Source organism: Reichenbachiella sp., from assembly GCF_039944555.1.
In the GTDB taxonomy this organism is placed as follows: Bacteria; Bacteroidota; Bacteroidia; order Cytophagales; family Cyclobacteriaceae; genus Reichenbachiella.
Genome location: NZ_JBDUYN010000006.1, coordinates 403,700 through 634,385, shown reverse-complemented (window position 1 = coordinate 634,385; position 230,686 = coordinate 403,700). Strand labels below are relative to the sequence as shown.

The 230,686-nt window shown below is 41.3% G+C and carries 153 protein-coding genes and 1 tRNA gene (2 of these 154 cut by a window edge); 107 read left to right on the top strand and 47 right to left on the bottom strand.

Annotation, left to right across the window (positions count from 1 at the left end; translation table 11 throughout):
* On the top strand, window positions 1-111 hold the 3' portion of the coding sequence (locus tag ABJD64_RS07185; RefSeq protein ID WP_348180006.1) for an acyl-CoA desaturase. The gene continues 981 nt to the left of window position 1, outside the view; 111 of the gene's 1,092 nt are visible here — the last part of the coding sequence; its start codon lies beyond the left edge, outside the window; its stop codon occupies window positions 109-111.
* Window positions 112-118: 7 nt separating this feature from the next.
* Here ABJD64_RS07185 and ABJD64_RS07180 read toward each other — a convergent pair whose 3' ends face one another.
* The 3 genes from ABJD64_RS07180 to ABJD64_RS07170 are packed head-to-tail and all read right to left on the bottom strand — an operon-like array spanning window position 119 to window position 3,619.
* The gene (locus ABJD64_RS07180; protein WP_348180005.1) at window positions 119-1,369 is read right to left on the bottom strand and encodes an MFS transporter; all 1,251 of its coding nucleotides are present in this window, start codon (window positions 1,367-1,369) and stop codon (window positions 119-121) included.
* A 4-nt stretch (window positions 1,370-1,373) separates the two neighbouring features.
* Window positions 1,374-2,867 (bottom strand): XRE family transcriptional regulator, encoded by a 1,494-nt coding sequence (locus ABJD64_RS07175; RefSeq protein ID WP_348180004.1) that lies wholly within the window; start codon window positions 2,865-2,867, stop codon window positions 1,374-1,376.
* Between the two features lie 38 nt (window positions 2,868-2,905).
* On the bottom strand, window positions 2,906-3,619 hold the full coding sequence (locus ABJD64_RS07170; RefSeq protein ID WP_348180002.1) for a hypothetical protein: 714 nt from the start codon (window positions 3,617-3,619) through the stop codon (window positions 2,906-2,908).
* Window positions 3,620-3,711: 92 nt separating this feature from the next.
* Between ABJD64_RS07170 and ABJD64_RS07165 the strand changes: the two genes are divergently transcribed.
* From ABJD64_RS07165 to ABJD64_RS07135, 7 genes are all read left to right on the top strand, one after another.
* Entirely contained in the window at window positions 3,712-4,368 is a 657-nt protein-coding gene (locus ABJD64_RS07165) for a CoA pyrophosphatase (protein ID WP_348180000.1), read from the top strand.
* A complete protein-coding gene (locus tag ABJD64_RS07160) occupies window positions 4,365-5,615 on the top strand; it encodes a DUF819 family protein (RefSeq protein ID WP_348179998.1) in 1,251 nt (416 codons plus the stop codon). The genes ABJD64_RS07165 and ABJD64_RS07160 overlap by 4 nt, the downstream gene beginning before the upstream one ends.
* Window positions 5,616-5,684: 69 nt before the next feature.
* Window positions 5,685-6,458: a hypothetical protein gene (locus ABJD64_RS07155; protein WP_348179997.1), complete on the top strand. Its 774-nt coding sequence runs from the start codon at window positions 5,685-5,687 to the stop codon at window positions 6,456-6,458.
* 16 nt (window positions 6,459-6,474) lie between these two features.
* On the top strand, window positions 6,475-7,014 hold the full coding sequence (locus tag ABJD64_RS07150) for a YceI family protein (protein ID WP_348179996.1): 540 nt from the start codon (window positions 6,475-6,477) through the stop codon (window positions 7,012-7,014).
* A gap of 10 nt (window positions 7,015-7,024) precedes the next feature.
* Complete coding sequence (locus ABJD64_RS07145) at window positions 7,025-7,897, top strand: DUF5777 family beta-barrel protein (RefSeq protein ID WP_348179994.1); 873 nt, start codon at window positions 7,025-7,027, stop codon at window positions 7,895-7,897.
* Window positions 7,898-7,978: 81 nt separating this feature from the next.
* Window positions 7,979-9,148 carry a zinc-binding dehydrogenase gene (locus tag ABJD64_RS07140; protein WP_348179993.1) on the top strand — a complete coding sequence of 390 codons (1,170 nt, stop codon included), beginning with the start codon at window positions 7,979-7,981 and terminating at the stop codon, window positions 9,146-9,148.
* A complete protein-coding gene (locus ABJD64_RS07135) occupies window positions 9,145-9,906 on the top strand; it encodes a type III pantothenate kinase (RefSeq protein ID WP_348179992.1) in 762 nt (253 codons plus the stop codon). The genes ABJD64_RS07140 and ABJD64_RS07135 overlap by 4 nt, the downstream gene beginning before the upstream one ends.
* On the opposite strand, the gene ABJD64_RS07130 is transcribed toward ABJD64_RS07135, so the two are convergent.
* Window positions 9,898-10,962, bottom strand: a complete 1,065-nt coding sequence (locus tag ABJD64_RS07130) for an AMP-binding protein (protein ID WP_348179991.1) — start codon at window positions 10,960-10,962, stop codon at window positions 9,898-9,900. The two genes, ABJD64_RS07135 and ABJD64_RS07130, sit on opposite strands and share 9 nt — an antisense overlap.
* A gap of 98 nt (window positions 10,963-11,060) precedes the next feature.
* Between ABJD64_RS07130 and ABJD64_RS07125 the strand changes: the two genes are divergently transcribed.
* From ABJD64_RS07125 to ABJD64_RS07110, 4 genes are all read left to right on the top strand, one after another.
* The gene (locus tag ABJD64_RS07125; protein ID WP_348194976.1) at window positions 11,061-11,660 is read left to right on the top strand and encodes an RNA polymerase sigma-70 factor; all 600 of its coding nucleotides are present in this window, start codon (window positions 11,061-11,063) and stop codon (window positions 11,658-11,660) included.
* A 17-nt stretch (window positions 11,661-11,677) separates the two neighbouring features.
* Window positions 11,678-13,108 carry a carboxypeptidase-like regulatory domain-containing protein gene (locus tag ABJD64_RS07120; RefSeq protein ID WP_348179987.1) on the top strand — a complete coding sequence of 477 codons (1,431 nt, stop codon included), beginning with the start codon at window positions 11,678-11,680 and terminating at the stop codon, window positions 13,106-13,108.
* A gap of 75 nt (window positions 13,109-13,183) precedes the next feature.
* Window positions 13,184-14,170 (top strand): FecR domain-containing protein, encoded by a 987-nt coding sequence (locus ABJD64_RS07115; protein ID WP_348179985.1) that lies wholly within the window; start codon window positions 13,184-13,186, stop codon window positions 14,168-14,170.
* Between the two features lie 77 nt (window positions 14,171-14,247).
* A complete protein-coding gene (locus ABJD64_RS07110; protein WP_348179983.1) occupies window positions 14,248-15,747 on the top strand; it encodes a nucleoside transporter C-terminal domain-containing protein in 1,500 nt (499 codons plus the stop codon).
* A 57-nt stretch (window positions 15,748-15,804) separates the two neighbouring features.
* Here ABJD64_RS07110 and pckA read toward each other — a convergent pair whose 3' ends face one another.
* Entirely contained in the window at window positions 15,805-17,424 is a 1,620-nt protein-coding gene (gene pckA / locus ABJD64_RS07105) for a phosphoenolpyruvate carboxykinase (ATP) (protein ID WP_348179981.1), read from the bottom strand.
* 420 nt (window positions 17,425-17,844) lie between these two features.
* Between pckA and ABJD64_RS07100 the strand changes: the two genes are divergently transcribed.
* The 8 genes from ABJD64_RS07100 (at window position 17,845) to ABJD64_RS07065 (ending at window position 89,791) form a co-directional block, all read left to right on the top strand.
* On the top strand, window positions 17,845-21,096 hold the full coding sequence (locus ABJD64_RS07100) for a HEAT repeat domain-containing protein (protein ID WP_348179979.1): 3,252 nt from the start codon (window positions 17,845-17,847) through the stop codon (window positions 21,094-21,096).
* A 24-nt stretch (window positions 21,097-21,120) separates the two neighbouring features.
* Window positions 21,121-22,617, top strand: a complete 1,497-nt coding sequence (locus ABJD64_RS07095; RefSeq protein WP_348179977.1) for a hypothetical protein — start codon at window positions 21,121-21,123, stop codon at window positions 22,615-22,617.
* Window positions 22,617-25,799, top strand: a complete 3,183-nt coding sequence (locus ABJD64_RS07090) for a High-affnity carbon uptake protein Hat/HatR (protein WP_348179975.1) — start codon at window positions 22,617-22,619, stop codon at window positions 25,797-25,799. The genes ABJD64_RS07095 and ABJD64_RS07090 overlap by 1 nt, the downstream gene beginning before the upstream one ends.
* On the top strand, window positions 25,796-26,941 hold the full coding sequence (locus tag ABJD64_RS07085) for a porin family protein (protein ID WP_348179973.1): 1,146 nt from the start codon (window positions 25,796-25,798) through the stop codon (window positions 26,939-26,941). The genes ABJD64_RS07090 and ABJD64_RS07085 overlap by 4 nt, the downstream gene beginning before the upstream one ends.
* On the top strand, window positions 26,934-28,262 hold the full coding sequence (locus ABJD64_RS07080; protein WP_348179972.1) for a hypothetical protein: 1,329 nt from the start codon (window positions 26,934-26,936) through the stop codon (window positions 28,260-28,262). Before ABJD64_RS07085 ends, ABJD64_RS07080 begins: the two co-directional genes overlap by 8 nt.
* A 234-nt stretch (window positions 28,263-28,496) precedes the next feature.
* Window positions 28,497-66,983, top strand: coding sequence for a LamG-like jellyroll fold domain-containing protein (locus ABJD64_RS07075; RefSeq protein ID WP_348179971.1), 38,487 nt, complete (start codon window positions 28,497-28,499; stop codon window positions 66,981-66,983).
* A gap of 265 nt (window positions 66,984-67,248) precedes the next feature.
* Complete coding sequence (locus tag ABJD64_RS07070) at window positions 67,249-67,440, top strand: hypothetical protein (protein ID WP_348179970.1); 192 nt, start codon at window positions 67,249-67,251, stop codon at window positions 67,438-67,440.
* A gap of 637 nt (window positions 67,441-68,077) precedes the next feature.
* Window positions 68,078-89,791 carry a LamG-like jellyroll fold domain-containing protein gene (locus tag ABJD64_RS07065; RefSeq protein WP_348179969.1) on the top strand — a complete coding sequence of 7,238 codons (21,714 nt, stop codon included), beginning with the start codon at window positions 68,078-68,080 and terminating at the stop codon, window positions 89,789-89,791.
* 119 nt (window positions 89,792-89,910) lie between these two features.
* Here ABJD64_RS07065 and ABJD64_RS07060 read toward each other — a convergent pair whose 3' ends face one another.
* On the bottom strand, window positions 89,911-90,612 hold the full coding sequence (locus ABJD64_RS07060) for a LytTR family DNA-binding domain-containing protein (protein ID WP_348179967.1): 702 nt from the start codon (window positions 90,610-90,612) through the stop codon (window positions 89,911-89,913).
* 37 nt (window positions 90,613-90,649) lie between these two features.
* The gene (locus ABJD64_RS07055) at window positions 90,650-91,237 is read right to left on the bottom strand and encodes a riboflavin synthase (protein WP_348179966.1); all 588 of its coding nucleotides are present in this window, start codon (window positions 91,235-91,237) and stop codon (window positions 90,650-90,652) included.
* A gap of 132 nt (window positions 91,238-91,369) precedes the next feature.
* On the opposite strand from ABJD64_RS07055, the gene ABJD64_RS07050 reads away from it, so the two are divergent.
* The 3 genes from ABJD64_RS07050 to ABJD64_RS07040 are packed head-to-tail and all read left to right on the top strand — an operon-like array spanning window position 91,370 to window position 93,012.
* Window positions 91,370-91,993, top strand: a complete 624-nt coding sequence (locus tag ABJD64_RS07050) for a protein-L-isoaspartate(D-aspartate) O-methyltransferase (RefSeq protein ID WP_348179964.1) — start codon at window positions 91,370-91,372, stop codon at window positions 91,991-91,993.
* Window positions 91,994-91,997: 4 nt separating this feature from the next.
* Complete coding sequence (locus tag ABJD64_RS07045; RefSeq protein WP_348179963.1) at window positions 91,998-92,522, top strand: acyl-CoA thioesterase; 525 nt, start codon at window positions 91,998-92,000, stop codon at window positions 92,520-92,522.
* Complete coding sequence (locus ABJD64_RS07040) at window positions 92,515-93,012, top strand: hypothetical protein (protein WP_348179961.1); 498 nt, start codon at window positions 92,515-92,517, stop codon at window positions 93,010-93,012. The genes ABJD64_RS07045 and ABJD64_RS07040 overlap by 8 nt, the downstream gene beginning before the upstream one ends.
* Here the strand turns inward: ABJD64_RS07040 and ABJD64_RS07035 are convergent.
* The 4 genes from ABJD64_RS07035 to alaS all read right to left on the bottom strand — a co-directional run bounded on the left by ABJD64_RS07035 (window position 93,009) and on the right by alaS (window position 100,204).
* On the bottom strand, window positions 93,009-94,760 hold the full coding sequence (locus ABJD64_RS07035; protein WP_348179959.1) for a tetratricopeptide repeat-containing sensor histidine kinase: 1,752 nt from the start codon (window positions 94,758-94,760) through the stop codon (window positions 93,009-93,011). The genes ABJD64_RS07040 and ABJD64_RS07035 overlap by 4 nt on opposite strands.
* Before the next feature lie 192 nt (window positions 94,761-94,952).
* Entirely contained in the window at window positions 94,953-96,053 is a 1,101-nt protein-coding gene (locus ABJD64_RS07030) for a TlpA disulfide reductase family protein (RefSeq protein ID WP_348179957.1), read from the bottom strand.
* Window positions 96,054-96,109: 56 nt separating this feature from the next.
* Window positions 96,110-97,561: an Asp-tRNA(Asn)/Glu-tRNA(Gln) amidotransferase subunit GatB gene (gene gatB, locus ABJD64_RS07025; protein WP_348179956.1), complete on the bottom strand. Its 1,452-nt coding sequence runs from the start codon at window positions 97,559-97,561 to the stop codon at window positions 96,110-96,112.
* Window positions 97,562-97,567: 6 nt separating this feature from the next.
* Window positions 97,568-100,204 (bottom strand): alanine--tRNA ligase, encoded by a 2,637-nt coding sequence (gene alaS / locus ABJD64_RS07020; protein WP_348179955.1) that lies wholly within the window; start codon window positions 100,202-100,204, stop codon window positions 97,568-97,570.
* Window positions 100,205-100,362: 158 nt separating this feature from the next.
* Here alaS and ABJD64_RS07015 point away from each other — a divergent pair, with 158 nt between their 5' ends.
* The 4 genes from ABJD64_RS07015 to dprA all read left to right on the top strand — a co-directional run bounded on the left by ABJD64_RS07015 (window position 100,363) and on the right by dprA (window position 104,141).
* Window positions 100,363-101,346, top strand: a complete 984-nt coding sequence (locus ABJD64_RS07015) for a M23 family metallopeptidase (RefSeq protein WP_348179954.1) — start codon at window positions 100,363-100,365, stop codon at window positions 101,344-101,346.
* A 124-nt stretch (window positions 101,347-101,470) separates the two neighbouring features.
* Complete coding sequence (locus tag ABJD64_RS07010) at window positions 101,471-102,658, top strand: CapA family protein (RefSeq protein ID WP_348179952.1); 1,188 nt, start codon at window positions 101,471-101,473, stop codon at window positions 102,656-102,658.
* Between the two features lie 4 nt (window positions 102,659-102,662).
* Entirely contained in the window at window positions 102,663-103,010 is a 348-nt protein-coding gene (locus ABJD64_RS07005) for a MerR family transcriptional regulator (protein ID WP_348179950.1), read from the top strand.
* Between the two features lie 30 nt (window positions 103,011-103,040).
* Complete coding sequence (dprA, locus tag ABJD64_RS07000) at window positions 103,041-104,141, top strand: DNA-processing protein DprA (RefSeq protein ID WP_348179948.1); 1,101 nt, start codon at window positions 103,041-103,043, stop codon at window positions 104,139-104,141.
* A gap of 11 nt (window positions 104,142-104,152) precedes the next feature.
* On the opposite strand, the gene ABJD64_RS06995 is transcribed toward dprA, so the two are convergent.
* On the bottom strand, window positions 104,153-105,004 hold the full coding sequence (locus ABJD64_RS06995; RefSeq protein WP_348179946.1) for a hydroxymethylglutaryl-CoA lyase: 852 nt from the start codon (window positions 105,002-105,004) through the stop codon (window positions 104,153-104,155).
* Window positions 105,005-105,259: 255 nt separating this feature from the next.
* Here ABJD64_RS06995 and rpsA point away from each other — a divergent pair, with 255 nt between their 5' ends.
* The 21 genes from rpsA (at window position 105,260) to ABJD64_RS06890 (ending at window position 138,455) form a co-directional block, all read left to right on the top strand.
* Window positions 105,260-107,386, top strand: a complete 2,127-nt coding sequence (gene rpsA, locus ABJD64_RS06990; RefSeq protein WP_348179944.1) for a 30S ribosomal protein S1 — start codon at window positions 105,260-105,262, stop codon at window positions 107,384-107,386.
* A 148-nt stretch (window positions 107,387-107,534) separates the two neighbouring features.
* A tRNA-Cys gene (locus ABJD64_RS06985) sits at window positions 107,535-107,605 on the top strand.
* A gap of 587 nt (window positions 107,606-108,192) precedes the next feature.
* Entirely contained in the window at window positions 108,193-110,397 is a 2,205-nt protein-coding gene (locus tag ABJD64_RS06980; protein ID WP_348179942.1) for a DUF6851 domain-containing protein, read from the top strand.
* A 107-nt stretch (window positions 110,398-110,504) separates the two neighbouring features.
* A complete protein-coding gene (locus tag ABJD64_RS06975; RefSeq protein WP_348179940.1) occupies window positions 110,505-112,514 on the top strand; it encodes an FG-GAP-like repeat-containing protein in 2,010 nt (669 codons plus the stop codon).
* A 135-nt stretch (window positions 112,515-112,649) separates the two neighbouring features.
* The gene (locus tag ABJD64_RS06970; protein WP_348179939.1) at window positions 112,650-113,699 is read left to right on the top strand and encodes a FecR domain-containing protein; all 1,050 of its coding nucleotides are present in this window, start codon (window positions 112,650-112,652) and stop codon (window positions 113,697-113,699) included.
* A gap of 39 nt (window positions 113,700-113,738) precedes the next feature.
* A complete protein-coding gene (locus tag ABJD64_RS06965) occupies window positions 113,739-115,178 on the top strand; it encodes a DUF6242 domain-containing protein (RefSeq protein ID WP_348179938.1) in 1,440 nt (479 codons plus the stop codon).
* 96 nt (window positions 115,179-115,274) lie between these two features.
* The gene (locus ABJD64_RS06960; RefSeq protein ID WP_348179937.1) at window positions 115,275-118,409 is read left to right on the top strand and encodes a TonB-dependent receptor; all 3,135 of its coding nucleotides are present in this window, start codon (window positions 115,275-115,277) and stop codon (window positions 118,407-118,409) included.
* 4 nt (window positions 118,410-118,413) lie between these two features.
* Window positions 118,414-119,901: a RagB/SusD family nutrient uptake outer membrane protein gene (locus ABJD64_RS06955; RefSeq protein ID WP_348179936.1), complete on the top strand. Its 1,488-nt coding sequence runs from the start codon at window positions 118,414-118,416 to the stop codon at window positions 119,899-119,901.
* Between the two features lie 31 nt (window positions 119,902-119,932).
* Window positions 119,933-121,276, top strand: a complete 1,344-nt coding sequence (locus ABJD64_RS06950) for a DUF255 domain-containing protein (RefSeq protein ID WP_348179934.1) — start codon at window positions 119,933-119,935, stop codon at window positions 121,274-121,276.
* Between the two features lie 6 nt (window positions 121,277-121,282).
* Entirely contained in the window at window positions 121,283-122,419 is a 1,137-nt protein-coding gene (locus ABJD64_RS06945; RefSeq protein WP_348179933.1) for a TlpA disulfide reductase family protein, read from the top strand.
* A gap of 122 nt (window positions 122,420-122,541) precedes the next feature.
* Window positions 122,542-123,030, top strand: coding sequence for a protein-disulfide reductase DsbD domain-containing protein (locus tag ABJD64_RS06940; RefSeq protein ID WP_348179931.1), 489 nt, complete (start codon window positions 122,542-122,544; stop codon window positions 123,028-123,030).
* A gap of 65 nt (window positions 123,031-123,095) precedes the next feature.
* Window positions 123,096-123,728 (top strand): RNA polymerase sigma-70 factor, encoded by a 633-nt coding sequence (locus ABJD64_RS06935; RefSeq protein WP_348179930.1) that lies wholly within the window; start codon window positions 123,096-123,098, stop codon window positions 123,726-123,728.
* A gap of 79 nt (window positions 123,729-123,807) precedes the next feature.
* Entirely contained in the window at window positions 123,808-125,697 is a 1,890-nt protein-coding gene (locus tag ABJD64_RS06930; protein WP_348179928.1) for a thioredoxin family protein, read from the top strand.
* A gap of 58 nt (window positions 125,698-125,755) precedes the next feature.
* Window positions 125,756-126,943: a thioredoxin fold domain-containing protein gene (locus ABJD64_RS06925; RefSeq protein WP_348179927.1), complete on the top strand. Its 1,188-nt coding sequence runs from the start codon at window positions 125,756-125,758 to the stop codon at window positions 126,941-126,943.
* Window positions 126,944-126,977: 34 nt separating this feature from the next.
* Window positions 126,978-128,156: a thioredoxin family protein gene (locus ABJD64_RS06920; RefSeq protein ID WP_348179925.1), complete on the top strand. Its 1,179-nt coding sequence runs from the start codon at window positions 126,978-126,980 to the stop codon at window positions 128,154-128,156.
* 53 nt (window positions 128,157-128,209) lie between these two features.
* The gene (locus ABJD64_RS06915) at window positions 128,210-129,829 is read left to right on the top strand and encodes a cytochrome c biogenesis protein CcdA (RefSeq protein WP_348179924.1); all 1,620 of its coding nucleotides are present in this window, start codon (window positions 128,210-128,212) and stop codon (window positions 129,827-129,829) included.
* Window positions 129,830-129,831: 2 nt separating this feature from the next.
* Window positions 129,832-131,316 carry an aminotransferase class V-fold PLP-dependent enzyme gene (locus tag ABJD64_RS06910; protein ID WP_348179922.1) on the top strand — a complete coding sequence of 495 codons (1,485 nt, stop codon included), beginning with the start codon at window positions 129,832-129,834 and terminating at the stop codon, window positions 131,314-131,316.
* Window positions 131,317-131,354: 38 nt separating this feature from the next.
* Window positions 131,355-134,156 (top strand): insulinase family protein, encoded by a 2,802-nt coding sequence (locus ABJD64_RS06905; protein WP_348179920.1) that lies wholly within the window; start codon window positions 131,355-131,357, stop codon window positions 134,154-134,156.
* Between the two features lie 52 nt (window positions 134,157-134,208).
* Window positions 134,209-135,873, top strand: a complete 1,665-nt coding sequence (locus ABJD64_RS06900; protein WP_348179919.1) for a trypsin-like peptidase domain-containing protein — start codon at window positions 134,209-134,211, stop codon at window positions 135,871-135,873.
* 149 nt (window positions 135,874-136,022) lie between these two features.
* Window positions 136,023-136,967: a thioredoxin-disulfide reductase gene (gene trxB, locus ABJD64_RS06895; RefSeq protein ID WP_348179917.1), complete on the top strand. Its 945-nt coding sequence runs from the start codon at window positions 136,023-136,025 to the stop codon at window positions 136,965-136,967.
* A 672-nt stretch (window positions 136,968-137,639) separates the two neighbouring features.
* Window positions 137,640-138,455 carry an energy transducer TonB gene (locus ABJD64_RS06890; RefSeq protein WP_348179915.1) on the top strand — a complete coding sequence of 272 codons (816 nt, stop codon included), beginning with the start codon at window positions 137,640-137,642 and terminating at the stop codon, window positions 138,453-138,455.
* 41 nt (window positions 138,456-138,496) lie between these two features.
* Here ABJD64_RS06890 and ABJD64_RS06885 read toward each other — a convergent pair whose 3' ends face one another.
* The 8 genes from ABJD64_RS06885 to ABJD64_RS06850 are packed head-to-tail and all read right to left on the bottom strand — an operon-like array spanning window position 138,497 to window position 145,638.
* A complete protein-coding gene (locus ABJD64_RS06885; protein ID WP_348179913.1) occupies window positions 138,497-139,618 on the bottom strand; it encodes an ABC transporter permease in 1,122 nt (373 codons plus the stop codon).
* Entirely contained in the window at window positions 139,618-140,724 is a 1,107-nt protein-coding gene (locus ABJD64_RS06880; RefSeq protein WP_348179911.1) for an ABC transporter permease, read from the bottom strand. The genes ABJD64_RS06885 and ABJD64_RS06880 overlap by 1 nt, the downstream gene beginning before the upstream one ends.
* On the bottom strand, window positions 140,721-141,449 hold the full coding sequence (locus ABJD64_RS06875; RefSeq protein ID WP_348179909.1) for an ABC transporter ATP-binding protein: 729 nt from the start codon (window positions 141,447-141,449) through the stop codon (window positions 140,721-140,723). The genes ABJD64_RS06880 and ABJD64_RS06875 overlap by 4 nt, the downstream gene beginning before the upstream one ends.
* The gene (locus tag ABJD64_RS06870; RefSeq protein ID WP_348179907.1) at window positions 141,450-142,352 is read right to left on the bottom strand and encodes an ABC transporter ATP-binding protein; all 903 of its coding nucleotides are present in this window, start codon (window positions 142,350-142,352) and stop codon (window positions 141,450-141,452) included.
* 36 nt (window positions 142,353-142,388) lie between these two features.
* Complete coding sequence (locus ABJD64_RS06865; protein WP_348179905.1) at window positions 142,389-142,865, bottom strand: c-type cytochrome; 477 nt, start codon at window positions 142,863-142,865, stop codon at window positions 142,389-142,391.
* A 13-nt stretch (window positions 142,866-142,878) separates the two neighbouring features.
* Window positions 142,879-143,778, bottom strand: coding sequence for an HlyD family efflux transporter periplasmic adaptor subunit (locus tag ABJD64_RS06860; RefSeq protein WP_348179903.1), 900 nt, complete (start codon window positions 143,776-143,778; stop codon window positions 142,879-142,881).
* A gap of 4 nt (window positions 143,779-143,782) precedes the next feature.
* On the bottom strand, window positions 143,783-145,024 hold the full coding sequence (locus tag ABJD64_RS06855) for a TolC family protein (protein ID WP_348179901.1): 1,242 nt from the start codon (window positions 145,022-145,024) through the stop codon (window positions 143,783-143,785).
* Window positions 145,021-145,638, bottom strand: a complete 618-nt coding sequence (locus ABJD64_RS06850; RefSeq protein ID WP_348179899.1) for a TetR/AcrR family transcriptional regulator — start codon at window positions 145,636-145,638, stop codon at window positions 145,021-145,023. Before ABJD64_RS06850 ends, ABJD64_RS06855 begins: the two co-directional genes overlap by 4 nt.
* Before the next feature lie 321 nt (window positions 145,639-145,959).
* Between ABJD64_RS06850 and ABJD64_RS06845 the strand changes: the two genes are divergently transcribed.
* The 4 genes from ABJD64_RS06845 (at window position 145,960) to ABJD64_RS06830 (ending at window position 150,603) form a co-directional block, all read left to right on the top strand.
* Complete coding sequence (locus ABJD64_RS06845; protein WP_348179897.1) at window positions 145,960-147,804, top strand: CBS domain-containing protein; 1,845 nt, start codon at window positions 145,960-145,962, stop codon at window positions 147,802-147,804.
* The gene (locus tag ABJD64_RS06840; RefSeq protein ID WP_348179896.1) at window positions 147,797-148,990 is read left to right on the top strand and encodes a succinylglutamate desuccinylase/aspartoacylase family protein; all 1,194 of its coding nucleotides are present in this window, start codon (window positions 147,797-147,799) and stop codon (window positions 148,988-148,990) included. Before ABJD64_RS06845 ends, ABJD64_RS06840 begins: the two co-directional genes overlap by 8 nt.
* A gap of 140 nt (window positions 148,991-149,130) precedes the next feature.
* Window positions 149,131-149,679, top strand: a complete 549-nt coding sequence (locus ABJD64_RS06835) for a DUF4136 domain-containing protein (RefSeq protein WP_348179895.1) — start codon at window positions 149,131-149,133, stop codon at window positions 149,677-149,679.
* 156 nt (window positions 149,680-149,835) lie between these two features.
* Window positions 149,836-150,603 carry a glucose 1-dehydrogenase gene (locus ABJD64_RS06830; RefSeq protein ID WP_348179894.1) on the top strand — a complete coding sequence of 256 codons (768 nt, stop codon included), beginning with the start codon at window positions 149,836-149,838 and terminating at the stop codon, window positions 150,601-150,603.
* 24 nt (window positions 150,604-150,627) lie between these two features.
* Here ABJD64_RS06830 and ABJD64_RS06825 read toward each other — a convergent pair whose 3' ends face one another.
* The 3 genes from ABJD64_RS06825 to ABJD64_RS06815 are packed head-to-tail and all read right to left on the bottom strand — an operon-like array spanning window position 150,628 to window position 154,479.
* Window positions 150,628-151,074 (bottom strand): DUF2267 domain-containing protein, encoded by a 447-nt coding sequence (locus ABJD64_RS06825; RefSeq protein ID WP_348179892.1) that lies wholly within the window; start codon window positions 151,072-151,074, stop codon window positions 150,628-150,630.
* A complete protein-coding gene (locus tag ABJD64_RS06820) occupies window positions 151,065-153,434 on the bottom strand; it encodes a glycosyltransferase (RefSeq protein ID WP_348179890.1) in 2,370 nt (789 codons plus the stop codon). The genes ABJD64_RS06825 and ABJD64_RS06820 overlap by 10 nt, the downstream gene beginning before the upstream one ends.
* Window positions 153,421-154,479, bottom strand: coding sequence for a hypothetical protein (locus ABJD64_RS06815; protein WP_348179888.1), 1,059 nt, complete (start codon window positions 154,477-154,479; stop codon window positions 153,421-153,423). Before ABJD64_RS06815 ends, ABJD64_RS06820 begins: the two co-directional genes overlap by 14 nt.
* Before the next feature lie 242 nt (window positions 154,480-154,721).
* On the opposite strand from ABJD64_RS06815, the gene cfa reads away from it, so the two are divergent.
* Window positions 154,722-155,843, top strand: a complete 1,122-nt coding sequence (gene cfa, locus ABJD64_RS06810) for a cyclopropane fatty acyl phospholipid synthase (RefSeq protein WP_348179886.1) — start codon at window positions 154,722-154,724, stop codon at window positions 155,841-155,843.
* Window positions 155,844-155,853: 10 nt separating this feature from the next.
* Here the strand turns inward: cfa and ABJD64_RS06805 are convergent, their stop codons facing one another.
* The 6 genes from ABJD64_RS06805 to ABJD64_RS06780 all read right to left on the bottom strand — a co-directional run bounded on the left by ABJD64_RS06805 (window position 155,854) and on the right by ABJD64_RS06780 (window position 159,899).
* A complete protein-coding gene (locus ABJD64_RS06805) occupies window positions 155,854-156,669 on the bottom strand; it encodes a universal stress protein (protein WP_348179884.1) in 816 nt (271 codons plus the stop codon).
* Window positions 156,666-156,977, bottom strand: a complete 312-nt coding sequence (trxA, locus tag ABJD64_RS06800; protein WP_348179882.1) for a thioredoxin — start codon at window positions 156,975-156,977, stop codon at window positions 156,666-156,668. Before trxA ends, ABJD64_RS06805 begins: the two co-directional genes overlap by 4 nt.
* A gap of 109 nt (window positions 156,978-157,086) precedes the next feature.
* A complete protein-coding gene (locus ABJD64_RS06795; protein ID WP_348179880.1) occupies window positions 157,087-158,178 on the bottom strand; it encodes a DUF6544 family protein in 1,092 nt (363 codons plus the stop codon).
* Between the two features lie 62 nt (window positions 158,179-158,240).
* Entirely contained in the window at window positions 158,241-159,071 is an 831-nt protein-coding gene (locus ABJD64_RS06790) for a universal stress protein (RefSeq protein WP_348179879.1), read from the bottom strand.
* A gap of 28 nt (window positions 159,072-159,099) precedes the next feature.
* Complete coding sequence (locus ABJD64_RS06785; protein ID WP_348179877.1) at window positions 159,100-159,516, bottom strand: hypothetical protein; 417 nt, start codon at window positions 159,514-159,516, stop codon at window positions 159,100-159,102.
* Window positions 159,513-159,899 carry a hypothetical protein gene (locus ABJD64_RS06780; protein WP_348179875.1) on the bottom strand — a complete coding sequence of 129 codons (387 nt, stop codon included), beginning with the start codon at window positions 159,897-159,899 and terminating at the stop codon, window positions 159,513-159,515. The genes ABJD64_RS06785 and ABJD64_RS06780 overlap by 4 nt, the downstream gene beginning before the upstream one ends.
* A gap of 228 nt (window positions 159,900-160,127) precedes the next feature.
* On the opposite strand from ABJD64_RS06780, the gene ABJD64_RS06775 reads away from it, so the two are divergent.
* The 35 genes from ABJD64_RS06775 to ABJD64_RS06605 all read left to right on the top strand — a co-directional run bounded on the left by ABJD64_RS06775 (window position 160,128) and on the right by ABJD64_RS06605 (window position 196,780).
* Window positions 160,128-161,330 carry a hypothetical protein gene (locus ABJD64_RS06775; RefSeq protein WP_348179874.1) on the top strand — a complete coding sequence of 401 codons (1,203 nt, stop codon included), beginning with the start codon at window positions 160,128-160,130 and terminating at the stop codon, window positions 161,328-161,330.
* 62 nt (window positions 161,331-161,392) lie between these two features.
* Entirely contained in the window at window positions 161,393-161,899 is a 507-nt protein-coding gene (locus ABJD64_RS06770) for a DUF892 family protein (RefSeq protein WP_348179872.1), read from the top strand.
* Between the two features lie 110 nt (window positions 161,900-162,009).
* Entirely contained in the window at window positions 162,010-162,234 is a 225-nt protein-coding gene (locus tag ABJD64_RS06765) for a hypothetical protein (RefSeq protein ID WP_348179870.1), read from the top strand.
* A 163-nt stretch (window positions 162,235-162,397) separates the two neighbouring features.
* Complete coding sequence (locus tag ABJD64_RS06760; RefSeq protein WP_348179868.1) at window positions 162,398-162,934, top strand: rhodanese-like domain-containing protein; 537 nt, start codon at window positions 162,398-162,400, stop codon at window positions 162,932-162,934.
* 22 nt (window positions 162,935-162,956) lie between these two features.
* Window positions 162,957-163,931: a rhodanese-like domain-containing protein gene (locus tag ABJD64_RS06755; RefSeq protein ID WP_348179866.1), complete on the top strand. Its 975-nt coding sequence runs from the start codon at window positions 162,957-162,959 to the stop codon at window positions 163,929-163,931.
* Between the two features lie 54 nt (window positions 163,932-163,985).
* The gene (locus tag ABJD64_RS06750; protein WP_348179864.1) at window positions 163,986-165,017 is read left to right on the top strand and encodes a porin; all 1,032 of its coding nucleotides are present in this window, start codon (window positions 163,986-163,988) and stop codon (window positions 165,015-165,017) included.
* An 11-nt stretch (window positions 165,018-165,028) separates the two neighbouring features.
* Window positions 165,029-165,889 (top strand): sulfurtransferase, encoded by an 861-nt coding sequence (locus ABJD64_RS06745; protein ID WP_348179862.1) that lies wholly within the window; start codon window positions 165,029-165,031, stop codon window positions 165,887-165,889.
* Between the two features lie 24 nt (window positions 165,890-165,913).
* Window positions 165,914-168,133, top strand: coding sequence for a molybdopterin-dependent oxidoreductase (locus tag ABJD64_RS06740; RefSeq protein ID WP_348179860.1), 2,220 nt, complete (start codon window positions 165,914-165,916; stop codon window positions 168,131-168,133).
* Window positions 168,130-168,663 (top strand): 4Fe-4S dicluster domain-containing protein, encoded by a 534-nt coding sequence (locus ABJD64_RS06735; RefSeq protein ID WP_348179859.1) that lies wholly within the window; start codon window positions 168,130-168,132, stop codon window positions 168,661-168,663. The genes ABJD64_RS06740 and ABJD64_RS06735 overlap by 4 nt, the downstream gene beginning before the upstream one ends.
* A gap of 10 nt (window positions 168,664-168,673) precedes the next feature.
* Window positions 168,674-169,606 (top strand): NrfD/PsrC family molybdoenzyme membrane anchor subunit, encoded by a 933-nt coding sequence (gene nrfD, locus ABJD64_RS06730; protein ID WP_348179858.1) that lies wholly within the window; start codon window positions 168,674-168,676, stop codon window positions 169,604-169,606.
* A gap of 359 nt (window positions 169,607-169,965) precedes the next feature.
* Window positions 169,966-170,694 (top strand): outer membrane lipoprotein-sorting protein, encoded by a 729-nt coding sequence (locus tag ABJD64_RS06725; protein WP_348179857.1) that lies wholly within the window; start codon window positions 169,966-169,968, stop codon window positions 170,692-170,694.
* Window positions 170,691-171,908, top strand: coding sequence for an FtsX-like permease family protein (locus tag ABJD64_RS06720; RefSeq protein ID WP_348179856.1), 1,218 nt, complete (start codon window positions 170,691-170,693; stop codon window positions 171,906-171,908). The genes ABJD64_RS06725 and ABJD64_RS06720 overlap by 4 nt, the downstream gene beginning before the upstream one ends.
* 27 nt (window positions 171,909-171,935) lie before the next feature.
* On the top strand, window positions 171,936-173,153 hold the full coding sequence (locus ABJD64_RS06715; RefSeq protein ID WP_348179855.1) for an FtsX-like permease family protein: 1,218 nt from the start codon (window positions 171,936-171,938) through the stop codon (window positions 173,151-173,153).
* Window positions 173,154-173,177: 24 nt separating this feature from the next.
* Entirely contained in the window at window positions 173,178-173,903 is a 726-nt protein-coding gene (locus ABJD64_RS06710; RefSeq protein ID WP_348179854.1) for an ABC transporter ATP-binding protein, read from the top strand.
* A 13-nt stretch (window positions 173,904-173,916) separates the two neighbouring features.
* Complete coding sequence (locus ABJD64_RS06705) at window positions 173,917-175,080, top strand: hypothetical protein (protein ID WP_348179853.1); 1,164 nt, start codon at window positions 173,917-173,919, stop codon at window positions 175,078-175,080.
* A 114-nt stretch (window positions 175,081-175,194) separates the two neighbouring features.
* On the top strand, window positions 175,195-175,491 hold the full coding sequence (locus tag ABJD64_RS06700) for a metalloregulator ArsR/SmtB family transcription factor (protein WP_348179852.1): 297 nt from the start codon (window positions 175,195-175,197) through the stop codon (window positions 175,489-175,491).
* 48 nt (window positions 175,492-175,539) lie between these two features.
* The gene (locus ABJD64_RS06695; protein WP_348179851.1) at window positions 175,540-176,877 is read left to right on the top strand and encodes a TolC family protein; all 1,338 of its coding nucleotides are present in this window, start codon (window positions 175,540-175,542) and stop codon (window positions 176,875-176,877) included.
* Between the two features lie 21 nt (window positions 176,878-176,898).
* Window positions 176,899-177,975: an efflux RND transporter periplasmic adaptor subunit gene (locus ABJD64_RS06690; RefSeq protein WP_348179850.1), complete on the top strand. Its 1,077-nt coding sequence runs from the start codon at window positions 176,899-176,901 to the stop codon at window positions 177,973-177,975.
* Between the two features lie 2 nt (window positions 177,976-177,977).
* A complete protein-coding gene (locus ABJD64_RS06685) occupies window positions 177,978-181,244 on the top strand; it encodes an efflux RND transporter permease subunit (RefSeq protein ID WP_348179849.1) in 3,267 nt (1,088 codons plus the stop codon).
* A 142-nt stretch (window positions 181,245-181,386) separates the two neighbouring features.
* Window positions 181,387-181,692 carry a hypothetical protein gene (locus ABJD64_RS06680; RefSeq protein ID WP_348179848.1) on the top strand — a complete coding sequence of 102 codons (306 nt, stop codon included), beginning with the start codon at window positions 181,387-181,389 and terminating at the stop codon, window positions 181,690-181,692.
* Between the two features lie 29 nt (window positions 181,693-181,721).
* A complete protein-coding gene (locus tag ABJD64_RS06675; protein ID WP_348179847.1) occupies window positions 181,722-181,907 on the top strand; it encodes a DUF2892 domain-containing protein in 186 nt (61 codons plus the stop codon).
* A gap of 121 nt (window positions 181,908-182,028) precedes the next feature.
* Window positions 182,029-182,346, top strand: coding sequence for a rhodanese-like domain-containing protein (locus ABJD64_RS06670; protein ID WP_348179846.1), 318 nt, complete (start codon window positions 182,029-182,031; stop codon window positions 182,344-182,346).
* A 126-nt stretch (window positions 182,347-182,472) separates the two neighbouring features.
* A complete protein-coding gene (locus ABJD64_RS06665) occupies window positions 182,473-182,979 on the top strand; it encodes a hypothetical protein (protein ID WP_348179845.1) in 507 nt (168 codons plus the stop codon).
* Between the two features lie 27 nt (window positions 182,980-183,006).
* Complete coding sequence (locus ABJD64_RS06660) at window positions 183,007-183,372, top strand: spore germination protein GerW family protein (RefSeq protein ID WP_348179844.1); 366 nt, start codon at window positions 183,007-183,009, stop codon at window positions 183,370-183,372.
* A gap of 56 nt (window positions 183,373-183,428) precedes the next feature.
* Window positions 183,429-184,133, top strand: a complete 705-nt coding sequence (locus ABJD64_RS06655) for a DUF4332 domain-containing protein (RefSeq protein WP_348179843.1) — start codon at window positions 183,429-183,431, stop codon at window positions 184,131-184,133.
* Window positions 184,130-184,327, top strand: a complete 198-nt coding sequence (locus tag ABJD64_RS06650) for a hypothetical protein (RefSeq protein ID WP_348179842.1) — start codon at window positions 184,130-184,132, stop codon at window positions 184,325-184,327. Before ABJD64_RS06655 ends, ABJD64_RS06650 begins: the two co-directional genes overlap by 4 nt.
* Before the next feature lie 132 nt (window positions 184,328-184,459).
* Window positions 184,460-185,077: a hypothetical protein gene (locus ABJD64_RS06645; protein WP_348179841.1), complete on the top strand. Its 618-nt coding sequence runs from the start codon at window positions 184,460-184,462 to the stop codon at window positions 185,075-185,077.
* 170 nt (window positions 185,078-185,247) lie between these two features.
* Window positions 185,248-185,418 carry a hypothetical protein gene (locus ABJD64_RS06640; protein WP_348194970.1) on the top strand — a complete coding sequence of 57 codons (171 nt, stop codon included), beginning with the start codon at window positions 185,248-185,250 and terminating at the stop codon, window positions 185,416-185,418.
* A gap of 17 nt (window positions 185,419-185,435) precedes the next feature.
* Window positions 185,436-185,990, top strand: coding sequence for an AAA family ATPase (locus ABJD64_RS06635; protein WP_348179840.1), 555 nt, complete (start codon window positions 185,436-185,438; stop codon window positions 185,988-185,990).
* Window positions 185,991-186,035: 45 nt separating this feature from the next.
* On the top strand, window positions 186,036-186,497 hold the full coding sequence (locus tag ABJD64_RS06630; protein ID WP_348179839.1) for a DUF2231 domain-containing protein: 462 nt from the start codon (window positions 186,036-186,038) through the stop codon (window positions 186,495-186,497).
* 26 nt (window positions 186,498-186,523) lie between these two features.
* Complete coding sequence (locus tag ABJD64_RS06625) at window positions 186,524-187,552, top strand: hypothetical protein (protein WP_348179838.1); 1,029 nt, start codon at window positions 186,524-186,526, stop codon at window positions 187,550-187,552.
* Window positions 187,553-187,695: 143 nt separating this feature from the next.
* Complete coding sequence (gene ppsA / locus ABJD64_RS06620) at window positions 187,696-190,125, top strand: phosphoenolpyruvate synthase (RefSeq protein WP_348179837.1); 2,430 nt, start codon at window positions 187,696-187,698, stop codon at window positions 190,123-190,125.
* Window positions 190,118-191,206 carry an AI-2E family transporter gene (locus ABJD64_RS06615; protein WP_348179836.1) on the top strand — a complete coding sequence of 363 codons (1,089 nt, stop codon included), beginning with the start codon at window positions 190,118-190,120 and terminating at the stop codon, window positions 191,204-191,206. Before ppsA ends, ABJD64_RS06615 begins: the two co-directional genes overlap by 8 nt.
* Before the next feature lie 55 nt (window positions 191,207-191,261).
* The gene (locus ABJD64_RS06610) at window positions 191,262-195,593 is read left to right on the top strand and encodes a CusA/CzcA family heavy metal efflux RND transporter (protein ID WP_348179835.1); all 4,332 of its coding nucleotides are present in this window, start codon (window positions 191,262-191,264) and stop codon (window positions 195,591-195,593) included.
* 2 nt (window positions 195,594-195,595) lie between these two features.
* Window positions 195,596-196,780 carry an efflux RND transporter periplasmic adaptor subunit gene (locus tag ABJD64_RS06605; protein WP_348179834.1) on the top strand — a complete coding sequence of 395 codons (1,185 nt, stop codon included), beginning with the start codon at window positions 195,596-195,598 and terminating at the stop codon, window positions 196,778-196,780.
* Between the two features lie 139 nt (window positions 196,781-196,919).
* On the opposite strand, the gene ABJD64_RS06600 is transcribed toward ABJD64_RS06605, so the two are convergent.
* Window positions 196,920-197,591, bottom strand: coding sequence for a hypothetical protein (locus ABJD64_RS06600; protein ID WP_348179833.1), 672 nt, complete (start codon window positions 197,589-197,591; stop codon window positions 196,920-196,922).
* 244 nt (window positions 197,592-197,835) lie between these two features.
* A complete protein-coding gene (locus ABJD64_RS06595; protein ID WP_348179832.1) occupies window positions 197,836-198,555 on the bottom strand; it encodes a VIT1/CCC1 transporter family protein in 720 nt (239 codons plus the stop codon).
* Window positions 198,556-198,700: 145 nt separating this feature from the next.
* Between ABJD64_RS06595 and ABJD64_RS06590 the strand changes: the two genes are divergently transcribed.
* On the top strand, window positions 198,701-199,144 hold the full coding sequence (locus ABJD64_RS06590) for an Hsp20/alpha crystallin family protein (protein ID WP_348179831.1): 444 nt from the start codon (window positions 198,701-198,703) through the stop codon (window positions 199,142-199,144).
* Between the two features lie 4 nt (window positions 199,145-199,148).
* On the opposite strand, the gene ABJD64_RS06585 is transcribed toward ABJD64_RS06590, so the two are convergent.
* Together ABJD64_RS06585 and ABJD64_RS06580 are read right to left on the bottom strand one after the other, a co-directional pair.
* The gene (locus ABJD64_RS06585) at window positions 199,149-199,574 is read right to left on the bottom strand and encodes a hypothetical protein (RefSeq protein WP_348179830.1); all 426 of its coding nucleotides are present in this window, start codon (window positions 199,572-199,574) and stop codon (window positions 199,149-199,151) included.
* A 132-nt stretch (window positions 199,575-199,706) separates the two neighbouring features.
* Window positions 199,707-200,144, bottom strand: coding sequence for an Hsp20/alpha crystallin family protein (locus ABJD64_RS06580; protein WP_348179829.1), 438 nt, complete (start codon window positions 200,142-200,144; stop codon window positions 199,707-199,709).
* A gap of 242 nt (window positions 200,145-200,386) precedes the next feature.
* Here ABJD64_RS06580 and ABJD64_RS06575 point away from each other — a divergent pair, with 242 nt between their 5' ends.
* The 3 genes from ABJD64_RS06575 (at window position 200,387) to ABJD64_RS06565 (ending at window position 204,032) form a co-directional block, all read left to right on the top strand.
* Complete coding sequence (locus ABJD64_RS06575; RefSeq protein WP_348179828.1) at window positions 200,387-200,836, top strand: pyridoxamine 5'-phosphate oxidase family protein; 450 nt, start codon at window positions 200,387-200,389, stop codon at window positions 200,834-200,836.
* Between the two features lie 107 nt (window positions 200,837-200,943).
* Window positions 200,944-203,550 (top strand): cation-transporting P-type ATPase, encoded by a 2,607-nt coding sequence (locus tag ABJD64_RS06570; RefSeq protein ID WP_348179827.1) that lies wholly within the window; start codon window positions 200,944-200,946, stop codon window positions 203,548-203,550.
* Window positions 203,551-203,645: 95 nt separating this feature from the next.
* Entirely contained in the window at window positions 203,646-204,032 is a 387-nt protein-coding gene (locus ABJD64_RS06565) for a DUF302 domain-containing protein (RefSeq protein WP_348179826.1), read from the top strand.
* 244 nt (window positions 204,033-204,276) lie between these two features.
* Here the strand turns inward: ABJD64_RS06565 and ABJD64_RS06560 are convergent, their stop codons facing one another.
* Window positions 204,277-204,678, bottom strand: a complete 402-nt coding sequence (locus tag ABJD64_RS06560; RefSeq protein WP_348179825.1) for a DUF6799 domain-containing protein — start codon at window positions 204,676-204,678, stop codon at window positions 204,277-204,279.
* Between the two features lie 111 nt (window positions 204,679-204,789).
* Window positions 204,790-205,323: a universal stress protein gene (locus tag ABJD64_RS06555; RefSeq protein WP_348179824.1), complete on the bottom strand. Its 534-nt coding sequence runs from the start codon at window positions 205,321-205,323 to the stop codon at window positions 204,790-204,792.
* A 221-nt stretch (window positions 205,324-205,544) separates the two neighbouring features.
* On the opposite strand from ABJD64_RS06555, the gene ABJD64_RS06550 reads away from it, so the two are divergent.
* The 6 genes from ABJD64_RS06550 (at window position 205,545) to ABJD64_RS06525 (ending at window position 210,982) form a co-directional block, all read left to right on the top strand.
* Window positions 205,545-206,717, top strand: a complete 1,173-nt coding sequence (locus ABJD64_RS06550; RefSeq protein WP_348179823.1) for a PAS domain-containing sensor histidine kinase — start codon at window positions 205,545-205,547, stop codon at window positions 206,715-206,717.
* A 162-nt stretch (window positions 206,718-206,879) separates the two neighbouring features.
* Window positions 206,880-208,058 (top strand): PAS domain-containing sensor histidine kinase, encoded by a 1,179-nt coding sequence (locus ABJD64_RS06545; RefSeq protein WP_348179822.1) that lies wholly within the window; start codon window positions 206,880-206,882, stop codon window positions 208,056-208,058.
* An 86-nt stretch (window positions 208,059-208,144) separates the two neighbouring features.
* The gene (locus tag ABJD64_RS06540) at window positions 208,145-208,543 is read left to right on the top strand and encodes a hypothetical protein (protein ID WP_348179821.1); all 399 of its coding nucleotides are present in this window, start codon (window positions 208,145-208,147) and stop codon (window positions 208,541-208,543) included.
* Between the two features lie 65 nt (window positions 208,544-208,608).
* Window positions 208,609-209,049, top strand: a complete 441-nt coding sequence (locus ABJD64_RS06535; protein ID WP_348179820.1) for an OsmC family protein — start codon at window positions 208,609-208,611, stop codon at window positions 209,047-209,049.
* A complete protein-coding gene (locus tag ABJD64_RS06530; protein ID WP_348179819.1) occupies window positions 209,018-209,794 on the top strand; it encodes a hypothetical protein in 777 nt (258 codons plus the stop codon). The genes ABJD64_RS06535 and ABJD64_RS06530 overlap by 32 nt, the downstream gene beginning before the upstream one ends.
* 135 nt (window positions 209,795-209,929) lie before the next feature.
* Window positions 209,930-210,982, top strand: a complete 1,053-nt coding sequence (locus tag ABJD64_RS06525) for a response regulator (RefSeq protein WP_348179818.1) — start codon at window positions 209,930-209,932, stop codon at window positions 210,980-210,982.
* Between the two features lie 217 nt (window positions 210,983-211,199).
* Here ABJD64_RS06525 and ABJD64_RS06520 read toward each other — a convergent pair whose 3' ends face one another.
* Window positions 211,200-211,400, bottom strand: coding sequence for a PLD nuclease N-terminal domain-containing protein (locus ABJD64_RS06520; protein ID WP_348179817.1), 201 nt, complete (start codon window positions 211,398-211,400; stop codon window positions 211,200-211,202).
* 221 nt (window positions 211,401-211,621) lie between these two features.
* Between ABJD64_RS06520 and ABJD64_RS06515 the strand changes: the two genes are divergently transcribed.
* From ABJD64_RS06515 to ABJD64_RS06480, 8 genes are all read left to right on the top strand, one after another.
* The gene (locus ABJD64_RS06515) at window positions 211,622-212,929 is read left to right on the top strand and encodes an outer membrane protein transport protein (RefSeq protein WP_348179816.1); all 1,308 of its coding nucleotides are present in this window, start codon (window positions 211,622-211,624) and stop codon (window positions 212,927-212,929) included.
* 446 nt (window positions 212,930-213,375) lie between these two features.
* Window positions 213,376-215,616 carry a molybdopterin-dependent oxidoreductase gene (locus tag ABJD64_RS06510; protein WP_348179815.1) on the top strand — a complete coding sequence of 747 codons (2,241 nt, stop codon included), beginning with the start codon at window positions 213,376-213,378 and terminating at the stop codon, window positions 215,614-215,616.
* Window positions 215,613-216,146: a 4Fe-4S dicluster domain-containing protein gene (locus ABJD64_RS06505; RefSeq protein WP_348179814.1), complete on the top strand. Its 534-nt coding sequence runs from the start codon at window positions 215,613-215,615 to the stop codon at window positions 216,144-216,146. Before ABJD64_RS06510 ends, ABJD64_RS06505 begins: the two co-directional genes overlap by 4 nt.
* 4 nt (window positions 216,147-216,150) lie before the next feature.
* Window positions 216,151-217,089, top strand: a complete 939-nt coding sequence (gene nrfD, locus ABJD64_RS06500; RefSeq protein ID WP_348179813.1) for an NrfD/PsrC family molybdoenzyme membrane anchor subunit — start codon at window positions 216,151-216,153, stop codon at window positions 217,087-217,089.
* 24 nt (window positions 217,090-217,113) lie between these two features.
* Complete coding sequence (locus tag ABJD64_RS06495) at window positions 217,114-217,779, top strand: hypothetical protein (protein WP_348179812.1); 666 nt, start codon at window positions 217,114-217,116, stop codon at window positions 217,777-217,779.
* Between the two features lie 89 nt (window positions 217,780-217,868).
* A complete protein-coding gene (locus ABJD64_RS06490) occupies window positions 217,869-218,363 on the top strand; it encodes a YeeE/YedE thiosulfate transporter family protein (protein ID WP_348179811.1) in 495 nt (164 codons plus the stop codon).
* A 1-nt stretch (window position 218,364) separates the two neighbouring features.
* Complete coding sequence (locus ABJD64_RS06485) at window positions 218,365-218,967, top strand: YeeE/YedE thiosulfate transporter family protein (RefSeq protein ID WP_348179810.1); 603 nt, start codon at window positions 218,365-218,367, stop codon at window positions 218,965-218,967.
* Between the two features lie 11 nt (window positions 218,968-218,978).
* Window positions 218,979-219,587, top strand: coding sequence for a rhodanese-like domain-containing protein (locus ABJD64_RS06480; protein WP_348179809.1), 609 nt, complete (start codon window positions 218,979-218,981; stop codon window positions 219,585-219,587).
* 213 nt (window positions 219,588-219,800) lie between these two features.
* On the opposite strand, the gene ABJD64_RS06475 is transcribed toward ABJD64_RS06480, so the two are convergent.
* Entirely contained in the window at window positions 219,801-220,655 is an 855-nt protein-coding gene (locus ABJD64_RS06475) for a universal stress protein (protein WP_348179808.1), read from the bottom strand.
* A gap of 289 nt (window positions 220,656-220,944) precedes the next feature.
* On the opposite strand from ABJD64_RS06475, the gene ABJD64_RS06470 reads away from it, so the two are divergent.
* The gene (locus ABJD64_RS06470; RefSeq protein WP_348179807.1) at window positions 220,945-222,012 is read left to right on the top strand and encodes a response regulator; all 1,068 of its coding nucleotides are present in this window, start codon (window positions 220,945-220,947) and stop codon (window positions 222,010-222,012) included.
* Window positions 222,013-222,069: 57 nt separating this feature from the next.
* Here ABJD64_RS06470 and ABJD64_RS06465 read toward each other — a convergent pair whose 3' ends face one another.
* From ABJD64_RS06465 to ABJD64_RS06420, 10 genes are all read right to left on the bottom strand, one after another.
* Window positions 222,070-222,636, bottom strand: coding sequence for a hypothetical protein (locus ABJD64_RS06465; RefSeq protein ID WP_348179806.1), 567 nt, complete (start codon window positions 222,634-222,636; stop codon window positions 222,070-222,072).
* A gap of 6 nt (window positions 222,637-222,642) precedes the next feature.
* The gene (locus ABJD64_RS06460) at window positions 222,643-223,080 is read right to left on the bottom strand and encodes a hypothetical protein (protein WP_348179805.1); all 438 of its coding nucleotides are present in this window, start codon (window positions 223,078-223,080) and stop codon (window positions 222,643-222,645) included.
* Window positions 223,081-223,249: 169 nt separating this feature from the next.
* A complete protein-coding gene (locus ABJD64_RS06455) occupies window positions 223,250-224,443 on the bottom strand; it encodes a hypothetical protein (protein ID WP_348179804.1) in 1,194 nt (397 codons plus the stop codon).
* A gap of 114 nt (window positions 224,444-224,557) precedes the next feature.
* Window positions 224,558-225,760 carry a YaiO family outer membrane beta-barrel protein gene (locus tag ABJD64_RS06450; RefSeq protein ID WP_348179803.1) on the bottom strand — a complete coding sequence of 401 codons (1,203 nt, stop codon included), beginning with the start codon at window positions 225,758-225,760 and terminating at the stop codon, window positions 224,558-224,560.
* The gene (locus ABJD64_RS06445; protein WP_348179802.1) at window positions 225,757-227,178 is read right to left on the bottom strand and encodes a glycosyltransferase; all 1,422 of its coding nucleotides are present in this window, start codon (window positions 227,176-227,178) and stop codon (window positions 225,757-225,759) included. Before ABJD64_RS06445 ends, ABJD64_RS06450 begins: the two co-directional genes overlap by 4 nt.
* A 4-nt stretch (window positions 227,179-227,182) precedes the next feature.
* Window positions 227,183-228,289: a hypothetical protein gene (locus tag ABJD64_RS06440; protein WP_348179801.1), complete on the bottom strand. Its 1,107-nt coding sequence runs from the start codon at window positions 228,287-228,289 to the stop codon at window positions 227,183-227,185.
* Window positions 228,289-228,654 carry a response regulator transcription factor gene (locus ABJD64_RS06435; protein WP_348179800.1) on the bottom strand — a complete coding sequence of 122 codons (366 nt, stop codon included), beginning with the start codon at window positions 228,652-228,654 and terminating at the stop codon, window positions 228,289-228,291. Before ABJD64_RS06435 ends, ABJD64_RS06440 begins: the two co-directional genes overlap by 1 nt.
* On the bottom strand, window positions 228,651-229,376 hold the full coding sequence (locus tag ABJD64_RS06430) for a response regulator (protein WP_348179799.1): 726 nt from the start codon (window positions 229,374-229,376) through the stop codon (window positions 228,651-228,653). The genes ABJD64_RS06435 and ABJD64_RS06430 overlap by 4 nt, the downstream gene beginning before the upstream one ends.
* 488 nt (window positions 229,377-229,864) lie before the next feature.
* On the bottom strand, window positions 229,865-230,524 hold the full coding sequence (locus ABJD64_RS06425) for a response regulator transcription factor (protein WP_348179798.1): 660 nt from the start codon (window positions 230,522-230,524) through the stop codon (window positions 229,865-229,867).
* A protein-coding gene (locus tag ABJD64_RS06420; protein WP_348179797.1) for a PAS domain S-box protein crosses the window boundary here: on the bottom strand, window positions 230,521-230,686 show its end. 2,390 nt of this gene lie beyond the right edge of the window; 166 of the gene's 2,556 nt are visible here — the last part of the coding sequence; its start codon lies off the right edge, out of view; it ends in the stop codon at window positions 230,521-230,523. Before ABJD64_RS06420 ends, ABJD64_RS06425 begins: the two co-directional genes overlap by 4 nt.

Sequence of the window (230,686 nt, the reverse complement as noted above, 5' to 3'; positions counted from 1 at the left end):
GTTAAAAGGACCGCTAATGATTTTAACATTCAATATAACGAATACGCGACTTTTTTCGATGCCATAAAAAGTCATTTTAGGATGCTTCATCGATTGGGGAAAGCGACCTGACAACTACCTATATCGATCGCCGAAACAGAATAGTTGAAACCCACCCTATCATAGCAAACCCAGCTAGTACTAAAAATACAAGCTGATGGCCTAATGCCCCGGGGTTCTCATCGAGCAAGTACCCCATCAAAGGCCCCATAAATATTTCTGGTGTAAATCCTATGACCGAAATAATACCAATGGTTGTCCCGGTAATTGATGGAGAAATGTTGGCTTCCTGAATGAGTGCAAAATACAATCCACGAACGGCATAGACCCCTAAACAGGTAATGAGAATGATAAGCAGGTAATGGTAAGCCGGGTGATTTGGAAGTATACCTGACCCAATAACGAAACCACTCATTGCTGTGAGCAAAAAGCCCCAGCTGATAACTTTTGAACTTTGTCCAATTTTATCTGCCAAGACACCAGCAGTAATAGCCGTTATCACACGCATCCATAGTGCCAAAGTGCCTACTTGAGCAGACTCTACATCGGTATAGCCTAGAACATCTTTTGCCAATAGTGAGAAATCATCTGTTATCTTATAGCCAACATAAGCGCAAACAATGATAATGGCTTGAAACCAGATATTTGGTTTGCGGGCAATTAGGCCCATCTGCTGAAGTGAGATTTTATGAGGTATTGCAGAATCGTCAGATTGAACATTTTTTAAGAAAATCAATATCAATATTCCAATCAATATGACCCAGGCAGAAAAAAAGAAAATAACGAACTGAAAAGCACCTTGTTGCTCGGCTAAAGTGGCCGATACGGTATGCTGTGGGAGATAAAAGGCAAATACTACTACCGCTAGCGAACTGATAAATGCCGCAATAAAGCCACGACCACCGTCAAGAAAGCCAAAAGCTCTGGCTTGAAATTCGTTGCCGCCTAAAGCTCGAGTGGCCTTGATTAAGGCGGCCCAAAAAAGTAGTATGGTGGTTAGTCCCCAAAATGCGTAAAGCCAGGGAAGCGTACCTACAGATTGAGTAAATGCCATAAATAATCCACCCAGGCCGGTTGATAGTAGCGCCCAGGCTATTAAAACGCGAGGAGAGAATCGATCTGCAAGTGGCCCACCAAAAAAATAAGCGGCCATAGCCACGATTCCATAGATTGAAAAGAGTGTGCCTAATTCCAAGTTTGTAATTTCAAAAACACTAAGAAAAGTCGGACGAAAGACCCTGACCAGTACAAATGGCAAAAAGAATACAGATTCCCCGGCGAGCATGAGTAGCAAGAGTTGGAATAACCTTGAAGGTCCAGTTTTAGCCATAGATCTATTTGGGATTGAAACCTTTCAAAACTTCCTTTCGCTCTTCCTCTTTTTTTAATCGTTCGTACACATATGGAGGTGAGGCTCTAACCTTACAATTTTGTGCCATGCAACGTTCGCAGGTGTCGTTGACGAGTTGAGTCTTGATAGCAGTATCATCCAAAAACTTAATCATACTGCGGACCCTGTCATCCAACTTGATCCCTAGAGCCAGGCTATTGTTCATACCTTTAGTGGGAGTAAATGGCTTGGCTAATGAGAGTAACAAAAATTCTTCACCCGTATCTATGTATCGCGCTATTTGAGCTCCACCAATAATTTCACCCGGCTTAGTTTTATGAATTTCTTCGAGTTCGTCCAGCATCGTGATAAACTTCCACCTGCGGCAAAAGTGCTCCTGCAGCGTGGTTCCGCGTGGTTGATTCATTCGAGAGAGATGCATCTCCTTACTGAGATGATAATGGTCTGTGCCAGGCTGGTGGTTGAACTTAAAAAAGAACAATTCATGAAATCCAAAATATTCTGGCAACAGATTGGTCATGCGCTGCAATACCATCTCTGGTGTAGTATTGTAGTGCCGCATGGTGTCGATGAGTATATTCTGATTCCATTGCTCATTTGAGAAAAATTCATGTAGGTCCTCAAGGAAATTTTTTCTGTTGATCAAGACTGCCGACGCGAAGTATGAAGCTTTGAAATCGTTCAATACTTGGTCGAAATTATCAATTTTCACCCAAGGCGTGGCTGTGTTTCTCTGTTTGAATTTTAGATAGTTGAATCCAACTTCCTTAGCTAAATAGAAGGCACGCTGACGCTGGCTAAGTTCGCTATTCAATACCAGTTTCTTTCGACGTTTCTCTTGAATCATCAAGCTTCGAAGATCACTCAATGAAGAATGTTCTGTGAAATCGTTGCTGACCAATTTGTAATTGTATTTTTCGATCAAATAATTCTCAAATTCAGATTCCGGAATATACTTACCGGCAAGGAGTTTAATCTCTTTACTAAAAGTCTCTGCCGCCTCTTCGATTTCAGCAAAATGATTCTCATGAATTTCCTGATAAGAACGTAGTACAGAGAAATAAAAGGTTTCAACACGTACATCATAATTGCGACTCACCTCTAACAGAGTGCCAATAAATGCATTGAGTTTGGATGGAGCATTAGATAACAAATCGAGTAAACGGGACAATTCCAAACCGAATAGATCAAGGGGCAACTCGGACAAAATACCTGAATGCAACAGTTGGGAAACGGGAGCTAGTTTCTTATTTAATATTTCGGATTTGAGTTCGGTGGGTTTTACTTTGAGAGCGTCTGCAAGCGCTATGAGTTTATCGGTCTTGGGATATTTTTTACCTTTTTCTATCTCATTCAAATACGAAACTGATATACCCGATAGATCGGACAGTTGCTGCAAAGACAATTCGTGGTTCTGCCGCAATTGGCGAAGTTTGATTCCAAATATGAGTTTAATGTATTCCTTGTTCAATGCCATAATAAGGCATCAAATTAAGCAGATATATTGAAATTGGGTTAAATCAGTTGCTGGTCTTTATTAAAAAGTTTGATCAAACCGACCAAATGAGAAAAAAGAACGGCTGGCACTATAAAACCTGGGAGCAAAATAAATGGAAAGTAAAACACCGCAACGTTAGGTTGATCGAAAGCAAAACGCTGAATTGGTGTAGGTGCAGCCAGAATGGCGTGCCCAACTATATTGATTAATAAACCAAGTGTGATAAAATTCCAAAGAATGGCAGCAATACGCCTCTTACTACGCAAACCAACTAAGAAAATAGCTACAAAAGGAGCGGTTATACCGGATAAAATATCATAATTGATACCCTCAAAAGTCAGTAAAAAAGGAACTAATTGATTGACTGCCAACCACCACAAGACAATTTCTACTGGCACTCGAACGATGTGCAGATAGGTTAGTGTCGTAATTGGAATGCGAACTACATAGTCACGTGATTTTTTTACAGATAGCACAACGATGATGCCAATTACAGGTGGTAATAGTACAAAAATTAATCTCGGAGGCATGGCATCAAAAACCAAAAAGAAACTATTTAAAGCCAGAGTGATTAATGCAAATAACCAACCTACTATGATGATGGATGCAATGATTGCATGATTATCATTTTTTCTCGCTTGGGCGAGTTTTATGCCATAATAAAGAAACCCAAAGGTGGCAACAGCGGTTGTCAGGAAAACCCCACTGATGTAGGAGGGAAGTTCACTCATAAGGTTTTTAATGATGTAGAACTAAGTTAATAATTATCTTGATATGTTTGTTAGTCCGCATATTTTTTTTGAATAGGATAAATACCTGAAAATTGATTGATAGTAACCACTGGAAGACATTTACGCAAGAATTACGGGAAGCGCTCAAGGCAGAATCTCTAGGTAAAAGCGCCCAGATGGAAATGGCTCCTTTGCCAGATGTCTCGCAACGGTTCGATCGGGAAAGTGCCAAAAAAGCTCGACAAAGTGCCGTAATGATTCTTCTTTACCAGGATACCGGAATTGTTAAATTTCCACTAATCGTCAGGCCGCAATACCCTGGTGTTCATAGTGGACAAGTAGCCCTGCCGGGTGGGAAATATGAAGATGCAGATCAGCATCTGGTTCAAACTGCACTTCGTGAAACCTGGGAAGAAATAGGTGTAGCTATGAATGAAATAGAGGTTTTGGGTGAACTTTCAGAGCTATATGTACCTCCAAGCAATTTTAACATATTACCTGTGGTAGGAATACTTTCGTGTACTCCAGAATTTATACTCCAAGAGAAGGAGGTAGAAGAATTGGTCATTGCCGATCTGAGTGTCTTAAATGATAAAACCAAAAGAAAGCAAAAACAAATGACTTTCTACAGTGGAATCCATGTGGATGTACCTTATTTCGACATCCAGGAAAAGGTAGTTTGGGGTGCTACAGCTATGATTTTAAGCGAATTTGCAAAAATAATTAACAATATAAACAGTCAGAAATGAATGAGTCTTCAGCGATGATCACTAATGATGCAGTGGTATTTGGTCTTTTAATGGTTTTATTAGGATTTGTGTTCAAAACAAATGCTTCAGGACACCCATTTTGGAAGAAATTTTACGGCATATTCCCAACAGTATTAGTCTGTTATTTTCTGCCATCAGTCTTTAATTCCTTGGGTATTATTGATGGCAACAACTCCAGTCTCTATTTTGTAGCTTCAAGATATATGTTACCGGCCGCGTTAGTGTTGTTGACATTAAGCACTGATTTTAAGGAAATTAAAAAGTTGGGATCCAAGGCGATTATTATGTTTCTCACTGGAACATTGGGAATTGTTATCGGCGGCCCGATTGCGCTGTTGGTTATTGGCTGGATAGCTCCTGATGTAATTGGAGCAAGTGCAAGTGAGGTATGGAGAGGTATGACCACCGTGGCGGGCAGTTGGATTGGAGGGAGCGCCAACCAGGCAGCGATGAAAGAAGTCTTTGAGGTGAATGACCTGATTTTCTCTAAAATGGTCACGGTTGATATTTTGGTTGCCAATGTTTGGATGGCCGTCTTACTGATCGGTGCCGGAAAGTCCAAAGTCGTTGATAAAATGTTTAATGCGGACTCATCCGCTATAGATGATGTAAAGAAAAGAATTGAGCAATATAGCGCGAGCATAGCCAAAATGCCTTCATTAACAGATCTCATGGTCATATTGGCTATTGGATCAGGAGCTACTGGCCTGGCACATTTACTCAGTGATATCATTGCCCCGTTTCTTGCTACGAACTATCCGGGATTGGCAACATATAGTTTGACTAGCGGTTTCTTTTGGATAGTTGTAATAGCAACAGCAATCGGTTTGAGCCTGTCCTTCACAAAATACAGAGATCTCGAAGGTGTAGGGTCTACCAGAGTGGGTAGCGCCTTTATTTACGTTATTATAGCAACGATAGGCATGCACATGGACGTAATGGCAATTTTTGAATCACCAGGGCTGTTTTTGGTAGGTATCATTTGGATGTTGGTGCATGTGATTATGCTGCTTGGAGTAGCCAAACTCATTAAGGCTCCTTTCTTTTTTGTGGCTGTAGGTAGTCAGGCCAATGTGGGAGGTGCCGCGTCAGCACCTGTAGTGGCTGCAGCATTTCACCCTTCTCTTGCCCCGGTTGGGGTATTACTTGCAGTACTAGGGTATACTTTAGGTACTTATGCTGCATATATCTGTGGACTTTTGATGCAAATCGCGTCAGGGGGTTGATATCTAAAATCCGGTAAGAACTTTTTTTCGTAGATACGTGTATCTACATATATTAATTGTTATTAGGTAATGAAATTTGGAATTTTGATAATGGTGGTGCTTTTCGCCATGGGCTGTAGCGATAATCAGGAGGTGGATTGTGAGTTGTCTGATCTGGAACTTACAGTTTCCGGAAATATTAACGCTGATTGTAATACTGGAGCTAATATTATTCTGGATGCAATTGGCGGCGCAGGTCCCTATTTGTATCGATTCGATGGATCGCCTTTTCAGGATTTATCAACATTCGATGGAGTACCTCTTGGGGGGCCATTCCTGGCGGTGGTTCAAGATGCCAATGGTTGTGAAATTAGTTTGGAAGTTTCAGTGACCGGTGATGAGAATACGGTATCATTTGAAGTAGAAAAAACCTCAGCGGGATGTGGCACCGCCCAGGGAAGTGTTTCCATTACCGCGCAGGGAGGGGATGGAAGCTATACTTATAAAGTTGATGATGGAGCTTTTGGCGATATCAGCACCTTTACCGGACTGGAGGCTGGAACCTATCGTCTAAGTGTAAGTGATGCTACTGGTTGTGTAAATGTAAAAGGTATTAGGGTTTTGTCTGGAATCAGCTATGAATCCAGTGTAAGACCCATCATCATTGCGAGTTGTGCTACCACCGGTTGCCACGTGAGCGGTACTGGCAGGGTAGATTTGACTATATTTAACAATGTGCAATCAAATGCATCTTCCATCAAAACAAGGGTTTTGAACAAAAGCATGCCTAAGGATGGTTCAATAACAGATGCTGAAATCGAAGCGATTGTGTGCTGGGTAGATGATGGAGGACTAAACAATTAAATGAACGACACCAACAATGAAAAGACTATTCATACTTCCTATTCTTATTAGCATATGTTTTTCGTCATTTGCTCAAAAATTTATAAGTGACCAAAGTCGCATTAGGTTTTACTCAAGTGCACCGGTAGAAGATATCGAAGCGATTAATGAACAATCCAAGAGTGTGATTGATCTTGAAAGCGGCGCCTTCGCTTTTACCGTGCCCAGCAATCAGTTTCAGTTCAAAAAAAAATTAATGCAAGAGCATTTCAATGAAAACTATATGGAGTCTGAAAAATTCCCAAAATCAACATTTACCGGTAAGGTGAAAAATTGGGATGAGCTCAAAGGTGAGGAGAAGATAATCGCATCGGGAGAACTTACCATTCATGGTGTAACTAAGACTGTAGATATTCCCGCAACGCTTATAACCCAAACAGATCGGTTGATAGTGGATGGTGTTTTTCCTATCGCTTTGGCTGAGTATAAAATTAAAATACCAAAAGCTCTCTTCTATAATATTGCTGATACTGTCGAGGTAACGGTGTATTTTGAATACAAACCTTTTGTTAAATAGATTATCAATTATGAAATTCATTTTATCCGCCCTATTACTTTTCGCATTCCCTTCCTTCGCCCAAGAGGATCTCATGTCTTTGATCGATGATGATGAGAAGACACAGACAGTGGAATCAACATTCAAAAGCACCAGATTGATCAGTGGACAAACCACCGAAACTCGGTCTGCAGGTATTCTGGACTTTGTGATTTCTCACCGATTTGGTAGAGTAAACGAGGGCATAGAACAGTTTTATGGCTTGGATGACTCTCAGATTCGGCTCGGATTGGACTATGGTATAACAGATAAACTAAATATTGGGATAGGACGCTCTTCTTTTCAGAAAATCGTGGATGGTATGATAAAATATAAGGTATTGACCCAGCAGACCGGAACTAAATCTGTACCTATTTCTTTGGTAGCCTTTGCAAGTCTTGCTATTAAAACTGGGTCTGGGGCATTTAGCAACCCTAATGCTGATAACCCATTTGGGGATCGCTTGTATTATACGTTTCAGGCGTTGGTTTCTCGTAAATTCAACACCAATTTCTCACTTCAACTGATGCCTACTTTTGTGCACCGCAACTTAGTACCCTCCAGTGCCTATCCAAATGATATAATTGCATTTGGCGTGGGCGGTCGATATAAAATCACGAAGAGGATTGCTATCAATGCAGAGTATTTCCCGCAGTTGACCGAAAAAGCAACTGGGACTTACGACGCACTATCATTCGGTGTCGATATAGAAACAGGTGGTCATGTCTTCCAGGTTCACATAACTAATTCCCGATCTATGATAGAGCAGGGATTTGTTTCTGAAACGACAGGCAACTGGGGGGATGGCGATATTCATATTGGGTTTAATATATCGAGGGTTTTTGATTTGTCACCCAATAAATAAAACCAATCGCTAATGATTTTAATCGCAGGGCGATAGCCCATTGGGTTTTTTTCCCGATCCTTGGATCGAAGATATGAGCCAATGCAAAAGTTAATACCCTGTCAGCTTGCTGTGGGGATTGTTTATTGCCCTGTTTATTTTATCCCGGAAATAAATAAAAGGTTGTTTTCTACTTTGACACTCGAACAATTTCCCAATCTTTGGAAACCAAAATCGAGAAACAAACAAATGGAAAGACAGGCATATAGAATTGACAAAGTTGGTTCTACTTCAAATCTCAAATTAGTTACTGAATCATTGCAAGAACCTGAGGCCAATGAAGTCCAGGTGGAAGTGCATGCCATCGGGCTCAATTTTGCAGATATCTTTGCCGTTCATGGATTATACAGTGCCACGCCTAAAGGCAGTTTTGTGCCTGGATTAGAATTCTCTGGCATTATAACCAAAGTAGGCGAGGAGGTTACCAAATACAAAGCAGGAGACCGCGTGATGGGAGTGACCCGTTTTGGTGGATATGCTAACCATTTGAATATCGACGATAGGCATATTGTACCGTTGGGCGATGATTGGTCTTATGAAGAAGGCGCGGCCTATTTAGTGCAGGGAATGACCGCATACTATGCCCTGGTTTCACTTGGAGGATTACAAAAAAACCATACTGTTCTAATTCATAGTGGGGCAGGAGGAGTAGGTATCATGGCTAATCGCATTGCCAAGTGCTATGATGCCTATACCATCGGCACCATTGGCAATAGTAAGAAAATGAGTGTGCTGGAAACAGAGGGATTTGATGGCAAAATCATTCGTAGCAAGCAATTTGGAGCAGATCTCGAAAAACAACTCGATGGAAGAGATTTGAATCTGATCGTGGAAACAATTGGTGGTGAAATATTTAAGGCAGGGTATAATCTACTCGCGCCTCAAGGGCGAATGGTTGTTGTTGGTGCATCCCAATTTGCTTCTCCAGGTTCTCGGCCTAACTTTATCAAATTGTTGTGGAAATTTCTGACAAGACCAAAAATAGATCCACAGCAGATGATTCAGGAGAATCGATCAGTTATGGGATTCAATTTGATCTGGCTCTACGAAAAAGTAGACGTGATGGACGATATTCTGAAAGAAATGAGCGAGCTAGACCTGGGCAAACCAATGGTAGGTCAGGTATTTGAATTTGAAGAAATGCACCAGGCAATAAAATTGTTTCAAAGTGGTAAATCGACCGGGAAAGTAGTAGTAAAGACAAAAGTATGATCATAGCCATAGATATCGGGAACACTGACGTGGTGGTTGGTTTTTATGATAGCAAGTGGAGGCATTTGTTTCGTGTAGCGAGCAATCTTGAAATGGCACCTGCAGAATATGAAAAACGACTTCGCGCTTTTTTTTTGGAGGAGGAGGTTGACTTAGAGGGTGTTTCTGGTGTTATTTTAAGCAGTGTGGTACCAGACCTTACCACAGTGATTCAGTCGGTATTCGAACAATTATACGATGGAAACATCGTGATGGTAGATGGTGAGCTTTTATCCAAACTGTCACTGGGAAGCATCAATCCTTATGAATTAGGTTCAGACCTGGCTGCCAATGCTGTTGGAGCTTTCGATTTATATAAACAATCGGCCATTGTGGTAGATTTTGGAACCGCATTGACGTTTACAAGCGTGGATGATCAGGGGAAGGTCTTAGGAGTGGCCATTTCGCCTGGTGTAAAGACTGCAATGAAATCATTATCATCTAATACAGCTCGTTTACCCGAAATTCCCTTGGAAATCCCTAAAAAAGCAATTGGAAACAATACGGTCGAGTCTATGCAATCAGGGATTATGCAGGGCTATGTTGGGCTCGTTAGACATATGGTGGCTCAGATAGAATTGGAGATGGGTACTAGCCCTAAAGTGATTGCTACAGGGGGGTTATCCTTTATTTTTGAGCCACTGCACGACTTGTTCGATGATGTGGAAGTGAATTTAACCTTGAATGGATTAAGGGTAATCTTATCGCGGTTAAATTGAGTTTAGTGCCTGTAGTCTGGTTTCCTCTCTTCGAATTTTGCCTGAATCAGTTTTGATAAATTCTTTAACTGTAAGCATGAATTTTGGAATGTGATACTTCGAAAATGATTGCTCAACTACCTTTTGTACTCTCTCAAATCCATCAATTGAAAGAGGTTCTCCTTCTGTGATTAAACAGCACGTTGACCCAAGAACTTCGTCTTTTATCCAACTTATCAAATAATTCGTTTTAAGTTGAAGTTTACTCGTAATCGTCATTTCCAGTTGTTCAGGATGGATTTTCACCCCTCCTGAATTGATCACATGATCTGCTCTTCCTAACCATCTAAACTGATTCTCGCTAAAAATCTCAACAATATCGTTTGTTTGAACCCATTGGTTGTTGGTTACTTTTCCCTTTACATTCAGACATTTATCTGCGTTGGAATCGATGCTGACCCCGGGTAGCACCTCAAAGCGAGCCTCTGTGAAATTACCTTTTATTCGCATTAGAGCAATATGGCTGAGCGTTTCTGTCATGCCGTAGGTCACATAGATGTTAGTATCAAGACTTGTCAGTCTTTCGAATGCCGATTGAGAAAGTGGTGCTCCACCGATGAGTACATTGTTAATTTCACTTAACCTGTCGATATTCCCTTCATCAATCATTTTATAAATCTGGATCGGAACGAAAGAAGCAAAATCTATTTGAGAACTAATACCCTTTAAAGGGTTAGCTGTGGGCCTCTCCAATATTAGGTTCATGTCTAGGATCAGACATCTGGCCACCATCATCACGGCGGCAATAAAATTAGGATCGAGCGATGATAAAACCTGGAGATTGCTTTTTAGAGATAAATATTGAGAAGTTGCCTCTACACTTGCAACTATTTGTTTGCGATCGACATCAATAATTTTGGGGGATCCGGTAGAGCCGGAAGTTAGTAATTGAAAGGAGTTACTTTTGTTCTGCCAATCCAAGATGAAGCGAATGAGCCTCGAACTTTCCGGATAGACTTTTTGAAGCTCACTTAGGTTACTTAACTGATATTCGGAACCTTCGAAAACTATTTTCATCTTTAGGAAGTATTAGTACTTGAATTATATTCTTCAAATATCAAAAAAAAACCATTACCAAACTTGATAATTTTATATCAGATCAGAATGTATTATGTTTGAAATTGCAATGTAAGCTAAAGGCTTATCGAGTTTGGGAAAAATATAGAATGTTAGATAATCAGGTCAATTTACTCGTCCAGAGGATAATAAATAAAGAAAAGGCGGCCTTCGAAATTGTTTTTAATGAATACTATAAAGCACTTTGTAATTATGCTTTTAGGTTCTTAGACGAGTACGAGGAGGCTGAGGAGATCGTACAGGATGTATTTGTGAAGTTTTGGGAAAAGTGCGATACAATTGCTGAGGACTCATCTCTTAAATCCTACCTGTACAGATCTGTGCACAATACTTGTCTGAATCACCTTAAACATCTAAAGGTCCGTGATTCTTATCGACAGCATATTATCGAGCAAATGGATCATGCAGAAGAAATTAAATACCAAGCCGATGAAGATAGAAACGTACAGGCTGAAATTTACAAAGCCATAGATGAATTGCCTCCACAGTGCCAAAAAATATTTAAACTCAGTAGATTTGAAGGATTAAAGTATCAGGAAATAGCCGATCACATGGGGCTTTCCATTAAGACCATAGAGGTACAGATGGGAAAGGCATTGCGTGTACTGCGAGAAAGCCTGAAAGAATTTAGACGATAGTTACACCCAAAAATAGTATGATCAAGCGCCTGGCATATATGTTGAGCTGTGTGCTGCCTTTGGCGGTTGGTCTTATGATCTCATCTACTGAGTGCAATGCTCAAAAAAGGGTGCTGAGTAAAAAACTTCAAATTGACTTGCGTGAGGTGACCATCGACAGTGCACTAAATTATATTAGTTACAAAACGAATGTTTTTTTCTCATACAGTTCCGACATTATTGACGAGCGCCAAAGATTTACGATAGCCTACGAGGAAGCCAATTTGGAAGCGGTTCTACACCAGTTATTATTAGGAACCGGAGTGGAGTATACTATTATCAATGGACAAATTATACTTTTCAAAAGTAAGGCTTCTTCAAAGGCCCAATACTTTTTCGAGACAGTAAATGTTAGGGGAAACGTAAGAGATGTAGAAACCAATGAGCCAATTCCGGGAATTAATGTCTATGTAGCAGGTACACTAAAAGGAAGTTCGACAGACATTAATGGAAATTTTGAGCTAAAAGGACTTAGCCCTGGAAAGTATGAGATTGTGTTTTCTCACATTGTCTATAACCTGGCACATACTTTAGTTACTGTAGAAGGCGATCAGCAATTCGTTCACATTCCTATCAAGCTAGAACCAAAAATCACCCAACTGCAAGACGTTGAAGTAGTTGCCAATAGTGAGACTCAGAAAAATTGGCATAAGGGATTTAAAGTTTTTGAGGAAGAGTTTTTTGGAAATACACAAAATGCAGGGAAGTGTAGTATTCTGAATCCAGAAGTACTCAATATTGAATACGATAGAAACAGTGGAGAACTTAAAGCCACAGCTGATGAACCATTGATAATAGAAAACCTCGCGTTGGGATATAGGATTAATTATATTCTCGAATTATTCGAGCACACACCAACAGTAACACGGTTATTGGGGATTTCCAACTTTGAAGAACTTCCAGTCAATAATAATGCTGAAAGAAAGCGAATCATTCGAAACCGTCAGAAGAGTTATCAAGGCTCAATGACTCATTTTTTGAGATCACTAACCAATGGCAAATTGAAGAAAGAAGGATTTGTCATAGACGAGGTAAACGAGTTGCCAAGTTCGATTAATAATTCATATTTTGAATTGCCAGCTAAACTGCACGCTGACAGAGAACAATTTGCCTTCGACAATACACTAAAGTTTACTAAATATCTGTTAGTAATTTATACCAAGGAATATGAGAGCTCGGCCTATGTTTTCGATCAGTTGCAAATGGCGAATCAAGATGCAGCAGCGTTTAATAATTCTCTGGTAGGAATCAATAGAAATGTCGGCCAAATGTCATTTATCAAATTAAATTTACCAGTGGTCACAATTAACTCAAAGGGCTTTTTTAACGAACCATTGGCTGTTACAACATACGGTTACTGGTCCTGGGAGAGAGTTGCAGAGTATATGCCTTTTGAATATTCGCCATGATGTATAAATTTGTCATTGCTTGTTATAGGGGTTGTATTTGGATGACTTGTTAATAAAGCGATATAAACCGTAAATATGGAAGAGCAGTTAGTAAAATATTTTTCCGGAAACCTTCCTCCTGAAGAAGTCCGAAAAATTGATGTGTGGAGAAGTGAGTGCGATGAGAATGCTTCTGAGTTTCTAGAATACCATCAGGCATGGAAGTTTAGTAATTTGCCTGAAGTCGATTCTAAGGCTGCATTAAGTTCTATTATGAATAGAATTGAGGCCAACGATGGAAGGAAGGAAACTATTAGTAGATCTGGTTTTGGAACATACTTTAAATATGCCGCGATAGCTGTATTAGGTATAGGACTCGCATTTTTTGGAAGCAAACAATACGATAGTACTCCAGAGCAGTTGGCCATCGAAGCAGTTGATAACCTGGAGATAATAGCCCTTCCCGATGGTTCCGTAGTAACGTTGAGCGAGAACTCTGTACTTACCTATGATAATGATTTTAGCGGAGATTCAAGAAACGTAACCTTGAAAGGTAAAGCATTTTTTGATATCAGCAGAGATGAAAACCGTCCCTTTATTGTTAATACTGATCAGTCTAAAATAGAAGTCTTAGGGACGTCATTTTTAGTTAATACCGCTGGGGTTAATTCAAGTACTGAGGTGGTTGTGAAGACTGGACGGGTAGCCGTAAGTAAAAAGGTGACCAAAAAGGCTAAAACTGTGGAATTGGTAGCAGGAGAAGTAGGCCGATTAGATGCGGATGCTATGGTATTCGAAAAGTCAACAATAGCAAACTATAATTATTTAGCCTGGAAGACTAAGCTTATCGAATTTAACAATGAAGATTTGAGAACAGTTTTAGATGTTCTTGGAGATGTATATGGTGTGAATATTATTGTTTCTGATGAGAAGATATACAATTGTCAAATGTCTGCGAAATTTGACAATCAACCTATGGACTCTGTTCTGGAAATTGTAAGTCGTACCTTCAACTTGGAACTAACAAAATCCGGAAGCAAAGAATTTTATCTATCTGGAGAAGGGTGCATTGTGGTTCCCTAAATAAAGTATTCAGCAAGCCATAGAAATTATTATATTGCAATTCCAGTCATTTCGACTGGAATTTTTTTATGCCTATAATGAAAAAAATATTTGGATTAATATTTCTGTTCACCATTTTGGGTTTCGGGCTAGTTGCCCAAAATTCTTCCTCAATTGATTCTTCTGTTCAAGTCATAGATTCAGTTGCATATGACAATACTGGATCGGTCGACTCTCTTCAGGAAAATCAACTCAAATCCAATGTAAGGGCCAATTTGCTCACCTTGGAAGGCGATGAGAATCAAGGGTCAAGTATTTGGACGGTGGCTAGGGGTGTATTGGGTATGTTTGTACTCATTTTCATTGCATGGGTATTCAGCTCTGATAGAAAAGCAATTTCGTGGAAGGTAGTTGGTATCGGGTTAGCAATACAGCTTGGTTTGGCCCTCTCTATACTTCATATTCCGCTTGTACGTGGTCTTTTTGAAGTAGTTGGAAAAATATTTACTAAGATTCTGGATTTTACAAAAATCGGCAGCGAATTTTTATTCAGAGGGTTTATGGATATCGATTCGTATGGGTTTGTATTTGCTTTGCAGATACTTCCGACAGTAATTTTCTTTTCTGCGATTACAAGTGTTCTGTTCTATTTGGGTATCATTCAGAAAGTGGTTTATGCATTGGCTTGGTTGATGACTAAGGCAATGAAATTGAGTGGAGCTGAGAGTTTAAGCGTAGCCGGCAATATATTTCTGGGACAGACTGAAGCTCCTCTAATGATCAAGGCATATTTGGATCAAATGAATAAATCGGAAATGTTGCTCGTAATGACGGGTGGCATGGCCACGGTAGCCGGAGGAGTCCTTGCTGCATATATTGGCTTTCTCGGTGGTGATGATCCTGTACAGCGACTAATTTTTGCAAAACACTTACTTGCTGCGTCAATTATGGCCGCTCCTGGTGCCGTAGTGATTTCAAAAGTTCTAATTCCTCAAACACAAGATATCAATCAGCATGTTGCGGTGAGTAATTTAAATGTTGGAAGTAATTTGTTGGATGCCATGTCTAATGGTACTACAGAAGGGTTGAAACTAGCACTGAATATAGGCGCTATGTTATTGGTATTTTTTGCTTTTCTGGCTATGATTAACTTTGGTTTAGGTGAGTTAGGGTCTTTGTTAGGGTTAAATGAATTGATTACTTCTGCTACAAATGGAAATTATTCAGGGCTGAGTTTCGAGTTTATTCTTGGTTACACATTTGCACCGATTATGTGGCTTATAGGTGTTGCTTCAGAAGATGTTACCCTAGTAGGCAGGCTATTAGGAGAAAAATTGATCGCCAGTGAATTCGTTGGCTATGAGAGTCTCGCCAGCTTAAAAAGTGAAGGTGCTTTTGTCAGTTCGAGATCAATTATAATGTCTACCTATATGCTTTGTGGCTTTGCGAATTTCGCGTCCATAGGCATTCAGATCGGAGGGATTGGGGGCCTTGCCCCCTCTCAAAGAGTTTTACTATCACAGCTCGGTTTAAGAGCGCTATTAGGAGGTACATTGGCTTCTTTGCTTTCGGCTACAGTCGTAGGAATGCTAGTATAGTTTAGGTAAAAAAGCCCTCTATCTGAGAGGGCTAAAAAGTAGCTTTTCAACTATTTATTATTCGTACTTTGAATTTGGTACCGGCTCACCGGACATGATTTCTTCATTGGCAAAGTCTCTATACTTTTTGAAATTTTCAACAAATTGTCTGGCCAAGTCATTGGCTTTTTTATAATACCCTTGGTCGTTTTTCCAAGTTTCTCGTGGGCTAAGCACTTCGGAGGGAACCTCGGGACAAGTCAATGGGATTTGTACTCCAAAAATAGAGTGTGTTCTAAAACCAACGTTATCTAACGTGCCATTAAGTGCAGCAGTAATCATGGCTCTTGTGTATTTCAATTTCATTCTAGATCCTACACCGTAAGGTCCACCCGTCCACCCGGTATTAATTAGCCATACGTTGACATCATACTTCTCCATTTTTTCGCCGAGCATTTCTGCATATTTGGTTGGGTGAAGTGGTAAAAATGGAGCTCCAAAACAAGCACTAAAAGCTGTTTGAGGTTCAGTAATTCCAGCCTCTGTTCCAGCTACCTTTGCCGTATATCCAGAGATGAAGTGGTACATAGCCTGCCCTTTTGTCATTTTGGAAACAGGCGGGATAACACCAAAGGCATCGCATGTCAGGAAGAAAATATTCTTAGGTATCCCGCCAATAGAGGGCACTACTGCATTCGATATGTGGTTAATCGGGTATGCGGTTCTGGTATTTTCAGTTACTGATACGTTGGAGTAATCAACAGTTGTACTTTGTTCCTGAAACCTGGTATTTTCTACAATTGCACCAAATTTTATTGCATCAAATATTTCTGGCTCTTTTTCTCTCGTAAGATCAATAACTTTTGCATAACAACCTCCTTCAAAATTGAATACGTTATCTTCTGTCCAACCATGTTCGTCATCGCCGATCAAACCTCTGTTTGGGTCTGCAGATAAGGTTGTCTTGCCAGTACCGGATAGGCCAAAAAATATGGAAGTATCGTGGTGCTTTTTGCCAATATTGGCAGAACAGTGCATAGAGAGAACACCTCTTTCTTGAGGAAGGATATAATTAAGAACTGAGAATATCCCTTTCTTCATTTCTCCTGCGTAAGCCGTTCCTCCGATCAAAATCATTCTCTTAGTGAGATTAATGATCGCAAAGTTACTTTGTCTAGTACCATCTACTTCAGGGTCAGCTTCGAATTCGGGGGCGCAAATAATTGTGAAGTTAGGGTCAAATTCTTTCAGTTTGTATTGCTCCGGTCTTAGGAACATGTTGTTACAGAACAGATTTTGCCAAGCCAGGGTATTAATTACTCTCAGGTTTAGTCTATAGGTCTTATCGGCTCCGGCGTATGCATCTCGTACATAAAGATCTTTATCTTCAAGAAAGGCAACCATTTTTTGATGAAGCCGATCAAATTGATCCTCAGAGATTGGAATATTGACATTCCCCCACCATACGGTGTCTCTGGTTTTGTCATCTTCCACAATGAAACGATCTTTAGGAGAGCGACCGGTGAATTTACCAGTATCACACATTAAGGCACCTGTATCTGTAATTCTACCTTCATTATTTTTAATGGCCTCCTCTACTAGTTCAGCAGGTGTTAGATTCCAGTGTATGCTTTTGGCTTTTTTGATGCCTGAAGTTTCGATACCATTTGCAGTCGGTATCAATCCATATTGATGCATATTTAAACGGTTTTGGGTTATACTATCTTGGCGCGAAATTAACTGATTTATGGGTGCTAAAAAATGATTTGCAAAAGATATTTAAACGAGGGATAGTGCAAATTTAAAATAGGACAATTGGAGGGAAAAATTGAATGTATCTTAGGGTAGGTAGAAATACCTATGATATAGGAGATTTCTTTTAGTTGTTCTCTTCATTTAGTCTTGGATAGTACGGTTTATTTTATTTATGTTTGGTTTTTAATTTAGTAGCTCAGGATCAAGGTTGAGTTTTTAGAGGATGAATGGAGTGTCCTATTAAAACTTTAAAAAGTTATATTTTACGCTATGCAATTCTTGGAAAAGTCTAATTTTTCTTGGAATAGGATAGAATAAAATTTATATTAAAAGATTATATAACACTTAAACAAACTCGGAACTTTGCTACAGTCATTTCTAGCGTTTCTTGGAGGCGAACCCGGCGAGGAAAAACCAATGCTTCTTTTATTAGGCCAGGGTTTTTTCATGGGTGTATTGATAGCTACCTATACAGTAGGTGCCGAGACTCTATTTCTATCAACGGTTGGAGAACACTACTTGGCTAGAGCCATTTTCCTGTCTGGGGTGATGGGAATATTGAGTGCCGGTCTTTATGTTCAGTTCCAAAAGAAGATCAACTTCTCAACTCTGTTGCTAACAATTGCCTTCTTGGTCTTTTTGTTTATTGCGGGTATTCGAGGAGCTTTTTGGTATACTGATTATAGGACAGACCATTTGGGATTTCACTATTTACCCTTTGCACTTTTTGTGATGATGGGTCCTGTGATCTCTATTACTGTCCTTGCTTTCTGGGGTGTTTTTGGTCGAATTTGGGATTTGAAGCAAGCCAAAAGAATCATCGGAGGGATTGATACCGGTCAACTTGTTGCTACCATGATTGCCTTCTTTTCAATTCCGGTATTGTCCGCAATCGGAATGATTGACGAGACACATGATTTATTGCTGTTGTCAACGATGGCAGCTTTCGGCATTTTGATTTTTTCAATTCTAATTGTTAAGGATTTTAATCTTGATTCAGCAACCAAAATAAGACCATCTGACGCTAAGGTCAGGAAAATTACATATTTGGACTTGTTTAAGGACAAGTATCTGAGAATGCTATGTATTTTTATGGTCTTTTCAATGGCGTCTGCCGTGTTTGCAAACTTTGTATATTATTCGGCAACCGAGATCATGTACCCTGATGAGAAGGAGTTGAGAACGTTCTTATCGTTTACCAATGGTACTGTAATGGTACTTAGCTTTATCATTCAGAGTTTCATAAATGATATCATAATAGGTAAATATGGACTAAGGGTATCACTCATGGTAATGCCTCTCATTCTGGCACTTTTTACCTTAGGGGCGATTTTTTCTGGACACCTCTTTGTATATGATATAAAAACAGATGACTTCCTATTCTTTTTTATTTTCCTTGTAGTAGGTAAGGTGTTTACGTCCTCACTTAAGGACGCTCTTGAAAACCCAGCATTCAAACTGTTCTTCCTACCATTTGATGTTAAGATTAGATTTGATATCCAGTCAAGAATTGAAGGTGTTGTGAATGAAATAGCAGTGTTAGCTGCTGGTGCACTTCAAATAGCTTTGGGTACATTGACTTTCTTTAAGCTGATACACTATGCCTATTTTATTATGGTATTGGCTGCACTGATAATATTTTATGCCGGCAAACTCTTTACTGAATATAAGATTGAACTAAAAAAGACTTTGGAGGATCAAAAGTCCAAATTGAAAGGCTCTGGCACTCGAAATGATCATAATACTGTCAATGTATTGAAAACAGAACTGCGCAAACGAGACCCAGAAAGAATCATGAATGCGCTGAAACTTCTGGAGCGCATGGAACCCATCATGCTTGATTATTCATTATTGGATTTTATTAGGTCTGAATACAAGCACATTAGAATTTATGCCTACAGGCGACTCGGGGAAATGAGGAGCTTTAATACATTAGAAATTCTTGCCAGGGAAATAAGGAAAGAAGATGATGATGAGGTCAAGAGAATTGGAATTGAAACCATCAAGCTTTTAAAAGAAATGGTTGATTATGAGCTAACAGAAACGGGAATTAAGAAGTTAGTTCGCTCCACAGACATACGTGATAGAATATATGCAGCACGTGTATTGGCCAAGCTCGATGATGACAAATTTGTACCATTTCTTGTAGAACTTCTCCGAGATATCAATCCTACTGTGAGACGAGCTGCCATGGTAAGTTCTGGAAAGCTGAAAAGACCTGAATTCTGGTCTATTCTGATAGAAAATCTTCATATTCCTAGCTACAGTAACGTCGCAGATTCAGCCTTAATTTCATCGGGTGAAACGATGTTTCACGCTATTGATTCAGCATTCTATAAAACAGGCCAGGAATTGGACGCCATGATTCGTATCATGCAGATATTTGGAAAAGTAGGAGGTCGACAGGCCACCGAAATGCTATGGAAGAAAATAGATTTTCCTGATAAGAATATAATTTCCGAATTACTTCTGTCTCTCAGTTATATCGGATTTGAAGCAAAAGATTTTCAAGCCGCCAGAATAAAATTGGCTATTGAAAGTACCATCAGTGACTTAACCTGGAATATAAAGGCGCTCCTGGAAATACCTAGGGACGATTTTTTTGATAGACTCATTATAAAGGCCTTCGAAGAAGAGAATAAGAAGAACTACGAGCATCTGTTTATGCTACTAGCTATGATTTACGATTCACAGAGTATCAAGCTAGTACGAGATAACATTGAAGTTGGTACTACAGACAGTGTTTCGTTCGGTATAGAGATGTTAGGCATATTTGTGGACGAGATACTTCGTCCAAAACTTACAGCTGTTCTCGATGATGACGATCCGAAAGAAAAGCTTGACAAATTGCATGATTTTTATCCGCCTGAAAGCTTCGAAGATTATGCCGATTTGTTGTTGCAGATAGTAAATCGCGACTATAACAATATTAATAAATGGACTAAGTGTCTGGCCATGTACAAATTGACCCAAATAAGAGGTCACAAGGTTAGTGATGATTTGGTTGCAAATTTATTTAATCCAGACAGTACCTTGGTACAGACCGCGGCAGCTGTTATTTATAAGTTAGATTCAGAACAATATCAATACCACACTAAAAGACTTAAGAGTTCCGTAAAGAAAAAGTTAGACAAAGCCATAGTTCCACCAGTTTTCAAATCCAGCGAAGAAAAATTTCATACAAAGCTTCTGGTCGTTGAGAGGGCTGTTTTATTGAAGCAAATCCCGTCTTTTATGGATATACCTGGTATTATCCTGTTAGATCTGGCTAAGCGATTTGAAGAAATAATGGTGGAACCTAATGTTGCTATAATGGAACAAGGTGATTCAGGAGATGCACCAGTCTATATAGTGATTAAGGGAAAATTGACTGTATCTTACGAAAATGGAGATACAAAAGAACTTTCTGAAAAAGATATAATAGGTCATAAATTAATACTTGCTTCTGATGTATGTCCATATTCTTTGACTACTGTCACTGAATGTTTGCTTTTGACTATTGACAAAGCAGAGTTATATGACGCAGTGTCAAGAAATATTGAGATGGTGGATGGGATATTGACAATTGTCAACGAAGCAGAAATTGAAGAAGAAATAGAATCGATATTTCACTAAACCAGCTACTTAAAAATTGAGCGAATGAATATTGAACAGGAAATATTGCTTGCCTATCATACAGCAGATGATCAACCAATTGGAGGTGGTTCAAGCAAAGGTTGGGTAACTAACTTTTATAAGTTTCTGTCCACCTTACTTGAACAAGTGTCAGGGGAGAAGCCAAAAATTAAAATGGTTTCAGAAAATGACAGTCATGTGGATTTGTATGCTTCAAGTGGAGTTTTGGTTGCTATTCTTTCAAAGGATTTTTTAAATAACCCTACCTTAACTAATGGTGTAAACCTATTTGCGAGTACATCAAAGGAAAGTGGAACGCTCTCAATGGTAGGACTATCAAGGTTATTCAAGGTTATTAAATTTCCACTGGACGTGGATGAGTTCTTACCTGAGTATTCCGATATTCTATCTTACGATTTCTTTCATATTGATCCGTTGACAGGAGAACCACAAGAATTTAAGAGGTTTTTTGGTAATGAGGCTGAAAGAAGCTATTGGATGAAAATGGTAGATATGTCATACGATATTTACCAAATTCAAACAAAACTGGTAGAACTCGGAACCAAGAAAAAAGAAGAAAAAGAGGTAGGTAAGGATAAGACCATTTATCTGGCAAATTCTGGTGTTGACATGATTATACAAAGAGACACCGTAAAACGTGAACTTATTCGTCACGGATATAGAGTATTACCGGATCAATCATTGCCAAAAGACGTTCATGCGCTAGAACCAATTATAAAGCAGGATTTAGATCGTTGTTGCTTATCAATTCATCTCATCGGCGAAGATTATGGTTACAAGCCTTCCGGATCCGAGCTCTCGGTTGTGGACATTCAAAATCAAATTGCTTCTAAGCATACACATGATATACATGACTACAATGTGAAGAAAGGAGGAACTGAAAAATTTAGTCGATTAATATGGCTTTCTCCCGATTTGAAAAATGTAAGCGAAAGACAAAAAATATTTATCGAAGATTTGAAAAGTGACGCAGCTTCGTTGGATGAGGCGGAAGTATTGCAAATACCACTCCAGGAACTAAAATCTATTATTCGAGAGGAACTGGTAACAGGAGGACGATTCAAGGCTAAAGAAATTGAAATAGATGAGCAGCTACCGGAAGATGGAAATTTGATCTATTTGATTTGTGATCAGCAAGATCGAGATGCAGTCAAACCTGTGATGGATTGCTTAAAAGACAAGGGATTCAGTGTGGTCACCTCCATGTTTGAAGGTGATCTCATGGATTTACGATATTTGCATCAAGAGAATTTGAGAAGATGTGATGCTTCATTAATCTATTTTGGAAAATCATCTCCGGAATGGATCAGAACTAAAATGCAAGACTTATTAAAAGCTCCGGGCTTTGGTAGAACCAAACCGATGAAAGCCACGGCAATTTTTACTGAGGATAATGATAAGGTGAACAATTTGGTGAATAATTCTGGTACAATGGTATTAGGAGATGGAGCATTTGCACCGCAGAAAATTGAACCCTTTTTAGCTAAACTACAAGACTAATGAGCGAAAAAGAATTACAAACCGGACAAGAGCAGCAGGCTGATATTACTCAGTTTGTTGATCCATTTCCTGGGCTAAGGCCATTTGGAATAGAAGAAAGCCACTTATTCTTTGGCCGTGAAGGCCAAAGTGATGAGGTATTAATGAAGCTCTCTGAGAACAAATTTGTTGGTATTCTTGGCGCCTCTGGTAGTGGGAAATCTTCCTTGATGTACTGTGGCCTAATTCCCACACTTTATGGAGGGTTCATGACTCAGGCAGGTTCCAACTGGCGTATTGTAGTAACACGTCCAGGTGGAGGTCCCGTCGACAATTTGGCGGAAGCCTTGTTGAGCAAAGATCAGGTTTACAACGAGTTGGATGATGAAGAACGATTAATTCGAAAAACTATTACCTCGACAGTACTTCGAAGTAGTTCGCTTGGACTAATCGAAGCAGTGAAGCAACTTAAGAGCTCTGATCAGGAAAACGTATTGGTCTTAGTCGATCAGTTTGAAGAGCTATTTAGATATAAGAAATTGGAGACCTTGTCTTCTGACTTGGATGAATCATCTGCATTTGTCAATTTGCTGCTTGAAGCCGTCCATCAGTATGATGCGCCCATTTATGTGGCTTTGACAATGAGGTCCGACTTTATTGGAGATTGTGCGGCATTTCCGGACTTGACACAAATGATCAACGATAGCCATTACCTGATCCCACAAATGACCAGGGACCAGAAGCGGTTAGCAATTGAAGGGCCAGTAGCTGTTGGTGGAGGTAAAATTGCACCACGTTTGACTCAGCAATTACTAAACGATGTTGGAGACAATCCGGATCAATTGCCAATTCTGCAACACGCATTGATGCGTACATGGCAGTTTTGGAAAGAATATAAAAAAGAAGGCGAGCCAATGGACCTTAAGCATTATAATGCTATTGGTACACTTAGGGAGGCCCTTTCTCAACATGCGAATGAAGCTTTTGATTCCCTTTCAAAAAGAGAGCAGCAGATTTGTGAATCCATGTTTAAGGCCCTTACGGAAAGAGGGACTGAGACTTCCGGAATTAGACGACCAACGAAGCTTGCTACTATAGCTGCCATCTCAGGTGTGAACGAAGAGGAAGTGACTCGGGTGGTTGATAAATTTCGAGAACCTGGTAGAACCTTGCTTATGCCGCCACATGGTATTAAACTGGATTCAGATACGGTAATTGATATTTCTCACGAAAGTTTGATGAGGATATGGACAAGGCTCAAGTCCTGGTTGGATGAGGAATCACGTTCCGCGGAAATGTACTTAAAGTTGGCTGAATCTGCAGAAAGATTTCAGCTAGGTAGAGCTGGGTTGTGGAAAATGCCTGATTTGCAGCTCGCTCTAAACTGGCAGGAAGAAAATAAACCCACGCTGGTTTGGGGGCAACGATACGACCCTGCCTTTGAAAGGACAATGGTGTTTCTTGAAACCAGTAAAAAGGCCTATGAAACTGAACAAAGAAACAAGGAACTTTTACAAAAAAGAGCGCTTCAAAGATCAAGAATAGTAGCGATGGTTCTTGGTTTTGCTATGCTGATCTGTATTTTCTTTGTGGTTTATGCAAATATTAAAGCAGGAGAGGCAGTAAAGCAAACACTGCTTGCAGAACAAAACCTAAAGCGAGCTGAAGAAAATGAGGCTAGGGCGAAAGAGGAAGAAGCCAAAGCAGCAGAAGCAGCGGCTCTTGCCCGAATAGAAGCAAGGAAGGCTCGTGAAGCAGAAAAACTGGCTCAGGTAGAAGCCGACAATGCAAGAAAAGCAGAAGCAGACGCAAGAGCACAACAAAAACTTGCATTAGAGGCACAGGCTTTGGCTCAAGAAAACCAGAAAAAAGCAGAGGCTAACGCTGAGCAGGCAAGAATAGCACAAGCAGAGGCTCAGGAAAATGCTGAACGAGCCGAGCGGCAGAGATTAGCAGCATTGGCGCTTCGTTATCAAGCTATTGCGAATTCAATGGCCATCAAGTCCAAAGGAATCGATGATGATGTAGAGCAGAAAGCCTTGATTGCGAGGCAGGCATGGAAGTTTGACAAGGAATATGGTGTGAAACAGTTCAATGCAGATGTCTATTCTGGGGTGTACTATGCCTACAGACAATTGCTGTTCACTGACACTACGGCGATATTCAACCATTATAAGGGACATGTAGCCGGTAATGCGGTTCGTTCTGTACGATTCACGAAAGATGGTAAGAGTATGTTCTCTGCAGGAAGTGATGGAAAATTACTTTTGTGGGACATGACCAATTCTCGTAAAAACAGCAAGGTTCTTCTTGATAATGACTTCGTAAATAGAGTAGTCGATTTAAGCCCTGAAGAGAAGTGGGTTGCAGTAGGTACTGATGACGATCGAATTTTGCTTTATAATGTTCAAAGTAAAGGTAATGACCCGAAGGAGTTAACAGGTCATTCGGGAACTGTATTTGATTTGGTTTTCCTCAAGGATGAGCAAGGCTTTATTTCTTCATCTGGAGATAAGGTGATTCGCAAGAATGACTTTAACAACAACTCCGAAATTGCTAGGGTAGCTTCACGTGTTAAGGCGTTAGCACTGAGCCCAGATGGAAGATTCTTAGCAGGTGGTAGTGAATCTGGAAGTGTTTATCTTTGGGATTTGGAAAATGAAAACGAAGAAAAGTCCTTGTACATCAAAGACGGAGCACCGGTCCATGCCATCTCTTTTAGTCACGATGGTAAAATTATAGCGATTGGTGATGAGGAAGGTGATGTAATTCTTTGGGATTTAGAAGAAGGCAAGCAGATTAGAAGACTCACTGGACACGATGCTAAAGTAACTGATCTTGAGTTTAGTATGGATAATACGCTATTGGCATCCACCAGTTTTGACGGCACGGCCAGAATATGGGTAATGGAATTCCTTAATGATTTACCAATCGTTCTCGATGATCACGGCACCGGAGCAGGTAGTAAAAAATGGGTGTGGTCAGCAGCATTTTCACCTGATGGACAAACACTTATGACTGGTGCTGGTGACGGAATTATCCGGTACTGGCCTACCTACCCTGATGAAATGGCGCAGGAAATTTGTGATGATCCAAAACTAGCCCATAATATGAGCCAAAATTCATGGAATGCCTATGTAGGGGAGGATATTGAATATGAAGAAACTTGTGAAGGCAAACCACAACGTGAGGATAACCAATGATGATGAAGAGAGTAACATCGACAGTATTATTTTTTGGGATTTTGATTTTCTGGGTGAATGACGATCTTTGTGCCCAACAACGTCAGCTCAATTGTACTCAAAAGCTTAATCAAGCAGAGGATATGTTTGATGCAGGAAATTTGAGTGGCATACCTAAGCTATTAAATAGTGATAAAGGAAGATGTTTCAACAAAGGAGGGTTTTCAAAGGAAGAAAAGATTAGGGCATATAGATTAATGGCATTAGTACATTTATTTAATGACAATGGCCCGGAGGCGGAAGAAGCTGTCATCGATCTTCTCAATGCTGATCCCGAACACCCTTTGAGTCCAGATGATCCAATAGAGCTTAAATATTTATTTGACAAATACCGATCTGAACCAATTTTTAGAATTGGGGGTAAGGTTGGTGTCAATCAGACTTTTGTCAAGTCAATAGGGGAATTTGGCTCTTATTCGAATGAGGGAGAGGTATCCAAGGAGTTCAAAGCTGGTTTGGGTTTTCAAGCAGAGTTAACTTTCGAATACACGATTGTTGATAATTTAGAAGTATTAGCCGGTTTTGGTTTTGCGGTTAGTAAATATGACTTGAGCTACAACAATGTTACCTCTCTTGGCGATGTCTATCCGGATGCAATTAGTTTTGCTGTCTCACTAACAGAAACACAAAATCAAGCCAAAGTGCCTCTTATTGCGAGGTATGGTTATCCCATGGGTAATACAATCCCCTATGCGACACTCGGCTTATCTCTCGACTATCTATTGAATAGTACAATTAGCGGAAGTAGGCTTGGTACCTCCACCAGGCAATTGCCAAGCTTATCACTGCTAGACGATAACATGCGTAAAAAAGTCAATTGGTCATATTTTGCAGGATTAGGTGTTAAGTTCAAAAATAAAACTGACTTTATCTTAGTGGAAGCAAGATACAATATGGGAGGATCAAATACTGTAAGGAGTAGATATAGATATAATAATGAAAAACTGCTCTTTGATATGGCTCATGTAGACGATGATAAGATTTTGAATAATTTAAGCTTGTCTTTTGGGTATATCAAGTCAATCTACAAGCCTAAAAAATATTCCGGTAAAAAGCTGGAGAAACTGTCTGGTAAAAAGAAGAAAAATAAATTAGATGAATAGAAAATTTTACGTACCTATTCTCGGTTTTTTGGCTACAATATGGCTTTTTGGCTGTGCCAATGAAGACTCAAACAGCCTGGATACCTCCGAGGTATTCATAAAATATTATGGCTCAGAGTCTCAAGAGGAAACTATAGATTTACTAGAGCTCAGCGATGGATTTTTGCTTCTAGGCTCAAGAACAGATGTTGATAATACAGATTTTTATTTGGTTCGGACGGACTCTGCAGGTAATCGGATTTGGGAAGGAATAATAGATAATGATACCATTGGCACCACAGACATTCCCTCTAAGATGTATTATGATGACGTCAATCAGGCATTGTACATTGTGGGTACATCTTCATTTGACAGGGGAGATGACAATCTGGAAAAAGTTCAAATTGATCATATGTTTTTGCTTAATTTGACACTATCAGCTACCGGCTTCACAGCCGTAGATACCCTAATCTACAGATACTACGATCAAAGAAATTCCACTGACCCAACGTATGTACCCGGTTTTAGAGGAACAACTGGAGCAGACATCCTTGAAGTTGGGGGGCAATTGCTTGTACTCGGTTCAGTTGAGGCAGGTTCTAATGATCCATCGCTCACTGATAATAGTATTCTATTGATGAAGATTTCGACAGATTTTCAGACCATTGAATGGGAACGAGTCAAAGGTTTTGCTAATGATGATTTTGGTCGTAGTTTGCTTGAGGCTAACGGTCGTTACTACTATATGGGAGCCATTACCACAACCTCGGGTGTAGGCAATGGTGGAGTTGACGTACTTGTAGAGGAATTTGATTTTACAAGTGGAAATGAAAACAATCAGACTGAATATGGTTCAGCCAATAACGATGAACCATTTAACATGATCTATACCAATCCGGGAATTGCAATTGCAGGTACTACAGGAACCGGTAGCTCTCAGTTTGCTTTTTTGCTTAGAGTATCTTCAAATTTAGGAACATCTCAAATTAGAGAATTATCCTATCCGGTAGATGAATCAGGTTCTAGGTGGAATACACAAGGTGCAGATTTGGCACAAACATCAAGCGGAGATTTCTTTATTATTGGAACCGTTAATTCCTTTAGTGATGCAGCAGATGACCCCAGAGAGAACGAAGTTGTACTCATACCAACAAATAGTATTGGAGAAGTATACGAAGGAGATGTGCAAGAATATGGTAGCGTGCAGAGTGATGCGGGCAATGCCATAATCCGAAGAGCAGATGGGACTATGATTATTGGAGCTACTGTGCATTTCGGAGGAAGTGCAACAATGATGTCGTTAATGAAAACAAACCGGAATGGGGAGTTTTTTAGAAACTAAAAATATAGACACTCAAAGATTTTCTTTATTAGTTAATTAACACTTAGCTAGTAATAGTATTAATAAATATTGAATTAAGGTTTAATGAGGCCGGGTTTTCAAATGGTGTTATTGCAAATTAGGGAAGTGCAATAAAAGGAAAGTACCATTGAATAATTCGAACCCGGAAAAAAAATACTCTCGTATTTTACTGATTGGAAATTGGATTTTTGGAACACTAACATATCAATGACTATGGGTCATATAAGTCACCGTCAACTACTGCGTCTTTTCTTACTTACTTATTTTCTTCTTTGTTGCTCTGTCCGCAAGGTGCTTGCTCAACAGGCACTAGATCTAAGCGCTGCGGGTAACCGAGTGGATATACCCTATGACTTGAATGTCACAGGAGCAGGATTCACTATGGAGGCTTGGGTACAGTTTAAAACGTCATTCCCATCCAATTATTCACCATTCTCGGAGACAACAGGAAACGCTCCACATCCTCTGGATTTGGTGCTCATTAATGATGGAGGGCCTATTTATTACAATCTGGATAATGGTGACAATACAGATGTACAACAGGTTGCGACTCCCAATCAAGGCTTGAATCTAGATCAATGGTATCATTTAGCCATTACCTATTCACCAAATGGCACAAGTAGCGAATCGCGCATCTACCTTGACGGTGTAGAAATTGCGAACAGCACAGCACTGATAGAAGCAAATATCGGTACAGGCGGTTCTCTGATGATCGGAGATAGAAATGGGGGCAGTAGTGAGGCCAATATGTATATCGATGAACTTAGAATTTGGGATGACGTACGGGACGCCACTGAGATACTTAATAACAAAGACGTTGTGATGGCTGGCTCAGAGTCGAACCTGATTATTTACTATGCATTTGATGGAAATTTAACTGATTTGGCAGCTGCTGGCGGAACCACGAATGGTACATCCAGTGGAACTATCGGTTACGTTGGAGGTGCTCCGCACACGGTGCCAGCTCCTGGAGGAGTAAGCAACAACATAGCCTATTGGCTAAAGGCTGATGCTGAGGTCTATACAGATGCTGGTACTACACCTGTTACGAACGGGAGTCCTTTTCAACAATGGAATGATCAAACATCAGCGGGTCTTAATGCTACACAGTTGACAGGAGCCAATCAGCCGATTTGGACAGATAATGCCCTAAATTATAATCCTGCTATTTCCTTTGATGGTGTTAATGATTACGTAGGGGTTTCATTTAATATGGGACCAACTAGTACGCCCAACCTGACCACGTTTGTTGTATTCAATAGCGATATTGCCGATAGGACTGACTTTAACAAATTATTCGGTCATGACAACGGTGCCTATCATAGAAGTATAGGAATAGATAATAGAGGCGCAGCGCTAAACATGACCTACTTCACAGGTACTGGAGTAGTTGACTATTTCAACATGGCTACTTCAGAATACTACATTTCAAGTACTGAATTTACTGCATCAAATTTTACAGGCCATGTCAATGGAATGTTCGAAGCCTCTGGTGTCGTTTCGAATGGAGATGGATTAGCTAATATGGTGATTGGAGCGATTTCTTCTAATGGAGGTGGTTCGGAGTTTTGGGACGGAAACATCGCAGAGATGGTCATGTACTCTGGAACCTTGACAGCAATAGACCGACAAAAAGTAGAGTCTTATTTGGCCATCAAATATGGTATCAACTTATCGAATGATAATGACGGAAATATTACAACCCTAGAATCTCCAAATGGCAATGGAATCCATGAAGGGGATTACGTAAGTAGTGATGGAGCAGTAGTTTGGGATGCTTCTGTCAACACTGCTTACGCCAATGACATTATTGGTATTGGAAGAGACGATGCTTCTCAACTGAATCAAAAACAGTCAAAAAGCATAAATGGGAGTGCAGATCTAGCCATAGGGAGAGGTGGAATAGCTGCTGCCAATGCGGCTAATGCCAACACTTTTGCCAATGATGATGTCTATTTTGTTGTAGGAGATAATGGTGGTGATTTGGCCTTTTTGGCAAGAAATATTGCTGATATACCTACCGGCGTAGTTGACGGACGTACATCGAAAGTTTGGTTTGCGGAAGAAAATAAGGGAGATGTTGGTGGATTGACTTTGGAATTTGACATGTCGGGAGAAGGTTATCCTGCGGCAATGACTGCGGCCAACTTTGTATTACTCGTAGATTCTGACGGAACCTTTTCCGACGCAGCCAACTTAGCGGCGGCCAGTTATGCAGGTGATGTATTAACTTTTAATAATGTCAATATTTCCGATGGAGAATACTTCGCTATTGGGATTATCAATCCAAACTTTGCATTGGACTTTGATGGAACAAATCATGTAGATGTGTCTAGCATTCCACTGGTTTCTGGCAATGCTGATCATACCTTCGAAACCTGGGTGAAAATTGATGCTGCACAGACAGGGCATAGATGGATCGCCTGGTGGGGAGCAAACGTAGCGGATCAAACAGTGATCGTAGGATATGATGCTGACAATGCAAACCAAATTAGAATTCATCACCTTAGCGGTAGTGATATATTGACCAGTACCACTCTGCCCATGGGAACATGGACTCACTTAGCTGTAAGCTATACAGGATCTACTCGAGCGGCTAGAATATTCCTTAATGGCGTTTTCCAGGAGGAGGTAATTTTCGCTACGAATTTGAACTTACCTACGCTTCATTCTTTACAGTTTGGGCTGTTTAATTCAAGCACTGCATCGGCGATTGATGGACAGATCGATGAATCCCGTTTTTGGAGTGTAGCAAGAGCTGATTCACAAATTGGAGCGTTCTATGACGATGAATTAGATGGTACAGAACCAGGGCTAATAGCCTATTACAATTACCAAGAGGGTGGAGGATCGACAGTCTTCAATCAGGCAGGAGCTGTGAACGGATCATATACTGGCGGTGCTGGTTGGGTCACAGATGCTCCAACTGTGAACGACGCAAACCTGGATACAACTGTGCCTAACGTAACGATCACTAGCACAGAGTCAGGAACGACCGCTGTTTCACCGATTCCGGTTACCATCACTTTCAACGAAGAAGTAGCCCACTTTGATGTTGTTGACATAACGGTTGGCAACGGCTCAGTAGGCAATTTAAATACAGCTGACAATATTACCTTCACGGCAGATATTACACCTCATACGGGAGGAGCAGTGACTGTCGATGTAAATGCCGCGGTGGCAACAGACTTGACTGGAAATAGCAATACTGCAGCTTCACAATTTTCTATCAACTATGCTGCTCCTGAGAATGCATTGAGTTTTGATGGTACAGACGACTACGTAGATTTGACCACACACCTTGCTCAACTAGACTTTGACGCCCCTGCGACCATAGAGTTTTGGTATAGATCCTCTCAAGATTATACCAGCGTCTCAGAAGAAATATTTGCTTTGGGTGCTACTGGTGGAACAAGTGAATTTTTAATAAGATATGGAACCTTTGGAGGCGGGTTAGTAAATCCCGTAATTACAGTTGCCCACTGGAACTCATCATCCACGCTCACCGCATCGGCTTTTACTTCTGCAAATACCTCAGCTTATATCAATTCTTGGCACCATTATGCTGTTGTAGCCACAGGTACTACTTATGAAATATATGTTGATGGAGTCCAGGTTTCAACTTCCTATGCAAGTACTGGCTCGAATGCCAACGATGGAGACTTTGGAGATGGAATCGCCCCGACAGTTGCTCAAATTGGCGCAAGAGGCAATTTTCAAGCAGGCTCATTTGCAAAGGGAGAGCTTGATAATTTTCGACTATGGAACGTAGCTCGTTCGGCGTCTGATATTCTTGGCAATATGACGACGAATATTTCCTCAGAAGCAGGACTGGTAGCTGCCTATGATTTCAACAGTCCATCGGGAACATCATTATATGATATTGCTGGCAGTAATCACGGAACTTTACAGGGTGCACCTCCTGCAGCATGGGTAAACTCTACTGTCACTTCATGTGCGCCTAATGGCAAATTCATTGGGAGCACAGACAGCGACTGGAATGATCCGACTAACTGGTGTGGAGGCGTAGTGCCAATGCCCAGCAACGTCAATGAAGATATTGTAGTGTCGGTCAACTCAGATGTTTCAGACAACGAAGATTTAGTACTCAACGGAAATAGCTTTCAAATATTAGCCGGAGCGACCCTCACACTCGACTTGAGTAATAATGCCTTAGATCTACAAGGAGGCGCCACCTTTACAAATAACGGAACTGTGTTCTTTGCGTCGGGCACTGAACTAACAGATGCCGCTGGCAACTTCGTTAACAACGGGACCATCACTGGCTTCTTCACGTGTAACAACGATTTCACGAATCCATTAGGAGGTACGGTAGCACCAGGTGCATCTCCGGGGTGTGTCACTTTTGCCTCCAACTTTACGAATGCGGGTACGCTCGATATTGAAGTAGACGGAACCGTGCCTTGTACGGGCTATGATCAAATCACAGTAACTGGAACTGCCAACTTAGGAGGAACACTCAACGTGACCATCGGCTATACCCCAGTAAGCGGCGATCAAATTACAATCATAACTGCAGGTTCTGTTGCCGGTACTTTTAGTTCAGATAATCTTCCAGCGAATTGGACATTAAACTATACCGCAACAACCGTAACACTGGATTACAATAACCCAACACAATTCGTTGGGTCCACTGGTCCGGGTGGAGTTTCTGATACGGATGGAGCTTCAAGCTTGAAACTTTGGCTAGACGCCAATTTAGGTGTGACTGGAAGTGCACCTGTGACCGGTTGGGCCGATCAATCAGGATACGGAAATGACCTGACAGCTTCACCACCTACAGGACCCACATTCGCAGGTAGTCTGCTCAATGGTCGACCAGGAATAACCTTTGATAATACCCAAACAGAGTTCATGGAAAATACGGCCATGGCTAGTTCAGCAGGTACGGACGCTGAAGTATTTATTGTCGGTCGAGTAAACACCACCACCGCCAACGGTCTGCTCTTTTCAAACCCTGACAATGGTTATCATATAGGAAGTTATTCTACGGCTATACCAGCAGGAAATATCGGTCAGATCAATTCAGCGGGTGCTGCATTGGTTTCCAGTCCGCTGGCCGATGGAAGTTTTGCTATTGTCCGAAGTTATTTTGGTGTGGATGACGGAGCTGGGCAGTCAAGCTTTGAAGTGAACGGTACAGAGGTGACTTACACCCTGACCAGTTCTGACTATACTGCCACCGAATTATCTAAAATTAATTTAGGTGCTTACCAACCAGGCGGAGCCAATCATTTCCAACACGGAGATATTGCGGAGGTCATTGTTTTTGACAGTGAATTAAACACAGCTTCAAGAAACATAGTGACCAACTACCTTTCTTCAAAATATAACCGCCCACTAACGGCTGGTGACTTATATGCTGGTGATGAGGCCGGCAATGGACATTTTGATTTCGACGTAGCTGGTATCGGACAAGAGTCAGATGGTTCCGATCCAAAAGCCAATACGGGAGGAGCCTCGCTATCAGATGCGGGATTCCTGACCGATGATGGGGATTATATGTTCGCAGGACACGATGGCACTGCGCATGCTTTGGTTCAGACTGATCTGCCTTCAGGTTACAATAATAGGTGGGCCAGAAGCTGGTACATCGATGTAACTGATGTAAGTACGAATGGAGGAAATGCTACGATGACCTTTGATTTTGGTGATGCCGGATTGACTATGCCAACTGCCAATTTTGCCCTGGCTTATAGAGCGACGAATTCAGGCGCATTCACCTTATTCGCACCAGGTGGTGTCGTCAATGGAGATCAGGTGAGTTTTACCGGAGATGCTACAGCCATTGCAGATGGTTATTACACTTTGGTGGATGATAATGTGGCTGACAACTATCTTGATTTCACCTCATCCAACAGTGATCATGTGAATTTGGGAAATGGTATCAGTGCAATATTGAATGGAACCAATGCCTTTACTGTAGAAGCCTGGATTAATCTCGAAACCAATGAAACATTCCATACCGTTGTAGGAAACTACAACACCTCTATGCAGTTCTTATTACGAATTGATTCTGATAAGTTGACGTTTTGGGTAGATAATGGTGGTGGATTTAGTAGTCTAAATAGCATCCAAAGTATTCCAATAGGTACCTGGACACACGTCGCAGGAACTTGGGACGGTACCACAAGAAATATTTATATTAATGGTCAACTCGAAGCCTCAGATGCGCTGTCCGGTACTTTTCCTTCAAACACAAACAATGTAACCATTGGTGGTCAATTTGGTTCCGAGTTTATGAACGGTAAGATTGACGAAGTGCGCATTTGGACTGCAGCTCGAACGCAACAGGAAATCATAGATGATGCCAATGCATCATTGACTAGCGGTACTAGTTTGATCGCCTCGTATAACTTCAATGCGGGAAGTGGAACGACTTTAGTAGATCAACAGACACCTACTTCTTACGACGGTACATTTGTCAATACGCCTGCATGGGACAATACGGCTCCAGTAGCATTTGACAATGATGCAATCGCCCCATATATAGTAACTAGTTACCCTCAAACCCAAAACATCGGAGATAATAGCTTCGACCTGGTGGTGCAGTTGAATGAAACGGGCCGCATCTATTATACAGTACTCAACGATACTGAACCTGCGCCTACCGCAGCGGCTGTAAAAGCAGGTGGCGTGGCCAACGAATTGTCATCAGGAAACTTTACAGTAGCGGCGGCTTTGACTAACGAGACTCAAGGCATCACTGGTCTACTGCCAGGTACCAACTACGATGTGTATGTAGTAGCGGAGGACGATGCCGGAAACCTGGAAGCTTCACCCACACTGGTTAATGTTTCTACCACGGGTGTTGCAAGCTATGCACTACAGTTCGATGGAAGCACAAGCTATGTTTCCGTATCAGATAGTGATAATTTGAGTTTTGGTGATGGCCTTACAGATGCACCGTTTACCATAGAAGCATGGGTATATTTGAACAATACCGCTAGCAGAGCGATTGTATCGAAGAGAGTCGGTGGCTTAGATGAATATCAGTTTGTACTTACCGGAGCAGGTCAGTTAAGTGTCGCACTCGCTGATGAATCTACTGGCGGATTTATATTTGGAGAAACTTCAGGTCTTACATTGAATACCGGTCAATGGTATCATTTGGCGTGCACTTACGATGGTCAAGCTACAGGAAGTGGGATTAAATTCTTTGTCAATGGAACAGAAGAAACCAATGTAGTGCCTGCTCCTTCGGGCAGTTATACTGCAATGGAAAATACGAGCTCAAGTTTTGAAATTGGCACATTTAACTCAAGCAACTCATTCGATTTTGACGGACAGATGGATGAATTAAGAGTTTGGAATTCGGTGAGAACAGAAACCCAATTGAATGCCTTTAAAGATCAAGAACTCAATGGTGCCGAACCTGGTTTGGTTGCCTATTACAACTTCAACGATGGGCCAGGCAACTCATCATTAATGGATATTTCAGGAAACGGTAATACCGGTACATTAACAGCCATGGACAACGCCAATGATTGGGTGAATCCTACTCATGGTGTAGCAGGCCCATCCGCTTTAGACAGCACACAACCAACTGTGGCGATCACCAGCGCAGAACCGGACCCAACGACGAATCTGACTTTTACTGTAGATATTCAATTTGATGAGATCGTTACCAATTTTGATCTTTCTGATATAACGGTAGGTAACGGTACGTCCTCCAACTTTGTTAATTCGGGAGACGATATGTTATTCAGGGCAGACATCACTCCTCATTTGGGTGGTACAGTCACGGTAGATATCGCCGCTGCTGTAGCTACCGACTTAACAGGAAACAGCAATACAGCTGCTACGCAATTTACTATTGAATTTACAGCCCCGGAAAATGCGCTGGATTTTGACAACACAGGTGATGAAATAAATATTGGAGACGGTGCAGGCAACGGCTTTTGGCTGCAAGCAGGAACCATCGAAGCCTGGATTAAATTACCTGCTGGCTTGGATGCCGGACTATACAATGCAATTGTGACTTTTCCGAGTGCGTATGGCATATACGTTTTAAATGATCAACTAGTGGCATTTGGCGGTATAGCTCATGGTTCTGGCGTTACCGTCGCTGATAACACCTGGCATCATGTCGCGCTTGTATTTGACAGGGGAGTGACCAATGGTTCACAGCTGTATGTAGATGGAGTAGCTGAAGGAGCAGCATTTACAATGAACTTCTTAAACGGAGGAACATTTGCTTCTGCCAATCAAGGATTGCAAATTGGGGACAACAATGAAACAGGACAAAACTTTCAGGGCTTAATAGATGAAGTTGCCATTTGGGACAACACGAAGGTAACAACCATCTCAGACGATGCGGAGAACGGTATTGATCCAGCCGCAACTGGTTTGGTGTCTTATTATAAGTTCAACCAAGGAGTGGCAGACGGGAGCAATACAGGAATCACCACGCTCTACGATGAAACAGGGACAAATAATGGTACATTAGCCGGATTTACGCTTAATAGTGCCGGATCAAATTTTGCAACATCTGCAGTACCGAAATTGGTATCCGGTTCAGAATACTATGTAGATGGTGCATCAGGAGGAGGAGGTACCAGCTGGGCGGATGCCTATACTTCTTTACAAAGTGCACTATCTGCCGCCGCATCAGGAGATATTATCTATGTTGCTGCTGGTAACTACACACCGACGACTCAAGTAGATATTGATGGTGGAGGAGTAAGTGCTAGAGAAGAGGCCTTTCAGATACCTGATGGGGTAATGATCTATGGTGGATTCGTTGGCAATGAATCTCCGATTACACAAGCAGTTCTTGACGCTCGTGATTTTGCAACCAACCGAACAATATTGAGTGGTGACCTGGGCGGTGATGATACGCCTCCTACGGTTAATACGTCTACTAATCCGATGTCGTTTACCTGGAATGGCACAAGGACGGAAAATGCTTATCACGTGCTATATGTTCAAGATGGAACAGTGACTATTGACGGGTTTACTGTGCAATATGCAGTAGCAGATGCAGGAGCAGATCAAAAAGGTGGCGGTTTATACCTTGATGTTACCGCCGCACAAACGACAGATGTAACGGTTAGAAATTGTGAATTTAGATGGAATTACGCTGGCACTAATGGACAAGCTATTAGTGCTGACGATGCTGATGCAGGGACTATCAATATTGCTTTGATCAATTCATCATTATACCAGAATGCAGGTGTAGGAGGGACCTTACATACCAATGGCTCTTCCCCAACGATTAATACAAACATCATCAACACCTCTTTTTATGAAAATACGTCAACCAACCTTGGATCCGGCGCATTCATAAACAATCTCAACGGAGATCTAAATATCATCAATAGTTTATTCTATTCGAATGATGTTTCTGCAGGAAATTTCTCGGGGATTGGTATCAATAATGCCAATAACATAAGTATCATTAATACAACGGTAGCGGACAATTATGCCAGTGGAAATGGTGGCGGTATCCATGTAGGTACTTTCAATACAAGTAATGTCAATAACTCAATTGTATGGGGAAATATTGTCGGCGGAACTGGAACTAATGTTTCCGGGACTTTCACGATCAACTATTCACTTATTGAGGGTGGACATGCCGGAACTGCCAATGTAAATACAGATCCATTGTTTAAAGATCGTGCAAATGGTGATTACACGTTGAGTAGTTTATCACCAGCTGTCAGCGTCGGAGACCCATCTGCTGTAGCAGCTGATACTTATGACCTGGATGGAGATGCAGATACCGCAGAAGATATTCCATTTGATTTAGCCGGCAATACTCGTTCGATTGGTATTGTGGATATGGGTGCCTTTGAATTCTCTGGTCCGGCCATGTCCATAGACTTGGTAGCTGACGGAGGTACGTATGACTTTGGTTATGTAGCCAGTCCGGCTGGCTCGAGTGGAGCTATTACCTTTACTATTAACAACTTGGGTGATGATGTTCTGAATTTGACTGGCGGACCTAGGATTGCCATTTCTGGAGCCGATCAGGGCTTATTCAGTGTAAATGACATCACCAGTACACCAGTCTCCGCAGGAGGTAATACGACATTTACGATAGAATTCCAGCCAACTAGTCTGGGCTTGAAAACAGCAAACATCTCTATTGATAACAATTCAGACAATAATCCTTACACATTTACGATTCAGGGCACGGGTGCTAATCCTACGGCGTTAGGAGAAGGAGATATAGCCTTTACCATGCTGAATACTTTCGGAGGAGAAGATGAATTTGGCTTTGTACTGTTGCAAGACATTGGAGTTGGTACTGAAATCTGGTTTACTGATAAAGGTTGGGACAATGGGCTATCGCAACCAAGTACAGCTGGTGAAGGATATTTGAGATTTGTAGCCACCACGGCACTGACCGCAAGAACCCAGATCAGACTGAACAGATTCAATCTGACGGCCTATCAGGAAAATACATCTACCCCAGCTGGTAATTTGACCATGCCTTATGGGTCATTCGATTTGAATTCAAGTGGTGACCAAATCTTGGCCTTCCAGGGTACGGTGACCAGCTTGGCTGTTGGCGATGTCGCAGTAACGAACTTCTTATCTGCAATCAACCATGACATTACGAATCAGGATGAAGGGGGAACCGAATGGTCCTTGAATGCTGATGGTAGCGATCAGCAATCCGAATTGCCAAATACCCTGACCAACCGTGTCAATGCAATTGCCTTATTTCCAGGATCAGATGCGCTGCAAGACAATGGGGTTTACGACAATGGAAATACACATCATTCAGGAACACTTTCTGGTATTTTGAGTGCTGCCAACGACCCGGCAAGATGGAACTTCCAGGCTTCTACTTTGTACACTTCCGTGAATCCATTCACTGCGAACACTGCCCCAAGTGGGCTAAGTCAAACAAGATATTCGGGTACAGGAGTGATCAGAGAGTTGCCGGCTGATTTGTTTGGTACAGACACAGATCAGATCGATCAAATCACTGCAGTAGACATCACCAGTCTGAATACGATTTCTAATATAGGTGCCCTGTTCTTTGATGCCAATGATGATGGCATACGTGAAGGAGACAACTCGGAGGATTTGGGTAGTGGCAGCTATCCACTACCACTGACGGTGAATCGAGCAGATTTGGATTTGAATCGCCTGAAATTGGAAATTGACCAGCCGGCAGGAAACTCAGGGTCATTCGACTTTGCCAATGTGACGGACGGCGAGGCTACCGATGCAGGTACTTACTCTTTCACAGTAAATATTATCGACAATGCGTTGAATTTTGATGGATCAGATGACTATGTTGATTTTCCTAGTTTAGTATCGGCTGGCATGGCACCAGCTACTACCAATTTCACGCTGGAAGCTTGGGTAAGAACCGAAAATGTAGGTAATCAAACCATTCTATATATTGGAACAACTGGTAGTGATACTGATGTGACTCTAAAAGCAAATGCCAGCGATGTATTTGTTGTAAATTCTAATGGTCACCCAGGCCCCACCAGTTCTGGGTTCTTGGTGAGTAACGGCGCAAGCCCGGCCACCTGGCATCATGTGGCGGCAGTATATGATGGCACAGACTTGTCCTTGTACGTTGATGGAATATTGCAAGGTTCAGACAACACGTTTGCTTTTAATATAGATTATTCTGTCTTTAGAATTGGAGATTCAGGAGCTACTGGCACTCCATGGAATGGCGATATCGACGAGGTCAGAATCTGGAACATAGCCAGAAGTCCTCAGGAGTTAAGACAAAATGCCACAACCACTGTTTTCTCCCATGCTAATTTGGTAGCAGCGTACGATTTCAATACAGGTAATCCTGGAAATCCGAACGCTGGAGAAGATCGATTGGAGGATATTACACCTAATACGACGGATGGTATACTGGATCCGAGTTTTGCTCTTACAGGAACCACAGGTAACTGGGTGACCTCTACGGCACTACAAACTACAGGTTTGCAAAAAGTGGCAATGAACGGACAAGGAACGGGCGACATTACAGCCGGTAGTACCAGCTTATCTGCACTCAACAGTACATTCTTTGGTCGTGTGTCGCAAGGCAATCAGGGTACCAAAGTGTTTGAATTGACCAACACAGGGTTGAATGATTTGAATGTCAATACGATCTCATTAACGAATGGGACCGAATTTGCTATCTCGGATGATCAGGCATCCGGTGGTACATTATCACCGGGTGAAACGCGTACGATCACGATTGACTATAATCCAACAGACAATAATAATCACACCGATCAGGTGTCAATAGATTCAGATGATCCGAGCAGCCCATTCAGTTTTGACATCGCGGGAACCTCTCAGATTGATGCGGCGCTGCATTTCGATGGTGCCGACGACAATGTGAACCTGGGTAATGGTATCTCATATGCATTGGATGATTTCACATGGGAAGCATGGATCAAACCGACAGATGTATCGGTTTCACGCGCGATTTTTTCTAAGGATGCCAGCGGTGAAACACAGCCATTGAATGTTCATATTATGGCAGGTGGACAAGTCAAGTTTAGCTCTCGAGTAGAAGTTAACTCGGTGGCCACTCTTGCTGTAGATACCTGGTATCATATCGCTGCGGTGAGAGAAGGAAATACACACTCGTTGTATATCAATGGCGATTTGGATAATCAAAATGTAACTACTGCACTAACTCTGGCAGCGAATACCAGAGATGTGACCATAGGTAATCGTGTAGGTGGAGATATGCCATTTGCTGGTACCATCGATGGGGTAAGGATATGGCAGGTAGCGCTGACTGAGCCGGAGATTGAATTTTCCATGATGAACGAGCTGGGTGGCGGAGAAAGTGATTTGACCGCCGCTTTTAGACTCGACGAAGGAACTATAGGTGCTAGCAATGTAGGGACAGAAACGGCCATTGATCTCACAGGTACTTACCCAGGTAATCTGGACATAGAAAATGACGATGCAGCTACTGGATTTGACTTTGGTACAGCCGATGTCAATGCTTCTAACTGGATTACTTCTACAGTATTCGAGAGCGATATATATATAGAAGAATCTGTTGCACAACTTGAAATTGAAAATGGCGACAACGACGCGACAGACGAAGCAGACAATACCGACTTTGGGTCAATAGCCTACGACGGAGGTACAGTTGTTAGAACATTCAATATCAGAAACCTAGGTGGTCAGACCTTGGATCTACTAAGTGCTTCGGCAGTTTCTGTAGGTTCTACGGACTTCTCTATTACTGCACAACCTGGCCAAACATTGGCTAGCGGCGGATTAGAGACCTTTGATATTACCTTTGACCCATCTTCGCCTGGTGTTAAAAATGCAACCGTAACTATTACAAGTAATGATCCTGACGAAGCGCCTTATCAATTCGCTATAACGGGTACCGGTACAGGTACACAAAACGCACTGACGTTTGATGGTACCAATGATTTTGTGGACGTGTCAGCAATCACTGGCGGACATGCCTTGAGTGACAATGGAGACAACTACACCATTGAAGCCTGGATACAATTGACTGCTATAACAGGCAATCCACAAACCATTGTAAGTTTCACGAATGGACTCACAAGTGCCGAACCTCATTTGAGTCTGATGATTGATGCGACAGGGAATCTACAATTCTTTAAAAGAAACAATGCTGCTGGAGAGGCACTTTCAGTTGTGTCACCCAATCCATTGACTATATCTGGAGAGTGGTACCATGTGGCCATCTCTAAAGAGAATAATGATTATCGACTATATGTCAATGGTCAGGAAGTGGCCAGCTCAATTGGAGTCACAACTAATGCGGGTACTTATAACCGTACAAGAGCTTTCATTGGTGCGGGCTATTCTGCCGATTCAGGAGGCAACCAAATCCGAGATTATTTTGGTGGACAAATTGACGATTTGAAAATCTGGAATGTACGAAGAAGCCAGACCGAAATCATAGCCGACGGATTAGAACAACTACCAGCGGTGGTGACTAACCTGGTGGCTTACTACAACTTTGATGAAACCACAGGAACCACTTTAAATGACCAAACCTCGAATGCGTATCACGGTACGGTATTCGGGGAATCAGGTCAAACAGCGGCCGGTTCTACTACAACCGTTATTAATTTAGCCACCTCTCCATTTACTGGAGGAGAGTTGGTAGGGCGAACACTGCATATCATCAATGAGATTGGCATTGGTGTAGAATCACAAACTGTATCAGCCAATACTACAAATACGATCACTGTGGGTACACCATTCTCTGGTGCGCCAGTGGCGGACGTGGCTTGGGCGATTGAATATAACGATCCTACTTTCAATGTCTCCGATCCATTGAATGCATCACAATCTTCTATTGCATTAGAGGATGGCAGTAGTAACGGCATAGCAGGAGACGGGTCAAACTCACCCGCAGTGGGCAACTCTACTGATTTCGGATCATTAGGTATCAATAGTACTCAGGATGTGACTTATAATATTGTAAACACTGGATTGAAAAGTGTAAGTGTAACAAGCGTAATGTCTGGTAACGATGGCGTGTTCAATATGAGCAGCTTTACCCCGGGAGCAATTGCACCAGGAGCATCTACGCCTTTCACAATTACTTATACACCAGATACGACTACAACACCACCAAACACAGCTATGGTCAACGTATCGTCCGATGCGGATGTGAATGGTACTCCATTCATGAACTTGCAGGCCAACCCATCGAACAATGCGCTGGATTTCGACGCAGGTGACAATTTCGTTGAGATTGGAAATGTATTCGATTTCTATGACGCACAGGATTTTACATGGGAAGCATGGATTAGACCAGGAACGGTACCTGCTTCATATGGAGCCATTATATCAAAACATAGTGGAGGGAATCAGCCGTTGTTGACTACCAATGCGGGTAAAATCATTTGGTACAATGGAGGTGATCAAATTACATCTATCACAACAATGGTTCCAGGTACATGGTACCATGTGGCCGTTGTTAATGATGGAGGAAATGTTACCCTCTATGTAAATGGTGCTCCGGAAGGAACAGACAACACTGCTTTTGCTTCCAATGCAATTGTATTGAAGATAGGTGGGCAAGGGGCTACAGGTTTAGCCACAGGATTGTTCGACGGAGCCATCGATGAAGTAAGGTTGTGGAGCATTAAAAAGGCGGACGATGAGATCCGACAAAATGCCATTAAGCATATGGATACCTCCGAACCAGGACTAGTGGCTTACTATCCATTTGATCAAGGTGCGCCATCCGGTACTGCCAATGGTGGCTTTAACAGCTTGACCGATGTGAGTAGCCCAGCGTATCATGGCACGATGAACAGCTTTGATTTGGACAATTCCACTCCAGATCAATCTAACTGGGTAGTTTCTAATGCCTTTGGTAGTGGTGTGCCTGTGTTGGCAGTTGTAGTAGATAACATCACCATCCCGGGAGACTTGTCAAATACGCCAGATCCTTCAGACAATACCGCATTTGGTGGGGTGGGAGTCAATGATGGTTTAGTAACTCACGTGTTTGACTTGGAAAACTTTGGACTGGCAGATTTGACAGGAATAACTATAACCGGACTTGCTGGTGATTTCAGTATTACACAACCAAGTGTGACTACATTGAAATCCGGAGAACAAACAACATTTAGTATTGGATTTGATCCATCAAGTACGACGGACCCCGGTACGCAGACAGTAACTATTCAGTCTACTGAGTTGGCAGACTATCAATTCAACTTAACTGGAATTGGGGTAGATAACAATGCATTAGATTTCGACGGATCGGATGATATTGTAGTAGTTCCAACAAACGCTACATTAGAAGTAGGCGCGTATACATTAGAGGCATGGTACAATCCGTCCACCATTCCAGCTTCTGATGGAGATACGCATATTCTAATTCAAAAAGGAAATATCGAAGCTACCGTGAACGGATATGCCCTGGCATACAACCAATTGGGCAGTGGGCCGGGCGTAGATCGACTCTTCTTGATACATATCAATGGAGCAGATGGCTCAGAGACTCTTACTTATGACGTGGCACTTTCTGCCGGTACTTGGTACCATGTAGCAGGTACATTCGATGGTACAGAGCAGATACTCTACTTGAATGGAGCCGAAGTGGCACGAAGAACTGTTGGTGCTGGCGGAATAGATCATACCGGTACAGCTACTGATTTGAAGATTGGAGCTGGACAGGACGAAACTGCGGCTGGTTACAACTTTACTGATGGGGTATTGGACGAAGTAAGAATCTGGAATGTCGCGAGAGATGAGCCTACCATTTCATCTAACCTATCAACATTTGGAATGGCCAGCGGCACAGGTTTGGTGGCTTCTTATAGCTTCAATAACGGTATTGCAAATGCCAACAATACAGGAAACGCTTCCTATGAAGTACTTGCTGATATTACCGGTAATGGCCATGACGGTAACCTGGATTCTGAAAATGACAATCAAGGCACAGGATTTGATTTCGGAACGGCTGATGTCAATCTATCTAACTGGATTGCTTCTACTGTCAGCGTATCATCCGGTCCGGAAATCACGGTTCAGGATGGTTCAAGTAACGGCATTGCGTTTGATGGTAGTGACTCTCCATCACCTACCAATAATACAGACTTTGGATTCATAGGTCAACATGGCAATGCGAGCAGAACTTATACCATCCAAAATGATGGATTGGCTAATTTGGCCGTGACCTCGATTGCTGTTCAATCTGGTGAATATACCATTGCCAATGCTACCGAGACTTTACCAGCGGTCATTGCACCCATGGGTAACATGACCTTTGATGTGGTCGCAGGGCCAACGACTTTGGGTACTAAAGCCGGCGCCATCAGAATATTGAGTGATGATTTGAATGAAGGTACCTACGATTTCAATGTTACGGCTGAGGTAGTCGAAAATTCATTGGATTTTGACGGTGTTGATGATAAAGTGATAGTAGCGAGCGATCCGGCATTGAACGTCCAACAGTTTACGCTAGAGGCCTGGATTTATATTAATACTTTACCGGCTGCATCAAGTCAAAACATGATCATTCAAAAGGGATCGGGTCAGGGCGATCGAAGTGGATATATGTTGCTTATCGCAGCTGATATTGGTAGTACGATGAGATTAGAGGGAAATCACATTGCAACAAATGGATCTGTACAGCAGATGGCTGCCGAATTCCCTTTTAGCACTTCAACCTGGTATCATGTGGCTTCTACTTTTGATGATACTGATGTACGCTTGTATGTCAATGGCAACTTGATCCATACGGAAACTGTAAGTTCAGGAGGAGTGGACTACGACGGAAGTGGTGTCGAAGATTTTAAAATTGGAGTTGAAGAGGGCAGTACGCTCGGATCGTATGATAATTACTTCGATGGTCAAATAGACGAAGTGCGCGTTTGGGACTATGCCCGAAGCATAACTGAAATTCAAAGTGCAGCGGGCTCTACCTTGTCCAATGAGTCTGGCCTGATCGCTTCGTATGATTTTAATAATGGACAAGCCGGCGCAGTGAATACAGCGATAACCACACTGGTAGATCTAACAAGCAATGGACTAAACGGTGATTTGGATATTGAAGGAGATGGCGTGACCAGCGGCTTTGATTTTGGTACAGCACTAGTTTCTTCATCTAACTGGGTAGGTTCTGTGGCACAGGCAGCCGCAAGTAGTGATATAGCAGTGCATGCAAATGGTGGGGCTCAACCTATCGACAATGCAGACGGAGCACTTGCTGCGGACGGTACGGATTTTACGAATGTATCAGAAACACGTAGCGTAGTACAAACATTCACCATTTCGAATGATGGAGTGACACCTTTTGATGTGACCAGTATTACTGGTAGTGATGCAGACTATACCATTAGTGATTTGAATACCTCTATCGGTAGCGATGCGACATTCACAGCTACGTACTTAGCCAACGGAGGAGATGATATTACCAACGTAACAATAAACAACAACTCTACGGTCAACCAACCAACAGACCAAACCTTTGTCTTTGGTTTGGCCGCAAATCCAGTCCCTGATTTAGCACTGGATTTTGATGGGGGAGATGACTATGTAGCACTAGCTAGAACAACCCTGGCCAGTGGCTTGACTTATGAAGCTTGGATTCAGACTACTTCTACCAGTTCGGCAAATAACTATGCAGGAAATCCTGCGCTTGCAGTTATTGGTGACACAGACAATAACGTGAGAAATGCCTTTGGTATTCATGGGGGCGTGGTTAGATATACCCATTACGATGGTTCCTGGAACACATTTGATGGAACGATTGCCGTCAATGACGGTAACTGGCACCACATTGCTGTTACACACGATCAGGCTACGGGCGACATTGAACTATTTGTCGATGGAAATGGTGATGGTAATTTCAATGTCACGTATGATGCCATTAGCTCTTTCAACAGAATTGGAGGTAGTTATTTAGATGGCTCATTAACAGGTGATTTGTTTGAAGGGAGCATTGATGAAGTCCGTATTTGGAATGATGTTAGAACGTCAACCGAAATAAGCGATAACCGAACAAAATCTTTGACTGGGCAGGAATCAGGACTCCAGGCTTACTATCAATTTGATAACACTACGGTTACAGGTCGAGCGGATAATTCAGCTGTAGGCACAAGAAATGATGTAGCCGATAAATTGGGTGTTAATAATGGTACTGCAAACAATTTTGATATGGGGCTCACCAACAATGCATCTACCGGATTCAGAAGCCATTCCAACTGGGTATATTCAGGTGCGTTGTCACCGGATATTTCAGTGAATATGACTGGTGAAGTGTATAGTGATGCTACTAATACGGTTCAGTTTGGAGGAAAAGGGGCCAACGATCCAGCCTTGTCAAGAATATTTACGGTTACCAACACAGGTGGAGCTAACCTGAATCTTAGTAGTCTGGCTGTCACCAATGACGGTACATACTTTACCGTAAGTGCTGACTTTGGTTCAATCATGCTTACTCCTGGCAACAGTACAACGTTTACTATCGACTTTATCGCGAATAGCAAAGGGAACAGACAAGAGACCATAACATTCACTACAGATGATATAGATGAAGGCACTTATCAATTTGATGTATTCGGAACGGGTATTATTGGACCTGGCGATGTCACCAATGGTTTGGTGACCTGGCAAAGAGGGGAAGATGCAATAGTTGGTAACTGGAATGACTTTAGTGGCAACTCGGAGCACTTTTCTCAAGGCGTAGCAATCAATCGACCCGCTGTTGGCACTTTAGGGTACCAAGAGGCAGTTACCTTTGATGGTACTAATCACTTCATGAACTCCTCGAATAGCGGAATCTTAGGAGGAGGTGCATATACCAAAATTCTGGTCATGCAACACACCGGTGGATCGGTTGGTCAAATCTTAAGCTCGGATGCGGCCGCTGGTCATGAATTGAAGATTTCTGCAACCGGCCAAATTAGTTCGACGCATGATAATACAGATCAAGTAACAACAGGTACTGGATTCAGTGATCAGGTGCTGGTTGTGACAAGCGAATCAGACGCCGCTCTATCGGCTGAAATCTACGTAAATGGTAATAGTGAGGGAACAAATAGTGCAAACGGTGCTTACACAGATGCAACGGTTACACAATTAGGTGCATTTAACAGCACTCCATTATTTACTGGAACCATTGCTGAATTTGTACTTTACAACCGAGTATTGACACCCGGCGAAAGAGCAAGAGTAGAAGGATACTTGGCAGCCAAATATGGTTCTGGATATACCGCTAATGTGGTAGCTTCAGACGGTACAGATATTTGGACCTCAGGAGGAGGCTATGACAATGGCATCGCAGCAGTTGGGCGAGATGATAATTCAAGTCTGCATGTCAAGCAAAACTATAACCTGAATGATGACCGCCTCTTTGCAGTAGGTGTAGAGTCCATTGCTGCAAATAACAATTCTAACTTGACATTAGTGTTGACAGGGGGGAGTGATCTTACGTTCCTCGCATGGGGACATGATGGCGGAGTGGCTACAGCTACAACGGATGGCACCTTGCCGGATGGTATCACCGAAAGGTTAGACAGAACCTGGTTAATAAGCGAAAAAGTCAACAACACACCAACTGATTTTGTGACTGATCTTGACATTGACATAGAAATGCAGGAAAGCGATGGTTACGGTACTACGGCAGATGATTTCGTGTTGTTAGTCGATCCTAATGGTGACGGGGACTGGTCCGATGCTACTGTTTACGGTGCGACAAGCTATAATGCTGGTACCGATGTGGTTTCCTTCCAGGGCGTTGATTTGGATCATGGTAATACAGTTACAATTGGTCACGGATTGGATATGGCCTTAGATTTTGATGGAACGGATGATTATGTGTCAATAGCAGACAATGTTTTGTTAGAACCTGCAGGAGCCTTTACTATTGAATTCTGGATGCAGACAAGCGTAACAGCCAACCAGATTATTTTAGAAAAGGGAAGCTCAAATGCTGAATATTCTGTACAAATAACTTCTGGGGGTAACGTTGGTATTAACATTGGGGGATTGGTCCAAACAAACGGTGCTTACGCGGATGGACTATGGCATCACGTGGCTTTGGTATATAGAGGGACGAATGACGCTACCATTTATATAGATGGTGTAGATGATACCGAGTTGCCGGTTACTATTGGCACACCAAGCTATACGGCAGCTGATGTTCATATTGGAAGTCGGGGAGGTGCCTCAAATAGCTTCAACGGGCGACTGGATGAATTGAGAGTCTGGGGAGATGAACGTACTCCTGCAGAGATTAGGGCCTTTGCGATAAGTACTCCTGCAGCCTTGCTGGCCGAGGATAATGAAATTGCACTTTTCAACTTTAATGAAGGCAAGCCTAATTTGGCCAATAGTAATGAACAGTTGTTTGAATATTCAGCGAATGCTTTACATGGAGACCTGGATCCTGAAAATGACAATCCAGGAGCTAACACTGGTTTTGATCTGGGCATTGCAAGTGTAACCGAGTCCAACTGGGTATTGTCAGACTACTCGTTGACTACAAGCCCAAGTATTGAAATTACTGGAGCTGGAGAAGTCATACCAGGGGATGATACCAATACACCGACTGTTGCTTCCACAAACGACACCTATTTTGGTAGCGTAAGTAATCCTGCCACAGGACAACAAACATTTACCATTACAAATACTGGTATTTCTGACTTGAATATTACGGCAAGAAACTTTACCGGTAGTGCCGAATTTACTGAAAATACAGCTCCAAGTACACCAATAGCCCCAGGTTCGACTACTACGTTGATTGTTGATTTTGCTCCAAATGCTACCTTAGGAGTGAAAAATGCGCAAATTGACGTGGTGAGTGATGCAACAAACGATACGAACTATACCTTCGATATTGCTGGAGCGTCCAATTCGCTTCCAGTCGTTGTGGCCATATCCGATAATGCCAACGGTTGTGTAAGTGGATCCTACATTGAAAACTTATATGACAACTTCAATGACCCGGATCTGGGAGACGAAGATGCCAATTTGACTTATTCAGCAGTTTCTGATAATACAGGAGTAGCTACTGTTTCTGCTATCAATCCGGCAGATGGAGATTTGACTATCTCCTTTACAGGAACAGCTGGCACAGCCAATATTACAGTGACAGTAGATGACACGAGAGGCGGACAAGTGCAAGACGTATTCCAGGTAACCTCAAACGATTTACCATCATTGACCTCATTTACAGTAGCAAATTCTTGTAACGGTTCAGATGCTACCGTAACACTTGATGGCGGAGGATTAGCTACAGGTAGTTATGACATTAGCTATTATGTGACCGGATTGAATACAATAGGATCTGTAGGCACCCCAATTGTTAGTTCAGGGGTGGTTATTGATGGGAGTGGAGATGGCTCATTTACAATTGCAGGAGCTGGCTTGACCAATGACGGATCAAATACAGTGCATATTTCTGTAGTTGAGGATGGAACAACGGCTTGCCAGCAGGTAGGTGCACCGGATATTGCTACGAACACATTCGACGTAGATCCATTACCAACCTTGGCTGCAGCTTCAAGTATTAGTGTGACCGATGGAGGACTCAATGGCGATGTGACCTTCAGCTTCCTAGGCACATCAGGATTGGCTACCGGGACGTACAATGTGACCTATAACGTAGATGGGACAAACACTATTTTGTCCACAACAGAGATGAGTGTTGCCATTGCAGCAGACGGAACCGGTGCATTTACCATATCTGGATCTGGTGTTTTTATTGCCTCTGGAACGAATACCGTTCATGTGACCAGTATCACAAATGCAACCACTACTTGTGTGCAATCAGGAGGACCAGACATTACGTCATTCGGGTTTGAGACCATAGCGGCTGCATCAGATATCATTGTGAACAGCGGATTCACACCAGCTACAGACATTGACTATACCCTATACGCAAGCGCTGGTGGAGATGATATTGATGAAAGCACAACCGGATTTATTTTAGGTGAATTTATCCTAACAGATGGTGGTGATGGAAATGGTGGTGATGGTGGAAACAAAGAAACCCGATTAGATGATATTACATTGACGATCACTAACTGGGAAAATGTAGACGAAATCGAAATATTTGATATCACCAATAGTCAGGCATCTGGCGAATTGGCAGTGACTTCTGCAACAGTGACATGGAATACTATTGGTGCCGCTGGTGTATTTGAAGCACCGGATGATGGAACTATGACCATTAGAGTTAAAGTAACATTCAAGCAAAACACAGATATTGATGACAACGAGCAGGTTTCAGTTCAGATAACAAATGTTACTGCAGATACAGGAGGCGGGCGTTCCGATTTGGTCAATAATGTAGGACATCCGTCATCTACAGGGCAGAGTACGTCCACTGTGCTGGGAGACAATACCATTGAAGTAACTGCTGCAGATTTAGTATTCACTTCGGTGCCAATAGGAGCAACCGAAAGAGAGACCTTCTTCGACCTGACCGTTGAAGCTCAGGATGCTATCGGAAATATAGACCTGGATGACAATGCTACGGCTGTAGATTTGACATTCGACATTACTGATATTCTAGAAATCAATGCTGTAAATACAGGAAACTATACCCAACAGACTTTGACTAGCGGTACGACTACATTTAGCAATGTCTTAACAGAGTTTTCAGGAGACATGATTGCTACGGCCACCGATGCAGGGGCTGTTCTGAACCCAGGAAATTCTACTTTACTTGATATTAATGATACGACTATACCTGTAGTAACAGGGTTGACTCCAGCCAATGGAGAAACTAATGCCACAGCTATCGACTTTCTGGAGATTACCTACAGCGAAAACGTTAGAGCAGTTGGAGGAAATCTGATTCTTCGTGATGGAGGTGATTTAAGCATCGTTGAAACTATTAGTGTAACTAATATTTCAAAAACTACTGTGGTAGATAATGTGGTGACCTTCCAGTTGGACGACATTTTGACCAAAGGAACCAACTACTTTATAACCGTGGCAGCTGGAGCATTTGAAGATAATCAGCCTGAAGGAAATGATTTTGTTGGCTTATTGGGTGTAAATAGCTGGTCATTTACTATTCAAGATGCGGCACCACAGATAGCATTTACTGATCCGGTAGACACAGAAATAGATGTGTCAAGAAGTACAAACATTACCCTTACTTTCGATGAACCTGTCAATATTTCGACCCTTGAGGCAGGTATATCAATTGATATTGACCAATCTTCTACAGGACCAGGTGTCGATATATCAATAGATATGAATACGGGTACTGTGAACAATTCCTTCTTCCCGACTGATGCATCTACGTTTGGAGATGGCACCAACATAATTGTAATCAATCCGGGAATCACTTTTGTTTCAGGAGAAACGATCACAGTGACAATTCCAGAGCGTTCATTCACAGCCGTGGATAATGGTGCATACATGGACGTAGACAACAATGAAGCAGACAACAATGCAACTGAGACCTTAACATTTACTGCGATTGTTACCACAGATAATGACCCACCAATTTTAGGGCTGGCTGAAGCGTTTGATTCGCATACCTATGGTGCCTCTGATATTACGCTTGGATCAGGGACTTGGACGCATACCAATGCAGTGGCTTCCGGTACACCATTGTCGAGAGGAGCTTCCGGAGATGCGGTGCAACTTCCTGCAGTATCAGGAAATGAGCTGACCACATTTACTGTAACTGATGCCGTGAACTTCTCCTTCTGGTATAGAGCAGAAACTGGCGTAGGAGCTGGTGCAACCGCTGATGTGCTCATTGACCCAGGTTTTATCACCAATGTTGGACCAATTTCCAGTACGATCACCGGATACACGCAGTTCAACTACAATTTTCCCACCCCTTACACCGGGGAAATTCAAATTCGTTATGATGCAACAACAGCAGATGAGGCCTTAATTATTGATGATTTGGTGATTGATAACAGCTCTTCACCAGTGGATGGAGCAACGGCAGTTGCGCTGAATACTACAGAGTTGAAATATAGATTCAATGAAGAAATAAAATCTGGAAACGGAACCATCCGATTGTTTGCAGCTACAAATCCCGATATTCAGGTATTAAGTTTTAATGCAAGTAGTGGATTGCTGGATTACACGGCCAATGTGTTGACAGTGGACATCTCTTCTTTGGGCGATTTGCCTGGTAATATCAAGTTCTACACCACGATTGATGCAGGAGCGATAGAAGATGTTTCAGGTAATCAATTCGGTGGAATATCTGTAGGAGACGACAGAAACTTTACAACTACTACGGAAGCTATTCCTCCTACTGTGACGACATTGGTACCGGAAGATAACGGTTCTAATATCGCTACTACTACCAACCTTGGAATGGAATTCGATGAACCATTGCTGGCTACAGGGGCAGGAAATGTTACGATTTATTTATCAGCCTCTGGTGATGTGGTGGAAGCATTTGACCTTTCTATTGATTTGGATAACGATGCTATTCCGGCCAATGGCGATGCGCCGAATGGTATACCCGATGTATTCGATTATGGTAGATTAGTATTGACTGGTAATCAACTTCAGATTGTCAATGCAGACGACCTGGCTGGATTGACAGGCTACAACATCAGAATATCAGCTGATGCATTCACCGATTACTCGGGAAATGCCTTCGCTGGGTTTCTAGTACCTAACCAATGGAATTTTACCACAGCTACAGAATCAGTAATTGTATACCCAGAGATCGTGGCCAATACCTTCTCTCCGGTGGACGATGCGGTGGCTGTTAGCATCACACCAACACTTTCATTTGAGACTTCAGAGCCTGTGAATGGGGTTTCAGGGTTGAATTTCACCTTTACTGATATTACCGATGGTACCGGGACTTATACGCTAGATGCTGCAGATTTCAACATCCAATATTTGGGTACTGACGTACAAATCTCCGGTCAGCTATTTGAATATAATACCGATTACGAAATTTCCATTCCAACCGGAGCTATTGCAGATAACTCAGGCAATCCAACTCAAGGACCCTATGGAGGGGCAAACTGGTCCTTTAAGACAGAAGAGGACGACCTGCAACCAACATTTATTGAATTATTGGTCGATGGTGCAACTTATTACGACATAGATAATTTAGTGAACGATCAGCTACCAAACCCGGCGCCTCCGGCTTATGCGGTAGGCACCAGAACCTTTAGACTGGTATTTGACGAAGCAGTACAAATTGGTGCTGGATTTGTACATCTGGTATTTGATGGTGCAGTCGATGATTTCCTTTTGGAGTCAAAAGATATTACTGTCGCAGGAACCGTAGTTACAGAAAACTTCACTAATGATGCCATAGAGTTTGATTTTGACCTACCATTTGGGGTTAATAATTACTACGTACTTGTGGATGCTACGGCCATTACTGATGTCACTACCAGTCCTCCGGATAATAATTTCGTAGGCATAGCGACGGATCAATGGGCATTTAGTACTACGGCAGATGGTGTTGCACCTACTCTGGATTTGGCCAATGATTCAGATGCTTCGTTCCCTGCTAATGATGATGTAGCGGTAGTGCCCGCTAATGCTACTCAAGTTCAACTCCAATTTGATGAGCCTGTGTCTGACGATGTGGCCAATGAACTGGTAGTAAAATATGCATCAGATGGATTGATAGTAGCGCGTGTGCCGGATTTGACCAGTGAAGATGCTGTAGAATTTGCCAATACAAGGTTCACTTATAACCTTGTATTTGAAGATGCACAAATGAGTCAATTGCCTGGTGGCACCCAATATTATGTTGAATTCCCGGTAGGCACCTATTCTGATAATTCAGGAAATATGGAAGCCAACACTACCAATTTGGCCATTACCAATTGGGATTTTACGGTGGCTGACGATGGGGCTGGACCGGCTATCGATTTTGCAACTGGATTGTCTCCTGCAGACGTGACTATAGTGCCTGTAGCGGCTTCCAATACTGTTACCCTTCAGATGACATTCAACGAACGTGTGGTGAAAGGCACAGGCTTGGTGAAAATTGTTTACTCACATGCACCAACCGTAGAAGCGGCAAGTTTCGATATGTCCGACATCACAGTAGTTAACGATATTTCAGGTGTGGTTTCAGTGGTTACCTTCCCAACAGTAGTTTTAAGTGGTAATCTGGCCTATCAGGTAGAAGTGCCCAATACTGCGTTTGTAGACCCGTCGGGAAATGCGTTCGCTGGATATAGCAACGATGATTGGCAATTTATCACACCAAACGATGCGGTGCTTCCGGTCGTCATGGTAAATACACCATCAGATGGCAATATGAGTACAGCGGTGAGTACCGATATCGTTATTGACTTTGACGAACCTGTAAGCCCTAGTACTGGAAATATTGAAATACGCCATGCTGGAGGTGCTGAAGTTACACCAATAGTCATAGATCCATCAGATGGAACACCGAGTCAAGGCTTTACTCGATATACCTATAATATCAACGATCTTTCAGGTCTGACTGATTACTATGTGCTGATACGTGCGGATGCTTTTGAAGATAATTCAAATGCAATGGCCGCCACACCAAATAGGAATGCATTATATGACGGTTCAATAACTTGGAATTTCAGAACCGTAGCTGACGCGGCCAAACCTCAGATTTTGGCGTTGTCACCAGCAGATGATGGATTTGGTATTACTCCTGGAGCGGGGTCCGCCATGTCTATCTTGTTTGATGAAAGAGTAACAGGAAACACAGGTGATATACATGTATTCACTGCAAGTGCTGATGAAGAAATAGCTACCCTGGACGTAACTACAGATATCGTAATCGACAATACTATCGAAACAGGCTCGGTGATCAACTTCACGGCTGACCTTTCGGGAGCAACAGACTATTATGTTCAGATTGATGCCAACGCATTTGTTGATCAATCAGGTAATACGACGGATCAGATCAACGACGAAATTACCTGGAACTTCAGTACGGATGTAGAATCCGGACCAAGTGTGGAATTGCCATATATAGTGAGCAGGACTCCATTGTCATCAGGTTATACTATCACATATTCTGGTGCCAGTGGATTGTTTGAAGTTGGTGAAACAGTAACAGAACTATCCAATGGAGGAACAGGTGTTGTAGTTTCTGACAATGGAGCGGGAACATTAGTTGTTGAATTTGTTTCTGATCCATTAAATATTGTACCAACACAGATGATCCAGGGAAGCGCCAATTCGTACGTGGCAACCGTTGATGCAATCTCCTTAATTGAGTATGGCATAAATGATAACCTAGTGCTTACTTTCAATGAACCGGTGTACGTCGGTCTGGGAAATATTACGATCGACAATCATGCATCTACACCCACAAGATCGATAGTGATTGCGGCTAACGATGGATCGGCAGTAACTGGTAGTGGTACAAAAACCATTACTATTGATATTCCTGAAGATTTGGACGCAAATGGCGTTACGCATTATGTAACCATTGATCCCACAGCATTCAGAGATGCTTCATTCAAGTTCTTCGATCAGACATTGGATGGAGATGGAGTATGGGATTTTACAACTGAAGCCGGAGCTACGGTTACAGCTGCTGCTGGAACAACAACGGCATGTATCGGGCAAGATCCTGTGTTGCTCGGATCAAGCATTTTCATTGACGAAGGAAATAATGATGATTTTGCCACAGGAACTTTTACCTATCAGATATCATTGACAGGAGACTTCTTCTTTGATAATACGGTTACACCAACTTATGGAGGCTCGGTGTCCGGTGATATTACTGGAGCTATTACGCACAATTATCTCAATTCAGATCAGACATTGGAGATTACTTATACGGTGTCTGGAACTTCGAATGATGACCAAATAGAAATTGCAGGTTTAGCAGTCGGAATCAATAGTTCAAACATCATTAGTATGGATGTACCGATGTATAGAAGCGGAGGTACGGCTGTGATGTACGGTAATGAGACTTATCACGAACTGGTGCATATCAACATGCAGAGTGAAGTTGTGAATGTACCTGGCATTGCACAAAATAATGTTACGGTTTGTGAAGGAGACAATGGAACAGGTGGAGCTAATCCTTTAGATAATCTAGAAAGTGATTTTGAAGTTTTGATTACGCCATTGGCAAGCCATACGGTTCATTGGTATGCTAATAGTGATTATACGGGTGAGATATTTGCTTTTGCCAATATCAATGATCCGACATTCGCCGAATTAGGGTTTACCTCTGCTACTGCTGGGACACAGACTGTTTATGTGTCGCAGTCAATCGATGCGACGGGATGTCAGAGTCAGCTAACCCCGGTGACAGTAACCATTTTACCAGCTCCAGATGCACAAGATCTGGCAGGAAGTGATTTGGACGATGATGCCATGGGACTAGGCAATGTATGTAGCTTCGAAGAAATAGACCTCGGAAAACCTGGTAATGCAAGCTTTGTAGGATATACATTCGATTGGGCAGGAGCTAATATTACTACATTTGGACAAGACAACGAACCCAACCCTGTACTGGATGCACCACAGAATACAGATGTAGTTGGGCCATTTGATGTTGAAAATTATGCTTACACGCTTGATGTAACTGATAATTTGGGATGTCAGAGTTTGGTGACAGGAAATGTGAACGTGAGAATTGATCCGAGAATTGATATTAGTTTGAACGCCAGTAGTGCCATATTCTCTTACGTAGAGAGTGAAGACGTAACAGTCAATCTGACTGGTTCAATGTTCGCTGGAGATGCTGGCGCATTCTCAGGTACCGGATTAGGAGGTATTGACATAGATAACATTGATGGTGGTGATGGTGATGGATTAAATGCTAGTGCTAATTTCAATACCAGCGTCGCGGGAATTGGAACCCACGATATTACTTATACCCATACCGATGGAGTTACCGGATGTTCTGATTCGGAAATGTTGACTTATTATGTATCAGCGGCATTCGATATTGCCAATGGTGGACTGAATGAAGAATATTGCCAGGATGCTTCAGCCGATGCATTTGATATAGACATTTCGGATTTAGGAGGCGCTGGCAAAGTGGGTTGGACATATGTATCCTATACAGTAACTGGAAACGGTAGTGCAGTCACTGGTGGAGTTGGACCTACCACTTTGGCTTTTGATCCAGTTGCAGCCTGGAATGATGCTACAATCATACCATCAGCCGATGGATCCAAAATTGTCAATTTGACGAGAATTGTAAATAATGGAGTAAGTAATATTGCAGATGGATTTAATCAGATAGTGATCCAACCACTTCCAACGGTTACCATCAATAATATGGATTTGTTGTATTGTATCGATGCGACAGATGTTGTTCTTGATGTCTCTGTGATCAACAACAGTAATGTTGAAAATTCGCCGGCATTAGGCAATCAGTTCTTTATAGCTAAAGAAACTGCCCCAGGCAGTGGTATGTATGGAACTCCAGAGGCATTTACTGGCACAACAGTGAATTTTGCTACTATATCTGCTGACGTCACCGTAGGATTAGTAGGAGCTGAAACTGAGGCCAATTACCAACTAAGTGTTGTCACAGATGTTGGAGACGACCCGTTTGGCGTAAATGCAAATGGCAATTCTATTGGATGTTCGCAGACGGTAACTGCAGATTTTACCTTATATGACTTACCTGCATTACCGACATTGAACGCTTCAACCTCTCAAGTAGACTTAGGTGGTGGTCAATATGAGTATGAATATTGTGCCGATGATGTAGACGCACTTTTCGAAACAATAGCAGCAGTGGTACCAGCCAACACTACCATTAGGTGGTATACTGATGATGGAGGAGGAGATCCAAATACAGAAATCATCACCGGTAATGTCAATAACATGGGCAGAACTGACTTTGAAAATACAGATGATTTATCAGTAGCTGGTACTTATGTTTTCCATTTTACTCAAACCAATACGTTTGGAAATGTTGGTTTTGCTGGTTGCGAAAGCCCACACTCAACGGTGACATTCAAAACATACGATACACCCACAAGCCCAACGGCTGATGTTACCGCTCCTAATGGAGAAGCCAACGTAGGGGGAGTCTTTACTTATGAATACTGTAATGGTTCAACGATCGCTAACATTGACCTCATAAATTCAGGTGATGCTTTATCAGAAGAAGTTAGTTTCTTTGAGTGGTATACATCACCGGATGGAGGCATGTCATTTGTGCTTTTAGATGGAATCGTAGATGGCGACAATGTAGATGATGCACTAAACGAAGGATTGGTTACCGCTGTGAATAATGCGTCAATCACAGGCACTCAATTCTTAGCGAATGCTACCTCAACGGTGAATGGAGATGCGACCACATACACCTTGTATTTTGCCAAACGAGAAAAAAGAAACACAGCCGCTGCGAGTCCATTTGATGGATGTCTAAGTGGTTATGTACAAGTAGACCTTGTAATTTATGCTGTTCCATCTGCTCCAGTGGTGGCGGGTGATTTTACAGATGACATCAGATGGTGTTCAGGCGATATTTCGGATATTCCTTCGGCCAACCTGAATGCAGGTGTCAAAATCATGCCTTCCGATAATATCAATTCACCAGGTACGGGAGGAGATGGGTTGAGATATATCTGGTATTCTACCGAACTTGCTGGAGATGGTGTTAATTTTATCGGAAATGTTGATAATGGTGTAGAAATAACCTATGAAACAGTTTTCGAGGATGATGGATTGATGAGTTTAAATTTTGATGGCAGTGTTTCTGATGACGTAAATGACGACGGCTTTTATGAAGTCGCCGCAGATGTGACAGAAACGGTCTATCTCGCACAAGTGACTCGACGTTTGGCCGGTACGAACTTGACCTCAACCTTCTTGGGTTGTGAAAGTCAGGTATTGCCAGTTGACATTACGGTATATTCGTTGGATGGTAAGCCTATACTTGAAGGCCCACATGACGACTTGAGTTATACACCATCTACGACTAGTGGAGATTATTATCATCAGTATCATGCCAATGAACTAACTACAACTGACTTATTCGTAGCGACTAATGCAGGGGTAGCCGATCAGAATTTCAACTGGTATTACTCAAATGCTGCCGGGCAACCCATTGGAGGTGCTTTTACCACTTCAGCGTCGGCTACTGCTGGGGCCATGTTTGTATCTGGTATTTCCAATGACAATCAGAGTTACTTTACTGTCAATCAAACATCCAAAATTGAAACAGGTGTTTTCGATGGGTGTGAGAGTGACTATAGCAAGTTAGAGGTCCAAACATACAACGAACCTGCGGCCCCTGCTGCGATAGGGGATATCAATGACTACTACTGCGAGGGTATTGCAGTAGGCAATCTGGATGCCACTGGAGAAGCTGGTGTAGAATTTTATTGGTACGCTTCTGACAATCAGGTGGGACGGGAAGAATTTAGGTTACTTACTACTGACCCAACAGTAGGGCTCATTACACCTGCACAATTAATCGCAGATGAAGTAGGTACGGATGCAGATGGTGATATGATTCCTGATATTGCAGATGTTGATTTGACCGGAGGTACCGATGTCGGTGCCGATGGCATAGATGACGCCTATCAAGTGAGTGTGTTAGGGTTTGGTACAGATGCTGACGGCGATGATATTGTAGATTATCTGACCGCCGTTCAAGCGAATATTGCAAATACTTTAGGTACTGACTCTGACGGCGACGGAATCGATGATTTATACGATGTGAGTAATATCGGTGGCCTCGATGCCAATTCAGATGAAGTCATTGATATAATAGATCCGGTGATTGCCTTGGCTGGTCCTGCGGATGCAGACGGGGATGGGATTCCTGATGGGGTAGACGTGGATGTTACTGCAGGAGCAGATGTAGACGCAGATGGCATTGATGATGCATTTGACTTTTCAGTGCTTGGTGCTGGAGCAGATCTTGACGGAGATGATATTGAAGATACTACGGATCCATTGATCGCTATTAATGGAAGTTTTGCATCTGATGTTGATGTTGATGGTATTCCGGATATTGTAGATGTAGACCTCACGGGAGGAGCGGATATCGACACCGATGGAATTGATGATGCATTCGATTTCAGTCAGGTTGGCGGTAGCGATGCCGATGGTGACGATATCATCGATTCGGTAGATCCTGAACAAAACCTAATGACGGTGGGCGACGGAATTTATACTTTCTATGTAACTCAAACGACTGACATCAACACACCAGCAAATGGTCCGGCCTTCAAAGGAAGTGAAGGGTCTGCACTTAAAGTGAATGTTTATGTAAGAAGTATTCCAGTCGTACCACAACTTAATTTTGACTCTCAAGTCGTATGTGATGGTGAGACTGATGCGCCTTACGTAGCGGTACAGTTGACTAACCCTGCCGGGGGAGTTTATACCTGGATTGATGATGCTAATGCAGACGGTCTAAGGGATGGAGGAGATATTGTCATTCTGGAAGATAAATTGCAAAGTCAATATGATCCGCCATATGACAATGCCAATGATGCATTAGACATGTTTGTAACTCCAGATGCAGATGCTACAACCAACAACTTCATTGTGTCTCAAACGACAAGTTTCAATATCAATGGTTCAAGCTTTGCAGGTTGTGAGAGTCCGTTTAAAGCATTTGATATTAAAATTAACAATATACCACCGCCGCCAACCATAGATGGAAATGCAGGTGTCAATACTTATGTTTATTGTGCAGATGAAACTATTGTAGATCTAACGATTGCAGATGCTGATGAGATTTTTGGAAGAACTTTCAATTGGTACAGAAATAAAGGGTCAGGAGCTATAGTGAGCACAGTCTCACCAGGAGATGTAGATGGAACAGTTATCGCTGCCAATGACAATCCAAATTTCCCCGGAACCATTAATAATTTCCTTAATGCTACCTTCAACTACTATGTGACTGCAGTTGAAGACGGTTGTGAAAGTAACCTGAATGACGTGGATGACATTACACTGGCAACTATTGAAATCAATCAATTGCCAGAGTTAGGCATTGTTTTCAATGCAGCAGTAGGGCCTTATGTAGCTGATGATCCTTTCAGCGGCACTGAAATTTGTTTTGACGAGACGAGTCTTTCCATCAACGGAGTAGAGAAATCCGACAATGCTCCATCGTCAAGAGACGCTGTTGATGCAAATGGCACGATTGTTTGGGCGATAGATACGGATGGTATATCTCCGGTAAGTAATGGAAATTCTGCAACCATCAATTTTGCGACAGCGGCGGGTGACAGCGGCAATGGATCAGAAGATGACCCTACCGTGCACAACATCACGTTTACCTACACCGACGACGCAACGGGTTGTACAAATTCAATTACCGATCAAACGACGATCAATCCGTTGCCTACATTGGAAGTATTTACCGGAGGAACTCCATTAGAAGCACAGGAGTTTTGCTTCGATGATGCCAATATTACATTGAGCGCGACACATGAAACTGGTGCTGCAGCAGCTACACCGGTGACCTCAAACGCGGTGTGGACCGTAGATACCGGAAATTCCAGTTTGACGGGGAGTTTGACCGGAACTGAAGTGGTAAATCTACAAACGGCAATGACCAATGTAGATCCAGGTGCCCTGCCAAATGTAAGGGAAGGTAGCATCACGAACCATGTACTGACATTTGCCTTTACAGATACCAAAGGATGCTCAAATTCTGTTGATAGGAATTTCGTCATCAATCCACAGCCTACTTTGGATATTGTTTACGATGTAGCAACAGGTGCTAACGCAGCTGATGCAACCATAGACGGTGGTGCTGTATGTTTTGATGAAGGAGCATTTAATTTTGAGGGAGTACAGGAAGGAGTTGCTGCTGTTCCAGGAGATGGGACTATTAGCTGGTCTATTAATACAGGCGGACTCGCAGCTAATGCAGGAACTGGGAAGGCATTGTTCACTCCTTCTAATGCAGCAATCGCTGCAGGTGAGTCTTCAGAAGGTTTACCAAGCAATCATGATGTGACCTTCACCTTTGTCGACGGACCAACAGGGTGCTCAAATACTGTCACACATACGACAGGAGTGGACCCGAAACCAACGTTGAATGTTGTGTTTAACACAGCCATTGCTGGTTTTTATACTGCAGGGGATGATTTGGCGGATGCACTCATGTGTTTTGATGAATCAACCATTTCAATCAAGGGAAGGGAAATTTCTGATGCTGCTATGGCCTTTAGAGATGCTACCGATGCAAACGGTACCATTGTTTGGTCAATTAATACTAATGGAATTACACCTGTAAGTAATGGTAATTCAGCTACCATTGACCTCACGGCTGCTGCAGCATCTTCAGGCAATGGACAAGAGGACGACCCAACCAGTCATACGGTAACTCTTACGTATACCGATGACGTTACTGGATGTTTTAATACGATCACCAGAAACTTTATTATTCAGCCTCAACCTACCTTGGAGGTACTGGTTGGTGGTTCGACGTTGGAGGGTCAAGAATTTTGTTTCGATGATGCGCAGATAATCATGCAAGGAACACATGAAACAGGCGCAGCAAGTGCAAGTAATGCCTTGTCAAGTTCTACCTGGTCGATATCCACTGGCAACACAAGTATTACTAGTAGCATCACAGGTGTTGAAATTGTAGATTTGCAATTAGCCATGACAAATAGTAACCCGGGAGCCCTACCGAACGTGCGCGAAGGAGTTGCTACCAATCATGCTGTGACATTTGGATATACAGATAGTGAAGGTTGTACAAATTCTATAGTCAGAAACTTCGTGATTAATCCTCAACCAACGCTGGACATTCATTTTAATGAAAACGTCGGCGCCAATAATGCAGGTGATCCAATGGATGGTAAGGCTTTCTGTTACAGCGAGGATGCATTTGAAATTATAGGTATTCAGGAAGGTATTGCAGCAGTACCAGCTACAGGAACGATCACATGGGATATCAATACTGGAGGTCAGACTGCTGATGCCCTAACGGGGATCGCTAGATTTGATCCACGTACGGGAGCATTTAACGCTGGAGCTGCAGATTCATTGGAAACCAACACTGATCATGATTTGACTTTTACATTTAAAGATCTAAATGGTTGTGAAAATAATGTTACGAGCACATTTGAGGTGACCAAGCTACCTACATTGAATATAGTGCATGATACAGGAGATGATGGAGCCAGTGCGTTTTGTACTTCCACTAATGCTGTGGCTCTACATGGGCAGGAGGATAATATCAACGTCTCTACCGGCCTATTTACAATCGATACAGGAAGTAGTAGTATTGATAATGGAGGAGGAGCCGGAGGAGATGGTTCGGCAAATTTCTTCCCGTGGGTAGCCCAGGCTAATGTGGCTTTAGATTCAGTAGCAGAATCAGGAAACTCTTCTGCACACATCATCACATTTACCTATACCAATACCTCACAAAATGCGAATTGCACGAATTCTATCACCTCCGAAAATCTAGGAATTGATGTAGTGATTAATCCGTTGCCTCTAATGGAGCTATTTAGTGATGATCTAGTGGACACAGGAGGAACCCTTTTGTTTGAAACTACAGATTCTCAGGTAGTTCTGTGCGAAAGCCAGGCGCCATTTACACTAAGTGGAAACAGAAATACGGGTAATAGTGGAACACGTACCATGTACCATACATATAACGGAAGCACAACCACTATAGGTACTTTCACTGTAGGGTCTACTGGAGACGATGATGTTGCATTTGACCTGAGAGATCCAATTGAACTTTGGACAGATGAGGTGCAAACCGCTTCAGGGACATTTGAAATTCAATATGAATACTTAGATGGAGTAACGGGTTGTTTCAACGAGATCACCAAAGACATTGTGGTAAACATTTTACCTGAAGTATTTGCAGTGGTCAATGGAGGGTGTATAGATCCTCAGGTGCAATTTGATGTGTCGTTGTTAAATGATGCTACTGACGTTTGGAGTACAGAGGGTATTCCTCAACCACCGAGAGAGTCCCCTTTCACATTGAGTGATTTGACTTTTGAATGGAGTTTCTTTAATGCTGACGATAATGGTGTTATACAGAAAACGAGTCCATATGACGATGGATTAGGCGCTGTTAAAGCCGGCCAGATGGTAACCCATGATTTTGACGGCTTTGAGGGATTGGATGCCCAGTTTGGGGCGATTTTGGTTGCAACAACTCCTGACGGATGTTCAAGTGATGTTGAAAATGGAATTACTGAACAGGCCATTTTGATTAAGATTAATCCAAATATTGCCGTGGAGTGGGACCAAGTCACTGTGGATCAGCCAACCACATTCTATATCAATGAGAACTTGTTATCATTGAATCAGATACAATCGATACAAATCCTGGACGAAGCGAATGGAAATTTCTTAGTAAATCAGAGTTGGGTGAATGATGCAGATGCACCGTTAACTACTCGTGCAATATCCACAGGTAACCTACAAGTATTTGGGCCATTTGATTACCAGTTTACTGATGCGGGTAAGTATGACCTGAAGGTTATACTTGAAAATAACAACGGATGTTTGGATAGCTTGCTCAGAGAAGTAAATATTATTCCGATAGAGGTGGTTGATCCTGCTACTGGGTTTCATGAGACATTTAGTGCTGCTGGGGGGTTCGATCCTGATGTTAAAGGTTGGTATGCAGAAAAGCTTGTAGATGACGCTATAATTAAGCAACAATCTTCGCTTGAAGGAACTGAATCTTTGAGAGCGTCTAGCTGGATCTGGAGCGAAATTGATTTGAACGCAGATTCTCTGGCACTGATTAATAAAGTCAACGATGATTTATTACAAACAGTAACAGACCTTTGGGCATGGGCCACATTGAGTAGCGATGGAGATAGTTATCAGTATTTACCTGGAGAAGATTCCTGGATATATAGCCCGACATTTGATATATCCCAATTAAGTAAGCCAATGCTGAAGTTTTCTACTGTTTTTGATTTTGAGGATCCAAAGGATGGTGTTGTTGTTCAGTATTCGACAGACCGTGGTGAATCTTGGACAGTTCTTGGGAATATTGAAAACGAAATACCTACAGGTTTGGAGTGGTATAATTTTGACAATGTGGGATCAGATCCTGGGCAACAGCAAAATATCATTAACGGAGGCTCATTAACTTCAGTCGGATGGTCTGGACAAGAAACTTCACTGACTTGGTCAAGCGCAAGACATGCCCTGGATGGTATTGATGTAACTGAAAGGTCAAATGTGAGATTTAGATTTGCACTTGCTTCCACACCATCTACGAAAGAAGGTTACTTCGGATTTGCCTTGGCAGATTTTAGTATTCAGGAAAGAAGCAAGAATGTGTTGATTGAACAGTTTGTAAGTGCGACAGATGAAACTAGCGATGCTGCCACAGCAGTTAGTGCTGCAACTGTTTCTTTGAAGTCAGCTATTGACGCTCTCATTCCGGCAGCTAATGTTACCAGCAGAGATGAGGTGATATTGGCATACCATACTGATTTTGGATTTGAAGACCCATTCAATAAGGTGAGTTCTGCCGGGCCAAGTGCTAGATCTATCTACTACAGCGTAGATCGGATCACTTCAGTTTTGGATGGCCAATTTGGTGGTTCTGGCTCTTCTTCTAAATCTGGCGACCTGACGTGGCAAAAGGATGACTTAAGTCTGAACTCATTGAAAGATCCTGGTTTTAGAATTTCACTTACCAACGATCCGTTGGCTACAGATACTGAGATAAAAGGAACGGTAGAGTTTCAAGCTAATCAGAATTACCCTTCGGGGACAGAATTTAGAGCCTATGTTGCTGTGCTTGAAGATACAGTAGAAATTGCGGTCGGCGGTATTCAAGGATTTGGTCATGTGATGAGGAAATTGTTGCCGGCAGGATCTGGAGAGTACGTAAAACTCACACAGGAATTGACTATAGGTGAGTCCCTGTTATTTGATGATGGCAATGGAGGCACAACAAATATGCTCTCAGTTCAGTGGGATTTGGCAAATATATCCGATGATACAAATTTGTCAGCCATTGTGTTTATCCAGAATAGCCAGACCAAGGAGATTTATCAGTCTGTAAAAATTCCTAACGCGCACGATTTTGTTTCGTCTAAAAATACAGCCACCGTTACCGATATCGGCGATGAGCTGATCGCGGCCGAGAATTTCAATATGTTCCCAAATCCTACAGATCATGAGGTATTCATCTTGTTTGATCATCGAATTCTGGAAACTTTGCAGTGGTCAATCTTTGATCAGACAGGTAGAATCTTTGATAAGGGTGAAGTGCAGAAAGGGCAAGAAGGTTTCAGTCTTCAGACAGATCGATTCCCAAGTGGATTATATTATATGTCAATTCAAGGTGATAAATCTAAATTCGACTTCAAAAAATTGATGATAACCCACTGATAGAAAATTGATTCTAAATAAAGAGTTACAAAAGAATGAACTCCCTGGCTTGTGTTTTCGCAAGCTAGGGGAGGACATTATTCGACACCGCATCATTTCGAAAGAGCTTGTCACCAGGGAAACAGCTGAGAAATTCCCAGATCAGCAAAAATGTTTCAGGAAACTTCTTTACTCGACAGACCGCTTTATAGACGAAGTCACGAGAGGTAGGAATCTTTTTATATCATAAGCCATGGTTCGTGGGGACACGAACGCTAATCAAAAAATGAGTAAAAAATTAAAATTCTTTTTAAGTACAGTAGTTGCGACCTGGGTAGTAATGACCAGCTGTGTAGATGAAAAGCAAGACATCGATAACAACGAAGGAAACCGAACGATCAATTTGGAGCTAAATGAAGAAAATGTGGAAGTAAGAACACTCGCCGTCAACGCGAATGGCTTCAATGTGATCGTGTAAGATGTAGCCGATAACGAAATATTTGACAACGCGGATTTGACAGGCGTACTGACAGAAATTGAACTCGTAAAAGGCGACCAATACGTATTTGTGTCTTCCAACGATATGCAAAACGTAGTCTTTGACCCACCATAATATTGCAGGCACAGTCACTGGTGCCATAGCCAAAGATCATAATATGTTCACCATAGACTTCACCTTGACAATGGACGCATTTTAAGTATCATCCGGTCAAATGCAAAATGCACTGACAGCAAATAAACGAAGGCATTGCTTCATTGATCGTCAAATATTCCATTTTCATCTAAAAATCATACCAAATCAGCTCTTGCTGATTGATTCTATTTAAGTTTACGGTGCAGAAATAATACACTTTATTTAATGATATTCCCTTTTTATTAATCTCCTCAAGTGATTAAATTCGCAAGGGAGATTAGGGTTGAAAAAAGAACGGCTCAGGGAAAATATAATTATTTAAAGATTGGTTTTAATTATTGTAACGCAGCCCTTATTGGGCTAATTTATACTGTTGATTAGGTTGATATAAAATGTTTCTAATTCAGTTAGTTATTAAAATGTTCTGTGACATTAGGTAACTGGTGATTTGGATTTTTTGGAATACTAAAAGCCACAAGCTATGCTTAAGAATTTACCCTCATGCACACCCCTCATACTCATATTGTTTCTTATTGTCTTCGTTTTTGGTTCAGGAACGCTGTCTGCACAGCAGGCTCGTCAGGTGATTACAGTTAATAGTTCTGGCGGAGCAGACTACACTACCATTTCAGCGGCTCTTGCAGTGGCTACTGGTGGCGATGTTATACAGATAGCGCCGGGAGTAGGTTATGACCTGGGAGCGGGAAGTATAGATATCTCGACCATGGCTGCTGCTGGGGATATTACCCTGGTAGGAGTTGGAGGTTTACCGGTAATCAGTAATGGCACCTTCGTTGAGGGTGGATTTACCAATAATCTATCACTTAAGAACCTGGAATTTAACGCAGTCTCTGTTGGGTTGAGCACCACCGGAAATTTATACATTACAGGGTGTACTTTTAGAAATCATACAAGCACAGCCATTAACTATAGTGGAGGTGTAGGTAATTCGATTGTTCTGCTAAACAATACTTTCAACAATATAACTGCGGGTGGGTATGCGGTTACGGTTTCTGCAATCGACGGTTCTTACATACTCCTGGATGGGAACTCAGGATTGGCCAGTTCAAGTTCGGGAGCTTTTATATCTACCACAGGAGCTACCTCTCAAAGTTTCATCACTGCAAAAAATAACACTTGGACGGGGACATCTTCTTCAATCGGTTTTACTTTCGATTCCAGTCATAGCGATGTTATTATTGCCCATGACAACGACATATCTGGAGTTACAAGCAGTGGATATAATGTTAACTTAAATAATTTCAGCGCAACGCTACGAATTACAGGACACAATACAGCTAATTCCTCTGCTATCAATTTGGGTACTACAGGCACTGGTATAAATGTGAACATAGGCGATCCGGCTACTCCTCAAATAGAAATTCGGGATAACGAGATTACCTCTTTGGACGGTATTAATGTGTCTACCGGAATCGCATTTGGAGGGGGAGGTGTGGTTTCTACCATTACAAATAACACAATAACCTCCGCGTCCACTGGTACAGGAATATATGTGCTTATGCAGGGCGCAGGATCTGGTCCTGTACATCATGTTACCGTCTCTAGTAATACAGGTACGGGATCTCCTGATCGGGGTGTGAGATTAAGTTTGCAAGACAATGCGACGATTAATGCTACGGTCAATAATAATAATTGGGTTGCTGGCGGTATTGCTACTTACGTACTTGAGAGTGTCATAACTGTGGCCACAGTTGATTTTTCACCAAACGGTGCGGCTAATTTTGGCGCTTATATTACAGCTCAGAATGGAGCCGGAGATACCGGTTCAGACGCAAGTGCGGCTTTAGGTACAACTAATTTTTCCGGCCCAACAATTACAACTATAGGAGCAGCCACCCTGCCCACAGCTGCCGACGATGGACTCTCCGTTTCACCGGGAAATCACTCGGCAGCCTTCAGCAATTTCACGGGAGCCGCCGGTAATGACAATGATGGAGATGCAGGAACAGCAGTATCCATTATTTCGACGGAAGCAATAGGTACTTATGGCGGATCAGTAAGTTTTTCCAGTCTTGCCACCGGCACAGGTACGTATACACCAGGTATCAATGTAGCTTCACAAACGGACAATATTTATATGCTCGTTCAGGACAATACGGAATTTGGACTCGACTATTCTTTGTTCGCACCTAATGTAGATGCTATAGAAGCCAACGGGCTGAACTTTCTAAGTGGGGGTTCTGATTATATTGATATGCCTACTCCTGCAGGTCTACCCATAGGTGCAGCTGTTAGGACGGTTCAAATGGCTTTCAAAAGAAATTCCACAGGAGCCGGGAGCCATACCTTGTTTTCTTATGGAGACAACAGTGTAAATGGACTCTTTTCAGTTTATGTTGATGCAGGGGACAATTTGTTTTTTGATTATAATGGAACTGATTTTAACTTATTAGAGCAAATCGACGATACCAATTGGCACCATATTGCCTTGGTATACAATGGATCGGTAGTTACTTTTTTTGTTGATGGACGTGCGGCAGGAAATCCGTCTCTGACCATTGCATTAACTACTGTCGGCTCCAATGTACAGATTGGACGAAATATTGATGGTGCAACCAACTATGCTGACATTGAAGTGGATGAGTTTGCCATTTTTAACGCAATAAGAACTCAGGCAAATATCGAAACTGACGTTTTAGGTGGTGCACCTATCGGGGACGCTTCTCTTGTGGCTTACTACAATTTCAATCAGGGTGGAGTGACCTTGGACAATACAGAATTTAGTGTGGTTTATGACCAACAGTTCAATAGCGATGGAGACATCACATCTTTGAACAGAACTGGAGCAGTATCCAACTTTGTAACTTCTCCGATGCCCTCCGATATTGTAGCACCTGATTTCACAGTTTCAACTTCCAGTTCGATTACCTCTTTCGGTTTTGACATCAATACAAATTTAGACGAATTTGGAACGACTTACTATGTGGTCGTGGCTGATGGAGCCGGCCAACCAAGTTCCGCTGAGGTACTTGCCGGTACAGGTGCAGGAGGTTCCGGTGAGCTGGCATCAGGAACAATAGACAATACTGCAGGAGCTAACTCTGCAACCATTACCGGACTGGCTGGAAGTACGGCTTACGATGTTTACCTGGTGGCGCAAGATGTATCTGGAAATTCTCAGCGCAATGCTGACACACAATTGGATGTAACTACAACTGCAGCTACTGCTTTAGCATCGGGAGACATTACCTTCACCATGATCAATTCGGATGCTCCCCAGGCATTTGCTTTTATGCTGTTGCAACCTATTGTTGCAGGCACTCAGATTTATTTTACGGATGAAGGTTTTGATAATGCAGATAGTCCCAGCACATTGGAGGGAATTATCAGTTTTGTAGCAGACCAGTCACATGCAGCGGGTGATCAGATTATAGTTGATCCGACTGGATTAACGGCGACAGACGAATCTAATTCGGCCACAGGAGTAGTATCTAATCCAAATGCAGGATTTTCTCTAAGTCAACAAGATCAGATTATTGCCTTTCAAGGCACGCTTGATGGAGTCGGAGCAATACTTGCAATTAATAATTTCCTTGGCGCAATAAATACAAATGTCAACGGTTGGGTAACAACAACCTCAGGTGTAAATGATAGTGCGCTTCCATCTACGCTGACAAACGGAACCACCGCGACCTCCCTATATGATGGAGGATCAGCAGTTGACAACGCGGTTTATAATTTTTCAGAAACTACTGGCTATTTGCCTAATTTACAGGCCTATATTAATAAGGTAGCAAACTGGTCATCGAGAAACACCACGCCTTATGATTTTAACGACGTCACTGCCTATGGTGGTAATACAGCTCCTACAGCTACAGGTCTAGTAGGCTTTACGGGACAAAACACCCTGAGGGTACTTGAAGCCGATGTCTTTGGGTTTAATGACCCTGATGCAGTAGATGCACAATTGGCTTCTATTACGCTTACAAGTTTAGGAACCATCAACACCGCAGCTGAGCTATTTTATGATGTCAATGGAAATTTAACTAATGATGCAGAAGATGTTGCCGGAAGTGAAACGTTCACCTATGCTCAATTGCAAAACGATGAATTGGTACTTCTTATTACGGGAGCTACCGGTATTACTGGTACCTTCGACTATACAGTTAGCGATGGGGGACTTTCTTCCTCCCCGAGCACAACCTTTACCGGTACTATTGTAGACAATAGTTTGCATTTTGACGCTGCAGGTAACGATGACTACATCAGTGTGCCATACAGTACTTCTATGAACGCCTTTGATATGACCGTCGAAGGTTGGTTCTATTTTGATAATATATCCGGAGCCAGGTATTTAGTTGGCCGATCAGGAGGCTCGGCACAAAATGGAGATTATCGCTTAACACTTCAAGCCGGTGTGCCAAGGTTCTCCGTTTATGGTACAGTATGGACCGACGTAGATGCGACCACAACCTTGGCAGTGTCGAATTGGAATCATATTGTAGGAGTGAAAGAAGGTACAGATCTCAAAATCTACGTCAATGGTATTTTAGAAAATACAGTCACAGGAGAAGCTATCTCTGCCTCTTCTACAAACGCATTATATCTGGGCGCAGAGAGTGTGAGCCCACCGACACTTACTGACCTTTTTCTTGGTCAGATGGATGAGGTACGTCTTTGGAATAATGCTAGATCAGCGAAAGACATAAGAGCCAATGCGGCTGGAAGCTCGGCATTGAGTATTGTAGATGCGAGCCTGATAGCCTATTACACCTTTGATCACGGTGATGCTGGAAATGCCAATAACTCACCCGGCAATGAAGAAAACAGGTTAGAAGACTTTTCCTTGAATCAGAACGATGGAGACTTATCTTATTCTCCCGGATTCTTATTGAGTGGAGCCATCTCCAACTGGCTCACATCGACCTTATCAACTCATGTATCGACACTTACACCTGAAATAAATGTTCTGGTCGATGATGTCGACTATGCGGATGGAGCCGGAGCCTATGATTTTGGCACGGTAGCCACAGGTGGTCCATTCCAGGACGTTACTATTACCATAGAAAATGTGAGTTTGTCGCCAACGGATTTGACCGGCTTGGTGCCTGCAAGTGTTGCAGTCAGTAATGGAACAGATTATGCTATACAAACTGCCCCTACGCTCACCACACTAAGTGCAGGTGAGTCAGATGAATTTGTGGTGAGGTTTTCACCAAGTACTACGGGTGCCCTCAATAGTACGCTGAACAATACTTTGGTGTCTTCAGATTCGGATGAAAATCCTTACAATATTAGTTTTACTGGTACAGGAAGTGGTACAGTTTCAGAGATTGATGTACAAGGATTGGCCGTATCCATTCCGAGTGGTGCTGATTTTCTGGATGCCAATACGGCAGACGATACCGATTTTGGAAGTCTGGGGTACTCCGATGCTGGTTCTATAAGTAAGACTTTTGATATTATAAGCCAAACGGCTACGAATTTGGATGTAACAAACATCCAGATCAGTGGCTCTCCAAACTTTACACTGGATTTAGCGGGCTGGACATTTCCGGGTAGCAATATTGTATCTACCAATCAAACCTTTGGAGTAAACTATTTCTCTCCTAGCTCAGAAGCCATCGATGAGTCGGCAACTGTAACGATCAGCAACAACGATCCGAACGAAGGAACTTACACTTTTGTGGTGAAGGCCAGTGCTGCCGACCACTCTTTACATTTTGCTCAAACAGCTGGTAATAGGACTACTACTGATTTTGTGACGAGTCCCATTTCGGCAACCCTGGCGGTTAGCAACAATGCTACCGTTGAAGGATGGATCAAGACCACCTCGTCTGAGGATGATGAAGTCTTTACGCTCGAAGGTAACAATGGAGAATATATGCGAATACGTATCAATCAGGTAGCCGGATTTGCTAGCGCTGACATTTTCTTAGGGGCAAATGAAAATCTTCAAGGGTCACAGGTAAATGTGACAGACGGTCAGTGGCACCATGTGGCTTTAGTTGCCGATGGTACAGACGCCAGGTTTTATGTAGATGGAAATTTAGAAGCATCTGTGACCGGTGCGGCTGCGCCTATAGATTTTACCTCGGGGGGTACTACAGGACAGGTTGTAATGGGTAGAAATACGAACTCTAACGGATTTGAATATGAAGGAGAGATAGATGAGTTGAGAGTGTGGAATACCTCAAGAACAATAAGTCAAATTCGTGAAAATGCTTACAATATAGGTTTGTCGGATGCAAGCATACTTACCTATTATGATTTTAACCTTGGAGAAGCGGATGGAAATAATGTAGGGCTGGTAAGCCTCACAGATTTGTCCGGAAATGGCCTTAACGGAATACTGTCCAATTTTGCTTCAACAGGTTCTACTGGTAATTTTCTGGGATCAGCTGTGACAGACGCAGATGCAGTTCCTCCAGCGTTTGTTTCTGGCTACCCTATTGCATCAAACAATGGACCTTCAGGATTCGAAATAGAAGTACAATTAACCGAGCCAGGTACTTATTACTATACGGTTAATGCAAATGGTGTGGTTCCTGCAGATCAGTTAGCAATTGTCAACGGGGACGATTCGCAATCCGGTCAACATGGAAGTATAATAGCATCTTCAGCAAATACTACTTTCTCAGCTTTCATCTCCGGATTGAGTATTTCTACGACATATGACGTTTTCTTATTCGCAGAAGACGCAAATGGAAATACACAGGTTGAAATTACTGAAATTGCTGATGTCACGACCACTGCCGCTAATAATGCACCTGTAATTTCAGCATTAGATGCCACAGCGGCGAGCACCTTTGTAGAGGACGGCGCTGCAATCATCATAGACACCGATGTGACTTTCTCCGATACAGAATTTGATGGAACCAACTATGATGGATCATTCATAGCCATTCTAAGAGATGGAGGTTCAGGAAATTCGGATGATGTATTTGGATTTAGTGCTTTCTCTACTTATACGTTGGTAAGTGACCAGATTCTAAATGGAGGAACACCTATTGCTGATTTTAATACTTCTACGCCTGGAGAATTATATATTGATTTTAACCAGGGGCAAAGTGTTACCCAGGCTGATGTAAATGGTGTCTTGCAACATGTGACCTACTCTAACAGTAACAATAATCCACCGGCAAGTGTGCTCATTGATTATACCCCTCACGATGGGGTTTCTCCGGGTACTGAAGTAAGCATCACAATTAATATCACACCGACCAATGATGCGCCAAGTATGACGGTTTCATCTCCGGTAGCTTTCACGGAGGACGCTGGTGCCATCATTTTGGATGGAACCATGAGTTTTAGCGATGCAGAATTGAGCGTTGGTGGAGACTTTGACGGATCTACTCTTACTATTGTAAGAAATGGTGGATTTAATGCCAACGATGAATTTAGTTTTACAGGGGATGCCAGCTATGATTTAAGCGGTGGTTTTATTAGAGACATTTCAGGTCCACCGACAAACATTGCCACCTGGACTCATGTCGCAGCTTCAGGTACTTTGACTATCAATTTTGATCAGGGTGCAGGTGTAACCAATACGCAGTTGAATGATGTACTTAGACTTATTGAGTACAACAATGCGAACAATACACCACCGGCGGCTATTACGTTAGACGTGACACCAAATGACGGAACAGGTTCTGGTTCTGCTGCGGCAATTACAGTCAGCATTACTCCGGCCAACGATGCGCCGAGTATTGCCGTTACTTCGCCCGGTGCTTTCACTGAAGGTGCAGGAGCAGTGATTTTAGATGGTACAATGACCTTCAATGATCCGGAACTAATTGTAGCAGATGACTTCGAAGGTGCTACACTCACTATTGTAAGAAACGGAGGGTTCAATGCCAACGATGAATTCAGTTTTACAGGAGATGCCAGTTATGATTTAAGTGGAGGGTTTATTAGGGATATTTCCGGAGGACCTTTTAATGTGGCGACATGGACTCATGTGGCCGCTTCTGGTACCTTGACCATTGCTTTCGATCAATCAGCTAACCCAACCGGTGCTGAAACCAACGCTATTCTTCAACTAATAGAATATAATAACCCGAACAGTACACCTCCGGCGAATGTAGTTCTAGATATCACAGGGAATGATGGAGCCGTTAGTGGTTCAGCTACGCAGTTGACAGTAAGCATTACGTCAAGTAATGATATACCCGTTCTTGCAGTTAGTACACCAGTGGCCTTTACTGAAGATGTGGGGGCTGTCATCTTGGATGGTACCATGACTTTTACAGATGCAGAACTAGGAGCGGCTACAGACTTTGATGGAGCTACACTCACTATAGCCAGAAATGGAGGAGCAAATGCTAATGATGTATTTACGTTCAATCCTGCAGGAGGATTTACTTTACCTGTGAATGATCTTTTAAGAGGTGGCGCAACACCTGTCGGTAGTTTTATCGATGACGGAAGCGGAACCTTGACGATTAATTTCAACCAACCAGCCACTAATGTGAGCCAGGCTGAAATAAATACGATTTTACAAAACATTGAATATAACAATACGAACAATACGCCACCTGCCAATATTACACTCGACCTTACACCGAATGATGGTACGGATCCTGGTGTGGTACAACAAATTGTAGTGAATATCACGGCTGCGAATGACGTGCCATCGTTGACCAACTTGGGACCGAACGGAGACAGCCCATTCCTTGAGGGAGGAAGTGCTGTGATTATTGATAGCGATGTAGCATTTTCTGATCCGGAACTAGCAACGGCACCAGATTACGACGGTGCAGTGATTACTATAGCAAGAAATGGAGGATTCAATTCAGAAGATGTCTTTGGGTACAATGATGGAGGTGGTTACTCACTTGTAGGTGGATTTATTACCAATGGCGGTAACTTGGCGACTTTCGATCTTACCACTAATCCAGGGCAATTGGTCATTGACTTTGATCAAGCCGCAGGAGTTACGCTAACGGATGTTAACACGATTCTGCAGAATGTGACTTATTCAAATTCAATTGGCACCCCTCCAGCCAACGTGACTATAGACTTCACGCCAAATGATGGAACCGGAAGTGGTACACCTGTGAGTACAATCATTGATATCTACAATAATGATTCGGACATTGTAGCAACATCAACATTGTCTGCAACCCTTGATTATTTTAACCATACAGGCGTTACGGTCAGCGTTGCGAATGGATTGAAAGTCGGAGAATTGAGCATTAGAGATGGAGGAGGTACAGATACTGATGGTGTAGGCACGACATTAGATGCCATAACGCTTCAATTTTCTAGTACGTACGGTTTAATCCAGGAAGTACAATTGTTTGATCAAGGGTTCACAACGGCTGTTACCGGTGCTGTTGAAACAGCACTTGTGGATGACGCAGATGGTGACTCCGATTTAAATGAAGCTGTATTTACCGGTTTATCTGGGCTAACGGCCGCTGATAATGGAACAGCCATATTTAGCGTCGTGGTGACGTTCAACACTGCTTCAGGTATCAATGATAACGTAGATCAAATTGATTTTACAGTGACCTCTGCAACTGCGAATGCAAGTGGTTCGCAATTCAATGCTGCTGATGCCGGAGCGGCATCTCCCGCACTTACTACAGAAAACACCATAATAGTGAATGCAACCGACATTGAATTTACGGACTTCGCCGGTGGCAATGATGATCTGGTTTTGGATGAAACCAACGAAATTGGCATTGCGCTTAATATCCCATTTTCAGTAACAGTAGCAGCCGTCGATGCCAATGGTAATGTGGATGTAGATTACACAGCCAATGTGGCTGTGATAGCACCTACGCCGGATGCTACATTTACCGGAACCAATATAAATGGCGCTGCACTTGTATCAGGTGCACATACCTGGAGTGATCTCTTATTTACTACGGTAAGAACAGGCGTTACATTCACTGTTCAAGAGGATGTCAATTCCTATACCGACACTCCGGTCTTTACTTTTGATGTATCAGACGCGTTATCAGATATTACAGAAGATTTGGCCTTTGTATACCCACTGAATATAGACTATACTGCTTACTCCGGAAATATTACCTCACAGGCTGCAGCAGTTCAAATAGCGCAATTTATTGTTGCCGATGGAGGTTTTGGTCTAGGTCCTGATACAGATAGTAACGGCACCAGATTAGATGCTAATGGTTGTGGAGGCGGAAATAGCAGTACGGTTTGCCCGAATACTGCTGATGGATTCAAGATTCAGGTCGTTTCGGGTTTAGGAAATATTGATAAAATTGCTCTGTACACGTTGGACGCCACATTGGAAATAGGAGCCAACGTGGAAGTTGGGGAATATGCCTCTACCGACAATAGCGGAACAGGTATATTTACGTTTAACCTGGATGATGACAATCCTAATTGGCCTAATAATGATGACTACACAGTAGCTGATGGCTCAACAGCCAGATTAGGCGTTTATGTCACGTTTAAGCAAGGTGCCGGAGATATCACCGACAATGAAGAAATAAAAATAGAAGTAATAGATGCCCATTTCGACACTAACTTCTCAGCTTTGGCTAATTCTAATGGAGCCCCAGCTGCTACTCCCGGGGATGCTCCTGACACGAATCCGTTGATAGCTGGAGGGAACTTAATGGAAGTAATAGGAGATCGATTGATCTTCAGCGCGAATAACCCAACTTCCGCAACTTTTGAAAGAGGAAGTCAAGACTTGAATTTTACCGTGCAAGCCCAAGATGCAATTGGCAACGTTGACTTGGATGAAACTTCTGAGCTATTACTTTCAAGTACGGGTGGAGCTATTTTTGAAATTGATGGTACCATTACTACAACCTTCAATCTGGTGGCTGGTGAAGCTACTCCGGTCGTTTATGGTATGTCCGAGGAAGATGCTACTACCATTACTGTAGCCGATAATGATGGAACTACAGGTAGTCAGGGAACTGCAACAACACTTTCTACCCCGGCGACCTCCACGGTTGCCAGTAGTGTAAACATTCATGATACTACAGCACCATTTGTTGCTACGCCTGCTACAGATGTCGAACCAGATGACGATGCCCTCATGGATCCAATTACGAATGTTCTTACTATGCAATTCAATGAAGAAGTGGCTGGAGTGGCAACGAAGAATATTACACTTTTGAGTCTTGCACCTTCTGTGCATGTGATTTCAATCGGCGCAGATGATCCGGGAGTTGTCAGTGATGCCGATGGTTTGGTGACCATTACGTTGCCTGAAAGTCCGAAAGGAAGTCGGGCCTATTCGGTGACTGTGGATGATGGTGCTTTTGACGACTCACCAAACAATAACCCGGCTGTAAACGGAGGAGAATTTACCTATACTTCAGACTACCAAGGTACTACAGAATGGAACTTCACGACACCTGTAGATGCTACACCACCTACTGTGAGTATTACGAGAAACGCGATCGTCAATGGGGATATTGATGTTGCAACAAGCGATAACAGTGTGTCATTTGACATTGCATTTAATGAAGAAATTACTCCAGCTACCTTTGATGAATCTGACATTCTGGTTACGACTTCAAGCGATTTGGACATTGGTGGAGATCAAACGAATCAGACCGCAAATCTTTTTGGAGTTAACGATATTATATTAACCCCTGACGGAGATAATATTAATTGGACGCTGACCATAACGGCGATTAACGCACCAACTCCATTAAGCACAATCGGTATAAGCATTATCACTGCTTCTGGTAGAATGGAAGATGAAACGGGTAATGCTGCCGGAGGTCCTGGCTTTACACCAGTTGTTTCCAGTAATTTCATTTTTGACCAAACGGCTCCGGTTCATACTGTAGATATCCTCCGGACGGCCAGTAGCTCGCCTGCCTTAACCGGTGTGATTGATGACCTGACGGCAACGTTGTCGTTGTCAGTAGATGGTAATAATTATCCGGTAACCAATCCAGGAACAGGTGTATGGACTTTACCGGCCGCAACTATTGCACCGGCATTAAGTGCCGGTACGTTCAATGTGATCGTGACTGCCACGGACGATGCGGGTAATGTATCTTTAGATGGAACAAGCAATGAATTAACAGTTGATTTGACCAAGCCAACAATTGTGGCGGCTTATCTTTTCGATCATGACAATAGCGGAGATATAGACGAAGTAACCATAGAGTTTAGCGAAGATGTTCAGGATGCATCAGTAGAATTGACGGACTGGACCGTTGGAGCGGCTACACCAGATGCCGTAGTATCGTTCGGTTCTATCAACGGATTCAATTCCGAGGATTTAGGTATGGCTGATGACCAATTCGTAACTTTCGACGTATCTTCTTCAAATTTGGGCACCGGAATAGTACCTGTTATTTATACGAAGAGTACGAATGCACCTCTGGATATTGCAGATATCGCGGGTAATGAAAATGATTCTGATGCATTGATTGCTGAGGTTGATTTAGCTGTTCCTGTGTTGAATTTTGCCAGACAATTTGATACTGATGGCGATGGCAATATCGACGAGATTGTTATCGAAATGAATGAAGAGGTGGATGAAAATACAGCCGTCATTGGAAACTTTGCCCTCGGCAATAATTTTAAGGGAGATGGTTCTTCCGTGACAGGAATTTTGCTTAGCAATGTGGCCAATAATGCACTGGATGTTAGCGAAACAGATCAATATATAACACTTGGTGTTTCAGTCGTTGGAACAGCAGAAGTGACCGTAAACTATACGGCAGGTGCTTTGACCGATGCTTCGGGCAATCTGGCAGCTACAACGGCAATTACCACAGATGACCAGGCCACTCCCGTCTTTGTGTCGGCCACTTATTACGATACGGGTGGTACACCGGACGGCAACATTGACGAAGTTCTTGTTGAAATGAGTGAACCGATTACGGATATCGTTCCTGGAGCAGAAGGGGATTTTTCAGTTGCCGGTGCTACATTGGCTGTTGCGGCACCTATTGATAATGGTGTAGACGCAGGCACCATTGATGATCAGTATTTTACTTTCGACGTATCTGGAGCAGGTGCAAATGGTACTGCAGCACTTGTGCTGGCATATAATCCTGCAGGAAGTGCAGATGCAGACTTGGTTGATAAGGGAGGCAATACATTGGCTGCTTTGGTGAATGCAACTGTCAATGCCCTGGATGCTGCGGTTCCTTTGGTGACAGATGTGACTTCTTCTGCTGCCGATGGTTCCTACCGTCAAGGCGATCTAATAGAAATACAAATAACATTTACAGAAAGTGTTGCGGTCACTGGTGGACAGCCACAACTGACGTTAGAAACCGGAACGCCAGATAGGGATGCACTTTATACTTCTGGCACAGGAACGGCCACCCTAACGCTTGGTTATTCCGTCCAGTCAGGAGATGACAGCGGAGACTTGGACTATGTAGGTACGGGATCATTCACGGCAGGCACAATAGTTGATGCGTCAGTCGCTGCTAACGTTGCCGTTCGAACGCTAGTTGCACCAGCTGCATCAGGATCCTTAGGTTTTAACAAGGACATTGAGATTGACAACACTGCCCCAACTGTTGATGCAATTTCATTAAATACAGTTACAAATGGTGACGATGCAAGTAAAACCACGAATGACAATACGGTTAGTTTCAATGTTGATTTCGCAGATGATGTTGACCCTGCCACCATCTCATTTAATGACTTTACTGTAATTGTCACTGGAGACATTACATTTGATGCTTTGGATGCAGCCGATTTGGTAGTTGCCAATGCACTCACTGCAGAATACACCGTAAGTGTTACCAATGTTGCCAATGACGGAACAATCAAGTTGAGAGTAAGTACAGATGTACAAGATCTTGCTGGAAACTTTATTGCGACACCTATAACATCTGTTGGTGCCTTCAATATTGACAATACACCACCGCAGGTAACTTTTACTAACCCGAATTCGGACCCAACAAATTCAGATCCGTTTAATTTAACGGTGAATTTCGATCAAAGTATTTCAGGATTGTTACACACTGAATTTAATGTAACAAACGGTGCAACTACCGGTATTACAGGTACAGATCCAGGTGCAGGTCCTTTTACTTTAGCTATTAACCCAACTGACAATCAAACTGCAAATGTGGTTGTAAGTCTAGCAGCAAATGCTGTGCAGGATTTGGCAGGCAATAATAACGCGCTTTCAGCTGATTTTAATGCTGCATTTGATGACCAAGCGCCAACCATTACCGCGTCTACGGTAGTAGAAGGTCGAGACCTTACGCTCACAACACAAATCAATGAAACTGGTACAGTCTATTGGGGTGTTTATGCCGATGGTGCGACCCCTACAGCTGCAGACGTTGCTGCTGGAACGGGAGCAATCTCTTCAGGCAGTGTAATACACAATTTGGCCGCAAATGATATTAACACAGATATTTTATTAAATGCTGATAATACTGACTTTGACCTATTTCTGGTTTCTGAGGACGATTTGACCCCAGCTAATCAAGAAGCTACTGCTACATTGATTAACGTACGATCGGGAGGTGTTGTGATTACTGCACCTGTATTGACCAACATTTGCCTCGAAGGAGCCCTACTTGTTCTTGGAGATATAGTAATAGCAGAAGACATCATTACTGACTTTAGAAGTTCTGGTAGCCCTAGGACCCTGAAATTAGAACTTCCGACAGGATTTGAATTCAATACAAGTGCTGCCGGCGACGGTGTGAGCAGATTGGCTGGAGGAGATATTTTATCCGCTGGCCTCTCATTGGCCTATCCATCTTCGAATGCTGTTCAGATCACCTATAGCGTGCCGACTCAAAACAGCAGTACACCTGACCAATTGACTATTACAGGACTTGAGATTATGGCCGTTGGAGCAACTGATTACACGGGTGTGACAATCTCCAGAACCGGAGGTTCAGGGGATATTTATTTGGCGAGTGAAGGTGATGCAAGAACTTTTGCCACCCTGACTAGTATACCTCCCTATAGCGCACCTGCTATTGAAACTTCTGCTCCTGGAACACCATTGAATCCATATATTCTGGAGACCGGAACCAACGAAGCCTTGGGAAATACAAATGGAGATGCGATAACTGCCTATGTTTCTTCAGCACTGACTGCAGCTACAAGCCCTATAACCATTGCAGATGACAATACATTTGATGTGACTATCTATAGCGACGAAACGCTAATGACTGTGGTATATTCAGGAACTGGAGCGATGAGCTATTCTCCAACACTTGATGCTGGAGGTGCTAATGATTTGGGCATTACGAATACGAGTATTGGAATTACTAATTTCTGGATTACCGTCACAGATGGGCTCAGCTGTGAAAGTGAAGCTACGAAATACTCAATTGCCGTAATTCACGGAGCAAATAGTGAAGGAGAAACGGTGTTCACTGTAGATAATAGTGATGGAACAACTCTGGCACTGTCCTTACCAGCGGGATATAATGGCAGCTACAATGGCAATGGTTTGACAGATTTCGACGATGCTGACAATTCGGGTGCCTACATAACCGGGAATGCTTATACGGCACGGTTTGTTCCAAGTGCGGCTGGTGATGCAGGAAGCCCACACACAATAGAGTACATTTTAGAATCACAAACGGATGGAGTTCAAGCTAGATATACTACCGTTTTTACCGTGAACACAACACAAACGGTACTTACCTCAGGTCAGACAAAAACGTTCTGTTATCTCAACGTGAATAATGCTCTGGCTATTGAAAATCCTGATCCAACTGATTTTGACCCTTTAACGGACAATGGAACACCAGATTTTTACGATATCGAAGTATACCGAAGGGATGACCTACTTACTGATGTGAGTGGTACCGTTCTAACCAAGCCAGCGATTGTAAGTGGAGACCCTACCTCAACGGCTGGATGGACTTTTAATCCGACCCTGTTGCCTATAATGAGTGACGGTGATACATTGATATTCAGAATGATAGTTCAAAACGAAACGACGCTGGGTACTTCAACCTATGCGACGGAACAAGTGATCGTGTATTCTTTGCCAGTTGTAACCAATTTTGATAATGGTGATGGCGATGGCACATTCGATCGATTCTATTGCGAAAATGATGGAACTTTCAATCTAAGTGTGGATGTATCTTCTGATGTTGGAAGCGCTAGCGGAACCATTACTACCGGATATACATTGACATATATGGGCGCGGATAATGCGATTGGAGGAACAGGTTTAAATGCGGATGTCATTTATGACCTGACTACAGCAGGAGTAACCCCACACAATAATTTTGACCCAGCAGATCCAAACAGAGAAAATGCTGACCCTGCTACGCAGATCGGAACTTACAGGATTTCTTATACCACGCCAACTTTGCCATCGGTAGCAGTAGGTTGTCAGACAACAGTTGAGACAGATATTGCGGTATTGGCTCAACCGGCAATTCCTACTTTAAGCAATGATTTCACCAATCATGGTGGACTTGTAGGTCCTGATTATATAGTAGAATATACCGAAGGAACCAATGTGGTACCGGACCCGGCGGCGGTAACAGGAGCCAATTCGGCTTCGGAAAGATTCAATTGGTACAATGATGTTACACTGCTTAGTTCGCTGTCATTGAATACCACTACCTTGGATTTGGATGTGTCAAATGCGATTCCAAATACAAATGGTGCATTAACTAAGGATATTTATCTAACCACGGATCATTTTTACGATTCGTTGAGTTTGGCAGAAACTTTCCTCGGTTGTACTTCACCGATCAGAAAACTTTCTGTTCAGGTTCATGAAGTTCCGGATGAGGTGATTGTAGACGTTGGTGCATCTACAGCGGCTTTTGACTATGTGGCCGGTAATGAGTATATCTATGAATACTGTGTAGCTGATGCGAGTACAGTGGCTACTATGGATCCGATTACTCTCATCAACTTTTTGGACAATGATGAGGCCACGGAATCTTACTATGTAATATATGATCAGAGCCTGATTAGGTATGATTCGGTTACAAGTCTCACAATTGCTGATGTCACATTAGATCCAATAACAGACTTTCCAACTGTTGATTTCCCGGGATGGGAAGGAAAGGGTGGACAGAGTTTGACATTCTTTGTTTCACAACGTGATCACAACAATAACTACCCGACCGATATTGCAGCTGAATATGAAGGTGCTGAAAGTTCATTACAGAGAATAACCATCGAAGTAAATATCATTCCTGATGTTCCCGATGCCACCCAATTTACAGGAGGTGGTGCGAACTATGAACTGTGTTCTGGAGAAACTCTACAGAATATTGTGTTAACCAATGATTCAGACCCAAGGTTCGAATGGTTTAGAGAAGATAGTGGTAGCCCTGGAACGCCTGATTTGGTCACGGATGGAGCTGACGGGTTTGCGGTTTCTGGATTCAACGGGCGCTTTGCTGCACAGGCGGATTTAGCTGGATTTAGTAATATAAATCTGGACGGTGCCAATACACCGGTGGTTTATAACTACTATGTGAGACAGTATACAGGATACAATGATTTCACCTCCTATTCAGGTTGTGTAAGTGGATTTACTGAAATTACTATTACAGTTTACCCGGATCCACCAGCTCCAATATTTGATATTGCTGGGGACCCAACTTCACTTGAAATTAATGTTTGTGAAGGGGATCTTGGAAGTGTCTCATTCACAATGAAGACAACTGCTTTTGTAGATGCCACAACAACCTACAACTGGTACCCATCTACAGACGGAACTACATTAGCTAGCCCAACTCCGCAATTTACCGGAGCCACTGCAACTGGCTTAGATTTAGCAATTAGTACAGCGACACAAGCTGGTGGTATTAAGTATTTCTTAATATCGCAGGAGAATAACTCCGGAGCGTGTGAAACTGAGCTGGCATCGATGGCTGTATTGAGAATTAATGTATATGACATCCCGTCTGCTCCAGGTATTGTGGATCCAGATGAATACTATTGTGAGGCTGGAGGTGCTGTAATGGCTAATCAAACAGTAACAGGAGAAGGTGGTGCAGTTTTCACCTGGTATACTGACGATAATAAGGATTTGGTTGGAGAAACGGTAATCCACACAGGGGCCACTGCAACTGAGACTAATTTAGAAATGGATATAGCAACTCCTGGCGATTCGATTTTTTATATTTCTCAAAACCAAACAGATGCTGTAGTTGGATTAGGACTGGATGGACTAGCTGCTTTTACAGGATGTACAAGTCCGCAGCTCAGAGTTACCGTTCATAAATTAACCCAGTATACTGCTCCAGTCGTTGCGGATGCAAGCATTTGTGATGGAGATGCGATACCATTATTTAATGCAACAGGGACAGAAACAGGTGCTACAATTTCATGGTACGACAATGTGCCAACCCTCTTACATGATGATAATTTGTCAACCACATTTAATCCCACTACGGGCAATAATGACACCAATTTCAACTTACAAGGTGCTATTGATGCTTTTGATGGAACCTATACTTTTAGGGTTAGACAGACCACGGATATAAACATTGACGGCCTTGGATTTGCCGGTTGTGAGAGTGGTGAAAATACGTTTAATTTCACTATTCATACAATTCCGACAGCTCCTGATATTACTGGTAACAAGGGTACTTTGAACGAGCACGAATACTGTTCGGTGGACGCAATAACAACGTTGAGTGTAGATAACCCGAATGCGACACTTACCTATCAGTGGTTTTATTCGAATACACTATTAACTGGTGTCAGGTTATCCGACGACGATGTTTCAATATTAGCGGTATTGCACCCAAGTTTGCCTGCCGCAGTTGCTACTGACGATAATTTGGATATCGATTATTTTGTAACGTCTACCGATGTCAATGGATGTAGAAGTGATAGAAGAAGTGGAGATTTCCAAACTGTAAACCTTCAAGTACATCCACTACCTGAGATCGAAATTGTCGATGCCGGCGATGTGAGTTTGACCGACGAATTTTGCTATAGTGAAAATGCAGCGGATGATCCGATATTCCAAGCCAATGTGACTGCTGACGTGGCGGCTGCTTCTGGGGCATGGAGCATAAATTCTACGGGAAGTATTTATAATGATGATCCCACTAATGTCACATTAGACTTAGATGGCTCTTATAGTAACACAAGTATCGGTAGAGGAGATACAGATGGAGGACTAGCTGAGGTGTTCCAATTGACTTATACCTATACTGATGGTAATGGATGTACTTCTTCTGCTGTGTTAGGAGATGGAGCCGTTGAACAATTAACGATTAACCCTCTTCCATACTTGTCTATTTTTGATAATAACGAGGGTGTTACATTCTCAGGCACACCTAGGTATTGTGCAGGCGATTATAACCTTACCGATGTAACAAATGACACCCGAGACAATATTATGAATGTGTTAGGTGAGTTTGGTAGCAATTTCTCAGGATCAGGAACCTTTAGTTTGACAGGAGAAAATAATTCACAAGTACCTTTGGTTACGACAGCGAATTCCGCGAGTTTCTCACTGAGCGTGCTTGGGGACTCCATTGAACTCGCTACAGTAAGATCTTTTGATTTGATATTCGCTGCAACTGGAAGCAAAGGTTGTACAAATGATGTCACTCAAGTAATAGAGGTTAAAGCCAGACCAGAAGTGACTTACAATAAGATTTCAGGAGGATGCGAAAACCCTGCTGTTGCATTTGAGCCACTAACCATATTCGAAGCGACTGGCGGAGTTAGTGGTCGAAATCTTCCATATTCAATTGCAAGTCTCAATCTGACTTGGGAATATTACAGGACTAATCAGGACGGAAGTGCCAATACCGATGATGTATATCCAACAGATTTGGATGACGATTTTGTTGCGGATAATGATTGGATTGTAAATACTACGGGTGGGCTTTATGTAATAGATGCAGATGGTGATGTACGTGATTTTGGTGATACCAATATTTCAGAAACCTTCTTGATTGATGATGCCAATGCTGAAGGTCAGACTTTTGCGGCAAGAGTCGTTGCTTATACTGATGATGCGGATCAATGTATGAATGATTTTGCAAATCAGCAATTTGCCACTCAACAGGTAGATATTGAAATTTCCCCGAACCCAACTTTCAGGTGGGATGGAGTTTCATTAGGAGAACCTACTACCTTTTATCTCAGAGAGACGCGGCTTGCAGCCAACAAAATTGACAGGGTATATTTGTTCTGGGATCGAGATGTTGATTTTCAGGATATTATAGATTACTCAGAAATTGCAAACGATTCACTGGCAAAAACTGTGAACAATACTGTGGCAATTCCAACCATCGATTTGGCTGGCGAAGCAAATGACGTGTTTGTTTATGAGACTGATCCAGCTAATCCAGATCCAGATCAGAATCCATTTACTGTAGCTAAGCAGTACAACGTTACAGTTGCTTTTAGAACAAGTAATGACTGTGTAACTACATTGACTAAAGCTGTAAATATTGTTCCAAGTATTGACGTGGCAGGCGACTATGGAGGTACCTATCACCAAACGTTTGGACCTACAGGAGACGGTACCGGGGCATTTGATTTGATTACTAGCGGATGGTTTCCTGAGAACTTAAGAGATGATGTGTTAAGCATCGCGGATTCTGCAGAAAGTATTCGGCCATATAGTTGGACCTATGGTGATCTAAACAATGGTTCTGGTAATGGCCTTATTAGTGATTCGATGTACCCTCAAGTAGAAGGTTCAGATGGATTTGCCTGGCATACAGCTGCTTTGGATGAAACCGGTGCTACGAATACCTATAATTACTTGTCAAGCGAGGATTCATGGATTTATAGTCCAGCCTTTGATATAACGGGTATGTCGAGACCGATGGTGAAGTTTACCATGATTTATAACTTTAGTGCAGGGAATGAAGGTACCGTGTTACAACATTCTACAGATGGGGGTGTTACATGGACTCCGTTAGGTAGTTATGAAACTAATACAGGGATTTCTACAGGGCTAGACTGGTTCGATTTTGACAATGTTCAGGCAGACCCCGGCCAGCAAACTACTAAGTTTGGATCTTTGACGGCCTTAGGATGGGCTGGCGGTACGGATGATGGTAAAACTGTGCAATGGATAAGTGCAAGACATAGTTTGAATGATATTAGGACATATCTTGAAAACGACTTAGGACTTACGGACGAGGCAGAAATAACAAGTAGATTGAGTAATGTGAGGTTTAGATTTGCAATTGCAGCTACAAACCTTGATGACAATGACAACTACTTTGGATTTGCTTTAGATGATTTCACCATTCAGGATAGAACCAAGAATGTAATGATAGAGCAATTTGTAAGCGCATCTGATGCTGAAGGTGCAGCTGAGGTCAATGATCCGACAATTGCTTTGAAAACTTCTATTGATAATTTATTGCCACCGGTATCTGTTACGGCTAGAGATGAAGTGACCTTGGCCTATCATATGGATTTTGGATTTGAAGATCCTTTTAATGCCGTTAATCCGGCAGGACCAAGCGCAAGATCTATCTATTACAACGTTGATCAGGTTACTTCGATCTTGGATGGTCAACTTGGAGGTACAAGTTCATCTGCAAAGTCAGGCGATTTGACATGGGGACTTACGGATTTAAGCTTAAGCTCACTGAAAGACCCTGGGTTTATAATTGATCTAACGCCAGATCCAAGCGCTACGGACACGGAGGTGAAGGGAACAGTGAGATTTACAGCTCAACAGGCATATCCGTCAGGTACGGAATTGAGAGCATATGTTGCTATTTTGGAAGATACAGTCATCCAGGCAGTAGGCGGTATTCAGGGTTTTGGTAATGTTATGAGAGCTCTACTGCCTTCCGGGTCTGGTGAGTATGTAAAACTGACTGAGGAATTACCTGCGCTGGATCCTTTGTTATTCGATGATGGAAGTGGTGGTACAACAGATCAGCTTACAATATCCTGGAACCTGGCAAACATTGGAGATGTCACAAACTTATCTGCCATTGTATTTATTCAAAACAGCCAAACGAAGGAGATTTATCAATCTGTAAAAATTCCTAATGCTAATGACTTCGTGGCATCAAAAAGCGCTTCGATTATTACGGATGTCGAAGATGGTTTGATAATGGCTAAGGATTTTAATATGTATCCAAATCCGACTGATCATGAGGTTTTCATCTTGTTTGATCATCGCATTCAGGAGGACTTGCAGTGGTCAATATTTGATCAGACCGGTAGAGTATTCGATCAGGGTGAAATTCATTTGGGTAAGGAAGGGTTTAGTTTACAAACTGACAAGTTTCCAAGTGGATTATACTACATGTCAATCAGAGGAGAGAAGTCAGAATTCGACTTTAAGAAATTGATGGTTACGCACTGATAGCTATATATACTGAAAAAAGGCCCCTCTTGATGTCATCAAGAGGGGCCTTTTTTTATGTCAGATGCCATTCTTTAGTTTGGGAGAACTCCTCCCAAAAAAAGTAAAGTAACTTTCTTTTATAGCATGTTTAGTCTGTCAAAAACCTTTTCTCTGTAAGAGACGCCTACAGGAATATACTTCTCATTAATCACGACATTCATGTCTTCGAAGTAATCGATCTTATCGTAGTTGATAATATAAGAACGATGCACGCGGCCAAATGTACTGGCTGGCAGTTTCTTCTCAATGCCTTTCATCGTATGATGTACAATATGCTTACCCTTGATCGTATTGAAGATGACATAATCTGCCATTGCTTCAATAAAGAGAATGTTGTCTAAAATGATCTTGTAGATTCGAGAATCTGACTTTACATATAATTCATGAAAACTTTCTGCCTTTTTACGAATGTTTTCAAGAGTCTCATTTGCTTTAACGGCTGCTTTTAGAAAACGTCCATAGCTAAATGGCTTGACTAAATAATCAGTGACATTCTTTTCAAATGCACGAACTGCATATTTTTCGGCTGACGTAATCATGATCACCTGATAGTCAGCAGTTAGTGATTCCATCAATTCAATACCTGACATTTCAGGCATTTCAATATCTAAGAATATTATATCTACGTCTGGATTATCTTTCTGAAGTAGGATGTTGGAGGCTTCAATTCCGTTTGCCATCTCATGTGTCATTTCCAGAAAATCTGTCTTCTCGACGTATTTTCTTATCATGAGCCTGGCAAGCTCGTCGTCATCCACTACCATGCAGTTCAATGCCATAGTTTAAGTCTGATTAGTTATGTATTAATCTGTTAATTTACTTTTTATTTAAAAGTTTAGAAACATATTTCCCAATAATATCAAATTCAAGGTTAACCGTATGACCAGGCTGTAGGGATTTAAAAGTTGTGTGGTCCATTGTATAGGGTATTATGGTTACTGAAAATTTACCATCCGCTGAATTGAAGCAAGTTAGACTTATTCCATCAATACAGATTGATCCTTTTTCCACAGTCACATTTCCCACACTATTGTCATATTCAAAATCAAACAGCCAACTGCCTTCCTTTTCTTCTCTTTTTGTACAAACAGCAGTTTGATCTACATGTCCTTGGACAATGTGCCCATCGAAGCGGCCATTGGCAATCATACAACGCTCAAGATTGACTATGCTATGCACTTTCAACTCTTTGAGATTGCTTTTTAATAGGGTTTCTTCAACTGCTGTCACTTTATGCCAGTCCTCTTCGATATCGACCACGGTCAGGCAAACCCCATTATGTGCCACGCTTTGATCGATTTTCATTTCCTTGCTAATTGGACTTTGTATGGTAAAATCTATATTGGTACCGTGATTTTCAATAGTATTTATTTTTCCAATTGTCTCAATTATTCCTGTAAACATAAGTTCTGACTCTGGTGTAAGAATTTAATGTAAGGTTAGTCAAAATATAAATAGGTTGAAATGATCAATAATTAATTTATAGTCTAATTTTGAAAGCGAATGGTATTGACTGATAGTTACAAGCACAAAGGAATGAGACGAGCACTCGTAAGAAAATTACGAGAAAAAGGAATTGCAAATGAACCTGTTTTGAATGCGATCGGTAAAATACCCAGGCATTGGTTTTTTGACGAGATATTTGTTGATCACGCCTACCAAGACAAGGCCTTTCCAATCGCCGAGGGACAAACAATCTCTCAGCCTTACACGGTTGCTTTTCAAACAAATCTACTCGATGTCAAGCCCGGCAAGAAGATTCTGGAGATTGGCACAGGGTCGGGTTATCAGGCCTGTGTATTGCTTGAATGTGGGGCGGATTTGGTAACTATTGAGTATAAAAAGAACCTTTCTCTACTGGCACAAAAGATGCTGAAATACATGGGTTACAGTCCAAGGTTCGTGATTGGAGACGGTTCGCTAGGGTATGATAAGCTCACGCCATACGATGGCATTATTGTTACCGCCGGAGCGCCAACGGTACCTACCGCGTTGATTGAACAGCTTAAAGTAGGAGGGCATCTGGTTATTCCGGTTGGAGACAGCAAGTCACAGAAAATGTTGAGGCTAACCAAAATGTCTGATGGAACGATTACCAAAGAGCAATTCAGTAATTTCAGTTTTGTACCCTTATTAGGGGAAGATGGTTGGAAAAAGTAATAATATGAGCAGAAAAAAGAAAAAGACACCGTTAGAATCATTGGCAATTATGACAGAATTGGTTTTGCCAAATGATACCAATACACTTAACAATTTGATGGGAGGAAAGCTATTACATTGGATGGATGTTGCCTCGGCAATTGCTGCACAAAGGCACTCCAATAGAATTGTGGTAACTGCATCGGTAGACAATGTATCATTTTCTGCGCCTATTGCATTAGGCAATGTGGTTACTCTAACCGCTAAAGTAACTCGTTCTTTCAATTCCTCGATGGAAGTATTTATTGATGTATCTGCGGAGGATATTCCAGGAGGCAAGAAGGTAAGTAGCAACAAAGCCTTCTATACTTTTGTCGCAGTAGATCAAGGCGGTAGCCCGATTGATGTACCTGAGGTAGTGCCGGAGACCGATGAAGAGAAGGAAATGTTTGCCGGTGCCCTAAGAAGACGTCAACTTCGCTTGGTTTTGGCTAAGAAAATGAAACCAGAGGAGGCCACAGAACTTAAATCGATTTTCATCAATGAGTGATTCTAATGACTTCCTGAATTTTCTGATCAACGAGGACATCTATGTCATTGACGAGAATGATGTTACCAGCACGAATTTATCTGGTGAAAACGAACCCGAAATGGTTGAAGAGGCTGAAGTTCGTCTGAATTCTCCGGAAAAACCAAAACATGAGATTCTGGTTTTGTTTGATAATCCATCGGCAACAAACCTGTCATCGGATGATTTGGAATATTTAGGCAAGATTCTAGGATCTATTAACCTATCTAAAGATCATGTAGAATTTCTCAATGTAGCAGGTGCTTCGGCACCAATTACGGATGGGTACAAATATGTAATAGCTTTCACGCCGAATCATCAATTATCTTTAGACAAAAGTGTGCAGCAGTATGTTGCCATGAACCTAGGCGACACAAAAGTGATCATTGCAGACGCATTGAGAAACATTTCTACATCAACCGATTTAAGAAAGAAACTATGGACAGTACTCCAAGAAGTTTTTGTGAATTAGACTTTGGGTAGGACCACTTGTATGGTTGATCCCTGATTTATCCTACTCTTCACCTCAATACTTCCTTTTAGTTTGTCTATTGCGCATTTTACAATATACAAACCTAAACCGGTCCCTTTGATTTTTTGATGAGATCGAAAAAACATGTCAAAGATTTTTTTCTGATGTTCTTTTTTGATTCCAAGCCCGTTATCGGTGACCTTAATAGAAACACCCTGGCCTAGCTCATGGATATTAATTTTCACGAATGCAGCATTTTTTGTATTGGCATATTTAATCGAGTTTTCGAGGAGGTTTTGGAGAATGGAAGTGATAGTGCTTTTATCTGAACAGAAAGAAATTGAATCTTTTATTCGAATTTCAAAATTGATTTTGTCAAAATTTTCATGGTATTCAAACGAGCTCAAGCAGTTTTCAACAAGACTCTCAAAATCAATCATTTCATTCTGAATCTCTTTTTCCTTTATCTGAATAAGGTTTAAGAAATCCATCAAAATCCCATTCAATCGATTGATTTGTCTATTATATATTTCAAAGTATTCTAGTGCTTTAGCATCTGTGACGTCATATTTAACCAGATCGAATAGTCCCATTAATGAAGAAATCGGTCCTCTAAGATCATGAGACACTTTGTAGACAAAAGAATCCAATTCTTTGTTCTTTCTTTCTACTTTGCTGTTGATCTCCTTCTGCCATTTAGTTTCTTTTTCCAACAATTCTAATCTTGAAATAGACTGAATACTGTTAATCACATTCTTCGTTTCTTTATTGATTACCTTTTCTTTATGACTTTGGTGGAGTTCGAGATACTCTAGCGCTGATTGGTGGTCTTTTTCTTTTTTTGCAATCTTGTAAAGATGCCAATACGATTTGTGTGTAATCAGAAAATGCTTTGACTTTTTCCCTTTTTGAATGCAACTCAATAATAGTTTTTTGGCTTTGTCATATGCTTTTGTTTGATAGTACATCTGGCCTTGTTTGTTCAGAGTCATCATTGAACCAACCAGCTCATTCATAGTAGCGTGAATTTCTAAGCTTTTTTCTAAGTATTTTTTAGCCAAATCATACTTTTCCTGAGCCAAATAGACTTTGCCTAACCCATAGTAGGCAAAACCTAGACCTCGTTGGTCATTTGTTATTTTCTTTAGTCTAATACTTTTTTTGATAATCTTAAGCGCCTGATCTATTTGCCCTTTTCTTATTAAAATACCTGAGAGTGGATTTAACGCATTAGATACGCCATTTTTATCATCGATAGTTATGCTAATATCAATGCATTTTTGATAGGTTTCTTCTGCTTTGTCATACTCTTCAAAAAATTCATAAACTGAGCCGATGGCCTTCAATGTTCTTGACTGTCCTAATTTGTCATCAACATCCTGATACATTTGAAAACTATCAGATAAGAACTTTAGTGCAAGATGATAATTGTCTGTTTTATAGTTGATGCTACCAATGGTAAAGTAGGATAAAGCAAGCCCTGCTCTGTCATTGTCTTTTTCGAAGTGGTTGATAGCTGCTTGGGTGTGACTTAATGAAGATTGGTGATTACTCAGAATCATGTCGAAATAGCCCAAGTGTGCTTGGGACCATGCAATTAGTGACTTATTCTTAATTTGGATACTCCTTTCAAACGCATTGTTTGCCAATGCTATGGACTTTTCTATATTGTTTACCCGTTCTTTAAAAGCCTGTTCTAACTGGCTCGTAATATTTTCTGGATCAATACCTGAATTATTTACAATCATCAAAATTACTTTAGCTAGGCCTCGTGATAGATGATCAAACTTAGATGGAACATTTCCACATAAGTCATTCCTATTCACATAAGTCTATCCAAGCTGTTTGAAATTGTTAGGTAAGGGAGGTTTTAATTTATTTGTACTATTAAATTAACTTGTTTTGAGAAGAAAAGAGTCATTTAACCTCTGAATATTAAGTCAGCCAAATATCTCCTTCAACTTGGCTTCCAATTCAGCACCACGAAGATTCTTAGCAATAATAGTTCCGTCAGGGCCAATTAAATAGGTTGCGGGGATTGAGTTAATTCTATACAGCTGAGCAGCTTCAGATTCAAAATATTTAAGATCGGACACTTGAGTCCAGGTTAATCGATCATCTGCAATGGCCTTTATCCAAGAATCTTTCTGTCTATCCAAAGAAACCCCTAAGATTTCAAACCCTTTATTGTTGTAGGTATCATACATTCTTACTACGTTCGGATTTTCCATTCTGCAAGGTCTGCACCAAGCCGCCCAAAAATCTATCATTACGTATTTACCTTTGAAAGAACTGAGAGAAACAATTTGTCCTTCAGGGTTTGGTAAAGATATTTCTGGTGCAGCGGAGCCGATGGCCAACTTTCTATAAGATTCGACTTTATTCACTAACTCCTTAGTGTAACTTGAATTGGGTAGTTCTTTTTGGTATTTCTGAGAAAGGCTATCCAGAAAGGTGAATTCATTCTCCTCGTCAATGAAGGAAGTACTTAAAATTCCAGCAATCGAGTAGTCCATTTTTAAAATTGAGCTCTTAATTTGATCGTCATTTGCGACTTTCAACTGCATAAAACGCGAACGGATATCTTCGAGCAATTGTACGTCTCCACTATTCCTGGCATTCATGAACTTACTATTGAGCGCTTGTGATTGATTTTCGAAGTCTTGTTTAAGTGCAGTCAACTGATAAATATAATCCATATCTTTCGAGCCGGTTACCTTATAGCCACCCCTTGGATCATTTTCATCTTTAACAAGTTGCAAGTTGCTGTCGTTAAGAATCATGTTTGTAATGTGACGATTGTAGAAGTTTAGCCGGTAAAAGCCAGGTTCGGACACTTTAACCGTTCGGTTATATGCTCCGCTTGGTTCAAGGTAGAAGGAGTCAATCACGGTGAGTTCGTTGTTCATGATCAATTCAATTTTAACCAATTGATCTTCTACCGGATTTTCATAGGTTCCGGAAATAGTAAGACCCTCTTTCTTAGAACATGACATTACTACCAGAGCAATCACAAAAACAAATACTAAATTCTTTCTCATTATCATCTATTTACGATTCTCAATAGCTTTTTTCAACGAATTAAAGCGATTGAAGTTTATTTTTCTAATATTTCGGCAATTAACTTGTTTGCCGTTTTTGGATTAGCCTTACCTCCTGACCTTTTCATAACCTCGCCCATAAACATGCCTAGCAGACCCTTTTTGCCATTTTTGTAGGCCTCGGCTTTTTCAGGCATATTGGCAATCACCTCTTCAATAATCTTGATCAGTTCGTTCTGGTTATCACTTTGCAGTAATTGGAGCTTTTGCGCAACGTCGAGAGCGGATTGCTTTGGATCTTTGATGAGAGCAGGAAGTAATCGAGTGGATGCAATTGAAAAACTTAATTTGTCTTGAACAACTAAGTCGATAATTTCCGCAAGTAGAGTGGGCTTAATCTCAAAGTTTTCAATTGAACTATTCGATTCATTGAGATAACTTTTGATAGGCCCAATGATCCAATTGGCAACTCTTTTATAATGTGAAGTAATCTTACTCGTGGTATAGAAGTAATCTGATAATTCCTTAGAGTCAGCAATAATTTCGGCATCGTACAAGTTCAGCTGGTAATTTTCCTGAAGGTCAGCCAATACTTTATGGGGAAGCTTTGGCAGGGTAGATTGAATTTGATCAATCCAATCCTTTGAAATTGCTATAGGTAAAAGATCCGGGCAGGGAAAGTAGCGGTAATCATTGGCTTCTTCTTTTGAACGTTGCCCGGTTGTTTCGCCAGTTTCATCATTGAATCCGCGAGTTTCTTGCAGTACGGTTTTTCCATCATCCAGTAGTGCGGACTGTCTTTCAATTTCATGGTTAATTGCCCGCTGTACATTTCTAATGGAATTCATATTCTTGATTTCCACTCTTTTGCCCAGTTGCTTTGAGCCAACAGGTTTCAATGAAATATTAGCATCGCATCGCAGCGAGCCCTGTTCCATATTGCCATCTCCAACATTGATATATCGGACAATTTTGCGTATCTCGGTCAGAAGATTTCCTGCTTCTTCTGCACTACTAATCTCTGGCTCAGTAACCATTTCTATTAACGGAGTACCGGCCCTGTTGTAATCAAGGAGAGTGCCCTCGTGTTCCGGATCATGAGACGACTTGCCAGCATCTTCTTCGATATGTATTCTATTGAACTTTATACGCTTTTTGTCATTGCCGCTCTTTACATCCAAGTAACCACCCCTACAGATAGGGTATTGATCTTGGGTAGTTTGATAACCCTTCGGTAAGTCCGGATAGAAGTAATTCTTACGGTCGAAAGTGGTGTAAGAAGCGATGTCACAATTACAAGCCAAACCCATTTTTATGGCATGACTAATTACAGACCTATTAGGCTTGGGCAAGGTACCAGGATGTGCCAATGTAATTGGACTTACATTTGTGTTAGGCACGTCACCAAAGCTGTTCTTGTCCGATGCAAATAGCTTACTTTCGGTATTCAGTTGTACGTGTATTTCCAGTCCTACGACCAGATCATATCTTTCTAATATGTTTTTCAAAGCCTTCTAATGATTTGTGATTCCATCAATAATCTCCTTGGCTTTGGTCACCACGCTAGGCAATCCGCTAAGGTCCTTACCTCCGGCTGTTGCATAAAAGGGTTGGCCTCCACCTCCTCCTTTGATTTCTTTTGCCAACTCCTTAATCAGATTACCGGCATGAAGATTTAGCGATTTCACTAATTCTTCAGAAATCATAATTGAAATTTGGGGTTTGCCGGCAATATCCGCCGCCACTATCATTATCAGGTTATTTATTTCGTTTTTGAGCTCGAAAGAGAGCTTTTTTAATCCTTCTGCATCGGGCAACTGAGCCTCAGCTATCAATACATTGTAGCCATTAACTGGTTTAATGGCTTTTTGAAGCACGTCTTTTTGAGCTCCGGCCTTTTCCAGATTGACAGACTCTATTGTCTTCGTTAGTTCTTGTTTTTCTTTAATTAAAGTCTCAACAGCCTTTACCAAGTCCTTTGGACTATTCAAAAGCTCATTGACTTGGGCTACCAGCTTATTTTGTTTGGTGTAATATTCTTCAGCACGGTCGGCGGTTATTGCTTCAATTCTGCGTACTCCAGCGGCTACAGATCCTTCTGATACGATTTTCATAAGGCCAATAGTTCCGGTAGCAGGTACGTGTGTTCCTCCACAAAGTTCAACCGAATAATCTTTGTCGAAAGTAATGACTCTCACGAAGTCTCCATATTTCTCTCCAAAAAGTGCCATAGCACCCATTTCTTGAGCTTCGGCGATCGGTACATTTCTTTTTTCGTCCAGTGAAATATTCTCCCTAACCTTTTGGTTAACAATTTTCTCGACTTGATCGATTTCCTCATCAGTCATTTTTGAGAAGTGTGAAAAGTCAAATCGAAGCACTTTTTCATTCACTAAAGAGCCTTTTTGCTGAACATGGGGTCCAAGTACTTGTCTCAGCGCCGCATGTAGTAGATGAGTAGCACTGTGATTATTTTCCGTCAATTTCCTTTTTTTGCTATTGACAACTGCGTCAAATTCTGCTTCCAGATTTTCTGGCAATTCATTACTGAAATGGATGGTAAGGTTATTTTCTTTTTTGGTATCAATGATACTAATTCTTTTGTCACCATCTGAGAGATAACCTGTGTCGCCAACTTGTCCGCCACTTTCTGCATAAAATGGTGTCCGATCCAATACGATTTGGAAAAGCTTCTTACCTTTTTCATCAATCTCCCTATACTTAACGATGCTGGACTTAGCGGATAATGATTCATATCCAAGGAATTGTACCTCCTCGGTTCTTTTCAACTCAACCCAATCTCCAGCTGAAGTTTCCGCAGCCTTTTTGGATCTGTTTTTTTGAATCTCCATTTCCTTTTTGAATCCCTCTTCATCAACACTCAATTCATTTTCTCGAGCAATTAAGGAGGTCAAGTCAAATGGAAAACCATAGGTATCGTACAATTCGAAGACCGTCTTGCCATCTATTAACCCGTTTGCATTTTTTGCCTGATTGGTAATGATTTCCAATTTTGCAAGACCTTTGTCCAATGTACGTAAAAAGGAGAGTTCCTCCTCTCTTATAACCTTAGAGATAAATTCCTTTTGAGCTACGAGCTCTGGAAATACACCATCAAATTGCTCTGCGAGTAGCGGAACCATCGTATTCATGAATGGTTCTTTGAAACCTAAGAAGGTATAGCCGTAGCGAACAGCTCTTCTTAATATCCTTCTAATTACATAGCCAGCCTTGTTGTTAGAGGGCAGTTGTCCGTCTGCAATGGCGAATGCAATTGCACGGATATGATCGGATATTACGCGTAAGGCAATATCGGTTTTTTCATTCTCACCGTATTTAACATGAGCAGATTCTGCAATGAAGTTGATAAGTGGGGAGAAAACGTCGGTATCGTAATTAGATTTTTTTCCCTGAATGGCCATTGCCAACCGCTCGAAACCCATGCCAGTATCTACATGTTGTGCCGGGAGGTTTTGCAATGAACCATTGGCTAATCGGTTGAATTGCATGAATACCAAATTCCAGACCTCTACGACTTGGGGGTGGTCCATGTTTACCAAATCCCTTCCGGGAACTTTAGCCGCCTCTTCATCGGACCTTAGATCAATATGGATTTCCGAACAAGGACCGCACGGCCCGGTATCTCCCATTTCCCAAAAATTGTCTTTTTTGGAGCCGCTGATGATTCTGTCTTCGGGTATTATTTCTTTCCAATAGTCAAAAGCTTCCTGATCCATTTCTAAACCATCTGCCTCATCACCACCAAAAACGGAGGCGTACATTCTATCCGCAGGTAGCTTAAACTCTTTGGTCAGCAGTTCCCAGGCCCATTCAATGGCCTCTTTCTTAAAGTAATCTCCAAATGACCAGTTGCCAAGCATTTCAAACATGGTATGATGGTAGGTGTCCATACCTACTTCTTCCAGGTCATTGTGCTTGCCTGAAACTCTTAGGCACTTCTGGGTGTCAGTGATTCTATTCGATGAAGGTTGTGAATTGCCCAAAAAGAAGTCTTTGAACTGATTCATACCCGCATTTGTAAACATCAAAGTAGGGTCATTTTGTATGACCATTGGCGCAGATGCCACTATTTCATGTTGTTTCTCTTCAAAAAAGCGTAAAAACCGTTTTCTTATTTCCTTTGATTCCATCTAATCTACTGATACCCAATTGCTTGCAATTGAATTTATTTGTTATTTAAAAAATTGTATTAAATTGCGGACATAATTGTAATATTAGAAGCCGTTAAGTAGAAATATTAGCAACCACCCGAAAAACGAAGCACAAAGTTAGGATATTCTGATTTAATATGGCTAGAATAAAATACTATTACGATACCGAATCTTGTAAGTACGAGCGCGTCAAAGTGTCGTCTTGGGATATTGTACTCAACTCTCTTGGATTTCTATCCTTTTCATTGATACTGGCAGTAGGAATTTTCTATACCTATAATTTGTATTTTCAGTCTCCTGTCGAAGCTCGATTGGAAAAAGAGAATGAAGAACTGAAATACTACTACGAATTATTGCAGAAGGAGATGGTAGAAGCATCTGATATGCTATCATCCTTGCAAGAACGCGATGATAACGTGTATCGAGTGATTTTTGAAGCGGAACCTATTCCAAAGTCTATCAGAGATGCTGGCGTTGGAGGAGTTAACCGCTATAGGGAATTGACCAACAAGGATTTAGAAAGGACTGACCTGATTATCAGTACGCATCAAACATTGGATAAACTGAAAAAGCAGATGTATATTCAGACCAAATCGTACGATGAACTGTTGGATATGGCAGCAAATAAAGAGAAATTTTTTGCGGCAATGCCGGCCATTCAGCCTGTCTCTAATGAAGAGCTTAAAAGATTATCATCTGGGTTTGGCACCAGGATTGATCCTATTTTGAAAACAAAAAAGATGCATTGGGGTGTTGATTTTAGTGCACCTAAAGGAACGCCAATTTATGCGACCGGTGATGGTGTGGTTAAAAAAGTTCGCTCTTCTTTAGGAGGGTATGGACGACAAGTAGAGATTGACCATGGTTATGGATATATTACTAAATATGCCCACATGGAGATGTATAATGTGAAAAAAGGCCAGAAGGTAAAGAGAGGAGAATGTATTGGATATGTTGGTAACTCAGGAAAATCTACTGCGCCACATTTACACTATGAGGTTACAAAAGATGGGAAGAAAATAAACCCGGTTCATTACTTCTACCAAGATTTAAATGCATCTGAATATGAAGAAATTCTAAGGTTGGCATCTATAGAAAATCAGGCACTGGGATCTTACTGATCAAGCAAGACATAAAAAAACCCTGGCAATATTGTCAGGGTTTTTTTATGTCTGTTAGTCTATTGTGGAAAACTTCTAATGAACTTGTGCTGAAGAATTAAATGTTCAATTCTAATTTTGAGTCATGCTAAGAACTCTGGTTCAAATACTGTTTATCTCTATTCTGGTAACTGCCTGTAAGCCACAGCAAGTGGTCTCAACATTACCTGTCGACGAACAGGAAGTCGCTTTAGATTCGGCCCTTTTTGAACCTGAATATTGGATTACGTCAGATCGGGATACACTTTACTCTCTCAATGATGAGGTTGAAATTGGGCTGTCCAGAGTGATCAAAGATACGCTTACCTTTATAGGAGTAGGGGACATTATGATGGGAACCAATTTTCCAAGCGAAAGCTACTTGCCCGGTAATGATGGACGCGATTTATGGGTAGAGGTTACTGATACGCTAAAGCAAGCTGACGTGACATTCGGCAATTTAGAAGGAGTAATACTAAACGAAGGTGGGGATCAGAAAACCTGTAGAAACCCGAAGGTTTGTTATTTATTTAGATCACCAGAGTCCTATCTAGCTAATTTGAAAGATGCTGGCTTTGACGTTGTTAGTTTGGCTAATAACCATGCTGGTGATTTTGGTCAGCCTGGCCGACTAAATACGATGAAAACCTTAGATTCTTTACGCATTAACTATGCTGGCTTGCTGGATGTTCCAACTTCTATTTTTATGGTCGATGGAATGAAATATGGAGTGGTCGCATTTTCTCCAAATATTGGCACTGTCAGTATTCACAATGAAACCAGAGCAATAGAATTGGTGGAGTATTTGGATTCTTTGGTAGATGTCGTCATAGTTTCCTTTCATGCAGGTGCTGAAGGCTCAAAACATCAGCATGTAACCAGAAAGACGGAAATGTTTTATGGAGAAAATAGGGGAAATGTTTATGAGTTTACGCATTTAATGATTGATCATGGTGCCGATGTAGTTTTTGGTCATGGTCCCCATGTATCCAGGGCAATAGAAGTTTATAAGGATCGGTTCATAACTTATAGTTTGGGAAATTTTTGCACATATGGGCGATTTAATCTGAAGGGGGTAAATGGTGTGGCACCAATTGTGAAAATTGAAACTGATGCTACCGGAAAATTTCTTCAGGGCAAGTTGATTTCGATTTATCAACCGGGAGCAGGCGGGCCAAAAATTGACCCCAAAAGAAGAGCTATTTCTGTGATCAGGGAGCTCACAAAAAAAGATTTTCCTGAAAGTAATTTATTGATTGATGATTCAGGTTTTATTACCTATCTTAACAATTAGAACAGTGCCGTACAAAGAAAAGGAAATAACGAAACGATATTACACCATTGGCGAAGTGGCTGATGATTTGGGCGTAGCAACTTCACTCATACGTTTTTGGGAAACGGAATTTGACATCATTAGCCCTAAGAAAAATCGAAAAGGAAATAGACAATTCACGCCGGAAGATATAAAGAAAATAAAGATGATTTATCATCTTGTAAAAGAGAAAGGGTATACGTTACACGGCGCCAGAGATTTCATTAAAAACGATGCGAATGCCGCTATGGAAAAGATCGATATGATTCATTCGCTTAAGGGCATCCGTACTTTTCTGACTGAGCTACGAGACGGTATAAAAGGAAATCATTAATTTTTTTGAATTGTAACTCTTGTTTATTCTATGAATGAAGAAGAATGCTGTATACTGGCGCTTAAACTTACTCCGGGAATTGGTGATATTTTAGCAAAGCAATTGATCAGTTATTGCGGATCTGCGTCAGCTATTTATAGAGAGAAAAAAGGAACCCTGCTGAGAATTCCAAATGTTGGAAACAAAACTGTAGCATCACTTAACTCAGGCGAGTATCTCAAAAAGGCAGAGGAGTTTTTGGTGCTTTGTGAAAAGCAGAAAATATCAATAGTTCCATATTTTCATAAAGACTATCCCGAAAGACTTAAGCTTGTTAACGACTCTCCTTTACTTATTTATACTAAGGGACGAGCCAAGTTTAACGGACGAAAGCTTGTTGGAATAGTAGGAACTAGAAATGCTACTGAATACGGTAGACAAATGACCAAAAAAATTGTAGAGGAGTTGGTTGGTCATGAGGCTGTTATAGTAAGTGGTTTAGCCTATGGGATTGATATTGTGGCTCATCGAGCAGCATTGAAAGCCGGACTCCCTACCGTGGCTGTTTTGGCCGGAGGCCTGGATAAAATCTATCCATCGGTTCATAAAAAAACTGCTGAAGAAATGCTTGAGCAAGGGGCATGGATTAGCGAGTACCTGCCTGGAACAAAACCAGAAGCACATCATTTCCCAACACGTAATCGTATTATTGCCGGGATGACGGAAACACTCATCGTTGTGGAGGCGGCAAATAAAGGAGGCGCATTGATCACAGCAAACATAGCTTATTCATATAATAGAGAAGTATTTGCTGTTCCGGGTACATTGGAGCATAAATATTCTGAGGGGTGCAATGCACTGATAAGAGCGCAAAAGGCTAATATTTATACGGGAGTCAAAGATTTGAATTATTTATTGGGCTGGGAAGTTGGAGAACAAAAGTTGTCAAAGAAAAACTTCGATATGAGTGCTTATGATCAACCCGTACAAAAAATTATGGAGCTTCTCACAGAATTCGAGGTTGGTCTTCATTTAGATGAATTGAGCTGGAAGGCGCAGATAAGTGTCAATGAAGTAGTTGGTCATCTTTTGACCTTGGAATTTGACGGATTAATCAAATCTCTCCCTGGTAAACGATATGTCAAGCTTTGATAACCACTACCTTATCTACCCAAAAAAACTTCTGGAGCTATGTTTAATGCGGTTTGGAATGCCTTTTGATTATATTCGATTGGTATGTGATGGTGTTGGAAATAGGAGAGGATCGTTTCGGTGGCTATGTTTCCTACGAGTTTATCTTCAGCCATTGGGCAACCTCCGAAGCCATTAATGGCTCCGTCAAATCTCCGACAACCGGCCTTATAGGCTGCATCAATTTTTTCCAGCGCGGTATCCAAGTCGGAGTGTAGGTGAACACCAAATTCGACTCCGGAAAATTCGTGAGTAATACCTGTGAAAAGAGCCGTGATGTTTTTCGGATTAGATACTCCAATAGTATCAGCCAATGAGATGATTTGTACATCCATTGCTTTTAGTTTTGAAATAAAATCAGAAACATAGGGAATTTCATAAGGATCTCCATAAGGATTACCAAACCCCATAGACAGGTAAGTGACAAGTGTCTTGTTGTGGTCATGGCAAAGGTCTTGAATGATGTTTAATTCTTCAAATGCCTCGGCGATACTTTTGTTAGTATTCCGTTGTTGGAATGTTTCTGATAGAGAAAGGGGGAATCCCAGGTAGCTTATTTGGTTGTGCAGGCAGGCATTATGAGCGCCTCGTGCGTTAGCGACGATGGCTAGCAGCTTCGATTTTGTTTGTTCTAAATCCAAATGCGACAATACTTCAGCCGTGTCTTTAAGTTGTGGTATGGCCTTTGGCGAAACAAAACTACCAAAGTCAATCGTATCGAATCCCACCTTGAGCAATTCATTGATATATCGCACCTTTAATTCTGTAGGTACAAATTCCTGAAGTCCTTGCATGGCATCCCTAGGGCATTCAATAATTTTCATAAACTGTATTTTTTCGCAAATTAATTAAAAATGCAATTTGTTGGATTAACTATATACTTTCATTGCCAATGAAACGTGTATGCGGTGATTTATAATAGTCGGAAATTTTGCGATTCAATATCAAAATTGAACTAAATAATATCTATCTTTGCGCTCCATTCGAGTGAATGGGCTCCGCTCTGCGGAATAATTACAAACAAAATGGCGCATCTCCCGAACCCGGATTGACGCTGTATTTAATGGGTTCACATTATAATGGAAAACAAAGAAGAATTAGAAAACCAGCCTGTAGAAAAAGCAGAAACCACTGAGGCGGCAAACGAAGCTACAGTTGAAGAAACTGCTGCGGCTGAAACTGAAGCAAAAGTTGAAGAGGCTGCTGTTGAAGTGAAAGAGGAAGCTCCTGCCGAAGAGGTAAAGGAGGAGGCTCCTGTTGCTGAGGCAAAAGCTGAAAAGAAGGCTCCTAAGAAAAAGGAGACTAAAGCTGTAGTTGTAGAGGATGAAGAAGAGTTTGACTGGGACAATGTTCAGCCAAAAGGATTCGGTGATGGATACAACAAATCTGAAAAAGCCGACTTAGAAGCACTTTACGAAGGTACCCTGAACACTATCGAAGAAAAGCAGGTAGTAGAAGGTACAGTAGTAAGCATGACCTCTAGAGACGTAATTTTGAACATTGGATTTAAATCTGATGGTTTAGTTTCTGCTTCTGAATTTAGGGATACTCCTGACCTCAAGCCGGGTGATACTGTAGAGGTCTACATCGAGGAGCAAGAAGACAACAACGGTCAGTTGGTACTTTCGAGAAGAAAAGCCAAAATCGTAGGTGCATGGGAGAAAATCCAGAAATCTGCTGACGAAGATTTGGTGATCGACGGTATGGTGAAGAGAAGAACAAAGGGCGGTTTGATTGTAGATATTTTTGGTGTGGAAGCGTTCTTGCCAGGATCTCAAATCGATGTGAAGCCAATCAGAGACTTCGATATCTTCGTAGATAAGAAAATGGAAGTGAAAGTTGTGAAAATCAACTACACTAACGATAACGTGGTAGTATCTCACAAAATATTGATTGAGAAAGACCTCGAAAAACAAAAAGCTCAAATCCTTGAAAACCTTGAGAAAGGTCAGGTATTGGAAGGAGTGATCAAGAACATGACCAATTTCGGTGTATTCATCGACCTTGGAGGTGTGGATGGTCTTCTTCACATTACCGATATTTCATGGGGTAGAGTAAATCATCCGGAAGAAGTGTTGAATTTGGATGAGAAAGTAAATGTTGTTGTTCTTGATTTTGATGACGACAAGAAGAGAATTTCATTGGGTATGAAGCAACTGTCTGAGCATCCTTGGGATTCACTTGATAAGACTGTTGAGATTGGCTCAAAAGTGAAAGGTAAAATTGTGAATGTTGCTGATTACGGTGCATTCTTAGAGATTCAACCTGGTGTTGAAGGTTTGATCCACGTGTCTGAAATGTCTTGGTCTCAGCATTTGAGAAATCCACAGGACTTCATCAAAATAGGCGATGAGCTAGAAGCAGTTGTGCTCACTATCGATAGAGACGAAAGAAAAATGTCTTTGGGTATCAAGCAATTGACCGAGGATCCTTGGACCAAACAAGATGTATTGACCAAATACGCTGTTGGAACAGATCACAAAGGAATTGTAAGAAATCTGACAAATTTCGGATTGTTCATCGAACTTGAAGAAGGAATTGATGGTTTGGTACATGTTTCTGATTTGTCTTGGACCAAAAAAGTGAAGCACCCTTCTGAGTTTATCAATGTAAATGAAGAGCTTGAAGTACGTGTACTTGAGCTTGACGTGGACAATAGAAGATTGGCACTTGGTCATAAGCAGTTAGAAGAAAACCCTTGGGATACTTTCGAAACTGTATTTGCAAGAGGTACTTCCCACAAATGTACGGTGACCAACATCCTGGAGAAAGGAGCAATTTTGGAATTACCATACGGTTTGGAAGGATTTTCGTCGACAAAAAATCTAAAGAAAGAGGATGGCTCTAAAACGGAGGTTGGCGATAGCCTTGACTTTGTAGTGGTTGATTTCTCTAAAGATGACAAGAAGATCAGCCTGTCTCACGTAGCCACTTATTCTGATGAAGTAGTAGAAAAAGCTCCTGCTCCTAAGAAGAAAGCTGCTGCTAAGAGCAAAGGTGTAGATAAGGTAAATGCTGATTCTGAGAAGTCTACTTTAGGCGATATCGCTGCACTTTCTGCGCTAAAAGAGCAAATGGAAGATAGTGCTAAGCCTGCTGCCAAGAAAGCTGCTCCTAAGAAGGAAGCTGCTCCAAAAGCGGAAAAGAAAACAGCTGCAAAAAAAGCTGACGATAAAGAAGAAGCTTCTGAGGAAGCAGAATCTTAATCAGAAATATATTTATAAAAAGGTACACTTCGGTGTACCTTTTTTTTATTCAGTGCGTTACAAAAAAGTGGCAATATTTTAGGCAATTGAAGTTCTAAATAGTTTGCAAGGGATATAATTAATTCTATTTTTGTAGCCCGAAAAACATGGTCCTGTGGCCGAGTGGCTAGGCAGAGCTCTGCAAAAGCTCGTACAGCGGTTCGAATCCGCTCGGGACCTCAAGTTTTTAAACCCTAATTAATTGTTGATCAATTGATTAGGGTTTTTTCATGTCCAATGTCATACCACATTTTAACCCACAATTGGGAGCTTTTGTTTTGAATAATGAATCTTATGGAATTGGACAGGAACTTGCATTAGGCGTCTAATTTGATAAATGACCCGCTCGGGATCAGAAACAACGATTATAGTGGATTGACAGTCAATTATTTAATGTGCATAAATAGTTTTAGATATAAATTAGGCACAACAAATTTAAGTTGTACTATAGCCAGTAGATACTTAGTCTTGTTGGGTTTAATCTTGCGGTTATTATCTAATTATAAGTTATTACAACTTTAGGGTACCTCTTATGGGTTACTATTTGTGCTACTGGGTAATAATTGTTCAGGAATGACATGCTCTGATCAAGAATACTGTCACATGTATTTTGTGATCCAGTTAGAATCAAAACAGCTTTAGGCTTACAAATTATATTTCCTTTTTGGTATGAGTGTATTTCGCCAGTAGTGTGTATACATTATGTTATGCTCTATCTGTTTATCAATTAGTGGACTAGAGCGTTTTATAAATTCTAGCTATCTCATATGAAAAAGGTTTTATTTAGTTGTCTTGCATTACTATTCATTACGATTGGTTATTGTTCATATGCCCAGCACTCTGTAGCTAGGCAATGGAATGAAGTTCTTTTAGAAGGCATTAGAAATGACTATGCCAGGCCAACAGTTCATGCTCGCAATCTTTTTCACATTTCTGCAGCTATGTACGACTGCTGGTCCATATATGGTACTCATTCTGATGAATTTTTTTTGGGCAGGGAAGTAGGAGGTTTTAAAATTGACTTTGATGGTGTTCCGGAACCTGTCGATGTTGCCGAAGCCAGAAAGGAGGCCTTGAGTTATGCGTGCTACAGGCTTATCACTCATAGATTCAAAAATTCTCCAGGTGTAGTAGAAACTAAAAATCTTGCAGATGAATTAATGACTTCTCTTGGGTATGATATAAGTAATGAATCACTGGATTATGGCTCAGGTTCACCGGCCGCTTTAGGTAATTATTTGGGTGCAAAGATTATTGACTTTGGTATGCAAGATGGTTCCAACGAGGCCGGAGCATATGAAAACCTCTTCTATGAGCCGGTCAACTCTCATATGATTGTTTCAGCTCCAGGGAGTCAAGATATTTTAGATCCAAACCGTTGGCAACCTTTGGGTTTTGAAGTATTTGTCGATCAAGCCGGAAATGAGATTCCAGGTGAAATCCCAAGCTTTTTAGGACCTGAGTGGGGAAATACGCTACCCTTTTCATTGGCAGAAGAGGATGCAATGGTTCATACACGTGATGGTGTAGATTACAAAGTCTACCATGACCCTGGCACACCAGCATATATAGACGCAGAAAATCATTCCGAATCGCAAGATTATAAGTGGGGGTTTTCTTTGGTTTCTGTTTGGTCTTCTCACCTGGACCCAAATGATGGCGTTATGTGGGATATTTCGCCAAACAGCATAGGAAACCTAAAGCTTGACGAATTTCCTACTACCCTTTCGGGACTAAAAGAATTTTACGACCGAATAGAAGGCGGTGATCCGAGCACAGGCTATGACATCAATCCAAATACTGGCAAAAGATATACTGAGCAACTGGTTCCCAGGGGCGACTATGGTCGTGTCTTGGCAGAGTTTTGGGCAGATGGTCCTGATTCGGAAACACCTCCAGGACATTGGTTTACAATTCTAAACTATGTAAACGACCATCCTGAATTAGTTAAGAAATTCAAAGGAGAAGGTGATCTTATTGATGACTTTGAATGGGATGTTAAAAGTTACTTCATGCTAGGAGGAGCGATGCATGACGCAGCGATTAGCGCATGGAGCATAAAAGGATATTATGACTATGTTAGACCTATTTCTGCAATTCGATATCTGGCCGGCAAAGGGCAGGCCTCGGACTCGAATTTGCCGAGTTATGACGAAGCTGGGATTCTATTAGAAGACGGTTTTGTAGAGTTGGTCAAATCAGAAGACCCGTTGGCAGGAGAAATGGATGAACATGTAGGAAAGATTAAACTTTTTGCCTGGCGCGGTCCAGATTTTATTGATGATCCAGAGACTGATATGTCGGGTGTTGGCTGGATACTTGCCGAAAACTGGTGGCCGTATCAGCGACCCACTTTTGTCACTCCTCCTTTCGCAGGGTACGTGTCAGGGCATTCAACATACTCTAGGGCAGCTGCTAGAGTATTATCTTTATTCACAGGAGACGAATATTTCCCTGGGGGAGTAGGGGAATTTGTTGCTAGAAAAAATGAATTTCTTGTTTTTGAAGAAGGGCCTAGTCAGGATGTAATACTTCAATGGGCCAAATATAATGATGCTTCGGATCAATGCAGCCTGTCTCGAATATGGGGTGGTATTCACCCTCCAGTCGATGACCTGCCGGGTAGACTGATCGGTGAGAAAGTCGGTAATGGTGCTTTCGAGTATGCTGAGAAATTCTTTAACGGAAGTATCCTATTAGGAACACAAGAGAGTTTATATTCTAATACTGAAGTGTACCCCAATCCTGTGTCCAATGGGTCAATCATATCCATTAGAAACTTAAAAAAGTCAAAATTGAAGGAAATCCAGCTGGTCGAAATGAATGGACGGGTAACGATCATACCAAACCCGACAGGTAAATCAACGGATGTTCTTGAAATAAAATTGCCCTCGTTGAGCAGGGGTATATATGTTCTAAAAATACAATTTGATCGACATACGGTTTCCAAAAGGCTTAATATTTTAGATTGATTCATAATTCAGAAGTTCAAGCTGATGAATCTGATCGGGTGGTCAATGTCCCTAGGTATGGGTGTATTTTGATAGTCATGTGTATACAATATACAAGACGAAATACCATGATAAGAATCGGAGTAATTACTTGTGTCGGGATACTTTTGCTGTTTCATAGCGGGCGTGCCCAATTTAGCGACATTGCGGAGCATACCGGATTAGATAAATCAACAGTTTCTCTTTCCCTAATGGGAGGAGGGGCGGCATTTGTCGATTACGACAACGATGGATTGTTGGATATTTACCTTGTAGGAGGAGATGATCCTGATTATTTATTTCGAAATACAGGGCAAGGAACCTACGAAGACATCTCTTCGGAAGCCTACATTACCCAATTTACAGATGGCTATAATACCACAGCCGTTGCAGTAGGTGATATTAATAATGACGGATGCAAGGATTTATTTATTACCTCATTTAGCAGATCTAAGAGTAGCCTACTTTTACTAAATGATTGTGCAGGTGGATTTACAAATATTACTAAGCAGTCAGGTATTGGTTCCATGGTTTCTTCTGGTACAGGAGTTGCCTTTTTAGATGTTAATCTAGATGGTCACTTGGATATATATGTGGTAAACTACATAGACAAAAGACATTTTGTTTATGATGAATCTAGTCAGATAAGTGGATTTGATCATACAGGCTTTCCTAACCACCTTTTTGTGAACAACGGAGATCAGACGTTTACTGAAATGGGTGAAAGTTATGGTGTAGCCGATGCAGGTTGTGGATTGGCAGTATTACCTACAGATTATGACCAGGATGGTGACCAAGACTTAATTGTAGTTAATGATTTTGGTCAGTGGGTTCAACCGAATGCGCTTCTAAAAAATAATTACCCTGATATGCTGTTTAGCGATGTGTCAGCCGAATCGGGTATGGATGAAGGTATATATGGTATGGGTGTGGCCTCTGGCGATTTTGATAATGACGGCGATTTGGATTACTACATGACCAACCTGGGGGCCAACATATTAATGCAAAATAATGGAGATCTTACATTTAAAAATGTAGCAAAGCCTTTCGATGTGGATAACAATAATAACCTTGACGGTACCAACACTACAGGGTGGGGATGTTTCTTCTTCGATTACGATAATGATACAAATCTAGACCTTTATGTTTCCAATGGATACATACCAGCTTCGCCATTTTTAAATACCTCAGCTACTGACGCCAGCGTACTTTTCCATAATAATGGGCATTCATTTTTGAACGTATCAGAGGAATATGGTCTCGACAATAAAGAAATAAACAGAGGGGCGATATATGGTGATTATGATAACAATGGAACCCAGGAAATCTTTGTCATAGCCACCTCTAAAGGTGGTAAAGGTGCTTCTTCTTTGTATGAAAACAACTTGAACAGCAACCATTGGATTGATATAAAACTGGAAGGAACGATAACCAATAAAGACGCTTACGGTGCTTGGGCTTATCTCTTTTTTGGAGAAAAGACCTATATAAGAGAATTGAGCAGTGGAGGTTCGCACGCTTCTCAGCATTCTTCCCTATTGCATTTTGGGTTAGGTTCTGTCGAGCATATTGATTCTCTAGAAATTATATGGCCTCTTGGTGAGCAGCAGATCATTAAAAATATTGGTGTAGATCAACAGATTTTGGTGGTTGAAGGCAAATCTGAATATGACATAATAGGTTGTTTGGACTCAAGATATGACAACTATCAACCAAATGCGACTATTAGTTCAGGGTGTTTTACATCAACAAAAGTGGTCGGATGCATGAATGTAAATGCGGAAAATTATAATTCGCTGGCAGAAATTGATGATGGCAGCTGTATTGTTATAACGAGTGCTTTAGAATCTGGCCCTGTTCAACCGGTTATTTATCCGATGCCTTTTTCATCTGACCTTCAAATACGTTTGCCAGATGCAACCAACAATTACAGGATAGAGCTAATAGAATTGCAAGGTAAATTATTGAGACAAGACAATTTAAAGCCAGGGAATTTGTCTGTATTAAATATGCAAAATCTACCGAGTGGACTATATCTAATTAAGATAATAAATACTCAGAGTGGTAAAGTGTACTCTGAAAAAGTAATGAAAAAATGATTGACTGAAAACCTGCTGACGACCTATTTTATAGAGAAGAGTAACAAAATTTGAAAATAAGAACGGGCATAACCCAAAAAAGTATAGGAGTGATTGAAGGGTTATGTGTATTTAAGTTAGAGTGATAAAACAACAATGAAAAGAGACAAGAAACTCATACAGAAATTTTTTAACGGTGAATGTAGCAAAGAAGAATTGCTAGAAGTTTATCATCTGTTTGAGACAGAAAAATTTGACAAGAGGGTGCTTGATCATCTGGAAGAGGAATGGGATGATTTTGTAGAGGACAGATACCTGTTGCCCAGGGATTTCGATGAATTGTATTTGAAGACAAAGAAAAAGGCGAGTACTAGAACGTTTTCCATTTCCCGGACAATGAAAATTGCTGCTTCGATAGCATTGATCTGTACACTTTCTTTTGCAGCCTATTGGATGATGTTGAGTCCTGATTATTTAGGAGGGGCAATGGTTTATAATGAAGTCTCTACAAAAAGAGGAGAGACCAAAATCGTTCAGCTCAGTGATGGGTCAGAGATTGTACTCAATGCAGCCACAACTTTAAGATATCCAAAAAACATAACAGAGGAGAATAGAAACATTTATTTGGATGGAGCTGCTTATTTCAAAGTTTCTGATCAATCAGTCAAACTCTTGGTGTATGCCGATGAAATATCTGCTGAAGTAAGTGGAGCGTCGTTTAATTTTTCGGCCTATTCAGATGATGATGAAATCACTATTGCAGTAGAAGATGGTGGTACCCTCAAGACAATAGTTCCAATGTTTAAGCTTACTCCATCACTGCCAACGGATAGTAATCAAGAATTAGATCCGAACTATGGTCGCTCTATGCAAACACTCATTGTGAGCGAAGAAGAATATTTTTCCTACAATAAAACAGTCAAAAAAATGATCCAAGAGAGATTCGAAGATCATCGTGAGTACTTCGCTTGGGTCGATGGAACTGTATTTTTTCATGATGCAGGAATGAAGCAAGTGCTCAAGCAATTATCACGAAGATTTGATGTGGATTTTGAACTCCAGGGGTGCGTAGATGAAAGTCTAACCTTTACGGGCGAATATAAGAATCATTCGTTAAAGGCAATTTTAAGCCACGAGAACCTCGGTATGGATGCTCAGTATATGCTAGACAAGCACCGTGTGATTTTGACAGGCCAATGCAACTAACCAAAAAAGCAATTATACTTTTAACTAAAATTTGCCAAGATGAAAATTAATTTTACAAAATTAAAATGGAAAAACTTCCTAGCAGCAAACTTGATGCTTTTAGTGATTGGACTCGCGGGATGTAGTGATGACGATCCTGTACTGTCAGGAGAAAATGACCTCTCTGGATTCACACTTTTGGATGTCGATCGAGAATTCACTATTGATGAAACAACTGGTGCAATTACCAACGAGGTAGCCTTACCATATGGTTATGATGTGTCAAGTTTGGTCGCTACTTTCTCATTTGCAGAAAAGGCAATGGTCACTGTGGGTGATGTAGCTCAAGTAAGTGGAGAGACCGCCAATGATTTTACAAGCGCTGTGACCTACACGGTAACTGCTGAAGATGAAACTACTGCTAACTACGTCGTTACAGTAAATGTGTCAACAAGTGCGTGGACTATGGTTACCGAAGATGCATTTATTTCATTGACAAGACCAAGTGCGTTCACACATGATGATAAGCTTTGGATGGTTGGGGCCGTAGAAGTCAATGTTATTACTGATTTTGGTATGGAGGATCCAGGGCAATATTTCGAATATGTCTATTCTTCCTCAGATGGGATGACTTGGGATGTCGCTCATGTCAATACCACAGGAGCCAACGACTCAGTTCCTTTGGGAACGTCAGCTGGAACCATAGCATATAATGGTAGTTTGGTCAACGTTGGTGGTTTATCAGGAGCTTTCTTTGGAGGGTTTGGACTAGATAGATCTCAGCTGGGGATTTCTACATCTACAGATGACGGTGCAAACTGGACGACTACAGATGTTACAGAAGAAGGAGTTCCTTCTGTATTGAATGCAAAACTATTGGAAAATGACGGAGACCTTTTTATAGTAGGAGCACAGCCACTTAGTTTTGGGCAAGCTCAGTCTATAAATAGCATGGATATCTATAAGTCCACTAATGGTACATCCTGGGAAGCTATCGGTACAGATGTATTAGCAGGGCTTACGGTTGCAGATGCCCCACCTCCAACATACTACGCTACAACGTTATTTAACAGTGATATGTACATTGCTGGTGGTATAGCAGGAGCTGCATTCGTTTCTGGTAATTTGGCGAGTTATGCCAAATCGGCATACAAATCTGCTGATGGAGGTGTTACATGGACTGTGGCTACAGCCGAAGGGTTTCCTCAACTTATCGGAACTCAATTGGTGACATATAAAGGTAAAATGTATGCCATTGGCGGTGTAACTGCCCTTGCAGATGGTGGAACCGAAGATGAAGTGGCTTACAAAAGTGATATCTATGTCTCTGAAGATGGTTCTACATGGACACTTATAGAAGGTGGTTTGGCATTACCCGCAGAATTTGAAGGAAGAGCTTTCCACAATGCCGTGGTAATGGGAGATAAGATTTACATCATTGCTGGAGAAAATGCTCAAGGCGATATCAACGACGTTTGGGTTGGTGAATTTGTAAATTAAGAATAAAAGGCAGTTGTTTCCTGATTCTAACAATTGGGAAACAGCTGTTTCTTAAAGATTCCAAGCTTACTTTATACAAACATAATTATTCACTACATGAGCATTTCATTGAGAAAGATACTATGTACATCATTGTTGGTAGCTACCGGGTGGTGCAGTTTGGCCCAGAGTCCACAGACAATTTCCGCTGCTAAAATTAGACCCATCCAGGGAAAGGTAGGCCTAACAGATTCTGACAACCCTGCTATTGGAGCGACCATACTTGTTAAAGGAAAGAATAAAGGAACTATTGTAGATATTGATGGGAATTTCACAATAGATGTCTCTTCTGGAGATACCCTGGAGTGCTCATTTATTGGATATGAAAAAGAACTTATTCCGATAAAAAATCAATCTCAATTGATGTTTCATTTAGTGCCGGCATCCAAACAATTGGATGCAGTTGAAATTATCTCAGTAGGTTATGGTAAAATGGATCGGACCAAATTGACTGGATCTGTAGCTTCTATTAGTGGGAAGGACTTAGGTACCAATACCATCAGTTTTGATAATGCACTGACCGGAAAGATGGCTGGAGTACTTGTTAACACCTCTTCGGGCCAGCCTGGAAGCGCTACTGCTATTACTATTAGAGGAATAAGTACGTTGCAAAAAGATGGAAATAACCCGCTGGTGGTGGTAGATGGTGTACCTATATACAGCAGCGGAGGATCTTTAAATCGCAATGATTATGAAGATAGGCGATCAGTTCCGGGAGCAACATTGGGAACTAGATCAGTGAGTAATAGCTTTGATCGATCTACTGAATTCGAACGAAATCCGTTATCTTCTATCAACCCAGCCGATATTGCTTCAATTGAAGTGTTGAAAGATGCGTATGCAACCGCGATATATGGTTCTAGAGGAGCTGCAGGCGTTATTTTAGTCACAACGAAAAGTGGCCAAAGAGGAAAATCAGAAATCAATATTAGTTATCGAATTGGTGTTAGCGAACCACTAGGTAAGTATGATATGCTAAGTGGTCCAGAATATGGGAGACTGTATACAGACTACTATGGGTATATCAATCGAAATCTCCCAGGGGCCCCGTATGAGTTTGATACCCTTACCCATGTGAATTGGCAGGAAGAAGTACTCCGCCCGGCAGTATTTCAGAACCTGAATTTGTCAATGTCAGGAGGCAGTAAAAAGTCTAAGTACTACACGAGCCTCTCTATCCTGAAGTCTCCGAGTTATATCAAAAACAATGATTTTGAAAGATATTCGGCACGAGTTAACTACGAATATGAATTGCATAATAAGGTTACAATGGGCACTAATTTTCAGTTGAGCTACACCAATAATTCCGCTCTGAATTCTGGAACGATATACGGAGAAGCTTTGCTCAAAGCGCCAAATGTTCCCATTTACAATGCTGATGGAGTATATGAATGGGACTCGGGAAAATTCACTGATTACAATCAGTTAGGTCAATTGGACAATAATCCAGTAGCAAAGGCCAATGAAAACATCAACTATTTAAAAGACTTTCGTACGATTGGGAGCATTTATTTGGAGGTCAGACCGGTTGAATGGCTGGCATTGCGATCAGAAATTGGGTTAGATGTTTTAAATTCTGATGCCTATAGTCGAGAAAAAGACAGACCCCAAGTACAGGGAGGCTCTGCCGTTCAATCTACTAGCTCAAATTTTAAAACCGTAATGAACAATACCATTACGATGAACAAGACATTTGGTCGTCATGACTTCAACGCAGTGATTGGTCAGAGTTTTGAAACTTCGAAAGAAAATCGAAATCGAATTACCGGGGCCGATTTTTTTGATGATGATCTATTGAGCATTGGGGCGAGCTTGGCACCTCGGGTCGAGACCTCTGAGTTTAATGAATGGGCCTTGGATTCTTATTTTGGGAGGGTTAATTACATTTATGACTCTCGCTACATTGCCGGATTTACCTATAGAATTGATGGCTCATCAAAATTTGCTAAAAACCATCAATATGTTGGATTTCCATCTTTTTCCGTCGGCTGGGTGGCCTCAGAGGAATCTTTCTTGAAAGGTGTTAGCTGGATGGACCGGTTGAAATTTAGAGGGAGTCTTGGATTTTCGGGTATCAACGGTTCGGGAGAGACCTATTATGGATCGCAGGGTGTATTTAATTTAAATGCGCAAAGTTTTACTTATGGAAATCTAAGGTCCTTGGAGGTGAGCGTACCCGTGAACCCTAATTTGAAATGGGAGAAGACCAGGTCTTATGATTTTGGAGTAGATGTTTCCGGTTTGGGGGGACTCATAGACCTGACCGTTGATTATTATTATAAGTTGACGTCAGATGTATTGTTCTCTTCGGCGTTAGCTTCCTATAAGGGGTATAGTTCGGTTCAGCAAAATATTGGAGAGATCGAAAATTCAGGAATTGAGATTTTATTAGCTGTCAATTATTCAAGAGGCAATTTTAGATGGAACGGCTCTTTTAATATTGCTCAAAATGTAAACAAATTACTCAAATTAAATTTTGAAGGGGAAGCCGCTGGTGACGCGGCTTTGAACTATAAGTATTTTAAGGTAGGTGAGCCGGTTAGTCAATATTACCTGGATCAGTGGGCAGGAGTGAATCCGGAAACAGGAGATCCGCAGTGGCTGGATGAGAATGGCGAGATTACTCAAATACCAACTCAGGATGACAGAAAAGCTTATGGGTCTCAGTTACCCAAATGGTTTGGTGGCTTAAACAATACCCTTGGATACAAGAATTTTACACTGACTGCCTCTTTTAATTATTCCATAGGAGGTCAACTGTTAAATGGAAGCAGGGCGTCGTTATTGACTTACACATTGCCAGATGCGACCAATCTCTCACGAGAAATATTGGAAGCATGGGAGCAAGAGGGAGATATTACCGATGTGCCTGCTTTGGGAAATTCGGGAGTTACCAGTGGTACTGATTACATCTCTCGACCAAACAGTTCCAGATTTTTAGAAGATAATAGCTTCGTCAGACTTAAAACCATAAAGTTGGCCTACACTTTACCAAGCTCCCTTCTTTCAAAAATTTCTCTTAGAAATGTGGAGTGTTATGTAGAAGGAACCAACATTTGGACCTGGACGAGGTATTCGGGAATTGATCCAGAAATCACGATTGGCGGCTCTTCGGCATTAGTGGCCGGTGTAGATGATTTGACGATGCCGTTGGTTAAATCTTGGTCTATTGGAATAAACATATCCTTATAAGAAGATGGTAAAGATTAATAAAGTATTTGGAAGAGTCTTATCCTTGGTATCAATGCTAATGGTAATGGCTTGTAGCGATCAACTGGAAATAGAGCCTGAGGGTATTTTGACAGAAGATCAGGTGTTCAACTCGGCCGGAACTACTGAATTGGCATTGGGTGCTGTATATTATTCTTATATGACCAACTCTGTTGGAAGTGCATATATGTACGGAGATGTAACCACCCACAACGTTGAAGTCTCAGGACTAACGGATTTCACTGTTATCAATGCTGAATTTGCAGAAGACGATGCCTTTGTTTCAGGCGTATGGTCTGGTCTATACGCTACCATCAATTTGGCTAACAATTTGATAAATAAAGTTCAAGAGATCGGAACCTATGAGGAAGAGATAGAAAATCAGCATATAGCAGAAGCGAAATTTTTGAGAGCCAATTGCTATTTTAATTTGCTTAAATTCTATGGAGATGGCGCACTTACGGGTGAAATGAACGGTATGGGTGTGCCTATTCAGTTGGATGAATATGATGGGACAGGCATTGGTGAGTTCATTCCAAGAAACACAAATGGTGAGGTTTATGATCAAATTATTCTTGATCTGACAGAGTCTATTCCCCATCTACCCTCCTCCTACGGAGATTTACTATCTACAGCATCAAGAGCTACTTCAGGGTCGGCCTACGCGCTTTTGGCACGAGCTTATCTTTACGCGAGAGCGTATGAATCAGCCGCTGAATCAGCGAATCAGGTAATCATTGGAATGAATTATGAACTGGAAGCTGATTTAAGGACTTTGTTTCCAACCACTCCGATATCTGCAGGCAATGGAGGCGATCGATCTTTTACATCCGAAGATATATTCAACTTACCTATAGGAGCGAATAACAGTTTATCCTTTGCCACCTCAACAAATCAAGGCAAGAACAATATTTTCTATGATTTCACCAACTCTCGTTGGGTTAGTACTGATTTGATTGGGTCATTTGGCATTCTGGATAATCGTAAGCAACAATTAATCGTTGAAGGTTGGACTGGTAATACGCTTGACGAGGGTTTTGATGAATTCGGGAATCAATTGACGACTAATCTGATGACCTACAAGTTTGGACCGAGAAGCGAGGAGAATGTACCTAATATTCGATTAGCTGAAGTTATTTTAACAAGAGCCGAAGCATTAGCACGAGTAAATGGACTGAATCAAGAGTCTGTGGATCTTCTAAACCAGACCTATCAGAGAGCAAATCCGCTAGAGATTCCTATGGAGCTGGCAGATTTTTCGAATGCAGATGCTCTGATAAATAGAATTTTACTGGAACGAAGAATGGAACTCATGTTTGAGAACCATGAGCGATATGATCTTATCCGTACTGGACGTAAAGATCAATTGGCAAACCCTGATTTGCCGGACAACAAACTTGTCATGCCAATTCCTCAATTGGAGGTCGATTTGTCGAGAGGCATAATTCAACAAAATTCAGGATATAGTTATTAACAAAAACAGAAAAGTAATAAACAATACAACAATGAAAAATTTGAAATGGGCGATGGTATTTGTGATTGCTACACTTGTAGGAATAAACAATGCAGAGGCAGGAGGCGACGGAATTAAATTCACTAAATCTTCATGGGATAAAGTTCTGAAAAAGGCGAAAAAAGAAGGGAAGAATATTTTCGTGGATTGCTATACGACTTGGTGCGGGCCCTGTAAATTGATGGATAAAAAGACTTTTACTGACCCTAAAGTAGCCGCTTTTTACAATGAAAATTTCATCAATGTGAAAATGGATATGGAAACCCCAGAGGGTCTTGCACTGAATCAGTACTTCTATGTATCTGTCTATCCTACTTTTTTATACCTGGATTCCGATGGTAATACTTTGGAGAAAGCAACAGGATATCGTCCAGTTGATAATTTCCTTGAGCTTGGGCAACAGGCACTGAGTGCTCCTATCAAAAAGAAATATGGAAAGGTGAATTTAGTGGCGGAGAAGAAGAAGGAAAACGATCTTCAGAAGAACAAATACTTTACCATGGTGAAAAATGCTGGGTATAACGTTGAAATTAAAGAATGGGAAACCACAATGGCTGATGCCAAAGCTACAGACAAAAATATCATGGCTATATATGGTGACACGTACTGGCCATTGAAGGAGGAGATGACTATAGACAAGAATGTCAAATATTTGTCTGAAAATTTTGAACTTAAGGTGGTTTCACTCATGAACTCTTACGTCAAAGATGAAGACGGTGAAATCGTAAAGGATGAAAACGACAATTTACTTGTCAATGACTGGTTGCAGAAGTATAGTCCTTCCTCTTATCCAGGAGTGGTGTTTATCAATTCAAATGGAGATAAACTAGTTGATGGAGGACAAGCGCAAGCAACTGAAATAGGTCAGTTAGTGCAAAAAGGAATTTTCAAACCTATGATTGGTTTTCCTGAAAGCATTGAAAATGCTGGGCTAGCTGTGTATTATGCTAAAGCCAAGGAAGAAGCATTTAAAAAATCTACTGAAGAGAACAAACCACTGATGATCATGTGGTACCGGACAAAAGGAAATGATTTGCATCCAAATTATAGTGACGAGGAGGTAAAAAGCAAATTGTCAAAAAACTTTGTGCTGCTAGCATTGAAAAGAGATCAGGCACCAGAAATAGCGAAAAAGTACCAATACAGAGGCTCTGGATCTCTTTCGGTTGCAAAACCTAATGGAGAGCTACTCAATAATTATTATGGGGATCCTACGATGACTAAAGTGCAGATGCTTGAAATGCTGGATAAAATTATCCAGAGCGTATCCCCTAAAAAGGAAACTATACAGGGAACAGGTATGATGGGAATTCAACCAGCTAAGAAAACTAATTAAGCTGATATGAAAAAAATATTCTCATTACTGATTGTTTGGGCCGTTGCACTTCATAGCATACAGGCTCAGCAAGGAGAACTTAAAATCAAGGGCAACATCAAGGATCTTGATGTGGACAAATTATACTTGACCATTAGTGCGGATGATGTCGTGGTTGAAGATTCAGTGGAAGTAAAAAAAGGCAAATTCAGCTACACAGTGAAAACCAATGGATTCACTGCAGTGTTGTTTGACCCTAGATTTATGGCCAATGTAGGGCCTGATATCTTTAAAAAAATCACCCAAGGCAAGTTTTCTCTCTATGGAGAGCCGGGAGATGTGTTGAAATTGACTGGAGAGAAATTAAGCTATATTATTGATTATGATGTAGACGGCAATGAGATCAACAATGATTTTGTATCGATGGGTCATGCTATAGCTCCATATCTAGATGAAAAGCTTGTGATTGATTTTAATGATGAGTTAGAAGCATATTATTCTCCTTCTGGTGGAATGAATTTCCCAGGAGCCAACTCCAAGGAGCAGCAAGCGCAGATTGATAAGCTCAAAGCTGACTTTATAAAGGAGTACCCGAAATCATACTATACCATGTATCATATGGCCTTGTCTGCAGATAAGGATAAACTAAGGGAGTATGGAAGCACGCTATCTGATGATCAGAAGAAGCACTACTTTGGAAGGCTTGTGGATATGAGAGTGGCTAGTTTCGATCTGAACAAGAAAGGAGCTCAGGTACCAGAAATCGCTGCTACAGATATTTATAAAAAGTCGTTCAAACTTTCTTCATTGAGAGGAAAACATGTGGTTTTGGACTTTTGGGGGACCTGGTGCGGTCCATGTATGCAGGGAGTTCCAGATATGAAGAAGTACTATAAAAAGTATGAAGGAAGGATTGAGTATGTTGGGGTGGCTTGCAATGAAAAAAAAGGCGTAGAAGGAGTGATCTACCGAGTGGAAAAAAGTAAGATGAACTGGATCCATTTGATGAACGGAGAAGATTTGAATAACTATTCCAAAATGTTTGGTGTAACCGGATACCCTACCAAATTTATTATCAGTCCTGAAGGAAAAGTGTTGGGTTCATTCATTGGCGAAGGCGAACATTTTTATAAATTTCTTGATGAGGCGATGACGGCCAAGTAGGCTTATTGGAACAAATACAATGTAGGTATAGGAGTAATTACACGGTCAAGTGTACTAAATAGAAGAGGATAAGCTAGTGGTAACAAAATGATCAGTAGCAATCAACAAGTAAAGAAGAAGATATGAAAGTCAGTAATGTAAGTAGATGGTGTTTAGGGTTAGTGTTTTTGCTGCTCCAAAACGTGGCCATGGGCCAGATTTTAACACCTGCGAAATGGAGTAGTGAGACATCAGTGGATAAGGCCAAAGTGGGAGACATTGTTGAGTTGGTTTTTACTGCAGACCTGGATGACACTTGGTATATTTATTCAAGTGATCAAGATCCAAATGTAGGACCCCTACCAGCAGTATTTACATTCGAAAAGGACCCTAGTTACAAGCTCGTTGGTGAGATACAGCCAATAGGAGTGAAAGAAAAATATGATGAAATATGGGATGGTACAGTGCGTACTTTAAAAGAAAAGGCTGAATTCAGGCAGAAGGTAAAAATCCTTAAAAAGGATCTTAACATATTAGTTCTTTGCGAATACCAGGTATGTACAACGGTTGATGGTAAATGCATCCCAGGTGATGAAGAATTCGAGTTTGATAATATTAAAGTAATTCAATGAAGCAATAGTATTGTGAACTTGCAATAGGTTGACTGTTACTGGCAGGCTATTGCAGTGCAAATTTTATGCAGAGAAAAGCGGATGTATATGATGGCCATGGGGCAAACGATTTGACCAATGATAGAGATTTGGTTTTGCGTGTTAAAGGTGGACAAGAATCTGCCTTCAAGGAGCTTTTTGTCAAATATGGCAAAAAGCTCTACTACTTTTCTAGAAAGAAGAATTTGTCTCACGAAGATGCTGAGGGAGTAGTCCAGGATGTATTTGCTAAAATTTGGGAAATCAAAGAAGGACTGGATGAAACCCTATCCATTAATTCTTATATCATCACGATTGCAAAAAACCTCATCTATAATAGGTCCAGAAAGCAATTGAATCAACGCCTTTTTGAAGAGTATTTGGTGTACTCCCAACGATCAAAGTCACATCATGAGACAGAAGATCAGGTCTTTTTTAAAGAACTCGAAGGCATCGTGTTTGAAATTATCAAAAAGCTCTCTCCTAGAGCTCAGCTCATTTTTAAAATGAACCGATTGGATGGGATGACTAATTCAGAAATCGCAGAAGAGCTTCATATTTCCAAAAAAACAGTAGAAAATCAAATGCACACTGCATTGAAGTACTTGAGAGAGACACTTGTTAAAAGAGCAGATATCAACCTAGTATCTCTTTTAGCCATTCTTGTTAAATATTGCTAATCTGATTTTTCGTATAGGAGTGCTCTACGGGTTAAGTGTATAAGTATTAGACACAACTTAAGGTCTGAATATTTATATCATGAAAGTTTTTCTAATATCGTTTCTTACAGTGCTGACCATGTTTGATTCCTGTCAGGTTTTATCTCAAAGTCAAGGAGTCGAGTTTCAAAACCTGAGTTGGGAGCAGGCCTTAGAAGCCGCAAAAAAACAAAATAAGTTTCTTTTTGTGGATGTTGTTCGCTCGATAAAAGATGCTGCTCAAAAATCAGATTTTGACAAACAAGTGGATAAGGCCTTTTCTGTTGATAGCCTTGCAGGATTGATCAATGACAATTTCCTTTCTATCAAAATGGATATGAGTTCTGAAGAGGGCAAAACTTTCGGGCCAAAACTTCAAATGCTTATGTATCCAGTCTATGTTTTTTATAACGCAGAGGGAGATCAAATAGGTAATTCCAACAGCTATGAATTAGTAAAGAACCCTGGAGAGTTCATAGACAAAGTATATCATGCTGTCCAAAAGGGTGAACTGAAAAAAGAAAATAACGGAGTCATTGACTTCTTAGGTAACAAAGATAGCTCATGGGAAAGTGTACTCGAAAGGGCTGTTAAGGAGAAGAAACCAGTATTTATTGATGCATATACCACATGGTGTCGCCCTTGTATTCAAATGGATAGAGACATATTCACATTGAATGAAGTGGCTGATTTTCACAATAAAAATTTCATCAACTTGAAACTGGACGGAGGAAAAACCTATGGACCAGAACTAGTAAAGAAATTTGGAATAAGAGGCTTCCCTTCATTCATATATGTCGACGCTAAAGGAAAGGTTATTCATTCAGATTCTGGATTCAAAGAGAAGGATGCTTTCCTTAATCTTAGTAAGCAGGCTTTAAACAAGTTTGATGAAAAAACTCCGAAAATAAACTTTCTCGAACAAGCACCCTTCATAGAGGTACGAAAAATGGCCAAGAATCAAAAGAAACAAATCTTCTTTGATGCCTATACTACGTGGTGTGGCCCTTGTAAGCAGATGGATAAGCAGGTGTTTACCAATCCTGAGGTGGCAGATTTTTTTAACGCAGATTTCATCAATGCCAAATACGATATGGAAAAAGGCGAGGGTATTTCTTTGAAGACTAAATATGAAGTAAGTGCATACCCAACCTATTTGATACTTGATGATGAGGGAAATGTACTGCATAGATATGTCGGTGCGATGTCCCCGGAAGAGTTCATAAAGTTTGGAGAAACAGGCAAAAGCGAGTCTGGTCTATCCAAAATGAAGGAAAGGTATGAAGCAGGAGAGCGTAATAAGGCGTTTGTTTTAGAATATATACTATCGCTGAAAAATGCTTATCTGACTACGGAGGCCAGTCAGGTAGCTGACACCTACTTTATGGGACTTTCGGAATCTGATAAACTGTTAGGGTCAACATGGAATTTTATAGGCAACTACATTGTAAGCCCAAATACCGAGGCCATAAGATACATTGTTGCGAATAGAGCAAATTTCACGACCAACTTCGGCGATGAAGTAGAAAGCAAACTATACAATGTGTACTTGGGCGGAGCAAGGCAGTTTGCTCAATTGAATGAAAAGAACGAATTGATTGACTATGATAAAAAGGGTTTTGTGAAGTACCTGAAGGAGGTTGAAAAATTGGGCTTAACGAAGTATGACCAATTCGAAGCCTATGCTTGGATTGGCTCCTATAGAACTAGGAGTGATTGGGATAATTATGTGTCGGCCATAGACAAATACATGGATCAAGGGACTATTGACAGAGGCGTATTTTCTGTCTACAACTATGCGCTCGTGGTAGAACGTAATGCAGATGATGCCGCATTAAGAGAAATAGCATCTGATTGGATAATCGCTTCAGAAGGATCGGCTCCAGAGTATTATAAAGACCCACTTTCCAAGCTAAAAGAAAAACTGAGCGGTCCTCTATCTGAAAATTAGAGGATCATTCTAAGTGTAAAAGGTCTCGACTGAACTAAAATCTAAATCATTGAAAATCATGAACAATTTTAAATTCATCTCCCTTGTCCTTTTGTTGACTTCTCAGCTAGGGTTGGCGCAGGGAATCGAATTCCGAACTGGCACGTGGGAGGAAATTAAAGCCATGGCCAAGAAGGAGAATAAATTGATTTTCTTCGATGCTTATACGAGCTGGTGTGGACCATGTAAGTGGATGGATAAAAATACTTTTCTAGATAAAGAGACCGGTGATTTTTATAACGAAAACGTCATTGCATTCAAGCAAGACATGGAGAAGGGCGAAGGTCCTATGCTTCTAAAGAAATTTGGAATTTCTCAATTTCCAACTTTCTTATTCATCGACGAAAACGAAGAGGTAGTGCACAAGGGCATGGGAGCTAAAGAGCCAGCTGTTTTTATCGAATTTGCCAAACAAGCCATTGATCCTGCCTTGCGGCTTGAAGGCCTGAAGGTTCAGTATAAAGATGGCGATAGAAATCCTTCGTTCATCAGAAGATATTTATTTGCCCTTCGCGATGCTGGAGAAGGTAGGCAAGAAGTTTTGGACTGGTACCTAAGTTATACTACGGATGAGCAATTGCTGAGTGCTGAGAATTATGAACTGATCAAAAAGATGATCGGTGATCCGTACCATCCTAAGTTCATGTTCTTGGAGAAAAACAGGTCTACTTATGAACGTCTGGTCGGAGCCAAAGAGGTAAAGGAAATGCTCTATAATGCATACAATACTTTCCTTGTAATGGCTATGTACTCAGGAGACAAAGATCGGTGGGAGAATGCTAAAATACGCACAGGAGAATCCGGATTTGAAGATGCAGGGAAGCTGATCACTATGGTGAGTATCTATTACTATCAGCGAAATGAGCAGTGGGATGATTACATATTGAGTATAGATGACTATGTCAACGATTATAATATCAGTGGAGGCGATATGGCATACTACGCCAATGAAATAGCCAGGAATGATAATATTCAGCGTAAAGATCAACTGAATTTGGCTCTTGGATGGATCAATCGCTCCATAAAAATGGAAAGTAAATACCGCAACAATCACGCAAAAGCCGCTTTGCTTCTGAAAATGGGAAATACAAAAAAAGCACTCAAAGCAGCGGAAACGGCTCTGTCTTTAGCTACTGATGAGGAAAAAGAAAAGTCATGGACAGCCCCCACCGTGGCACTTATTAAGAAGATAAAGGAATCAGCCTAAGACAGATAACATACTCAAATTAAAAACAACAACCATGAAGATCACAAAACAAATACTAGCTTCAATAGTCTACTTGTCAATATCCTTTGTTGGATTAGCTCAAGGCATAGAGTTTAGAGAAGGCAACTGGGCCGAGGTTAAGGCAATGGCCAAAACAGAAAACAAGTTGATCTTTTTTGATGCAAACACCAGCTGGTGTGGCCCTTGTAAATGGTTAGCAAAGAACACATTTACGGATAAAGTAGTAGGTGATTTTTACAACCAAAATTTCATATCCTATGAACTGGATATGGAAAAGGGAGAAGGAGTCGCGTTAGCCGATGAATTCAAAATCAAAGCCTATCCTACATTACTATTTCTGGATGGTGGTGGCAACATCGTGCACCGAACCGCAGGTGCTATGGACGCAGAAAAATTTCTTGAATTGGGTAGGGTTGCCTTAGACCCGAAACGAAACCTGGCTGGGATGGAGCAGCGATACAAAAATGGTGAAAGGTCACAAGAATTTATTAGAAAATATTTGGCCAGACTCAGTGAAGCAGGAAAACCGTTAAAAGAGATTCTTGATTGGTACTTTTATCCATTATCTGAAGACGATCTGCTAACCAAAGACAATTTTGAGGTAATAAGCAAATACGTTAACTCTCCGGATTCACCTCAGTTTAGGTTTCTTATGAAAGAAGGGGAGGCTTATGGACAGATTGTAACGGCGAAAGAAGTGAACGACAAAATATATAATGTCTATCAATCACACCTTTTCGGAGCTATGTATTCAAATGATTCTTTGAAATGGGAGATAGCTAAAGCTGAAGTTAAGTCTTCTTCAATGGAAAATTCAGATAAGCTGTTGGCCTATGTGGACACTTATTATTTCTCAAGAAAGAAGGACTGGAAAACATATGTGGATGCAGTGAATCATTATATCACGAACTATGAGCTTGATAACTGGGAGTCACTCAATAGATATGGATGGCAGATATATAAGAATACAGACATTACAGACCAAGTCTCACTTAAATTGGCCTTGTCATGGGTAGATCACTCAATACAACTCAAAAATTGTTATGCAAACAACGATACAAGAGCAGCTTTGCTGTATAAAATGGGGGACAAGAAAAGAGCAATCAAAGCAGCCAACCAAGCCATTGCGGCAGCCACCGCTGATGAGGATACATCTGGGACGAAGGAATTAATTGCTCAAATGTCAAAGTAGTATGTATTCGCAGATGTCTGCGAGCATGAAAATTTAGATTTAACATCAAGGATATGAGAGAATTGAATAAGATTTTGCTAATCATTTTGTTAACTGTATCAGGTGGATTGGCAACAGTTCAGGCTCAGAGCAGTAATCTTGAAGACGGAATAGTAAAGGAGTCTCAGGTAGGAACGGTCGAACAGGAACTTTATGGCTTGACTTCTATTTCTGATGTAATAGGAGATGATTGTAACGGCTCAGAACCTGAAGAAAAGCAAAGCAAGACCCTTGTTGGTATTTTCATATTAGGGATGATAGGTGGTTTGCTCGCATTGCTTACTCCTTGCGTTTTTCCACTCATACCGTTAACTGTAAGTTTTTTTACTAAAGGTTCTGAGAACAAGAAAAAAGGATTCAGGGACGCCATGCTGTATGGACTTTTCATATTTGGTGTGTACGTGTTGTTAAGTATCCCATTCCATCTTTTGGATTCCATCAATCCTGATATTTTAAATGAAATATCAACGAATGTATGGTTGAACCTGTCCTTTTTTGTAATCTTCTTATTTTTTGCTTTTTCCTTTTTCGGTTACTACGAAATCACAATGCCTAGTTCATTGACGAATAAGATCAGTGCTGCGGAGGGAGTCGGAGGAATATTAGGAATATTCTTTATGGCACTCACCTTGTCACTGGTGTCGTTTTCGTGCACAGGTCCCATCCTTGGATCACTGTTGGCCGGAGCGCTGAGCTCGGACGGGGGAGCCTGGCAGCTGACAGCAGGCATGAGTGGGTTTGGATTAGCATTGGCTTTGCCTTTTGCTCTTTTTGCCATGTTTCCAAGCTGGATGAACAAAATACCAAAGTCAGGCGGATGGTTGAATAGCGTCAAGGTGGTTCTTGGCTTTGTCGAACTGGCTCTTGCATTCAAGTTTTTGTCCAACGCTGATCTAGTCATGCACTGGGGTATTTTGAAGTACGAGTTGTTTATGGTTTTATGGATCGTTGTTGGAGTTGGGTTGAGTCTATACTTTTTTGGAATTGTTTATTTCAAGCATGATTCAAAACCCAACAATCTATCAGGGTTACGCATTGGATTGGGGGTTATCTCTGCGGTATTTACGATCTACTTAGCGATGGGCCTATTAAAAAATGAAGAGACCAACACTTTCACTTCATTAAAGTTATTGAGTGGTCTGGCACCACCAGTGGGGTATAGCTGGATTTATCCAAATGACTGCCCCAATGATATCAATTGTTTCAAAGATTTGGAAACGGGTTTAGCCTATGCAAAAAAGCAGAACAAACCAGTATTACTTGACTTTACAGGTTATGCCTGTGTGAACTGTCGTAAGATGGAAGAGCATGTTTGGTCTAACCAGAAGATCTTTGACTACATCAATGATGACTTCGTTTTGATTTCTCTTTATGTAGATGATAAAAAAGAGTTGCCTGAAGAGGAACGTGTGCAAATAGAACGAGTGCAAGGAGGTAAAAGAAAACTAAGAAAGTATGGCCACAAGTGGGCTCATTTTCAAACCAAATTTTTCAATACCAATTCACAACCATACTACGTGCTTTTATCTCCTGATGGCAAGCAGATGCTCAATACCGCTGTAGGGTACACACCAAATGTGGATGAGTATGCTGAATTTTTAGAGTGTGGACTCAATTCATTTAAAAACTTATAAAATTGAACCTACAAATCAAAAGCTGCCTAAAAGATACTGACCATTGGAGTCAGTTTCGAAAGAATATCATTGGCCATGATCTTACCTTTCAAAATGAGCATGGACAGCACAATGTGCTCTATGCTGATTGGATAGCCAGTGGCAGACTCTATAGACCCATAGAGCATGCAATGACTGAAAAAGTAGGAAATGTAGTGGCTAACCCGCATTCCTATTCTTGTTATACGGGAGCGAAAATCACTGAACTATATACGGAGGCAAGGACATGCATCAAACGTCATGTCAATGCCAACAAAAATGACATACTTGTCACAGTAGGCTCCGGAATGACGGATGCCTTGCTAAGACTTCAGGAGATTTTGCGAGTAAAACAGATGGTCAATGGCCAAGGCAAAAAGCCGGTTGTATTTATTACCCATATGGAGCATCATTCTAATCAAGTGAGTTGGATGGAATGTGATGTAGATGTCGTAGTCGTACCACCCAATAAGCAGAACCTGGTTGATCCATCTAACCTGAGAGCAGAACTCAGCAAATACCAGGATAGAAAACTAAAGATTGGCGCTTTTAGCGCCTGCAGCAATGTAACCGGGGTCATCAATCCCATACATCAATTAGCCAAAGTTATGCACGAGTATGGAGGATACTGCTTTGCAGACTATGCCGCATCAGCTCCATACGTAGATATCAATATGCACCCAGAAGACCCTAGTGAAGATTTAGATGCAATCTTTTTCTCACCGCATAAGTTTCTGGGAGGACCAGGGAGTTGTGGTGTTTTGATTTTCAACAAAATGTTTCATACCGGAATTCCAAATATTCCCGGTGGCGGGAATGTGAGATGGACTAATCCTTGGGGAGGCTATGGCTACACTAAAGATATAGAAGCACAGGAAGATGGAGGCACACCTGCTTTTTTACAAACCATAAAAGCAGCAATGGCTATTAAACTCAAGGAACAGATGGGTACCGAGCAAATTCGGCATCGGGAAAGCGAATTGCTAGTCATGGCCCACCTTGAGTTGCAACTAATGGACAATGTGGAGTTACTCGAAAAATATTATCAGGCAGATAGAATAGGCTGTCTGGCCTTTAATATCAAAGGGTTGCACTATAATCTGGTTGTACGTCTGCTCAATGATCGGTATGGCATTCAAGCCAGAGGTGGATGGTCATGCGCTAGTACCTATTCACATTATTTGTTTGATATCGATAAAGACCGTTCTCGTCAAATAATGACAGAAATAGATGAATATAACGCTTCAACAAAGCCGGGGTGGGTAAGACTATCGCTACATCCAACCATGACGAACAAAGAATTAGACTTTTGTATGAAAGCGATTAATGAGATCAGTAGTTATGGGCAACAGTGGGCCAAAGAATTTGAATATAATCCAGAAACCAATGAATTTGATAAAATTCAGGAATTTGGATTTGTTAAAGAAAATTCAGCAAATAAGCTCTATGTCTTTGATCATATACACTAAAAATAATAAAGCAAACGAAGTCAAAAACTATCAATAAAATGAAAAAGCTAATACTACTCTTTGTAACGCTGATATCTATCAGTAGTACAATATTTGCTCAACAAAGGCCAGAGCTATTAGATCCAAATATCAGGTATGGTGTTTTGGAAAACGGAATGACCTATTATATCCTTCACAATGAGGAGCCAAAGGATCGAGCGAGTTTCTACATTGTTCACAATGTAGGAGCCATCCTGGAAGAAGATGACCAAAATGGTCTGGCTCACATGCTAGAGCATATGGCTTTCAATGGCTCAACCAATTTCAAAGGAAAAGGAGTTAAAAACTTTTTGGAGAGGCAAGGGGTAGAGTTTGGAAAAAGTTTCAATGCGTATACAAACACAGACGAAACAGTCTATAACATCAGCAATGTGCCAACCGGCAAATCAGAAGTAATGGATTCGTGTGTTCTGATTTTACACGATTGGTCAGGGTCTTTGACCTTGGCGGGTGAAGAGATCGATGCCGAACGTGGGGTGATCAAAGAAGAGTGGCGAACAAGAAATAATTATGGCAGGCGTCTAAGGAAGACCTTGGCTCCAACCACATATTATCAATCTAAATACGCTGTTAGAGATGTAATAGGAGACATGGAGGTTGTAGAAAATAGTCCCTACGAGGCTATTCGTTCATTTTACAAAAAGTGGTACCGCCCGGATCTCCAGGCTGTGGTGATTGTTGGTGATTTCGACGCCGATCAAATGGAAAGTAGAGTTAAAAAAATACTTTCTAAAATACCGACTTCAGCTAGTCCTGCTAAAAGAGTAGAGTATCCTGTTGGAAACAATGAAGGAATCGTGTACGATTTTGCCACCGATGAAGAAGCTCAACTCGTGCAGTACTCAGTAATGATAAAGCACCCGACCACGTCAAGAGAAAACAGAAATCAAGAGTATTTACGCAATGACCTTCTGACTTCTTTGTACCGATCAGTACTCAATGAAAGACTTGGCAATATCCAACAAAAGCCTGATGCTCCGTTTAATCGAGCACAGATCGGATATTATAGTTTTGTGCGGACCTCAGATGTTTTCTATATGGGAGGGTCTAAACCGGATAATATCGATGTTTTAGGATCTATGAAGGCGCTGCTTATAGAAAATGAGCGAGTGAGAAGACATGGCGTTACGTCTACTGAACTTGAAAGAGCCAAAATACAAACACTGAAATATTACGAAGAGGCCTACAAAAACCGTAACGAGGTCAATAATGATCGATTGGCAGGTAGTATTAAAACGCACTTTTTGGTAGGTGAGCCGCAGCCAGGCGTAGCCTTTGAATTGGAATTTGCCAGCACTGAACTACCGAAAATCACTGCCAGGGAGGTAGGGGACTTAGCTAAAAAATGGAATAAGGAAGATAACGTGGTAGTCACAGTTCAAGGCCCAAAAAACGTAGATTTTGACTATCCGTCTAAAGATCAAATTGTGAGACTGTTTGATGAAGTAAAGAATACAAAGGTTGAAGCCTTCGTGGATGAAGTAGTGACAGCACCTTTGGTGGCCAATGAACCAAAGGCAGGAAGCGTAGTGTCATCAAAGCCACTGGACGGAATAAATGCTAAAGAATACGTTCTTAGCAATGGAGCAAGAGTGATTATTTATCCAACAGATAAAAATGACAATCAAATATTGTTTAATGCTTACAGTCAAGGAGGCTTGTCGCTGGTAGCAGACGAGGATATTCCAACGGCTAGTCTGGTCGCACAAATTGTAGATGAAAGTGGTATTGGAGAGCACAACTTAGAGAATCTTAAGAAATTGTTGGTAGGTAAGCAAGTGGGTATAAGTGCAAGTATTAGTCAGTACTCAGAAGGCCTCAATGGGTCATCAACCCCTGATGACATTGAGACTTTACTACAGCTGATATACCTCACTTTTGAAGCACCCAGGTTTGAAAAGGAGAGTTACGAGGCCGTGACAACTAAGATGAAATTGCGTTTGAAAAATGCGTCAACGAATCCTCAGAAGATTTTTGGGGATTCCATTTCTCTGACGATGTCAGGAGGCAATCAGACAAGAAGACCCATTCAAAACCTTGAATTTGTTGACAAGGTCTCTTTCGAAAAGTGCGAAAGAATTTATCGAGATAGAATTAGCCAAGCAGGAGATTTCGTTTTTGCCTTTGTTGGAGCAGTGGATGAATCCATCTTGATCCCATTGGTGGAAAAATACATTGGCTCAATAACTGATGGAAAAAGAAGAGAGCAATGGAAGGACGATAAAGTACGTCCATATGGAAATGGGTATATAAATCAGTTTTCGCAACCAATGGAAGTTGCCAAGCAGACTAACTATATCAAATATCTCGGGGAAGCGAAATATTCAAGCGAAGGCAATGTGGTATTGGCTATTGCTAAAGGGATACTCTCTAAGCGTTATTTTGAGACCATCAGAGAACAAGAAGGGGGTAGTTATGGAGTTGGTGTTTACAATTCGTTTTCTAGCATTCCATACGGTAATTATGGAATGACCATGTATTTCGACTGTAACCCAGATAAAGCTGACAAACTCGTTGAAATTATTCATAGTGAAATGAAAAACCTTTTGGCCAACGGACCAGCTGAGGAAGACTACAAAAGTGCTGTAGAAGGGATGATCAAGACTAGAGAACAATCTTTGGAGCAGAACGGGACTTTGCTTAGAGGGATAATTGACCAATATAGCATTGGATATAACACGGCTCAACCTGAGAACTATGAAGATATTTTGAGCGGTATGACAGTGAAGAAATTTACTAAGGTGTTTAAAAAAATCATGGCTAATAGTGCCACTACCAGCGTGATTATGAAACCAGAATAGTATATAGAATAAAAACCATTAGACCGGCCATTAAACACTAATTGACAGCCAGATGAAAAGTCCCATATTAATGAATGTAAAGTTTTTGCTTGTAATTTTTTGTGCATTGGTGTTAAACCATGCCAATGCGCAAATATCAAGTTTTGATAATCAGAAAAAGGCTAAAAGTATTCAAAAGAAGATATTGAAGGCCTATGAAAAAATGCTTCAAAGTACTGTTGATATTGGAGTACCAGAAACGGGTGCTAGCGGTGTTTTGATTTCTGAGGATGGTTATATTTTAACAGCAGCCCATGTAATCGCCGCATTAGAAGGGAAGGACAGTGAGATTAGATTGAACGATGGTACCAAAGTTACGGCGACTTGTCTCGGTAAGAATACAAACGCTGATTATGGTCTGCTGAAGATTAAGGAAAAGGGCAAATGGGTATATGCAGACTTGGGAAGTTCTTCGGATTTAGTCATGAATGAGGCCTGTGTCATGCTTGGGCACCCAGAGGTATACGACCCTGATAGACCGGCTGTGGCTAGAATTGGTTTTTACAAAGGAATTACGTCTCATGGTTATCTGAAAACGAGTTGTATTATGATGCCAGGAGATTCCGGAGGGCCACTATTCGATTTAAAAGGTAGAGTTATTGGTATTTGCAGCTATATAAAGGATGGGATCAATGAAAATTATTATCCGGCAATTGATAAGGTGAAGGAGAATTGGGAGCGATTGGAATATGCTGAAACGTTTTATGACGAGCGTCAGCCTGACGAGGCCAGCTTTATAAATGCATCTATAGAGTCATCACCAGATGTATTTAAAGGAGGGAAAGAAGGCCTTAAATCCATGTTCCAAGAAGGGAGCAAAGAAATTGGTGAATCTGTAGTGAAAATAGAAAGCATAATTGATGGCAATAAACTGGAAGTATATGGAACCCTAATTGATTCCAAAGGTTATATCATATCCAAATCTTCACGTGTGGGAGACGAGAAGTTGAAGTGCCAACTTAATTCAGGGGTTAGTTTGATAGCCAAAGTGATTGGACGTGATGAATCCAACGATCTTGTAATCATTCAGGTAGAATCGAATGAGGTACTAAAGCCCATTGCTTTGAATAAAAATGTGAACACCCAGGTGGGGCAATTATTAGGTACAGTTGGGCAAGGAAAGCAAGTTTTGTACGCTGGTATGCTTAGTGTAAAGCCAAGAGAGGTACTCAACAAGGATAGGGCCTATTTTGGGGTTGAGTTTGCCTCAAGTAAGCCAATCATCGGTGAAGTATTTGATGGCGGAGCAGCTGAAGTTGCTGGCCTAGTGGCTGGAGACGAGATATTAAAATTTGATAAAAAAGATGTCGAAAACCGACAGATTTTTTACAGCATTCAAAAAACAAAAAGGCCAGGCCAAAAAGTAGTACTTACTGTTTTGCGCAATGGTGAAGAGAATCAAATTGAGGTCACATTGGGAAAAGCCCCGATTAAGCCAAGTGAATGGAAAGAAAATCATCCAGCATTTGATACAGAAGAAAGTAAACGAAAAGACGATTTTCCAAATGTGTTTACACATGATATGTCATTGATGCTAGATGAATGTGGCACTCCGGTGATAGACCTAGATGGTCAAGTGATAGGAATAAATATTGCTCGTAAAAATAGAGTTAGTGCGTTTGCAATACCAATTGCGGATGTATTGGCTTCTGTAGAGAATATATTGGATAAGCACTAATGGTGAATTGAAATTTGAACAAGACAATTGATTTTCTCATAGTTTAGTGATGTCAAAAAAAGGAGTCGCAGTTATTTTAAATGGTTTTTTGAATGGCGGCTCCTTGACTTGACTGACAGGAGAGAACAAGTTGAGAGAAAAGAAAGGGTATGACTCAAGAGAACGTAAAAGTATTGATTATTGGTTCAGGTCCTGCGGGATACACGGCTGCTATATATGCAGCAAGAGCGGGTCTAAAGCCAGTGTTGTACACCGGAGGAGAACCTGGAGGGCAATTGACTACTACCAATGATGTTGAAAATTTCCCTGGTTATCCGGATGGGGTAAATGGCCCGCAGATGATGACTGACTTGCAAAATCAAGCGGAAAGATTTGAGACTGAGATCAGATTTGGTATGGTCACATCTGTTGATTTTTCAGGTTATCCTCACAAAGCCATCATCGACGAAAAACATGAAATTACAGCTCAAGCTGTAATTATTTCAACTGGTGCTAGCGCCAAATATCTAGGTCTTGAGTCTGAAAAAAGATTATTGAATGTTGGTGTATCAGCTTGCGCAGTATGTGACGGTTTCTTCTATAAAGGAAAAGAAGTAGCTGTAGTAGGCGGTGGAGACACAGCCGCAGAAGAAGCTACTTATCTGGCCAATATTTGCCCTAAGGTCTACTTGTTGGTTAGAAGAGATGAAATGCGTGCTTCTAAAATTATGCAGCAGCGAGTATTGAATACCCCAAACATCGAAGTACTTTGGAATACATCTACCGATGAAGTCCTGGGCAAAGACGAAGTAGAGGCCATGAGAGTGGTGGATACAGTGACAGGAGAGAAGCGAGATATTCAAATCAGTGGATTCTTTGTTGCCATTGGTCATGAACCTAATACAGGGATATTCAAGGAGTATCTGGAAATGGACGAAGCTGGTTATTTAATCGTCGAGCCAGGTACATCGAAAACCAAAGTAGAAGGTGTGTTTGTCACAGGCGATGCTGCTGATAGAGTTTATCGTCAGGCTGTGACTGCTGCAGGTACTGGTTGTATGGGAGCGCTGGATGCAGAGAGATTCCTTGCAGCTAAAGATGTTAATTTAGGCTGAATTTGTTCATATTGAACTAAAGAAAACAACTGATTGATACCTTTCAATTTTGTTGTGGCTCTAGTGCTCAATGTTCGCCAGGGAATTCAATAGCAGCATTCGTCTATGTTTTTAAGAGTGTAAATTTTTAAGATTTCAAAAACAAAGTAAGCCACTCAATTGAGCGGTTTACTTCAGTCGGGATACCAGGATTGAATGGCACCGGCCACCCGGCTGAGACCTCCTGGTCCCAAACCAGGTGCGCTCAGGACCTCATTACTCAGCGAGTAGTCTTTTTGGTTTAAGCCTTTCAATGATTATTTATCCCCTTACATTCACCTGCTTCTCCCTTTAAAATGTGTTTGATTAGGTGCATCACCGTGCATTTTTGTTTGCAAATGAAGCGAATCGAATCCATAGAAAGCAGGAATTGAGAAGTGAATGACACAGGGCTTATGTATATCTAAATGCATAAAGAAGGACAAGAGTTCTTGGGCAAATATGGGTTTTAAAGACGCATAAGTAATCAGGGAGGCATTTTATCCCGGTTTGGACCCCATCAACTTGAAATAATATTCCTGATCAATGTCAGGATTTGAACCCGCAAGGCTCATTCCATTTCTCTTATTTTCTAGGTTTATTGATGTATAAAGTTTTTGAAGTTAATCAGGTATTTCACGAAATGAAAAAGTCATGAAAACGATTACTAAAAAAAATGTTACTCAAAGTAAAAGAAGGGAAACGCCAAATTATAGAATAAGGAAGCATAGACCAGCTAAGGAGAAGACAGAACCGCTTGTATTAAGGCAAAATGACTACGCGGATCTTATAGAGATTAAGGCAATCAAAAACCAGAGGAATGCCGATCAGCGTGTAATGCTCTTCTGGTTTGGAATGAGTCTCGCCTTGGCTACCATGATTGTTATTTTCAACTGGAAATTTTATAGTGATCGGGAACTCATTACATTGGAGAACTTGGAGAATACCACCTTCGAAGAAGTTCAGGACATTCCGATTACGCAACAACCACCTCCACCGCCAAAGATCATTCAACAGCCTAAGGTAGTGGCGGTTCCGGATGAAATCATCATTAAGGAAGTTGAAGTTGTTATTGATGTAGAAACGACAGAGGAGATGGCCGTCGAAGAGGTTGAGTTTTTAATGGAAGAGGTTGAGGAAGAGAAGGCAGAGGAGATTTTTCACATTGTTGAGGAAAAGCCCGAACCCATCGGAGGCCTGAAGGCATTTTATGACTATGTATCTCAGCATATGACCTATCCGGTAGAAGCACGAAAGATGCAAATTCAGGGTAGAGTATTCATAAGGTTTGTGGTAGATAGCGATGGATCTATTGTGGATGTCATCGTCTTAAAAGGCATTGGGGGTGGATGCGATGAGGAGGCAGTAAGAATTGTGAAAAATGCCCCAAAATGGAAACCCGGTAAGCAGCGAGGCAAGCCGGTCAAAGTATACATGACACTACCAATTATATTTAGGTTGTATCGATGAGGGTACTTTTTATAAGTGAATAATCAATTAGAATGGAAATATTAAGTTGTCTTTTTATAGCTCCAAACTGCCAAGCCATTCATTGCTAATGCATAGACGAGCGTTTTTAGCAATTGAGGCAAAATATCTTCGAGATTTGAACCCTTTAGCATGACCATGCGCATGACCTCAACAAAGTATTTTACGGGATTGAATTCTGTGATAATCTGGGCCCATCCGGGCATACTTTCTATTGGAGTGAAGAGGCCGCTCATTAGAATGAAAATGACCATAAAAAACCAGGCAATAAACATGGCCTGCTGCTGTGTATCTGTGTAATTTGATATGAATAGTCCAATGCCTAGCACGACTAAAATATAAATAGAAGTATAGAAATACATCAACGCCAGGCTACCCACCATTGGAACATCAAAAATGAGTTTTGAAATAATGAGTCCAATGGAGAGTAAAGCCATACCTATCACCCAAAACGGAAATAGCTTCCCGATAATGAACTGACTCTTCCGGATGGGAGTCACATTGATTTGCTCTAGCGTGCCAATTTCCTTTTCTCGCACAATGTTCATCCCGGATAGGAATAAAGTGATCATGGTGACAAGCATTACCAAAATACCGGGAACCATAAATGTTTTATAGTTCAGCGTTTCGTTATACCAAAATAGTGGAATCGTAGCAATGCTTATTGGGGGACCTGAGCTCTGAGGTTGCCCGACCAGTTCAACCTTTATTGCCTTATTGAAATCTCGTACAATTTGATTGATATACACACTTTCTACTCCAGCAGCAGCTCCATTGATTGCGTTGATGGCAATTCCTAATTTGACGTATTTGTCTTTTACAAGATCTCGCTCCAAATTTCCAGGTATTTCTAATATCACGTCTACTTCACCATTGAGCATGGCCGAATTGGCCAACGATGCCGAAGGAAAATCTGAAATAACATTGAAGTAGCTAGAGACTTCGAATTTTTCAATAAGAGATCTGGATGCAGATGTGTGATCATGATCAATATAGGAGAATTTGATATTTTTCACCTCAAATGTTGCAGCATTAGATAGTATGAGCAATTGAATCAAGGGCATGACAAAAATGATTGGGAGCATAGCTTTATTTCTAAAGATTTGCCTGAACTCCTTTTGAATGATATATCCGATCCTTTTCATTACTCTAATCTGATCTTGTATTTTCTTACACTGACAACAATGAAAAATAGTGCCATACCAAAAAGCAACAGCGTTTCCTTCCATAGATAGACGATGCCAACTCCCTTGAGCATGATGCCTTTCAACAGAACGATAAACCATTTTGCCGGAATAATATTACTGATGACCTGCAAGGGGACCGGCATGCTAGAAATGGGAAATATAAATCCGGAAAGTAGAATGGTGGGCAACATTAGTCCCATTAGGGAAACCATCATGGCGGTTTGTTGAGTAGTAGAAATGGTTGAAATCAAAATGCCTAGTGATAGTGAAGTGATGATAAACAAAACACTTTCCACCCCAAGCAAAAACAAGCTTCCCTGGATGGGCATTTTAAAAACGAAAATGCTCAAAACAATTATTACGATGGCGTTGATCACAGATAGAAAAATATAAGGCACTACTTTTCCTATAATGATGAGTACTGGTTTTAATGGTGACACGAGCAAAATTTCCATAGTACCCAATTCCTTTTCTCTGGTTATCGATATAGAAGTCATCATAGCAGATACCAGCATTAAAATGATGGTCATTACGCCAGGAACAAACATGAATACCCCTTTCAGCTCCGGATTGTAAACCATACGTATCTCCGGTAGCACCTGATAGGCGAGCTGAATATCTCTGTTCAATTCCTGCTGATAGTTGCGAAGAATAGAACTTGTGTAATTACTGATCGTGTTTGCCGTATTGGGGTCTGTGGCGTCCGTTATAATCTGGATGGTTGCAGTGTTGTCTCTTATTAGGTTTCTACTGAAATTCTTTTCGAAATTTAATACGGCCTTGATCTTTCCTTTTTGAAAGACCGACTCAATGTCAGTTTCACGCTCGATAAACTCATTGATGCTAAAATATTTTGAAGCCGCAATTTTGTTGATGATTTCGCCCGTAGTTGCGTCTCTGGAATGGTCTAGTACGGCAATGTCCACATTATTGATTTCATTGGTAATGGCAAAGCCAAACAGCAGAATTTGAGCAATGGGCATTCCAAATAGAATAAAGAGTGAACGTTTATCTCGGAAGATATGATAGAATTCCTTTCTTACAAATCCCTTGAACCGCTTCATCCTCTTGCCAGTTTTAAAAATACGTCATTCATGCTGTCTACCTCAAATTGTTCTTTGAGCCTTTTGGGAGTGTCTAATGCTTCAATTTTACCATTTACCATGATCGAAACACGATCGCAGTATTCGGCTTCGTCCATGTAGTGCGTGGTTACAAAAACGGTCGTTCCGTTGTGGGCAGTTTTGTAGATCATTTCCCAAAACTGTCGCCGTGTAATCGGGTCCACACCACCAGTTGGCTCGTCCAGGAACACAATCTTTGGATTGTGCAGCAAGGCGACTGAAAATGATATTTTTTGCTTCCAGCCCAATGGCAATGCACCTACCAGCTGATGAGCGACCTCATGCAATTCCAATTCCTCAATCATCAAAGCGGTCTTTTCTTTGATTTGAGCTCCAGACAAACCATAGATACCGCCAAAGAAGGTGATATTTTCCTTCACGGTGAGGTCGTCATATAAAGCAAACTTCTGACTCATGTAACCGATGCTTTTCTTGATGCTCTCTGCCTGAGTAAACACATCATATCCCGCCACATGAGCTTTGCCGGAAGTTGGATTGGAAATCCCAATGAGCATCTTCATGGCTGTAGTTTTACCAGCTCCGTTAGCTCCCAGAAAACCAAAAATTTCTCCCTTATCCACCTTAAAAGTGATGGCATCCACAGCGCTAAAATCACCAAACCTTTTGGTTAAGCTTTCTACTTGTATGATCGGTTGATTGTCCATCTATTTAGCTAATTCCATAAATGTATCTTCTATAGTAGGCGAGATGGGTTCAATGTGAACGTGTTTTAATCCGTAATCCTCCAGAAAACCCTGTAATTCACCCTTATTGAAATCAGGGCGTTGATCAGCATAATGGACAAATTCTCCGAAGGGAAAGACGCTGTAATGATGTTCATATTCCTTGAGGCTTTGGATTAGCTTATACATATTGTCAGCGCCCACGTTGTACAGGGCCTTAGGGTAATGTTTCACAATCTCCTGAGGAGCATCTATTTCCAATATTTTGCCATCCTGAATTAGTGCAATACGATCGCACAGTGCCGCTTCATCCATATAGGGTGTAGATACTAAAATGGTAATTCCCTTTTGCTGTAAGCGCTTGAGCATTTCCCAAAACTCTTTCCGGGAGACCGGATCAACCCCTGTGGTGGGTTCGTCCAGAAACAACACCTTCGGTTTATGAATCAGGGCGCAACAGAGCGCTAGCTTTTGTTTCATTCCACCGGACAGTTTGCCTGCTCTACGATTTTTGAAGGGTTCGATTTGAGTATAGATGTCTTTGATCAAATCAAAATTCTCTTCGATGGTGGTTCCAAAAATGGTGGCAAAAAAGGTGAGGTTTTCTTCAATGGTTAAATCCTGATACAGCGAAAATCTCCCGGGCATGTATCCCACATTGTTTCGAATACTTTTGTAATCATCGACTACATCGAATCGAGCAACTGTAGCGGTACCTTCATCAGCGATTAAGAGTGTTGTCAGTACTCTGAATAAGGTGGTTTTACCAGCGCCGTCTGGTCCAATTAGCCCAAAGAGTTCACCCTCCTTCACACTGAAAGAAATGTTGTCATTGGCTTTTAGATTGCCATAAGATTTTGAAACATTAGTTAGAGTAATGCTCATAGTTTTTATTTTTTTAAAATAGAACTAACGGTCTCCTTAGTTGTTCACCCCATTGCCATGCATTTCTTTGAAATGCTCTTCAAACCAATCCGGTCTTTCTAACTCGTTCTCATACATGTAACTCGCTATCTTCTGAAGCACCTCGGTGTCTAAAGGCATGCTTATCATTACATTAAATTGATCCACCGCACCTGGCATTAGTACTCTTTCCTGACTGGGGTTTTGTACCCACTCTACCATGGCATTTACAAATTCTTCTTTCTTTGGATATTGTATCTGATAGCGTCTCTTCACCGCAACCAGGGGCGGGGCTATCAGATCATCATGTGATGCTGAGTTGGGATGATGACAAGCATAACAATTGTTCTTCATCAAAGTATACCCTTCGTTTGTTTGAACGGTGTTGGTGTCAGCTGTATCTTGGGCTGCAATGCGGTCATTCTTTTCCTTAGTCAATGGGCCGCAACTCACTAAACCAATACTGAAACTTATCAATGCAAGAAACCTTTTCATTTTCTAATGATTTTTATAAAACCTCTTCGTGTAGCCACATTTCTGCAGGCATTCCTATTTTAAGACTACCGTCGTTAGCGACATTAATTTTTACTGCATATACCAGCGCCACACGTTCCTCTTTAGTTTGAATTATTTTAGGCGTGAACTCTGCCTCTGACGCGATCCAGGTAATAGTTCCCGGATAAGACTTCATATCCGTATTAGAATCTATTTTAACGTTTACTTTTTGTCCAATCTTAATACCCGAAAGCTGGGTCTCACTTACAAAAACCCGCAGCTGCATGGTACTCAAATCGGCAATTTTATACAGCGGTTTGCCAAACGCTGTGACCTCATTGGGTTCAGCGTACTTCACCAGAACAGTTCCGTTTATGGGGTTTATGATTTTGCTTTTTGCTATCTGGTCCTCGATCTGCCTGATTTGAACATCTATATTTTTAAGCTCGCTTACAACAGGTGTGTTTTGAATTTTAACGCTTTTTATCTGCTGTTTGATCACGTCTATTTCACCCGTGATATCGTCCAATTGTTTTTGGGTTCCGGCATTGTCCTTAATTAGATTTTCAATCCTCTTTTTATTAGTGTCAGCGGTCTCTAGCCGGGCATTCAAAACAGCAATCTGAGACAAAACTCCTCTTGATTTTGAGGCAATCACTTCTTTAGAAACGGCGAGCTGATCACGCTTTAATGCAAGAGGAATCGTATCTATATAACCGACCAGGGCTTCTTTGGTCAGTGATTGACCTTCGTCCAGGTTGAATTGCATAAGTTTCCCATTATTTTCTGCGGAAATGGTGATTTCAGTAGCTTCAAAATTGCCATACCCATCAGCTCTGCCATTGTCAGAACTACAGGAAAATAGGGTGAGAGTAGCTATACTCAAAGTAGATATAAATTGGATTCTTTTCATTTTTCTATTGTCCTTTGGTGATGTTATAATCTGCCTTCATCAATGCAAGCTGAATCTTGTGCATACTCAATGTATTTTCGTCCTCAAACAAATTGGTCAATTCTGTGATGTAGGCCGAAGTGGTAATGACACCGTTTCGTAATTGAGATTCAGCTGATTTTAGCACTTCTTTTCGCAATTCGATAGATGCTATATCGGAAGTGATAAATGCATTCAATTTCTCGATTTCAGATTGCTGTTGATTCAGTTCGATTTGTGTGTTCAATTCGAAAATTTCAGATTCATTGTCAACTATTTCTTTATTCAACAGGAGTGATTCACGTTTCTTTTTATTGGCATTCCAGTCAAAAACATTCCAGTTAAGTTTTAAACCAACCGTGTAAAAGGTTTGAAATGAGTTATCAAGCATGTTCAAACCAGGGTTGCCATAGCCACCGGTTGCAAAACCTGATATTTTGGGAGCGTTTTGCTTTGACAGAAGTAGATCAGAGGATTGGATCTGTTCTTTTTTTAGCTGGAATAAGGCTAATTCTGGACGGCTGATTAGGGTCTGGTCATTGATTTCTATTTCAGCGTCAGGAAGTGTCGTAGACGGTTCGATATTTTTGCCAATAAGTGAGGATAGGGTTTGGAACAAACTGAGCTCATTGTGCTCCACTTCGATAAACTGTCTTTCTATTTTTAACATTTCCGCATCCAGGACTTTATCCGATGCTGGTAAAATTGTTCCATTTTCAATTCCTGATTTGACTTCTTTTAACCTTGCTTCAAGCTGCTCTCTTTTAGCGGTCAGTAAAGCTTTCTTCTCGCGAATCAGTAGAATGGAGAAGTACAACTGGTTTACCTGTTTTTTTAACTGATACAAATTGACTTCTACTTGCTTTTGCTGAGTTTTCAAAACAGCAGATTTTGCTTTTAATGAGGCATCAATTGAACCACCGTCGTAGATCAATTGATTAGCAGTGATGGTTGAACGATATTGATCCTTGTTCAACGGTTTTATAGAAGACAATGGGACTTGAATGACATCGGATTGATAGGTGGCTTGAGCTGAAAAGTCAAGCTTTGGTAGTTTTCCGGTATTAATGGCTTCTAAATCTAAGTCGTTTTGCTTCTCTAGCAAATCAAGCTGCTTGGCCAAAGGATAATTGTTAATCAACTGGTAGCATTCTTGTAAGGTCAGTGTTTGCTGCCCATAGGTGAATGCTGGAAATGCAAAAGCTAAAAGGATGACTAGTCTCTTCATGGTTTCACTTTTATAGAGTTGATAATAAAGTCTGACACCTCCGTTTTTCTATCCTCCATCAATTGTTTAAAGGTCTGATCATTTATATTGGCGAAAGCCTTGATCAAGGGTGTAGCTACAAAAGGGAAGATGTTCAATGCCATGATGTTGATGAATAACTGTTCCGCTTTAATAGATTTTATCGTACCGCTTTCAACTTCAGCAGCCACCTGTTTTTTAAATTTATCCAAGTTGGGGAACCCGGTTTTATCGCGCATTTTCAGAATGAATTCAGGATTTCTGTTCACTTCATGAATAATGAATTTGGGTAGGTAGGGGTGCTTGTTCATGAATGTGAGATAGTTGGCTGTGAAATTTCTGATTTTATCTTCTATACTCGAATCATCATTGAGAATCCCGTTCAATTGAGGGGCCAACAGAGAAAAAGCATTTTTGAAAACAGCTTCAAAGAGCATTTGCTTACTTCGATAGTAATAGTGAAGTAGTGCCTTGTTGATTCCGGCTTCATTTGCGATCTCTTGCATTCGTGAACCATCCATTCCTTTACGCTGAAACACATTCTTAGCGGCTGTCAGTATTTGATCTTCGGTGGTATCGTTTTTTGTTTTCGACATGTTTAACTATATGGTTTAACCGTTTGGTTAACAAATATAACGCCTTTATTTTAAAAGGGTTGTTGCACACTTAATTTTCTATTACAAACCAATGGACAATTGATTATTAATCAGGTGTCAACATCTATCCAGTCGACATGATATGCATGGGTACAGCTTCGATATTCGGTGCTACAGCATTGCTTTAATCATTTAGCCGGATGACGGTTCTCATTGGCCAAGTGCCACCAATTTCTTTACTTGTTTGAGAGAATTAAAGATGAGGAAATGGGCAGCCAAAAAGTTAAAATTGAAACCGATCTTAATCAAAAGCAGGTTTTCATGAAAAGCCTGTTGAGGGATTTGCAGGCGCTAGAAGTGATGATCGATGAAGGAATGATTGAGGCAGATATTCAGCGGATTGGTGCCGAACAGGAACTATGCTTTATCGATAAACATTGGTGTCCGGCGCCCGTTGTCACAAAGGTTCTCAAAGAGGCCAATGATTCTCGATTTACCTACGAACATGCCAGATTCAATGCTGAGATTAATGTAGACCCATTGCTGTTCGAGGGAAAAGCACTTTCGCGGCTTGAGGATCATTTGATGCACCTTTTGGCTAAGCTTGAAAAGGCAGCAGCTACAGCGAATGCCCGCATAATTTTAACCGGGATCCTCCCAACGATTAAAAAATCAGATTTACATATAAGTAACCTTACTCCTCAGCCCAGATACCACGCACTGAGCGCTATAATGAATGAGCGGCGGGGTCGACCCTATGAATTTAGAATTGAAGGAACTGACCTGTTGACCACAAAACATGATTCTACTATGATGGAAGGCTGCAATACGAGTTTTCAGATTCACTTGCAGGTATCATCACAAGATTTTGGCAAGCTTTATAACTGGGCTCAGCTCATATCCGGACCCGTACTTGCCAGTGCCACTAATTCTCCAATACTATTAGGCAAACGATTATGGAGAGAAACACGGATTGCATTATTTCAGCAATCTTTAGATACCAGAAGGCTCTCACATTTGGTTACCGAAAAAATGCCAAGGGTATGGTTTGGCAATGATTGGGTTCAAGATTCCGTACTTGAACTTTTTCACGAGGATGTGGTTAGATACCCGGTTTTGCTACACGCTGAGGGTCAAGAAGATGCTTTTGAAAAACTGGCATCCGGACAGGTTCCAACCTTGCGTGCCTTTCAGGTACATAACGGCACCAACTATCGATGGAACAGGGCTTGCTACGGTATTACTAACGGCATACCGCATCTGAGAATTGAAAACCGCTATCTACCATCAGGCCCTACGGTAAAAGATGAGGTAGCCAATGCCGCGTTCTGGTTGGGACTTATGAAAGGTATACCAGATGACTACCCGAGCGTTCCGATACTTCCATTTCATCAAGTAAAAAATAATTTCATTAAGGCGGCAAGAATGGGACTTGGGGCACAATTCAGCTGGATAAACAAAAAGAGAGTGACAGCCAAGGTACTTATACTTGATGAGCTATTACCTATGGCCAAAGTCGGTTTGATTAAAGCGGGAGTTGATCTTGCTGAGGCAGATGAATACTTGAACATCATAAAAGAAAGGGTGGAAACAGAGCAGACGGGATCTCAATGGACATTAGATTCCTTTAACACACTTAAGACTAAGGGTACAAATTATGAGGCATTGGTGGACACTACCTCTGCGATAGTTGACAATCAAAAGCAAAATATCCCTGTACATAAGTGGAAATCCGCAAAGCTTCATGCTGCAGGGGGCTGGAAAAGCCGCTTTAAAAAAGTGAATCAGCTCATGTCCAGAGATCTTTTTACTGTGAAAGAGGATGATATCCTGGACCTTGCCACGAGAGTTATGGACTGGCAGCACATCAGACATGTACCTGTTGAGAACAAGAAAGGAGAGTTTACCGGACTCATTACATCTCGAACAATTCTTCAAACTTTTGGTCTGGGTGTGACTTCGCAGCCTAAGGTTATCAAGGATGTAATGATTAAGCATCCAGCTACAGTTGAAGCAAATGCGACTACCGAAAAGGCCTTGACCATGATGATAGAAAAGAAAGTAAGCTGTCTTCCAGTTCTGGACAAGGGTATTTTGGTTGGGATTATTACAGAAAGTGATTTTATGAAAATGTTAGATAGAATAATCAAAGAACCTCATGAATGAAGTAGCAAATAGCCAAAATGTACACCTGGAAAGAGTGCTTGGTGAATATGATCAAAATGTTTCAGGTCCTACGGTGGTATTTACTTGTGGGATTCATGGCAATGAGCCGTCAGGAGTTAAAGCTTTCAGCAATGTTTTAGATCGACTCGAAGAAGTGAAACCCGCCATTTCTGGCAGACTAATTGGCCTATCAGGCAATATCACGGCCTTGGTGGAAGGTGAGCGGTTTATTGATGAGGATTTGAATCGCATATGGACTCAGGAACGCATAAATAGGTTAAATGATGATACTCATGTTCACGAATTAAGTGTAGAAGAATTGGAACAAAAATACATGTGGGACAGACTGAGTAAGATCTTCAAAATGACAAATGGACCGATCTATGTCATTGACCTTCATACTACTTCGTCCGAAAGTCAACCATTTCTTTCGATCAATGATACCTTGAGAAACAGGCATTTCGCCATGAAATTCCCACTACCTGCTATTCTGGGCATAGAGGAGCATCTTGAGGGTACGATTCTAAATTATATGAATCAGTTGGGGCATATTGCCGTTGGTGTGGAGGCCGGTAGCCACGAGGACCCAGCCTCCGTAAAGAACCATGAAGCGGCCATTTGGCTTGCGCTATTCTATGCCGGAGCTATATCACCTGCTTCGATCCCTAATAGTCATCTTTTTTACGAACAGTTGGCAAAAGGTACCATGAATGATAAGAAAGTATTTGAGGTACGGCACCGGTTTAAACTGGCAGTTGACACTGCATTCATTATGAACCCAGGCTACACTAATTTTCAAAAGATTCACAAAAATGAGTTTTTAGCGGTGCATAATTATGAAGAAGTCCGTGCGAAAGAATCGGGAAGAATATTTATGCCCCTTTATCAGAAATTGGGCAATGATGGTTTTTTTATCATTCGTGAAATCCGACTTTTTTGGTTGAAGGTTTCCGAATACTTAAGAAGATTGAAACTTGAGAAAGCACTGCCTTATTTGCCCGGTGTATCACGGCATAAAGGATTGGATCATGAGCTAATCATTAATCTTAGAATTGCGAGATGGTATGTCATTGAATTTTTTCATCTACTTGGGTTTCGAAGGAAGGAGAAAAAGGGCAAAAAACTGATTCTGATAAAACGAAAGTATGACGTGCAGGGTCCGGAACTGATGCAGTTGATGATCTGACAATCAGAATATTCTGATGTCTCCTGGCCACCGATGTTTATGGTAAAAACAGAGTTCTTGATAATGATCATTTATTTCTCAAGACGAACATTCGATTCAAAGTAAATAGAAGAATAATACTAATACATAATAACAAAATCATGAGAATTTCGAAATCAATAATCTACCTGGGGCTCATAAGTTTGGCCGGTTGTACTTCGCTGAAAGTGGTTACGGATCAGTTGGAAGGAACTGATTTTAGCAAATTCCGTACCTACCAGATCATGGAACCTGAAACCGTAGGTGGGGAAAAGATCTACTTCAACCAACTGAACAGAAACAGGGTCAAGAATGTGGTCAAAGAACAAATGGAGGTTCGAAATTATGAGTTGGCTGAAGAGGCAGATCTAAATGTTCACATCTATGTCAAAACAGAAACAAAGATGGATGTAGTACCAGTACCTAGTGCTCGGTATGGAGGCTATCGATACTGGGGGTATGAATCAACTGGTGTTAGATCATATAAAGAGGGTACTTTGATCATTGATTTGGTTGATGTAAGTTCAGGTAATTTGGTTTGGCACGGTGTGGCAGTCAAGACGATTGACGGGCCCTATAAGGACATGGAAGAACGAATTAGAAAAGTTGTTGTAGCTATTTTTGATAAGTATCCATACATGGCTGGACCAAATACATCTGAATATCAGTAGTGGCAGAGTCCAGTCCTCATTCTTACACTTTCGATTCTTGCCGGTCTCAGCGTGTGACCAGAATCAACAACCCCTTTGACTGACATCATAGTGATCAACTCGAATAGGGAGTAACTTCAACTTGTATCAAAATTGTATAATTAGACACCAATTAATATGGAAAGGCTAAAAGGAAAAGTAGCTATAGTTACAGGAGGTGCACTTGGGATAGGAGCAGCTACTTGTAGGTTGTTTGCTCAAGAAGGAGCAAAGGTGGCGGTTACCGACTTGGATGATTTGGATGGCCAGGCATTGGTTGAGCAAATCAGTTACAATGGTGAAGCCGCATATTGGCATATGGATGTATCAAACGAGGACGAAGTAGATAGGGTCTTTCAGGAGGTATACAAGAAATGGGGACCCATAGATATACTGGTCAATAACGCAGGAATAGCGGGAGCTAACCTACCAACGGATAGAATCACGACAGAAGAATGGGATCGTGTGATGGCTGTAAATGTAAAGGGCGTCTTTCTTTGTACAAAGTATATCATTCCCTATATGCGTGAAGCTGGAGGGGGAAGTATTATAAATTTATCCTCAATATATGGTATTGTGGGAGCACCGGATGTGCCTCCATATCATGCTTCGAAGGGCGCAGTCAGGGAAATGTCTAAGACCGATGCTTTGATCTATGCAAAGGAAAAAATTAGGGTCAACTCAGTTCATCCGGGATTCATTTGGACACCGATGGTGGAGCAACACCTTAAATCTCAGGGTGGCGATTTGGAGGAAGCTAAACAAGCAGTTGGTAATCTACACCCAGTTGGTCATATGGGCGAACCTGATGATATAGCCTACGGCATACTCTATCTGGCTTCTGATGAATCCAAATTCGTAACGGGTGAAGAGCTGGTTATCGACGGCGGATATGTGGCTCAGTAATGAGAAGGGGAATCTTTAAGCCGTCTATGCCAGATATGCCCTGTCTATGATAGGCTTAAGTTCTTTTGGAAGTACCGCTCTGATATCGTCCAGTTCTCCTGCGGATATGTACTTACCCAAAAGTAAGAGTACGGCCTTAAGTGCCTTGTCCATGTCCTGATCGAGATAAAAATCGTACTTAGCACTTTGTCCGTCAATCCTCCTGACCTCATCAAAGAAGTCTTCTAAATGCCTGACTTTTTTTGGGCCGCTTAGCCTCCAATTTTCGACGAATACGGCTTTCAAAAACATAGGTAACTGTGCCAACATCTGAATTGATTCTTCCGTAGTCAATTGATTGCGCAATGCCTGAAGAACAGACTTCAATACCCTTCCAGCTCTGGCTGAATCGCCGGGATGCCCCAGTTCTTTAGAGAGCTTGTTAATAAATTCGTTTCCCTGAGCAGCAAATTTGTTGAAATCTAGCGCCATGGTTCCAGGCTTTTAGTTGTTGATATCACATCAAAAGGATTAACCTTTGCCTTTATAGAACCTTTAGAAACTGGTCTTTGCGTACTGTAAACCAGCTTTTTATTTGAACGGGCTCGCTTATTTATTTTGAGGTGTACCTTACTTTTATGTTTTTCAATGATGAGCCTGGCAATCAGATAGCATACCGTTGATTCAGCTCCCTGATTAAGGTTGGGGCTGTATTTTTCAAGACCGTCGTAGCAGCCTCCGGTAAGCGGGTTGTAAATAATCTGATGTAAATGATTATTGCCCAGAAACCAACTGAATGCGACCCTCATTTTCCTTAGATATTCACCTTCTTTGAATGCCTGATAGAATAATTCCAATGCCTGAATGGTGTAAGAAATTTCGATTGGCTGTTCTCCATATTCATTCGGAATTCTGTCTTTTTGAAGCCATCCTCTATTCGATATCACCTTAATGGAGTTGGCCTTAAAGAGCTTAGAAAGAAGAAATTCAAATGTGGTGAGTGCGACATGCTTGTAAGATGAATTACCGGTGGCCATGTAGGCATACAGCATGGCTTCGGGTAATACACTGTTGGCATAGGTGAGATACTCTTCAAACCATTCCCAATTTGGAGCAGAAATTAAATTGTATTGGTCCTTTAACTTACCGGCAAGGCCATTGATCAAAAATTGAGTTTGCTCTTTATTACTTTCTTCACAGGCGTGATACAAGCCCTTGATCACAAAGGCAATGGCCCTTGGTGATTCCAGATTCGAGACCTGAACCAACGTTTGATCCAAAATTGCTTTTGCTTTTTGTACCAGCGCATCCGGTAAGATAGACTCATGATCTATGAGTACACCCAGTGCCCATATGGCGCGCCCATTAGAATCTTCGAGATTGGTGTAATGGTTTTGAACGTGAAAATTCCGATCCTTGTCTACATAATTCAGAAAGTCTCCAGTTGGCTGTTGACAATACTCAATAAAATTCAGATAGGTGGTAATGAGGTTCAAGTCCTCTATATCTCTTGTTTGATCATAGTGCATGCAAACGGCAATCAAAGCTCTGGCATTGTCATCAAGGGTATAGCCCGTGTTGATGTCAGGATCACTCATGGTAGAAAACTGGATCATTCCAACCTGATCGGTGAGTGCATATACATGATCCAGATGGATTTCCGGTGGAGTATAGGTGAGGTTCTTATTGCCCAATAGCTTATTGAATATCAGGGCATGAGCAATAGCTGCATTTTCCCATACAGAGGCTCTTGTTTGATGAAAAGCACTGAGTCCCATTTCTTCTCTTATTTTTTTGTTTCCCAGCAGTCGGATACTTGCATGGGCGAGTTGTTCAGGATCTTGAAAATCAACAATTATACCCGCGTTGTTTTGCAGCATCTCCACTGCATGTGGAATGGGTGTAGAAATCACGGGACAAGCACTGCTCATAGCATAGGCAAAAGTGCCGCTTACAGCCTGGTTAGGATCTTTTGAAGTGAACAAGTAAACGTCGGTAAGCCTCAGGTACTCCAATAGCTCCGATAGTCTAAGGTATTTGTTTACAAATTGCACGTTGTCTTTAAGACCGAGCTTCTCGACTTTGGCTTGGAGCGATTCTCTATAGATTTCGCCTTCATGACTGACTACACCCGGGTGCGTTTTGCCAAGTACCAAATAGAGTGCATTGGGAAACTTCTCAACGATCTTTGGTAATGCCTCCAGGGCGGTCTCAATGCTTTTGTTAGGGCTCAATAATCCAAAAGTTGACAGCACGAGTCTGTTCTCCAGATGATTCGCCTTTTTGACTTGCAATTTGTTTTTCCAGGTAACCATATGCGTACCATGGGAAATAATCGAAATCTGATCTTTAGCAACGTGGTATTCTTTTTGCAAAAGCTCCGAAGAATGCTTAGTCATTACAACAGTTTGAGTGCAGGCATCCACAATAGCCCGTACAGTTTTCTTTCTTTTTTTGTCAGGTTTTGGCAGTACAGTATGAAAAGTAACCAGTGCTGGTTTTTCCAGTGCACGTAGCAGGCCAAGGAGATGGTCTCCATACTCACCTCCATACAGACCAAATTCGTGCTGGACAAATACCATTTTAATAGCTTCATCATCATTTATCTTTTCCGCCAGTTGTATATAAGCTTCGGAATCTGATGACCTTAGGGTATACCTTACTTCTTCGGGATATGTTCTTGTAGTTTCCTCTTCTTCTATGGCACATACTTTTAGAGAAAAGGAGGAATCGAATTTGTTGCCAATGGCATCGATTAAGTCCTTGCTATAAGTAGCTATTCCGCAAGCTCTCGGTGGATAGGAAGTGATAAACAGTACTTCATTTCTGTGGTTTGGGTTAGTGTTGGACATGACTTTGATTTTCTGGTTTTTTCAATTCATTTAATAACTCTTCGAGTGACACCGATGCGGTGGCCACTCTGGAATCGGCCGCTCCATAGTAGATATAGAGCACATCGTCGAAAACGACCGCACCGCTTGGGAAAATGATATTTCTCACAACACCCTCTTTTTCCCATTGATAAGTAGGGGAAATGAGCGGTTGAGACAATCTGGCAAGCTCTTTTTTTGGATCATTCAAATCCAAAAGTGCTGCTGAAGCGTGATATACAAGCCCTTCCGGTGTATCCTCAGCCGCATGATAAATCAACAGCCATCCATCCTTGGTTTCAATAGGAGGGCATCCTCCTCCGATGTGGCTGGACTCATGGTGGAGCTTGGGATCCATAATGATGTATTGCTCCAGATTCATCATATAATCCTTCCAGAAATCATAGGTTAACTCGCCAAAATCTTCAAAATAGACGATTTGGATACCCGGATGAATGCGGTGGATCAGGGCCAATTTCCCACCTATTTTCTTTGGGAATAAAAACAGATTTTTGTCCCATACGTACAGTTTCCTAGACAACTCTTCACCTAAACCGTGTTCTTTGAACAACTTGTAATGGAAGAGGTACTTGTCGCTAAGGCCTTGACAGCATTCAATCAAATGTTTGAATTCGCGATAGGTGAATTTTGGAGTAATAATACCCTGCTTTTCAAACGTGACTAAATCTTTTGAAGTAGCATAGGCTCCGAAGACATTGATCTTGTCATAGGCAGAGTAGGTCAGGTAATAAGTGTCTTCAATCTTAGTGATGCGTGAGTCTTCGGTACCTTGAGATTCGTAAGGTTCTTCAGGGAATAGAATAGGCTTCTTTCTTCGCTCGATGATTCTCAGAGGTCCATCCAACTTGCAGTAGCCCACCGAAGAATAGTTGCCGTGTCTCACAGCTCTATAGTATAAATGGACATGATCTCCTTCTCTTACGGCAGCGGGGTTGCATACGGAGTCATTTTCAAATCCGTTGTTTGTTTTTTCAAGTAGAATACCCTCTTTCTTAACATTTAACATTTTGTAGATGCTTTTACAATTTGGCATACAATACTAGGGAGGAACCCATTGAACGGCAATGACTACCGTCAGGCGGAGAGACGAGATGTGTCAGTCGCTTTCAGGGCTCGCGGGTTTTGGAGCACTACTGAATTTAAAGTGTTGAAAATCAGTATAGTAGAGATCATCAAAGAGTTTGACCATAGTCATTTCACCTGACCGATTGCTCATGTAATTTTGATTAGACCAAATGAACTTTAACCATGAAATTCAAATCTGTAAAACAAACCATCAAAGACCTTTTGTCTAGCTCTGATGTGAAAATTGATGGTGAAAGACCCTGGGATATAAAGGTGTATCATCCGGATTTTTATTCCAGGCTGATGGCCGGATCTTCTGTGGCCTTTGGTGAATCTTATATGGATCAGTGGTGGGATTGTGAAGCGCTGGATCAATTAATTGATCGAATTTGGCGTGCCAGATTGGATAAAAAAATAAGAAATTCAACAGACCTGATATGGAACACCATTAAAGCCAAAGTGCTTAATCTACAAAGTCGGAGTAGGGCATTTCAGGTAGGGGAAAAGCATTATGATTTAGGCAATGATTTGTATGAACTGATGCTGGACAAAAGAATGAATTACAGTTGTGGTTATTGGAAAAATGCGAATACCCTCGACGAAGCGCAAGAAGCCAAGTTGGACCTTATATGTCGAAAAACTCAACTTACGCCAGGAATGGAAATTCTGGATATCGGATGTGGTTGGGGAAGTTTTGCGAAATATGCTGCAGAAAATTATGGTGCCAAAGTTACCGGTATCACAATATCCAAAGAGCAACTGAAATTGGCCAAAAGGAACTGCGAAGGACTTGATGTTGATTTAAGGCTGCAAGACTATCGTGATTTGGACAAGAAATTTGAACGCATAGTTTCTATAGGCATGTTCGAGCATGTCGGCTACAAGAATTATAGGGAGTATTTCAAAACGGTAGATCGGTGTCTGGAAGATGATGGCCTCTTTTTACTCCATACGATAGGTAGCAATAAAGCCTCTACGCATATAGACCCATGGATCAACAAATATATATTTCCAAATGCGGTACTTCCATCTGCCAATCAGATTACCAAAGCGGTAGAGGGGATTATGAAGCTTGAGGACTGGCATAACTTTGCTTCCTACTATGAAAAAACGTTGATCGCATGGAATCAAAACTTCAATAGTAACTGGGAAAAGATCAAAGATCGGTATGGTGCCAGTTTCAAAAGAATGTGGAACTTTTATCTACTAAGTAGTGCAGGTACTTTTAGGACGGGCCAAAATCAGCTTTGGCAGATTGTATTCTCAAAAATTGATGCTCGAACCAACTATGAAAGTGTGCGATAGCTGCAAGTGTTTATGCAAGCAAGGGTACCTGTGTATGATATGCCAGCCTCTTGGATACACTTTTGTGAAATAGGCTCTTTATAAAATTGAGTTTGGAGGGCATTACGACCAGCATGTTAATATTTTGATCCTCTACATAGTTAAGCATTCCTTCTTCGACGTCACTATTTTGAATAAAGTGAAAATGATGACGAACACCCTCGAGTGTTTCTGCCCACAGCTTCATTTGTTGTCGGTTAAACGGGTCTCTGCGAGGTTCAGGTCCATCTGCTATGGTAACCACGTGAATTTCGGAATTCAGCGCCTTGGCAATCAGAAACATGATTTCAACTATATCATAATCAGTTTCCATCCTGAAATTGGTGGCGATAGCAATTTGTCTCGCAATGGTGGGTTCAAAATTCTGAGGTACTATGAGTACCGGGCAATGGGCCTGTTTAAGAGTCTCATATGCTGTATTTCCAAATATTTCATCAAGTTTATTACTCACTCCTTTGGTACCCAGGATTATCAAATCGGCATGAATTTCTTCAGCAACTTTTGCAATAGTTTGCACAGGAAAGCCAACTTCAAACCTGAAGTTATATTCCAAACCCTTTAAAACAGGCATTCTGGATTTCAAGCTTTCAAATTCTTTTGTGGCTCTGGCTTTACTGGCTTCAAATATGGGCTCGTCTATAAAGAAGGTGACATCGCCACCCGCCGGAACCGGACTTACATAAATGAAAGTAACCTCCGCGTCTATCAAGTGAGCGATTTGCAGACCAAACTCTACGGCTTTGTCGGAGCAGAGTGAGAAATCAACTGGTAATAATATTTGTCTCATGATTGTGGGATTAGCGATTTTCTAATTTCTTGCTCCATCACGTGTCTGGCGATGATGCCAGATTGTTGCCACAGTATGACTCCTTTGTAGAAGAGGATAAAAGTGGGTATGCTTCTTACTTTGTATTTCATTGCCGTGGTCATGTTTTTGTCCACATCTATTTTGATGACCTTTACCTTACCCTCCATTTCCTGAGCTATTTCTTCGATGACTGGGGTCATATGGTGACATGGCTGGCACCAGTTGGCATAAAAATCTACCAAAACCGGTACTTCTGATTGCGAGATTAAGTGGTTGAAACTGTCCATGATTTTTTCATTAAAATTATGAACTGCAAACTTCCGGCAGTAGGATAACTGTCAAGTGAAGGGATGATTATGATCAGAGCGAATGGGTACATCTGATACATTGGTCTGATTAAAGAGCATTATACCGCACTTCTTGTACTTCAAGTTTGTACCAGGTAAAGTCCCCTGATTTTAGTTTCCAGGTCACCGACGCATTTTTCGGAATTCTTCTGCCCTCAAATTCATCGTAACTGTTTTCATCTATGTTTATATTCCACTTCTCCAGTGAAGATTCATTCTTATGAACATAGTACCTGAGCGTTTCAAAACTTCCCACATCTCCGCTTGGCGTGAAAGTGAAGATTCCAGTACCCGATAGGTGTTGGTATTTAATAGTTGCCTCAACGGTATGCTCGTCAATTTCTTTCCACTCGACGTAGTCGTTTAAGGCGGCAGATGGGTACCAAATCATTTCGGCAAGAAATCGGCAAAGTGAACCTTGGTCAATCGCATAGCCACTCTCATTCGCTATTGTAACCAGAGATTGCAGCTTGATAAGCATATTTCCATGACCAGCCGCATACTTATCTCGAGCTGAAAGATGAAATAATGGCAAGGCCCTAACATGAGCTTGCCAGATAAAGCCAGGTTTAGTGACGTTGATGAACTGTTGGGCAGAAAAAGTCATCCACCTGCCGTCGGGAGTAGTTTTCATTCTTCCCGTTTGTTTTATGTAAGCAAATTGTATGGAAGGGTTTTCAAGTGCTTTCGAACGCTCCATCCATTTTTGTATCATGGGAGGTAGGTGGCTTATGCTTTCTCTTGTAATGACGTTTTGAGTTGGGGAATCAGAAGTCATAAGTGCACTAATTTCACTCTCTACCTTGCGATTAAAACTCCATGTTCCGTAGGCAATTGCACAAATTAAAATGATCATTGTGTTGATCAGGGTTCCATATTTGGCATCCTGCCAGTAGATAAATATTAATATTTGTGATAGCAAGGCAGCAATAGGCAATAACATCCACCATTCCTTTCTCATCAGAAAACCGAATGCGCCTGTAAGAAATAGCAAGCCAATAAGAAGCCAGGTCAAGCCTAATGATTTGGGGGTAGGCTGAGAAAGTTGATCAACATGCAAGAGGCTATTAGCCTTCGCAAAGCCTAGAAAATGGATAAGGCCGTGAATTATAATTACGAAAGCAAATAGTACACGCAGCATGATTTCAATATTTGAGCATCTAGTCAGCTATTGTTTTCTTACAAAGTAGAGTGGGCCACGATTTATGACTCTGGCTGATCTGGCATGATGAGCAACGGAATGTGCGTATGAAATACCAGTTTCTTCAGCACACTTGTTTTAGCTATTTTTTCCATCAAACTGTGTTTCCGTTTCACAATAGCCATCAAGTCAATTTTGTGGTTAGACAAGTAATGGTTGATGCCTTTTTCTACATTTTGCTCTATTTCAAAGTGGTAGGTGTGTTGAATATTCTTGAGATATTGTTCGAATTTTTTGGCCTGCTGCGATTCCTGATCACCTATTTTATTGGATTTGCTTACATTCAAAATATGTATTTGGGAGCCGTAGATTCGGGCAAGGGTTATTAATGGATCAAAGACTTGTTTTTCAGGAACTTCATGATAATCAGCCGCTAACCCTATACTTAAAGGATTGGTGAAATTCGCGCTTTCAGGAATAACAAGAATGGGACAGTCAGTGGACTTAATGGCATTAAAGGCATTGGTACCGAAAAGGAACTCATCCAGGCCAAAAGCACCGGATGTTCCCATGATAACCAAATCTGTTTTTCTCATGAGAGCTGTGTCACTAATCACTTCAGCGGTGGCTGCACTATTTACCAAAAAGCTGTGCGTCACAGTATCTAATTCGGGTAAATTTTCTTTCAATTCATTGAATCTATCGAATGCCTGGGCTTCGGTATAGTCATACGCTTGTGGAACAGTGACTTCACTGTAAGAGATGGTTAAGGATAGTGCGTGAACTACCTGAATCTCAGCCTCAACCTTTTTGGCTAATGCTATAGCAAATTTGAGTGCCCGAATAGAGCAATCAGTAAAATCTGTGGGGACTAGAATATTTTTAATATGCATGACTCAAAAATTTAAGTGAATGATTTGGTTACATGACCTTTTCTATGAAATCGAAAAACTCACGTTTGTACATAATAAACTCAATGCGAAAAGAGCCAACGTGACTAGCAATCCCTGCATGTCTTTTTCTGTATTCTGACTCATCCAGGTGCTCCTTGTTAGTCAATTCTTCGGCCAAATATTTTTCGTGGCGCCTAATCTTTTGCTTAAACTGGTCAAGGACCTCGCCGATGTAGTAGATAATGAGGTTTTGAAAATGACTCATTCTTTTTTTGTCCTCTATAGAATCAAATTTCTGAGAGTTGTTGTCCAGAAGTTTCTGAAAAAATTTTAACTCAATTTTCCATAGCTTCAATTCAGATGTCCAATTTTGACTTTCTCTATGCAACGTTTCCAAACTTTCTTCAAGAAGGAAATCATGACTTGCTTGCTTCAGGTTTTTCATTTTGATAAGGTTTTGCGCATGGTGTCTAACTTGTAGTAAATGTCAATTTGGGTTTGGCCTACTGTAGGATTGGTCGGTCGACCATTGACCATCAGTAAGTAGCGGCTCAATCTGGAAAGTTTCCAATCCTGATAGACTTGGCTATGATTGTCTCTAAAGACTAATTTTATATTTTCTTCAACTGGGATATGTATTGATTCACAGATAGCAATAGCCCGTTCTAATCCCTCATCCAGCTCAGATAGTTCGGAATACCCCAATTCAGGTAGGAGATCAGACGCATAAAAAACGAGATAAGACTCCTTGATAGCATCTAAAAAGCCTTCAATGGCTTTTGGCTTGCTATAAGAATTTGCTACTAGAATAATGGGTATGTCAGTCATAGCTTTGGTCTTTTGCTATATCCAAATGTATCCAACACCTCCTACGATAGGAATGACATTCATCACAGCGCTGGATGAAAGAAATCAGGCAGATATCATTTTTAAAGTAATTCGAAACCGAGAGTGAAACCCCAATCAGGACAATCAAAGTCATTGCCTCAGCTGATGAATGTTCTAATTTTTTGATTGGGTCGAAGGTACATTTGAACCATGGCTAAATACAATATCATGGATAAGCACCTTAAGACAATAAAATGGTTGGTTCTATGTGTGATGATTATGATCACCTCGGGAACCCAAGCTGCCACGTTCAAGGGCGGAGAAGATAAGACCATCGATACACCGCTAGAAGATAATCTTTACATCGCCTCTGGTACACTTACAGTTGATGCCACAATCGACGGTGATCTTATAGCTGCCGCGGGCAAGATCACAGTGAATGATACGATTTTTGAAGACCTCACAGCTGCTGGAGCTGATATATTGATCAATGCTATAATTGGTGAGGATGCTAAAATTGCAGGTGAAAATATCACGATACTAAGAAGCATCAATGGAGACCTTATTGTATTTGGTGCAAATATTGAAGTCGGTCGAGAAGTGATCGTAGCCGGCGACCTCATGGTATGCGGAGGAAGGGTCGTGGTTAAAGGCATCGTCAATGGGGATGTCAAAATCATGGGCGGAACCGTTACGTTCAATGGCGAAGCACAAGGGGAGACCGACATAGAAGCTGATGTACTCAATATTGGTGGAAAGTTTAGGAAGAGTTCTGTGATAGCCGCCAATAAAATAAATTTCGAAGACAAGGCCGAATTCCATGATGGATTGGAGTATTGGCAACAAACCGGTGAAACAGATCTGAGTAATTATATGGTGAATGGCCTTGCCATTTTTAGCCCTGATCTTGAACTTTATCAAGAGGTGACCAATTGGAAGTATTTAGGATTTGGGTTGGCCACTTTCGCGATCATTTACACTTTTTCAATTGTTCTGACGATCTTCCTATTGACGATCTTATTTGGAAAGGTCTTTAGTAAGGCCGGAAAATTGATCAATGAGTCATACATTAAAAATTTCGGCTATGGCCTGCTATATTTTATAAGTCTACCATTGACCGCACTTTTCTTTTTCTTGATTTTAATAGGTATCCCTATAGGTCTTGTGCTCCTTCATGTCTTTTTGTTCAGCCTGCTGTTTGCCTATTCAATAACGTCTATCATCCTGGCCTACGGAATCAATATTCAGTACAAAAAGAACTGGAGCAAATGGAAAATTATGGGAGTTGCACTTTTGATCTTTGCGGTTCTCAAGCTCATCACAGGAATCCCATTCCTTGGTTTACTCATGATCATAATAGTCGTTGGGATGGCCTTTGGTACATTGATATCACAATACCTGCCCTGGGAGAAAACAAGCATTGAATCATAGAAAAACAGTAAGTAAGAATACTTAAGATTTGAAATTAACTATTGTATATAAAACAATTTGTCATGGAAAAGATAACCAACTTGAAGGACCTTTTGATCGAACAGATCAGAGAGCTCTACAATGCTGAAAAACAGCAACAGCACGCTTTGCCCAAATTAAAAGAAAAGGCAGAGGCAAGGGAACTGAAGTTAGCCATTCAGTACCATCTCGCAGAAACAGCCGACCACATTACCCGATTGGAAAAAGTATTTCAGCAATTGGAGGTAGCTTCTTTTGGAGAGGAATCTGAGGCTATGCAGAAACTAATCAAGGAAGGGTATGATTTGATAGAAAGAAGCTCAGATCCCGAAGTATTAGACGCAAGCATCATTGCAGCCATGCAGTACATGGAGCACTTTGAGATGGCCGGATACGGAACAGCATGTACTTATGCCAATGAATTAGGCCTGAGAGAAATTGCAGAACAGTTGCACTTCACCCTTGACGAGGAAAAGAAAATTGACGAAAAATTGACAGAGATGGCAATTGCCAAGATCAATCAAAAAGCTAAATCTCCGGTGATTGTTTGACTGGAGCAATTGCGAAACCAACCGGCCCTCTTGAGAATCCCGGGCCGGTTAATTGAAAGAACTTGTAAGTAATGAATTAACATTTCTACTGTTAAAAACGTTTTAAAGACATGAAACAACTTCGGGAATTAAAACAGGAGATCAACTCACTTACCTTAAAAATGAAACAGGAATACCCTGAACTATATGCGTACCTGGATGAGAACCCTATCACACTCCCAAATAATCAAAATCCTGACCTAGGGGTCAGCACGTATTCAGAATATCTGGATAGCCTGAAGCAACTACTAAAGCGCCATTTTGAAAATCATGACCCACATTCTGAGCGTATGTAAAGCTGCCTGAAGGCAATAACTAACCACTTCCAATTTCCAAAAAAAGTGGTTTTTTTAAACTACTTTTTTCGTGAAATTTCCTCATCGGACCGGTCAAAAAATATCATCCGACCACTTGACTATCGTCATTTTTTAGCAGCCCGTGCCTATCTATATTGGGGGCATGAAAAAGGCCATATTTTATATCGTTATTACCTCAATTATCGGCCTCATATCCGGCTGTGATTTGGTTCCGAATACATTAGTACTCGATAGCCCTGCACTGTTAGTCGAGGATGCAAAAAGGAGGGTGATGGAAGTGGAGGTAACCGATTTCAAAACAATGATCGATCGGGAAGAGTACTTTATCCTGATCGATGTGAGAACGGAAAACGAACACGATGCCGGCTACATTCCGGGTTCGGTGCTTATACCACGGGGACTGGTTGAATTCAGGATTGCCAACGAAAATTTTTGGGAAGACGAAGGGATGTACGTACCGGAAAAAACCGATCTATTGATCATCTACTGCAAAAGCGGGAACAGAAGTGCATTAGCAGCTGATGCCTTAAGATCTATGGGATATAAGAATATTCTATCCTTAATGGGAGGGTGGAAGGCTTGGAAAGCCACATACCCCGAAAACATTGAAAAAAATGCAGCACCTTCATTCATTGCGCCTTCCGATACAGAGGAAGAAAAAGATGATTCAAGTTGCTGATTAACCCTTAAACAACTTTGTCATGAAGACGCTAAGTAAATTTTTAACAGTACTACTAGCGATTTCGGTGCTCTTTGTCAGTTGTAAAGACGACGATGAGATTACGCCGACTTCGAGTTTTGAGACATTGACCACCTATATGGTCAATAATGATCTGGACCTTACCGATGTTTTGGATAGCTGGATAGTAGGGGCACCCGCAGAAGCAGACTTAAGCACATTTCTGAGTAGCTATTACATCCTCGATCTAAGATCTTCGCAAGATTTTGCCGATGGTCACATCGAGGGGGCAGTCAATACCACTCTGACCGGTCTGCTCGAAGTAGCAGCTCAAGAACCTGTAGCGGCAAATCCCATATTAGTTGTTTGTTACACAGGTCAGTCAGCTGGCCATGCCGTGACGGCTTTGCGACTTAGTGGATACGAAGATGCCAAGGTTTTAAAGTGGGGTATGAGCGGATGGAATTCAAATTTTTCATCCCCATGGGCCAATAATTCCGGGCTGAATGGAGATCATGGAAAAGGGCATCAGAATTGGACTAAAACCGCAACGGCCACAAGACAAACCTATCAAAACCCTTCCTGGTCCACAACGACTACCGATCCACCGGCCTTGCTCAGAGAAAGAGTGAATACCATGTTGCAGAATGGCTTCAAAGGAGTTTCTTGCACAGATGTACTGGCTGACCCAGGCCAATATTTTATCAATAATTATTGGGCCGAAGCTGATGTAGCTACCTATGGCCATATTGACGGGTCCCATCGTATCCACCCAATGTCAATTGCAAGCGGTGATTTCACTAATCTGGACCCAGACCAAAAAATGGTGACCTATTGCTGGACAGGCCAGACCTCGTCAATGGTTACAGCATATTTAAACGTGCTGGGATATGATGCACAAAGTCTGAAATTCGGGGTCAATAGTATGATCTATTCCGATTTACAGGGACACAAATTTGTAACGCCGACAGTAGATCTTCCGGTAGTTACAGACTAATCTTTCTGCCGGGGAGACTTTCTTCCTGGCATGTCTATCAAAACAATAAAAGCCATGAAAAATCTAATGATTTTATTAGCGGCTGTTCTAATTGGTGCTTTGCCAAGGCATACCTATGCTCAAGGATGCGCAGAGCCAAGTGCCGATGAAGGAGTGCGTGTATTCGGTTATTTGCAACCTCAGTTCGATTATAATTTCAGTGAGGATGAAATGGGAACTTTCAAATTCAACCGGATGAGAATTGGTGTCATGGGTACCATTCCCTATGATTTCAGTTATTATGCATTGCTGGAAACGAGCTCTTTTGCGACCGGTGATGTATTTCTGATTGATGCTTTTGTTTCATACACCCGATTTGAAAATTTCAAAATCTCCATGGGTTCATTCAAAAAGCCATTCGGCCTTGAGTTGTCTACACCCTGCTCAGGACTTAACACCATTCGTAGGACGAAAGTGGTCAACGAACTGACCGCTCCAAACAGGGATTTGGGTTTGATGATCCTGGGAGGCAATGACCAATCGCTATTCACCTATAGAGTGGCCATTATGAATGGCAACGGAGTAGGTGAATTGGACGATAACAACTTCAAAGACTTATATGGCCGAGTGACCATAAAACCTACTCCTTTTATGAGGATAGGAAGCTCAGGGCAATACGGTAAGCAAACTTCATCAGTAGCCGATGCGCCTGAAGACGAACGATGGAGACTAGGGGCAGATGTTGATCTGAAAATGGGACATTTTTGGATTCAGTCAGAATATGTTTATGGCAAGGATGTCGGTTCCTATACCACCGGTGGAGGATGCGATGGCGACATACAGCTTCAGCAAGGCTCCGTTACCAGGGATGGATTTTATGTGACAGGTATGTACAACGTGACCAACAAAATCCAGCCCGTCATCAAATATGAACAATATGATAACAACCGGGATGAGAGCAACAACCTAAGGCAGGTGACAACATTGGGGGTCAATTATTTTGCCAATGACTGGACACGTCTGCAGCTGAATTACTTGTATGCAACGGAGGATCCGGAAGAGATCAAAAATGATATGCTAATGTTCCAGGTTCAAGTCAAATTTTAAATCAGAAAATCATGAAGTCTATAACAATATTGTCTTTTACAGCAGGTCTGTTATTCCTGCTGGCAGACCTGTCCTACGGGCAGGATATAATCAGTGCGGCTGATCTGGCACAGATCATTAAAAGTGATCAGGTAGTAGTCGTTTCGGCAAGGAAAGCAGAGGACTACAAAAAAGTTCACATTACGGGTGCCATTCATTTGGACCATAAGTCGCTTTATAAGGAAAAAAGCATGTTGCAGGATCCAGTCCAAATCGCCACGATTTTAGGCAATAAGGGCATCTCTGATCAAATGAAAATAGTCGTTTACGACAACGGGTCTGCCAAGTATTCCGGAAGGATTTATTGGATATTGAAGTACCTGGGAGCAAAGGATGTGAAAATGCTTGATGGTGGTATGAAAGCCTGGAGAATGGCTCGAAAACCTGTGACCAAAAATCCTACCACAGGAAAAAAAGCTCGATTCAATCCAGCCGTTGATAAATCGAGCTTCGCATCGATGAGTCAGGTAAAGCAAGCAAGTAAAAACCCGGCTTATGTTTTGGTAGATGTAAGATCGTTTGAAGAATACAATGGCACTGCGCAAACCAAATTGCGTCCTGGTCACGTGCCCAAGGCGGTCAACCTCAATTACAAGGAAGTCCTTACTGCTCAGGGTACATTAAAATCAAACGCAGAACTAGCGCCCATTTTCGCCAATGTAGGAATTACAAAGAACAAGGAAATAATTCTCTATTGCGAATCAAGTGTAAGGGCAGGTATTGTCTATCTCGCACTCAAATCGGCACTTAAGTATCCCAAGGTACGAGTTTATGATGGCGCCTATCTGGAATGGGAATCATTCAAAGAGAATAAAATTGAAGTAGCTCCATAGCATCCCAATGTAAACGAACTAAACATGTTTCAGGCTAGCAGACGTGATTTCATTAAGATAGCTTCTCTGGGAGCTGGAGGCCTGTTGGCCGGTCCGCAGCTCTGGGCAGACTCCGACCCTCTCTATGAGAGATATGGCATAAAAAAAATACCAACCTATTGTGAGGTTTGTTTCTGGAAATGTGCCGGCTGGGTGCATTTCGACAAATCTGGTAAGCCTTATAAAATAGTTGGAAACAAAGCGGACCCCTTATGCAATGGTCGATTTTGCCCCAGAGGCACTGCAGGCTTAGGAATGTATACGGACCCTGATCGATTAAAAGTTCCTTTGATTCGGACGGTTCGTGATGGAAAACAAACGTATAAAGAGGCCACCTGGCCGCAGGCGATTGACTACATAGCCTCAAAAATGCGAAAGATCATAGATGAACATGGGGCCGAAAGCCTGGCACTTTTCAATCATGGTGCTGGAGGAAAACATTTCGGCAGACTGTTTAAGGCACTTGGATCCGGCAACATTGCGGCACCTTCATATGCGCAGTGTCGTGGGCCACGAGAAGTAGCGTTTCATAGCACATTTGGAGCTGGTGTCAATTCACCCGAAAATACAGACATAAAAAATGCCAAGTGCCTGGTTTTGATAGGATCTCACCTTGGAGAAAATATGCACAATGCCCAGGTACAAGAGATGTCCACATTGATCGATAAGAAAGCTTGTATTATTGCAGTAGACCCCAGACTGTCCACTGTTGCATCCAAGTCCAACTTTTGGTTGCCTATCAAACCCGCTACGGACATGGCCTTGTTGTTGGCCTGGATACACGTATTGATCCATGAAAACATTTACGATAAGCCATATGTGGAGCGTCATACTTTCGGTTTTGAGGACCTAAAATCCCACGTCAGGGAAATGACACCAGAATGGGCTGCTTCAATCACTGGGCTCAAGGCAGATCAAATTCGAGAAACAGCCTGGGAAATGGCAAAAGCTTCTCCTGCGGTCATTGTTCACCCGGGGCGACATGTCACCTGGTACGGAGATGATACGCAAAGGATCAGAGCAGTTGCTATTCTCAATGCACTATTAGGCTCATGGGGTAGAAAAGGGGGCTTCTACTTCCCGGCTAAGGCCAAAATCCCATCTTATCCTCATCCCGGATATCCGAAACCAAAATGGACGTGGAAGGACACATTGAATGGCAGGTATACCATGACCGGGTCAGCAGTCACAAATGCAATTATTGATGCTTCCCATCCGGATAATACAACTGATAAGAAAATCAAGGGATGGTTTGTTGTGGGGACCAACCTCATCCATACCATTCCGGATCAGAAACGAACCATTGAAGCACTAAACAATCAGGAACTTGTGGTGGTCGTAGATACCATGCCGATGGAAATTACAGGATACGCAGATGTTGTTTTGCCCGAGTGTACCTATCTGGAACGCTTCGATGATTTGAGGAATTCACAGTTCAGAGAAGCGACAATTGCAGTGCGAATGCCTGTGGCTAAACCAAAGTATCTATCTAAGCCAGCTTCGTGGATGGTTAGAAAACTAAGTAAGAAATTCGGGTTGCAAAACCATTTTGACTATTACGACTATGGGGAAATACTGGATTGGCAATTGAGGCAAGTAGGAAGCTCTTTAGAAAAGGTCCGCAAGAAAGGATTGATCAATTACCCTCGTTCAGAGAAAGCCATGTATATGGACGAAGCTTCACCTATGGGTTTCCATACCGCAACCGGAAAGATCGAGCTTTATTCGTTTGCCATGGAAGATGAGGGTTACGATCCAATGCCTGTTTATACGCCACATCCGGAGCCACCGGATGGTTATTACCGACTCAATTATGGACGGGCGCCTATGCATACCTTTAGCCGTACGGCAAATAATGCCCATTTGAATCAATTGATGTCTACCAATAACATTTGGGTAAGTCCCAGTGTGGCCAAGAAATGGAATTTGAAAGATGGAACAGAGGTTTGGCTCAAGAATCAAGATGGAAAAGTAAGTTCTTTTCCCGCTGAGATCCGGCTGACAGAACGCATGGGCAATGACTCGGTCTATATGGTTCATGGATTTGGCCATTCGGAAAAGAGATTGACTAAGTCATACGGAAAGGGCATATGCGATACAGAGTTGATGACTAAGGTCATGATCGACCCGATAATGGGAGGCACCGGTATGCGGGGCAATTTCGTGACATTTCAATTGACACCACCTAATACCATAGAGACATGAGATACGCAATGGCCATAGATACAAAAAAATGCATAGGGTGTGCCGACTGCGTCCTGGCCTGCAATATGGAAAACCAAATACCCGAAGGTTTTACCAGATCCTGGGTGGTAGAAATGGCTAAAGGAGAATACCCGGACACCATGCTTGAGTTCAGGTCTGAGAGGTGCAATCATTGTGAGAATGCGCCATGTGTCAGGTGTTGTCCGACCGGAGCGAGTTTTACTACCGAAGGTGGGATTGTGTTGGTAGACGAATCGAAATGTATTGGGTGTGCTGCTTGTGTAGAATCATGCCCATATGACGCACGATTTATGCATCCCGATGGATATGCAGATAAGTGCACTTTTTGTTATCATCTGGTCTCAGAAGGTCAAAATCCTGCCTGTGTGGATGTCTGTCCAACGAAGTGTATTTACTTCGGCGATCTCGATGATGCGGATAGTGAAATTTCAAAAATCGTAGAAACGAGAAAATCAAAGGTATTGCTCCCCGAAGCGGGAACAAATCCTCACATTTTTTATCTAACCTGATTTTGAAGTCATGGAAGAAATAATTGTAATAGGTAAAAGTAACCCCGGAGTTTACCCCGTCCTGGATGTTTGGGGATGGGAAATTTCGGTATATCTCTTTCTCGGTGGAGCGGCAGCAGGGACATTGTTCTTTGCTGCCATTGGCTATCTTTTGGGGAAAGAGGATGCATTGCCAATGTCGGTAAAAAATGCTATTCATTTCGTACCTCCAGCACTATTGGTCGGCTTGTTTTTGCTGTTTCTAGATTTGCATCACAAGCTCAACGTATGGAGACTTTACACTTCATTTAGTTTGGAGTCACCCATGTCCTGGGGTGCCTGGACTCTACTTGTAATTACACCTTTGTCAATCCTCTGGTGGTTGAGCTATCATTATTCGATGGTACCTAGATGGAAGCGCAGCGAAAGGTGGCTTAGAAAGATTTCAAACTGGTCAGTCAGAAATAGAAAAATCTTGGCCTGGATGATACTGCTGACCTCAGTAGTCTTGGGTGTCTATACCGGTATTTTGCTTTCAGCTTTCAATGCAAGGCCGCTCTGGAATTCAAGTATTCTTGGTGTGCTATTTTTTGTATCAGGCCTATCTGTGAGTGCAGCATTAATTCAATGGTTGAGTGCGAGCAAATTTGAAACGGCTCTATTCAGAAAATTTGACCTGGGTCTGATAGGTTTGGAGATCTTTCTGATTATTCATCTCTTCATGGGGTTGCTGTCCGGATCGGCTGTACAAATCCAGGCAGCCGGTCTTTTCCTTGGAGGGCCGTTCACCCTTAGCTTTTGGCTTATGGTCTTTACTCTGGGCTTGATTGTGCCAGCAATAGCAGAGGTGCTTGAAATGTTTGGAACTCGTGTAAACAAATTGGTTGTACCCTTACTCATCATCTTTGGAGGCCTGATGCTTAGAATTATCATTGTAAACGCCGGGCAGGTTTCATCTTTTTGAAAAGGCTAGTATATCCAACCACTGAATGTGGTTTGCTTCACTAATTCACAAGAATTTTGATCGTTTCAGGACTATTAAGTTTACCTCACCATTTATCGATATGAATGACCTTTATCAAGATTAATGAGGGTTTAGGTAATGAGCAATTTCTTGGATGACAACGATCAGAGCGCACTTTGATCGACGTCATGGCACAGGAGATTCTTTCAATGTAGCTTTCTGGTATATACAATGGTTATTGACCCGAGATGCGGAGTCAGTTTTTTACCTCAATCACAGGTCTGGGTACTTTTTTAGTGTCTTACCAATAATTAATGAACGGTCAGATGATATCATTTCGAAGTATTTTCATAAACAGCATGACGTTATTAACACTCATGGTCGCACCATGCGCCTATGCTCAGGATGCCAAGGAAATTATTAGAAAAGCAGATGAAAAGCGAAGGGGAGATGTAGCCACCGCAAGCATGACCATAAGCATCATTCGTCCTTCCTGGTCAAGAGACATGTCTATTAAGTCCTGGTCTAAAGGAACTGAATATTCGTTGATATTGGTCACATCACCTGCAAGGGATAAGGGCACCGTTTTTTTGAAACGAGACAATGAGATTTGGAACTGGATCCCCTCAATAGAAAGAAGTATCAAACTTCCACCATCCATGATGATGCAATCCTGGATGGGATCAGATTTTACCAACGACGACCTGATCAAGGAATCCTCTATAGTTGAAGATTATACGCACAGTATTGTAGGGGATTCAATCATCATGGAAAGAGAGGTCCATAAAATAGAACTCATACCCAAGCCGGATACGCCTGTGGTTTGGGGAAAGATATATAGCTGGATTGATAAAAAGGAATACATAGAATTGAGATCAGAGCTCTACGACGAAGATGGATATCTGGTAAACGAGGTTAAATTCCTGGAAATAAAGCCCCTTGGAGGCCGGATGTTGCCTTCTATAATGGAATACATTCCTGCAGACGAAGAAGGGCATAAAACCGTCATAAAATACCATGAGGTCGATTACAATGCCCGGCATGGCCTCGACTTTTTCTCTTTGCAAAACATGAAAAGAGTAAGATGATGTATCTAATACTGGCATGGCGAAACATATGGCGCAATAAACGCAGGACATTTATTACGATGGCTTCTATAGTCTTTGCCGTACTGCTGGCCATTCTGTTAAACTCTGTCAAAGAGGGTGTACTGATTAAGATGCAGGAGAATGTAGTTTCCTTTTACTCAGGAGCGATTCAAGTGCACAAAAACGGCTATTGGGATGAAAAGACATTGGACAATTCTATAGCCTATAGTGATTCTCTGATTACTCAATTGGTAAATCACGAAGAAGTCAATGTCGCCATTGGCAGGTTAGAATCCTACGCGTTGGCAGCATCTGAGAAGTACACAAAGGTGTGTATGGTCGTCGGAATAGAGCCAGAAAATGAAACGTTGGTGACATCGCTGGATAAAAAAGTCATTGCTGGCGATTACATCCGTAGCGAGGATGAGAGCGTACTCTTGTCGGAAGGACTAGCCGAATATCTCAAGCTAACTGTAGGAGACACATTGGTAATCATAGGACAGGGATATCATGGTGTAAGTGCAGCAGGGAAATATCCGATAAAAGGGGTGATCAAGTTTGCCAGTCCACAACTCAACAAAACGATGGTTTACCTGCCGATGAAGCTTGCTCAGCAACTGTTTGACGCCACAAATCGACTGACGGCTTTAGTACTCGATATCGACGATGTGAGCGACGCGGACAGAATTGAAAAAGAATTGACATTAACCACCAGTGATGAATATGAAGTTATGGGCTGGAAGGTACTGTTACCTGAACTAAACCAGGTATTGGAAGGAGAGCGTGCGGAGAATGTGATCTTTCTGTTTGTCTTATATATGCTCATAGCATTTGGCATATTCGGTACCGTGCTTATGATGACCATCGAAAGGCAATATGAATTTGGTGTCTTAATAGCTATTGGTATGCGAAACCTCAAATTGTCGAGCGTGGTCGTGCTGGAAAATATTATGATCTCGGTCCTTGGTGCTATAGCTGGCACAATGCTAAGTATTCCGATGATTGGCTATTTCTACAAATTCCCTATCCGTATTTCGGGTGATTTAGAAAAGGCATATGAGAATTTTGGTTTCGAACCCATTTTCTACTTTTCCATTGCCCCAAAGATATTTTACAGCCAAACCATTGTCATCTTTTGTATTGCCCTGGTGCTTTCGTTATATCCATTATTAAAAATAGCAAGGCTGAAACCAGTATCTGCTATGAGGACGTGAGCCGCTTAATTATGTAAACACAAAAAAATGTTACTAGTCATTGCTTGGAAAAACATATGGAGAAATAAGGTCAGAAGCCTGATTGTTATGGTATCTGTGATGATGGGACTTTGGGCGGGTGCTTTTATCCTGGCTTATGTTTTTGGTATGATCAATCAGCGGTTGGAGGATGCGATAGGAAGTGAAATTTCACACCTTCAGCTCCATCATCCCGAATTTGGTGTAGACTATGATCCCCAATTCTATCTAGACAATAGCCAGTCCATCATTGAGGACATAGAAGCCAGTCCAATGGTAGACGCGGTTTCTGGCCGTGTGCTGGTGTATGGAATGGTGGCTTCGCCATCAACCAGCACGGGGGGTAAGCTAATTGGCATAGATCCTGAGCGTGAAGATCAGGTGACGCAGCTCGCTAGCAATGTAGTAGAAGGAGAGTACCTACGCACTAAGGACAGGTACAAAATCATAGTGGGTAAAAAACTGGCAGATAAACTGAAACTGAAAATCCGTTCGAAAGTTGTACTTACTTTCCAGGACGTGGACGGAAATATAGTCGCCGGGGCCTTTCGGGTCAAGGGTATCTTCAGAAGCTATAATTCCAGCCTGGAAGATGGCAACCTTTATGTCAATCAAAACGATATGTCGGCCCTGTTGAAAACCAATGGACAGGTACACGAAATAGCGGTTTTGATGCAGAGTGGGGAAACAGTTAATGAATATGTGTCCACGCTGGCCAATCGGCACCCAAAGGCTTTGGTAGAGAGTTGGAAGCAGCTTTCTCCCGAACTGGGATTGATGATTGACTCGCTGGATCAATACATGATCATATTTTTTGTCATTATCCTGTTGGCCCTATCTTTTGGAATTGTCAATACCATGCTTATGACCGTCCTCGAAAGGGTGAAGGAGATAGGCATGCTGATGGCAATCGGGATGAACAAAATCAGACTGTTCGGAATGATTTTTTGGGAAACCATTTTTATGGTCTTGATAGCAGCCCCTCTTGGACTGCTCCTGGCTTATATCAACATTCACTGGCTTAGTATTCACGGATTGGACCTGTCCGCTATCTATCAGGAAGGTTACGCAGCCTATGGTTTCAAACCCATCATATACCCAAAACTGGAAGCGATCTACTATTACAGAATCATGATTCTTGTGATCATAACTGCGATTGTGGCTTCAATTTATCCGGCCATCACAGCACTCAGGCTTGATCCGGTGAAAGCGATAAGAAAAATTTGATGAGAAATTTAAATATATCAACCAATGGAAACTTCTAGCCACGAAAATTGTGTAATACACACGGAGGATCTTACAAAGATCTATGATGAAGGAGCAGTTCCTGTAAAAGCTGTTGATAATGTTCATCTACATATTGAAAGAGGTGAGTTTACTGCGTTGGTAGGCCCATCAGGCTCGGGTAAGACCACCTTGCTCAATCTCATCGGAGGATTGGACAAACCTACCTCAGGTAAAGTCTGGGTGCATCAGAAGGATATGTCTACGTTGAACAAAAACGAGTTGATTGATTTCAGGCTCAACAATATTGGCTTTGTATTTCAGGCGTACAATCTGATTCCTGTGCTTACGACCATGGAGAATGTCGAGTTTGTGATGCTACTTCAGAAAAAGGAGAAGAAGGAGCGGAAATCCAGGGTCAACCAGCTGCTAAAGGAAACTGGTCTTGAGGACAAGGCGGACAAACGCCCTTCTGAATTGTCTGGCGGCCAGCAGCAGCGGGTGGCGGTAGCCAGGGCGTTGGCTTCTAAGCCTCAATTTGTACTCGCAGATGAACCAACAGCCAACCTGGATTCAAAGACCGCTGAGAACCTGCTGGATATGATGGCTCGATTGAATAGGGAAGAAGGTATGACCTTCATCTTCTCTACCCACGACCAGAGAGTGATTGATAGAGCCAGAAGGGTCATTACGCTTGTAGATGGTGCCATTGCTTCTGATGAGGTTCGAGAACCCATGGCCATGGCTACCTAAATCCTCTGAAACAATGTTCCGGGCACAATACCTGATCCTGCTGTTTACTTTCATACATGCCGTGCATGGGCAAGATATTGAAAAGCCCCAAAACTGGCAGCTCACCGGTTACATCAAAGACTTAATGACAGTCAATTTTGGCGAGGACTCTACCCTGGTCGACAATCTGATCCACAACCGGATGAACTTCAAATGGTATCCCAGTGAAAAAGTAACCTTCTATTTGGATATTAGAAATCGATTATTTCATGGGGATCTTGTTAGAAGTATTCCAGAATATGCTGAATTTGTCGACGTCGGTAATGATTATTTGGATCTTTCTTATCAAACATCAAAAGGCAAACCCTGGTTATTTCAGACCATGATCGACAGAGCATACTTGGAGTGGTACGGAGATGAATGGGAAATCAGATTGGGGAGGCAAAGGGTGAATTGGGGAGTCAATTTGATATGGAACCCGAATGACCTTTTCAATGCCTACTCATTTTTTGATTTTGATTATGAAGAACGTCCGGGTAGCGATGCGATAAGGGTAAGAAAGTATATTGGATATGCCGGCAGTCTGGAATTGGTTTCAAACTATAGTGAAGAGGCGGATGAGATTGTGATGGCAGGGATGTGGAAAACCAATCGCTGGAATTATGATTTTCAGTTTTTGACAGGCAAGGCCCGTCAGGATTTGGTCTTAGGTCTGGGGTGGGCCGGGAATATTGGAGATGCAGGGTTCAAAGGGGAAGCAACCTATTTTTATCCGTACACAAATAAAGAATTGCTTGACAAAGCGTTTTTAGTATCTCTTTCGACAGATTATTCATTTGAGAATTCACTCTATCTTAATGGGTCCGTACTGTTCAATTCCAATGGTTCCGATGAGCGGTCGGTGGATGGGTTAATCTTTGCCTCATCCGGTGTTTTGACTGCCAGGGACCTGTCGCCCTTCAAGTATTCTACTTTTATTCAGGCAGGTTATAGCTTTCATCCACTCATCAATGGCGGACTGGCAGTGATCTATTATCCAAGCACAAGAAACTCCTTGTTTATGAACCCAAGCGTTACATTCTCGATCAAACCCAATCTCGATTTAGATCTAATTGGACAAGTCTTTCTAGATGACCAGGAAGATGAATATGAGGCAGTTGCCAAAATATTCTATACCCGTATAAAATGGAGTTTTTGAAGCCGGAAATAAAATTATTCAATGATGAGCAACCTTGCATATGAATGAAACGTATGAAGTTTTGTACATATGAAATAATATTCATATGTTTGCAGAGAAAAAGAAAATGGAATTATGGTTTCAACAGAAATAGATACCAAAAAAATTGAGCAGGTGGCCTTCATCCTGAAGACCATTGGTCATCCAGTGAGATTAGGAATAATTGGTCTACTGGCCAAAGAGGAGGAACTGTCAGTCAATGAAATCTGTCAGAGCCTGGGCGTTGAGCAATCACTTATTTCTCATCACCTGACCAATATGAAATTGAAAGGAATACTGAGTAGCAAAAGGGAGGGGAAGAGCATACGTTATTCTCTGGAACTCAAAGAAGTATTAACGGTTATCGACTGTATGTCAAAATGTAATTTGTAAAATTTTTTGATTCAAAACATGAAAATATTAACATATATAAATTTAAACATGTATAAGGTATTAGTTTGGGCAGTGCTACTAATGGGTGCTCAGAACGGATGGGCCAGGCAGGAGACCCGGGAGGTGTTGAAATTGTCCATGGAAGATGCCGTAAAGCAGGCCGTTGAGAGTAATTGGCAGGTTCAGAAAGCTAACCAGAATTTAGGTATTGCCACATCGGAACTCAGATCTTCTAATGCTGTCTTTCTACCTAGCGTCAACTTATCGGAAACCTATGCCACTACAACGGATCCGCTTTCTGCATTTGGGTTTAAGCTGCAGCAGCAAATTGCATCTACAAGTGATTTTAATCCGGAAGTACTCAATGACCCCGGTGCTGTAGATAATTTCAAAACGCGTATTTATGCCGAGCAGCCAATCATTAATTTGGATGGAATCAATGCCAGAAAAGCCGCATCAGCAGGAGTACAAGCGTCCGAATTCAACCTGAGATGGACTAGGAGCCAAATAGCTTTGCAAGCCAAAAACTTGTATTTCCAGCTCCAACTTGCTCATGAAAAAAGAAAGGTAGCTGAGAGTGCTCTACAAGCGGCAGAGGCCAATTATAAAGTGGCAAACGATCTTTTTGACCAGGATTTGATTCATAAAGCTGATCTGCTGTCGGCCGAATTGAGAATGACTGAAGTCCAAAGCGAGAGAATTGCTACTGAAAATCAAATAAATGATGGCAATGCAGTACTCACTCACTTCCTTGGGTTAGATAGATCAATGACCATTTTCCCGATTGACCCCATTGCTAATATGGAAGTACCAAAGGAGTATTTGAAAATGACGGAAATTTCTACTGGACGTTCAGATCTTCAGGCGCTCTCTTCCCAGGTTATGGCCACCGATCAATTGGTGAAATCTGCGAGAGGAGGCCTATTGCCCAGGCTGAACGCATTTGCCAGTTACGAATGGAACGATCAGAGTTTGTTTGGTACCAATGCCAACAACTATATGCTCGGAGCCAAGCTGGAGTGGGACATCTTCAAAGGAGGTAAAAACCTGGCCAAGATCCAGAAAGCCACATATCAAAGAAACCTGGCTGAGATCAATTATCAGGAAAAATTATCCGATGGCCAGCGCGAGTTGGACAGGACAAGGGCTAACCTGATTTTAGCCAAAAAACAGGTTGAGCTGGCCGAATTGGCCATCAAACAGGCGGAGGAAACTTATAAGGTAAGGGCCGATCGGTTCGAAGAAGGACTTGAGCGGACCTCGGACGTATTGCTCGCAGAATCCGATTTGCTTGCCAAGAAAATTAATCACCTGCAAAGTATGAATAGGTTCCAACAGTTGGTTTTCAATTTAGAAATGCTGCTGGAGCAAGAATTGACCCTGTAATAAACGAAGAACAAAAGAATCATGAACAGTATAAAACAATCAATTTTTGGACTAATGATCATCGGAGGTTTAGCTTCATGCAAAACTGATCGGAAGGAAAGTGCAAAGGTAAATGCACTCAAAGTGACCGTGCAACAAGTCATACCAGTTGATAAAGTCAGTCTGTCCCAATTTTCCGGAAAGGTAAAAGCGGATGACAAATTGGTATTAAGTACCAAAGCCATTGGCCAGATCGAAAAAGTGCTTGTGGACAAAGGCGAGCGCGTTAAGAAAGGACAATTGCTTCTTCAAATAAGAAGTAAGGACATTTTGTCAAAGAAATCAGCAGCTGAAGCTTCACTGAAGGAAGCAAAGTCGGCATTGAAAAATACGCAAAAGGACCATGAGCGCATCCAACGCCTCTATGAAAAAGGCAGTGCCACGCAAAAAGAACTGGATGATATCAGCACAGCGAGCGAAGCAGGAGAAGCCAGAGTCGAATCTATTGACCAGTCCATTATCGAACTGAATGAATTGCTCACTTATGCCAACCTGAAATCTCCAATTGATGGATTCGTTTCAAAAAAATTCGTGAACGAAGGAACAATGGCTACTCCGGGCAGTCCGTTGTTGGCACTTGAATCACTGGATCGATTAATAATTGAGATCAATGTTCCTGAATTCGAAATTGGACTTTTTGCAGAAGGAGATCCTGTCAACATAGAGATTGACGCCATCGATGAAAAATCCATGATTGGGAAAGTAGATAGAATTATCGCTTCATCTGCATTTTCCGGTGCACAGTATCAAGTACAAATTCTACTCAAAGACGGCTATAAAGCTTTGAAACCAGGGATGTTCGCGAGAGTGAGTCTTTTGAAGAACACGGAATCGAAAACAGTAGTACCTCGTGAGGCACTCGTTCACAAGGGGCAATTATCGGGGCTATATACTGTGAATCAGCAAGGCGAAGCCATGTTGCGGTGGTTGAGGTTGGGTAAGGAATATCCCGACGGCATTGAAGTCCTTTCTGGGCTTAGGAGTGGAGAGCAGTTTATCCTATCATCCGAGTCAAAATTGACAGATGGAGCCAAAGTTGAAATCACCAAAAGTATCTAATCATGAAGGGGACAGCAGGAAATATTGCTAACAAATTCATTAATTCGAAGCTCACGCCGCTATTGATGATCGCCTTCATGGCGGTTGGTTTCTACAGCGCCACTTTGACGCCAAAGGAAGAAGAGCCTCAGATTGATGTGCCTATTGCTGATATATTTATTCAATATCCTGGCGCGAGTGCTGCGGAGGTAGAATCCAGGGTGGTGAAACCCATGGAAGCTTATCTCTCAAATATCCATGGCGTAGAATATGTCTATTCACAATCCATGGAGGGTAGAGCCTTCATAGTTGTCAGGTACCTGGTAGGTGAGGACATTGAGCGAAGTGTGGTCAAGTTGTACAATGAAGTACAGAAAAACATGGACAAAGCACCTCCGGGTATGAGCTTACCATTGATAAAAACCAGGTCTATAGACGACGTACCCGCACTTGGACTCACGCTGTGGAGCGAAGTCTACGATGACTTTGAACTAAAGAGATTAGCTGAAGAACTCACACTCGAAATAGAAAAAGTTCAGCAAGTAAGTGAAACCAAAATTTATGGTGGAAGAAGCAGACAGGTTCAGGTCCTGGTAGATCAGGAGAGAATGTCAGCTTACCAATTGGACCCTTTTATCATTGCCAATGGAATTTTGGCATCGAATAGACAAGTTCAGGCAGGTACATTCACAAACAATGATCGGGAGTATTTGGTGGATACTGGTGAATTTTTAAAGACTGCTGAGGATATTGAAAATCTGGTTGTAGGCGTAGCAGACGATACACCTATATATCTGAGGCAGGTAGCTCACGTCATAGACGGGCCTGAAATACCAAGAGAATACGTAGCCTTTGGTTATGGTGCGGGTCAAGCTGGTATGAGTAGCATGCCTAAAGGTGAATTCCCGGCAGTGACCATTTCGGTTGCGAAAAGAAAAGGGGCTGACGCAATGAAAGTGGCTGATGCCATTCTTGCTAGAATTGATCTTTTGAAAAAAGATTTGATTCCTGCTGACGTAAACATCGAGGTAACAAGAAATTACGGCGAAACGGCCTCTTTAAAAGTAAAAGAGCTACTGATACATTTGGCATCAGCCATACTGGCGGTGACCATAGTGGTAGCTTTGTCTATGGGTTGGCGAGGAGGATTAGTTGTTTTTCTTTCTGTGCCCGTCACCTTTGCATTGACACTCTTTGTCTATTATATATTCGGATATACACTCAACCGGATTACCCTATTCGCGCTGGTGTTTGTCACCGGAATTGTGGTGGATGATTCGATCATTATCGCAGAGAATATGCATCGGCATTTCAAAATGAAGAAAATGCCGTTTCTGCAGGCCGCAATCACCTCCATCAACGAGGTTGGGAACCCAACGATTCTGGCCACATTCACTGTCATAGCAGCTGTACTGCCGATGATCTTCGTATCCGGATTGATGGGACCTTACATGAGTCCAATGCCTATTGGAGCGTCTTTGGCCATGTTTTTCTCCTTGTTGGTAGCCCTGATCATTACGCCCTGGTTGGCCTATCATTTACTGAAAAATGACCATGGCAAAGAGAAGGAGTTTGTATTGGAAGATACATGGATCTACCGTGTGTACCATCGTGCCATGCAGCCGCTATTGGCGTCGCCATGGAAGCGCTGGACATTCATAGGTTCTATTACCGTGCTGTTGTTTGCCTCCTTCACCTTGTTGTATTTCAAAAAGGTAGCAGTGAAAATGCTGCCATTCGACAACAAGAATGAATTTCAGGTAGTCATAGATATGCCGGAAGGCACCACCCTTGAGCGAACAGCCATAGTCGCCAAAGAAATAGCGGCCTACTTGAAAAAGCAACCAGAAGTGACCAACTATCAATCCTATGTGGGCTCTTCTTCACCTATCAACTTCAATGGACTGGTTCGTCATTATGATTTGAGAAAGGCTGGCAATATGGCGGACATTCAGGTGAACTTATTACCAAAGGGAGAAAGGAGCGAACAAAGTCATGACATCGCCAAAAGATTGAGACCTGTCGTGCAGGAAATAGGTAAGAAATATAGAGCAAATGTGAAAGTAGTAGAAGTGCCCCCGGGGCCTCCCGTAATCTCTACCATTGTGGCAGAAATATATGGTGATAACCTGGACGGCCAGGAAAATGTAGCCGCACAAGTCAAGCAAATACTCTCAGAAGTAGACGATGTAGTCGATGTAGATTGGATGGTAGAAGATGACCAGGTAGAATACAATTTCAACGTGGACAAAGAGAAAGCCATGCTGGCTGGAGTGTCTCCGGCGTATGCATCCAACGTGCTCAAAACAGCACTCGAAGGATCGACGGTTTCTTATCTGCACAGTGACACTGAAGTGCAACCTACTCCTATCCATTTAAGATTGGAGGAAACTGAGCGATCGACATTGAATGACTTAAAGAAAATTAATGTCAAATCATCAAAAGGAGAGATGGTGGCCCTCGGGGACATCGTGCAAGTGGAAGAAGATCTTCGGGATAAAAGCATATTCAGAAAGAATCAAAAGAGAGTGGTGTATGTGTTGGCTGATGTGGCGGGGAAACTGGAAAGTCCGGTATACGCCATTTTGGATGCTTCCAAGCGATTGGAAGAAATCGAAGTGCCTGCCGGATATGTGCTGAATGAATTCTATACGGCTCAGCCTTTTATGGAGCAGGACTATGGCGTGAAATGGGACGGAGAGTGGCAAATCACCTATGAAGTATTTCGGGATTTAGGAAGTGCTTTTGCCGTAGTATTAGTCATTATCTATTTGTTGATAGTGGGCTGGTTTCAGGACTTCAAAGTACCATTCGTTATGATGGTAGCCATACCTCTTTCCCTGGTTGGTATCCTGGTTGGCCATTGGTGGTTGGGTGCATTCTTCACCGCTACTTCTATGATTGGTATGATTGCCTTGGCTGGCATTATGGTGCGAAATTCTATCCTATTGATCGATTTTATCAACCTGCGGTTAAAAGCCGGAGTACCTATTGGTACCGCCGTTATTGAAGCTGGTGCGGTACGGACCACACCTATCTTATTGACAGCAGGTACGGTGGTGATAGGAGCTGTGGTTATTCTGTTTGATCCTATTTTTCAAGGTTTAGCCATATCTCTTATGGGAGGGTCTATCGCCTCTACATTCCTGACGTTGTTGATTGTCCCTCTGATCTATTACATGACAGAAAAGAAGAAATATGAATCGTCCGTTCAAGCATCTGAATTCGTTTTGAATGGTAAAGAAAATGACCAATTGGAAGAATTGGTAGATGTAAAAAATGAGAATTAGGATTGAGTTTCATGGTTGTTAGTTGAGGTAAAGTCCTGGTATTAATGGCGAGCAGAGTACCCGGCTATGGAAATGCTCGCCAGCCAGGATGATCGGAAACAGTCACAATCAGAATGTACCAAACCATTAAAAAAATAAAGCGATGAAATTAATCATAGCGTTGGGTATCAAGGAACTACAAAAGGAATTGAGCCAGGTGTTCAAGGACAACAAAATTCCAATATTCAGCAAAGTCAACATTGAGGGATTTAAGACAGAGGACAATGAAGTGGACATGACCAATTGGTTTGTCAAAGATGTACATGCCGATTTTTCGGTGATGTTTTTTGCCTTTGTTCCTGCAGGTCAGGCTGATTCTATTTTAAAGGCCATAGACGACTTGAATTTGAGTAGAAAAAGGGTGAATGCATTTCACGCATTCCAACTGCCGGTAGAAAAATTTGTATAAGAGAGTTTAACATTAAAAATGAGAAAAAGATGAGAGATAGAATTATAAGAGGAGTAGCCGGAACCATGGTTTTGACAGGTTTGTTACTTGGGTATTTCGTAAATGAATACTGGTATATTTTGACAGCATTTGTCGGCATCAACTTATTCCAGTCTTCTTTATCAAAATGGTGCTTACTGGAAGACATACTTAAGAAAAATGGAATTGAAAATTAGACCTTTAGGGAGCAACATTAATTTGTTATTCACGAAAAAGAATAGGTGAACTGGCCTTGAATATAGAAGGTTAGCTCTTGATTAGAATCAAAATATTTATCTACTATACATAACTTTATTTATGCTCAACACAATTAAAAAATTATTTGGTTTTGGCCCTGGTGTGGATTATCTACAATTAACTATTGAGGGTGCTGTGATCATCGATGTTCGAACTAAATCGGAATTTCAGCAAGGTCATATCAAAGGCTCTCAAAACATTCCATTGAACGATCTCACGAGCCATTATTCAAAATTGGACAAGGACAAGTGCATTATCACCTGCTGTGCATCAGGCATACGAAGTGCCTCGGCAAAACGAATTTTGAAATCAAATGGTTTTATTGAAGTCTACAATGGTGGCGGATGGAATAGGTTACAAGATAAGATCAACCAATAAATAATAACATCAAATCAAAAACGGTAGATCCATATATGGATTCTATTACCACCTAGACGACTGAAATCAGCCACCTGATTGATGGAGGTCATTTCAAAGCACCAGTATTTCACCGTACTTTAATACATGATATGGGTTATACTGGTGCTTTCTATTTTACTGGGAGTCGTGATTTGGCTGCTATTTACGCCCATTACGCTTTTCATTGACACCTTAGAAAGTATCTACTGCATAAAGGTGAAAGGGGTTTGCAAAATCAGTTTGAATACTGCTCAGGAGCCAATCTCTATAGATATCAATCTACCCATCAGAAAATTCACAATTTCTTCTTTCGAAAGAAGGAAGAAATACAAAAAAGAAACTCAAAAAGGGAAAAAGGCACCCAAATCTTTCAAGGCCATTTACCAATTTGTCAATGATTTGATCAAGTCATTCGAACTGGTCAAAATGAGCTTGAACGTAGATACAACAGACTTTGCTCGCAATGCTCAGCTTGTTCCCGTATTCCATTTTTTGAGTGGTAAGAACAGAAGTTTCTCGATCAATTTCGATGGTCACACCTACTTCCAATTGATCCTGAAAAACCGTTTGATCAGAATACTAAGACCAGCAATCGCAGTTGCAATGAAATAAATATTGTTCACCTAAAACATTAATACAATGGAAGTCAATTTTGAAGAATTACTCGGAAAGATTACAGATTTTATAAAATCTGAAGCTAAAACTGATACGATCATAGGCTCACCCTTCGAGCTTGGTGAATTTACATGTGTACCAGTTGTAAAAGTTGGAATGGGATTCGGAAGCGGCGGCGGTACCGGAGATGCTCCTAAAACAGGAAAAGGAGAAGGCGGAGGTGCAGGTGTTGGATTAGGAATAGAACCTATCGGCTTTTTAGTCACCAAAGCAGACGAGATTTCCTTCCTGAGTGTAGACAAGGGAAGTAAGGGGATATCTTCGGCATTTGAAAAGGTCCCCGACCTAATAGAGAAAATCTTTGCAAAGAAAGAAGAAGCCAAAACCTGATCCTAGATCAGGTTTTACTACGGCTGTAATTGTACATCTTAAATCGAAAAAGTAAAATGGGATACTATATCGACCTGGCCAGCATAAGTATGGATACCTATAAGAAAATCCTAAAATCAGCTGATTTGATTCCAAGCTGGATGATTTTGAAAGAAAACATCAATGACAACCTGGACAGGATTAAGAACCAAAACATTCGAAATCTAGCTGAGTTGCAGGTAGTCTTAAAGGACAAAGAGAAACTTCAACAATTTGCGAAACAAAGCGACTTATCCGAAGGGTATCTGTCGGTTTTGAGAAGAGTAATCAACGGATACCAACCGAAACCTAACCAAATCAAAAATTTCCCTGAGACCTCTGAAGAAATTGTGTTGAAACTGAAACAAGTTAAGATTAGAAATACACGGCATTTATTCGATAAAGTGCTCACTCCACAAAGCAGAAGACTACTTTCCGAACAGACCGGAATAGACGAAAAAGACGTGCTGAGATTGACCAAACTAACCGACCTGTCAAGAATTAGATGGGTGAATCATACGTTTGCTTATGTCTTATATGAAGCTGGCTATGACACAGCCGAAAAAATGGCCGGGGCGGATCCGACCGAGCTTTACGAGACCGTGAAGCAATTGAATGCTGAACGAAAGTTGTACAACGCCCATATTGGTGTGCATGATATGAAGCTGTGTATTGAAGCAGCCAAAGGGTTGTCCTTTGATATTGAATATGAAAAGATTCGAAAACTTAAACCTCAGACATGAGCAATCCCTTGGCTAAAAATAAAGAAATAGTTTATGACAAAACAATAGAATGGCTGCTTGAGGGAGATGTGTCTATTCAATATCAGACCAACCGAGATTTACTTGGATTAGAACGAGAAGGCCTTAGAGCCAGAATAGCCACTGAAGGATGGGGGGCAGCGTTCTTGTCCAAACGGCGTGCTGATGGCCACTGAGGCCAAGGATTCTATCAACCCAAGTGGATTTCTACGCATTACACATTGCTTGATCTGCGCATTCTCTGTATCTCCCCAGACAACGACTTTTGCAGACAATCGATCAGCAAAATACTACAAGAATGCAAAGCCATGGACGGAGGGATCTATCCGATTGTGAAGAAAAGCGATGTATGTGTAAATGGAATGTTCCTCAACTATGCAAGCTACTTCCACGCAGATGAAGATCAATTAGAATCTGTTATTGATTGCCTGCTACATGAGCTGATGCCAGATGGTGGTTTCAATTGCAGATCGAATAGATCTAAAGCAGTTCACAGCTCATTTCATTCCACGCTTTCCGTATTGGAGGGTTTTACCGAATATGAACAGAATGGATATAGCTACAGAATCCGTGAAGTACAGCAGGCCATTCAGTCCTCGAAAGAGTTTGTTCTGATGCATCAATTTTACCTCTCGGACAAAACCGGAAAGATCATCAACAAAGACTTTCTTAAATTCAGTTATCCCAGAAGGTGGAAGTATGACATCCTGAGTGCGTTGGATTATTTTCGATATTCCCGGTCAAAATGGGATCAAAGGATGCAGCCAGCCATTGATGTGTTACTACAAAAAAGGAATAAGCACGGCAGCTGGAACCTAAATGCTAAATATCCGGGTCAAACCCACTTTGACATGGAGAAAGCCGGACAGCCCGGCAGATGGAACACACTCAGGGCCCTGAGAGTATTACGGCACTTTGAAAGATAGTACTACTCTTCCATCACATCAGGGTCGCCAATCATAATCAAGAATCCGGCTGATTTTAGTCATTCCGTGTAAATGGGTGAAGCCGTAACTTTCAATTGGATGTAAGGTTCAGGCCAGTGAGCTATTTAGGGGTTTGATGAAACTACATTCCTAATTTCAAAAAGGAAGCCATGAAAGTCACGGTGACAAAAAGAGATGAGATAGAGAATATTTCCAACAAGGGATTGAAACAACCTGGTTTTTTGTGGAAGTTAAAAAGGCGTCTCGGTTTTGAGGCGATAAGAAGGATGAAGAGAGCTATTTCGCATGGATGGAGTTGTTTTTGGAAATATGAAGACTGACTTAGACCAATAGAGAGATGAATGTAATTGTGATATTTGGATTACCAGGAACTGGCAAAAGCTATTTTGCCGAAAGGCTAGCCAAAAAGATCGGAGCGATTTATTTGAGCAGTGATAGAATCAGAACAGAACTAGATGATAGACATGATTATTCCCTTTCGGGAAAGATGAAGGTCTATGACAGAATGCTTGAACTCACCGCGCAATGGTTGAAGATAAAAGATACTGTAGTCTTGGATGGGACCTTCTATCTGAGAAGTATAAGGGAAAAGGCCCGGAATCAACTAAAGCGGTTAGGTGCTCATGTTTTGTTTCTTGAAATCAAAGCAGACAAGTCGTTAGTAGCTGAAAGGCTATCTCGAAAGAGGGCTTATAGCGAAGCCAATATTGAGGTGTTTGAGAAATTGGAAAAGCAGGCCGAGCGAATGTGCGAACCGCACTTTGTTATACATTCCAATGACCACAATATCGATGATATGCTGAGAATTGGTTTAAAATATGTTGATGCCTCAAAGTCTTATAAACCATTGCAATCACAATTTTCTAACGACAGAAACATAACACCTAAATAAAAGAATTGATAAATACTTAAATAGAACAAAATGGAATCGGCTCACATGCATTTATTACTTAACCATTTTCCGATTTTAGGTTCATTATTTGGCCTTTTATTGTTGGGTTACGGTTTGCTGAAAAAAAGTGATTCAATCATTGAATCGGCGTTGTTCACTTTCATTGTTATTGCGATTATTTCCGTGCCAGCTTTTTTGAGTGGTGAGGTCGCTGAGGAAGTGGTCGAACACATGAACAAGCAAAATGATATCCTTATTCATGAACACGAAGATGCTGCAGCCTACGGACTTTGGCTCATGCTGCTATTGGGATTGTCCTCACTTGTAGCACTTATCAGAACGATAAAGAAACGTGAAAACGTCAGGAAATTCCAGTACGGTATCATGCTCTTTAGCCTTATTGCCTTTCTGACCATGTCCTATGTGGGTATTACAGGCGGTAAAATAAGGCATACAGAAATAAGGGCCAGCGGAGGACTGAATCAACTGAATCAAATACCTAAATAGATCGGAAAACTAACTCATTCATATCGATGGATAGCGAATTGATTACGAAACTGGTTCACTCATTAGAAGCAAAGCACACCGATGCTTCCGTAAGGTTGATAGAAACTCATATTTCCTGGGTGCTCATCACGGATCAGTATGCTTATAAAATTAAGAAGCCGATCAAATATTCATTTTTAGATTATTCAACACTAGATCTAAGGAAGTTCTATTGTGAGAGGGAGTTGGAACTCAATAAAAGACTCACTCACGACATGTACCTGGGAGTGGCTCCTGTCTCGGAAAAAGGAGATGAAGTATTTGTGGACGAATCAGCAGGAACAGTCATCGATTACGCGGTAAAAATGGAAAAACAGGATCTATCCAGACAAATGAATGTGCTGCTCGAAAAAAATGAAGTATCCCACAGCGATATGATTACAATTGCTGCTACGGTATCCTTATTTCACAGCAACGCACAGATTTGCAGGCCCCAATTTTCGGCTGAATATTTCAAAGAAAAGTTCAATGATATCTTATCCGTTGGGGACTATTTAGTTGATAACCTTGGGGCCTCAGCTGGTAGAATTCTCGAGCGAGCGGTTGATTTTGCAAATTGCTTTGTCGACAAGAATGAGCGAATATTCCAAAACCGTATTGAACATGGATTTGTGCGCGATCTTCATGGGGATTTACACTCAAAGAACATTTTTTTGTACGATGAACCTGTCATTTTTGACTGTATTGATTTCAATGACAGCTTTAGGCGAATAGATGTACTCGACGAAATCGCCTTTTTCTGTATGGATCTGGATGCCTACTATAAGGGGGATCTGGTTGCCATATTTTTGAATAATTATCTTGACATGTTTCCTGCCATAAGCAATCAAAACGAAGAAAATCTCTTCACCTATTACAAATGCTATCGGGCCAATGTGAGGACAAAAGTGAATGGCTTGAGAGCACAACAGGCCAGTGATGACCATGAAAAAAACAAATGGCTGTCAGAGGCTGAGCGCTATCTCCGGTTAATGAATGGTTATGTTGGAGAGGGTAGGTATGAGAGTATAAGTTAAGATTTTAATTGATTTATCCTTAGGCCTTTGTTAGTGATCTAAATCATTAGTAGTCAGGTTCTTGGTCATTGGAAAGGTCTTCTAAATGGGACTAAATTTAAACATAAGAAAAATTCTGATCAACAAGTTAACCGTTAGAAAACATGTTTGCATACACACGATATTTAAGTGAAATAGGCTTAGAAGACCTTCAGGATTTTGGCGGAAAAAACGCTTCGTTGGGGGAGTTAATTCACCATTTGAAAGAAGAGGGCATTCAGGTTCCGGAAGGGTTTGCGGTGAGTTCGCAGGCATATGAAGATTTTTTGCAATCCAATGGCTTTGCACAGCGTATGGATCAAATAATGAATGAGCTTGACCGGGAAGGTTTCACCAACCTGGCAGAGATTGGATCCAAAATCAGAGAGGTTCTTCTCAAAGGCACCATACCACGGCCAATAAAAAACGAGATAGTTGCTCAATTTCATGAATTGAAGCAGGAATTTGGAGAGGATATTCAAGTGGCTGTAAGAAGTAGCGCGACCGCCGAAGATTTGCCAGAAGCCAGTTTTGCCGGACAGCAAGAGACCTATCTCAATATTTGTTCTGATCAGGAATTATTAGAGGCCTGTCTGTACTGCTATGCCTCTTTGTTCACAGATCGGGCCATTAAGTATAGGGAGGACAATGGATTTGATCATATGCAGGTCAAGCTGTCAATAGGCGTCCAGCTAATGGTTCGCTCTGATAAAGCCTGTTCTGGTGTTTGTTTTACTCTCGATCCGGAAACAGGTTTCAGAGATGTTGTAATGATCAGTGGCGGTTGGGGTCTGGGAGAAAATATAGTAAAAGGAGTAATCACACCGGACGAATACCTGATATTCAAACCATCATTGCTCAACGGCAAAAAAGCCATCATTTCAAAAAAAATTGGTGCGAAAGAAAAAATGCTAGTGTATACGAATAAAAAGCCAGACGAGGACCTGACACTAGAGACCAAAACCATAAATCTTAATACCTCTCCGGAAAAGCAACAAAAGTATGTACTTAACGATCGGGAAATTGAGATTTTGGCTGATTGGGCCATAAAAATAGAAAAGCACTATGGACGACCCATGGACATTGAGTGGGCAAAAGATGGCCTTACCGAAGAGTTATTCATTACCCAGGCCAGACCCGAAACCGTTCATTCCAATACATCATCTTATAAGTTTTATGAGTACAAACTATTGGAAAAAGGAAAGCTTCTTACCAGAGGAAAGAACATAGGAAATAAAATCGTATCAGGCAGGGCGCGCATATTACATTCTCCAAAAGAAATTAGAAAAGTAGAACAAGGAGATGTTTTAGTGACCGAAATCACAAATCCTGACTGGGACCCCATACTAAAAAAGGTGTCTGCAATCGTCACTGACAGGGGAGGCAGGACAAGCCATGCGGCTATCGTAGCGCGTGAGGTTGGTGCTGTGGCAGTAGTCGGTACCGGCGATGCCACCAAGACTATTAGAGATGGAGAAATGGTGACTGTCTCCTGTATTGACGGAAACAACGGTTTGGTATACGAAGGTGAGTTGAAATGGGAATCCACTGAAATAGACATTTCTGACATTGAATCACCGGAAACAGATGTCATGATCATTTTATCTGATCCGGATCAGGCATTAAGAATATCTCAGTTGCCAAATAGTGGTGTAGGTCTCATGAGACTAGAGTTTGCCATTAGCAATAGTATAGGTATACACCCCATGGCTCTTATTAAATACCCCAAACTTGGTGATCCGATCTCAAAAAACAAAATCGACGAAATGACCTATGGCTATCAGGACAAAAAGCAATTTTTTGTGGACAAATTAGCCAGTGCCGTGGCAGTTACGGCGGCAGCCTTTTACCCTAAAGATGTGATCGTGCGAATGAGTGATTTCAAGACGAACGAGTATGCAAATTTGATAGGTGGGAAAGAGTTTGAGCCTCATGAAGAAAATCCCATGATTGGGTGGCGTGGTGCCTCCCGCTATTATCATCCTGACTACAGAGAAGGATTTGGGTTGGAATGTGAGGCCATGAAAATGGTAAGAGACGAAATGGGTCTGGATAATGTCAAATTGATGATACCGTTTTGCAGAACAGTCGAAGAGGCGAACAAGGTTATAGAAACGATGTCCGAGTTTGGCCTGAAACGTGGTGAGAACGACCTTCAGCTTTACATGATGATAGAGGTGCCTAGCAATGTACTGATGGCACAGGAATTCGCTCAATTGTTCGACGGTTTTTCTATTGGATCCAATGACCTGACCCAGCTTACACTAGGTATTGATCGAGACTGTGAAATATTGAATGATTTGTTCGATACTCGAAATGATAGTGTCAAAATGATGATATCCCAGGCTATAAGGATGGCGAAAAAGAACTACACAAAAATTGGTCTTTGTGGGCAAGCACCTAGCGACTATCCATCATTTGCTCAGTTTCTTGTGGAGGAAGGGATTGACAGCATATCATTTAATCCTGATGCACTACTAAAAGGGATAGGCAATATCAATTTGGTAGAAGGGATAATAGAAAAAGAGGCTCAAATCCGACTGGCAAGTGATTGACGAAAGAAATACTTTTGGACAAGTAAAACGAAGAGACAGTCGGCTTCAAACCTTGACTACTTTAGCCGCTTCCAACTATCTACTTACTTTTCTGGCTGCGGTTTTGATCTTATATTTTGGACGAACGCTCTTTATTCCATTGAGTTTTTCTCTACTCATAAGTCTGGTACTCTACCCATTTTGTAAATGGTTGGAAAACAAAGGAATACCTAGAAGTTTGTCAATCGCCATTGGACTCATTTCGTTTTCGGTATTGATCATTTCAATTATAATGTTGCTCGTACAGCAGTTTATTTTATTTACAAAAGAATGGCCAGCACTACAACAAAAATTGACACATGTCATTGACAGTACAAGGTCACATATTGATCAATTTTATCTGGACAATTCTTTGGGGGAAACAGGATTTCTGGAAACCATAATGCAGTATGGATATGATCACGTGTTACCTGCAATACCTGAGGCACTTTATGTCTCCTCCATATCAGCCGTTCTGCTGGTGCTGATTCCTGTATATGTAGCTCTCATATTATTTTATCGGGACATTCTTGTTCAGTTTCTATTCAGTATTATTAGGAGTTCGCGACATCATTATGTTAGAAATATTCTCCCAGGAGTGATCACCACCTATTACAGCTTTATCAAAGGTATGGCTCTGGTTTATCTGATAGTAGCCGTGCTAAACACTTCCGGTTTGGCGATCATCGGTATCCCTAACCCGATATTCTTTGGATTTATCGCCTCCATTTTAACCTTTATTCCCTATGTCGGCATTACCATTGGCGCCCTTTTGCCCATTGCGGTAGCCTGGCTTAAGTATGATTCCGTTTTATACCCAATCGGCGTAGTTATTGTTTTTACTGTTGTACAAATTTTAGAAGCTAATCTTATTTTTCCGATTGTCGTCAGTAAGAAGTTGAAAATAAATGCCTTGGTAGCCATCATTGTCATTATTGCCGGTGGTATTATATGGGGCGCATCCGGGATGATTCTTTTCTTGCCTTTCGTGGCCATATTAAAACTGGTTGCGGATCAAATGAAAGAGACGGAACCAATATCAATATTACTTGGAGGATCTTAAGATCTCACTTATGGAACCAGACGGGAGCCAATAAATAGAATTAAATATCATATCAATGTTAGACCGAATTATACAGTACAGCATCCATCATAAGTTGATTGTACTTTTATTCTCTTTTGGTATAGTTGGATTTGGCCTATATTCGATAACTGAAATTCCTATAGGAGCTGTACCCGATGTTACCAATAATCAAGTACAAATTATTACCACCTCGCGTAATCTAGCCACTGAGGATGTAGAGAAGTTCCTGACTTATCCGGTTGAGTTGGAAATGGCCAATCTCCCAGGAGTAACAGAGATTAGATCTGTATCAAAGTTTGGTCTTTCTGTGGTAACAGTCGTGTTCAATGATGACATGGGTACTTATCTACCCAGGCAACTGATTACCGAAAAAATCAAGGCTGCAGAAGAGAAAATTCCAACAGGGTTTGGCAAGCCATTCATGGGGCCAATAACTACAGGTCTTGGTGAAATATATCAATATGTGATAGAAGTGGACTCAGCTCATAAAGACGAGTATTCATTGATGGATATAAGAACTATGCAAGACTGGATTGTAAAACGTCAGTTATCCGGTATCCCTGGGGTAGTAGAAGTGAACACATGGGGAGGGCACCTCAAACAATTTGAGGTGGTAGTTAATCCGGAGCAACTCAAAAGTCTAAACTTATCGCTGGCTCAGACTTTTACCGCACTGCAAAAAAATAACAGTGTAGCAGGCGGCGGTTATATCGAAAAGGCAAACCAGACCTACTTCATTAGAGGAGAGGGTCTGGTGAAAACATTGGAGGACATTGAAAATATTGTAATCGACAACAGAGATGGCATTCCCATTTTTGTCAAAGATGTAGCGAAGGTAGGTTTTGGTCATGCGACTCGCTTTGGGGCAATTACTGGCAACGGAGAAGGTGAAAAAGTCCTTGGTCAGGTGATGATGCTCAAAGGAGCTAACTCAAAGGCCGTAATAGATCGAGTCAAAAATAGAGTGGCTCAAATTCAGCACTCATTGCCTCCTGGTATTAGTATCAATCCATTTTTGGAAAGAAGTGAGCTGATAGAAAAAACGACTTTCACAATTGTAGAAAATCTTGTTTTGGGTTGCTTAATAGTAATCTTTGTAGTGATCTTGTTGCTAGGCAACATTCGTTCGGGATTGGTTGTAGCGTCGGTAATTCCGATGTGCTTGCTGTTTGCCTTGTCCCTTATGTACATCTTCAAGGTAGACGCCAATCTAATGAGTTTAGGGGCAATCGACTTCGGTATTATCATAGATGGTGCGGTCATTATTGTCGAATACATTGCCTTTAAGATAACTGCGCAACGCACTCAGGTATTGGCCTTAGTAAAAACGGAGCAACAAAACTTCGTTGATAACATCACTCATCGCGGCGCGAGTAAAATGATGCACTCGGCAGTTTTTGGACAACTTATTATCATTATCGTTTTCATCCCTATTTTATCCTTGGTAGGAGTAGAGGGCAAAATGTTTAGGCCGATGGCACAGGTATTTTGCTTTGCCCTGATAGGTGCTATGCTGCTTTGCTTCACTTATGTGCCAGTAATGGCCTCCTTATTTATTAAACCATCTGACCCTGACAAAAGAACCATTTCTTCAAGACTTATTACTTTTTTAGAAGCTAAATATCAGCCTCTGATTGCCTGGGCTTTAAGAAAGAAAAAATTAGTACTTAGCATGGCCTCAGTGCTTCTACTTGGTGTAGTATTCCTTTTCACTATCATGGGTGGAGAATTTGTGCCTACACTGGATGAAGGAGATTTTGTTATTCAACCCGTCTTAAAAACTGGAACATCATTGAGTAAAACTGTAGAAGCTACTACAAAAATTGAAAAGATCCTCAAAAGATTTCCTGAGGTAACACAAGTGGTCAGTCGAATAGGAGCGGCCGAGGTACCCACGGACCCTATGTCGATGGAAGAAAGTGATGTCATTATCAAATTGAGACCAAAAGGCAAATGGGTCTCTGCCAAAACAAAGGATGAATTGGCAGATAAATTCAAAGCAGCTCTAATAGCAAAAATACCAGGAGTAGAATTTGAGTTCACCCAGCCTATCGAAATGCGTTTCAACGAATTGATTACTGGCGTAAGAGCGGATCTAGCCATTAAAATTATTGGTGAAGACTTAGAGGTACTGTATAAGAAAGCCCTGGAAGTGGAAAAAGCCATTGGCCCCATTGACGGAGCGGCCGACATTATTGTAGAAAAGATAGCTGGCCTTCCTCAGATGTCAGTAAAATATGACAGACAAAAAATAGCAAAGTATGGACTGAATGTAGAAGAATTGAATGACATTATTGCGATGGGTTTTGCCGGATTGCCAGCAGGTACAGTCTTCGAGGGTGAAAAGCAGTTTGATTTGGTTATACGTTTTGATCCTGAACACCACCAAGATATTCAAGACATAGAGTCCGTATCTATCCTTCTTCCCAATGGTAACAGGCTGCCACTAGATGAATTTGCTACGGTCGCTTATACTAAAGGCCCGGCTAAAATTTCACGCGACAATACTAAAAGAAGAATTGTAGTGGGTGTAAATGTCAGAAATAGAGATTTGGAATCTTTGGTAAAGGAAGTTCAGGAGGTAATCAGTCAGAAAATCAGTCTTCCTGCGGAATACACCATTGAGTATGGAGGACAATTCGAAAACCTAAGAACAGCCAAAGAACGGCTAATGGTTGCAGTTCCCGTAGCGCTGATTCTTATTTTTGTAATGCTATACTTTGCTTTTGATTCAGTAAAAGAAGCCCTGATCATATATAGCGCCATTCCCATGTCTGCAGTTGGAGGTGTGATTTTACTCTATGTTAGAGACTTACCTTTCAGTATATCAGCTGGAGTCGGATTTATTGCCCTGTTTGGTATCGCCGTGCTCAACGGTATTGTACTTATAGAAGAATTTAAAGAGCTAAAAGCGCAAGGCGTTGACGATATCAACAGACGTATCCTTTTAGGAACAAAGAATAGATTAAGACCTGTGTTGCTTACAGCAGCAGCAGCGGCATTGGGTTTTTTGCCTATGGCCATTTCGACCTCGGCAGGGGCCGAGGTGCAACGACCCTTGGCTACTGTGGTGATCGGTGGTCTCATATCTGCAACTGCACTCACCTTGGTTATTTTACCGGTTTTGTATGCCCTCTTCGATAGGAAGGTTTCTCTCCCAAAAACAAAATTATCTATGACAGTTATGGTTATTGGAGCACTACTTGTCTCGCCTTTCCTGATGCAGGCACAACCCATCGAAATCAATCTAAATCAGGCAATTCAAGTGGCTCTGGATAATAATCTTGGTCTGAAGGTGTCATCTCAACGAATTGATCAAAGTAGGCAATTGATTGGTAGCGCATTGGACGTTGAAAAAACCCAGATATACTATAACGAAGACCAAAATAACATTGCACCAAATAACATTCCTCTGAATGTTTGGGGCATCAGTCAGTCCTTACAGTTTCCAACTGTTTATGGGGCAAAAAGAAAAGTAATGAAAGGTAAAGTGGTGTTGAGCAAAGCCCAATATGCGCTTGATTCTCGCATGGTAACGAGGGAAGTATCAAAAGCTTATTACGAGGTGGTTTATTGGCAGCTGTTGTTGAAAAATTATACGTATCTCGATAGTTTGTATGCCGAGTTTGAGCATGCAGCCAACAGAAGGTTCGAGCAGGGGGAGTCTAATTACCTGGAGAAACTTACTGCTGAAACAAAGCAGAAAGAAATTACAGTGCAGCTCAGCCAAATAAAGGAAAGTATCCGAAAGTCTTATATCGTCCTTGGAAGATGGTTACAAACGGATATCGATTACGCCATCTCTGAGAAAGAACTTATTCCTTTGGAACTTAAACCATTGGATACTGTAGATCACCCTGGTATAAATTATCATTCCTATGCCCTTCAGCTTGCCGAGCAAGACCTTTCACTAGAAAAGCAACTATTGCTTCCTGATTTGAACCTTTCAGTTTTTCAAGGAACAAATAATGGGAGCAACGCACAAAATTACACGGGGTTTCAAGCCGGAGTTGCTATACCGCTTTGGTTTGGAGGACAAAAGTCAAAGATTAACGCTGCGAGAACGGCTACATCCATTAAAAAAATGGAAGAAACAGATTATAGGGCTCAGCTCAAATCAAACTACCTCGCCTTACTTTCAGATATGAAACAATCCGAAACCGGAATGAATTATTACTACAGCACTGGAAAGAAACTGTCAGAACAGCTAATTTTTCACGCGGTCAAGGCCTTTCAAAATGGAGAAATAGGGTTTCTTCAATATGCACAACTTTTAGAGAATGCTCAGTCAATCGAATTGAACTACTTCTCATCTCTTTATCAATACAACAGGGCAGTATTAGAAGCTAATTATATAATGAACTAACGATGAAAAATCTGAAAAAAAATGTTAGGGTGAATGCAATGCAAAACATAGCTGCTAGCTACCTATTAGCCGCATTTTTACTTGGATTTGGTTCGTGTTCACAAAAAAAGACCGGAACAACTGATGAAAACAATCTGCCGGCCGCTGAGGAAAATGATTACAGAATTACTCGGTCACAATTTTTATCCGAAAAAATGGAACTGGGAGGATTAGAAATACGAAATTTTCACCATTCTGTAAACGCAAATGGTCTATTCGATGTGCCGCCGAAAAATAGAGCATCAGTAAGTACTCATTTTGCAGGATATGTAAGGGGCGTACTGCTTCTTCCAGGGCAAAAGGTAGAAAAAGGCCAGGTTCTCTTCACATTAGAAAATCTGGCTTATGTGCAAATTCAACAAGAATTTTTAGTGATAAAAGAGGAGATGAGTTATTTGAAGTCTGATTATGAAAGACAAAAGATACTTGCAAAGGATAGCGTTACCTCGCAGAAAAAGTACTTAAAAGCAAAGACGGATTACGCAATCACTCGTGTGAAATATGAGTCTTTGAAAAAGAAATTAAGCCTGATGAACATAAACCCCGATAATCTGAGCGTAGAAACAATAAGTACAACAATACCTGTGTTGTCCCCTTTGTCGGGCTATGTCAGGGAGGTTAATATAACAAACGGTTTATACCTTAACCCGGCAGACATTGCTGTTTCAATTACTGATATTACCCATCTTCATTTGGAGCTTTCTATTTTTGCAAAAGACCTGCATACAGTTGCTATCGGTCAGCCAATTAAATTTAAAGTTGTGAGTGACGCAGCTATGGATCATGAAGCGACCGTACACTTGATCAATAAATTTGTGGATATGGAGAATCGAACAGCGATTGTGCATGGACACCTTACTGATGAAAAAGAACTAGCACAATTCAGCCCGGGAATGTATGTGGAAGCAGAGATATATACCTCATCACAATCCAAATATGCGCTCCCTCAAGAAGCTGTTGTGGATATTGATGGTAAATATTTTGTATTGGTCAAGCGAGAGGATTCTGATGATATCTATGTTTTTGAAAAAAAACAGATACAATCGGGTAAATCTACCGGCGGATATCTGGAAATTCTGAATTACGAAGCATTCGAAGAGGGTACACAGTTTCTCACAAAAGGGGCCTTTAATATAATTACCGAATGATTATGAAAACAAGTTCACGAACCTCAGGACAAGCTCACTAGGCCTGTAAGTTGGAAAAAATTATTTTAACAAGACAAATCCCGAAGCCATAAACTTCACTGGTGGGTAACTAATGAGAAAGCCTTATGGACAGGCCAATTTAGTCTGCGCTCATTTTGTGACCAACAAACAAATCCATTTGATAATCTTTGTTACGCATGAGTTTTTTGAGTTGTCGTTTGTTAGGCTGTAACACAACCCTTACCAATACTCCTTTTTCGTCTCGAATTTTGACAAGAGGTACTTCCTCTTCAAGGGTTTCTATGTCTTCTACATAGACGGTGGATATAATCAGTTTGTCTCCTTTTTCGAGAGCCATGAGTTCAAGGTACCAATACTTGTCTAGCTCTTTATAGTTGAGATAGTACTTTCCTTTGAATTGACGCAATATGTTGCAATCCGAAATCAAAAAAACAGTATCGGCCCTCTCCTGGACATTCGCAATTGATTCGGTACGATTTGGAATGCTAACATTAGAGGATTGGGATAAGTTTGCTTCGATGATGCCGGCGTTTGAAACGGAATGTATTTCATTGACCGGTACTGCCCGGGTTTCGTTTGATGTTATCAACATCGCAGTTTCTGTAATTTCAAGCGTACGAGAGTCCGAAGAATCAAAATACATTCCTTGGAATCTTTTGTCAAATCTTGACTCATTCTTTTTGAAGAAAGGCTGCGGTTTTTCAAAAGCTACAAAAGCTACACATCCGCTTGCAAAAAAAGAAAGAGCAAGAAGCAGAGCTTTTAATCCGATATTCTTAAGAGTTTTCATCTTTTTATGCCATAGGCATTCCTCTGGATATTTTGTTCTACAAGGGCATCTGTTTTACGCAAAAGTTTAATCCGCTCGGCGAACCGATCCCGTCGTGTGTCCCTTTAAATTTGCTCCGGCCACGTCGGTTTCATTACAGAATCAAGTTAGCAACTGCCATGTTCTTATGCTATGACGCTAATCAAGAGACTCCTTGATTAAATGCAGTATACATCGCAAGCAGAATATATTGATTGGCAGAGAGTCACATGATTGTCTTTTCCAAAAAGCTTCCGGCGAAATAGGCCAGACCTGCAGCAGTCGTTCCCAGAAGCAACGTTTCCCCGATACCTTTGATTATTGAAGTATGGTTGATGGATGCCTTAAGGAAACCAATGAGAGTAAATGATAAGGAAGTAAGTAAACAGGACATAATGAACGCCTGATTTATATCTATACCTGATAAGAACGAAGCCAGCGGAATAAAGCCAATGAGCAAGAAGGACAAAAAAGTCGCAATTGCTTTTTTTCTAGGAGTTTCCTGGTCCATTACCATATTGTGTTCGTCCTTCATCATGACATTGACCCAGGTTTCTTTATCAGCAGTGATGGCTTGAACGACGTTTTCCAACAGTTCACCCTCAAGACCTTTTGACCTGTAAATCTCTCTTATTTCTTCTCGCTCACTCTCAGGTATATTGTCAACACCCCAATGCTCCATTTTTTTATATTTCTCATGTTTTTCCTGTTCTGATTTGGATGAGAGATAGCTTCCAACGGACATCGAAAAACCATCAGCAATGAGATTGGCTATACCCAAAATTATGATCACTTTAACATCGAATCCGGCACCAACCGCCCCGGCAATTACGGCGAAGGTGGTTACTCCTCCGTCGATTCCTCCATAAATAAATTGGCTTAAATAAGCGTAATTACTTGACTGCTGAGGCTCTGTGTGAAACTTGTATGCCTTGTGATAGTCCATCCCGTGGCGTGATTAAATAATTGTCTTAAGTTACCTGGTCTACTATTATTAGTCGATGACCAGAATCACGTCTCGGACTGATTGTACTCAGAGGGAAGCGAGCGTGCGATAATTACCTTTGTCATATCACTTAAACATCATGATCATGACACTCAGTAAAATAAGAAACCACACCTTTCAAAGAATTGGGGACAGGTATGCCAATTACTTTGATGCTGATCATTTCATGGGCAGAAGCTCCATGGACAATTTCGATATTTCAAAACCAAAAAGGAATCTTAAAAAAACGGAAAGGTCATATCACATTGATGTGGCACTTCCAGGTTTCGATAAAGAAGAAATTAATGTGACATTGGCACATGACAAGCTGTATGTGACAGCCAAACGCGATGAACTTGAGAATTACAAAGACGGGTTCCTGAGAAAAGAATTTCATACCGATCACCAGCAGAGACAGTTTTCTCTTGTACCGGAAATAGATCAGAACGCGGTATCTTGTGATTTCTCAAATGGCATTTTACACATCAATCTACCTTTGAGGCAGCTAAAGGATCAGGGTATTGTCAACCGAAAGATTGAAGTATTCTAGTAACCTACCGAGATTGGCATTCGAAATGTCGGGCTACTTTGGCAATCAGCTGTTTGTCAGTGAGCCTTTTGCTGGCTTGTGAGGTCACACTCTTGAAGGTAAATTGCTTTGAATCTTGAATCGTTTTGAGCAATCCCATCTTAGCTTCAGCAGGTCCTAAAATGAACAAATCGGATGCATCTTTCAATTTTGATAAGATGATAGAATAGTATTGCCTGAGCTGATGTTTTTTCCTGTTTAGATAGGTGCTTTCTGAAACTACATCACGAGGCCCCCAAGGTGTTTTGGACCGGGATCCGCCTGTTGGATGAAAATTCTCAATTTCGGCAAGCAACCTTGTTATGGCCGGATTTTCATGCTCTAGAGAGACTATAATAGCTTCCTGCTGATCTAGCCAAACGCCCTTGCAAATGTTGTTTTTAACTGCCATGATCTTATTTAATGATAAGCCCAATCCACAAAAGACAGGTAAACATAAGTACATAGAAAAAGGGCGGGTTTTGCCCACCCTTCAATCATTACACGCAAAAAAAAGTCAAGTTGATTACCGATTGAAGCAGGTTTACGCAATTTTGATCTCCTTTTTGGGTAATTTCTTAGCCTCTTCTCTTTTTGGTAAAGTCAATGCCAACACCCCGTCTTTGTATGTGGCTTTGATTTTGTCATCGTTTACACTGTCGGGAAGAAGGAAAGATCTGGAAAAAGCGTTATAGCTAAATTCTTTCCTGGTGTAGCCATCTTGCTCATCGTTTATTTCCAGTTCCTTTTCTGAGCTAATACATAAAGCCCCATTTTCTATGTTCACATGGAAATCTTTTTTCTCCATTCCTGGAGCCGCCAACTCGATTCGGTATTCATCATCCGTTTCGAGTACGTTTGCGGCAGGCACGTTGGATTTCCATCCATTCCAGAGTGGTTTTGACCAGGTGTCATCATCGAAAAAACCACCGAATAATGATGGGAAATTTAAATTATCTCCTCTTTTAGCTAGTAGGTTCATATCTCCTCTTGTTTATGTTGATGAAAAAATTAATCGTCTCGATAAATTTAGAATCAATTCCTTCCTCACCCAATGACAAGTCTCAACGAGCCGGATGATTCTTGTCAACGACTCTTGCAACACACTTGAAAATCATTCGACCAGCTGATTGACATCATTTCAAACAGGGTCATTTAGGTATAAATTTGACCATATCCACAATAGACTGTTGATGGTATTCAGTGGTATCAAATAGCAATACTATGTTAGGAAAACTTACTAGTGATCAAATCGATAACCTCCTCCATAGCGAGACTATTGGAAGGTTGGGATGTCATGGAGGTGAAACAACTTATATCGTTCCAATCTCCTATGCCTTTAAACACGGAAGCATTTATATACATACTATCGAAGGCCTGAAAATTGAACTAATGAGAGAAAACCCGAATATCGCTTTCGAGGTGGATCGTATTAGAGATATGAATAATTGGCAGAGTGTAGTGATAATAGGGATATACAAAGAGCTTGAAGGTCAAGAAGCAGATGAGGCCATTCAGATACTTACCAGAAGATTTATGCCATTCAACACGAGCGAAACCGTACCGTCCAAGTATGGTATGGAGAAAATACATCTCGACGCAAGGTCCAAGGCAACATCTGTAGTCTTCAAGATTGAAGTGCTGGAAAAAAGTGGCCGTTATGAGAAAAGTTGAAATCGCACGCTAGAAGTCCGGATATAAACTCATAGTGTGGGCTGATATTCCTCATATCAAAGAGCACCAGTTTTGGATAGGTTTACATCAAAAGAGTTTGAATCAAAATGTCAGAATCCTTAAATCCTCATGATGTGGTTCACCAAGATATGGAAGGTCTACAAGCACAAGGCTTGTCCAGTGCGGAGGCGGCTGAACTACTCAAAATTCATGGAAAAAATGAAATCACCGGAAGCGTTGAAATTAAGCCCTGGAAGATTTTTCTAAGACAATTCAAATCACCACTCATCATCATCCTGATTATTGCAGCAGCTATTTCCTTTCTTGCAGGCTACTTGCCGGACCAGGACCCACATATCATCGATACTGTTTTGATTCTGATTATTGTCTCAATATCTGGAGTAATGGGCTTTATTCAGGATTATAATGCGGAAAGAACCATTGAAGCTCTGCAACGCCTCGATATGCCGAAGGCAACTGTCATTCGAGAAGGTGAGACGATGGAAATGGATTCAAAGGAAATAGTGCCGGGAGATCTGCTATCCATTCAGGCAGGGGATATGATCAGTGCTGATGGGGTCGTTGTAAGTGCCTTTCACCTTGCAGTAGACGAGTCCATTCTCACTGGAGAATCTGTTGCCGTCAAAAAAATCTCTGAGACGGAGGTTTTCAAAAATACTGTGGTGATCGGTGGTCATGCGCTGGTAAAGGTGATGGCCACCGGAATGCACAGCAAGATTGGTCATATTGCTCATGGACTGCAAAAAGTCGAAGTGGAACCATCCAATTTCCAAAAGGAACTGAGCCTCCTCAGTAAAAAACTCTCCATCATAACCATATGTATTACTGTCGTGATCGCCATAGTAGGCATTTTCAAATTTGGCTTTTATACTTCGTTGCTCACTGCCATTTCGCTCGCCGTAGCGGCTATTCCAGAGGGCTTACCTGCCGTGATGGTATTGGCTTTGGCGCTTGGAGCAGGAAGAATGTTCAAAAGAAATGCACTAATTAGAAGGTTGCCAATAGTTGAATCTGTTGGAGCTGTGGACATTATTTGTACAGACAAGACCGGCACGCTTACGCTGAATGAAATGACGGTAACTAAACTTTACTTCGATGGAAGGGAGTTCATCTTAGGCGAACTGGAAGAGCAGGATAAAAACAATGAAACCTTTAGGAAACTGATGTCCTGTGGTACCTTATGCAATAATGCGACCCAAAACCGCCGATCAGACAATGAAAAAACCTTCATCGGTGACCAGACAGAAATTGCGCTGAAAAAAGCTGCATTGGATTATTTGGAAGACATTGACAAAACATCAGACTCTTATCAAAAGATAGACGAAATCCCTTTCAGCTCAGTGAGAAAGATGATGACCGTACTGCTGAAAAATGAGAGGGATGCTTTTCAGGTGTTTTCAAAAGGGGCTCCGGAAGTGCTAATTCATAAGTGCAGTAGAATGTTGGAAAATGGGGAAGAAATAGCACTCACAACAGAGAAAAGAGAGGAATTGCTACGGCAAAATAAGTCCTTTGCCGCTCAATCATTACGAGTTTTGGGCTTCGCCTATAAATCATCCCCATCCGAATCGGATATTGAGAATGATCTTGTGTGGATTGGACTACAGGCTATGATTGATCCGCCGCGGGCCGAGGCAAAAGAAGCTATACAGGATTGTCTAAGTGCCGGAATTAGGGTCATCATTATCACCGGAGACAATGCCGTTACCACGAATGCCATTGCTGAGCAAATTGGTCTAAGAAACAATGGGGTTGTTGAAGGGCCCGAAATAGATCAATTATGCGATGAGGAACTAGAAGTCAAAATCGAATCGGGGATTAATATTTTTGCCAGAACAGATCCGTTTCACAAACTGCGACTTTTAGAGATCCTGGAAAAGGAACACACCGTGGCTATGACCGGCGATGGTGTAAACGATGCTCTGGCGATCAAAAGAGCGGTTGTAGGTATATCGATGGGAGAGAAGGGCACTGAGGTAGCCAAGCAGGCTAGCGATATTATACTCCTTGATGACAACTTTAGAACTATACGGGATGCAGTAAAAGAGGGGAGGACCATTTTCAACAATATTCGCAAATTCATTGATTACCTTTTAACCTGTAATCTGGCCGAGGTGGGAATTATATTTTTCATTACCATATTTTTCAGCTTTGACGAACCCATTTTATACCCTGTCCAGTTACTATGGATCAATTTGCTCACAGATGGCCTGGTAGCTCTTGCATTGGGTGCTGACCCTCCGGCAAAGGATATTATGTCTCATCCTCCGCGCGAGAATGGGGAACCTTTAATCAACAAAAAATTAGCTTGGCTGATTGGACTGATAGGGATTAAAAAAGCCATACTTCTTGTTGGTATTTTTTTAATCATACTTCCGTATGGTCTGGATATTGCGCGTTCAACGCTAATCACTGGAATCGTCTTGTTTGAATTTGTGAGAATCGGAGCCATAAGATACGATGAGAATTTGGGATGGTTTGATAACAGATGGTTGGTAGGAGGCCTGGTTACCTCTGTTTTTTTGCATGTGATCATTACTTATACGGCCATAAACCAATATTTCTATTTGGTACCTTTAGGTTTGTTTGAATGGACTGTGCTTATGGTTGGATTGGTCGTTGGCTATTTCCTCGCTATTCTCATCACAAAAGGTGTAACCAATTATGTGCATCGCCGGCAAGAGTTCATTTAGATACTGGCAACAAAATCATTTCCATGCCTGCTCTAAGTCATTTCAAAATGAAAAAGGCCCCTGTAGCTTGTAGTATTAAATAACGAATATCAAATATGTTATACTACATAAACAAATCGGTGAAAGAAGAGTTTGAGGTCGTCATTGAACGAGTCAGCGAACTGCTCAAGGAAGAAGGTTTTGGCGTGCTCACAGAAATTGACGTTCAGACAGTGCTCAAAAACAAAATTGATGTGGACTTCAGAAAATATAGAATTCTGGGTGCGTGCAATCCGCACTATGCGTATCGGGCACTTCAGGCCGAAGATAAGATTGGCACCATGTTGCCGTGCAATGTGATAGTTCAGGAACTTAGCCCGGGCGAGATAGAGGTGGCAGCAGTAGACCCCATTGCCTCTATGGCCTCCGTAAGCAACAAGGCGCTTTTGGAAATGGCAACAGAGGTAAAAGATAAGCTCGGTCGTGTGATTGAGCGATTGTAATTTTAAAGAACTCGTCATATTAAAGAGGCCGTCTCAAAAGTGCTACGTCATTGCGAACAGAGTGAAGCAATCTTATCATATGAAGCGTAAACAAAGATTGAGATCACTTCATTTCACTCGTGATGACGTAATTTTTTTGACTTTTGAGACAGCCTCGTAGCGAGATATCCCTTGTGGTATATAGTCCGTTGGGGACTTCTCCACTTTGGCGAACTACTTTGAGACGGCTCTTTCTAAAACTAAATCAATTGTTTCCGCCCTGATTGCCAGGTTGCCCTGCTGGCGTTTGCCTATTTCTCTTATTCATTTTCCCCCGACCCATTCCGGATTGAGATTTGTTCATCATCTTTTGCTGCGAACGGAACCTGACACCGTTGTTGCTGATGCATTCGCCCTCTTTCAACATTTTTGTTTTACCATTTTTGAGTTGGTAAGATCCATCAGGGTTTACGATGGTACCGTTTTGAAATGTATAAGAACTTTGCATTTCCGTAGCTACACCAGCTTTCATTTGCATCATTTTTCCATCCTGGAATAGAATATGATCTTGCTGATGAATACGCTTTCTGTCTTGTCGCTGACCTTGGGCCATAAGCAAACCGGTCCCTAGAAATAGACCGATAATTACTAAAACCATCTTTTTCATAATACTTCATCTTTTATCTAAATAATACTCAAGGTATGAAACACCCATGCAGTCTGCTATGACTGGAATCAAGAGGTGCATAGATTTATATCACCTCTTGATATCGTTCTTTCATTGTTCGTTGAGATGGCCGTGCGTGGCTATCACAAAGGGACGGGCAGAAGCCAAATCTGAAGCAAAAACAATATCCTGGATATTGTCTAGATTCATTTTGCTTGTTACCGTCAGAACCGGGCATTTCGTATTTCTCACTATCTTTTCAGTAGTTGAGCCCTCGATTGACTTGCCAGGATTATGAATACCTCTGGAACCCATGACAACCAAGTCTACTTTTTCTTTTTTTATAAAATTGAGAATGACTCTGGAAGGATATCCCACTTTGACAAGTAATTCTATAGAGATTTCATTTTCTGCTCTTTTTTCAGGTAAGTCAGCCAACTCGCGCAGCGCCATATCTCGCAGCTGTGAAGCATAGGCTTCGGAAAACTTGGGTTCCACATATCGATATCTAGGTATTTCGATGACGTGAAGCAAGATGATGTGGTGTGATTGTCGATTCGCAATTAGACATGCCACTTTTAAGGCGTTAGCAGAATCATCAGAAAAATCATAAGGCACAAGAATATTATTTTTTTTGGTTGCCATGATCTGCGAATTTTAGTATCTAAAGGATTAATTAATTTAGCACTTGCTAAGGTCGTACAAGGTGTGATTATTAAATATGAGAGTGATTTGCGCGCCGAATGATTTTGGTCATTTCGGAGTATTTTAGCTTAAAACCGTTAGGTGTAAAAATTAGATAGTAGCGATAATTCTTTGTACTTTTATATAGACAATGAGGAGTATGAACCATAACCTATTCAGCCATGGAAACAAGTAAATCGCAAGTAATTCTTGAAAGTGAATCGGTATTCAAGGCTCTTTTTGATTATGCGACCATCGGTATTGTAGCAGTAAACAAAAAGGGTGAAATTGAAATGATCAATAAGAATGGTGCCATGTTGTTTGATCATGACCAGTCCGACTTGATTGGAACGAAGATAATGGAACTGATTATCGCATCGGTTCCTGGCTTCGAAATCCATCCACATGTCCAATGTTTTGATACACCGGATGTCCGTCCGATAGGAGCCGACCTTGATCTGTGTGCTAAAAGAAAAGATGGCTCGGAATTGCCCGTAGAAATCAGCCTGGGCAACTATGTAGTTGAGGGCGAAACACTTGCTGTAGCCTTTATTTGTGATATATCTAAGCGCAAAGAATTTGAGAAGCAGAAAGAAGAATACCTGAAAGGACTACAAGAAGCGGAAGAGCATGCCAAAGAACTTGAAAATGCTTATAGGCATGAACAAGAATTGAACAACCTGAAATCTGTATTTGTGTCGCTCGCTTCACACGAATTCAGAACTCCACTGAGTACCATTATGTCATCAGCAGAATTGCTTACCAGGTACAACAGTGAAGAATATGCTGAGCGAAAAGGCAAGCACCTGGGCAGGATCAAATCGTCAGTTAAAAACCTGGTCAATATTTTGGACGACTTTCTCTCTCTGGATAGACTGGAGCAGGGAAAAATAGAACCAGATCTGGCAGAATTTAATATTGTAGAGACGATCAATAATTTGGTAGATAGTTTCCACCCCATTCTTAAAGAAGGACAGACTATTTCTATAGAAGCTTGTGAGGCCACCACGATTTACTCGGATAAAAAATTAATAAAAAACATTGTTACAAATTTAATCTCGAACGCGAGCAAGTATTCTCCTGATGGTGAGTCTATAGAAATTAACTGTGAAATTCAAAACAACTCGATCGTCATCAGTGTAAAGGACCACGGTATAGGTATTCCTGAAGAAGATCAAACCAATCTATTTGGCTCTTTTTTCAGGGCCTCTAATGTCGGCAACATCCAAGGCACGGGATTAGGCCTAAATATAATTAAACGATACACCGAGCTTTTGGGAGGCGGTATTACATTTAGTAGCAGTGAGGGAGAGGGTACCACTTTCTCAGTCCGATTACCTTGTGAATTTTCTTAGAAAAGGTTCCATGACCTAAGTTAATTGACGGATGAGGTTCTTTATTTAGGATACTCTTGTTGTTTACTATTATGTGCTTTGTAAATCATAATATTCGAAATTGGACGGTTAAAATAATTCTTGTTAAATTTATATGGAAACTTACTTTCAACTTAACCCGCTATGGAAGCAGATCAATTAATTGGCACTTTTGAAAGTGAGGCTGGATTCAAGGCTCTTTTCGATTATGCAACAATTGGCATTGTTGTGATCAACCAACAGGGAGTCATAGTCATGATCAATCCAAACGGTGAAAAACTATTTGGATATCATAAGGCCGAGCTGATTGGACAAAAAATGGAGGTACTCATCCCAACTAAATTGAGAGAGCAGCACATCCATCATCGTACGGAATATTTTGATAGACCTAAGGTTAGACCCATGGGAGCAGGGCTCGACCTTTACGCTAGCAAAAAGGATGGGTCAGAATTGCCCGTGGAGATCAGTCTGGGAAACTATCAGGTAAACGGAGAAACACTTGCGGTGGCCTTCATTAGTGATATTACGGAGCGCAAAGAGGCCGAAAGAGAAAAAAAGGAATACACAGAGGAGCTGGAAAAAAAGGTTAAGGAGCGTACCAAAGAACTGGAAAACGCTTTCTTGCACGAGCATGAACTGAATCAACTGAAATCAGCATTCGTTTCCCTGGCCTCTCATGAATTTAGAACTCCCCTGAGCACTATTATGTCATCTGTAGATCTATTAGGAAGGTACGATACCGAAGAGTATAAGGAAAAGAAGGGAAAGCACCTAAAAAGAGTTAAGTCTTCGGTAAGAAATCTGGTGAACATTTTGGATGATTTTCTTTCATTGGATAAACTGGAACAGGGAAAAATCAAACCTGAATTGTTAGAATTCCCCATCGAGAAGCTGGTCAATGAACTGGTTGAAAACTTCCAGCCCATTCTGAAGGAGGGACAGCAGATCAAGATTAAGGCATGTGATGACGGGGTCATTTGTTCAGATAAAAAATTGATCAAGAATATTGTCACTAATTTAGTTTCAAACGCCAGTAAATATTCAGTTGAGAATGATCCTATTGAGGTAAGTTGTGAGTTCGAGAAAGATGTAATTGTTATTACAGTTAGGGATTATGGCATAGGTATACCTGATGCTGATCAGGTAAAACTCTTTGGCTCCTTTTTCAGGGCCTCCAATGTAGGTAGTATCCAGGGTACAGGTTTAGGCTTGAGTATTGTTCACCGATATGTTGAGCTACTGGGCGGTGCCATCAGGTTTGAAAGTAAACAGGGAGAAGGCACGGCCTTTGAAGTGCGCTTGCCTTGTGAGAGGGATTTCTGACCGAGTAAGGAGAAAAAATGATCAAAGTTCTGTGTTAGACTAACTGGAGTCATTGCTACAAATACGCAAAGCGCATATTTTGCAGTATGATGAAGCAAACAGTCCTACTGGTTGAGCCTCACGAGGGGCTCAGAGAGAATATCAAAGAATTGCTGGAGCTCGAAGGATACTCAGTAAAAACGCTACATACTGATTCTCTGGAGGGCGATTTTACTAAGACTGAAATTACAGCTGTTTTGCTGATAAGCGGGCTTTTTTTGCGAGAAGCTGAGATGCAGCTCACTTTTCCAACTCATGACATACCGATAATTGTATTCAGTGCTGATTCTGATGACCTTTCTTTAGTACCTGTAGGTAAATGGGTACCTCTGCCCTTTCAAACTGAAGAATTATTGGGTGCCGTGCAAGAAGCTTTCAGTTCAACGTCGCATGCTCAGCGCAATAACGATTCTCAATTCATTGACTATAATCATACCAGGCCTTGATTCGCCTCATTTGTAAGCACCCTGAATTGCTCTACTATTGGATAAGAAATTAACGATCAAATAAGATGAATGAGATTAAAGCGAATTGGAAAGGAAATATGTCCTTTGAAGCAAATGTCGATGGGCATAAAATAATACTTGATGCCGACGCAGAGGTGGGCGGACAAAACCAGGGTCCAAAACCAAAGCCTTTGCTATTGGTCGCCTTAGCCGGCTGCACCGGAATGGACGTAGTCTCTCTGCTCAAAAAAATGAGAGTGAAAATAGATGATTTGCAAATTTCTGTTGCAGGTGAGCCATCTGAAGAACATCCAATCTATTATAAAAAAGTCAAGTTGACCTATCTCGTCAAAGGGCAAGATTTGGATAAGGAAAAAATAGAAAAAGCTGTCAGGCTTTCACAGGAAAGATACTGTGGTGTCAGTTACACGCTTCAGCAAGTAGCTGAAATGGACTACGAAATTATATACAGCAATGAAGAGGTTCCAACTCAAGCGACCCACTAATCAGAGTGGAAATTCACTTCCAGGATGCATCATTGTCATCATCATCATGCTTACCCTTGGAGGAATAGCCGTGATGCTATTGATTACTTCATTTCGGCAAGTAGAGCCCCATTCAGTCCAGATTGCTAAAATTGGAAAATGGCAGGATCTAGGGGCTGAAATCAATCCATATCAATCCTGGTACGGACTATTTCAAATATCAGAAGAGACTTTTTCGCTAAGGAAGGTCAAACTCAAGGTGAAAGAAATATATGACCATTCCACAGAAGGCCCGAAAGAAAGGACTGAAATACAAATAGGAATTAAAGGTAATTCTTATCCAATTTTTTTGATAGCAGGAGTAGAAGATCTTGAGGTGGGAAATATCGAAGGGCGAAACCATTACAATACGATCCTGGCACCTGATCGTCTGCTTGAAATAATTTACCCATGGGGAGATTATTCATTAGACTCTTTTGGTTCTGCTAATCGTATGGTAGGAGAGGATACAGAACCAGAGTTTTCGGGTTATGGAATTAAACTAATTCATAAAAATATTCAGCAATTGCTACTGGAAGACCATTATTTCTATGGAAATGGTCCGGGTTTGGTTTGGTCGGGTGACCTGGACAGAGATGGTAAATTGGACTTACTTATCGACTGTATCTGTGAAGGCCCCTCGACCAATATGGCACTATTTCTTTCGTCTAAAGCTGATAAGAATGAGCTGGTAAAATTGGTGGCTATTTGGAAATGGGAAGAATAGTCATTTTTCGAAAAGTATAAATTTTAACGTCAATCAGAATTGTCATGAAACCAATAGGTTTATTAATCAGACTCACTAAGGAATGATTATTTCATGGCGGTTCCATCTGGCCGATAGAGAACAAATCACAAACAGATGAAAAAGATACTATTAATAGAAGATAATCCGGAGGTAAGGGAAAACACTCAGGAAATTTTGGAGCTTGAAGGATATAAGGTTCTTACAGCAGAAAATGGGAAACTGGGCGTAAAACTCGCGCAGAAAACTGCTCTCGATCTAATCATTTGTGATATTATGATGCCTGAACTTGATGGCTATGGAGTATTACATATTTTGGGCAAAAGCCCCGGTACTTCAACTGTACCTTTTATTTTTCTAACTGCTAAGACAGAAAGGGCCGACATTAGAAAGGGTATGGGGCTGGGAGCTGATGACTACCTGACAAAACCATTTGATGGAAATGAATTGTTGACCGCCATTGAGACCAGATTGAAACGACATAGAGAGGCCGAAGAGGAAGCTGTGTTTGATATTAAGGATTTGGATCAATTTGTACAGAACAAAAGGGCAATTGCTGAGCTAAAAGCGATTTCTGCAGAAGGACGGATTCAGCATTTCAAGACTGGGGAGGGTATTTATTGGGAGGGAGACGAAGCAAGTGCATTGATACTCGTGAATTCCGGTAAAGTGAAAACCTATAAGACTAATCCGGAAGAAAAGAAATTGATAACCGGGATACACTGCTCAGGAAAATACATTGGTTTTAATGCGCTAATCACCAGTTCGAACTATGCAGAATCTGCAGTGGCCCTGGAAGACTCAGAACTTTATTTTATCCCCAGACACAAATTCTTTAAACTTCTTTACGACAGTCGAGATGTAGCGAACAAATTCATCCGAATCATTTCCAACAACCTAAAGGAAAAAGAGGAACAAATGTTGCACTTGGCTTATAACTCAGTAAGACAGCGGGCTGCAGAAGCGCTTGTGTCACTTCAAAAGAAAGGTAAAAAGTGTGGGAATATCTCAATATCAAGAGAAGACTTGGCTTGCATGGTAGGTACTGCCCCGGAATCTGTGATCAGAGCCCTTTCTGATTTTAAGACAGAACATTTGATTGATGTCAAACCTCATCATATAGAAGTGTTAAACTCAACGGTTTTGAAAAAAATTGCGGCAATCGAATAAGCTAATTGTTATTAGGGTCAAAATAGCCTTCGGTATCGCGGATAACCGAGATAGGTTCTCTTTGTCAATTTACCCTTAGGATTGCAGAACAAACATGTAGTATTGGGTTACGTATTGGGATCGAAGATGCCTGTTCTAGTAAGCATACATCCAAATAGTAACCAGTACAACAATTACAATAAAGACGAGTACGAATATCCTGGTATCCTTTGAATTTTTAATCTGGTTCATGACTTTGTTGGTTGATGGTGAAATTACTTCTCCTGAAGTAATACAAAATTGGCCCTAATAAGGGTATCAGAACCACTACAGCAAACCATATGGCTTTCTGCTGAGTTTTCATCTGACCTTGTGCGACGTCGATCATAGCCCAAATGGCAAATGAGACGACAATGAGTGCAAAAATCATTTCTAACATAATCTTGATCTTTTGTTTTCAAGTTAGACCTAATAGATTGAATGAGGTATGACCGGAGTTAACCTGAAACATGATGTAAATCAATTTGGAAAATTCTTGCTCAAGGAAAGGTTCTAGACCAAACATGATTTGATTAAAGTCTTAATATTCAATGACATCGGTCAGGAGCAGTTAAGAATGCTATAAATAAATTGGTGGCAAACATTTAAACATATACAACTATGAAACGACACATCAATTTTTCATTATTAGCGTTTGCGATGTTGTCCTTGATGATTTTTCATACAAATCTATATGCCACCAATGGCTATTACAGCCATGGGTATGGCATACGCTACAAGGGCATGGCAGGCACTGGCGTCTCGTTGTCACAGAGCACATTAGGCTCTGCCACCAATCCTGCAGGTTTAGTATTTCTAGGTGATAGATATGACTTTAACCTGGCAATATTCAACCCAAATAGAAAATTTACGGTGACTGGTAATCCATCTGGATTTCCTGGCACATTCGGCCTTGCACCGGGAACAGTGGAAAGTGATAAAAAGGTTTTCTTTATCCCTTCTATCGGTGCTAATTGGTCTCTAAATGATAACAGTTCAATTGGAGTATCCTTCTATGGAAATGGTGGGATGAATACCGAATACCCTGCGGCCATTTTTGGTGGTGCTCAACCTACTGGTGTAGATCTTTCTCAAATGTTTCTCAATACTTCTTATTCAAGGAAACTAGGAGAGAAACACAGTCTTGGTTTCTCTGCGATTCTAGCTTATCAAAGATTCGAAGCCACTGGCCTTGAAGCCTTCGGAGCATTTTCCAGAGATGCAACCAAACTTACAGGTAATGGACATGACAATTCTTTTGGGCTTGGATTTAAAATAGGTTATATAGGTGAATTCACTCCAGGACTGAGATTTGGCGCCTCATACCAGACTCAAATGATCATGAGTGAATTCGATGACTATGCCGGACTATATGCCGAGCAAGGGGGCTTCAATATCCCTGCGACCTGGACAGCTGGTTTGTCGTATGAGTTTACGGATTGGCTCTTTGCTTTCGATGTACAGCAAATCATGTATGATAACGTAAAATCTATTGCTAACCCAATAGACCCTACTGCACTTCCGCCCGCATTTCCTGATGGATCAGGAGGATTTACTCCTAATCCCAACCAAGTAACGCTAGGTGAAGATGGCGGATCTGGATTTGGATGGGGTAATATGACTATTTATAAAATAGGTGCCGAATTTAGGGGAGTTGACTCCTGGGAATTCAGAGGCGGATTTTCCTATAGCGAACAACCCATTCCCGATAGCGAAATGCTCTTTAACATCCTGGCTCCTGGTGTAATAGAAAAACATGCCACTTTAGGAGTAACTAAAATCCTGGATAATGATCAGGAAATTAGCTTTGCCATGATGCACGGGTTTTCTAATACTGTTTCCGGACCTAATAGATTCGAAGCACCTAATCAACAGAATATCGAACTTAATATGAATCAATGGGAATTTGAAGTGGGCTTCTCTTTTTAGAATAACTGACAAACCGATTTCAGCACCAAAGGCCTTTATTTTGTTAAGGGCCTTTTTTTGTAAATCAGGGTAGTTACTTAAATCTGGATTCAATGTCGTTTAGTTAAGGCCCGTTGTGGTTTGTGTCTTCACAAACCACTGCTGCCTCGATCCGTGAGGACATGGATCGAGGCGTTTTATTTGTTTAGTAACCTTTATCTAAATATTTCATATTAGAGAATATTTGGATAAAAAGATTAAGGAAATGAAGATTTATACATAAACATGATTAATATCATAATTTCTCGTGCAATTCATCACCGACCACTATTTGGATATTGATCTCTTTTGTGTTGGTCAGGGTCAAAAGAATATGAGAACGGCGATAGAATGATCATCGCTATTCCTGATAGATGTCATTTTTAACATTTGTTACTCATTGTAGATTACATCAAAAGATATTCACCATGGATTCAAATCGTCGAGAATTTATTAAAATTTCATCCCTTGGATTAGGAGGATTGATGTTGTCCGGAACCATCTTCGATAGTGTATCAGGCAGCATCTTCAATGACGCGGTCAGCGAGACTATGAAATACATCCGTACTCCGACTTACTGCGAAGTTTGTTTCTGGAAATGTGCTGGGTGGGTGACCAAAAATGAAGATGGTGAGATTTGGAAAGTAGAGGGACATCAAGACGATCCGCATTGTAATGGTCGATTTTGTCCCAGAGGTACTGGCGGAGTTGGCATGTATCACGATGAGGACAGGCTCAAGCAGCCATTGATGCGTGTAGAAGAAAACGGAAAACAGGTCTATAAGGAAGTCAGTTGGGATGCGGCACTCGACTTTATAGCTGACAAAATGAAAGCTATTGCCAAAGAACATGGCCCGGAAAGCATGGCCTTATTTACACACGGCTCAGGGGGTAAGTTTTTGGGCCACATGCTTAAAGCTTATGGCTCTCCACACATAACTGCCCCGTCATTTGCCCAATGCCGTGGTCCAAGGGAAGTAGCTTTCTATTCCACATTTGGTGAAGGAATTTTATCTCCTGAAAGAACAGATATTAGAGATACCGACTGCCTTGTGTTGATAGGATCGCACATTGGTGAAAACATGCACAATGGTCAGGTTCAGGAAATGTCCCAAGCCATAGATAAAGGTGCCACCATAATTACTGTTGATCCCAGATTTTCCACAGCTGCCAGCAAATCTAAATACTGGCTGCCAATCAAACCGGCAACAGACATGGCATTATTACTGGCCTGGATCAATGTCATCATCAACGAAGAATGGTACGATAAAGAATATGTTGAGAAATATGCCTTTGGGTTTGATGAATTGAAGGCACACGTGCAGCAATATACTCCCGAATGGGCTTATGGAATCACCACTATTGAACCAAAGGTAATCCGTGATACAGCTAAAGAAATGGCCAATGCCTCGCCTGCAGTTATTGTCCATCCTGGTCGCCATGTGACATGGTACGGCGATGATACACAAAGATTGAGGGCTGTTGCTATATTAAATGCATTACTTGGCTCCTGGGGACGAAGAGGAGGATTCTATTCTCCTGAAAAAGTTTCTATTCCATCTTATCCACATCCGCCTTACCCAAAAGCAAAAAGAACCTGGAAGGACGGCCTCGAGGATAAGTTTAGCCTGGCTACAGAAATTATTTCAAATGAACTTTGTGGGGCGTCTATTCCTACAAAGGATCGTGAATTCAACGTCAAAGGATGGATAGTAAACGGGACGAATCTGATCCATACTTTACCGGATCAGAAAAAGACACTGGAGGCCATCCAAAACTTGGACTTGTTGGTGGTGATTGATACCATGCCGATGGAAATCACCGGATATGCAGATGTTGTACTTCCTGAATGTACTTATTTGGAAAGGTACGACGCCATAAGAAATTCACCACATAGAGAACCTGTCATTGCGCTAAGAATGCCGGCGGCAGAACCAAAGTATAATTCCAAGCCTGATTGGTGGATAGCCAAAGCCTTAGGGATCAAACTTGGTTTGAATGAATTTTTCAAATATAAAAATATTGAAGCCATGCTGGATTGGCAATTGAAACAAGTGGGCAGCTCGTTGGAAGAAATGAAAAAAGTGGGAGTGAAGAAATATAAAAGGAAATACGACGATCTCTATCTGGCTGACGGGCAGGACTTTGAATTCAGTACTTCCACAGGCAAAATTGAACTGTATTCTACCGAAATGGCAGGTAGCGGTTATGCACCCTTGCCGACCTATACTGAGCATGCTCAGCCGCCACAAGGGTTTTACCGACTCAATTATGGTCGAACACCGGCGCATACATTTAGCCGAACAGCAAATAATCCAAACCTGACAGCTATTTATGATGAGAATGATCTTTGGGTTAATCCCAAAGTTGCCAAACAATGGGGTTTGAAAAACGGACAATATGTATGGCTTAAAAACCAAGACGGCATCGTGTCCACTTTTTCAATCAAAGTCAGAGTAACCGAAAGAATCCGCTGGGATTCGGTGTACATGGTACATGGCTTTGGTCATAGCGAAAAGAAATTGAGCCGGGCTTTTGGCAAAGGCGCCAGCGACACGGAGCTAATCACCAATGTGAAACTTGATCCCGAAATGGGAGGAACCGGAATGCGCGAAAACTTTGTGACCTTTTTGACAGAAAAACCAGAACTTAAAGAAGCAGAATCATGAGATATGCAATGGCGATTGATACCAAAAAGTGTATAGGATGTGGCGATTGCGTAGTTGCCTGTCAAGTTGAGAATAAAGTTCCTGAGGGATTTTGCAGGGAGTGGATAGTGGAAGCGATTAGTGGCACTTATCCCAATCTGGATTTAGAATTCCGATCAGAAAGATGTCATCATTGTGCAAACGCTCCTTGTGTTAGGTGTTGTCCAACAGGCTCCAGTCACATAGCGGAAGGAGGGATCGTTTTGGTGGATCCTGATAAATGTATTGGATGTGGGGCATGTATTGCTTCTTGTCCATATGATGCAAGATATCCGCATCCAGATGGCTATGTGGATAAATGCACGTTTTGCATTCACAAAGTGAGAAAAGGGGAACAACCGGCATGCGTGAGTGTCTGCCCTACTAACTGCATGTATTTTGGAGACCTGGATGACCCTAATAGTGAGGTATCCAAAAAAGTAAAGGAAAGAAAATACAAAAGAATGAAAACCGAAGCAGGGACTGACCCTCAGTTGTACTTCTTAATTTAAGATCATGGAAGAATTAATCATTAGCGGTAGAATGAATTACAAGGTGGATCCCTATCTACATATTTGGGGTTGGGAGATCGCTTTCTATTTATTCGTAGGTGGGCTTGCAGCCGGAATATTGTTTTTTGCTGCATTTTACTATTTGAGAGGAAAAGAAAATCAATTTCCTGCAGCAGTAAAATGGGCTCCAATGATTACCCCTTTCATATTGATTTTGGGGCTTGGTGCGCTGTTCTTGGATTTACATAATAAAATGAATTTCTGGAGATTATATACCACTATAAGGTTAGAATCACCTATGTCCTGGGGTGCCTGGACACTCATGGTGATCACTCCAATTTCAATTATCTGGAGCAGTATTCATATCAAAGAGATTTTCCCAAATTGGGATTGGAAATTTGAATGGCTAGAAAAAGCAATAGCTTTTTTCGTTAGGCATAAAAGGCCTCTGGCTTGGGTAATGGCAATATATTCGGTTTTGTTAGGTGTTTATACAGGAATACTGCTGAGTGCATTTAACGCCCGACCCCTTTGGAATACCTCCATTTTGGGTCCATTATTTTTGGCCTCCGGACTTTCAGCCGGGGCAGCCGTCATTGTCTTATTCACCAAAAGCGAAATCGAAAGAAGATGGTTTAGTAAAATAGACATCCTCATCATTGGAGTTGAATTATTCTTCATCATACACCTGTTTATGGGATTGCTTGCCAGTACAGAAGTGCAGATAGAAGCTGCCCAATTATTTCTTGATGGACCATACACATTGCCATTCTGGATTTTTGTAGTCTTCATCGGTATGCTTGTTCCAGCCTTATTGGAATATTTGGAAATAAAGGGGCAAAAAATCCCAGTTTTCATTCCAGTCATATTAATCTTAATAGGGAATATAATGTTACGGTTTATCATTGTTTATGCTGGTCAGGCCAGTAGATATTTATATTAATTGTGGATAAATAGAATAAGAAAAATGAAAAACAACTGGTATCAAATATCAACTAGACAATTTGGATATCCACAACCTGAAGATGATTTTGGATATTTAGATCGAACTTATAAACCAGACACCGGTTGTCCAACTTGTGGTATTGGAATTGTTCAGGTGAACCCCTTTCGGTTTAAAAATGACTCTGATATAAGACATAATCAGTTTATTGGATTGAATTGGATATTTGATCAAATATTTGTTCATGAATCTGTAAAAACTGAATTTGAAAAAAATGGCATAACCGGCGTTCGGTTTTCCCAGCCAGTAATTCATGAAACTGATAAACCTATAGAATCGATTTATCAGATACATGTTGATACTGTCCTATCCAAAGGGCTAATTGGAGATAACCTTACAACTGAAAACTGTGATATGCCGACAGATGAAAAGATGTTAGACTTTTTAAAAGCCAGTGGGAGTAAGTTGGTCAAAGGCCCCTTTTGTGGACATTTGAAATATAACTTCCCCCATGGGCAGAAATTAGAATTTAATAGTGATGTTTTTAGTGGACAACCAGACTTTGTAAGAACCCATGAATGGTTTGGTAGTGGATGGAATACGAACCGACCCATTATTATCTCAGAAAGAGTTAAGAAATTAATTGAGAAGAATGAATGGATCGGGGCATACTTAGAAGTAATTGGATAAACACATATTACAAACAATTTGTGTGATACTTTAAAAAAATATAAAATATTATGTCACATCATAATTATATAAGTAGAAAAACAAAGTACATGAATCCATATATCGCGGGGATAATCCTGGGTTTTGTACTTCTGTTGTCTTTTTATTTGACCGGCCGTGGATTAGGAGCCAGCGGAGCTTTTAAGAGCGTGGTGGTGAGCACTCTGGACGCAGTATCCCATGATAAGGTAGAAGCGTCTGGGTTTTATGCCAAGTACATCGCTGATGGTAAAAATCCTATGAAAAGCTGGCTGGTATTTCAAGTACTTGGAGTCTTGATCGGCGGCTTTTTGTCAGGAGCATTGGCAGGAAGACTCGGTTGGAAAACAGAGCACTCACCCAAAATTACCAGCACCAAAAGAATCGTATTAGCGGTAGCAGGAGGGGTGCTTTTTGGCTTTGGCTCACAGTTGGGGCGGGGTTGTACGAGTGGTGCCGCATTGAGTGGTATGGCCACCTTATCAGTGGCCGGGTTTGTGACCATGATAGCCATATTTGGCACGGCTTATTTATTTGCTTATTTCTTCAGAAAAACATGGATTTGATATGGGACCTATAATACCGATATACGAAATTTCACAAGAATTGAACTTCCTCATAGCCTTTGGAATAGGCCTGGGTTTTGGGTTCGCTCTTGAGCAGGCAGGGTTTTCTTCCAGCCGTAAGTTAGCAGGAATGTTTTATGGCTATGACGCCACAGTGCTTAAGGTGTTTTTTACGGCAGCAATAGTGGCCTTACTTGGTCTTACCTTCCTCAATAACTTTAATATGATTGATATGAGTATTGTTTATATCAACGAGTTCTACGTGACCTCAGCCGTCCTGGGAGGGGTAATTATGGGCTTAGGGTTTATTGTAGGAGGTTTTTGCCCCGGTACTGGCGTGTGCGCCGCAGCAATTGGTAAAATTGATGCTATCTTCTACCTTATGGGGTCATTGATTGGAATATTTATTTTCGGTGAAACTTATCCTTTTTGGAAAGACATTTATCTTAACAACTATCTGGGAGGTCTGAAGATTTCCAATGCTTTTGATATCACAGACGGGTTAATGGTTTTGTTAATAATTGCAGCTGCCGTGATGATGTTTTGGGTGGGTGAATGGGCAGAAAAGAAATTCGCAAGACCCGATATTACAAAAGAGATTTAAATAATAAATACATGAAAACACGCGAAATATTTTCAATACTGATTTTAATGCTAGGAGTTGTAGCCGCCGTAATGCCGGGCAAGGATGGCGACTCTAAGGAATTAAAAGGAGAAGAAATGTCTTGGGAAACGCTAATGGAATCTAAATACGTATCGGTAGATGAATTAGCTCATTTGCTAATCAGCGGTGATCCATCTATCCAGCTTATTGATTTACGATCTATCGATGCTTTAGAAAAACTGCTGCCAGGGGCGATCAACATTCCTTTGGATAGCATCTACAATGAAAACTTTGAGTATTTGTTCGATCAGGACAATAGGAAAAATATCATTTACGCAAAAAGTGATTCGATTTCAAAACAGGTCTGGATGATTATGGCAAAAAAAGGCTACCCAAATAATTATATACTAGAGGGTGGTTTGGAATCATGGAATTCTAAAATTCTGGATCCTCAAGCCCCAGGACAAATAGCTTCTCAAGAAGAAATTGATTTGTATAATAAAAGGTTGGCGGCTCGGATGCATTTCACTGGAGCCAAAGCACTACCAAAAATAGAATTTAAAGTTATTCTACCACAAGGGGGTAAAAAGAAAAAAAGAGTGGCAGGCGGGTGTAGCTAATTTTAAAAAGTATATTCCTGTCTGTAATAATATTTCTTCGAAATGGTGGTTCAAAATAGCCTTCAAGTGAATTTGTCCATATTTATAGGAAACTGAACGATTTTTTTCACCTCTCATAAAACAAGTTACCTTTTTGCTGAATACGACAGTATTCTGCCCTTTTCGAATCTGATTTTGACCTATAATTTTTACGAGACAACCTCGTAGAGGCAATTAAGCCTTTGGGTGAGTGCTATAAGTCCAAACCGGTCTTTTAGCTTGATTCACAATGTCTTCCGCAATACTTCCAATAAATAAATGAGCCAGACCTTTGTGACCGTGTGTAGCCAGAGCTATCATGTCCATATTTTGCCATTCGGCAAAATGCATAATACCTCTTTCAGCATTGATTGCATTGTAAATATGAACTTCAAATTTGGTCAACTCATTTCGCTCTGCTAGTTCATTGAGCTTGTTTTTAACCATTTCTAAGTCTTGATTAACCTGAAACGTGTTTACCCATACCAGATGGAGGGTAGCTCCAAAAAGATGTTGGTACATTTGTAATTCCTTAACAATAAAATCTTGATCATCTTCAAGGTTAGTGGCGAAGGCAATATTTTTTATTGATTCTGCATTTACCTTATTAGGCACAGATAGCACTGGGCAGTTTGCAAACCTTACTACTTTTTCAGTATTTGATCCTAAGAGGTATTCTTCCAATCCCGTCGACCCTTTGGTTCCCATCACAATGAGATCCACATCCGAGTCGGAGATTTCCTTACTTATACTCTCAAATGGATTTCCTACAACCACCTTGTAATCTATTTTGTTACTTTCATATTTTTCATTGGTAGCCACTACGTTAAGTGTCTCTTCCGTTTTTTCTATCAATTTCAACATATAAAGTTTGTCAGTTTGATCCTCAAGCTCAATTTCACCATAAGTATTAAAACTGCTTCCCATTGGAGGGTCTATGACATGTAGCAAGATGATCTCACCATTTATTGATTTCGCTATTTGACCGGCAAAATCCATGGCGTTGGTGGCGTACCTACTGAAGTCGTAGGGGACTAGTATTTTTTTCATGGCTTTTAGATTTACATGAATTCGTAATATTTGAATGAATAAAGCTATGTTATGATGTGATAGATTGTTATGACAGGTGTCAGACAAGATGGTGATAGTAGTCAAAACCAACTCCATTTATGCAATACAGATTTACTATATTTGAAATGATTGGCTTGGTACGAACAAATAGTCAAATACTTAAATAAAATTTATCTCATGAAACCAACATGTTTAAGGATTAGGCTAAAAAGAGAATGATTATTCCATGGTGGCTCCATATGACTAATAAAAATCAAATTATAAACAGATGAAAACAATTCTCTTAATAGAAGATACTCTTGAAGTACGCGAGAACACCTCAGAGATTCTTGAGCTGGCCGGTTATCAAGTACTGGCAGTAGAAAATGGCAAGGAAGGTGTCGAGTTGGCTCAAAAAGAAAAACCTGATCTAATCGTTTGTGATATTATGATGCCAGAGCTTGATGGTTATGGAGTCTTGCATATTTTGAGTAAGAACCATGAAACATCTCATATACCCTTTGTTTTTCTTACAGCTAAAGCTGAAAAAGCAGATTTCAGAAAGGGGATGAGTTTGGGAGCAGACGACTATTTAACTAAACCTTTTGAAGAAAGTGAATTATTGGATGCAGTTGATATTAGGATCAAAAAGAGTGAGATAGTAAAGAAGGACTATGCTCCGGATATGTCAGGCTTAAGTCAGTTCATTTTTGAGGTAAAAGACCTCGAAGAATTACAAGGCCTTTCGGAGGATCGGAAGGTGAGAAAGTACAAAAGGAAAAGCACAATATACTGGGAAAAGGACTACGCCAACTCTCTGATCTTTATTATTTCGGGCAAAATAAAGACGTATAAGACTAATCATGAAGGTAAACAGTTGATCACTGGAATGTTTGGTAGAGGGGATTTCATTGGTTACCAGGCATTATTAGCGGGGGCCGAATATACCGAGTCAGCCATGGCAATAGAGGATGTTGAAATCTGCAAAATACCTAAAGAAGATTTTTTTAATCTGCTTTATGCCAATAGAACGGTCGCCAATAAGTTCATACAAATTTTATCCAACAATCTGGCCGAGCGTGAAGAACAGCTGTTGCATTTGGCATATAATAGCGTAAGGCAAAAAGTGGCAGAGAAGCTACTTGAAGTCAATGGTCAGTATAATCAGGCAGAAGTGTATGAATGGTTTACCATACCCAGAGAAGATCTGGCTAGCATGGCTGGGACAGCACAAGAATCTGTAATTAGAACTTTATCAGATTTCAAAGATGAAGCGTTAGTTGAGATCGAAGCGGGAAAGATAAAAATTCTCAATGCAGACAAATTGAATTTACTCGTGAAGCAGGGGTATTGCTAAAATCTAAAGGGTTGGCATTATGAGTAAAGAAAGCCGACTATCCAAAAAACCTATTGATTAATACGTCAGACGGATTTGAATACTTATATCATGGGGAGCTGTTTCATCTCCACCAAAATACGGATAGAGCATATAGTAAACACCAATATTGCATACATCTCCACGATTTATAATAATAGGAGCCTCATCTTCAATTTGAAATGTATATTGAGTATCGGAGACATTGAGCATGTAGTCTACTTTTTCGTTTAGTTCTACAGTCCCAATATAGGCTACTACTCGCTCTCCATTTACGTAGCAGTAGGCGTGTATTTCGAGTTGATCTTCAAACCATCTCCAGCCAAACCTGGCGCTGTTATCATGATGTTTGGAATTGCAATCTGCAAAACCCATTAGTTTGTTGATGTCCTGTTGGTTTTCTTCCAGCGCATTTTGGTATATCGCTGATTCATTAAAAACGGCATTAAAAACCAGAGTTTCAGACTGCAAGGACGAGATCTTTGGAACTAAAGGGGCGTGAGTTCCTTTGTTGATTTTATAGACTTGATAGGGCTCTTCCCATTCAGGTTCGCAGCTCATCATAGCAAGACTAAAAATGATCATGTATAATGCGATACGGTTCATGATTTGTTACAGACTTAAAATAAGTTTTGCGTTCACAGCGGCCTCAGCTGCTCTTATGCTCATGCCTAAGTTGACCGACAATATTTTGGTCAGTTTTAGTTCTGTGTCTATCCCAGGAGTAACGATAACGAATCTGCGATTGCTTAGTCCGCCACGGAGAACCGCATTAATCATGATATTCTCACACTTGGCGATGGCCAAACTGAAGGCGCCTCCTGTATATTCGTAAACATTGTTATTGATTTCATTTGCACCGCGCAGATTGCGTTGATAAAATCCTCCAAATGTCATGTTGTTCTTAAGACGGTAGCTCACTTCAGTGCCTACCTGTAAACCCATAATAGTTTTTTCGGCCAATGTGCTTATTCTCATCTGCTGTCCGATGCTAAGATGTGTGATTAATAAGAGTACTGATAGCAACAAGTATATGATAAGACGTTTCATGATTTCCGCTGTTTTATTTAGATCAAATCTCTTTGATTTTGTAACTGCTAACAAGCGGTGATATCCGTAAACTATGTGATAGGTAAATCCACTAAATAATACTAAAGAGATATCGTGGGACAAAAAAAGACGGCCTGAAGAGACCGTCTCCATACTACTGAACTCAAATCTATTTATTGACAAGCTTGATTATTTTTACTCCTCCCAGGCCAGATGCCACAACAAGTCGATTGCTTCGAAATCGGACGTGATTGATAGATTGATGATCTCCCAAATCCAGAGTGCCTAAAATGACAGGATTAGGATTGGCGGCATTCTTATTATCGAATTGGGCCGCAATCACCGATTCTCCATTGGATATGAAAATTTTGTTTCCTTCTACTGTTACCGAATTCGATACCATGTCTACTGAACTGTCTTCCTCAGGAATAGCTATTTGACCAACTGTGGCACCCGTATTTCTATTGATGATTTGAACACCATCATAACCTGACGCGAGAAAAATGAGATCACCACTAATATCAAATGTAGATTTTGATTCAGGTGTATTTAAACCGGTGAATCCAAATTGCTGAATTTGACTATTATCGTCAAGTTCGATGACTGACAGGTTACCCGGCGTTCCTTGTTGAACATAGATTTTTTTATCCTTAATATCTACCCAGCGGGCATCATGAAGCGGCTTATAAGAGGAAAAACTTAAGTCATTCTGACTTCTTGTATGCAAGCCGCCACCTGTCGTTTCATTATCTCCGGTGGTGACATAAATATATTTGCCTTCCTCTACCAATCCGGTGGCGGTGTGGCCACCCAACCAGCTAAACATGGCACTTTCAGTTACCAATTTATTGTCCTTTACGATAAGTTGATATATATAAGCCGTAGAGTCTGAACCTGTGGCAGCTCCTGCAAGATACAACCTGGAACCGTCGAAGTATGTAGCGTTGACGTCAGCATTTCCAGCAACTACCTGAGAGGTTAATTTTAGATTATCTCCACTTAATACCATCAGATCTACAGCTCCGCCATAAACATCGCCCCTCAAATTATATGACACGGCGATCAGACTATTACGCATGTCCAATGAATTAGCCATCAATGTCTCGCCATTCACTTCAGGCGAAGAAATCTCTGATGTCTTGATCAAAGTGAAGGTTTTTTCCGTCTTACCGTTAGAGTCATCCGAAATCACGTCAACGGTATCTGATGTCACCAGAATGCGAACACTGAGATCCTCTGAGTTGTTATTTACTACCAAATCTCCATTTTGATTATTGGTTTGAGAATCTTCTTCTTCTGAACAGCCGATCAAGGCGAACCCTGCCATCAGGCAGAATAGTTTAATAATTTTTAAGATTTTCATTTCTATTAATTTTATGTTACTTAATTATCTGGGATAAATGTAGATGCCTGTAGGATTCGAAAAACTAGGTCAATTCAGGAAAAATGATATTGGGTGAATTACCGACGATTTTGGCTAGTGCAATTTTATTTTAATACCCATTTGAAAATCTATCCTGGTTCTTGAGGACTCCGATCGATACTCCTCAGATCGCACACGGATGCCAAAAAGTAGAGCACTATTTTCCATAAGGCGAGCTGAATATTTCAATCCTGCACTTTTGTTCTCTAAAATGTTAGTAGTGCCTTCAGGGTTAAAATATTCCTGGACATTTGTGCCCGATATGATCACTCCTTCCAGATACTGGCCAGACCCCAGATAGCCCCTCATTCGAAGAATATGCGTGTAGTTGTTTGTATTGAGTGCCTTAGATAGTAAGATTTGGTAATTAGCGAAGTACTTTTTTTTGTAAAAACCCAGGCTTGCTTTGTGTAAAAAGAATTCATCGCGATCGAATTTGAATCTCTTGCTACCCACGCTGATTTCAAAATTTTGTAAGCTCTGGAACAGTTCAAGCCCGGCTGTATAGTTGGCCATAAAGCTGTTTGGAGAATAGGAGGCTACTATGAAAGCATAAGATTTTCGCGTCAGTCTCGGATAGGCCTCCATTTCAAGACTAAACCCCTTGACGTTGAATCGATTCACGGCCAGTACGTGACCGTTCCAAGGTAGTTTTTTGTTCATTCCAAAACCCACTCTGATTTGTTGCCAGGGATCTAAAATTGAGCTGAAGTGAGCATAGGTCACTTCTGTTTCCCAAAAGCTATAGTGTGTAGATTTGATCTCTTTGAGTAATCTGATTCCTGGTAGGTATTCAGAACTAGTTTCTAATAGCTGTCTGACCAGATTGTTGCTTTTATCCACCATGCCAAGCTTGTAGTAAGCATAGGCTTCATAATATTTGAATACGATTTCGTTTGGATACCTGGATAGAAATTCCTGAGCCTGGGTTAGCAACTTTTCTGAATGGCCTGACCAGTAAGATAGCGTTGCTTTGATTCTGAAAGCTTCTAAATCTTCAGGATAATGAACCAATACGTACTCCGCTATCGAATCGGCCGCTACAAGGTTTCCTTGCCACGAACATATTCTTGCCTTTAAACAAAGCAGATCATGGTCATTTACAAAATTCTCAAGTGCCAAATTAACAAGAGAGTCTGCCGAATAATACTTTTTGGATACCGCCAGGGACTTGACTTCAGACATATAGTGTTCGTAATCTTGTGCCTGACTGATCAGGTGAAAAAAAAGAATGAAGGCTGTAGTAAGATATTTCATGCTTGTGCTTTCTTGAATCCTGTCCTGACCATTTTTCCCCAGCTCTTTTTCCCCATCAATAGGTCATAATTGCCTTTTAGGGCCCAATAAACTACTTTGGGATGATATAATATGGGTTCGAGTATAGCTGCTAGGAACATACTATTTATGTCAGATTTTTTCACGTATTTGGCGAACGACAGTTCTTCAGCCAATAGGGCAGATATTGAAAGAAGGACAGAAAGCGTGTATGCCACCAGGATAAGCGCGATAGCTTTTAGCCAAAATACATGTCCCAGTGCAATGAGGATAAAAAAATATACCAGGCCAAGTGTTTCAATGATCGGAGCCAACCATTCGAAAAAAAACCAAAAAGGATAGGATAGCAGTCCCATCACTCCGTACTTAAGATTAAAAAACAGGCCTTTGTGTAGTTTGAGAACCTCAATGGTCCCACGTGTCCATCTATTTCTCTGATTGCCCAGTACCTGATGAGTTTCCGGAACCTCAGTCCAACATAGCGGATCAGGGATATAGGCCACTTTGTAATTTTTGTTCCGCTCAGCCATATAGGCCCTCATCCGTACAATCAGTTCCATGTCCTCACCAACCGTGTTGGTATTGTATCCTCCAGCTGCTACGGCAATTTTACGATCAAACATGCCGAGTGCACCCGAAATAAGGATCAGTCCGTTAAGTTTGGCCCAAGCCATTCTACCGAGAAGAAAGGCCCTGAGGTACTCCAGTACCTGAAATCTAGCCAGGGATGATTTTGGGAACCTAACACCCAATAATCTACCATCCTGTATCACACAATCGTTGGCCACGCGTATCACGCCACCACAGGCGATTACCTCGCTTTTATCATCACTGACAAATGGTTTGACTAATTTGAGCAACGCTTCCGGTTCAATAATGCAATCCACGTCAATGCATGTGACCAGCTCTTTGTTTGAGACATTCAGCCCTGCATTTAGGGCGTCGGCCTTTCCACCATTTTCTTTGTCTATCACCAATAGTCTGTGCAGGGCTTTGTTGGTAGACTTATAAATAGCCTTTATTTTTTGTGTCTTGATCTTTTCTTCTACAAAAAATGGAACTTTTTCGAGTGAAAAGTTGGCTTTCATTTTTTCAATTGAATCATCCGAACTGCCGTCATTTACAATGATTACCTCGTAGGCATTATACTGGATAGAAAGCAACGAACGAATATTTTCAACTATCGAGAGGCCTTCATTGTAAGCAGGCGCGATAAGTGAGATCGTAGGTGCAAACGGTGAGGAAAGAAGCTCCTTGTAGTTGGTGTATTTTTTAGTATCCCTATAGCTTAAAATTTCAAACAGTGATATGACCGCAAGTATGAAGTAAATACCAGTTATGCCAACAGCATAGGTGACAAACAGATGGTTGAGAAGGGATATGACGTATTCAAAAAACATGATTTTAGTGAATTAGAGGGTTAGAGAAATGTGAAATCATCAATCTGCTTTTTCCTTTGAAACTGCTCTTCGACAATTTCTTAGCTCCGCTTTTGTCCCAATCGACGAATATTTTTGACAGGGTCTTAGTAACCATAGGATTTTTTGACTTGTCAATTACTTTTCTAAACAGGGGTGCCAACTTTTGAGTGTCTCCTATCTGGGCCAAGCATTCTATGCATTCAATCCTTACTTTTAATGACTTAGTCTTATGAAGCAATAACAAAATGTATTTAGCAGCTTGATCTGCTTGTAAAAGCTTTAAGGCGTTAACAGCTTGCCAGCAGATCGCTGTGTTTTCATGGAAAATCAGGCGGGTAATAAGGTCGATAGCATCATATTGAAGAAATCTGGCCGCCATGTTTATGCTATAGCATACCACTGTCGAATTGGTATGACTGAAATACGCTTTGAAAGTCGGTATTTGCTCAGGTGAAAGGGATCTCAACTTATTGTAAATGAGTATCTCTTCCCATTTCGTAAGGATATCTTTCATAAACTTCATACACATTAAGGGATCTTCAGGAATTAGCCGGACCAGGGCTACCCGTGTTTCGAGCCTTACCAGCCGATGATAATGATCTAAAAACCCAATGATGGACTCGATATCTTCGTGTCTTTTCATTTCGGCAAGCTCTTGAATGCCTTGAATAACAATGGCATAGTTGCCTTGCATGAGCTTATGTTTAGAAACTCGATAGAGATGAAGATTGTCATATACATCTTTCAATGCCTGAGCTGATTTTCCGGTAAGGCTTTTATATAAGTCTAACAAGCGATCAATGACAAACTGCGCCAGTCGCGGGGACCCTTGGGTGACTCGTTGAAGAATCGACTGAGCCTCCTGAATTTCTGCCTTGAATAACTCAGAGTCAGGTGCCAGGGCCGCTATAGTATTGAGACAGTCCTTAATGATTTTTTGTGACTTAAACGATTTTTTGTAACTCAGCTTGTTCAATAGCCGATTGGTCAAAATACCTACTATTATGATCGTACTCAGACCTGCAAAAATCAGCACGAGATAGCCATAAAAGAAAATGTCGTTGGTCAATATAGGGGTAGAAGGCTCCATCAGGCACTAAGCAATCTTTTGACTCTCATCGATAGCTCATTAGGACTAAAGGGCTTGCTTATAAAATCATCAGCGCCCAACTGAAATGCTTCTGTCACTGTGTTTTCTACACCTTCAACAGAAAGTACAATGATGGGCATTTTGTCTCCGAGTTTTTCCCTTACAAATGTTACCAGTTCTAACCCAGAAAAGTAAGGCATATGTATGTCTGTAATAATCATATCATAATCATGATAGATGAGTTCGTGCATGGCTTTCCGCCCGTCTGCTACTTTTACCACTTCTCCATAATTGTCTTTGGAGAGTTTGAAGCGAATCATGCTGATCAACGCTTCGTCATCGTCGCATACCAGTATCTTTTTCATAATTTTATGTTTTGTTTGACATGATTAAGTTTGGCAATAATTGAGTTGCAGGCCAGCGTAAGCCGCGTGATGGCATCAATATCCTTAACGCTTGAAGATTTCTCCATTAGGATGTTTATTTCTGATGCCGAGTCATCGAGGGATGACACAGCAAATATTTTGTTGCTCGTTTCGATTTTGTGAAGGGCCTCTCTGAAAAGCCTGGTATCTTTTTGGGTAAGTGCCAACGCTACATTCTCCTTGTACTGTTGATAATTTTCAATAAAGCAATCAACAAGTTCGAAGGCAAATTCAGCACTATTATCAGCGTATTTAAATAGTGATTTTTTGAATTCTTCCCAGGTTTCTTTTTTCTGTGTGGCTGCTGTGGAGGGAATATATTTTTCAATAGTTTGATAGAGCTCTTTCATTTCATAGGGTTTGTGAAGGATGTGATCTATAGGTAAGCTTCCTGATGGATAAGAGCCTTCCGGAGAGACAGATTCGGAATATGCTATTAAGGGAATTTTGTTTAATTGTGTCATCAGATTTTTATGAATTTTAGCCATGTCTTTTATCAGCATATTCAAATCCATGAGAATCAACGAATAGTTGTCGGCGTTCAGCCTTTCCATTATTTCTCCGGTATCATTCACAAAATCTGTGGAAATGTCTTTCTGGGAAAGTATATGCTGCGTGATGAGCTGATTGATTGCGCTCTTATCTGCGAGTAATATTTTCATGATAGTTTGTTTTTGAATGATTGTTGACGCGGTGATTATTGGAGTGATAGAATCACTATAAGGGTCAAAAGAAACAAGTGGAAATACAGATAGGAGAACCGATTCTGCCGAATCAATTTTTGAATTCGGAACAAGGTGATTCTTTTCTTTGGTATGGTGTGTTTCATGACCTTTTGATTTTAATGATGAATCAAAAGTGTTGTCAAATTTGCATGGATAGAATACAAGATTCTCGGAAAGAAAACTTTAGGTGATTTGACTAAAAACTAAAGATTGGACGGGTGAAATGTGAAGTTAGACTATGACAAGTCGTGGATTGATCAAAATACCGGTATAGATGTTTCGTCCACGACTTCCGATTTCTTATACAAATAGGCGAATCCGATCGTAGACGCAAGGTGTCTGCCTTTCTGATGGGGTAGAAAAGAATACTAGATAGAAAACCTGCTAACTGCTGTTAGCAGGGTGGTTATTTTCGGTCAGAGAATTTAAATCTCAATGAATCCATTTTTTATAGAAAACTTGATTAAATCCACAGTGTTCTTTAATCCAAGTTTTTCCATAATATGACTTTTGTGCGAATCAACCGTTCTGACACTAATGAAAAGCTGGTCGGAAATTTCTTTATTGGTCATGCCATTACATACTAGAGACAAAATTTCTTCTTCACGTTTGCTAATCTTGCCTGAACCTTTAGTTACAGCCGATGGTCCTTTGGTTTTCTTCTTATAATAATTTCTGAAAATTGCCTCTGATACTTTTGGATCAAAGAATTCCTCACCCTCATTTACCTTTTCAATTGCGGAGATCAAGGTTGCCTTTCTTACATCCTTAGGTAGATACCCTGATACGCCACATTCTAGCGCCTGCGAAATAAATTCCTCAGAAATCTCCATAGACATTAGAATAATTTTTGATCGAGGAGATGTGTCCTTTATTTTTTTCATAGCCTCGATACCGTTCATTTCGGGCATCATAATGTCCATCAGTACCACATCAGGTTCGTGATGCTCTACCTGGATGGTTGCGTCCAGGCCATTTTCGGCCTCGGCAACTATTTCAATACTGTCTTCATACTTCAACATGGCCTGTATGCCATCTCGAATCAGACCATGATCGTCTGCAACAACTACGCTAATTTTTCTCATGACTTGTTTTTGTTTTCAAATGGAACTTTTATTTGGATGGTTGTACCTTTTCCTGGTTTAGAATCTATATCAAGATAGCCATGTAGGCTTTTGGTTCGTTGATTCAAATTGGAGAGGCCATTGCCTTTTCTGTATTTTGGATCCGATTGATCAAATCCTCTT

Excerpts from the sequence above, each read along its gene's own strand:
- ABJD64_RS07180 (WP_348180005.1), bottom strand. The coding sequence starts at position 1,369 with ATGGCTAAAACTGGACCTTCAAGGTTATTCCAACTCTTGCTACTCATG.
- ABJD64_RS07175 (WP_348180004.1), bottom strand. The coding sequence starts at position 2,867 with ATGGCATTGAACAAGGAATACATTAAACTCATATTTGGAATCAAACTT.
- ABJD64_RS07170 (WP_348180002.1), bottom strand. The coding sequence starts at position 3,619 with ATGAGTGAACTTCCCTCCTACATCAGTGGGGTTTTCCTGACAACCGCT.
- ABJD64_RS07160 (WP_348179998.1), top strand. The coding sequence starts at position 4,365 with ATGAATGAGTCTTCAGCGATGATCACTAATGATGCAGTGGTATTTGGT.
- ABJD64_RS07155 (WP_348179997.1), top strand. The coding sequence starts at position 5,685 with ATGAAATTTGGAATTTTGATAATGGTGGTGCTTTTCGCCATGGGCTGT.
- ABJD64_RS07150 (WP_348179996.1), top strand. The coding sequence starts at position 6,475 with ATGAAAAGACTATTCATACTTCCTATTCTTATTAGCATATGTTTTTCG.
- ABJD64_RS07145 (WP_348179994.1), top strand. The coding sequence starts at position 7,025 with ATGAAATTCATTTTATCCGCCCTATTACTTTTCGCATTCCCTTCCTTC.
- ABJD64_RS07140 (WP_348179993.1), top strand. The coding sequence starts at position 7,979 with ATGCAAAAGTTAATACCCTGTCAGCTTGCTGTGGGGATTGTTTATTGC.
- ABJD64_RS07135 (WP_348179992.1), top strand. The coding sequence starts at position 9,145 with ATGATCATAGCCATAGATATCGGGAACACTGACGTGGTGGTTGGTTTT.
- ABJD64_RS07130 (WP_348179991.1), bottom strand. The coding sequence starts at position 10,962 with ATGAAAATAGTTTTCGAAGGTTCCGAATATCAGTTAAGTAACCTAAGT.
- ABJD64_RS07120 (WP_348179987.1), top strand. The coding sequence starts at position 11,678 with ATGATCAAGCGCCTGGCATATATGTTGAGCTGTGTGCTGCCTTTGGCG.
- ABJD64_RS07115 (WP_348179985.1), top strand. The coding sequence starts at position 13,184 with ATGGAAGAGCAGTTAGTAAAATATTTTTCCGGAAACCTTCCTCCTGAA.
- ABJD64_RS07110 (WP_348179983.1), top strand. The coding sequence starts at position 14,248 with ATGAAAAAAATATTTGGATTAATATTTCTGTTCACCATTTTGGGTTTC.
- pckA (WP_348179981.1), bottom strand. The coding sequence starts at position 17,424 with ATGCATCAATATGGATTGATACCGACTGCAAATGGTATCGAAACTTCA.
- ABJD64_RS07095 (WP_348179977.1), top strand. The coding sequence starts at position 21,121 with ATGAATATTGAACAGGAAATATTGCTTGCCTATCATACAGCAGATGAT.
- ABJD64_RS07090 (WP_348179975.1), top strand. The coding sequence starts at position 22,617 with ATGAGCGAAAAAGAATTACAAACCGGACAAGAGCAGCAGGCTGATATT.
- ABJD64_RS07085 (WP_348179973.1), top strand. The coding sequence starts at position 25,796 with ATGATGATGAAGAGAGTAACATCGACAGTATTATTTTTTGGGATTTTG.
- ABJD64_RS07080 (WP_348179972.1), top strand. The coding sequence starts at position 26,934 with ATGAATAGAAAATTTTACGTACCTATTCTCGGTTTTTTGGCTACAATA.
- ABJD64_RS07075 (WP_348179971.1), top strand. The coding sequence starts at position 28,497 with ATGGGTCATATAAGTCACCGTCAACTACTGCGTCTTTTCTTACTTACT.
- ABJD64_RS07070 (WP_348179970.1), top strand. The coding sequence starts at position 67,249 with ATGAGTAAAAAATTAAAATTCTTTTTAAGTACAGTAGTTGCGACCTGG.
- ABJD64_RS07065 (WP_348179969.1), top strand. The coding sequence starts at position 68,078 with ATGCTTAAGAATTTACCCTCATGCACACCCCTCATACTCATATTGTTT.
- ABJD64_RS07060 (WP_348179967.1), bottom strand. The coding sequence starts at position 90,612 with ATGGCATTGAACTGCATGGTAGTGGATGACGACGAGCTTGCCAGGCTC.
- ABJD64_RS07055 (WP_348179966.1), bottom strand. The coding sequence starts at position 91,237 with ATGTTTACAGGAATAATTGAGACAATTGGAAAAATAAATACTATTGAA.
- ABJD64_RS07050 (WP_348179964.1), top strand. The coding sequence starts at position 91,370 with ATGAGACGAGCACTCGTAAGAAAATTACGAGAAAAAGGAATTGCAAAT.
- ABJD64_RS07045 (WP_348179963.1), top strand. The coding sequence starts at position 91,998 with ATGAGCAGAAAAAAGAAAAAGACACCGTTAGAATCATTGGCAATTATG.
- ABJD64_RS07040 (WP_348179961.1), top strand. The coding sequence starts at position 92,515 with ATGAGTGATTCTAATGACTTCCTGAATTTTCTGATCAACGAGGACATC.
- ABJD64_RS07035 (WP_348179959.1), bottom strand. The coding sequence starts at position 94,760 with ATGATTGTAAATAATTCAGGTATTGATCCAGAAAATATTACGAGCCAG.
- ABJD64_RS07030 (WP_348179957.1), bottom strand. The coding sequence starts at position 96,053 with ATGAGAAAGAATTTAGTATTTGTTTTTGTGATTGCTCTGGTAGTAATG.
- alaS (WP_348179955.1), bottom strand. The coding sequence starts at position 100,204 with ATGGAATCAAAGGAAATAAGAAAACGGTTTTTACGCTTTTTTGAAGAG.
- ABJD64_RS07015 (WP_348179954.1), top strand. The coding sequence starts at position 100,363 with ATGGCTAGAATAAAATACTATTACGATACCGAATCTTGTAAGTACGAG.
- ABJD64_RS07010 (WP_348179952.1), top strand. The coding sequence starts at position 101,471 with ATGCTAAGAACTCTGGTTCAAATACTGTTTATCTCTATTCTGGTAACT.
- dprA (WP_348179948.1), top strand. The coding sequence starts at position 103,041 with ATGAATGAAGAAGAATGCTGTATACTGGCGCTTAAACTTACTCCGGGA.
- ABJD64_RS06995 (WP_348179946.1), bottom strand. The coding sequence starts at position 105,004 with ATGAAAATTATTGAATGCCCTAGGGATGCCATGCAAGGACTTCAGGAA.
- rpsA (WP_348179944.1), top strand. The coding sequence starts at position 105,260 with ATGGAAAACAAAGAAGAATTAGAAAACCAGCCTGTAGAAAAAGCAGAA.
- ABJD64_RS06980 (WP_348179942.1), top strand. The coding sequence starts at position 108,193 with ATGAAAAAGGTTTTATTTAGTTGTCTTGCATTACTATTCATTACGATT.
- ABJD64_RS06975 (WP_348179940.1), top strand. The coding sequence starts at position 110,505 with ATGATAAGAATCGGAGTAATTACTTGTGTCGGGATACTTTTGCTGTTT.
- ABJD64_RS06970 (WP_348179939.1), top strand. The coding sequence starts at position 112,650 with ATGAAAAGAGACAAGAAACTCATACAGAAATTTTTTAACGGTGAATGT.
- ABJD64_RS06965 (WP_348179938.1), top strand. The coding sequence starts at position 113,739 with ATGAAAATTAATTTTACAAAATTAAAATGGAAAAACTTCCTAGCAGCA.
- ABJD64_RS06960 (WP_348179937.1), top strand. The coding sequence starts at position 115,275 with ATGAGCATTTCATTGAGAAAGATACTATGTACATCATTGTTGGTAGCT.
- ABJD64_RS06955 (WP_348179936.1), top strand. The coding sequence starts at position 118,414 with ATGGTAAAGATTAATAAAGTATTTGGAAGAGTCTTATCCTTGGTATCA.
- ABJD64_RS06950 (WP_348179934.1), top strand. The coding sequence starts at position 119,933 with ATGAAAAATTTGAAATGGGCGATGGTATTTGTGATTGCTACACTTGTA.
- ABJD64_RS06945 (WP_348179933.1), top strand. The coding sequence starts at position 121,283 with ATGAAAAAAATATTCTCATTACTGATTGTTTGGGCCGTTGCACTTCAT.
- ABJD64_RS06940 (WP_348179931.1), top strand. The coding sequence starts at position 122,542 with ATGAAAGTCAGTAATGTAAGTAGATGGTGTTTAGGGTTAGTGTTTTTG.
- ABJD64_RS06935 (WP_348179930.1), top strand. The coding sequence starts at position 123,096 with ATGCAGAGAAAAGCGGATGTATATGATGGCCATGGGGCAAACGATTTG.
- ABJD64_RS06930 (WP_348179928.1), top strand. The coding sequence starts at position 123,808 with ATGAAAGTTTTTCTAATATCGTTTCTTACAGTGCTGACCATGTTTGAT.
- ABJD64_RS06925 (WP_348179927.1), top strand. The coding sequence starts at position 125,756 with ATGAACAATTTTAAATTCATCTCCCTTGTCCTTTTGTTGACTTCTCAG.
- ABJD64_RS06920 (WP_348179925.1), top strand. The coding sequence starts at position 126,978 with ATGAAGATCACAAAACAAATACTAGCTTCAATAGTCTACTTGTCAATA.
- ABJD64_RS06915 (WP_348179924.1), top strand. The coding sequence starts at position 128,210 with ATGAGAGAATTGAATAAGATTTTGCTAATCATTTTGTTAACTGTATCA.
- ABJD64_RS06905 (WP_348179920.1), top strand. The coding sequence starts at position 131,355 with ATGAAAAAGCTAATACTACTCTTTGTAACGCTGATATCTATCAGTAGT.
- ABJD64_RS06900 (WP_348179919.1), top strand. The coding sequence starts at position 134,209 with ATGAAAAGTCCCATATTAATGAATGTAAAGTTTTTGCTTGTAATTTTT.
- trxB (WP_348179917.1), top strand. The coding sequence starts at position 136,023 with ATGACTCAAGAGAACGTAAAAGTATTGATTATTGGTTCAGGTCCTGCG.
- ABJD64_RS06890 (WP_348179915.1), top strand. The coding sequence starts at position 137,640 with ATGAAAACGATTACTAAAAAAAATGTTACTCAAAGTAAAAGAAGGGAA.
- ABJD64_RS06885 (WP_348179913.1), bottom strand. The coding sequence starts at position 139,618 with ATGAAAAGGATCGGATATATCATTCAAAAGGAGTTCAGGCAAATCTTT.
- ABJD64_RS06880 (WP_348179911.1), bottom strand. The coding sequence starts at position 140,724 with ATGAAGCGGTTCAAGGGATTTGTAAGAAAGGAATTCTATCATATCTTC.
- ABJD64_RS06875 (WP_348179909.1), bottom strand. The coding sequence starts at position 141,449 with ATGGACAATCAACCGATCATACAAGTAGAAAGCTTAACCAAAAGGTTT.
- ABJD64_RS06870 (WP_348179907.1), bottom strand. The coding sequence starts at position 142,352 with ATGAGCATTACTCTAACTAATGTTTCAAAATCTTATGGCAATCTAAAA.
- ABJD64_RS06865 (WP_348179905.1), bottom strand. The coding sequence starts at position 142,865 with ATGAAAAGGTTTCTTGCATTGATAAGTTTCAGTATTGGTTTAGTGAGT.
- ABJD64_RS06860 (WP_348179903.1), bottom strand. The coding sequence starts at position 143,778 with ATGAAAAGAATCCAATTTATATCTACTTTGAGTATAGCTACTCTCACC.
- ABJD64_RS06855 (WP_348179901.1), bottom strand. The coding sequence starts at position 145,024 with ATGAAGAGACTAGTCATCCTTTTAGCTTTTGCATTTCCAGCATTCACC.
- ABJD64_RS06850 (WP_348179899.1), bottom strand. The coding sequence starts at position 145,638 with ATGTCGAAAACAAAAAACGATACCACCGAAGATCAAATACTGACAGCC.
- ABJD64_RS06845 (WP_348179897.1), top strand. The coding sequence starts at position 145,960 with ATGAAAAGCCTGTTGAGGGATTTGCAGGCGCTAGAAGTGATGATCGAT.
- ABJD64_RS06840 (WP_348179896.1), top strand. The coding sequence starts at position 147,797 with ATGAATGAAGTAGCAAATAGCCAAAATGTACACCTGGAAAGAGTGCTT.
- ABJD64_RS06835 (WP_348179895.1), top strand. The coding sequence starts at position 149,131 with ATGAGAATTTCGAAATCAATAATCTACCTGGGGCTCATAAGTTTGGCC.
- ABJD64_RS06830 (WP_348179894.1), top strand. The coding sequence starts at position 149,836 with ATGGAAAGGCTAAAAGGAAAAGTAGCTATAGTTACAGGAGGTGCACTT.
- ABJD64_RS06825 (WP_348179892.1), bottom strand. The coding sequence starts at position 151,074 with ATGGCGCTAGATTTCAACAAATTTGCTGCTCAGGGAAACGAATTTATT.
- ABJD64_RS06820 (WP_348179890.1), bottom strand. The coding sequence starts at position 153,434 with ATGTCCAACACTAACCCAAACCACAGAAATGAAGTACTGTTTATCACT.
- ABJD64_RS06815 (WP_348179888.1), bottom strand. The coding sequence starts at position 154,479 with ATGTTAAATGTTAAGAAAGAGGGTATTCTACTTGAAAAAACAAACAAC.
- cfa (WP_348179886.1), top strand. The coding sequence starts at position 154,722 with ATGAAATTCAAATCTGTAAAACAAACCATCAAAGACCTTTTGTCTAGC.
- ABJD64_RS06805 (WP_348179884.1), bottom strand. The coding sequence starts at position 156,669 with ATGAGACAAATATTATTACCAGTTGATTTCTCACTCTGCTCCGACAAA.
- trxA (WP_348179882.1), bottom strand. The coding sequence starts at position 156,977 with ATGGACAGTTTCAACCACTTAATCTCGCAATCAGAAGTACCGGTTTTG.
- ABJD64_RS06795 (WP_348179880.1), bottom strand. The coding sequence starts at position 158,178 with ATGCTGCGTGTACTATTTGCTTTCGTAATTATAATTCACGGCCTTATC.
- ABJD64_RS06790 (WP_348179879.1), bottom strand. The coding sequence starts at position 159,071 with ATGCATATTAAAAATATTCTAGTCCCCACAGATTTTACTGATTGCTCT.
- ABJD64_RS06785 (WP_348179877.1), bottom strand. The coding sequence starts at position 159,516 with ATGAAAAACCTGAAGCAAGCAAGTCATGATTTCCTTCTTGAAGAAAGT.
- ABJD64_RS06780 (WP_348179875.1), bottom strand. The coding sequence starts at position 159,899 with ATGACTGACATACCCATTATTCTAGTAGCAAATTCTTATAGCAAGCCA.
- ABJD64_RS06775 (WP_348179874.1), top strand. The coding sequence starts at position 160,128 with ATGGATAAGCACCTTAAGACAATAAAATGGTTGGTTCTATGTGTGATG.
- ABJD64_RS06770 (WP_348179872.1), top strand. The coding sequence starts at position 161,393 with ATGGAAAAGATAACCAACTTGAAGGACCTTTTGATCGAACAGATCAGA.
- ABJD64_RS06765 (WP_348179870.1), top strand. The coding sequence starts at position 162,010 with ATGAAACAACTTCGGGAATTAAAACAGGAGATCAACTCACTTACCTTA.
- ABJD64_RS06760 (WP_348179868.1), top strand. The coding sequence starts at position 162,398 with ATGAAAAAGGCCATATTTTATATCGTTATTACCTCAATTATCGGCCTC.
- ABJD64_RS06755 (WP_348179866.1), top strand. The coding sequence starts at position 162,957 with ATGAAGACGCTAAGTAAATTTTTAACAGTACTACTAGCGATTTCGGTG.
- ABJD64_RS06750 (WP_348179864.1), top strand. The coding sequence starts at position 163,986 with ATGAAAAATCTAATGATTTTATTAGCGGCTGTTCTAATTGGTGCTTTG.
- ABJD64_RS06745 (WP_348179862.1), top strand. The coding sequence starts at position 165,029 with ATGAAGTCTATAACAATATTGTCTTTTACAGCAGGTCTGTTATTCCTG.
- ABJD64_RS06740 (WP_348179860.1), top strand. The coding sequence starts at position 165,914 with ATGTTTCAGGCTAGCAGACGTGATTTCATTAAGATAGCTTCTCTGGGA.
- ABJD64_RS06735 (WP_348179859.1), top strand. The coding sequence starts at position 168,130 with ATGAGATACGCAATGGCCATAGATACAAAAAAATGCATAGGGTGTGCC.
- nrfD (WP_348179858.1), top strand. The coding sequence starts at position 168,674 with ATGGAAGAAATAATTGTAATAGGTAAAAGTAACCCCGGAGTTTACCCC.
- ABJD64_RS06725 (WP_348179857.1), top strand. The coding sequence starts at position 169,966 with ATGACGTTATTAACACTCATGGTCGCACCATGCGCCTATGCTCAGGAT.
- ABJD64_RS06720 (WP_348179856.1), top strand. The coding sequence starts at position 170,691 with ATGATGTATCTAATACTGGCATGGCGAAACATATGGCGCAATAAACGC.
- ABJD64_RS06715 (WP_348179855.1), top strand. The coding sequence starts at position 171,936 with ATGTTACTAGTCATTGCTTGGAAAAACATATGGAGAAATAAGGTCAGA.
- ABJD64_RS06710 (WP_348179854.1), top strand. The coding sequence starts at position 173,178 with ATGGAAACTTCTAGCCACGAAAATTGTGTAATACACACGGAGGATCTT.
- ABJD64_RS06705 (WP_348179853.1), top strand. The coding sequence starts at position 173,917 with ATGTTCCGGGCACAATACCTGATCCTGCTGTTTACTTTCATACATGCC.
- ABJD64_RS06700 (WP_348179852.1), top strand. The coding sequence starts at position 175,195 with ATGGTTTCAACAGAAATAGATACCAAAAAAATTGAGCAGGTGGCCTTC.
- ABJD64_RS06695 (WP_348179851.1), top strand. The coding sequence starts at position 175,540 with ATGTATAAGGTATTAGTTTGGGCAGTGCTACTAATGGGTGCTCAGAAC.
- ABJD64_RS06690 (WP_348179850.1), top strand. The coding sequence starts at position 176,899 with ATGAACAGTATAAAACAATCAATTTTTGGACTAATGATCATCGGAGGT.
- ABJD64_RS06685 (WP_348179849.1), top strand. The coding sequence starts at position 177,978 with ATGAAGGGGACAGCAGGAAATATTGCTAACAAATTCATTAATTCGAAG.
- ABJD64_RS06680 (WP_348179848.1), top strand. The coding sequence starts at position 181,387 with ATGAAATTAATCATAGCGTTGGGTATCAAGGAACTACAAAAGGAATTG.
- ABJD64_RS06675 (WP_348179847.1), top strand. The coding sequence starts at position 181,722 with ATGAGAGATAGAATTATAAGAGGAGTAGCCGGAACCATGGTTTTGACA.
- ABJD64_RS06670 (WP_348179846.1), top strand. The coding sequence starts at position 182,029 with ATGCTCAACACAATTAAAAAATTATTTGGTTTTGGCCCTGGTGTGGAT.
- ABJD64_RS06665 (WP_348179845.1), top strand. The coding sequence starts at position 182,473 with ATGATATGGGTTATACTGGTGCTTTCTATTTTACTGGGAGTCGTGATT.
- ABJD64_RS06660 (WP_348179844.1), top strand. The coding sequence starts at position 183,007 with ATGGAAGTCAATTTTGAAGAATTACTCGGAAAGATTACAGATTTTATA.
- ABJD64_RS06655 (WP_348179843.1), top strand. The coding sequence starts at position 183,429 with ATGGGATACTATATCGACCTGGCCAGCATAAGTATGGATACCTATAAG.
- ABJD64_RS06650 (WP_348179842.1), top strand. The coding sequence starts at position 184,130 with ATGAGCAATCCCTTGGCTAAAAATAAAGAAATAGTTTATGACAAAACA.
- ABJD64_RS06645 (WP_348179841.1), top strand. The coding sequence starts at position 184,460 with ATGGACGGAGGGATCTATCCGATTGTGAAGAAAAGCGATGTATGTGTA.
- ABJD64_RS06640 (WP_348194970.1), top strand. The coding sequence starts at position 185,248 with ATGAAAGTCACGGTGACAAAAAGAGATGAGATAGAGAATATTTCCAAC.
- ABJD64_RS06635 (WP_348179840.1), top strand. The coding sequence starts at position 185,436 with ATGAATGTAATTGTGATATTTGGATTACCAGGAACTGGCAAAAGCTAT.
- ABJD64_RS06630 (WP_348179839.1), top strand. The coding sequence starts at position 186,036 with ATGCATTTATTACTTAACCATTTTCCGATTTTAGGTTCATTATTTGGC.
- ABJD64_RS06625 (WP_348179838.1), top strand. The coding sequence starts at position 186,524 with ATGGATAGCGAATTGATTACGAAACTGGTTCACTCATTAGAAGCAAAG.
- ppsA (WP_348179837.1), top strand. The coding sequence starts at position 187,696 with ATGTTTGCATACACACGATATTTAAGTGAAATAGGCTTAGAAGACCTT.
- ABJD64_RS06610 (WP_348179835.1), top strand. The coding sequence starts at position 191,262 with ATGTTAGACCGAATTATACAGTACAGCATCCATCATAAGTTGATTGTA.
- ABJD64_RS06605 (WP_348179834.1), top strand. The coding sequence starts at position 195,596 with ATGAAAAATCTGAAAAAAAATGTTAGGGTGAATGCAATGCAAAACATA.
- ABJD64_RS06600 (WP_348179833.1), bottom strand. The coding sequence starts at position 197,591 with ATGAAAACTCTTAAGAATATCGGATTAAAAGCTCTGCTTCTTGCTCTT.
- ABJD64_RS06595 (WP_348179832.1), bottom strand. The coding sequence starts at position 198,555 with ATGGACTATCACAAGGCATACAAGTTTCACACAGAGCCTCAGCAGTCA.
- ABJD64_RS06590 (WP_348179831.1), top strand. The coding sequence starts at position 198,701 with ATGACACTCAGTAAAATAAGAAACCACACCTTTCAAAGAATTGGGGAC.
- ABJD64_RS06585 (WP_348179830.1), bottom strand. The coding sequence starts at position 199,574 with ATGGCAGTTAAAAACAACATTTGCAAGGGCGTTTGGCTAGATCAGCAG.
- ABJD64_RS06580 (WP_348179829.1), bottom strand. The coding sequence starts at position 200,144 with ATGAACCTACTAGCTAAAAGAGGAGATAATTTAAATTTCCCATCATTA.
- ABJD64_RS06575 (WP_348179828.1), top strand. The coding sequence starts at position 200,387 with ATGTTAGGAAAACTTACTAGTGATCAAATCGATAACCTCCTCCATAGC.
- ABJD64_RS06570 (WP_348179827.1), top strand. The coding sequence starts at position 200,944 with ATGTCAGAATCCTTAAATCCTCATGATGTGGTTCACCAAGATATGGAA.
- ABJD64_RS06565 (WP_348179826.1), top strand. The coding sequence starts at position 203,646 with ATGTTATACTACATAAACAAATCGGTGAAAGAAGAGTTTGAGGTCGTC.
- ABJD64_RS06560 (WP_348179825.1), bottom strand. The coding sequence starts at position 204,678 with ATGAAAAAGATGGTTTTAGTAATTATCGGTCTATTTCTAGGGACCGGT.
- ABJD64_RS06555 (WP_348179824.1), bottom strand. The coding sequence starts at position 205,323 with ATGGCAACCAAAAAAAATAATATTCTTGTGCCTTATGATTTTTCTGAT.
- ABJD64_RS06550 (WP_348179823.1), top strand. The coding sequence starts at position 205,545 with ATGGAAACAAGTAAATCGCAAGTAATTCTTGAAAGTGAATCGGTATTC.
- ABJD64_RS06545 (WP_348179822.1), top strand. The coding sequence starts at position 206,880 with ATGGAAGCAGATCAATTAATTGGCACTTTTGAAAGTGAGGCTGGATTC.
- ABJD64_RS06540 (WP_348179821.1), top strand. The coding sequence starts at position 208,145 with ATGATGAAGCAAACAGTCCTACTGGTTGAGCCTCACGAGGGGCTCAGA.
- ABJD64_RS06535 (WP_348179820.1), top strand. The coding sequence starts at position 208,609 with ATGAATGAGATTAAAGCGAATTGGAAAGGAAATATGTCCTTTGAAGCA.
- ABJD64_RS06530 (WP_348179819.1), top strand. The coding sequence starts at position 209,018 with ATGAAGAGGTTCCAACTCAAGCGACCCACTAATCAGAGTGGAAATTCA.
- ABJD64_RS06525 (WP_348179818.1), top strand. The coding sequence starts at position 209,930 with ATGAAAAAGATACTATTAATAGAAGATAATCCGGAGGTAAGGGAAAAC.
- ABJD64_RS06520 (WP_348179817.1), bottom strand. The coding sequence starts at position 211,400 with ATGTTAGAAATGATTTTTGCACTCATTGTCGTCTCATTTGCCATTTGG.
- ABJD64_RS06515 (WP_348179816.1), top strand. The coding sequence starts at position 211,622 with ATGAAACGACACATCAATTTTTCATTATTAGCGTTTGCGATGTTGTCC.
- ABJD64_RS06510 (WP_348179815.1), top strand. The coding sequence starts at position 213,376 with ATGGATTCAAATCGTCGAGAATTTATTAAAATTTCATCCCTTGGATTA.
- ABJD64_RS06505 (WP_348179814.1), top strand. The coding sequence starts at position 215,613 with ATGAGATATGCAATGGCGATTGATACCAAAAAGTGTATAGGATGTGGC.
- nrfD (WP_348179813.1), top strand. The coding sequence starts at position 216,151 with ATGGAAGAATTAATCATTAGCGGTAGAATGAATTACAAGGTGGATCCC.
- ABJD64_RS06495 (WP_348179812.1), top strand. The coding sequence starts at position 217,114 with ATGAAAAACAACTGGTATCAAATATCAACTAGACAATTTGGATATCCA.
- ABJD64_RS06490 (WP_348179811.1), top strand. The coding sequence starts at position 217,869 with ATGAATCCATATATCGCGGGGATAATCCTGGGTTTTGTACTTCTGTTG.
- ABJD64_RS06485 (WP_348179810.1), top strand. The coding sequence starts at position 218,365 with ATGGGACCTATAATACCGATATACGAAATTTCACAAGAATTGAACTTC.
- ABJD64_RS06480 (WP_348179809.1), top strand. The coding sequence starts at position 218,979 with ATGAAAACACGCGAAATATTTTCAATACTGATTTTAATGCTAGGAGTT.
- ABJD64_RS06475 (WP_348179808.1), bottom strand. The coding sequence starts at position 220,655 with ATGAAAAAAATACTAGTCCCCTACGACTTCAGTAGGTACGCCACCAAC.
- ABJD64_RS06470 (WP_348179807.1), top strand. The coding sequence starts at position 220,945 with ATGAAAACAATTCTCTTAATAGAAGATACTCTTGAAGTACGCGAGAAC.
- ABJD64_RS06465 (WP_348179806.1), bottom strand. The coding sequence starts at position 222,636 with ATGAACCGTATCGCATTATACATGATCATTTTTAGTCTTGCTATGATG.
- ABJD64_RS06460 (WP_348179805.1), bottom strand. The coding sequence starts at position 223,080 with ATGAAACGTCTTATCATATACTTGTTGCTATCAGTACTCTTATTAATC.
- ABJD64_RS06455 (WP_348179804.1), bottom strand. The coding sequence starts at position 224,443 with ATGAAAATCTTAAAAATTATTAAACTATTCTGCCTGATGGCAGGGTTC.
- ABJD64_RS06450 (WP_348179803.1), bottom strand. The coding sequence starts at position 225,760 with ATGAAATATCTTACTACAGCCTTCATTCTTTTTTTTCACCTGATCAGT.
- ABJD64_RS06445 (WP_348179802.1), bottom strand. The coding sequence starts at position 227,178 with ATGTTTTTTGAATACGTCATATCCCTTCTCAACCATCTGTTTGTCACC.
- ABJD64_RS06440 (WP_348179801.1), bottom strand. The coding sequence starts at position 228,289 with ATGGAGCCTTCTACCCCTATATTGACCAACGACATTTTCTTTTATGGC.
- ABJD64_RS06435 (WP_348179800.1), bottom strand. The coding sequence starts at position 228,654 with ATGAAAAAGATACTGGTATGCGACGATGACGAAGCGTTGATCAGCATG.
- ABJD64_RS06430 (WP_348179799.1), bottom strand. The coding sequence starts at position 229,376 with ATGAAAATATTACTCGCAGATAAGAGCGCAATCAATCAGCTCATCACG.
- ABJD64_RS06425 (WP_348179798.1), bottom strand. The coding sequence starts at position 230,524 with ATGAGAAAAATTAGCGTAGTTGTTGCAGACGATCATGGTCTGATTCGA.